We start from the raw sequence: 227,870 nt of genomic DNA, 5'->3' as shown, positions 1-227,870 counted from the left end.
GCCGCGACTGGTTCCAGCTCTCGCTCAAAGAGGGGCTGACGGTGTTTCGCGACCAGGAGTTCTCCATGGACATGGCCGGCAGCGCCAGCGCCCGCGCCGTCAAGCGCATTGAGGACGTGCGCCTGCTGCGCACCATGCAGTTTGCCGAGGATGCCGGCCCCATGGCCCACCCCGTGCGGCCCGACAGCTACCAGGAAATCAACAACTTCTACACCCTGACCATTTACGAAAAGGGCTCCGAAGTGGTGCGCATGATGCACACCCTGGTGGGTGAGGCGGGCTTTCGCAAAGGCATGGCGCTGTACTTCGAGCGCCATGACGGCCAGGCCGTCACCTGCGACGACTTCGCCCAGGCCATTGCCGATGCCAACCCGGATAGCGCTCTGGCGACGCATCTGGCGCAGTTCAAGCGCTGGTACAGCCAGGCCGGCACGCCCCACGTGCAGGCCGAAGGCCGCTACGACGCCGCAGCCCAGACCTACACCCTGACGCTGACGCAAACCACCCCGCCCACGCCGGGCCAGGGCGAAAAGCAGCCGCTCATCATCCCCGTGCGCCTTGGGCTGCTGGGCCGCAGCGGCGGCGCCCTGCCGCTGTGCTTGCAGAGCGAACAAGGCGTGCAAGAGCTGGGGCTGGAGACCACCCTGGTGCTGCACGAGCGCCAGCAGAGCTTTGTCTTCACCCAGGTGGGCGAGTTGCCCGTGCCCTCGCTGCTGCGCGGCTTCAGCGCGCCGGTGGTGCTGCAACACAGCCTGGATGACGATGCGCTGGAGATCCTGCTGCAACACGATAGCGACCCCTTCAACCGCTGGGAGGCCAGCCAGCAATGGGCCCAGCGCATCATGCTGGCGGCCATCCAGAACCCCGAGGCCGAGATCGCACTGCCGGCGCGCTTCGTGCAGGCCATGCGTCAGGTGCTGGGCGATGCGCAGCTGGATGCGGCCTTCAAGGACCTGGTGCTGACGCTGCCCTCGGAGGGCTACATCGCCGAGCAGCTCGAACAGGTCGATCCGCAGCGCATCCACACCGTGCGCGAGGCCCTGCAGGACCAGCTCGCCCAGGCCTTGCAGGCCGAATGGCAAGCCGTGTGGGCGTTGCATCACGACACTGGGGCTTACCAGCCCGACGCCCACAGCGCAGGCCGCCGCGCCCTGGCTGGCAAGGCCTTGGCCATGCTGGTGCGCCAGGCCGGCCACAGCGGCGATGCCGTCTGGCCCGGCAAGGCCTATCAGCGCGTCAAGGACGCGGGCAACATGACCGACCGCTTCAACGCGCTGGCGGCGCTGGTGCAGGCGCGCCATCCGCTGGCCGAGCAGGCCCTGCAGCGCCTGCACCGCCAGTTCCGCGACGAAGCCCTGGTGCTGGACAAGTGGTTCCAGCTTCAGGCCATGACGCCCGACGTGGACGGCGACGTGCTGCCCAAGGTGTGCCAGCTGATGCGCCACCCGGACTTCAACCTGAAGAACCCCAATCGCGCGCGCAGCCTGATCTTTGCCTACAGCAGCCACAACCCGGCGGGCTTTCACCGCGCCGATGGCGCGGGCTACCAGTTCTGGGCCGAACAGGTGCTGGCGCTGGACGCCATCAACGCCCAGGTGGCCGCCCGCCTGGCGCGCGCCCTGGACGCCTGGCGCAAGCTGGCCGAGCCCTACCGCACCCACGCCGAGGCGGCGCTGCAGCAGGTAGCCGCGCAGCAGGGCCTGAGCAAAGATGTGCGCGAGATCGTCGGCAAGGCGCTGGCGGCGCAGTGATGCGTTTGCCGTTGCGGGCTTTTCCCATCATGGATGGCCTGCACGAACCCGCAGATGCACACGGCGCTGCGATGGGTGCAGACCTCTCTTTCTCCAGCGGCACCGGCGGCCAAGTTGCCCGGGCCTGTTTTCATTGGCTTTTCTGACCCACCATGTCCAAAAAACGCATTTCCCTCTCCCGTTACCTGGTCGAGCAGCAGCGCGTCGATGGCCGCATCCCGGCCCAGCTGCGCTTGCTGCTGGAGGTCGTGGCGCGCGCCTGCAAGCGCATCAGTTTTGAAGTCAACAAAGGCGCGCTGGGCGAGGCCATGGGCAGCGCCGGCAGCGAGAACGTGCAGGGCGAGGTGCAGAAAAAGCTCGACATCATCGCCAACGAGGTGCTGATCGAGGCCAACGAATGGGGCGGCCACCTGGCGGCCATGGCCAGCGAGGAGATGGAGGGCATTTACCTGGTGCCCAACCGCTACCCGCAGGGTGAGTACCTGCTGCTGTTCGACCCGCTCGATGGTTCGTCCAACATCGACGTCAACGTCAGCATCGGCACCATCTTCAGCGTGCTGGAAAAGCCCCAGGAGCAGCGCGGCGTGACGGTGGACGACTTTCTGCAGCCGGGCGCGCGGCAGGTGGCAGCGGGCTACTGCGTTTTTGGCCCGCAGACCACGCTGGTGCTGACCGTGGGCGACGGCGTGGCCATGTTCACGCTGGACCGCGAGCAAGGCTCGTTCGTGCTCATCGAGGAGAACGTCCGAATCCCCGAGGACACCAAGGAGTTCTCCATCAACATGAGCAATATGCGCCATTGGGACGGGGCCGTGCGGCGCTACATCGACGAGTGCCTGGCCGGCGAGGAGGGCCCGCGCGGCAAAAACTTCAATATGCGCTGGATTGCCAGCATGGTGGCCGACATCCACCGCATCCTCAGCCGTGGCGGCATCTTCATGTATCCCTGGGATCAGCGCGAGCCGGCCAAGCCCGGCAAGCTGCGCCTGATGTACGAGGCCAACCCCATGGGCTGGCTGATCGAGCAGGCCGGCGGCGTGGCCAGCAATGGCCGCCAGCGCATTCTGGACATCCAGCCCACGCAATTGCACGAGCGCGTCTCGGTCATCATGGGCGCGAAGAATGAGGTCGAGCGCATCGAGCGTTATTACGCCGAGCTCGATGCCAGTCAGTCCTGAACGCCCGCTCAAACCCTCGCGCCTAGCCGGTGTGCGAGCCGCTGTGAAAGGGCGCTATAATCTCGCCCTTTCACAAAGGCCGAATTAGCTCAGTTGGTAGAGCAGCTCATTCGTAATGAGAAGGTCGGGGGTTCGACTCCTCTATTCGGCACCACGCATTGCGCCACCGGCACCATGCCCGCCTGGTGGCAAGACTGGAAACGCCACTCTTCCCATGCGCGAAGGTGGCGTTTTTCCATTGGCTCCGCGCGCGGCTGGTTGTCTCAGCGTGCGTGCGCAGGCACAGCCCAGCTGCCATGTCCGAACTCAAATCCATCGCCCGCCATACCGGGGTCGTCTTTGTCGGCCAACTGGCCGTGATGGCCTTTGGCGTGACCGACACCATGGTGGCCGGACGCCATTCGGCCCAGGCGCTGGCTGCATTGTCGGTCGGCACGGCCATTTACATCAGCGTCTATGTGGGGCTGATGGGCGTGCTGCAGGCGCTGTTGCCGATCTGGGCCGAGTTGCAGGGCGCGCGCCGCCATGGCGAGGTCGGGCGCTCGCTGCGCCAGGCGCTGTATCTGTGCGCTGCCTGCATCGTGCTGGGCATGGCAGTGCTGCTGATGCCAGGGCCGCTGCTGCGCGCTGCCCAGGTGCCGCCGGCCTTGCAGGCCGAGGCCGAACGCTATCTGGCCGTGCTGGCCTGGGCGCTGCCGCCGGCGTTGCTGTTTCGCCTCTACAGCACACTCAACCAAAGCCTGGGCCATCCGCGCCTGGTCACGCTGCTGCAGGTCGGGGCGCTGCTGCCCAAGATCGCCTTGTCAGTGTGGCTGACGTTTGGCGGCGCTGGGCTGCCGCCGCAGGGCGCAGTCGGATGCGCCTGGGCCACGCTGCTGGTCAATTGCGGGCTGCTGCTTGTGGCGCTGTGGTTGCTGCGCACGCAAGGCCTGTACGCCCCTTATGCCATTTGGCAACGCCTGGAGCGCCCCGACTGGCGCCAGCTGGCCGCCTTTGTTCGCTTGGGCGTGCCGGCCGGGCTGTCGGTGATGGTCGAGGTCACCTCGTTCACGCTGATGGCCTTGTTCATCGCCCGCCTGGGCACGCTGGCCTCGGCCAGCCATCAGATTGCCGGCAACGTGGCTGCGCTGCTGTACATGCTGCCGCTGGCGCTGGGCATTGCCACCAGCATGCGCGTGAGCCATTGGCGCGGCGCGGGCGATGCCGCCCGGGCCCGGCACGCCGCAGGCCTGGGTGTGGGCGCGGCGGCGGCGCTGGCCTTGTTGGCTGCGGCGGCGCTGGCCCTGGCCGCCGGCCCGGTGGCTGCGCTGTACGTGAGTGATCCTGCCATCGCCGCGGCCACGCAAGGGCTGTTGCTGTGGGTGGCTGCCTACCACCTGGGTGATGCGCTGCAGGCAGTGGCGCTGTTCGTGCTGCGCAGCTACCGCATCACGGTGCTGCCCTTCGTGCTTTACGCGCTGCTGCTGTGGGGCCTGGGCCTGAGCGGTGGCTACCTGCTGGCCTTCCAAGGGCTGGGGCAGTGGCCAGCCATGCAGGCGCCGCAGGCTTTCTGGATGACCAGCGCCACCGCGCTGCTGCTGGTGGCGGCGCTGCTGTGTGGCCTGCTGTGGCGTGTGGCGCGGGCCGATTGCTCGGATAATGGCGCGCCCCGCCGCAGCCCTGCCGGGCCTTGAATGAATCCGCCCATGCCTTTGCCCAACGCCTTGCCCCCATCCCCCCAGACCTTGCCGCAGGCCCTGGACGCGGCCACCCGGCCTTTGCGGGTGCTGGGCATCGAGTCCTCCTGCGACGAAACCGGCGTGGCCCTGGTGCAAACGCAACCGGCAGCGCCAGGCGCGGCCTGCCCGCCAGTGCCGCAGCTGCTGGCCCATGCGCTGCACAGCCAGATTGACATGCACCGGCTCTATGGCGGCGTGGTGCCCGAGCTGGCCAGCCGCGACCACATCCGCCGCGTGCTGCCGCTGACGCAACAGGTGTTGCAGCAGGCCGGCTGCAGTCTGCACGAGCTCGATGTCATTGCCTACACCAAGGGCCCGGGCCTGGCCGGGGCGCTGCTGGTCGGTGCGGGCGTGGCCTGCGCGCTGGGCGCAGCGCTGGGCACGCCGGTGCTGGGCGTGCACCATCTGGAAGGGCACTTGCTCTCGCCCTTCCTCAGCGCCGATCCGCCGCAATTTCCCTTTGTTGCGCTGCTCGTCTCGGGCGGGCACACCCAGCTGATGCGCGTCGATGGCGTGGGGCGCTATGAACTGCTGGGCGAAACCATTGACGATGCTGCGGGCGAGGCCTTCGACAAATCGGCCAAGCTGTTGGGCCTGCCCTATCCGGGCGGGCCGGAGCTGGCGCGACTGGCCGAGCAGGGCGATGCCCAGGCCTTTGACCTGCCGCGCCCGCTGCTGCGCGGCGACAACCTGGACTTCTCCTTCGCGGGGCTGAAAACGGCTGTGCTCACCCAGGTGCAGCGCCTGGGCGAACAGGCGCAAGCGCGCCGCCACGACCTGGCTGCCAGCACCCAAGCGGCCATTGTCGACGTGCTGGTGCGCAAGGCCTTGCTGGCTTTGCGCCAGACCGGGTTGCAGCGCTTGGTGGTGGCCGGTGGCGTGGGCGCCAACCGTCTGCTGCGCGCCACGCTGGACGAGGCCTGCGCCCGGCGCGGTGTGCGCGTGCATTACCCCGAGCTGTACCTGTGCACCGACAACGGCGCCATGATTGCGCTGGCAGCCGCCATGCGATTGCAGGCTGGCCTGCAAGAACCCAGCCGCGCCTGGAGCTTTGATGTGCTGCCGCGCTGGCCGCTGGAAGACGTGGCGGTGTAAGAGCCTGTTCAAAGCCTCTGTACGGCGGGCTGGTCACTTGGGCTTTTGGGTGGTGCAGGTAAAACGCGCCCGCGCCGGCATGCGCTCGGCGATGCGCGAGCGGTTCAGCGCCAGAGCTTGTTCGGTGGGCGTGTAGTCTTGCCACAGCGCCGGGTTTTCGGGCAGTGCCGCCGGCCAGATGTGCTGCACCTTGAAGCCGCGCGCCAGGCACTCGGCGTGCAGCGCTTCGTAGCGGCGCTGCAGGAATGCCAGCTTGTCGAAGAAAAAGCGCACGTGGCCTGTGCCCAGGCAATAGTCCTCGGGTTGGCCTTGCAAGCGGTATTTGCCCTTGGCGACGGCATTGGGGATGCGCGTGAGCTCACGGTGCTCGGCCAGCAGATGCTGGTCGCACAGTTCGGCGGGGGGGACGAGATTGATGCGGGTCATGCCAACGTGGCATCACTTGGCCGCGCCGCTGCCGCTGCAAGCCGAGCACAGGCCATAGAGCGTGATGTCGTGGCTTTGCAGCACAAAGCCTTCAGGCAGCAGGCGCGCAAAAGTGTCGTTGCAGCCATGCACGTCGAACACCTTTTCACAGTGCTGGCAGCGAAAGTGATGGTGGTGGTGCTCGGCTTGATGGGCCAGCTCGTAGTACAGACGATCGCCCGGCAGCGGCACGGGGCTGAGCTCGCCAGCCTCGACCATGGCCTTGAGGTTGCGGTACACCGTGGCAATGCCCAGACCAGGCACGAGCTGCTGCGCGGCGCTGAGCACTTCGGGCGGGGAGAGCGGGCGTGCCTCGCGCTGCAGCACGGCGCGGATGGCCGCGCGTTGACGCGTGGCGCGCTCGCCATGTGGCGGTCGGTCATGCGTTGTGCGAGCCTCGTCCGACGCGGGACTGGGGGCAGAGCGGGCAGTGGTGCGGGCTGTCGGCTTCATGGGGCGATTGTGCCATTGCTCTATCGTGCGCAGCAGAGCATGCGAATGCCTCGGCGGTCGCATCGGCGTGGCAGGGGGGCAAGCGCCGGCTTGTATTGCGCCGCCAGGCTGTTGCTATAATCGCGCGCTTTGCAGCGTCGTCGCTGGCCGGGTGGTCATGTCGCGTGTCTCTCAACGCTGCGGATTTTTTTCGCATGTGCTGGGCGGGTTTTGTTTTATGCCAGCCATGCAGGCCCAAAGGAAATTCTCGCAATGGTCGTAATCAGACTCTCCCGCGGCGGCTCCAAGGCTCGTCCGTTTTACAACATCGTTGTTGCCGACAAGCGCGTGCGCCGCGATGGCCGTTTCATTGAGCGCATTGGCTACTACAACCCCAATGCCCGTGGCGCCGAGCAAGGCTTGCAACTCAGCCATGACCGCCTGAGCTACTGGCAAGGTGTGGGCGCCCAGGCTTCGGAGACCGTGCAGCGCCTGATCAAGCAATCGGCCAAGCAGCAAGTGGCTGCTTGATATGCAGTGCAGAGGCCCGTTGTGGGCCTCTCTTGCAAGATTTTTCGGGCCGTCTAATTTTTTAGTGCCGCCCGTTGCCATAGACAGGCTCTGGCCACGCAAGTGGTGCAGCGCCTGTTTTTTATTGTGCCCGGCGTGTGCGCCTGCTGCGTCTGGGCATGGGCCTTGCTTGGTGCCGTGGTTTTCATCGGCGCCGGCGTGTTCAAGCCACTGGAGACCTTGCTTTCATGCAGTATCGCAAGCGCAAGCCCACCCATTCCCCTGCAAGCTCCCGCGTGCAAGCCATACCCAAGGCATTGGCCGATGCAGCTGCGCCAGCAGGGCCGCAGCTGCGCCAGGCATTGGCGCAATTGGCGGCAGAGGCGCCGCCCGAGCCGCTGATTGACCTGGCGCGCATCACTGGAGCGTGGGGCGTGCGCGGCTGGATCAAGCTCGCGCCGTTCAGCGCCGATGCCGATGCGCTGCACGAGGCGCGCGACTGGTTCATTGCCCCGCCCGATGCGCAGCGCCGTCAGGGCCCGCGCCATTTTGATGCGCCATTACAAGTGCGTGTGCTGCAGCTGAAGCCGCAAGGTGATGCGTTGGTGGCGCAGCTGCAGGGCATTGACGACCGCGACGTGGCGCAGGCCCTGCGCGGCGCCACCATTGCCTTGCCGCGAAGCGCCTTTCCGGCGTTGCCCGAGGGCGAGTTTTATTGGGTGGATCTGCTCGGCCTGCAGGTGCGCAACCGGCAGGCGGTGGTATTGGGCACGGTGGCGGAGATGCTCTCCAACGGCCCGCAGTCCGTGCTGGTGGTGCGCGAGCAGCCCCCGGCCGATGTGCTGAATGCACTCAATGCTCCCGGAGCGCCTGCGCCGCGCCTGCGCGAGCACCTGATCCCCTTCGTCGATGCCTATGTGGACAGCGTCTCGCTGGCCGATGGGCAAATCGTCGTGGACTGGCAGCCCGACTACTGATGGCGCCATGCCATGCGCACGCCTGCCGCGCGCAAGCAACTCAATGGAATTTCCCGTGACCGATCCCGAAACCTCTTCGCCCTTGCCCGAAGGCCTGCACCGCCAGAGCCTGGCCGTGCGCCAGGCCTTGGCGCCCAGCCAGTATGGCGAGCATTCCGAAGCCCTGTTCCTCACCAGCAGCTATGTGCAGCCCGATGCCCAGACCTCGGCGCAGCGCTTTGCCGGTGAGCAGCCGGGTTTTACCTACACCCGCACCGCCAACCCCACTGTCACCAGCTTCGAGCAGCGCCTGGCCGCACTCGAAGGCACCGAGTGCGCTTTGGGCACGGCCACCGGGATGGCTGCCATCGCGACTTTGGCCTATGGCCTGCTGCAAAGCGGCGACCACATCGTGGCATCGCGCTCCATGTTCGGCTCCACCATCAGGCTGTTGGGCAGTGAGCTGCAGCGCTTTGGCGTGGAAACCAGCTTCGTCTCACAGACCGACGTGAACGAATGGCGCCAGGCCATCCGCCCCGGCCGCACCAAACTGCTGTTTGCGGAGACGCCCACCAACCCGCTGACCGAAGTCTGCGACATCCAGGCCCTGGCCGATCTGGCGCACAACAGCGGCGCCTGGCTGGCGGTGGACAATTCCTTTCTGACGCCCGCGCTGCAACAGGCCGCTGCGCTGGGGGCCGATTTCGTGCTGCACTCGGGCACCAAATTCCTGGAAGGGCAGGGCCGGGTGATGGCTGGCGCAGTCTGCGGCAGCCATGCGCTGGTCGAGCAAAAGCTCGGCCCCTACCTGCGCACGGCCGGCTTCAGCCTCTCGCCCTTCAATGCCTGGGTTGTGCTCAAAAGCATGGAAACCCTGTTCGTGCGCATGCAGGCCCAGAGCCGCCATGCGCTGGCGCTGGCCCAGTGGCTGGAGCAGCACCCCAAGGTGGGGCGGGTTCATTACCCTGGCCTGGCCAGCCATCCGCAGCACGCGCTGGCCATGCGCCAGCAAGGCGGCGCCGGCGGCGCGGTACTGGCCTTTGAAGTGCCCGGCCAGTCGCCCGAGCAACTGCGCGCCAACGCCTTTGCCGTCATCGACCAATGCCAGCTGCTCAGCCGCACCACCAACCTCGGCGATGTCAAGACCACCATCTCGCACCCGGCCACCACCTCGCACGGCCGGTTGAGCGAGGCACAGCGCCAGGCCGCCGGCATCGGCCAGGGGCTGCTGCGCATCTCGGTCGGGCTGGAGCACCCGGACGACCTGCAGCGCGACCTGCAGCGCGGCCTGCAGGCCTTGTGAGCCGCCATTCGAGCCCCCATTCGCCCTACTCAACACCACCGCACGCACCATGAGCACCCAACCCACTGGCGGCAAAGTCCGCACACGTTTTGCCCCGTCGCCCACCGGCTTCATTCACCTGGGCAACATCCGCTCCGCGCTCTACCCCTGGGCCTTTGCCAAAGCCAATGGCGGCGACTTCATCCTGCGCATTGAAGATACCGATCAGGAGCGCTCCACCCAGGCCGCCGTCGATGTGATTCTGGAGAGCATGGCCTGGCTGGGCATGGAGCCCGACGAAGGCCCGTTCTATCAAATGCAGCGCATGGAGCGCTACAAAGAAGTGCTGGCGCAGATGCAGGCCCAAGGTTTGGTCTACCCCTGCTACATGAGCGTGGCCGAGCTGGATGCGCTGCGCGAGCGCCAAATGGCCGCCAAGCAAAAGCCCCGCTACGACGGCACCTGGCGGCCCGAGCCGGGCAAACAACTGCCGCCCGTGCCCGAAGGCGTGCAACCCGTGCTGCGCTTCAAAAACCCCCAGGGCGGCGTGGTCGCGTGGGACGACAAGGTCAAAGGCCGTATCGAGATCAGCAATGACGAGCTGGACGATTTGGTCATCGCTCGCCCCGATGGCACGCCCACCTACAACTTCTGCGTGGTGGTGGACGACATCGACATGGGCATCACCCACGTCATCCGCGGCGACGACCACGTCAACAACACCCCGCGCCAGATCAACATCTTCCGCGCGCTGGGCAAGGAGCCGCCCGTCTATGCCCACCTGCCCACCGTGCTCAACGAACAGGGCGAGAAGATGAGCAAGCGCCATGGCGCCAAGGCCGTGACGCAATACCGCGACGAAGGCTACCTGGCCGATGCCATGGTCAACTATCTGGCGCGTCTGGGCTGGAGCCACGGCGACGACGAAATCTTCTCGCGCGAACAATTCCTGCAATGGTTTGATCTCGACCATCTGGGCAGCAGTGCTGCACGCTTTGACGAAGCCAAGCTGCGCTGGGTCAATGCACAGCACATGAAAATGGCCAGCGACACAGCCCTGGCCGAGCTGCTGGCGCCGCGCCTGGCTGCGCGAGGCATCCAGGCCAGCGCCCTGGCCGATGGCCGCCTGCCGGCCATCGTCGCGCTCTTCAAGGATCGTTGCGAAACCCTTGAAGATCTGGCCCGTTGGGCCCAGCCGTTCTACAGCGAGCAGCCCAGCATCAACCTGGCGGACTACGAGCAGCACGTCACCGAAACCATCCGCCCGGCGCTTGACGCCTTGGCCCAGGCCCTGGCCGTACTGCCGCAGTGGCAGGCCGCGCACATCAGCGCCGCCTTCAAGCAAGTGCTCAAGGAGCAGGGCCTGAAAATGCCCCAACTGGCCATGCCCGCGCGCGTGCTGACCATGGGCGTGGCGCAGACGCCATCCATCGATGCCGTGTTCGAATTGATGGGACAGAAAAAAATTCTCGAACTTTTGCAAAAGCGCTGAAAATTGCTATACAATGCGAGGCTTCGCTGATGACGAAATCTTGAAAGCCAAGTCCAAGACAAAAGGCTGATAAGACGAAAGCAACAGCGAAGACCAGCAAAAGCCCTGGGGCAACCCAAGGCAGCAAAATTTGGGGGTATAGCTCAGCTGGGAGAGCGCTTGCATGGCATGCAAGAGGTCAGCGGTTCGATCCCGCTTACCTCCACCAAAACACCAGGCCCGCAGGGCCTGAGTCCAAAGGCTACGACCCTATCGTCTAGAGGCCTAGGACACCACCCTTTCACGGTGGGTACCGGGGTTCGAATCCCCGTAGGGTCGCCAAGTCCAGAGCACTTGGCCGGTTGCATCAAAGCCGGCGAACGCTCCGCTACCAGGAGCGGTAGTTCAGTTGGTTAGAATACCGGCCTGTCACGCCGGGGGTCGCGGGTTCGAGCCCCGTCCGCTCCGCCAAAATAAACCCCTTTGCAGCATCGGTTGCAAGGGGGTTTTTTCTTGCGCACAGCCTACGTTGCGCACAGCCTGCGCAGCTTGCACAGGCGCTGGCAGCGGCAGACAGTTTTCTCGTTGCAAAGCGCACAGCCGGGCCGCCAGGCCCGGCGGGCGCTTACCAGCGCCAGCTCACGCTGACCGTCACCTTGGGCGGCTCGCCGCAGAAGCAACCGTCATGCTGCAATGGAAGCTAGAGCGGTTTCGATTCTGATGAAGACATTTCCTGCAAGCGCCGCTGGTTCTCGTCACACCCGCGAAAGCGGGTGTCCAGTCGCGACACTGACGGGGCGGCGCTGCCCTTGGCCAATCCCCCGCTCGTGCGCAAGGGCGGCGCTGGATGCCCGCCTTCGCGGGCATGACGAGAGCGACCCTGCGAGATGGCGATGCCAGTCAGCGGCCATGTCTTGGATTTGTCAACGTTCGATCAGAACATGCTCTAGAAGCGGTAATCCAGCGTCAGCAGCACGTTGCGGCGCGCGCCCCACCAGCAATCGCCGCGCTCCAGACAGGCGGCAAAGTACACCTTGTCGGCAGCGTTTTGCACGTTCAGGGCCAGACGCCAGGGGCCGTTGTCATAGGCCAGCATCAGATCCAGCAAGGCCGACGAGGGCACGCGCGGGCCGCTGCCGTCACGGAAGGCGCTGGCCCAGCGCAGGCCGGCGCCCGCCGACCAGCCTTGCCGCGCGTCGCCAAAACGGTACTTGCCCCACACGCTGGCCTGGTGTTTGGGCAGGCCTTCGAGCTGTTTGTCCAGATCGATGTAGTTGTAATGGGCCAGCAGCTCGAAGCGGCGGCCAAGCTGTCCGCGCGTCTCCAGCTCCAGGCCGCGCGTGCGGGTTTGGCCCAGCTGGTTGTATTCGTTGGGACGGGGCTGCTGGATGCGGTTGACTTCGCGCAGGTCATAAATGGCGGCGTTGAAAGCCATCGTTTGGCCGGGCGGCTCGTATTTCACGCCCAGCTCCCACTGCTTGCCTTTGAGGGGCTTGAAGTTTTGCCCCTGGCGCGGCGCTTGGGGCAGAAAGGATTCGGTATAGCTGATGTAGGGGTTCCAGTGCTGCGGGCCGAGATACATGGCTGCCAGGCGCCCGGTGGTGGCGCTGGTCTTGACGGCGTCCGATCCTTGCGCGCCCGAGCGCGCCCGGTCACGCCGCAGGCCAGCCGTGAAGGCCCACGGGCCCCACTTGATCTGGTCTTGCGCGTAAAAGCCCAGCTGATGCTGATGAGCCACCGGATAGGCAACGTAGTTGCCCGAAGGGCTGAACTGGCCGTACACCGGGTTCCAGGCGTCGATGAGACTTTCATCCCCGTCTGATTCCCAGACGCTTTCCTTGAAGCGGATCACGTCCAGCCCGGCCAGCACGGTGTGCTGTGCGCCGCCGGCGCTGAACTGGCCTTGCACGTGGGTGTCAGCCAGGGTCATGCGGGTGCGGGTGCGGCTGTCGCTGAGTACGCGGCGCAGCAGGCGCTGGTTGATCGGATCGGCGCCCCAGCCGCCAGGAATGGTTTCGTAGTCGGCCCAGAAGTAGCGCGCGTCGTTGGCGTTGCGCGAGTGACGGAAGTTCTGCCGCAGCGCCCATTGCGCATTGAAGGCGTGCTCGAAACGCCAGCCGACATGCGTGTGGCGCGTGTTGTAGAAGTCGCTGGGCTCGCCAATGAAGCGGCTGGTGGGCAAGTAGCCCGGCACGGCAGGAAACAAGGTGCCGGCCAAGGGAAAGAACTGGGCGGTGTTGCCGCTTTTGTCGCGCTGCCACAGGGCATGCAGCGTGAGCGATGTGGCGGCGTTGGGCCGCCAGGTCAGCGAGGGCATGAGCAGGGCGCGATCATCGCGCACATGATCGACTTGCGTGTCGGACTTGCGCGCCAGGGTGACCAGGCGATAGGCCAGTTGCTCGTTGATGGGGCCGGTCAGGTCCAGCTGCGCCTGCCGGCGGTTGAAGCTGCCCAGCTGCACGCCCACTTCACGCTGAGGCTCGAACAGGGGGCGCTTGCCGACCATGTTCATGACGCCGCCCACGCTGCCTGCGCCAAACAGCATGCCGGCGGGGCCGCGCAGCACTTCCACGCGCTCCAGCGTGTAGGGGTCGAAGCGGATGGTGCTGGTGTACCAGTTGTAGTTGCCGCGCAGACCGTCCAGGTAATTGACCGGGTTGGCGCCGCGCACGGCCATGCCGTCGTTGCGCGAGTCCAGTCCATACAGGTCGGAGCGCACGCCGGCGGCGTAGGTCAGTGCGTCCTGCACGTTGGTCATGCCCTGTTCGGTCATTTGGTCGCGCGTGACGACGGTGACCGACTGCGGCGTTTCGGCCAGCGGGGTGTCGGTCTTGGTGGCTGTGACGGCGCGGCGCGCACGGTAGCCAAAGACGGGGCCGGTGGCAGTTTCGGGCGCGGCCTGCACGGTGACGGCGGGCAGGGTTTGCACGCTGGCGCCGGCGGCGCGCGTGGGGGCCGGGGCGCGGCGCAGCGTGAAGCTGCCGTCGGCCTGCTGCTCGGCTTGCAGGCCGCTGCCGGCCAGCAGCGCGGCCAGGCCGCTTTGCGGGCTGTGGCGGCCTTGCAGGGCGGGGGCCTGGCGGCCCTGGGTCAGCGCGGGGTCGAAGGACAGCAGCAGCCCGGCCTGCCCGGCAAAGGCCGCCAGCGAGGCGCCCAGCGGCCCGGCGGGCAGGTTGTAGTGGCGCGTGGCCGGGGTGGTGGCCTGGGTGGCTGTGGTGATGGCGGCGGCGGTTTGGGCCTGGGCGCTGCGGGCGGGCAGCAGCGCGCCGCCAGCGGCCAGGCTGGCCGTGGCGAATGCGGCCGCCAATGCCAGCGCGCTGGGGCGCAGGCCATGCGGCTGCGCCCGTGCCTGTATGGCGGCCGGCGTGAGGCGGCGGGGGCGGCCGGTGGCCAAAGTGGCGGCAATGGCTGTGGGGCCGGCGGCGGGAATGACGGCGGAAATGACAGGGGGAAAAGCGATGGAAATGGCGCGGCGGGCCATAGGTGCTCCTTTCGTGGCGGCAGGGGAGGGTCAATCAAGCTTTGGCTTGGCGCGCCCTGCCGCCCACGCACATGCATGCACCTAGGGCACATGCAGGGCCGGGGCAGCCACACGCCTGGCTACCCCCTATGCCGCATGAGCGCGCAAAAGGGATACGGGCGGGGTGAAATTTTTTTGTGAAGGCAGGTCCGCAGGGCAGGCAGGCAGGCGCGGGCCGAAATCAAACGGCGGTTTGCCGGGCGCTGCGCCTATGGCGCTGGCGCCCACGGGTTGACGAGCGGGACGCCGGTGGGCGCGAAGTCGGCTAGGTTGCGCGTAGCCACGCGCATGCCATGCACCAGTGCCGTGGCGGCGATGAGGGCGTCGCGCTCGGCGCGCCGGTCCGGCACATGCAGCCGGGCGCAGCGCTGGGCCACGGCGGTGTCGATGGGCAGGGTGCGGGTGGCGAATTCGGGCAGCACGCGCCGCTCCAGCCAGGCGCGCAGCAGGGCCCCCTGGGCGGCGTCCTTGCGCTCGATGGAGAGCACGCCCAGCTCCAGCTCCATGACGGTGATGGCGGAAATGAACAAGTCGGCCGCGTCCACGCTGCGCGCCCAGGCGGCGACCTGGGGATCGGCCTTGCCGCTTTGCACTTTGCGCAGTTCGGACAGGACGTTGGTGTCGAGCAGGTACATCATGCGAGATCGGCGGGCTCGGCGCCCAGGCGCAGGCGCGGGGGCTCGAAGGCGATGTCTTCCACGCCGGGCATGGCCAGCGCATCGGCAATGCTGCGCTGCTGCCGGGTCAGGCGCTGGTAGTCCTCGAAGCTGAGCAGCACGTGCGCGGGCCGGCCACGGTCGGTGATGAGCACGGGGCCGCGCTGGGTGGCTTTTTTGGCGCGCGTCACGTCCTGGTTCAGCTCCCGGCTGGATAGGGTGGTGATGGTCATGGGCGGCCTCCTTTTGAACAGGTGCTTAAAAAGTAGGTAAGTTACTACTTTCGTGGCGGCTCGGCAAGCAGGGTGTTGGCAAAGGCCCTTGCGCAGGGGCGTTTCAACCAATCTCCACCATTGCGCCTTCGCCCTGACCCCGCTGGCGGATGCGCAGGCGCAAGGTGGCAGCGAGCATGCGCAGGGCGCGGTCGGGGTCGTTCAAGGGGAAGGTGCCGGAGATGCGCAGCGCCTGGGCGGCGGGCAGCACGCGGATGGCGCGGCCGCTGTGGCGGGCCAGGGCGGCCGCCCAGTCGGGCAGGGGCATGGCGTCGGCGATGAGCAGGCCCTGGCGCCAGGCGGTGTCGGCCTCGCGGGCGGTGGTGGCGGGGGCGATGGCCTCGCGCGTGAAGCGCGCCTGCTGGCCGGCGCGCAGGGTGCGGTGTGCGGCGCTCGGGGCGTCGGCTGGCTCGATGCGCACCGCGCCTTCGTAAACGGCGAGCAGGGTGCTGCCGCCATCGCCGCCGGGCGCTGCGTGCGGCTGTCCGTCCAGTTGCCCGTCCAGTTGCCCGTCGAGTTGCCCGTCCAGATGCCGCACGGCAAAGCGCGTGCCCAGGGCCTGCATGCGCCCGTGCGCGGTGCTGACGATGAAGGGGCGCGGCGGCTGGGCGCTGTCGGCGGCGGTGTGCACATACAGCTCGCCTTGGCGCAGGTGCAGCAGGCGCTGGCGGCGGCTGTAGCGCACGTCGAGCTGGCTGCCAGCGTGCAGGCTGAGTTGGCTGCCGTCGTCCAGTTGCAAGTCCAGGTTCTGGCCGGGCAGGGCGGCGTAGTCGGCGTCCATCCAGTGGCGCCAGTGCTGCCAGGGCTGGCGCTGCCACAGCAGCCAGCTGGCGGGGGCGATCAGCAGCACCAGGGCCGTGCCTTTGGCAATGCGGGCCAGGCTTTCGCGGCGGCTGGCTTGCGTGCTGGCGTGCAGGGCGGGGCCGGCCAGCGGGGCGGGCAGGGCGTTGAGCTGGCCCAGCAGGCGCTCGGCGCGCTGCCAGGCGCGCTGGTGCTGCGGGCTTTGCTGGCGCCAGGCGGCCAGGCGGGCTTGTTCAGCGGGGGGCAGGGGGCCGTCTTGCAGCTGGGCCAGCCAGGCGGCGGCTTCGGCCAGGATGCGCTCGTCGATGGGCTCGGCGATGGGGGCGCTGGCAGGGTGGTTGAGCGGCTCGGCCATGGGGCGCGGCGTCAGTCCTCGGGCATGAGGTGCAGGCAGGCCAGCCAGGCGCGCTGCATGTACTTTTTGACGGTGGGCACGGACAGGCCCAGGGCGGCGGCGATATCGCGCTGCTTCATGCCGTCGAACTGTGCCATCAGAAAGGCTTGGCGCACGCGCGCGGGCAGGGTGTGCAGGGCGTCGTCGAGCTGGTGCAGGGTTTGCAGGGTGATGGCGCGCCGCTCGGGCGAAGGGGCGTGCGCCTCGGGCAGGGCGGCCAGGGTTTGCAGCCAGGCGGCTTCCAGCGCGCGGCGACGCAAATGGCTGGCGGCCAGGCCATGGGCAATGGTGCCCAGATAGGCGCGCGGCTCGCGCAGCTCGTGCAGCGCATGCGGGCGGCCCAGCAGGCGCACGAAGGTGTCGTGCGCCAGGTCGGCGGCGGCATCGCCATCGCCCAGGCGGCGGCGCAGCCAGCTGTGCAGCCAGCCGTGATGGCGCAGATACAGGGCTTGGACTTGCTGTTGATAAGCGGGCGCGAGGGACATTGGCTGGGCCTGGCCGGGACGGTATCGAGAGTGGTTCTTATTCTATTCAGGGCCAGGCATGGCTTGGTGCAGTCAGGGGCAGTGAGCGGAAAAAAAGCCAGCGCAGGCGCTGGCTTGGAGGGCTGCGCCGCTTGCCCGGCGCTCAGCGATCAAGGTGGTTGGCGCGATCAGCGGTTGGCGCGCTCGAAGCGTTCGAGCTGTTCGTTGCCGCGCTGCACGATGGCCTCCAGAGCTTCCTTGGGGGTTTTCTTGCCAGCCCAGATCTGCTCGGTTTCCTCATCGGCAATGGTGCGGATCTGCACGAAATTGCCCAGGCGGATGCCGCGCGATTTGTCCGTGGTCTTGCGGATCATCTGCGTCACGGCCACGTCGGTGCCGGGGTTTTGCTCGTAGAAGCCGGCCTTTTCCGTCAGCTCGAAGGCGGCGGTGGTCACGGGCAGGTAGCCGGTGCGCTGGTGGCTGGCGGCCTGCACTTCGGGGTCGGAGAGGAAGCGGAAGAAGTCGGCCACGCCCTGGTATTCCTTCTCGCTCTTGCCGCCCATGATCCACAGGCTGGCGCCGCCGATGGCGGTGTTCTGCGGCGCGCCCTCGACGTCGGGGTAGTAGGGCAGGGTGGAGATGCCGTAGGGGAACTTGGCCTCCTTGCGCACGCGCGCGTACAGGCCCGAGGTGCCGGTGATCATGGCGCATTCGCCCGATGGGAAGGTGGCGTCGGCGGTGTTGCCGCGGCCCTTGTAGACGAAGCGGCCGTCCTTGGCGGCCTTGGCCAGGTTCTCGAAGTGGCGCAGGTGCAGCGGCGAGTTCACCTGCAGGCGGGCGCCGTTGCCGTCAAAGCCGTTGTTGGCGCTGGCAAACAAGGTGTTGTGCCACAGCGAGAAGCTCTCCAGCTGCGTCCAGCTGATCCAACTGGTGGTCAGCGCGCACTTGTGGCCGCTGTCCTTGAGCTTGCCGGCCGCCTCGAACACCTCGGGCCAGGTCTTGGGGGCCTTTTCCGGGTCCAGGCCGGCGGCCTTGAAGGCGTCCTTGTTGTAGTAGAAGACCGTGGTGGAGCTGTTGAAGGGAAAGCTCAGCATCTGGCCGTTGGGCGCGGTGTAGTAGCCGCTGACGGCGGAGATGTAGGCGCTCTGGTCGAACTTCAGGCCGGCGTCTTCCATCACCTTGGTCACGGGCATGGTGGCGCCTTTGGCGGCCATCATGGTGGCGGTGCCGACCTCGAAGACTTGCAGGATGTGCGGCGCATTGCCGGCGCGGAAGGCGGCGATGGCCGCCGTCATGGATTCGTCGTACTTGCCCTTGTAGGTGGGCACGATGCGGTACTCGCTCTGGCTTTCGTTGTACTGCTTGGCCAGGTCGTTGACCCAGTCGCCCAGCGCGGCAGGCATCGAATGCCACCATTGGATTTCGGTCTGGGCCTGGGCGCTGCCAACGGCCAGGGCGGCAGCGGCGGCGAGGGCGAAGTGACGCAGTTTCATTGAGACTCCTTGCGTATTGGGGAAAACGGATGAAAACCGAAAAGCGCTGCCGCAGGATCTGCGGCAGACGCCTTCTGAAAACGGGGGCGATGGTAAGGCAGTTTTGTGACAAAAAAGTGTCAAGGTTTACCCCAGGTTGGGCCTCTTGAGCGGGCCTGGGACAGCAGGTGTTACCTAGGGTTAATGCTAATATCCGCACTTTTCGCGCAGGCGGTCAGGGCATCTTGTTCTGGCTTGCGCTGGATGCATTTCGGGTGGGCAAATCATGGGTAAGACATCGCTGGACAAGGGCAAGATCAAGTTTCTGTTGCTGGAGGGCATCCACCCCTCTGCCGTGGATGTGCTCAGGCAGGCCGGCTACGACAATGTGGAGACGGTCTCCAGCGCGTTGCAAGGCGATGAGCTCAAGGAAAAGCTCGCTGACGTGCATTTTCTGGGCATTCGCTCGCGCACGCAGCTGACGGCCGATGCGCTGGCTGCGGCCAACAAGCTGGTGGCCGTGGGGGCGTTTTGCATCGGCACGAACCAGATTGACCTGCAGGCCGCGCGGCAAAAAGGGGTGGCGGTGTTCAACGCGCCCTATTCGAATACGCGCTCGGTGGCCGAGCTGGTGCTGGGTGAGCTGATCCTGCTGCTGCGCGGCATTCCGCAGAAGAACGCAGTGGCGCACCGCGGTGGCTGGCTCAAGTCGGCCACCAATTCGTATGAGACGCGCGGCAAGACGCTGGGCATCGTCGGCTATGGCTCCATCGGCTCGCAGCTGTCGGTGCTGGCCGAGTCGCTGGGCATGCACGTGATTTTTTACGATGCCATCACCAAGCTGCCGCTGGGCAATGCGCAGCAGGTGGGCAGCCTCAAGGAGCTGCTCGAACGCAGCGACGTGGTGACGCTGCACGTGCCCGAGCTGCCCTCGACCAAGTGGATGATCGGCGCCAAGGAGCTGGCCGCGATGAAGGATGGCGCCATCCTCATCAACGCCTCGCGCGGCACGGTGGTGGAGATCGAGCCGCTGGCCGAGGCCTTGAGGAGCAAGAAGCTGCTGGGCGCGGCCATCGACGTGTTCCCGGTCGAGCCCAAGTCCAATCAGGATGAGTTCGTCTCCCCGCTGCGCGGCATGGACAACGTCATCATCACGCCGCACATCGGCGGCTCGACCATGGAGGCGCAGGCCAACATCGGCCTGGAAGTGGCGGAAAAGCTGGTGCGCTACTCGGACAACGGCACCACCACCACCTCGGTGAACTTCCCCGAGGCGGCGCTGCCGGCGCACGCCGGGCGCGACCGCATCCTGCACATCCACAAGAATGTGCCGGGCGTGATGTCGGCCATCAACCAGATCTTCTCTGACGCCCAGCTGAACGTGGCGGCGCAGTACCTGCAGACCGATGAGGCCATTGGCTACGTTGTGATCGACACCGAGCCGGGCGGCGCCAGCAAGGTGCTGGAGCCGCTGCGCCGCGTGCCGGGCACGATCCGCGCTAGGGTGCTGTTCTGATCGGATCACCGGGCTGGCCCAGGGGCTGGCGCCGGCCTCACGGCGCAAGCTCTGCCGCCCGCGAGGTGCGCCATGCCCCAAGAAAAAGCCGCTGATTCCAGCGGCTTTTTCTTGGCGCGAGCAGGTTCTGCTCGCGCCGAGGGCGTGAGCCGGCGAGCCGGCTCTTGGGTTCAGCTCAGATGCACGCGCGCGAACTTGCGCTTGCCCACCTGAACCACGTAGGTGCCGGCCGTGAGTTTGAGGCCGCGATCACCGACGGTGCTGCCATCGACGCGCACGCCGTGGCCATCGATCAGGCGGTTGGCTTCGCCGGTGGAGGCCGTCAGCCCGGCGGATTTGAGGATCTGCCCGATGCCCAGAGGCGCGCCGCTGAGTTGCACTTCGGGGATGTCCTCGGGAACGCCGCCTTTGCTGCGGTTGATGAAATCCTGCTCGGCGGCCTCGGCGGCGGCGGCGCTGTGAAAGCGCGCGGTGATTTCTTTGGCCAGCAACACCTTGGCGTCCTTGGGATTGCGCCCCTGGGCGACCTCCTTGCGCAGGGCTTCGATTTCGGCCAGCGAGCGAAAAGACAGCAGCGTGTACCAGTCCCACATCAGCTCGTCGGAGATCGACAGCACCTTGGCAAACATGGTGTTGGCGTCCTCGGTGATGCCGATGTAGTTGTTCTTGGACTTGGACATCTTGTCCACGCCATCGAGGCCGACCAGCAGGGGCATGGTCAGCACGCACTGCGGCTCTTGGCCGTATTCCTGCTGCAGATGGCGCCCCATGAGCAGGTTGAATTTCTGGTCGGTACCGCCCAGCTCCAGGTCGGCCTTGAGCGCCACGGAGTCGTAGCCCTGCATCAGCGGGTAGAGGAATTCATGGATGCTGATCGACTGGCCGCCATGAAAGCGCTTGTGGAAGTCATCGCGCTCCATCATGCGTGCCACGGTGTATTTGGAGGCCAGCGCAATCATGTCCGCCGCGCCCAGGCCGTTGCTCCATTCGCTGTTGTAGCGGATCTCGGTCTTGTCCGGATCCAACACCAGGCTGGCCTGGGTGTAGTAGGTCTGGGCGTTGGCCTTGATCTGCTCCTCGGTCAGCGGCGGGCGGGTGCTGTTGCGCCCGGAAGGATCGCCAATGCGGCCGGTGAAGTCGCCGATCAGGAAGATCACTTGGTGCCCCAGGTCCTGCAACTGGCGCATCTTGTTGAGCACCACGGTATGGCCCAAGTGGATGTCCGGGGCGGTGGGGTCCAGCCCCAGCTTGATGCGCAGCGGCTGGCCGCTGGCCTCGGCGCGTTGCAGCTTGGCCAGCCAGTCGGCCTGTGGCAGCAATTCCTCCGCGCCGCGCAGGCTGATGGCCAGGGCTTGCTGCACGGCGGCGCTGGGCGGTTGCGAGGGGTGGGGGCTGGGGGAGGCAATAGTTGACATGAGAATAAAAGTAAATCCGCTTGGTAAAACGGGCAATCCCGCTATACTGCCCTGTGTTTTTGCGGGCTTATTGTATGGAAGCTCAGGCAGCAAATGAACTTTCCCAGGTGTCGCTGATCTGCCTGCTTCGTGCCATTGGCCGCATTTTTTGAATCTTCTTCCAAGCCTGCTTTGTGCCGCTGCACGGCTGTGCATTGGCTGAGGCGGTGGCAACCGCCTGGCCTTTTGCGTGGGCCAGTTTGCCGGCGCGTTCTTTTGCATGGGCCTGGGGCCCGGTGCTCGCGCAGTTGCTGTGCGCCGCCTTGCCGCCGGAGGTCGCTCTCGCTGTCGCGTGGGTCGCATGCAAAAGGATGGCGGGCTTGTTTTTGTGTCAGGACAGTCCCTTGAACTCCGAGCAGTCAGCCTTTCCGCCCCCTGTTTCTCAAGACGCTGCACCGACTTTCCCTGAAGTGCTGCCGCCGCAGCTGGCCCCCGAGGCTCAGGCCGGGGCTGCGCCATTGACGGCGCGCAGCCCGGTGGCCAAGCGCCTGATGGGCGCGGTCAGCGCTTTGCTGCTGCTGGGCGGCGGCGGCGCCTTTGCCGTGGCCAATCTGCAGGGCGAGCAGGAGCTGATTTTTCCGCGCCTGGCGCAGTATGAAGTGCCTTCGCTGCTTGATGGGCAGAGCGTTGCCAGCCTGTTGGGCCAGAGCGACTTGCTGCTCTACCGCAGCGACCGCTTGCGAGCCAACGATACGGCCGAGGGCTTGCTGCAGCGCCTGGGCGTGAGCGATCCAGCGGCTGCAGCCTTTCTGCGCCGCAATGCCCTGGCGCATAAGAATCTGTGGGGCCGCCATGGTCGCTTTGTCACCGCTGAGGTCAATGCCAACCACGAGCTCGAACGCCTGACGGCGCGCTGGGTCAACGACGACAGCGGCTTCTTCCAGCGTCTGGTGGTGCAGCGTGGCACCGATGGCGAAACCTTCTCGGCCGAGCTGGATCGTGGCGAGCTGACCAAGAGCACCCGCCTGGCCAGTGGCGTGATCCGCAGTTCGCTGTTTGCGGCCACCGATGAGGCCAACCTGCCCGATCCGGTGGCGGTGCAGATCGCCGAGATGTTCTCTGCCGAGGTGAACTTCCACAAGGACTTGCGCAAGGGCGATACCTTCACCGTGGTCTACGAAACCCTGGAAGCCGATGGCGAGCCACTGCGCAGCGGCCGCGTGCTCAGCGCTGAATTCGTCAACAAGGGCAAGGCCCACCAGGCGCTGTGGTTCCAGGAGAGCGAGCACGACAAGGGCGCGTATTACGCGCTCGATGGCTCCAATTTGCGTCGGGCTTTCCTGTCCTCGCCGCTGGAGTTCTCCCGCGTCTCCAGCAGCTTTGGCAGCCGCTTCCACCCGATCAAGAAGACCTGGCGCAACCACAATGGCATCGATTACGCAGCGCGCACCGGCACGCCCATTCGCACCATCGGCGATGGCGTGGTGCAGGAATCGACCTGGAGCAACAGCTATGGCAATGTGGTGTACATCGACCATGGTGAAGGCAAGGTCACGGTCTATGCGCACATGGATCGCCGCGATGTGAAGAAGGGTGACAAGGTCACGCAGGGCCAGTTCATCGGCACCGTGGGCTCGACCGGCATGTCCACCGGGCCGCACCTGCACTTTGAATTCCGCATCAACGGCGAATTCAAGGACCCGCAGATCATCGCCAAGGACAGTGCTGCCGCAGCGCCGATCGCCAAGGAAATCAAGCAGCGTTTTGATACTTTGGCCGAGGCCGCGCGCATGCACTTCGAACTCGCTCCGCTGATGACCCAGGCCAGCGCCGAGTGATCGGCCCGGGCGGGCGCGGCATCTGCAGCGCTGGCACCTTCTGCCTGAAATGGCAGCCACTTTGCTGACTTGCGCCGACATGGCAGCGCTGCGCGCCCCCGAACCCATGCGGCATCGCAACCCGCAGGAATATGCGCATGACCGAACAAGCCGCAGCAGATCTTGCCAATGCGCATTGGCAGCCCGCCGCGCCGGCCTGCCCCTCATGCCGTGAGCCTATGCAGGCGCTGCACGTGCAGTCCCACCGTGGCGAGCCGGTGGAGCTGGACCTGTGCTTTGCCTGCCATGGCATCTGGTTCGACTGGCGTGAAAACCTGCAGCTCTCGGCCCAGGGCGTGCTGGCGCTGTTCAAGACCTTGCATGAGCACCGCGATGAGCCGCACCGCCCGCTGGGCCAGCGCATGCAGTGCCCGGCCTGCCGCACGACACTGCAGCGCGGCACGGACCGCACCCTCAGCGGCGCTTACGTCACCTACCGTTGCCCGGCGCGACATGGGCGCTTTGGCACTTTCTCCTCGTTCATGGTCGAGAAAGGTTTTGTGCGCCACCTCAACCCAGCGCAGCTGCATGCGTTGGCCGAGACGGTGCGAACCATCCATTGCAGCAGTTGCGGCGCCACCGTCGATCTGCGCCGCGATCACGCTTGCCCTTACTGCCGCTCGGCCTTTGCATTGCTGGATCCGCAGGCCGTGGAGCGGGCCTTGCAGAAGTACCACGGCAAGGCGGACCCCGCTGCTGCCGATGCAGACAGCGAAAAGTTGCGCGAAGCCACGGCCCGGGCCGAATGGCTGATGGCGCAGGAGCGCATCCGGGCCCAGAACGCGCAGCGAGAGCGTGAGGAGAGCGGAGGTCTATGGGGCAAGGACCGCTTCGCCGACGAGCTGTGGTCCATGGGCCTGGATGCGCTGTGGCGTCTGCTGTCGCGCTGGCTGCGCTGAGAGGGCTTGTTCACGCCCTCAGCTTGGCGGGGCAAAAGCAGCCGATTGGGCCAGTCTGCGATGCTGAAAGACCGTACCGGGGCACTGGCCCTGTGTGCGCCATGGCAGCTTGCACCCCATCATCATCCCAAGCCCCTTTGAGCCCACTGTGCCGAGGCTGGTGGGCAGAAGGCTTTCAGCTATCGCGCTGCTCGGGGCTGGGATTCAGCGGCAGCTGTGGCGCGGGGTTGTGGCGCAGCTGGTTCTCGATCTGGCCGATGTAGGCTGCGGTGCTGTTGTCGGAGTCGTCCACGCGGCTGTAGATGTGGTCTTCCAGCTCTTCCATCTGGCGCAGCAATTCTTCCTGGCCCTGCTTGTGCTGCTCGGCCAGGAAGCTGCGCAGCTCGGTAAAGCGCGAGGCCTCGGCCTTGTCGGCCAGCTCGCGCTGCTGCTTGAGCTCTTTGGTGTAGCGGTGGTAATCCATGATGACCGTGCTGTGCAGCCACAGCACATAGGCGATGAACAAGGAGCCCAGCAGGCACATCAGCACCAGCAGGATGATGCCGATGGGCGCATGCACCACGGCAAAGCCCAGCGAAACATCGGTGGGCACGATCAGCGCATCCCAGTTGAAGTAGTACAGCAGGCCGATGCCCAGGGCCAGAAGAATGATGAGTCCCAGTCGTGCGTTCATGCGTGCAATCCTTGTGTGATGTGGTGGGCCAAGGCGAGGCCAAAGTGTCCCGCCGGTGTCGGCCGCTGCGGTTTCCCGCTGGCCTTGGGCTGGGCGCGTCGTGCGGCGAGATTATCATGTATCGCCTCTTGCCTGCGTCGTGGTGGCGCAGGCGTTCGAGCCCCTAGCCCTGGAAAGTACCGCATGCCCCCGACGACTCTTTCTGCAGACTCTCAGACCGATGCCCGTGGCCTGGGATTGATGCGCCTGTGGCGCCGTTTCATGGGTGGGCGCGAGCACGGCGAAGAAGTCGCCAGCGCCAGTGAGGCGCTGGACAAGCGCCAATGGCAAAAGATTGACACCCTATTGCACGAGGCGGCTACGCAGACCGACAGTGACAGCCGCGTGCGCGCCCGTGCGCGGCAACTGCTTGACGCCTATTTGCATGCCAATGCTGCCGACAGGCTGCTGTTCATGCTGCGCCTGGCCCAGGGCTTTCATGTGGACAAGGCGGCGCTTGATCGGGCCATTGCCGCCTATCAGGCCGCTTCCGAAGGGCCTGAGAGCCTGCGTGCCCAAGCCGAGCTGGCCCAGGCGTTGGAATCCCCACGGCTGCGCGTGCTGCGGCAATTCAACCTGCTGCCCAACGGTATCCATGCCTTGGTGCAAATGCGCGCCGAGCTGCTGCGCTCGGCCCACCAGGAAGAGCTGCAGCCGCTGGAGCAGGATTTGCTGCGCCTGTTCACCCTGTGGTTCGATGCCGGCTTTCTGGAGCTGCAGCGCATTGGCTGGGGGTCGCCGGCCTCGCTGCTGGAGAAAGTCATTCGCTACGAGGCGGTGCACGAGATCAAGTCCTGGAACGACCTGCGCAACCGACTCGACTCCGACCGCCGCTGCTATGCCTTCTTCCATGGCCGCATGCCCGACGAGCCCTTGATTTTCGTCGAGGTGGCCTTGGTCAAGGCCCTGGCCGACAATGTGCAGGCTCTGCTCGACGAGGCCCAGCCCACGCAGGATCCGGCCCAGGCCACGACGGCGATTTTTTATTCCATCTCCAACGCCCAGTCCGGTCTGCGCGGCGTGAGCATGGGCGAATTCCTCATCAAGCGCGTGGTCGAGCAGCTCACGCACGAATTCCCCAAGCTGCAGAAGTTCGCCACCTTGTCGCCCGTGCCGGGCTTTGCCAAATGGCTGCAAGGCCGGCTGGAGGATGCCCAATACCGCCAGCGCATTCCGCTGCAGGTCAAGCTCCTCATCGAGGAAGAAGAGCAAGGGGCACAGGCGCCGCTGGAGCGGCTGCGCCAGCTGCTGCGCGCGCCGCAGGAGGCAGCGCAGCCCGGGCAACAGTCCGCTGGCGAGGCGCTGGGCAAGGACGACATGGCCGCGCTGCGCCAATGGCTCATGGCCGAATGCGCGCACTACCTGCTGCTTGAAAAGCGCCGCCAGGAGCCGCTGGACCCCGTAGCGCGCTTTCACTTCGGCAATGGCGCCAGCCTGCAACAAATCAACTGGATGGGCGACTGCTCGGACAACGGCATGCGCCAGTCGTTGGGCCTGATGGTCAATTACCTCTATCGCCTCGACGCCATCGACGAGCAGTACCAAGCCTATGCGCGCGAGGGCAAACTGGCCTACTCGCCCGAGGTCAAGAAACTACTGGCCAGCAAGCAGCCGCAGCGCTGAGGGCATGCTCGCGACTGAGGGCTGTCATCAAAATTGCCGCGAATGGCGCTCGTCCTAGGTTGGGATGGGCGCGGCGCGATGATTCTGATGACAGGCCCAGGCGCTGCTGGCCATTGAGGCAAGGTTTGCTGTTGGTGCTGATGGCGCTGATGGCGCTGATGGCGCGCGCTGAGATTCGCGCACAATACACGCCCTTTGGATTTGAAAGCCCAGCGGCGGGGCGCAGTGCCCCCGCTTGCCTTGCCTTGTGCCCGTATGCCTACACGCATTCTTGATTCCACCTGGCCCACCAGCGCGGCCGCCACGCCAGCGTCGTTGCGGGCGGATGGCCCCAATGGCTCGCACGCCCTGCGCAGCCCGGGGGCATGTTGGCTGGTTGGCGCCGGGCCTGGTGATCCCGAGCTGCTCACGCTCAAGGCCGTACGCGCCATTGGCCAAGCCACGGTGCTGCTGGTCGATGACTTGGTGGGCGAGCAGGTACTGGCCTTTGCCGCGCCCACGGCGCGAATCATCCACGTGGGCAAGCGCGGCGGTGGCCGCAGCACGCCTCAGGCCGAGATCGAGCGCTTGATGATCGAGCAGGCCCTGGCCGGCGAGACGGTGGTGCGCCTCAAGGGTGGGGATCCTGCGATCTTCGGCCGCTGCGGCGAGGAGCTGCAGCGCCTGCATGAGGCGGGCGTGGCCGCGCAGGTGGTCAACGGCGTGTCCTCCGGCGTGGCGGCGGCCACGGCGCTGGCCGCGCCGCTGACGCACCGCGACTTTGCCCATGGCGTGCTGCTGGTGACGGGCCATCTTGCGCCAGGCCAGCCTGCCATGGATTGGCCGGCGCTGGCGGCCACGGCCCATGCCTGCCGCCTGACCCTGGTGATCTACATGGGGGTGCGCGGCGCGCAGGCGATTCAGGCAGGTCTGCTGCAAGGCCTGCCGGCGCACACGCCGGTGGCAGTGGTGCAATCGGCCTCGCTGCCGGGCGAGAAACGCCTGCTGACCGAGCTGGGTGCGATGGCGGCGGACATGCAGGCGCAGCACATCGCCAGCCCAGCCATCATCATCGTGGGCGATGTGCTCAAGGCGCGCCAGTGGCTGGAGCAGGCGCCGCAGGCCGCTGCGCTGGCGGCTGCGCCCTGCTGATGGCCATGGACAAGCCACCCATGCCACTGCAGGCCAGCTCTGCAGCCTCGCCGGCCCAGTTCGACGCCATCGTGCTGGGCGCGGGCGCAGCCGGCCTGTTCTGCGCGGCGCAGGCGGGCCAGCGTGGGCTGAAGGTGCTGCTGATTGACCATGCACGCCGCCTGGCCGAGAAGATTCGCATCTCCGGCGGCGGGCGGTGCAACTTCACCAACCGCGATCTGGACGTGCGCGCGCCGCAGCGGCATTTCATCAGCGATAACCCGCACTTCTGCCGCTCGGCGCTGTCGCGCTTCACGCCGCAGGATTTCATGACTCTGCTGCAGCAGCACGGCATCGGCTTTCATGAAAAGCACAAAGGCCAGCTGTTTTGCGACCAGGGGGCGCAGCACATCATCGACATGCTGCGCCGGCTGTGCGAGCAGGCCGGCGTGCAGCTCTGGCAGGGATGTGAAGTGCAAGGCGTGGAGCAACTGCCGCAGGCGCTGGCGCAGCCCGCCGATCAGACCAGTGCCGCGCCGCGCTATGCCGTGCGCACCGCGCGCGGCCAGGTGCAGGCCGCGCAGCTGGTGGTGGCCACGGGCGGGCTGTCCATCCCCAAGATCGGCGCCAGCGACCTGGGCCACCGCATTGCCCGCCAATTCGGGCTGCCGCTGGTGCCTTGCCGTCCAGGATTGGTGCCGCTGACTTTTGCCGCTGCCGATTGGGCTGCCTATGCCGCACTGGCGGGCTTGGCCGTGCCTGTGGCCATCGGGACGGCAAGCGCGGCAAACTCGGCAGGTACGGCGCCCGGCGGCAAAGGGCGCGCGGCGGCTGCGCCGGTGTTCCATGAGGACTTGCTGTTCACGCACCGGGGCCTGTCCGGCCCGGCCATCCTGCAGATTTCCAGCTACTGGCAACCCGGGCAGGCGTTGCAGATCAACTGGCTGCCCGGGCTGGACGTGCCGCAGGCCTTGCAGGAGGCCAAGCGCAGCAGCCGGCGCCTGCTGAGCAATGTGCTGGCGCAGTGGATGCCGGCGCGGCTGGCTGATGCCTTGCTGGCCCAGCAACCGCAATGGCAGCGCCCCATCGACCAGGTGGGCGACAAGGCCCTGCAAGCGCTGGCGGCGCAGCTGACGCAGTGGCGCATCATCCCCAGCGGCACCGAGGGCTATGCCAAGGCCGAGGTCACCATCGGCGGCGTGGACACGCGTGCGCTGTCCTCCAAGACCATGCAGAGCACGGCGCACCCAGGCCTGTTCTTTATTGGCGAAGTGATGGATGTGACCGGCTGGCTGGGCGGCTACAACTTCCAGTGGGCCTGGGCCAGCGCCTATGCCTGCGCACAGGCGCTGGAGAAAACCTGCCCGGCGCAAGAGCAAGCGCTATAATTTGCAGCTTTGCTGGCAATTGCCCCGTTGGCCATACTAGTTACTGAACAAACGGGGCGAAACCGCCGGGTGCCGGCCGCAAGGCCTGATCTCCCTTGCACAGCGCATCTGGCAACATTTGATTGATCTGAATGACTACCATCCGCGTCAAAGAAAACGAGCCGTACGAAATCGCCTTGCGCCGCTTCAAGCGCACGATCGAAAAGCTGGGTCTGCTCAACGAGCTGCGCGCCCGTGAGTTCTACGAAAAGCCCACGACTGAGCGCAAGCGCAAGAAAGCCGCTGCCGTCAAGCGCCACTACAAGCGCGTGCGCAGCATGCAATTGCCCAAGAAGCTGTACTGATTGCCGCGGCCACGTCGCAGCCTTGCTGCACATGTCGTGGCCTGCATCAAAAAAACCGCGCCCGGGACGCCTGGCGCGGTTTTTTTGTGCCTGCTGCTTGTGTGCCTTTGGCCTGCGGCCCGGGGGGTGTCAGGGTCTGCCCGTAAGCGCGTGCACAATGGCGCACTTTGCCAACCAAAGAAAGATACCGGCATGAGCCTCAAAGAACGCATCACCGAAGACATGAAGGCCGCCATGCGCGCCAAGGAAAGCCAGCGCCTGGGCACGATCCGCATGCTGCAGGCGGCCATCAAGCAGCGCGAGGTGGATGAGCGCATCGAACTGGACGACGCGGCCATCGTGGCCATCGTGGACAAGCTCATCAAGCAGCGCAAGGATTCCATCGCCGCCTTCGCGCAGGCTGGGCGGCAGGATCTGGTCGCGCAGGAGCAGGCCGAGCTGCAGGTGCTGCAGGTCTATCTGCCTGCACGCCTGTCGGCCCAGGAGGTGGCTGCCGCCGTGGCGCGCATTGTTGCCGATGTGGGCGCCAGCGGCCCGGCAGACATGGGCAAGGTCATGGCCCAGGCCAAGCAGGAGCTGGCCGGCAAGGCCGACATGGGGGCTGTCTCGGCAGCGGTGAAAGCCGCATTGGCAGGCTGAGTCTGCCGCCCATTTGCGCCGCGATCGTCCATCGCTGCGATTCGTGCTGAGCTGCCCGTGGGGGATTTGCCATGAATCTTGTGTTTCTTGCGCTGGTCGTGGTGGCCTTTGCCACAGCCGCCTGGCGTCAATGGCAGTGGCAGCCGCCGGCGCAGGTGCCCGGCGCGGCGGCCGAAGGTGTGGCTGCACAGGGGGCGCAGGCCGCGCAGGCCGCCAGCAGCCCGATGGAGCAGCTCTCGGCTGGCATGATCTCCTCGGCCAGCGGCGCGATCGAGCTGGCCATCGGCCTGGTGGGCGTGATGGCCTTGTTCCTCGGGCTGATGAAGGTGGCCGAGGAGGGCGGCATGCTGGTGGTGCTGGCCAAGCTGATCCGGCCCTTGCTGGTGCGGCTGTTCCCGCAGGTGCCGGCCAACCACCCGGCCATGGGCGCGATGGTGCTGAACATGTCGGCCAATGCGCTGGGCCTGGGCAATGCCGCCACGCCCTTTGGCATCCGCGCCATGCAGGCGCTCGATGCGCTCAACCCGCGCCCGGGAACGGCCACCAATGCCATGGTGATGTTCCTGGCCATCAACACCTCCAGCGTGACGCTGCTGCCGGCCAAGGTCATTGCCATCCGCGCGGCTTCGGGCTCGATGGATCCGGCCGGGGTGCTGCCCACGACGCTGTTTGCCACAGCCGCCTCCACGCTGGCGGCCATCGTCGCAGTCTGGTGCTTGCAGCGCTTTTTCCCGGTTGGGCAGGCCACGCCGCAGGAGCTGGCCATGCAGCGGCCCTGGGTGAGCGAGCCGGCAGGCGGCGAGGCTGACAGCGCCCTGGCGCAGCAGCAGGCCTACCCACTGTGGGTCAGCCTGCTGGCGCTGACGGCCATTGCGCTGGCCATCCCTGCCAGCATCGTCTGGGGCAAGCGCATCGCGCCCTGGATTGTGCCGGGCATGATGGTGGGCTTCTTGCTGTTTGGCTGGCTGCGCGGCGTGCGCATTTACGAAGCCTTCGTCGAGGGCGCCAAGGGCGGCTTCGAGGTGGCGCTGCGCATCATGCCTTACCTGGTGGCCATTCTGGTGGCGGTGGGCATGCTGCGCAGCAGTGGCGCGCTGGATGTGCTGGTGGGCGCGCTGGCGGTGTTCACCGCGCCGCTGGGCCTGCCGGCCGAGGCCTTGCCCATGGCCTTGCTGCGCCCGCTGTCGGGTTCGGGCGCCTATGGAGTGATGACGGCCACGCTGACCGATCCGGCCATCGGGCCGGACAGCTATGTGGGCTATCTGGTCTCCACCATCATGGGCTCGTCCGAAACCACCTTTTATGTGCTGGCCGTGTACTTTGGCGCGGTGCAGGTGCGGCGCATCCGCCATGCGCTGCTGGCGGCGCTGCTGGCCGATGCGGTGGCGGTCATGGCCTCCGTGGCCATTTGCAGCTATTTGTTCGCCGGGCGCTGAAGGGCTGCCCCTTGTGGCGCTGCCTGGCCTGCTGCTGCGCTGTGCACAAAGGCACGGGAAGTCTGGGCTACGGATGGCTTGGGTGCGATGGTGCGGACCAAAATAAAATGAAAAGAGTTCTTAATCAGCAAATGAGAGTTATTTATAATTGTGAGACTAGATTGACAATCTGCGGAAGCAGGCCCCTGCCATGCCTTGCCAAGCGCCTCTTGCGCTGACCTGAATTGCGCTTTCGCGCCCGGCACTGAACCAGCGGTTTTCGTTCACGACTCTCTTGCGGCCTGCCGCGCCCAGAGGCGATGGAAAGGCCGGTGCAGGTTGCTTGGCACTTCACGCAGATGCCATCCAACAAGCCCGCCTGGTGGCGGGTGTGGATGCACAAAACCCCTCGATGCATGTTTCGTCAAGGCCCAGTCGCGCTGCGTTGCGCTGGCTGGGCCTGTTGTTGTATCCCAGAGGAGTTTTTCATGCCATTTGCCCGCAAGCCACTTGCCTTGTTGGCCGCGCACATCTGCTGCGGCTGCGCTTTCGCACAAACGGGGGGCGCGGTCGCGGCGGCGCAGGCCGATCAGTTGCCGACCGTGACCGTCAGCGCCCAGCCGCAGCCGCAGACCACGGTGATCGGCCAGGAGCAGCTTGAGAAAGAGCCGCCCAGAAACATCCGTGGCGTGTTCGACAACACGCCCGGTGTGGATTTTTCCACCATGACCGGCGTGCTGGGCGACATTGAGATCCGCGGCATGGGCGGCATTGGCGATGGCCTGGGCGTGGGCAGCGACCGCGTGACCGTGGAGCTCGACGGCATGGACATCACGCAGAGCTTTTCCTTCGGCCACAGCATGCACTATGGCCGCCAGCTCTTTGATCCGGCAGACCTCAAGCAGGTCAACGTGCACAAGGGCCCGGGGGCCAATGGCCTGGCCGGCAGCGTGCAGTTCCGCACCAAGGATCCGGCCGATTACCTGCCCCCTGGCCAGCGCCTGGGCGGCGATGTGCGCGCCGGCTACAGCGGCGACACCCGCGACATTGCCGCCGGCTTCAGCCTGGCGGCGTTGATCGACGAGCGCCAGAGCGCCTCGCTGAGCTATACGCGTCGTTCGTACCAGGAGCTGGACAACAAGGGCGGGCTGGACATCGACGGCCCCCAGCGCACCAAGAGCCTGCCGGTGGATGGGCGCAGCAACTCACTCAATGGCAAATGGGTGTTGCAACCCAATCGCGACCACAAGCTCACGCTCAATGCCCAGTACTACGGCGCCCACAGCGACATCGACCGGCGCAATGCGCTGGGCACCAGCACCTCCAGCCGCGGCAGCACCACCACGCACAGCGCCACGGAAGAGCGCAAAAACACCCGCAGCGCCCTGTCGCTCAGCCATGACCTGAGCGCCGCCAACGCGCTGTTCGATGGCATGAGCTGGCAGCTGTCCATGCAAAGAACGCGCGGCCAGAACCTGGGCATCACCGACCGCACCGGCACGACCGGCGCGCGCACGCTGACCACGGACAAGAACTATTTCAAGACCAGCTCTTACACCTTCAAGGCCGATTTCGACAAGGCCATCGCGCCCGCAGGCGCCAGCTTGCGCCAGGACTGGAGCTATGGCTTCAAGCTGCAGCGCAGCGAGGCCGAGCTGGATCTGGTGCGCACAGTGGGCAGCCGCATCAGCAACCCTACGTACTTTCCGCGCAACCAGCAGTGGCAGGCCAGCGTGCACGCCGCCAACCGCCTGGGCCTGGGCGACAGCGGCGTGAACCTGACGCCCTCGGCCAAGGTTTCGCACATCCGCATCGACCCATCGCTCGATGCCGGGGTCACGCCTGTGGAGGGCACGCGCAAGTACAGCAAGACCGCTGTGGGTGGCGGCCTGCTGTTGGACTGGAAGCTCAATGACAACCACCTGCTGTCGGCCAGCTTCAACCGCAGCACCCGCCTGCCGGGCTACGGCGAGAGCAATGGCCAAAGCTATGGCCACTGGCCCTCGCGCCCCAACCCCAATCTGAAGCCGGAAACAGCTACGGGCGTGGAGTTGGCCTGGAGCAGCTTTGGCGCGCTTGGGCGGCAAAAGGCCACGGTGTTCCACAACGCCTATAGCAACATGATCGAGGTCGATTGCGGCGACTATGGCCACGATGCCGTCTGCACCGTCTTCAACGAGCCGGGGCGCACCAAAGTCCATGGCTTCGAGTGGGAAGGCAGCCTGAACCTGGGCGCGATGGGCGCGGCCCATGGCCTGCACCTGGATGGCGCGCTGGCCTATTCCAAGGGCAAGCAAGACGACGGCAAGCCGCTGCTGCGCGTCAACCCGTTGCATGGTCACGTGGGGCTGCGCTATGCCGAACCCGGCGATCGCTGGGGCGGGCAGTTGCGCGTGAAATGGTCGGCAGCGAAGAAAAAGGCCGATCTGCCCAGCAGCCGCTACGCCTCGCTGCCCGGCTACGGTGTTGTGGACCTGACCGCTTACTACAAGCCCACGGCCAGCCTCACCCTCAGCGGTGGCATCTACAACATCGGCGACAAGCGTTACGCACTGTGGAATCGCGCGCGCGGCATCACCAAGCCTGACTTCTCCAGCTACACCGAGGCTGGCCGCTACGTTGGCGTGAACCTGCGCTATCAGTTCTGATCGCTGATACCGGAGGCGCACGGCAAAAAAACAGCCCATGGCGCAGCACAGGCCATGGGCTGTTTTTTTGCGGCCTTGCCGGCTTCAGCGCGGCGTTTGCAGTTGCGCGGCCAGTGCCGCGCGCCAATGCGGCGCGCTGGTGTCGATGCGGCGCACGAAGGGCAGCTCCTCCTCGCCCCATGGCTGCTGCCCCTGCAGCTGCTGGGCCACCAGCTCGGGCGTGGCTTCGGAAGGATCCTGCGCGGCGCTGCGGCGCTGGGCGATGCGCTGGCGCAGCGTCTGGGCCGGGGCCTCGCAGGCGAGGATGGCAAATGGCAGCCGCAGGCGCTGGGCCAGCGCGCGCAAGGCATCGCGCTGCTCGCGCCGCAAAAAGGCCGCATCGACCACCACCGGCCAGCCCGCCTGCAGCGCCAGCTCGGCCAGCTCGCCCAGGCGGGCAAAGGTGCGCTGCGTGGCCTCGGGCGTGTAAATGTTCAGGCCCTGGGCATGCGAGTTGGCCAGGGCATCCAGGCCGAACAGGCGCTTGCGCTCCACGTCCGAGCGGATGCGGATGGCGCCCAGCTGCTCCATGCAGGCCGCGGCCACGGTGGACTTGCCCGAGCCCGAGGCGCCGCAGGTGATGAACAGCGCCGGCGCGGGCGTGGCCTGACACCACTGCTGGGCGCAGTGCGCGTACTGCTGCCCGGCCGGTGGCGCATCGGCCCCGGTCGGCCCGGCCGCCGGCGGGGAGATTTGCGCCACCATGGCGCGCACCAGCGCGCGGTAGACCTCGTAAAAGCGCCAGGTTTGCAGCGCGGCGAAGTCGCCGCTGTGCTGCAGCCATCCATCCATCGCATGGGCTGCCAGGTCGCTGCGGCCGTGGGCGTGCAAATCCATGCTGAGAAAGGCCATGTCGTTGGCCACGTCGATCCAGCGCATCGCGGGCTGGAACTCGATGCAGTCAAAGGGCACGATGGCATCGCCCAGCAGCGCCAGGTTGCCCAGGTGCAGATCGCCATGGCCCTCGCGCACGAAGCCGCCGGTGCGCCTGGCCTGCCAGATGGGGCGCAGCGCCGCGCACTGCCGCTCCAGCCAGGCTTGCCACTGCGGCACCAGCTCGGCAAAGGCGCTGCGCTGCAGTGGCGTGAACAGGGCGCGCACATCGGCCTCGATGCGCTCGGCGCTGCCGTACTCGGCCTGCGGCACTGCCGCGCCAGCCCCTTGGGCATGAAAGCGCGCCAGCCGCTGGCCCAGCTGGTGCAGCGCAGCGGGCGGGGGCGCTGCGCCGGCTTCGAAGCGGGGGCGCAGCAGGGCGTCATCGGCAAAGCGCCGCATGCGCACGGCCCACTCGGCTGCGGGCTGGTCGGGCGCAGGGGGATCGAAGTCCAGCAGGCCCTGGGCATTGCGCCACAGCGGCTGCACGTCCAGGTACAGCTGCGGCGCCAGGCGCTGGTTCAGGCGCAACTCCTCCTCGCAGAAATGGCGGCGCTGCGCCAGCGTGCTGAAGTCGGCAAAGGGCAGGCGCACTGGCTTTTTGATCTTCCAGGCCTGCTCATGACCCAGCAGCAGCCAGGAGATGTGGGTTTGCAGCAGCTGGGCATGGCGCTGGCCGCGCGCCTGTAGGGCCTGGCGCAGGGCCTGCAGGTCGGCCGCGTCGGCGCCGCGTTCGGGCCTGTGGTGGGCAGTGGGAGGCAAGGTCATGGTGTTCAAGCGCCTGCTCAAGCGCCCGGTGCGATCAGGCGCGAGAGTCAGAGAGAAAAAGAATGGCAAGGCAGCCGCTATGATGCCGCGTCTGGCTCCGCCCATGCCGCATGTGCGCCACCCAAAACGCGCTCGGCAGAGGCGCGCCCTTGCTGTTCATTGAGATCGAAGCCCCATGGAATTTGCCCAGCGCCTGAGTCAGGTCGAGACATCGGCCATCCGTGAAATCTTTAAACTGCTGGGTCGCCCCGGCATCATCAGCTTTGCCGGCGGCTTTCCCGATGCGGCGCTGTTCGATGCCCAAGGCATGGAGCTGGCTGCCCAGCGCGCCTTGCGCGAGCATGCCGCGCTGGCCCTGCAGTACGGCCCGACCGAGGGCCATCAGCCGCTGCGCGAGCAGATCGCCGCCCAGCTGCAAGGGCAGGGCGCGCAGGTGCAGGCCCAGGAGCTGATCGTCACCACCGGCAGCCAGCAGGCGCTGGATCTGTTGGGCAAGACCATGATTTCCCCGGGCGATACGGTGCTGGTGGAAGGGCCGACCTTTCTGGCCACCATCCAGTGCTTCAGGCTGTATGGCGCGCAGGTGGTGTCGGTGCCCATCGACCAGCAGGGCGTGCAGGTCGATCGGCTGGAGCAGGCCATCGTGCAGCACCGGCCGCGACTGGTGTACCTGATCCCCACCTTCGGCAACCCCAGCGGCGCGCTGCTGGGCCTGGAGCGGCGCAAGCGCATTCTGGAGCTGGCTGCGCGCCACCAGGTGCTGGTGGTCGAGGACAACCCCTACGGCGAGCTGTACTTCGATGCCCCGCCGCCGCCGACCTTGCTGGCGTTGAGCGAGCAGGTGCCCGGCAGCCGCGATTGGCTGGCCTATTGCGGCAGCTTCTCCAAAGTGCTTTCGCCTGGGCTGCGTCTGGGCTGGCTGGTGGCGCCGCCGGCGCTGCTGGCCCAGGCCGTGATGTGCAAGCAGTTCAGCGACGCCAACAGCAGCATGCTGGCGCAGGTCACGGCCAGCGAATATCTGGCCAGCGGCCGCCTGCAGCCGGCGCTGCAGAACGTGCAGCGCGTCTATGCCGGCCGCGCTGCGCTGATGATGCAATGCCTGCAAGAACAGTTGGGCGATGCGCTGCATTACACCCCGCCGCAAGGCGGCATGTTCATCTGGGCCCGGCTGACAGCGCCGGGCGCGCAGGCGGCGCCGTTCGTGCAGCGTGGCATCGAGCAGGGCGTGGCCGTGGTGCCCGGCGCACCGTTCTACGCCACAGACCCCGATCCAGCTGCATTCCGCATGAGCTATGCCACGGTGCCCGATGACCGCATCGTTGAAGGGGTGCGCCGCTTGGCGCAAGCGCTGTGAGCCGCAGTCCTCGCGCTGAGCGCCAAAGCGCATGGCCAGGCCGTACCGGCAGGCCTTCGGCCCTGGTCTGCGCGCGGTCTGCTCTGATTGCCTTGGCCGACGATCGGGTAGCAGCATGAGCGTGCTGGCCTTGTTCGTTGCACTGCTGCTTGAGCAGCTGCGCCCGTTGCATGCCCGCCAGCGTTGGCACGGGGCATTGCAAGCGCTGCGCTGGCGCTTGCAGTACGCGCTGGATGCGGGCACACCCGGCCAGGCCTGGGTGTTGTGGGCTTTGGCCGTATGCCTGCCGGCTGTGATCGTCTGGCTGATCTTCGCGTTGCTGCAGGCGGGCCTGGGGCGCTTTGCGGCCTTTCTCTGGTCGGTGTTTGTGCTCTATGCCGTGCTGCGCTTTCGCGCTTTTGGGCCATATTTCACGCAGGTGCGCAACGCCATCAACACCGGCGACCGCCAGGCCGCCGCCCAGGCCCTGGAGCGCTGGCGCCAGGCGCTGGAGGGCGGCTGGGCCCAAGGCCATGCACAGGGCGATGGGCTGAGAGAGCATGCGCAGCCCGACACGGTGCCTGCACAGGACGATGGCCCGGCCGCGCTGCTGGCTGCCAGCGTGACCTATTCCGTGCAGCACATGCATCACTACGTGTTTGGGGTGTTTGCCGCCTATTTGCTGTTGGCCTTTCTCGGGCTGGGGCCGATGGGGGCCGTATTGTTTTGCCTGGCGCAGGCTGCGCATGGCCTGTGGTGGCGCGCAGCAGGGCGGCACGATGACCCGCACGGCGCCAGCATGGCCCTGGCGCGCGTGGCGCGGCAGGGCTGGCAATGGGTCAATTGGCTGCCAGCGCGCATCACGGCCGGTATGTTCGCTGCCGTGGGGCGCTACGACGAAGCCATCAGCGCCTGGCGCGCCTGCACGGCGCGCCGCCCAGGCGATGGCGATGCGTTGGTGCTGGCGGCAGGCAGCGCAGCGCTGGGCCTGCCAGGGCGTAGCGTGCAATGGATTCTGGCGTGGCCGCATTGGCAAGGGCGCACGCCCTCGCGCATTCTGGATGGGGCAGAGCAGGGCAGCGACGAACTGGTGGCCGGCCTGCTGCACAGGCTGGCCTCGCTGATGTGGCGCACGCTGGTGCTGTGGGTGCTGCTCTGGCTGGTGATCGGGCTGATCGGCGCGGTGCTGTAGACCGCCCGGGCCGCTGCGCAAAAGGCTTGGGGAGCGGTTTTCAGGCCTTGGCTTCGGCCTCGAACAAGCCTACGCGCAGATCATTGGCGGTGTAGATCTCCTGGCCGTCGGCCAGCAGGCGGGCGTCGCCGATGGCCATGTTGAGCTTGCGGCGGATGACGCGCTTGATGTCGATTTCGTAGGTCACCAGCTTCACGTCGGGCTTGACCTCGCCGGTGAATTTGACTTCGCCAGCGCCCAGGGCGCGGCCTTTGCCGGGCAGGCGCAGCCAGGTGAGGTAGAAGCCGATGAGTTGCCACATGGCATCCAGGCCCAGGCAGCCGGGCATGACAGGATCGTCCTTGAAGTGGCAGGCGAAGAACCAGAGCTCGGGCTTGACGTCCAGCTCGGCCACGATGCGGCCCAGGCCATGGGCGCCGCCTTCGTCGTCGATGTGGGTGATGCGGTCGAACATCAGCATGGGCGGCAACGGCAGCTTGCCGCTGTTGGGGCCAAACAGGCGCCCTTCGCCAGAGGCGATCAATTGCTCGTAGGTAAAGGATTCAACCATGTGCGTGCGAGAAGGCCAAAAGGCCGCAAGTATATCGCTGGCATTGTGTGGCATTGCGCGGGCGCGCCCGTGCAGCGCCTTTGCGAGAGGCGCTCATGGCCGCTGCCAGGGCGCCCATTGCTGAGCCGCAGGCAGGCGCTGCAGTGGTTGCTGCTGCGCCAGTTGCGCGCGGGTGGCGGCTTCTCCAGCCAAGACAGGGTCGATGTCGGCCAGCGGCAACAGCACGAAGGCGCGCTGATACATGCGCGGGTGCGGCAGGCTCAGTTGCGGGCCATCCATCTGCATGGGCACGCCAGCCCAATCGTGGTAGCGCAGCAGATCCAGGTCCAGGGTGCGCGGGGCGTTGCGGTAAGGGCGTTGGCGACCGGCGGCCTGTTCGATGCTCTGCAGGGCGTGCAGCAACGCCAGCGGCGCCAGCCCGGTGGCCAGGCGGGCCACGGCATTGAGGTAGTCAGGGCCGTCGGCATCGACTGGGCTGGATCGGTACAGCGGCGAGACGGCTTCCAGCCGGGTGCCGGGCAGCTGCGCCAGTGCGTCGCGCGCCGCGTGCAGGGTGGCCAGCGGCTCGCCCAAGTTGGCACCCAGTCCGACCCAGGCGCGGCTGGTGGGTTGCTCAGCCATGGCCTGCGTCGCAGGAGGGCGTCTTGGTCGCGCCTGAGCCGGAGGCATCGGCTGGGGCGGCCGCTGCACTGCCAGAGGATTTCCTGCGCCGGCGGCGACGCTTGGCGCTGCTGGATGCGGGCTGGGCCGGCTCCGCATGTTCTTGCCGCTCTGCGTCTTCAGGAAGGGTGTTCTCGATCAGGGCCAAGGCGGCGGCGTCGTTTTGCTGCGCTGCGCTGCGCTGGCGTGGTTTCTTGGTCTTGCGGCCGCTCTCACCAGCCTGTTTGGTCTGTTGGTTGCGCTGGCGCTCTTGCTCGAGCATGTCGGCGCGGGTGGCATCGTCGGCCAGGCTGAATTCCTCCCACCACGGGGCCCAGTCTTGTGCGGCTTCGCCTGCACGGCCGCGCAGGCGAAGAAAGTCCAGCCCGGCGCGAAAGCGCGGCTGTTGCACCAGGCTGTAGGGGCCTTTGCCGCTGCGGCGCTCAAAGCGCGGTTGCATGGTCCAGATTTCGCGGATGTCGGCGCCGAGCTTGCCGCGCCCGGAGACATCTCCGACGCGGCGCTCGAACACTTCGCTGATGGCGTGCGACAGCGCCGGGCTGGGGTGCTGGCCGCGCTGCTGCTCGCGTTCCCAGGCCTGCTGCACGTCGTCCCACAGCACGCAGGCCAGCAGGAAGCTGGGCGCAACCGGCTTGCCTTCTTCGACGCGCCGATCGGTGTCGCGCAGCGCCAGCTCGACCAACGGCCAGTCGGCGCGCTCGACGATCAAATCCAGCAGCGGGTAAATGCCCTTGGCCAGCCCCAGCGCGCGCAGTTGCGCCACGGAGGCCATGGCATGGCCGGTTTGCAGCAGCTTGAGCATTTCGTCAAACAGGCGGCTGGGCGGGATGTCCTGCAGCAACGGGCGCAAAGCGGCGATGGGCTGGGCGGTTTTGCTGCCCAGGGTGAAGCCCAGCGCGTCGAGCTTGGCGGCAAAGCGGATGGCCCGGATCATGCGCACCGGGTCTTCGCGGTAGCGCGCCTCGGGGTCGCCGATCATGCGGATGGTGCGCCTGCGTGCATCGTCGATGCCATGGTGGTAATCAACCACGATCTGCGAGCGCGGGTCGTAGTACATGGCGTTGATGCTGAAGTCGCGCCGCGCCGCATCTTCCTGCTGGCTGCCCCAGACGTTGTCGCGCAGCACGCGGCCGCTGGCATCGACGGCATGTTGCACTCCCGCCAGCGCCTGGCGGCTGGTTTTTTCATTGCCGCTGATGCGGTCGGCGGCCTGGTTGTCCAGATAGGCGCGGAAGGTGGTGACTTCGATCACCTCGTGCTCGCGCCCCCGGCCGAACACCACGTGCACGATGCGAAAGCGCCGCCCGATGATGAAGGCGCGGCGAAACAGGCTTTTGACCTGCTCGGGCGTGGCGTTGGTGGCCACGTCGAAATCCTTGGGGCGCAGGCCCAGCAGCAGGTCGCGCACTGCGCCGCCGACGATGTAGGCCTCAAAGCCCTTGCTTTGAAGCGTATCGACCACTTCCAGCGCGCGCCGGTCCACCAGGGAGGGATCGATGCCGTGTTCGCTGGCGGGCACTTCATGGCGTTTGCCGAAAATCTTGCGCTGGGCGCTGGCGGTACCGGCGGCATTGGCGCGGCCGCTGCGTGCACTGGCCTCGGGGGCTTGGCCGGCCTGGGCAGCCGGGCGCTGGCGCGGGCGCTTGGCCAGCAGCTTTTCGATGAATTGCTTGATCATGAGGGCAGGGTGCTGGCGGGGGCGCAGCTCATGCGGGGGCGAATAGATCCATGATGGCCCAGCCGCGCTGCTGCGCGTGCTGGCGCAGCATGGGGTCGGGGTTGACGGCCACGGGCACGTCCACCTGCTCGAGCAGGGGCAGATCGTTGCGCGAGTCGCTGTAGAAAGTGGTGTGCACCTGCGACCAGGCCCAGCCGCGCTGCTGCAACCACTGCGCCACGCGCGTGACCTTGCCCTCGCGCATGCTGGGCACGCCGGCAATTTGGCCGTTGTACCAGCCGCTGTGCGCATCGCGCTCGAGCTCCACGGCCAGCAGGTGTGAACGGGGCACGCCCAGGGCCTGTGCAATGGGTTCGGTGACGAAAATGTTGGTGGCGGTGACGATCAGCACCTCGTCGCCGGCATCGCGATGGCGCTGCAGCAGCGCCTGCGCCGGCGGCAGGATGGCCGGGGCGATGACCTCGGTCATGAAGCGCTGGCGCGCGGCCAGGCTGGCATCGGGGCCCAGGCGGCAGATGGCCTCGGTGGCAAAGCGGATGTACTGCGCCAGATCCAGAGTGCCGGCGCGGTATTGCTCGAAAAACTCGGCATTGCGCTGCGCAAATGCCTGACCCTCGACCAGCCCTTGGCGCACGCTGAACTGGCCCCACTCATAGTCGGAGTCCAGCGGCAGCAGGGTGTGGTCCAGGTCGAACAGCGCCAGGCGAACCCGGGTGTCAGCGGCAGGGGGTGAGGCGGTGGTGGTGGCGTGGCTTGGCATCAGGCAATGGAGCAGGCTGCGTGTGCGGCGTGGCGCATGCGGCCTCTGAGCGCTTGGCGCTGGGGCAAAGGCGGCGATTTTCGCACGAACCGCAGCCCGGCCTCTGGCTGCGGTAGGGCCATGCCGGCCTGGGCGGGCCTCTGGCTTCAGGCCAGCAGCTTTTGCAGTTCGCCCGACTCGTACATCTCCATCATGATGTCAGAGCCGCCAATGAATTCGCCCTTGACGTAGAGCTGCGGGATAGTGGGCCACTGGCTGTAGTCCTTGATGCCCTGGCGGATTTCCGGGTCGTCGAGCACGTTGACGGCCATCAGCGACTTCAAATCCACGCCGCAGGCCTTGAGGATTTGCGTGGCGCGGCCGGAGAAGCCGCACATGGGGAAGCTGGCCGTGCCTTTCATGAAGAGCACTACCGGGTGGGACTTGACCAGTTGGTCGATGCGTTGCTGAACGTCGCTCATGGGTGAATGTCCTGTTGGTTTTGTTGTTTGAGATGCGCTGCAAAGCCCGCGATTGTGACAAATTTGCGCTTGCCCTGCAGTTGGGGCCTGTGCATGGGTGGCTCAGAACCTATTCAAAATCTCAGTGCGAGTGGGCAAGAAGCGGTTTGGGATGGGCTGCAAGGTGCCACCTTGCGCATGTCACGCAGTCATAGCTGGGGCTATGGCGAGGCTTTGCAACGCGGCAGACCGCCCAAATCCGCTTGGTTGCACACCGCGCAGAGATTTTGAACAGGTTCTCAGGCCAAGGGACATCGCTTACGGCGTCAACGCAGCCGGCAGCCGCAGGTCTGCGCCTGGGGGGCTTTCGAGTGCGATTGGTGCGCCGCTGTGCGGGTGCGTGAAACGCAGTCGCCAGGCATGCAGGTACATGCGCGCCAGCCCTTGTTTGGCCAGGCGGCGGTTCCAGTCGAAGTCGCCGTACTTGTCGTCGCCAGCAATGGGGTGGCCGCTGCTGGCGGTGTGTACGCGGATCTGGTGGGTGCGGCCGGTCTTGATCGTCACTTCCAGCAAGCTGGTGGCTGGCAGGCCTGCTTGCGGCACGGCCTCGTGGCGCTGGCGCACGCGCACCAGCGACAGCGCGCGCTGGCCATCGGGGTCGTCGGCGCTGGTGGGGCGCACGCGGCGCTCGCCGTCGGGCAGCAGGTATTTGTGCAGCGGCGTATCCACCACTTTCAGACGCTCGGGCCAGTGCCCCTTGACCAGGGCCAGGTAGGTTTTGCCGGTGCTGCGGGCGCGGAATTGGTCCTGCAGGTGTGTCAGGGAGCTGCGCCGCTTGGCGATCAGCAAAATGCCGCTGGTTTCGCGGTCCAGCCGGTGCACCAGCTCCAGGTAGCGCGCTTGCGGCCTGGCGGCGCGCAGCTGCTCGATGACGCCAAAGCTCACGCCGCTGCCGCCATGCACGGCCACGCCAGCGGGCTTGTCGATGGCCAGCAGCCAGTCGTCCTCGTGCAATATGGCGAACTCTCGCGCGGGCGCCGGGGTGCCGGGCGCAGCGCCCCCCGCGCCTGCGCTCTGGGCGCTGCGCACGGGCGGGATGCGCACCACATCGCCGGCGTTCAGGCGGGTTTCGGCTTGGGCGCGGCCCTTGTTGATGCGCACCTGGCCGCTGCGGATCAGTCGGTAGATGTGCGTCTTGGGCACGCCCTTGACGGTGCGAAAGAGGAAGTTGTCCAGCCGCTGGCCGGCGCTTTCCTCGTCCACGGCCAGCTGGCGCACGGCAGGGGCTTCAGTCGTCATAGTGGCCTCGGCACTGTGCAATCACCAGCTCCTGGCCTTCCATGCGGTAGACCACGCGGTGCTCGTCCGTGATGCGGCGCGACCAGAAGCCCGAGAGCTCGTTTTTCAGGGCCTCGGGCTTGCCGATGCCATCGAATGGGTCGCGCTGGATGTCGCGGATGAGCCGGTTGAGCTTGCGCAGCACCTGGCGGTCGTGCTGCTGCCACCAGAGGTAGTCGTCCCAGGCCTGTGGGTGAAAGGAGATCATTCGTCGATCAGCTCGCGCTGGATGATGTTGCGGCGCTTGCGAATGTCGTCCACCGCCTTCAGCAGCCGGGGGCCGTTCTTGCCGCGCAGCAGGAACAGGGTTTCCTTCCACGATTCGAACTCGCGCAGGCTCATCAGCACGGCGGCCTCGCCCTTCTGGCGCGTGATGACGGTGAAATCGCAGTCGTTGACCACCCGGTCCAGGTGCTTGGCCAGGTTGTTGCGGGCTTCGGAATAGGTGATGGCTTGCATGGCTTTTGCCTCCTGCACGTGAAAGAGTCGCAATTGTACAAAAAATTGTTCAATCTTGCGGTCCTGTTGCACCATGCCCGTGCCCCTATAATGCGCCCACCTGAGCCCGAGCGGAGCCAAGAGCTTGTATTGCCTTGGTGATTTTTTGACGCGAAAACGGTTGTATCTGCCCTTGTGGCTCAGGCTGGTCGATGCCCTTGGGGCCGGTCGGGGTTGTCGAAGAACCATCTACCCAGACTCTGGCCCCGCCCTTTTCGGCGCGACGCGATAGAACACTGAATACGGAATCCCTCCGGCTGGCCGGCATAGCACACGCTAGTGACAGCGTGCACTGCTGGCGAGCTGGATTCGAGCGAGCAAGCACACCATGTTGATGGCCCTGGCAAACCTGCTTTGGCACTGGCTGCGGCCAGCGGCCTCGGTGCCTTTGGGCTGGACAGCGCTCGCCACCCATCAGCCGCTGCTGGCAATGCGCTGGCCTGCAAACAGGCTCGGCGGCGCCCTCGCTGTCATGCAAGCCCCTTTGCCTGTGCCGCGCTGCTGAAGCGCCTATGCGCGTTCAGCAGCCCTGGGCCGCCATTGACGCGCGGCCGTTGGGGCAACAGGGGCCACAGGCCGCCGCGGCGGCGTTTCCGTTGTGTCATCGCGAAGCCCGGATACAGGCATCGGGCGCCCCGCTGGGGCATGGATTGCTTTGACACAAAGGAACACGCATCATGAAGCGGATGCTCATCAACGCCACGCAGGCCGAGGAACGCCGCCTGGCCATCGTCGACGGGCAGAAATTGCTCGATTACGAAATCGAGATCGAAGGGCGCGAGCAGCGCAAGGGCAACATCTACAAGGCGGTGGTGACCCGCATCGAGCCCAGCCTGGAGGCTTGCTTCGTCGATTACGGCGAGGAGCGCCACGGTTTTCTGCCGTTCAAGGAAATCTCCCGCCAGTACTTTGCCGAAGGCGTGGCCGTCAGCCAGGCGCGCATCAACGACGTCATCCGCGAGGGCCAGGAACTGCTGGTGCAGGTTGAGAAGGAAGAGCGCGGCAACAAAGGCGCGGCGCTGACCACCTTCATCAGCCTGGCTGGGCGCTATGTGGTGCTGATGCCCAACAACCCGCGCGGCGGCGGGGTGTCGCGCCGCATCGAGGGCAGCGAGCGCAGCGAGCTGAAAGAGGCCATGGACCAGCTCGAATACCCCAAGGGCATGTCCATCATCGCGCGCACCGCCGGCATTGGCCGCAGCGCCGAAGAACTGCAATGGGACTTGAACTTCCTGCTCAAGGTCTGGAGCGCCATCGAGGAGGCCGCCGACGGCCTGCGCAAGCCCGAGCTGATCTACCAGGAATCCAGCCTGGTAATCCGCGCCATGCGCGACTACTTCCACAACGACATCGGTGAAATCCTCATCGACACCGACGACATCTATGAGCAGGCGCGCCAATTCATGGGCTACGTCATGCCCGAGAACGCCGCGCGCGTCAAACGCTACCGCGATCCGGCGGCGCTGTTCTCGCGCTTCCAGATCGAGCACCAGATCGAATCGGCCTACGCGCGCACCGTGCAACTGCCCTCGGGCGGCGCCATCGTCATCGACCAGACCGAGGCGCTGGTGGCCATCGACGTGAACTCCGCGCGCGCCATCAAAGGCGGCGACATCGAGGAAACGGCCACCCGCACCAACCTGGAAGCCGCCGACGAAGTGGCGCGCCAGATGCGCCTGCGCGACCTGGGCGGCCTGGTGGTGATCGATTTCATCGACATGGAGGACAGCAAGAACCGCCGCGAAGTCGAAAACCGCCTGCGCGATGCGCTGCGTCAGGACCGCGCGCGTGTGCAGTTTGGCTCCATCAGCAAGTTTGGCCTGCTGGAGATGAGCCGTCAGCGCCTCAAGCCCGCCCTGAGCGAAGGCAGCTCCATTCCCTGCCCGCGCTGCGGCGGCACCGGCCACGTGCGCGACATCGAAAGCTCGGCGCTGCAAATCCTGCGCGTCATCCAGGAAGAATCCATGAAGGACAACACCGCCGCCGTGCACTGCCAGGTGCCGGTGGAGGTCGCCAGCTTCCTGCTCAACGAAAAGCGCACCGAGGTCACCAAGATCGAAATCCAGCAGCGCGTCAATGTGCAAATCGTCGCCAATAAAACGCTGGAAACGCCCAACTATCGGCTCGAGCGCCTGAAGGTGGATGACAGCCGCCTGGACAGCCCCGAAGCCAGCTACAAGCTGGCCGAGGAAATCGAAGACCCGCTGGCCACATCGCGCCGCTCCAAGGAGCCCACCAACCGCCAGACCCCGCTCATCAAGAGCGTGCTGCCCGATGCCCCGCCGCCTGCGGCGACCAAGCCCGAGCCTGTGGCGGAAGCCGCGCCGACGGTTGCGGCAAGCCTGAGCAGCACCCTGGCCGGTTGGGTGGAGCGCCTGAAAACGCTGTTTGGCTTTGGAGCGCCAGCCACCCCCGCCGTGCAGCCCCAGGCCCAGCCTGAAGAAGGCGGCAAGGCTGGTGCTGCACGCAGTGGTGAGCGCCGCCGCAGCGGCGGCGAGCGCAACGAACGCCGCAGCGGCGAGCAGCGCAGCCGCAACCAGCGCAGCAGCAATGGCCAAGGTGGGCGTGGCGGCAACGGGCGTCAGGAAGGCGCTGGCGCTGCCGAAGCCCCACGCCAGGAGCGCGGTGAACGCAGCGAACGCCGTGGCGGCGAGCGTGGCGGCCGTGACCGTAGCCAAGAGCGCGCCGAAGCCGCGCGCCAGCCACAGCGCCAGCGCCGCGAAGCTGCGCCGACCGAGGCCAGCGCCGCGCTGGATGCCGAAAACAGCCAGCGCAGCCGCCGCCAGCCGCGCGCCGAACGCGATCCGGGTGGCGCTCGCGATGAGGAGCTGCGCAGCCCCTCGAGCGTTGAAGCTGGCGCCATGACAGCCAGCTTGCCGCTGGCCGATGTCACCACTTTCGATGCACAAGCTGCGGCCCCGCAGGGCAATACCGCGGCCGAAGGCGTCGAGGCCGATGGCCAAGGTCAAGAGCGCCGCGAACGCCGCCAGCGTGACCGCTATGGCCGCCATCGCCGCCGTCAGGATCGTGACGGCACCTCGGCCGATGCAGATCAGGCTGCGCAAGCGCAGGAGATGGACGAGCAGGCTCAAACAAGTTGGGCCGAGCCGCAGGGCTCGCAAGCGCCGCAGGAGCCAGCGCCGCGCCGCCGCAGCTATTTCGACCGCGCTGCGCAGGACGAAGCTGCGCCCCAGGCCGAGTCTGCGCCGCAGGCTGCAGCAGGTGAAGCAGCCGATGCCGCCCCAGCGGTTTCTATCGAGCCGGCCGCCCCCGTGGCTGCCCTGGCTGTGGAGTCGGCCCAGCCCTTGGCGGTATCCGAGCCAGTGCCTCAGCCAGAGTCCCTGCCCGCACCACAGGCGGAATCGCCGCAGCTTGCACAGCCTTCGGCAGAGCCTGCCCCCGCGCCTGCTGTAGAGCAGCAGTCTGCCGCACAGGCCGCTGCGCCAGTTGCGGCGCAGCCCTTTGTGCTCGATGTACAGGCGCTCTCGCACATCGTCACCACGGCTGGGCTGGACTGGGTGCATTCGGATGCCGACAAGGTCGCGCGCGTGCAGGCCGAAATGGCCGCCGCACCCAGGCCCGTACACGTGCCGCGTGAGCGGCCGCCGGTGCCGGTGCTTGACCAGGGCCCGCTGGTGTTGGTCGAAACGCGTCGGGATCTGCGCCAGCAGCAATACCCGTTTGACCCATCTGCACATGGCGTACAGGGCCACGCAGAGCAGCTTTGATACGGAGGAGGCGCTGCCATGCTGTTTCTGCTCTCGCCAGCCAAGTCGCTGGATTACGACAGCCCGGTGGATGCGGCCTTGCCCGCCACCGAGCCGCACTTCATGCCCCGGTCGGAGCAGCTGATGCAGGTGCTGCGCCAGAAGAATGCCGCTCAATTGGCCCAGCTCATGGGCATCAGCGACAAGCTGGCACAGCTGAACGTGCAGCGCAACCAGGCCTGGCAGCTGCAATCCACGCCGCAAAACTCGCGCCAGGCCGTGCTGGCCTTCAATGGCGACGTCTATGAAGGCCTGCAAGCGGCCAGCCTGAGCGCTCAGGATCTGGACTGGGCGCAGCAGCACCTGCTGATCCTCAGCGGCCTGTACGGCGCCTTGCGCCCGCTCGATAGTCTGCAGCCTTATCGGCTTGAAATGGGCACGCGCCTTCCCGTGGGCAGTGCCGAAAACCTCTATCAGTTCTGGGCCGAGCCGCTGGCCGAGTACCTGGCGCAGCGCCTGCAGCAGCAGAAAACGCCGCTGATTGTCAACCTGGCGTCGGGCGAGTATTTCAAGGCCGTCGATCGCCGGCGCCTGAAGGCGCGGGTGGTGGACTGTGTCTTCTATGACGAAAAAGGCGGGCAGTACAAGATCATCAGCTTCCTGGCCAAGCGCGCACGCGGGCTGATGGCGCGATTTGCCATCGAGCAGCGCGCCGAGCACCCCGAGCAGCTGCAGGCCTTTGCCAGCGAAGGCTACGCCTTCGATGCCCAGGCCTCCAGCCTCGATCAGCTGGTGTTTCGCCGTCCGGAGTCGGCCCGTCCGGCCCAGGCATAACACGCTCTAGGCTCGGCACATCGGCCCGCAAGCTGTGTGCGGCTGACGCGATTCCAGCCAGGCCGCGCTGCATCGCGCAGCCGCAGATTGTGAGAACATGCAGGCTTTGCCCTGGCTGCATGTTTTTGACGCCATGCAGCAGCGGCAGACACTGCGCATCGATGTTCAATATTCATAGGGAGGAAGCAGGACATGAGCGAGATCGCCACCACCACCAACCCCCATCTGGCCGCCGTGACGCCGGAGCTGCGCGCCTGGATCGTGGAGCAGGCCCAGGCCGGCGTCTCCGCGCCGCGCGTGTTGCAGGCCATGCTCGATGCAGGCTGGTGCGAAGAGGTGGCTCTGGCGGCCATGGAAGCCGTGCTCTCCGAACACCTGCAGGGCACGGCCGCAGCAGCCATGCAGCCGCAGGCGCAGGCGCGCAGCGACGAGAATGTGCCGCCTGCCGTGCCGGTGCCCGATCTGAGGCTGCAGCAGCATCCAGCCTTTCTGGATGCAGGCGATCGCCAAGTGCGTGTGGTGATGAACCTGCAGCAGCCGCGTGTGGTGGTGCTCGATGGCGTGCTCGATGCGCACGAATGTCAGCAGCTCATCGAGCTGGCCCAACCGCGCATGAAGCGCTCGATGACGGTGGATAACAACAGCGGCGGCGACGAGCTCAACGCCGACCGCACCAGCGAGGGCATGTTCTTCGAGCGCGGCGAGCACCCCGTGGTGGCAGCGCTGGAGGCGCGCATCGCCCGTTTGCTGGACTGGCCACTGGAAAACGGCGAGGGCCTGCAGGTGCTGCGCTATGGGCCGGGCGCCGAGTACAAGCCCCATTACGACTACTTCGAGCTGGGCCAGCCCAGCACGGCCACCTTGCTGCGCCGTGGCGGCCAGCGCGTGGCCACCTTTCTCGTCTACCTGAACACGCCGCCCGAGGGCGGGGGCACCACCTTCCCCAATGCCGGGCTGGAAATCACCGCCCAGCAGGGCATGGCCGTGTTCTTCAGCTACGACAAGCCACACCCCAGCACGCTGTCGCTGCACGGCGGCGCGCCCGTCATCTCAGGTGAGAAATGGGTGGCCACCAAGTGGCTGCGCGAGCGCGAGTTCCATTGACCTATGGCGGTGCCAGAGCCTCGCTCCTGGCCCAAGGCCTATTGCCTGTTCAGAGCATGTTGTCCCGTCTGCGAGCCGATATCCGATGCATTCTTGAGCGCGACCCCGCAGCGCGCAACGCCTGGGAGGTCGTGACCTGCTACCCTGGCCTGCACGCCATTTGGTTGCACCGCATTGCGCATTGGTTCTGGCGGCATCGGCTGTACTGGCTGGGGCGGCTGACCTCGCACATCGGGCGCTGGTGCACCGGCATCGAGATCCATCCCGGCGCGCGCATCGGCCAGGGCGTGTTCATCGACCACGGCATGGGCGTGGTGATTGGCGAAACCGCCGAAATCCACGATGGCGTGACCATCTACCAGGGCGTCACGCTGGGCGGTACCTCGTTGCACAAAGGCAGCAAGCGCCACCCCACCATCGGCGCAGGTGCCGTCATCGGCGCTGGCGCGCAGGTGCTCGGCGGTTTTGAAGTGGGCGCTGGCGCCAAGGTCGGCAGCAATGCCGTAGTCACCAAGCCTGTGCCGGCAGGGGCCACGGCCGTGGGCAATCCGGCGCGCATCATCCAGGCCGACAGCGACCGTCGCCGCGAGGAGGCCTCGGCCCGCATGGGCTTTTCCGCCTACGGCGTCACGCAAAGCGACGACCCCGTCTCCCAGGCGCTGCGCGGCCTGATCGACACCGCCGCACACTACGAAGAGCAAATCGCCCGCCTGTGGCAGGAGATCGAGCGCCTCTCCGGCCAACAGCCCCGGGCCGCAGAGGCCCCGGCAGAGGCTGCGCCGGGCGAAGAATCCGAACTGAAAAAACTGCGCGAGCTGGTGGACGAGTAACGCACCGCGCCTGAGCGCGGTCGCGCTGGCCAAGCGCGCGCTGGTCGCCCGCACACTGCGCTACCATCTGCGCATTGCGCGCACATGGCCCACGTCGCCCCAGCACGGCGCGTGGGCCGCGCTTTTTCATGAAAGCCCCGGCCATGGTCTTGCTCTATCGCCCCCATCAGGAACCTTCTTCCTATGCCATTGCGCTGCGCCCTGGCGTGGCAGCCGGCATGCGGGTCTGGGCCGGCCCTGGCCAGGGTGAGGCGGTGGCCTGGCATGTCTGCCCGCCTGCGGCCGACATGGATGCCCAGGCCGCCCAGCAGCGCGTGCAGCGCTTGGTGGCGGCGCGCGCGCGTGAGGGCTTTGTCGAACAGCAGGGCGCAGCGGGCAGCGCGGCCCAGGAGCCGTTGGCGCAGCTCGCGCTGGCCCTGCCGCCTTGGCAGGCAGAGCCAGCTTTGGCGCAGGCGCTGAGCCAGCGCCTGCACCCCGATGTCTGGCGCACCCTCTCGCCGCGCCAGCGCAGCCGCCTGGTCTGGCGCATTGGCGAAGTGCGGCTGACGGGCGTGGCCGGGCAGTTGCTGGCCTATGCCGGCAGTGGCGATGCCATGCTCGACTACTGCCTGGCCTGGGCCTTGTGCCGCTGTACGGCCGAGCACGATGCCCAGGCCGATGCCGTGCGCACGCAACTGCAGCGCTGGGCCCGGCAAGCGCCCGATGCCGCCTTGCAATACCTGGCCGGCGTGGCCTGGTTGGCCCTGAGCAGCCAGGCCGAGCGTGAGCGGCATGCCCAGGCGCTGATGGCCGACTGGCCTGCGCGCCTGCGCGAAGCCAGCGCGGCCGCCACGCCGGCCAGCTTCGCCGCTGCGCTGGCCGAAGGCGCGCTGGATGGCAGCCCGAATGGTGGCCCGGATGGTGACCTGTGGCAGCGCCTGCCGCACGGGCAATGGCTGGAGCAGCTCGACCAGGTTGCCCAGTCGCCCGCGCACCGCCATTGGGCCCGGCCCCTGCTGCTGCAGCAATTGCAGACGCTGCCGCTGGAGTACGGCAGCTTTCGCAGCCTGCGGCGCCTGTACAAGGCCGCGCAGCTGCGCCTGGACGCGCAGCTGTTGGGGCTGCTGAACTGGCGCTTCGAGACCACGCCGCACAGGCCGCCGCCCTATCCTGATGCGGCCCGCCCGTCGGCCCAGCCAGCGCTGGGCCACGCCTGGGGCCGGTGCACGCGCCAATACTTTCTGCGCCGCAGCTGGCGCACGCTGCGCCGCCTGGGGCAATTGGGCAGCCCGCACTACGTGCTGCTGGCCACGGCGGCCTTGCTGGCTTATGACGAGCAGCCACCCCAGGCCGGCAGCAGCTGGACCTTGCTCGAACACATCGCAGGCCAGGCCGCGCAGCAGGTGGCCGCAGCCGGCGGTGCAGGGCAGGGCGTGCCATTTGCCGCGCTGTGGGCGCAATGCCCGCAGGCTGTGCCATTGTTGCTGCACGCGCGCAACCCGGCCGTGGCGGTGCTGGCCGTGCGCCTGATGCAGCAGCAGCCGGCCTTGCAGGCCAGCCAGACGCCCGATGCCTGGCTGCAGCTGCTGGACAGCCGCCATGCCTGCGTGGCCCGGTACGCGCTGGAGCAAGTGCGCCACCTGCTCGACGCCGGGCGCGGCGATGCCCAGCAGCACAGGCGTTGGCTGGCGCAACTGGCCCGCGCCACCTTGCCCGAAGCACAGGCGCTGGTGCTTCAGACCCTGAGCCAGGATCCGCGTCGCCACGGTCGCGACCCCGAGCTGCTGCTGGCGCTGTTGCTGGCGCCGCAGCCGCCGATGCGGCAAATGGCGCGCCTGCTGCTCGACAGCGCAGCCCACGAGCCGGACGTGGCGCGCGCCTGCATCCAGGCCCTGCAGCATTGGCTGGAGGACGCCGAGCCATGGAGCGCCGCCTGGCAGGATGCCGAGCCCGACGTGCTCTGGGCCCTGCGGGAGCCGCTGCTGCATGCGGCAGCCACGCAAGCCTATGCACCATTGCTGCCCCTGCTCGAGCACCACGTGCCGCAGGCCGTGTGCTGGGCTGCGGCCTGGCTGGCGCAGCACCCGGGCTTTGCCGCGCAGCCGCCCATGGCTGCCTTGCAGCGCCTGCTGGACAGCCGCGACGAGCCGTTGCACCAGCGCGCAGCCGCGCTGCTGTTTGCCGCGTTGCCAATGCGCCTGCAGCAGCAAGAGCCGGCACTGCTGCAGGCCTTTGCCGGCAGCGCCCATGCGCCGGTGCGGGCCGTGGCGCACAGCGCCATCGCCGAGCTGGCCCGGCAGCGCCCAGCCGGCTTTGAAGCGTTGGCCCAGGCCTTGGTGCCGGGGCTGCTGGATTTGCTGTTTCGCGCCGAGCCCGCACCGGGCCTGCATGCCGATCTGCTGGCCCTGCTGCAAGGCCCGCTGCAACAGGCCGCGCAGGCGCTGGATGCCGCCACCGTGCTGCGCCTGCTGCTGGCCAAAAGCCAGGGCGCGCAGCAACTGGGGCTGTGGCTGCTGCCCGGCCAGCCGCGCAGCGTCTGGGCGGTGGGCGAATGGGCCGCGTTGGCGCGCAGCCCGCTGCAGGCCGCGCGCCAATGGGCCATCGAGGCCTACCGCAGCCAGCCCGAGCAGGTGCAGGCCAAACTGGAAGATGCGCTGCGCATTTTCGACAGCCGCTGGGACGACGCGCTGGACTTCGCCTGTGGCTACTTCCAGCAGCCGGCCTTTGTGCAGGCCGCGCTCTGGCCGCGCGCGCGCCTGATCGGCCTGTGCGACCACAGCCAGCCCCAGGCCCAGCAATGCGGCCGCGCTCTGCTGGCGCAGCTGGTGCCCATGCCCGAGCTGCTTCACTACCTGCTGCAGCTGAGCCAGCACCCCAGCGCCGCCATGCAGCAGCTGGTGGCCGATTGGCTGGAGCAAGGCGCGCTCGATGGCGCTGCCGATGCCGTGCATGCGGCCCATACTGAAGATGGAGCATCCACCGCAGATGCCGCAGCTCAGGCCCCAGCCCGGCAGCTGGCGCGGCTGCAGCAGCTGCGGCCGTACTTCGTGCAGGTGCTCTCGCAGGTCAACCGCGCGCGCCAGCTCAAGAGCCGGGTGCAGCGCTTTTTGTTGGCCCAGGCGCTGCAATCGCCCGAAGCCGCAGCCTTTGTCAGCGGCCTGTACGAGCGTCTGGTGGTGGGTATGGCTGTGGGCGACCGGGAGCACTACCTGCACAGCCTGCTGGCCATCCAGGCGCGCTACCCGCAGGTTGCCACGCCGCTGCACATCCTGGCCACGCCGCTGTGGCGAAGGGAAAAGCCGCACGAATCTCGCGATCCCGTGTGCGCTGCGACTCGCGCAGGTCTGCCCAAGGGCGCAGCCGCGCAGCAGGGGGCCTGGCCATGAAGTTCCAGTACCGCTACCTGGGCCACAGCACGGCCCACAGCACGGCCCAGGCCACCCAGCTCTCGTTCGCGCCCGACACGCTGCGCAGCCCGGTGTTCTTCGAGGCCGAGCTGGCGCAGCAGCTGCCGTTTCGCGAAGCCATCAGCGCACTGCACGACGTGGTGCTCAGCGACCTGCGCCCGCAGCAGCAGGACCGCACGGCCTACTTCGCCTGGCTGCAGGCGCATGAGCCGCAGCTGTTGGCCGACTTCATGGCCCAGGAGCAGGCCGTGCGCCAGGAGATGGCCCAGACGCGCAGTGAACTCGACGCTGTGCGGGCCGAAAAACATGCGCTGCAGGCCCCGTTCCTCAAGGCGCAGCAGCGCTATTTCGACTACCTCTACCAGCAGCACCGCGATGCCTGGTTCGTGCTCGATCCGGTCATCACCGTGCACCCGGACAAGCTGTTCTTCGAATGCTTCAGCCGCGATGAGGCCAGCTACGCCGCGCTCAGCTGCAGCCACGAGGGCTTTCGCCACCACGGCGCTTTCTCTTGCGGCACGACCAACATCGACTACTCGGCCGGCCTGTACCAAGAGTTCCAGCAAATCCGCGACTACCGCAAGACCACGCTGGCCGTGGCCGCCGACGGCTTTGCCGTGCAGCACGGCCAGGCCGCAGCCTTCGTCGAGAGCCAGATCGAGCTGCCCGACAGCTGGGTGCGCGGCTTTCTGCAAGTGAGCAGCGCCATGACGCTGCCGGCCCACACCGTGCAGCTGCACCCCATGGACGTTTACAACATCTGCCATGTGCTGCGCCGCCGCCGCGAGCGTACAGGGCCGCGCTCGATCCGCTTTTTCCTGCAGCCCGGCGCGCCGCTGCGCATGCGCTTCGAGCCCTGGAGCGTGGATGTGCACTGCCCGCGCTCCATCTACACCGGCAGCCAGGAGGCCGAAATCCGCATCTGGGGCCGCAGGCACTTGCTGACGCTGCAGCGTCTGATCCCCGTGGCCGAGCGCTTCACCGTGCACTTGCTGGGCAGTGGCATGCCCAGCTTCTGGATCGCCCACCTGCCCGGCGGCATGCAATTCACGCTGGGCCTGTCGGGCTGGACGGCCAACGACTGGGCCAGCCAGGCGCAGTTCGACCTGCTGGGCCCGCGCCACAGCGTGGCGCCGCAGGCCACGGCGCAGGTGCTGGCCGCGCTGCAGCAACACTGGCTGGGCAGCACGGCGCAGCTGGCGGCGCAGACCGGCCTGCCATCGCCCACCGTGGTGGCCGCGCTGGTGCTGCTGACCCAGGCTGGGCGCGTGGTTTTCGATCTGGTGCAAGGCCTCTGGCGGCTGCGCGAGCTCAGCGCCCAGCCCCTGCCGTTGGAGAGGCTGCGCTACGCCAGCGAGCGCGAAGCCCAGGCTGCGGCCTTGCTGCACGGCGCGCAGCAGGCCGGCCAGCCTGTGCAGGTGGCGCGCCAGGCGCTGGGTGGCGGCCGCGAGTGCCTGCAAGCCAGCGTGGCCGATGGCGCGCAGCGCCACGAAGTGCAGCTGGAGCTGGACGCCGACGCCCGGCTGGAATCGGGCCGCTGCCAGTGCAACTTCTTCACCCAGAACCAACTGCGCCGAGGCCCCTGCGCCCACATGCTGGCCGTGCGCATGGCCGACACCGCGCAGCGCATGCTGCAGCCCCAGGCCAATGCCGCAGCGCCTGCCTGGGCTGAAGTGCCAGGCGGGGATGAGGCATAGCCATCGCCCGTGATGGGCAGGGGCCATGTGCAGGCGCTGGACTTGCCCGCAGTGGCCACCTTGTCTGGCAATTGGCTGGTTTGGCTGGTTTGTGACTGGCGCACGCCAATGCTTTTCCTTCAGCGCCGGCCCGCTGCCGCTGCGTTTTGCGCTTTGCATCCCATCCCCAGCCGCTTCTGGCCCGCTCTTGCCGAAGTTTTGAACCGGTTCTGAGCGAGTGGGCCTGCGCGAAGGTTTCATAATGCGCCCATGATTTATGGCATTGGCACCGACATTTGCGACATCCGCCGCATTGAGCAGGCGCTGCAGCGCCATGGCGAGCGTTTTGCGCAGAAAGTGCTGGCCGATGGCGAGCTGGCCACCTGGCGGGCCCGCGCGGCGCGTTCGCCGCAGCGCGGCGTGCGCTTTGTGGCCACGCGCTTTGCCGTCAAGGAGGCCTTCAGCAAGGCCATTGGCCTGGGCATGCGCCAGCCCATGGGCTGGCGCGATTGTGAAGTGGCCAATGGCGCATCGGGCCAGCCGCAGATCATCACGCATGGCGCCTTGCGCCAATGGTGCGCGCAGCGTGGGCTGCAGTTCCACATTTCGCTCTCGGATGAGCAGGACTATGCCGTGGCCTTTTGCATTGCGCAGATCGGCGCCGCGCCAGGCACAGGCGCTATGGGAAGTACAGGAGGAAGCAGCGATGAGTGATCGAGCAGACCGGCTTGCCGCCAGTCCGGCAGCCGTTGCGGGAGATGCGGCGCTGGATGCGGATTTGCAGCACATGAGCGCCGCGCAACTGGCCAACGAGGTGCGCCGCCTGCGCGCTGGCATCCGCGCGCACCGCGACAGCTCCGGCCATGATCTGTGCTGGTACCACCCGCAGCTGTGGCAACTGCTGCCCGAGCAGGTGCAGCCCAGCCCTGAAGTGCCCGACTGGCCGCAATTCATGCGCGGCTGCATCCGCTACCGCCAATCGCTCGACGCGCAATGCCCTCAGGCGCCTCGCTCGCAGCAGGAGTTCGAGGCGCCGCCTGATGCTCCCAGCCGCTGAGGCACAGCCGCGCGGCATCTTTTTCTCTTTCCTTGTCTTCCATGTACGCACACGCCCCTTTGTTCATTGATGTGGCCGGCACCAGCCTGCAGGCCATCGACCGCGAGCGCCTGGCCCACCCGCTGGTGGGCGGCCTGACTCTGTTTGCCCGCAATTGGGAGGACCGTCGCCAGCTCGTGCAGCTGTGCGCGCAGATCAAGGCCGTGCGCAGCGATCTGCTCATCTGTGTGGACCAGGAAGGCGGGCGGGTGCAGCGCTTTCGCAGCGATGGCTTCACGCCGCTGCCGCCCATGCGCACGCTGGGCGCGATGTGGGAGCAGGACGACCGCCGCGGCCCGCACCGGGGCCTGCCGGGCACGGGCGCGCTGCGGGCATTGGGCGCGGCCACGGCGCTGGGCCAGGTGCTGGCCAGCGAGCTGCGCGCCTGCGGCGTGGACCTGAGCTTCACCCCCGTGGTCGATCTGGACTGGGGCGGCAGCACCGTGATTGGCGATCGCGCGCTGCACGCCGATGCGCGCGTGGTCAGCCTGCTGGCCAAGGCGCTGATGCAGGGCCTGCTGCAAGGCGGCATGGCCCACTGCGCCAAGCACTTCCCTGGGCACGGCTTCGTGCACGCCGATTCGCACACGGAAATCCCCGTGGATCGGCGCAGCCTGCGCGCCATCCTGCAGGACGACGCCGCCCCCTACGGCTGGCTGCGCTCCAGCCTGGCGGCGGTGATGGTGGCGCACGTGGTCTATGCCCGCGTCGATGCCCGGCCGGCCGGCTACTCGGCGCGCTGGCTGCGCGACATCCTGCGCGGGCAGCTGCAGTTCGATGGCGCCATCTTCAGCGACGACCTGAGCATGGAAGGCGGGCGCCGCCTGGACGGCCGCGCCGTGGACGCGACCGAGGCCGGCGTGGCCGCGCTCAACGCCGGCTGCGACCTGCTGCTGCTGTGCAACCAAAGCCTAGGCGGCGGCGCGGCCCTGGATGCCTGGATCGACGGCATGGCCACCGCCCTCAAGGCCGGCGACTGGCAATGCGACCCGCACAGCGAGCGCCGCCGCCAGGCCCTGCTGCCCACCACGCCGCCGCAGCCCTGGGACATGCTGATGCAAGACCCGGCCTACCTGCAGGCGCTGGAGCAACTGCCATGAACCGGAATCGAGCGACCGCCATGAAAACCAACACCATGTACCCAGTGACCCACAGAACCATTCAAACCATCCGCGCCTGTCGCGCGGCCGGGCCAAGCGCCATCTGGAGGCACTGGTGGCTCTGGTGGCGCTGGCTGGCCGCGCTGCTGCTGGCCGCCGCCGCCGTGCTGGGCCTGCTGGCCGCTCCTGCGGCCCAGGCCGGTGAGCGGCTCGACCGCATCATGGAAAAAAAGCTGCTGCGCGTGGGCACGCCCGGTGACTACCGGCCCTTTGCCATCAAGACCGAGGGCGGCTACTCCGGCCACGACATCGACCTCATCGAGCTCATCGCCAAGGAGCTGGGCGTGCGCATCGAGTATGTACCCACGACCTGGAAAACCCTGCTGCCCGACCTGCAGGCCGACCGCTTCGACATCGCCATCGGCGGCATCACGCGCAACGTCGCGCGCCTGAGCCAGGCCGACATGCTGCCCGGCTATGCGCCTTTCGGCAAAGTGGCGCTGGTGCGCGCCGAGCACAAAGATCGCTTCACCACGCTGCAAAGCCTGAACCAGCCCGATGTGCGCGTCATCAAGAACCCGGGCGGCACCAACGAGCTGTTCGTCGATGCGCACCTGGGCCAGGCTCAGGTGCGCACCCATGAGCACAACGCGCAGATCCCGGCCCTGATCGCCGAAGGCCAGGGCGATGTGATGATCACCGAAACCTACGAGGCGCTGCACTACGCCCGCGCAGACCCGCGCCTGCACGCCGCCTTCATCGAGCAGCCGCTGACGCCGCGTAACTGGCTGGGCTTTCTGCTGCCGCTGGACGACGCCGACTACCGCCGCGTGATGCACTTCGTCTGGCAGCAAATGCACGAGCGTGGCCAGCTGCGCGAGGCCCAGACCAAGTGGCTGGCGCCTTGAGCGCTTTCTGCACTGGCTGAGCAGGCGCGCAGCCCCTGAGTGGCTGCCGCCCAACCCATTGCGATCGCCGCGCACGGTGCTTTGAGCAAGGCGCCGTGCGCGGCATGGCGTTTCTTGTTTTCAATCCAAACCCATGACCCAGTCCGCTGCCCCCAACGCCGCCAACACCGCCAATGCCGGTACTGGCCCGGCCGACTTTGCCACGCTGGCCCAATGGCTGGCCTACTGTGAGCGCATCCACCCCCAGCAGATCGAGCTGGGGCTGCAGCGCGTGCGCCAGGTGGCGCAGGCGCTGGAGCTGCGCTTTGACTGCCCGCTGATCACCGTGGCTGGCACGAACGGCAAGGGCTCGAGCTGCGCCATGCTCGAAGCCATTGCGCTGCAGGCCGGTTATCGCACCGGCGTCTACACCTCGCCGCACCTGGTGCATTTCGAGGAGCGCTGCCGCATTGGCGGCGAGAACGCCACGGCCGAGCAGCTGCTGCCGCACTTTGCCGCAGTCGAGCAGGCGCGCTGGCGCGCCGGGCAGGGCGGTGAGCCGGTGTCGCTGAGCTATTTCGAGTTCACCACGCTGGCCATTGCCCGTCTGCTCAGCCACAGCCGGCTGGACGTGGCCATCCTGGAAGTGGGCCTGGGCGGGCGGCTGGATGCGACCAATCTGTTCGATACCGACTGCGCGCTGATCACCAGCGTGGACATCGACCACGTGGACTACCTAGGCCCGGACCGCGAATCGATTGGTCGTGAAAAAGCCGGCATCATGCGCCCCGGCGTGCCGGCCATCGTGGCCGACCCGATGCCGCCGCAGTCCCTGCAGGACCATGCCGAGCGCATCGGCGCAGACCTGTGGCTGGCCGGGCGCGATTTCAACTACGCTGGCGACCGCCAGCAATGGAGCTGGGCCGGGCGTGGCAAGCGCCTGCACGGCCTGGCCTACCCGGCGCTGCGCGGCGCCAACCAGCTGGTCAATGCCTCTGGCGTGCTGGCGGCCCTGCAGGCGCTGCGCCAGCGCCTTCCCGTTACCGCCCAGGCCATCCGCCAAGGCCTGGCTCTGGTGCAGGTGCCAGGGCGCTTTCAGATCGTGCCAGGCCAGCCCACGCTGGTGCTGGACGTGGCGCACAACCCGCACTCGGTGGCGGCGCTGGCGGCCAATCTGGATGCCATGGGCTTCTTCCCCACCACGCACGCGGTGTTCGGCGCTATGCACGACAAGGACTTGAACGCCGTGCTGCAGCGCATTGGGCCATTGGTCGATCGCTGGTATTTCACCGATTTGCCGCTGCCGCGCGCCGAGCAGGCAGCAGCGCTGGTGCAGCGCTGGCAGGCCCTGCAGGTGGCGGCCCAGCGCCCGCGCCAGGTGCCTGCGCAGGCCTTTGCCAGCCCGCAATTGGCGCTCGATGCGGCGGCGGCGGCGGCGGAGCCGGCTGATAGAATCGTCGTTTTTGGCTCGTTTCATACCGTTGGCGGTGTGCTCGCCCAGGGCGTGCCGCAGCTTGGGGCGCGCCACCTGCAGTAAGTTCTATGGCTTTATTCGACACGCGCGCTGCCGACAGCGGCGCAGAAAGCACCGGCCAGCGCGCGCGCGGCGCGCGCGCGCCAGTGAATCTGCTGGAAGACATGCGCCGCAGGGCGCGCCACCGGCTGATCGGGGCCTGTCTGCTGGTGCTGGTGGCGATCGTGGTCTTCCCCATGCTGTTCGACACCGAGCCCAGGCCCACTGTGGTGGATGCACGCGTGAGCATCACGGGTGGCGAGACCGTGCCGGCCGCAAGGGAGGATCCGGCCCAGGTTGCGGTGCTCACGCCTTCAGCGCCCAACCGCTACGGTCTGGCCGATGACGAGGAAGTCATGGACCTGGACGCGCTGCCGCCCGCACGGGCCGGTCGTGGCCAGGCCAGCCCGGCACAGTCCGCCGCCGGCAATCAGCAGGCGGCCGCGCGCAGCAAGCCCCAGGCGGCGCAGGAGCCACGAAGCCTGGCTGCCCAGCGCGCTCAAGAGGCCAAACAGCCCGCAGCCAAGCAGCCAGCGGCCAAGCCCGAAAGCAAACCGGCCGAGGCCAAGCCCACCGAGGTCAAACCCAAGGCCAAGCCTGAGGCCAAGCCCGCCGAGAGCAAGCCTGCGCCCAAACCAGAGACCAAGCCCAGCGCCAAACCTGAAGCCAAACCTGAAGCCAAACCTGAAGCCAAACCAGAGAGCAAGCCCGAGGCCAAGCCAGCCGAAAGCAAGCCGGCGCGGCCCACCCAGGTGGCCGTGGCCACGCCCCCGCCAGCGCCAGCGGCCAAGCCCGCAGCCGCCCGCGATGAATCTGCGCGCGCGCGCGCTTTGCTCGAAGGCAAGCCCGTGGCAACCACCACGCCCGCCGGCCGTTCTGACGAAGGGCGCTTCATCGTGCAGATCGGCGCATTTTCGGACGATGCCAAGGTGCGTGAGATCCGCCAAAAGCTGCAAGGCATGGGGCTGCGCACCTACACGCAAGTGGTGCAAACCGGCGCCGGGCGGGCCACGCGCGTGCGCGTCGGGCCATTTGCCAGCCGCGCAGAGGCAGATCGCGCGGCCGAGCGCGTGCGGGGCGCCAGCCTGCCTGCGGCCATTGTCTCCATGTGAGCTTTCCATGCCCATGCGCGTGCAATCCCTCACGGCGGCGCGGTCGCTGCTGGCTGCGGTCGCCGCCGCGCCGGATCGGGGTCGCCTGCCTGAACGGGGCCGCCTGCGATGACGCTCAACGGCTTCGACCTGGTTTTTCTGATGCTGGCCTTCGTGTCCGTGGCCGTGGGCATCTGGCGCGGCTTCGTGTTCGAAAGCCTGGCTGTGCTCGGCTGGGGCCTGGGCGCGTTTGCGGCCATGCGCCTGGGGCCTGCTTTGGGCATGTGGCTGCCGGGCCAATCGCTGGGCATGCCTGCGCGGCGCGTGCTGGGCATGCTGGCGCTGTTCATTGCGGCGGTCTTTGGTTCGTCCGTCCTGGCCACCATGGCGCGGCGCTCGATCAAGGCCCTGGGCATGCGCGCGGCCGATCGTTTCATCGGGGCGCTGTTTGGCGCCCTGCGCATTGCACTGGTTGGCGTGGTGCTGGCGGTGGCCGTGCACGCTTTGCGCTGGCAAACGCAGCCCTGGTGGAGCGGCTCGGCCGTGGGCCCGGCGCTCGATGCCGCCCGGCTGGAGCTGGCCAGATTGCTGCCCGACTGGACCATTTTGCAAACCCCCGAGCCGTTGGAATTGCCTGCCGTGCCCATGCTGCCCGCTGGCGCCGCGATGGAAGCCCTGGGCCGGCACCAGGGCAGCGCCGCTGGCAGCAGGCCCTGATGGCTGGCGCATGGCATTGCCTATGGGCCGTGGGGCCGCAACGCTTGCTTTCGTCTCCCTCCTTGAATCCGACTACTAGATAGGACTTACTGCCATGTGTGGAATCGTCGGCGTGGTCAGCCGCCATCCGGTCAACCAATTGATTTATGACGCGCTGCTGCTGTTGCAGCACCGTGGGCAGGATGCGGCGGGCATCGTCACGCAGCTCGATCGCAAATTCTTCATGCACAAGGCCAAGGGCATGGTGCGCGACGTATTTCGCACGCGCAACATGCGCGCGCTGCCGGGCAATGCCGGCCTGGGTCAGGTGCGCTACCCCACGGCTGGCGACGCCAACAGCGAGGAAGAGGCCCAGCCGTTCTATGTCAATGCGCCGTTTGGCATCGTCATGGTGCACAACGGCAACATCACCAATGCCAAGGCGCTGCGCCGCGAGCTGTTCGACACCGACCACCGCCACACCAACACCACCAGCGATTCCGAGGTGTTGCTCAATGTGCTGGCGCATGAGCTGGGCCGCGCCACAGGGGGGCGTCGGCTCTCTGCCGATTGCGTGTTCGAGGCCGTGCGCGCCGTGCATCGGCGCGTGCGCGGCTCGTATGCGGTCATTGCCATGATCGCCGGACACGGCATGCTGGCTTTCCGCGATCCGCATGGCATCCGCCCGCTGTGCCTGAGCCGCCCCAGCGAGGATGGCACCGTCATGCTGGCCAGCGAATCCGTGGCGCTGGAGGGCACGGGCTATGCGCTGGAGCGCGACATCCAGCCGGGCGAGGCGGTGTTCATCGGTTTCGATGGCAGCGTCAGCAGTGCGCTGTGTGTCGAGCCTGGCAAAGCCGTGCACGCGCCGTGCATTTTTGAATACATCTACCTGGCGCGGCCCGACTCGGTGCTGGACGGCATCTCCGTGTACCGTGCGCGTTTGAACCTGGGTGAGACCCTGGCCAAGCGCGTGCTGTCCATGGTGCCGCCCAAGGACATCGACGTGGTCATCCCCATCCCCGAATCCAGCCGCCCCAGCGCCATGCAGCTGGCCGAGCTGATCGGCAAGCCCTACCGCGAGGGCTTTGTGAAGAACCGCTATGTGGGGCGCACCTTCATCATGCCCGGCCAGAGCGTGCGCAAGAAATCCGTGCGGCAAAAGCTCAATGCCATTGCCAGCGAGTTCGAGGGCCGCAATGTGCTGCTGGTGGACGACTCCATCGTGCGCGGCACGACCTCCAAGGAGATCGTGCAAATGGCGCGCGAGGCCGGGGCGCGCAAGGTCTATCTGGCCAGCGCCGCACCGCCGGTGCGCTTTCCCAACGTGTACGGCATCGACATGCCCACGCGCGAGGAGTTGGTTGCGCATGGCCGCGACATTGAGCAAATCCGCCAGCTCATCGGCTGCGATGCGTTGATCTACCAGGATGTGGAGGGCATGCGCCGCGCGGTTGGCGCGCTCAGCAGCACGCTGGGCGATTTTGATGCTTCGTGCTTTGACGGGCGCTACATCACCGGCGACGTCACGCCCGATTCCATCGACGCCCTCAACCAGGGCCGCAACCCGGCCCAGACCCAGGACGAGGAAGCGCCAGGCTCGCGCCTGGCACTGCCCAACGCGCAGGACGAGTAAGCCGCAGGCGCAGGCCGCCGGCGCGGCCGGCGCCTGCGCAGTAAAAACCGCGCCATGGCGCGGTTTTTGTTTGTCTGCGGGGCAAAGGCCTTGCCAGGCCCAAGGCTCAAAAGCTCAAAGCTGCGCCAGGTGCAGGATTTCCTGCCCCATCAGCACGCACTGGCCACCTTGGGTGTAGTAGCTCAGGCGCATGCGGTACTCGCCCTTGTAGACAAAGCCCATCACTTCCAGCACCTCAAAACGCTGCTTGCGGTTGGCGGGGTTGGCGCGCGCGGGCAGGGCCTTGACGCTGCTGGCATCCACCTCGGCGCGGTCGTCGCCGTCGCTGTGAAACGCCAGCAGCTTGCGCGCCTGTGCCACGGCCTCGTCCTTGCAGGCCGGGGTCTTGTCGGTCGCCAGCGCCGGGCTGGCCAGCGCGGCCAGCAGCACGGGCACAAAAAGGCGGGAAATGGTGTGTTTCATGGGTTGCTCCTCCCAATAGGCTCATTCGTCCACGGCCAGCATCACGTTCGAGGCCTTGATGACGCCAAAGGCCTGCGCGCCTTCCTTCAGGCCCAGCGCCTCGGCCGAGTGCGTGGTGATGGTCGAGACGATTTGCAGGCCGGGGGCCAGCTCCAGCGTGACCTCTGTAGTGACGGGGCCTTTGTGGATGGCCACGACCTTGCCGGGCAACACATTGCGAGCGCTGATTTTCATGGTGATGTCCTCTGTAGGGTTGTGCTGCAAAAGCGGCCATTGTGCCAGGGCCTTGCCCCCGTCTGGGCAGCAGGACTTTGTTGCGCTCAGCAAGAGGGGGCGTGCTGCGCCGCCAGCCACTGCGCATGGCCGCGGGCGCGCAGCTGGCAGGCCGGGCAGTGGCCGCAGCCATAGCCCCAGCTGTGCAAAGTCTGGCGCTGGCCCAGGTAGCAGGTGTGGGAATGCAGCCGGATCAGCTCGACCAGCGCATCGCCGCCCAGCGCGTGCGCCAGGGCCCAGGTCTGGGCCTTGTCGCGCCACATCAGCGGCGTGGCCAGGTTCAAAGGCCGGTCAATGCCCAGGCTGAGCGCCACCTGCAACGCCTTGAGGGTGTTGTCGCGGCAATCGGGGTAGCCGGAGTAATCGGTCTCGGAGACGCCGCACACCAGCACCTGCAGGTCGCGCCGGTAGGCCAGGGCGGCGGCCAGCGTCAGGAAGAGCAGATTGCGCCCGGGCACGAAGGTGTTGGGCAAGCCATCGGCCAGCATGGCGATGGCCACGTCCTCGGTCATGGCGCTGCTGCCCAGCTGCGCCAGCGCATCGACTTGCAGCAGGTGGTCGGGGCCGAGCGCGGCGCGCCAGTCCGGGCGCAGTGCGGCCATGCCATCGCGCAGCCGCTGGCGGCAGTCGAGCTCGACGCGGTGGCGCTGGCCGTAATCGAAGCCCAGGGTCTCGACATGGGCAAAACGCGCCAGCGCCCAGGCCAGGGTGGTGGCAGAATCCTGCCCGCCCGAGAGCAGCACCAGCGCGCGGCGCTGGGGCTTGCCCACGCAATTGCAGGAGGCTGCGCTGGAGTCAGCGGGGGCTGGGCACAAGGCGCCCGTCATGGCGCAGCGCTGCGGCAGGCGGTGCTGGCGCAGGCCGGAGCAGCGGGCGCGGGCGTCTTGATGCGCCGCACGATGGTCGCCAGCATCAGCCCGTAAGCGGGCACGAACAGCGCCAGGCTCACCAGCAGCTTGATGACGTAATCCACCAGCGCAATCTCGCCCCAATGCGCGGCCATGAAGGGGTCGCTGCTGCGCCAGAACGCGATGGAGAAGAAGGCGGCCGTATCCAGCGCCTGGCCGAGGATGGAGGAGGCCGTGGGCGCCAGCCACCAGGCCTTGTAGCTGCGGCGCATGCGGTCAAACACCTGAATGTCCAGCAACTGCCCCAGTACGTAGGCGGCAAAGCTGGCCACGGCGATGCGGAACACGAAGCCGTTGAACTCGCCCAATGCCGCCAGGCCATTGAAGCGCCCTTCGTGAAACAGCACCGAGACCACGTAGGAGGCCAGCAGCGCCGGCAGCATGACGCGGGCAATGACGCGCCGCGCCGGCTGCTTGCCGATCAGGCGCACGGTCAGGTCGGTGGCCAGGAAGATGAAGGGGAAGCTGAAGGCCCCCCAGGTGCTGTGAAAGCCCAGCAGATCAATGGGCAGTTGCACCAGATAGTTGCTGGCGATGATGATGGCAATGTGCAGCGCCACCAGCAGGGCCAGCGCTTTGGATACCCGTGGCGACGGGTCGGCAAACGCGGTCATGGCAATCCTTTTTGATGAATGGGGTGAGGGAACCCATTGCGGTGAAAAACCAGGCGGGCACATACGCCGCGCCTGGGCAACCGGCGATTGTAGCCGCTGGTGACAGTCTTTTTCGAGGCTTCAGGCCAGCTCTTCCGGGCTGCGCCACTGCACCGCCTGGCCGCAGGTCAGCAGGCCGACGCGGTTGGCCATGATGCGCGCTTCCTGTTTGTTGTGCGTGACCAGGATGGCCGTGTGCTGGCCCTGGCGCAGGATGTCGCGCACTTCATGCGCCAGGTGTTCGCGCAGCTCGGTGTCGAGGTTGGAGAACGGCTCGTCGAGCAGCAGCAGCGCCGGCGAAGGGGCCAGCGCCCGCGCCAGCGCCACGCGCTGCTGCTGGCCGCCGGAGAGCTCGTGCGGCCAGGCCTTGGCCGCCTGGGGCAAGCCCACCAGTTCGAGCATCTCGGCCACGCGCGCCTGGCGCTGGGGGCGGCCCAACGCGCGCAGCCCGAAGGCGATGTTGTGAAACACGTTCAGGTGCGGGAACAGCGCGTAGTCCTGGAACATCATGCCCACCTGGCGCTGCTCGGGCGGCACGCTCAGGCTGGGCGAGGACAGCAGCCGCCCGCCCAGGTGGATGCTGCCATCGCGCAGCGGCTCGAAGCCGGCGATGGCGCGCAGGATGGTGGATTTGCCGCAGCCGGAGGCGCCGATCAGGCAGGCGATCTGGCCGCGCGGCAGCTGCAGCGAGAAGTCGCGCACGATCTCGCGCAGGCCCTGGGGCGTGTCGTAGCCCAGGCGCAGCCGGTCGATGGCGAGAAAGGCGGCTTCCGGGCTGGTCTGCGGTGTGGCTTGCGTGGCGGGGAGCGTCGTTTGCGACATAGGTGGCATAGGGCAATTCATGCGATGGCCTGGCGCTGCGCGGCTACGGGCTGGGACGGCTTGGGCGCCTGTGGCCGCGCCGATGAGCCGTTGCCGCCCACGGCCAGCTGGGTGCGCGCCAGCACGATCACCGGCAACAGGCCGGCCAACACAATGGCCAGTGCGGCGATGGCGCCTTCTTCATAGGTGCCGCGCGCAGCCTCGGCATACAGCCGTGTGGCCAAGGTTTCGAAGTTCAGCGGGCGCAGCAGCAGCGTAGCGGGCAGTTCTTTCATGGTATCGACGAACACCAGCAGCGCAGCCGCAGCCAGCGCCGGGCGCAGCAGCGGCAGGTGTACGCGCCAGAGCGTGGCGGCGCTGCCGTGGCCCAGCAGGCGCGCGGCCTGCTCCAGCGAGGGCGGGATGCGCGCCAGCCCGGCCTCGATGCCGCCAATGGCAATGGCCATGAAGCGCAGCACATAGGCCATGACCAGCGCCGCGCTGCTGGCCATCAGCCATAGGCCCGGCTCGCGCAGCAGTGCGGAGATGCCCCGATCCATCAGCGCCAGCGGGCTGAGCAGGCCGATGGCCAGGATGGTGCCCGGAATGGCATAGCCCAGGTGGCCGATGCGGGCGCAGGCCATGGCCCAGCGGCTGCGCCGCCCGTCGATGGCCAGGCGCGCCTGCCAGGCCAGCAGCAGGCCGCACAGCAGCGCGATGCCGGTGGCCGCCAGCGCCAGTGCCACGGTGTTGCGCAGGCTCGTCCACAGCGCTGGGGAGATGCTGTGCGCCTCGTGCAGGCGCTCGGCTGCGGCGCTGGCCAGGTAGGCGGCGGGCAGGGCAAAGCCCAGCAGCACGGGCAGTGCGCCCAGCAGCAGCGCCAGCCAGGCGCGGCCGCCGTGCAATTGGCGCGGCTGCGCCGGGCGCAGGCGCTGGGCGGTGGCAAAGCGCTGGCGCTGGCGACCGCGCCGCTCCAGCAGGATCAGGGCCACGACCAGCAGCAGCATCAGCAGCGCCAGCTGCGCTGCGCCGCCCAGGTCGGAGCGCGTCACCCAGGTGTTGTAGGTGGCCACGGTCATGGTGCGCACGCCGAGGAACTCGGAGGCGCCGATGTCGTTGAGCGTCTCCAGCAGCGCCAGCGCCACGCCGGTGGCAATGCCCGGGCGCGCCATGGGCAGGGCCACGCGCCAGAACGCGCCGGCGGCCGAGCAGCCCAGGGTGCGCGCCGCCTCCAGCAGGCTGGCGCTCTGGCTCATGAACATGAAGCGCGTGCTCAGGTACACATAGGGGTAGAGCACCAGCGACAGCAGCGCGATGGCGCCGGGCAGCGAGCGCACATCGGGCAGGCGAAACTCGCGCGGGCTGCTGTAGCCCAGCAGCTCGCGCACCCAGCCCTGCAGCGGGCCGATGGGGTGCAGCACGTCCAGGTAGGCGTAGGCGATCACGTAGCTGGGGATGGCCATGGGCAGCAGCAGCGCCCAGACCAGCAGGCCACGGCCGGGGAAGCGGTAGGCCGTCACCAGCCAGGCCGCGCCCGTGCCGATGGCCGTGACCAGCAGCCCCACGCCCAGCAGCAGCCACAGCGTGTTGCGCGCCGCTACGGGCAGCACGTGCCGGGCCAGGTGCGACCAATGGTCCCATTGCGCATGCTGGGCGTGCCACAGCAGCGCGGCGATGGGCGCCAGCGCCAACAGCGCCAGCAGGGTGCAGGCCAGGCCGGCGGGCCAGCCCAGGCGGTGCGGGGCGCGCAGCGGCGCGGAAAGGGGCAGGGCGGTGTCGGACAAGGCGGGTCAAAGGCCCCAGGGGCCGAAGAAAAGCAGCCGGCGATGGTGCTGCGCGTCAATGGCAAAACGCCGCCCAGTGCTGGGCGGCGGCGAGGAGGGGCAGCTGCGCTGACCCGCCATGGACGGCGGGGCGCAGCTGGCAGGGAAGATCTGCGATTGCGATCAGTTGTCGAAGCCGACCTTGTCCACCAGTTCGCTGGCGAGCTTGCGGTGCTTGGCCACTTCCGTCAGCTGCAGGGTGTCTGCCTTGAGCGGGCCGAAGGATTCGGTCACCGGATCGAGCTTGACGCCTTCGCGGATCGGGTACTCGTAGTTGGCGTTGGCGTAGAGCTCTTGGGCCGGCACGGACACCAGGTACTCCAGCAGCTTGACGGCGTTGTCTTTGTTGGGCGCGTTCTTGGCCACGGCGCCACCGGAGATGTTCACGTGCGTGCCGCCGTCCTTGCCGAAGGTCGGACGCACCACTTTGATGGCCTGGCCCCACTTGTAGTCGTCGCTCTCGGGCTTGGCATTCTTCATGCGGCCCACGTAGTAGTTGTTGGCGATGCCGATGTCGCAGATGCCGCCCAGAATGTCGCGCGCCACGTTGCGGTCGCCGCCGGTGGCCTTGCGCGCCAGGTTGGCCTTGACGCCCTTGAGCCACTGCTCGGTGGCCTCGGCGCCGTTGTGCGCGATCATGGCCGAGATCAGCGCCGTGTTGTAGGGGTGCTGGCCGGCGCGGATGCAGACCTTGCCCTTCCACTTCGGGTCGGCCAGGTCTTCATAGGTGAAGTTGGACAGATCCAGGTCCTTGTCCACATACAGCACGCGGTCGCGCAGCGACAGCGCAAACCACTCGCCATTGGCGCCGCGCAGGTGTGCTGGCAGCGTGCTGGTCAGCGCCTCGGATTGGATGGGTTGCGTCACGCCGGCATTGACCAGATCCAGCAGGTTGCCGATGTCCACCACCATGAACACGTCCGCAGGCGATTGCGCGCCCTCGGCCTTGGCGCGCTCGAGCAGGCCATCCTTGACGAACACCGTATTGACCTTGGTGCCGCTGTCTTTCTCGAAGGCCTTGAGCAGCGGCTCGATCAGCGCCGGCTCGCGCGTGGTGTAGAGGTTGACCTCGCCAGCGGCCAGGGCAGCGGGCGAGAAAGCGCCTGCGCCCAGGGCGAGCAGGGCGGCGCACAAGGTGTTGCGCTTGGAATTGCGAGCGGACATGGGAAAACCTCCGTCTTGGGGTGGGATGAAATACAGCAAAGCCGCCATTGTAGGCCAGGGCTGCATGTGAGAATCAAAATCAATCATCGCAGACAGAATGGTGAGGGCCCGGCCCAGCGCCGGGCCGGGCTGGCCGGGTTGGCGCTGGGCAATAATCGGCGCGATGGACCCCCTACTGGATCACGACGAAGACGGCGGCAGCTTCGAGGCGTATTTCCGCGCCCCGGCGCTGGCCGCCGAAGCGCCCCTGGCCTGGGCGCTGGGGCAGCGGCTGGAACTGCTGGATGCGCTGCGCAGCCTGTTTTCCGGGCCGCGCCACGTGGTGCAGCTGCGCCTGTGGTGCTTTCTGGAACTGGCCAGCACGCCCAAGGGGCGTGTAGCGCGCGATGATCTGAACCTGCTGTTTCACGCCCTGCAGCCGCAGGCGCTGGAGAACGTGCTCAAGCGCTTGCGCGAGGCCGGCTTGCTGGTTTGGGATGCCACCCAGCAGGACTACGCCCTGTCCGATCTGGCGCGGCAGGTGCACAGCCTGCTGGCGCCGCTGACGCAGACCGCTGGCGAGGACGATGACCTGGCCGGCCTGCTGGCCCAGGTGGCTGGCGCGCAGGCCCTGGGCCTGGCCGATGCCACGCAGCTCAAGCACCTGCATGCCCAGTTGGCGCGCTTGCACGATGAGTTTGCCGATGCCATTGCCAGCGGCTCCGAGGCGCGGCTGCGTCAGGCCCAGCCGCGCTTTGCGCGCGCGCTGGCCCTGGTCGAGCGCGCCGGGCAGGCGCTGACGGCGCTGATCCGCAGCGACAGCGGCGATGTGCGGCTTGAGCGCGAGGCGCGCGCGCTGGGCCATGCCCAGGCGCGGCTGCTGTCCATGGCCAGCCAGTTCAACCGCGCCATGCAGCAGGCCGACCGCCAGCGCGTCACGCTGGGCAGCACCGGCGTGACCAACTCCGACGTGCGCGACTGGTTGCGCGAGCAGGCCGCCCTTCCTGAGCTGCTGTGCGGCGCGCTGGCAGTGGGCGTGCAGCCCTGGCTGCTCAGCCAGCACGATTTGCTGGACGTGGCCGAGGCCGAATTCGAGCGCGACCGGCCCGACCCGCAGCGCAGCAGCGCCTTGCCGCCGCCGGCCGATGCCGCAGGCGGCACGCTGGACGTGCCCAGCCTGCCCGAGGAGCTGCATGGTCTGATCGAGCTGCTGGCGCAGTGGCAGGCGTCGGCCCAGCAAGCCGGGCCGGCCGATGCGCAGCCAGATACCCAGCCCGATGGCCCAGCCGCCGCGCTGCCGCGCCCGCTGCATGAGGTCGTGCTGGGCGGGCGTTTCGCCCAGGCTGCCTACCGCATGCAATTGCTGCCGCTGCTGGGCGATGCCCAGGCGCAAACCCTCAAGGGCCAGACTGGTGAGCTGGCGCGCTCAGGCTGGCGCGCTTCGCTCTCGCCGCGCGTGCTGCCGGTGCAGCACCACGCCGTGCAGGCCATGAGCGAAGGCTGCCTGCACCCTGAACAATCCCAGCCGCCGCCCTGGCCGGCCATGGCGTTGCCGACTGCCCAGGCCGCCCAGGCCGCAGCTGCCGGCCCGCGCCGTGGCCGCCCCCCGCGAAAAAATTCTTCCAAACCATGAACAGCACAACCGACGAAGCGGCCCTGCTGGCCGCCGAGCTGCTGGCGCGCCGCTGGCTGCCGCGCCAGCATCCGCGCATCCGGCGCGCCCTGGTCGATGCCGAACTCTGGCAGGCGCTGGAGCAGCGCCTGGCCGGCGTGGGCCTGCGCCTGGTGGACAACATCCACGCCGACCACGTCACCGTGGCGCTGGCGCGCAGCGCCGAGAACGCTGTGCTGGGCGAGACTGGGCTGGCCAGCCACAACAACTTTGACCTGCCGCGCGATGGCGTCTCGCTGCTGGTGGTGCTGTGGGCGCTGATCGTGCTGCCCAAGCGCGAGCGCCAGGCCGCGCGCGGCAACGCCGCCGATGGCCCCGGCCAGGGCGAGATGTTCGCCAGCGAAAAGCCCATGCCCAAGGCCGCCAGCGTCAGCCCGCTGGTTTCCTACAAAGCGCTGCTGGCCGACTTTGGCCCGCAGCTGGGCAAGAAAACCCGGCTGGACATGAACCTCAAGCGGCTGGAGAACCACGGCTTCATCCTGCGCCGTGGCGACGACATTGCCGAAGGCCCGCTGCTGGACCTTCTGCTGGACTACGACGTGATGGCGCCGCGCATTCTGGAAGGCACGCTGGCCCAGGTGCTCGAGCGCGCCCGCGCGGCCGAGGCCCAGGCCCAGGCCGCGCCACAGGCTGCGCCGGCAGAAGCCGCATCGGAAGCGGAAGAGGCCGCGCCACAGGCTGCGCCTGAAGCCACGCCCGCGCCCCCATCGGATGCGCGCCCCGATGTCGCGCCAGCGCGGCCCGAGGCCCAGCCGCCCGTCGCCTGAACCGAACCTGCCCCATGTTTCATCTCCAATCCATCGAACTGCTGCACTGGGACTACTGCCAGCGCCTGAGCCTGCCGCTGGACGGTGCCATCATCACCGTGGCCGGGCCCAACGGCTCGGGCAAGACCACGCTGCTGGATGCCATGCGCACCCTGCTGGGCCTGGAATGCTCGGGCGGGCGCAGCTTCAAGACCTACGCGCGCCACGCCAACGCCGATGCCTCCTGGCTGCGCGCCGTGGTGGACAACCGCCCGCGCACGCGGCAAAGCTCCAGCCGCCCCTTTGCGCGCAACCTGCTGTATGCCGACCAGGTCACGCTGGCCTGCCGCATCCAGCGCAACAGCGGCGACTGGCAGCGGCGCTACTACATGGCCGATGGCGACGTGGCCATCGAGCAGCTGCTGGAGTTGCCCGACAAGGACTGGCTGGGCATCGAGCACTGGCGCCGCCGGCTGGAGACGGCCGGCCTCTCGCGCGCCATCGCCCGCGTGCTGGCACTGGAGCAGGGCCAGACCGACCGCCTGTGCGAATACTCGCCCAAGGAGCTGCTGCGCCTGGTGTTCGACGTGTTCGGAGACCAGGAAGTGCTCGATCGCTACGAAGAAGCGCGCCGCCATCAGCGCGATGTGGCCGACGAGGCCGAGGCCGCCGCCAAAGAGCTGGCCCACGGCCAGGCCCAGCTGGCGCTGGTGGAGGCGCGCCTGAACCTCTACCGCCAGTACCAGGCCAAGCTGCGCGAGCGCGAGCGCCTGCACACCGAAGTCATCCCCGTGCTGGAATGGCGCGACGCGCGCGACGCCATGCTGGCCGAGGCCCAGGACTTGCACCGCCAGCGCCTGGAGCACGGCAAAAGCCTGGCGCGCCAGCGCCAGGACCGCCAGGCGCTGCTGCAGCTGGCGCAGCAGCAAGAGCAACTGGCCGTACAGCTGGCCCAGGCCGAGACCCAGCGCAAAGCCGCGCAAGAGGCCCTGAGCGAAGCGCGCGGCCACGAAACCCCGGTCGAGGACCTGGTGCGGCAGGCCGACGAGCTGCATGCGCTGGCCCAGGTCGAAGGCGATGCCGAGCAACTGGCCCTGCGTGTGCAGCAACTGCAGCAACAGTGCCAGGCGCACGAGCGCGATTGGCACACCCGTCAGCAGGAACGCGAGGCCGCGCAGCGCGCCCTCGAACAATTGCGCAGCGCCCGCACCGCCCCGTGCCCGGAGGACGCCACGCGCTTTGCCCAGCTGCTGCGCCAGCAGGGCATTGCCCACCACTTTGTGGCCGATGCCATCGAAATCATCGACGAGCAATGGCGCGCGGCCGCCGAAGGCGTGCTGCGCAGCGCGCGCTGGGTGGTGGTGCTGGAGAACCCGGCCGACGAAGCCCGCGCCAGCCAGCTGGCCGAGCAGCAGCGCTACCGCCACTACCTCGTGGCCGATGCCGCGCCCGCGCCCGAGCGCGTGCCGCCGCACAGCCTGCTGGCCGCGCTGCACGTGGCCGCGCCGCTGCCCGTGTGGCTGCTCAGGACACTGGCGGCCATCCGCTGCGTGCCCGACACCGCCGCCGGCTTTGCCGCCGGCGGCGAGTGGATCACCCCGCAGGCTTATTGGCGCGACGCCCGCGGCGGGCGCAGCGTTTGGGTGCCGCCCAGCCAGCACCAGTTCGGCGCCGCTGCGCTGGCTGCGCGGCGCGAATCCATCGAACAGCGCCTGGCCGAGCTGGATGCGCAGCTGCAGGCCATCGCCCAGCAGCAGCGCGAGAGCGAGCGCCAGCTGCAGGCCGCCAAGGCCGCCGCCGCTGGCCACCGCGCTGCCGAGGAGCTGGCGCGTCGCAGCGAGGAATTTGCCACCGCGCGCAGCCAGCTGGCGCAGCTGCGCCAGGCGCGCATCAGCGCCGGCCAGCGCTACGCCGAACTCGATCAGCAGCATCAGCGCCTGGGCGAGCAGCTGCGCCAGGCGCAAAGCCAGTACCAGCAAACCCAGCAACGCTTGCAGGGCGACGAATCGGCTGCCAGCCGTTTTGCGCGCGAATGGCAGGGCCGCCGCGATGCGCTGCGCACGCGCAGCGCCCAATCGCGCCGTCAGCGCGGCCAATTCCCCCCGCGCTGGATCGCGCCCGAGGCCATCGCGCAACTGCGCGAGCAGTTCACCAACGCCACGCAGGCGCGGCTGCGTGGCCAGGCCGTGGCCCGCGAGCTGGAGGAGGGCGAATGGGAAACCGACCCCAGCATCGAGGAGCGCCACACGCTGATGGTCGCCCAAGTGGCTGGCCAGCAGGCCCAGTTGCAGCAGCGCCAGGCCAGCAACGAGTCGGCCCGCATCGCCGTGGACAACGCCCGCGAGCGCTACATCGATGTGCTGCGCGCCACCGTGCGCCGCTACCGCAAGAACATCACCGAGCTGGGCGAGCTCGCCGGCGTGGCCGTGCAGGCCGACAGCCCGCACCTGGAAAACGACGACGCTGCGCTGCGCCAGGCCGAGCTGAGGGTGCACTTCAACTTCGACGGCAAGGGCCAGATCGGCCTGAACGACGGCGAGGCCTCGGGCGGGCAGCAAGTCATCAAATCGCTGATCCTGCTGGTGGGTCTGCTCAAGGACGACGAAGCCTCGGGCGGCTTCGTCTTCATCGACGAGCCCTTTGCGCACCTGGACGTGCGCAACATCCAGCTGGTGGGGCACTTTCTCAAGTCCACGCGCGCGCAGTACGTGCTGACCACGCCGATCACGCACAACGTCGAGGTCTTCGAGCCGGCCGATGTCACCCTGGTCACCGCCAAGAAAAAGCCTGGCGAGCGCTGGGCCCCGCCCATTGGCGTGCTGCAGCGCCGCGTGGCGCCCGAGCAGTATTGAAGAAGGGCCAGAACACCATGCCCAGCGACACGCCACTGCCGAGCGCCGCCGCCCTAGATGAGCTGCCCGGCCAGCCCTGGTGGCCGCAGCTGACGCCGCCCATGCGCGCCATTGTCACCGGCATGGCGCGCGCCCAGCGTGCGCCGCTGCACATGCTCACGCCCCAACAGGCGCGGCAGGCCTACCGCAGCGGTGCGCAGGTGCTCGAAGAAGACCGGCCGGCGCAGGTGCAGCACCGCGATGCGCACATCCCGGCGCGCGATGGCCATGCCCTGGCGGTGCGGCTCTACACCCCCCAGGCCCAAAGCGGCCCGGCCGCCGCACCCTGGCCGGTGCTGCTGTACCTGCACGGCGGGGGCTTTGTCGTGGGCGATCTGGACACGCACGATGTGCTGTGCGCGCGCATCGCCCACAACGCGCAGCTGGCCGTGCTGGCGCTCGATTACCGGCTGGCGCCGCAGTGGCGCTTCCCTACGGCGCTGCACGATGGCTGGGACGCGCTGTGCTGGCTGACGCGCCACGGCGCGCAGTGGGGGCTGGACGGCCAGCGCCTGGCCGTGGGCGGCGACAGCGCCGGTGGCACGCTGGCGGCGGTGCTGGCGCTGATGGCGCGCGATGCAGCCCTGCCGCTGCAGGCGCAGCTGCTGATCCACCCGGGCACCAGCGCCTGGCAGGACACGGCCTCGCACCAGCGCCATGCCCGCGGCCCGGTGCTGAGCGCGGCGCTGCTGCAATGGTTTTTCGCCCACTACATCGAGCCGGCGCAGCGCCAGGACTGGCGCTTTGCGCCGCTGCTGGCGCCCGAGGTGCAGGCCGTGGCCCCGGCGCTGTTCGTGCTGGCCGAGTGCGACCCACTGTGCGACGAAGCCCTGGCCTATGCTGATCGGCTGCGCATGCAGGCCGTGCCGGTGGAGCTGGAGCTGTACCGGGGTGTGGCGCACGAGTTCATCAAGATGGGCCGCCTGCTGCCCGAAGCGGCCTGGGCCCATGCGGCCATCGGCCAGTTCCTGCGGGCGCGCCTGCAGGCCTGAATGGCCGGCAAAACCGCTTATGCTTGCGGGATTTTTCGCAGTCCGGGCCGGTTGCCGCAGACCGCCGCCACCATGGTGCCAGTGGCCCAGCATGCGCCTTTGAACCCTTGATGGAGAACACATGCAATTCATTCGTTTCAGCGATTTGTGCGCCCAGGGCCAGGCCCAGGGCAAGCGGGTCTTCATTCGCGCGGACTTGAACGTGCCGCTGGACGAGCAGGGGAAAATCAGCGAGGACACGCGCATCCGCGCCTCGGTGCCGGCCATCCGCATGGCCCTGGATGCAGGCGCTGCCGTGATGGTCACCAGCCACCTGGGCCGCCCCAAGGAAGGGCAGTTGCAACCGGGCGATTCGCTGGCGCCGGTGGCACAGCGCCTGGGCGAGTTGCTGGGCCAGGAGGTGCCGCTGGTGCGCGACTGGGTCGATGGCGTGGACGTGGCGCCCGGCCAGGTGTTGCTGCTGGAGAACTGCCGCGGCAATGTGGGCGAGAAGAAGAACGACGCAGAGCTGGCGCGCAAGATGGCGGCGCTGTGCGACATCTTCGTGCACGACGCCTTCGGCACGGCGCACCGGGCCGAGGCTTCGACCTACGGCATTGCGCAGTACGCGCCCGTGGCCTGCGCCGGCCCGCTGCTGGCCGCCGAGATCGATGCGCTGGGCAAGGCGCTGCGCGAGCCCAAGCGGCCGCTGGTGGCCATCGTGGGCGGCTCCAAGGTTTCGACCAAGCTGACCATTCTGCGCAGTCTGGCTGAAAAGGTCGATGCGCTGATCGTGGGCGGCGGCATTGCCAACACCTTCATGCTGGCCGCTGGGCTGCCGATCGGCAAAAGCCTGGCCGAGCCCGACCTGGTGGGCGAGGCCAAGGCCATCATCGACATGATGCGCGCGCGCGGCTGCGCCGTGCCCATCCCGCAGGACGTGGTGGTGGCCCAGCGCTTTGCCGCCGATGCGCAAGCCCAGACCAAGCCGGCCAGCGAAGTGCAGGCCGATGACCTGATCCTGGACATTGGCCCCAAGACGGCCGCCGAACTGGCCGCGCAGCTGCAGCAGGCCGGCACCATCGTCTGGAACGGCCCGGTGGGCGTGTTCGAGTTCGATGCCTTCGAGCAGGGCACGCGCACCCTCTCGCACGCCATTGCCGATTCGCAGGCCTTCAGCATCGCTGGCGGCGGCGACACCCTGGCGGCCATTGCCAAGTACGGCCTGGAGCCGCGCATCGGCTACATCTCCACCGGCGGCGGCGCCTTCTTGGAGGTGCTGGAAGGCAAGCAGCTGCCGGCCTTCGAAATCCTGGCCAAACGGGCGCAGTGAGGTTGCGGCGATGGCGCAGCGGCGGCAAAAACGTGGCTTTCCTGCCAATCACTGCCAATTTTTTGCAAACAATCGAAAAAAAATGCAGATCGCTGGTGAGGAATCGCTTATCTTGTTTTCCAATATGACATTAGGTGACTAAACGTTACTTTGTGAATATGGGTCGCCGATTCAGCGGCCTGTCAATACTAGGAGAGTCATGATGCATCAACGCGTTTTTCACGCCGCCGCGCTGGCAGTGGCCGTCGCTGGTCTGGTGGGCTGCGGCAGCAGCGCAATCCCCCTGTCGCGCAATTTCGATCAGGCCGACCAGTACAAGGTCCGCTCGGCGCAGCATTGGAGCGTGATCAGCGCCGATGCGGCCAACCGCACCGCCGCCGCCCTGGAGGCCGCAGGCGTTACGCAGGGCTCGCCCATTTACGTGGCCATCCCGGAGAACGCCGGCCAGTTCGAGTGGGCCTTCCGCGACATGCTGATGACGCGCCTGGTCGAGCGCGGCGCGGCCGTGCAGCAGCACCCCGTGGCTGGCCAGTACACCGTGGTTTATCACTCTCAAGTGGTGCGTCACCCCTCCAATCTGTGGGTGGGCGGCCATGGCGGGCGCGATTACTACAACCTGGGTGATGGCGTGAGCGTGCGCTATGGCCGCCACAATGTGCAGACCACGCCGCTGGCGCCTCATTACGACCACGATGGCCCGCTGCGCAGCTATTCCGGTCAGTCCGGCACGGAGCTGGTGCTGACGACTGCCGTGCTGCACAATGAGCGCTTCCTCTCGCGCACGACCGACGTCTACTATCTGGAGAATGTGGATGCCGGCCTGTTCCAAAGCAGCTTCAAGAACATCAATATGAAAGTGGTGAACCAATGAAAGTCCAATTTCTTGCATCTGCGCTGGCTGCGGCCGCACTGGTCGCTGGCTGCGCGAATCACACCAACACCGTCCGTGTCGAGCCCAGCTACCAGGACGCGGCCAGCAACAGCTTTCTGAAAACCAACCAGAACGCCGCGCAGCAGTTGATCAGCGGCTACGACACCACGGCCTTTCAGAACAGCCCGCTGCTGGTGGCCACCATTGTGGACGTCAACGACACGCGCGTGTCCGCCCCGCTGGGCCGCACGCTCTCCGAGCAGTACGCCTCGACCCTGGCCAATGCCGGCTTGAACGTGCGCGAAATCAAGCTGCGCGGCAATGTTTTCGTGCAGGAAGGCACGGGCGAGCTGCTGCTCTCGCGTGAGATTCAGGACATCGCCAAGAGCCAGAACTCCGGCGTGGTGCTGGTGGGCACCTACTCTGCTGCAGCGCGCTTCACCTACGTCAGCCTGAAGCTGGTGCGCACGCAGGACAGCCGCATCATCAGCGCTTACGACTACACCCTGCCCAACAACCGCGACGTGCGCCGCCTGCTGCAGTCGAACTGATGGCTTGCGATGCCTGCGCCGGCTTGATGGCGTGGGCAGGCGCCAATTGGAAAAAATGCCAGCAACCCCTCGGGGCTGCTGGCATTGCTCGTTTTGGGGCCTGTGCTGTGGGCCTGCACTTTGGCGGCCTTGCGCTGGAGTTATCGCATCAACGCGGCTACCAGCCCAGGCGCAAAGGCAGATAGACCAGCATGCCGGTGATGATGGTGCCCAGAATGCCTCGGCGCAGAAAGAAGTACAGGCAGGCCGCTGGCGTGGCCCAGAGCCGGGCGTCGCGCCAGGTGTCAATCAACTGCCCATCGCTCATGAGCAGCTCAGGGATGATGACAGCCGCCAGCGCTGCCAAGGGGGCGTATTTCAGGCCACGGCGCAGCCAGTCGGGCAGCGGCAACTCACGGCGCGGGATGACGAAAAAAGCCCGCGTGATCAGCGTCACCAGGGTCAGGCCCAGGATGGCTGCCAGGGTGTACCAGTCGTTGCTGTCCATGGGTGCGTGCCTTATTGCGTCTTGGTGGGCGTCTTGGCGGATGTCTGGGCGTTCTGGCGCTCGCGCACGATACGCTGGGTGTGGTCGAACAGCAGGCCCAGCACCACGGCCGCGCCAATGGCCACCAGGATGTTGAGCCTGAGCGGCAAGCCGTAGGCCGCGATGGCCACGCCGCCGGCGACCAGCGCGGCCAGGGCGGTGTAGCGATCCACCAGCATGGACAGCGTCACGCCCAGCAGGGCCAGGATGCCAGCAAAGCCCAGGCCCCAGTGCATGGGGATGAAGTTGGCCAGCAAGATGCCCAGCATCGAAGGGACTTGCCAGGCCAGCCAGGTCACGCCCACGCTGCCCCAGAGGTAGGGCTCATGCTCCGGGCTGGGGCTGGGGTCCTGAAAGCGCTTGAAGAACAGCACGAACACCATGTCCGTGGCCAGGTAGGTCATCAGCAGCCGCTTGACGGGCGGCCAGTGGGCGAGCGGCGTGCGCCACATGCTGCTGAAGATGACAAAGCGCAGGTTGACGCACAGGCCCGTCAGCCAGATCACCCACAGCGGCGATTGCAAGGCCAGCAAGGGCAGCACCGCCAGCTGCGAGCTGCCGGCATAGACCAACAGCGACATCAGCACCGCCATGGGCACCGACAGCCCGCTTTTCACCATGGCCACGCCCGTGACCAGGCCCCAGGCGCCTATGCCCAGCGCCACTTGCAGCTGGGCGCGCGCACCTTCGCGAAAGGCCGGGTGGCGCAGCAAGGCCTGCAGCTTCGCCCGGCCCGGCGGCGGCGCGGGCTTAGGGGCGGGCGTGGGCGACAATGGGGCGGGCATGGCGTGGGGCGCTCGGGGTTGGGGCGGAGCGGATTCAGCCGCGCGCCTCGTGCGCAGCGGCTGCATCGGTGCTGGCGGCAAAGCGGTCTCCGGCGGCGATGGTAAAGCCGTTGAGAAACTGCTGCACAGGCTGGCGCTTGCCGCTGGCGCGCTGCAATTGCAGCAGGCGCAGCACGCTGCCTTGGCCGCAGGCCACGTCCACGCCTTGGCGATTGACCTGCAGCACGGTGCCTGGCGCAGCCGCTGTTCCGGTGCTGGCATCTGCATCTGTGGCCGGGGCTGGCAAGGCCTGGGCCTGCCAGATTTTCAGCGTCTGCGCTGTGCCGCCGGTTGCGGCTTGGAACAGCGCCTGCGCACCGGGAAAGGGATCGAAAGCGCAAATCTGGCGCGCCAACTCATGGGCCGGGCGCTGCCAGTCGAGCTGGCTTTGCGCGCGTTCGATCTTGTGCGCATAGCTGATGCCCTCGGCCGGCTGGGGCTGGCTGGGCAGCGGCGCCTGGGTCTGCTGCAGCTGCTCAAGCGCTGTGACGATGCACTGGCCGCCCAGCTGCGCCAGGCGGTCGTGCAGTTGCGCCGTGCTTTCGCCGGCGTGGATCGGGATGGCCTGGCGGGAGACGATGGCGCCGGTGTCCAGGCCCTCGTCCATCTGCATGATGCTGATGCCGGTTTCGGCGTCGCCAGCCTCGATGGCGCGGTGAATGGGCGCTGCGCCGCGCCAGCGCGGCAACAGGCTGGCGTGGATGTTCAGGCAGCCGTAGCGCGGCATCTGCAGCACCCAAGTCGGCAGAATCAGCCCATAGGCGGCCACGACCATCAAGTCCAGTTGCAGCTCGGCCAGCGCCTGTTGGGCGGCGGCGGCATCGGCTGCGTACTTGCCATCCAGCCGCAGCCCTTGGGGTTGCAGCACGGCAATGCCGTGCGCCTGGGCGAGCTGCTTGACCGGCGAGGGCGCAAGGCGCAGGCCCCGGCCAGCGGGGCGGTCGGGCTGTGTCAGCACCACAACGGGGCGAAAGCCCGCCGCCAGCATGGTGGCCAGGGCCTGTTGGGCAAATTCCGGCGTGCCGGCAAAAGCAATGCGCATAAGGGCTCCTGGCGGTGGGCGATGCACGATGAATGAAGTGCGCCCGCTGTGTTGCGGGCGCGTGAGGTCGGGGGCGGTGAACGGCGGTGCTCAGACCTGAGCAGGGGCCTCGCTCTTGCTGCGCTTGAGCATCTTGGTCTTGATGCGATTGCGCTTGAGCGGCGAGAGGTAATCAATGAACAGCTTGCCTTTGAGGTGGTCCATCTCGTGCTGAATGCACACGGCCTGCAGGCCTTCGGCTTCGATGGTGCGCCACTGGCCGTGCTCGTCCTGGGCCTTGACGTGCACGCGGGCATGGCGCTGCACCCCATCGTAAATGCCGGGGATGGACAGGCAGCCTTCCTCGCCGCTGTGCATTTCCTCGCTGACCCAGACCAGCTCCGGGTTGATCAGCACTTGGGGCTGGTTGCGCTCCTCAGAGACATCCATCACGAACAGGCGCTCGTGCACGTCCACCTGCGTGGCGGCCAAGCCTACGCCGTTGGATTCGTACATGGTCTCCAGCATGTCGGCAGCGATTTGCTGAATGCGCGGCCCCACTTCCGTGACGGGGGCGGCCACCTTGTGCAGGCGCGGGTCTGGGTAGTGAAGAATGGGCAGAAGGGCCATGGCGTCTGTAAAACTCTTTTGTAAACTGTCGTTATTTTCGCCATTTTTGCCCTGGATGACCGCTGCGACATAAAAAATCATTGATTTGTAAGGGCCATCGAATCAGAATCCCTGCAATTTGTCACAAATTGGGACGTTTGTTAGTAAAGCCTGCTGCCGCGCCCATGCAGGTGTTTAGGGTCTAGTGCTCTGGTCACGCGCACCAGCCCAGCAGAGGGGGCATTCACTTGTTGTACGACACCATGAATCACATCAGAACAAACCAAATCGCTGTTCGTCTTGCAAGCCCGGTGGGGAGGCTGCTGTCCGTTGCGGTGGCGTGTGCGGCGCTGCTGGCCCCTGCGGCGCAGGCGCAGAAGTACCCCATTACCCAGCAGCAGCGGGCCATTGCCCAGCAGGTGGCCGCGCGCGGCATTCCGGTGCGCGAGCTCAAGGCCGATGCGCCCAGCACTTATACCGTGCGCCGTGGCGACACGCTGTGGGCCATCTCCGGCATGTATTTGCACCGCCCTTGGCGCTGGCCAGCCCTGTGGGGCATGAACATGGATACGGTGCGTAATCCGCACCTGATCTACCCGGGCCAGGTGCTGCATCTGGACGTGCGCGATGGCTATGCACGCCTGGGGCTGGCCCCTGGCGGCGGTGGCACGATCAAGCTCTCGCCTTCGGTGCGCTCCGAACCGCTCAGCGCCGCGGCGCTGCCCACCGTGCGGCGCGATCTGATCGAGCCCTTCCTGGTGCGCCCGTTCATCAAGAGCCTGGAAGACCTGAGCGGGCTGCCCGACATCGTCGCCTCGGTGGACGAGCGTCTGGTCATGGGCAATGGCGATCTGATCTACGTGCGCGGCACGGACAGCGTGCCCCTGGCGGTCAAGGATGGCGCGCCGCGCAATCTATCCATCTTCCGCAAGGCCAAGCCACTGCAGGATCCGGAAACCAAGGAAATCCTGGGCTACGAGGGCGAATACGTGGGTCAGGCGCGCATCGTGCGCGATGAATACTTCGTCGAGCAGACCGATCGGCGCGGCCGCGTCATCGAGGAATACCGCCCAGCCACGCTGGAAATCACCTCGGTGGCTACGGACGTGCGCGTGGGCGACCGTCTGGACCTGATCAACGAGGAAGGCAATTACGACAACTTCGTGCCGCGCCTGCCGGCCAAGGATGTGCAAGGCCGCGTGGTGGCGCTGTACGGTGACCAGGCTGTGAAGAATGCCTCCTCGGGCCAGGTGGTGGCCATCAACCTGGGGCGCGACGATGCCATCGAGCAAGGCCATGTGCTGCAAATCCTGCGCCAGGGCCGGCTGGCGCGCGATCCCGAGCGTGGGCGCAACGCGCGCATCCGCCTGCCCGATGAGCCTAATGGCGTGTTGCTGATCTTCCGCGTCTTCGACCGCGTCTCCTATGGCCTGATCATGGATACGCACGATCCCGTCTCGGTGGGCGACAAGCTCGTCGTGCCCGAGTGATCCTGCACTGGAAGCGATAGCCTAAAAAAACAAGCGGCCTGTGGGCCGCTTGTTTTTTTGATGCGCACGATCCGATGCAAAAACCGCAGATGCAAGGCGAAGACGCGCGCAAGGCTTGAACGCTTTGCAAGCGTCTTCAACGCGGCAGCTGCACAGTTTTGACCGAAATCGCCGTCGCAATACTGAGTCTCAACAATCCTTAACGGCCTGCTAAGGGCCACGCAGCACGCGCACCGGATTGCCGCGATCGACCTGCCAGTGCAGTTGCGTGCGCGCCTGGCGTGCGGCGGCCTGGCGGGCCTGGGCTTGCTCAGCTAGCCGCAGTGCGATCAGGGCCCGGGCCAGCTGCTTGTTGGCATGCTGGCTGCGGGCGCTCATGACCTTGACGGTAATGCCGCTGGGGCGGTGCACGGCATGCACGGCCGAGTCGGTGGTGTTGACGTGCTGGCCGCCCTTGCCGCTGGCGCGGCAGGCCTGGTAGTCGATGTCCTCCTCGCGCAGGGCTGGGTGCGGGCCTTCGCCGGCCGTGGGGCAGCGCTGCACGGCCACAAACCAGTTCTTGCGCCGGTGGCCGGGCCGCAGCGGGCTTGGGAAGATGCACTGGATGCTGCCCTGCCAGCCCTGCAGCCAGGTTTGCAGCGCGCGGTCATCGCCGGGCCTTGCTGGCTGCAGCTGCAGCAGCACGGATTTGTAGCCCGCGGCCGTGGGCAGGCTCTCGACCTGCTCGGCCTGCACGCCGGCGCGCCGGGCGTCGTCCAGCAGGGCCCGCAGCGTCAGCCGCACAGCCAGCTCGCATTCGGCCGGCCCCTGGGCGGCGGTGATCTGGATCAGCAGCATGGCTGGCCCCCTTTCTTGTAGGTCAGCAGCGGCTTGAAGCGCGCCAGCAGCCGCACCAGGCCGGCGTCGAGCAGGCTGGCGATGACGCTGTCGATGGCTTTGTAGGCCTGTGGCGCTTCCTCGTACAGCAGCGCCTTGTCGTTGCAGACCACGGTGCTGCCCAGGCGCGTCTTGCGCAAGGCGCTGGCCTGAAAGCGCGGTGCCAGCCGGCCCATGCAGTCGCTGCGCGCCCACTTGCGCCCGGCGCCGTGCGCCAGCGAGTTCAGCGCCGCATCGCAGCCGGGCAGCGGCTGCACCAGGTAGCTGTAGTCGCCGCGCGAGCCGGGGATGAGCACTGGCCCGGCATCGGCCGGCGTGGCGCCCTTGCGGTGGATGAAGCCCTGCAGGCCGTCGTGGGTGGCGGGCAGCACGTGGTTGTGGCTCACGTCCAGCAGCGGCAGGCCGTCGCTGCGCAGCGCCTGCAGAAAGCGCTGCGCGATGGCCTCGCGGTTCAGGCGCGCGTAGCGCAGCGCGGCCTCGTGCTGCATGAGGTAGTGCTGCGCCTGGGGCGTGTCGGCGGCCAGGCCGGCATGGCCATGGGCCTCGACCTGGGCGCGCAGGATGGCGCCGCCCAGGCCGCGCGAGCCGCTGTGCACCAGCAGGTACACGGCCTTGGGGTCGAGCGCCGCGCACAGTGCAGTCGTGGCTGCGGCATCGGCAGAGTCGTCGCCTTCGGGCACGGCGTACAGCTGCTCGCAGGCCAACAGCTCGGCAAAGTGGTTGCCGCCGCCGATACTGCCCAGGCTGCCTGCCAGCTGCGCGGCGGACAGCGGCAACGCAGCGTCGTGGCACAGGGCGGTCAGCTCGGGCTGCGCCTGGGCCAGCAGCGCCTCAGGCAAAGGCCCTTCCTGGCTGCCCAGCAGTTTTTCCAGCCGGGCAGGAGAGGTTTTGTGCGCTTTCAGCCCGGTGTGCCACAAGGCCATGCCGCAGCCGATGTCCCCGCCGACCAGCGCCGGGTACAGATGGCCGACTGAGAAAAACGCCGCGCCGATGGGGTAGCCGCGGCCGGCGTGCAGGTCTGGCAGGCCAACGGCCGCGTGGATGTGCGGCAGTTGCGCCGTGGTGTGCAGCTGCGCCACGGCATTGGCTTCCAGCCAAACGTCGTTGTTGGCAAACACGCGCACCTTGTCCGCGCTGGGTTTGCCTTGCAAAGAATTGCCCATGAGAAATCCTTGTTGGGAAAACAAACACGATGTGATGGGCAACCTGGGGCGCTGCAGGCCCATGCGGCCACGGCGCGGCCTGTGCCGACGCTTTGTGCGGGCACAGGGCGGGCCGCCAGCGTGCGTCTGCCGCAGAAGCGGGCAGGGCACACCGGGCTCTGGCGTTGCTGTGTCGGGGTAGCGCGTGAGATGCGCTGCGGGCCGGGTGGTCAGGCGCTGGGGTTGCTCAGCCAACCGGCGCAGGCGTGCTGTCGCACGGGGTGCGTGCGCAGTTTCTTAAACCCTGCTCAGGACTTCAGAGCGCAGTTTCAGAGCGCAGGCCACGGCGCTGCCAGGTTGCAAAGTGCGGGGGCATGGCGTTGGGTCATGGGTGGCTCCTTTGCAAATGGCGGGGCAGGGTGAAAAGGTGGGCAGGGCGCAAGGGGCTTTCCCCTGCCCTGTGGGGCGGGCATGGCTGTGCGCGCTGCGCCGCCTAACGAAAGCGCGCAAGTCTAAATGCCCTGGTGCTGGTAGGGCAAGGCTTGGTCGGGCCTGATGCAACGGCAGGCAGGCATGTGTTGCGCGCCTGCTGCATGGGCATGGTGGTGGTGTCTCTTAGCCTTGGCGCGTTTTTTTCGTAGGCTTGGCCTGGGCATGCTGCCGCAGATAGCGCTGAAAGGCATCCAGCGTGGCCTGGCTGACGTGGTGCTCCATGCCTTCGGCGTCGCGGCTGGCGCATTCCGGGTCCACGCCCAGGGCCAGCAAAAACGATTCCACCAGTTGGTGGCGCTGGCGGCTGTAGTTGGCCGTTTGCTCGCCTTTTTCGGTGAGCAGCACCCCTTGATAGGGACGCAACTGCACGTAGCCCTCGCTGTGCAGGCGCTTGAGCATTTTGGCCACCGTGGGCTGGGCCACGCCCAGGCGCTGGGCGATTTGCACCTGCCGGGCCTGGCCGGTGCTGTGCAGCAGGTCGGAGATCAGCTCCACATAGTCCTCGATGATTTCCATGCGGTGCGCTTGGCGAACCTGCTGGAAACCGGCCACCTGCGCCTGGGTGTCGGGCAGGGTTGTGGGCTGGGCGGGGCGATTCATCGTTTTGGGTGTGGGGCGGGCCGTCGGCAGCGCGGCGGGCGTTGCGGCGACCCGCAGGGACGTGTTTACTTGGCGCTGACCACGCGTGCCAGATCCAGGCACTTGTTGGAGTAGCCCCATTCGTTGTCGTACCAGGAGACGAGCTTGACGAAGGTGCCATCGAGCGCGATGCCGGCGTCGGCGTCGAAGATCGAAGTGCGCGGGTCGCCACGGAAGTCGGTGGCCACGACCTTGTCCTCGGTGTAGCCCAGGATGCCCTTGAGCTTGCCTTCGGACTGGGCCTTCATCTCGGCGCAGATTTCTTCATAGGTGGCGGGCTTTTCCAGCTCCACGGTCAGATCGACCACGCTCACATCGGAGGTCGGCACGCGGAATGCCATGCCAGTGAGCTTGCCCTTGAGCGCTGGCAGCACCACGCCCACAGCCTTGGCCGCGCCGGTGGAGCTGGGGATGATGTTTTCCAGAATGCCGCGGCCGCCGCGCCAGTCCTTGGAGGAGGGGCCATCGACGGTTTTCTGCGTGGCTGTGGCTGCGTGCACAGTGGTCATCAGGCCGCGCTTGATGCCCCACTTGTCGTGCAGCACCTTGGCCAGCGGCGCCAGACAGTTGGTGGTGCACGAGGCGTTGGAGACGATGGCCTGGCCGGCATAGCTTTGGCAGTTCACGCCGACCACGAACATGGGCGTGTCGTCCTTGGAGGGTGCCGAGAGAATGACCTTCTTGGCGCCGGCGTCGATGTGCTTTTGCGCCGTCTCCTTGGTCAGGAACAGGCCGGTGGACTCCAGCACCACTTCGGCGCCGACCTCGTCCCACTTCAGATTGGCCGGGTCCTTCTCCTGGGTCAGGCGGATCTTCTTGCCGTTGACGATCAGGGTATTGCCCTCGACGGCCAGTTCGCCCTTGAAGCGCCCATGCACGCTGTCGTACTGCAGCATGTAGGCCAGGTAGTTGGGTTCGAGCAGGTCGTTGATGCCGACGACTTCGATGTCGTCAAAGTTCTGCACTGCAGCACGCAGTACGTTGCGACCGATGCGGCCAAAGCCGTTGATCCCCAGCTTGATGGTCATGGCGGGTGGTTCCTTCCTGTGTTGATGGCGGAAATGACAGCCCGGCAATGTGCGGCCGGGCTGGAGGGCAAAGCGCGATTTTATGTGCAGTGATCTGCGGGACAGCACACCAGGCCGGTGATGCGCATCACTTACCGCTGAGCGGCGGCCCAAAAAACAGGGAGCCCGGCAGGCTCCCTGTGGCAGGGGGGCGAGCGCTGGCTTAGCCCATGTGCAGACCGCCGTTGCAGGAGAAGTCCGCGCCGGTGGTGAAGCCCGAATCCTCACCAGCCAGCCAGGCGACGATGGAGCCGATCTCCTCGGGCGTGCCCAGGCGCTTGACGGGGATGGTGGCAACGATTTTCTCCAGCACGTCGGGGCGGATGGCCTTGACCATGTCGGTGCCGATGTAACCGGGGCTGACGGTGTTGACCGTCACGCCCTTGCCGGCCAGCTCCTGGGCCAGCGCCATGGTGAAGCCGTGCATGCCGGCCTTGGCGGCCGAGTAGTTGGTCTGGCCGGCCTGGCCTTTTTCACCGTTGACGGAGCTGATCTGGATCACGCGGCCCCAGCCTTTTTCCACCATGTCCGGGATCACCTGCTTGGTGACGTTGAACATGCTGGTGAGGTTGGTGCTGATGACGGCGTCCCAGTCCTCGCGGGTCATCTTCAGGAACATGCGATCGCGCGTGATGCCTGCGTTGTTGACCAGCACGTCAATCGGGCCGTGCTCGGCCTTGGCCTGGGCAAAGGCTTGCACGGTGGATTCCCAATCGGCCACGTTGCCCACGCTGGCGTAGAACGTGAAGCCCTGGGCCTTTTGCTCGTCCAGCCATTTCTGGTAATCGCGCGTGGGGCCACAGCCGGCAATCACCTTGAAGCCATCCTGATGCAGGCGTCGGCAGATGGCTGTGCCGATACCGCCCATGCCGCCGGTGACGTAGGCTACTTTTTGCGTCATGCAATGCTCTCCTTGTGTTGTTGCAATGGCCGTTAATCTAGCCAAACTGGGGGCTGCTGCGCTATGCGCATAAACCCTTCATTGGCCGCGCGGGCTGCAGTTTTCAGGGTTTTTCCTGGGTGGGCGCGGGCAGTGCAAAGCGCTGCTGCAGCCACTGCTGCAGGCCCAGTTGCTCGGCCATGGCATGCAGGCGCTCACGGGCGCTGCGTTGGCGCTGGCCAGTCCAACGGGCAATGATGAGCTCGTTTTTCAAGCTGTGCTCCCAACCGGTCAACTCGGTCACGGTGACCTGGTAGCCGCAGGCCTGCAGATACAGGCAGCGCATGACGTTGGTGACGTGGCTGCCCAGCTCGCGCGTGTGCAGCGGGTGGCGCCAGAGCTCGGCCAGCGGGGTGCGCGCCAGCTGCAGGGCCTTGTTGCGGCGCAGGTGCGCGGCGACCTCGGCCTGGCAGCAGGGCACCAGCACCATGGCCTGGGCCTGCTTGGCCAGGCCGAAGGCGATGGCATCGTCGGTGGCGGTGTCGCAGGCGTGCAGCGCAGTGACGATGTCCACGCGCGCGGGCAGGCCCGGGTGCTGCTGGGCATCGGCCACGGCCATGGGCAGAAAGTCCATGCGCGCAAAGCCCTGGCGCTGGGCCAGCGCCTGCGATTGCGCCACCAGGGCCGGGCGCCATTCCACGCCGATGACGCGCCCGCGCCCCAGCGGGCGCAGCACCAGGTCGTAGAGGATGAAGCCCAGGTAGGACTTGCCCGCGCCGTGGTCGACCAGCACGGGGCCGGCATCGACTGTGCCATCAGCGCTCTCGGCGCTCTGGGCGCCGCGCTGGCGGTCGATGTCGTGGATCAGCGGCTCGATGAATTGCACCAGATGCAGCACCTGCTTGAGCTTGCGGCGCGAGTCCTGGTTCAGCCGGCCTTCGCGCGTGAGGATGTGCAGCGCCTGCAGCAGCTCGATGCTGGCGCCGGCGGGCAGGCCCAGCTCGGCCAGTGCGGCTTGCCCTTGGGCAGCGGCGTCTTGCCGCGCGCGTCGATCCTGCTGCGCTTGCGGGGCCGGGCGGCGGCGCGCGCCGGGCTGCCTGGGTGCGGGGCTGGGGGCGGGCTTGCTTGTCATGGCTGCTGCGGCCCGGCGGGGGGCGCGGGAGGGGTGGCGGCATCGGCGCTGGGCGCGGCGGCATCGGCCGGGCCCAGGCCCAGCGCCTGCCAGCCGGCCAGGCCCAGGGCCTCGAGGGTGGCGATGTTGCGCTCGAAGATGGCGCTGGCGTCGGGCACGGCCTGCACTGCCTGGGCGATGCTGTCCTCGCGCAGCAGGTGCAGCGTGGGGTAGGGCGCGCGGTTGGTGTAGTTGGCGATGTCCTCGGGCTCGGTGCCGGCGAACTGGTACTGCGGGTGAAAGTCGGCAATTTGCAGCACGCCCTCCAGCCCTAGGCGTTCGAGCAGGGCGTCGGCCTCGTCCAGGAAATCGTTGAAGTCCAGAAAGTCGTGCAGCATGTCCGGCACGATCAGCAGGCTGGTGTCGCGCTGCTCGGGGGGCAGGTCGGCCAGCGCCAGCAGCTCGCGCGCCAGATCCTTGAGCAGCTGCTGTGGCGTTTGAGCGCGGCTGACCGCGTAGTGCACCAGGCCCTTGTGCTGCACGGCCTTGGCGAAGGGGCAGAGGTTCAGGCCGATGACGGCCACATCGACCCAGCGCCGCGTGGCGGCGATCAAGGCCTGGTCGGGGGCGGGGTCAGGCGTGGGGTGTATTGCAGTCGGGTTGGTCATTCATTGCGCGGCCTTCGTGGCCGAGTCGGTCGTCGTGGGGAATGCAGCGCGGGGCATGATCCAGCGCAGGCTGAGGCGGTACAGCGGTCGCTCGATCAGGCGGTAGTGGATCCAGGCATAGACCAGGCAGGCCAGCAGCGCCAGCAAGTAGCTGGGCACGTGGCGCCACAGGCCCAGCAGGCCGGGCACCAGCGGCATCAGGATGTACATGCCGCGCAGCGCCAGCAGATGGGTGAGGTACAGCGAGTACGAGGCATCGCCCAGCCGGGCCGCCAGCAGCGCCGGGCGGCTGCGCGGCTCGGGCAGGCACAGGGCCACGACCAGCAGGCCGCAGGCCGGGATGCCAAACAGCATCACGCGCTCGGGGTAGTGGAAGTAGCCGGCCATGCCCGAGCCGCGCATCAGGCTGCTGCTCTGATAGAGATAGGCCGCAATGCAAAACAGCAAGCTGGCGGCCAGCCACAGTTGCCAGGGCTGTTGCGGGTGGCGGCGTACCCAGTCGCAGACCAGAAAGCCAGCAATGAATTCCAGCAGAAAGGGCGAGCAGGTGAACTCCACCAGCAGCGGCAGCCGGCCCAGGCCATCGGGGCTGTAGATGCCCTGCTGCGCAAAGGCCACGGTCAGCGTGGCGATGGCCAGCCCCAGCAGGAACAGAATGCGCAGCTGCGTGGCCCGCTGGCACAGCAGCAGCACGGCCACCAGCAGATAGAAGTACAGCTCGTACACCAGCGTCCAGACGATGGGCAGCAGCTGCGCATCCAGCGGCTGGGGCAGCAGCAGGAAGGACTTGAGCAGATTGATGTTCTTGCCCTCGTAGGCATTGCTGCCCAGGTACAGCGCCAGGAAGATCAGGAACACCGGCCACCAGCCGCTGTAGACGCGTGCAAAGCGCTTGACGGCAAAGCCCGCAGCGCTGCGCAGCCCGGGTTGTAGCTGGCGCGTGGTCTCGGCCATGATGGCGCCGCTGATGACGAAGAAGATGTCCACCCCGGCAAAGCCGATCTTGGCGATCTGGTGCAGTACCGGGATTTCCGGATAAACGATTTGCCACACGATGGGCGGCGTGGCGTGGTGCAGCGTGACCAGCAAGGCGGCGACGAAGCGCAGGATCTGGATGTTCTGGATCATGGGCAGATGGCCTGGGGTGTGATGGATGTGGGCGCTGCGGCGCGCTTCATGGATAGATCATTTGCACGCCGCCGCCGCCGTTGTGCACGCGCAGCGCGTGCAGGGCCTGCTCGCTGGGGAAGATGGCCTGCGCCTCGGGCAGCAGCAGCTCGGCGGCGGCGTGCTGGCCCTGCGCGCCGTGGCAGCGCAGGCGGATGCGCAGGCGCACGCCGCGCGGGCGCTCCGGCTCGTCGTCCTCGGCATGGCCGGTTTGGGGCTGCTCGGCGGGGGTGTCGGGCGCGGGCTGGTGCGCCTGGATCCAGGCCTGCAATTGCTGCAATGGCTGCTGCGCGTTGCCCGCCTGCTCAGGCGCCTGCCAGTCCAGCTTCAGCCAGCGGCCGAAGGCGCAGCGGGCGCTGGGCAAATCCAGCGCATCTTGCACGTTCAGGCGCGGCTCGAAGCCGTTGCGCCCTGGCTGGTAGCGGGCGTTGAGCACCAGCAGTTCATCTTCGCGGATGTGCTGGCCGCAGCGCGCCATCAGCGCCTCGTCGGCCACGGCCTCGATGGCGCCGCTTTTGTCGTCCAGCGTGAAGATGGTGACCTTGCCACGCGGGCCGTTGGCGCTGCGCAGGCCGCTGACGATGCCGGCCACGCGCTGCGTTTCGCGGCTGTCCTCCAGCGCGGCCACGGGCGTGCGCACGAACTGGCGTACCTCGGCCTCGTATTCGTCGAACAGGTGGCCGGAGAGGAAAAAGCCCAGCGCGGTTTTCTCGTGCAGCAGCTGCTCGCGCACGCCCCAGGGCAGGGTGGCCTGCAGCGGCGGCTCCTGGCCGCTGGCGCCCACGGCGTCTTCGCCCAGCATATCGAACAGCCCACCCTGGTTGGCGTTGGCCAGCTGCGTGGCGGCCCATTCGAATGCCATGTCCAGCGAGGCCAGCAGCGCAGCGCGATCGGCGTGGATGGTGTCGAAAGCGCCGGCCTTGATCAGCGCCTCGACCGTGCGCTTGTTGATCTTTTGCTTGTCCACGCGCAGGCAGAAGTCGAACAGGCTTTTGAAAGGCCCGCTTTGGCGGCCTTTGTCGCCCTCGCCCCGGCCTTCGCGTGCAGCGATGATGGCTTCGATGGCGGCCTGGCCCGTGCCTTTGACGGCGCCCAGGCCGTAGCGGATGAGGCGGTTGGACACCGGCTCGAAACGGTAAGCGCCGTGGTTGACGTCCGGCGGCTCGAAGCGGATGCCAAACTTTTGCGCATCCTCCAGCAAGACCTTGAGCTTGTCCGTGTCGTCCATCTCGATGGTCATGTTGGCGCAGAAGAACTCGGCCGTGTAATGCACTTTGAGCCAGGCCGTGTGGTAGGCCAGCAGCGAGTAGGCGGCGGCGTGCGATTTGTTGAAGCCGTAGCCGGCGAACTTCTCCATCAAGTCGAAGACTTCGTCGGCCTTGGCCTCGCTGATGCCGTTCTTGGCCGCGCCCTCGCGGAAGATCAGGCGGTGCTTGGCCATTTCCTCGGGCTTTTTCTTGCCCATGGCGCGGCGCAGCAAGTCGGCGCCGCCCAGGCTGTAGCCGCCCAGGATCTGCGCGGTCTGCATCACCTGCTCCTGATAGACCATGATGCCGTAGGTCTCGCTCAGCACCTTTTCCACCAGTGGGTGCGGGTACTCGACCTCCTCCTTGCCGTGCTTGCGCGCCACGAAGCTGGGGATCAGGTCCATCGGGCCGGGGCGGTACAGGGCGTTGAGGGCGATGAGGTCTTCCAGGCGGCTGGGGCGCGCTTCCTTGAGCATGCCTTGCATGCCGCGGCTTTCGAACTGGAACACAGCCTCGGTACGCCCTTCCTGAAACAGCTTGTAGGTGGCCTTGTCGTCCAGCGGCAGCTTTTCAAAGGCGAAGTCCTGTTGGCCGGGGTGGCGGGCGATGATGAACTGGCGCGCCAGCTCCAGGATGGTGAGCGTGGCCAGGCCCAGAAAGTCGAACTTGACCAGGCCGATGGCCTCCACGTCGTCCTTGTCGTACTGGCTCACGGCCGCATCGCTGCCGGGCTGCTGGTACAGCGGGCAGAAATCGGTGAGCTTGCCCGGCGCGATCAGCACGCCGCCGGCGTGCATGCCGATGTTGCGTGTCAGCCCTTCGAGCTTTTGCGCCATCTCGATCAGGGATTTGACTTCCTCCTCGTTCTCGATGCGCGCGGCCAGCAGCGGCTCGGCGGCGATGGCGTATTTCTCCTTGTCGGCCTCGCTGAGGTTCTCCGGCGGGTATTGCAGGGTGACGGGCTTGCCCGGCTTGTTGGGGATGAGCTTGCTGATGCCGTCGCAGAAGGTGTAGCTCATGTCCATCACCCGGCCCACGTCGCGGATGGCCGCGCGCGCGGCCATGGTGCCGAAGGTGGCGATCTGGCTGACGGCTTCGCGCCCGTACTTTTGCTTGACGTACTCGATCACGCGGTCGCGGTTGGTCTGGCAAAAGTCGATGTCGAAGTCGGGCATGGACACCCGCTCCGGGTTCAGAAAGCGCTCGAACAGCAGGTTGTATTGCAGCGGATCCAGATCGGTGATGGACAGCGCATAGGCCACCAGCGAGCCCGCGCCCGAGCCGCGCCCCGGCCCCACCGGGCAGCCGTTGGCCTTGGCCCACTGGATGAAGTCCGACACGATCAGGAAGTAGCCGGGAAAGCCCATTTTCAGGATCGTCTCCAGCTCGAACTCCAGCCGCTGCACGTAACGAGGGCGCTCGGCTTCCCGCCGGGCGGCATCGGGGTACAGCAGCGCCAGGCGCTGCTCCAGCCCGGCGTGCGATTGCTGGCGGAAGTAGCTCTCGATGGTTTCCCCCTCGGGGATGGGGAAGTCGGGCAGGCGCGGCTTGCCCAGCACCAGCGTCAGATTGCAGCGCTTGGCGATCTCCACCGTATTGGCGATGGCGCTGGGGATGTCGGCAAACAGCGCCTGCATTTGCGCGGCGGTCTTGAAATGCTGCTCGGGCGTGAAGCGGCGCTGGCGCTTTTGATCGCCCAGGATTTCGCCCTCGGCAATGCACACGCGCGCCTCATGGGCCTCGAACTCGTCGGCATCAAGAAACTGGATCGGGTGCGTGGCCACCACCGGCAGCCCCGCCTTGGCCGCCAACTGCACGGCCTGGGCGATGTAGCGCTCGTCATCGCGGCGGCCCGCGCGTTGCAGCTCGATGTAAAAGCGCCGGGGGAAGATGCGCGCCAGCTCCATCGCCCGCTCGAACGCCTGCGGGAAATCGCCATTGAGCAAGCTGCGCCCCACCGCCCCCTGCTGCGCGCCCGAGAGCGCAATCAGCCCCTGGCTGTGCTGCTCCAGTTGCGCCATGCTCACCTGCCCCATGCCCTGGGCCTGCGCGGCGGCGTGCTGCTTGTCCGTCCAGGCCAGCGCCAGCAGCGCGTTCAGGCTCAAATAGCCCTGCCAGTCCTGCACCAGCAGCAGCAGCCGCGTGGGCGCATCGCCAGGCGCCCCGGCCACCACCACCTCTGCGCCCAAAATGGGCTTGAGCCCCTTGCCGCGCGCCTTGGTATAGAACTTGACGGCGCCAAACAGATTGTTCAAATCGCTGATGGCCAGGGCCGGCTGCCCATCCTTGGCCGCACGCGCGACCACATCGCCAATGCGGGCCGTGCCATCGACGACGGAAAACTCAGTGTGCAAACGCAGGTGAATAAACATGGGGCGCGATTGTAGGAGGGGGCATGGCCTGCCGGAAAAGCAAGGCATCACGTCGCCCACAGCGCGGGCTTGTTCACCATCAGCCAGTACACCAGCACCATGGCGATGAAGGCCGGGTAGCCCAGCGCCTCCCACCAGCGGGCCAGGCGTGCGTACTCATGGGGCAGGGCGCTGCCGCTGGCGTGGGCGGCCTGGGCCATGCGCGCCATGCGCAGTTGCAGCCACAGCACGGGCAGCCAGCAGGCGCCGGCCAGCGCGTACAGCGCCAGCGAGGCGGCCAGCCACGGCGTGCTCAGCGGCCAGCCGGCCCAGTAGGCCAGCAGCACGCCGGTGACGGGCTGCACGATGACGGCCGGCGTGGTGAACCAGGTGTCGGCGCGCACCACCAGGCGGCTGACCACGGCCTGCGCGGCCACGTTGCCCGAGCGGTTGGCGAAAAACATGTAGAAGGCTGAGCCAAAGCCCGTGCCGACCATGAGCACGCTGCTGAGGATGTGCAGCCATTTGACGATGAGGTAGCTGTTCATGGGGCGCTGCGGTAGAGGACGAAAAGAATGGCCAGCATGGGCAGGTTCTTGCTCAGCGGGCCGATGGGGTGCAGCCACAGCGCGGGCAGCAGCGCGGTGGCGGCCAGCGTCAAGCCCAGCACGGCCAGGGCCGTGAGGGCGTAGGTGGCGCGGCCGGGCCGCCAGGTCAGCGCCAGCGCCAGGGCGATGTCCAGCGCCACGCCGCCGCCGATGAGCGCGTGCGCCAGCGGCCCCGGCGGCACGCCACCGGCGCGCAGCAGCGCCAGGCTTTGGCCGTTCCACTCGATCAGGCTGGCGGCCACGGTGAGCCAGCACACGGCGATCAGGCTGGCGCGCAGCAGGCGCAGTGCACCAGGGGCGTGGAGGCCATGCGGGGCGCGGCTGGTTGCGGGTGTGGCGGGTGTGTTTGGCATGTCAGCCTCCGGCGGATGCGGCCAGGCCCGCGATGAAGCGCGCCGGGGGCGTGGCCGGGCGGCCCAGCAGCGCGGGCAGGGTGTGGGCGTCGGCCACGTTGTCGCTGGCCAGCAGGGCCAGCGATTGGCTGCACCAGGGGGAAAAGGGCAGGGCATCGCCCAGGCGCGCGCTGGCTTGGGTCAGCCAATGGGGCAGGGGCCAGATGCGGGCGGGGCGGGCGGGCGCTTTGCCATCCAGCGCACCCAGTTGCGTGCGCAGCAGGGCGATGTACTCGGCCAGCGTCATGGCCTGCGGGCCGGCCAGATCGGCCAGGCCGGTGAATGCGGCGGTGTTGTCGGCGATGTTGTCGGCGATGTTGTCGGCGGTGAAGTCAGTGGTGGCGCTTGTGGCCGTGGCCGCGCCAAGGGGCGGCGGCAGCAGGCGCGCCACGGCATCGGCCAGGTCCCACACGGCCAGGGGCTGCACGCGCGCTTGCAGCACCGGGCGCGGCAGGGCCAGCCAGGGCAGGCGCGCCAGCGCCAGGAACAGGCGCGTGCTCTCGCCGCCCGCGCCAAACACCAGGCTGGGGCGCAGCACCGCGCCGTCGAGCTGGCCGGCCTCGGTCAGCGCCAGCAGGCGGGCGTCGGCGGCGTGCTTGGTGCGGGCGTAGGCGGTGTCACCGTGGGCGATGCCCAGCGCGGAGATCTGCACCACGCGGCGCAGGCCGTGGGCGGCGCAGGCGTCGAACAGGGCGCGCGGGGCGGCATCGTGCACCAGCGCCATGGGCCGTGCGCGGCTGTCGCGCAGCAGGCCCACGGCGTTGACCACGGCCTGCACGCCGTGCAGCAGCGGCGCCCAATGCGCAGGCGTGCTGGCTTGGGTGAAATCCACGGCCGGGCTGCTGTGGCGGCTGGCGGCGCGCACCTGCCAGCCTGCGCGGCGCAGGGCCTGGGCGATGTGGCGGCCGATGAAGCCGTTGGCGCCGCACAGCAGCACGGTGGGGGCGGGGGCAGGTGTGGGGGCTGGGACGGTCATAGAGCTTCTCCGGCATGGATTGGGGGAGTGGGGTCGCACAGATGGGCCAGGGCCTCGGCCTGGCGCCGGGCTTCGAGCAGGGCGGCCACTTGCCGCCAGACGCCGCGCGCGATCAGGGCCGCGCTGACGAACACGCCGCCGCACATCAGCAGCAGGCTGTGGCGCAGGGCCTCGGCCGGTGCGGCGCTGGCGCGGAAGTCGCCAAAGGCCAGCGCCAGCATCAGGCTGCCGCTGAGGGCCAGCAGGTAGGCGCAGCGCACCCAGAATTCGGCGGCGCTGCCGTCTTCGCACAGTGTGCGCAGCACGTGCACAAGGATGGGGCGCAGGTAGTGCACGGCCGCCAGCGGGCCGAGCAGGGCGATGAGCACGTTGGCCAGCAGCAGCGTCAGGTTCAAGGACTCAGTCGAAGTCATGGCAAGGCTCCTGTCAAGGTGGTGAAGAAGGGTTTGCTACTTTTTTAATAGCTGCTTGGGCTTGCTGGATGGGCGATGGGGTGTGCTTTCATCCAGCCGGCAGGCATCCCCCGGGCCGCAGCGCTGGCTGGCATGGCGGGCGGCGTGGGCCTGTGCCTCCTGCAGGGGCTGTGCCAGGGGGCGCGCGAACAGCCAGCGCGCCAGCCAGCGGGGCAGGCGCTGGCGGTGACGCGCCAGGTGCGGGTAGAGCGCGCGGGCCAGCCGGCCCAGCAGCGGATGGCGCAGGGCGCTTGCCACGCGGTGGCGGCCCACGGCGGCGTAGGCGGCCTCGAACGCGGGCACGCCCACCAGCACGCGGCCGTCGGCGGTCTGGGCGTGCATCAGGCGCATCAGCTCGGCCTGGGTGCAGCCGGCGGGCGCGCCGTCAAAGCCGGGGGGCGAGCAGTCCACCAGCCGCAGGCGGCCGTGCGCGTCGCGCTGCAAGAGCGCGTGCATCTCCGCTGCGCACAGCGGGCAGGAGGCGTCGTAGTACAGCGTCAGGGGGTAGGTGGCGGGCATGGTGATCTCCTTAGGGGCTGTTGAGATTGAGTGTTGCGGCGGTGTTTTCGGTCAAAACTCCACAGCTGCTGCGTTGAAAACGCTTGCAAGGTGTCTAACCTTGCGCGCGTTTTCGCCTTGCATCTGCGGCTTTTGCCTCGAAAAACCGCTTCGCAAACCCAATCCCAACAACCCTTGTTTTTAAAAAATGGATATTTCAGAAAAAAGTGAAATCAAGGGGCAAAAAAAGGGGCGTTTCGGTTTTTGTGGCTTTCGAGGCTTGCGCAGCTTTCGCTGTGTTCGCAACCGTTGCGCGGCCCCAGGCTTTCGGCCAGGCGTTTGAGCGCGCGCAGGCGCTGGCGTGATTGGCGCTGCACGTAGCGGCCCATCAGCGGCGTGAGCAGCCAGGCCACGGCCCGGTGCAGGCGCAGGTGGTAAGTGAAGTGCACGCGGCAGCGCTCTGGCCCATCGGGCACGAAGCGCCAGCTGCCTGCCAGCGCGGCAAACAGCCAGGGCCCGCGCAGCAGGCGGAAGGCGGCCACGCGCGGGCGCTGAAAGCTGACGTAAGCCACGTCAAATGCCATGCCCAGCGGGGCCGGGCAGTGCGCCACGCGCGTGCCGTCGGCTGCGGTGGCGGGCCGGGCGTGCGGGGTCAGGCTGTCCCACAGCGGGCGCAGGGCGTAGTCCTGGCTCAGATCGAAGCAGGTGGCGGCGCTGGCCGCGATGTCGATGTGGGTTTGAATGCGCATGGGCGGCTCCTGGTCGGTTAAGGGTTCAGCGCACCAGCTTCTGCACGCTGGCGCCGAGCTTGAGCACCTTCTCCAGCGTGCTGGGCGACAGGCGCAGCATCTCCTCGCTCCAGGCGCCCAGCGCCTGCATGAAGCGCAGGGTTTCGCGCAGGCGGTCTTGCGCATCGGGTGGCTCGGCGGCAAAGTCCTCGCGCGCCACCAGCTCGGCCAGCAGGCGCGTGGTGGGGTCGAACTCGCGCTCCTTGCGCTCGCGCACGATGGTGCGAAACAGCGCCCACACGTCGCTGGAGGTTTCAAAGTAATCGCGCCGGTCGCCCAGCACGTGGGTGACGCGGATCAGGTTCCAGTTTTGCAGCTCCTTGAGGCTGTTGCTCACGTTCGAGCGCGCCACGCCCAGGGTCTCGGCCAGCGCCTCGGCATGCAGCGGGCGGCCGTGGATGAACAGCAGCGCATGGATTTGCGCCACCGTGCGGTTAACGCCCCAGGCGGAGCCCATTTCGCCCCAGTGGACGACGAAGCGGCGTGCGATATCGGTCAGTTCCATAGGGTGGTAATGTATAGGAACTGAAATTTCTGTCAATACAGAAATTTCTTGTTCTGAACTCCGTTGCGGCCGCTCTGCGGCGCTGCTTCTGCGTCGCTTTCGTGGCGGGGCGGCTTGTGCGGCTGCTTGCTGAATGTCTGGCGGTCGCACCTGGGGTTGTTGGGGGCTGGCGGGGGCGCAGAAGGCATATCGCTCCAGCAGGCCCAACCGATGGACTGGCGGGTGTTTTGTTGGTTGACGGCATCGGAAAACAGCAAGGCGACGCCGGCCTGGTTGCTGATCATCAGAAACACACTTGCAATGGCCGCGCCCAGAGCCAGGCGCGGGCCTGTTTCCTCAATGGTGGCAAATACTGTGCGCAGCAGCCACGGCACATACAAAAACAGCAACTGAAAGACCACGGCATTGCGCCAATGCGCCCAGTCAACGGGTGGGCTGGCGGGGCAGCGCAGCGCGTACAGGCCGCCGTTGATGAGCACGATGCCCAGCAGCACGGCCAGTGTCCAGGGCCACAGGGGGCGGTGTTCGTCTGTTGTCTGGTGCATGGCGGCTTCCTGTCATGGGCGATGGCGATGGGCGATGGCGGGAAAGTGAACCTGCTTGAGCGCGGCGCGCCCAGCGCCCTGCCAGCGCTCAATGCTCCAGCACGGGCGCGAGCAGGCGGCGCAGTTCGTCCTCGGGCATGGCGCGGCGCTGGGCCATGTCTTGCAGTTGGTCCTGGCCGATCTTGCCCAGGGTGAAGTAGCTGCTCTCGGGGTGGGCGATGTAGAAGCCGCTGACGCTGGAGGCGGGCCACATGGCCAGGCTTTCGGTCAGGCGCATGCCGATTTCGTCGGTGCGCAGGGTCTCGAACAAGGCGATTTTGGCGCTGTGGTCGGGGCAGGCGGGGTAGCCGGGCGCGGGGCGGATGCCCTGGTATTTCTCGGCGATCAGCTCCTCGTTGGAGAGCGCCTCCTGCGCAGCGTAGCCCCACAGGTCGGTGCGCACGCGCCAGTGCAGGTATTCGGCAAAGGCTTCGGCCAGGCGGTCGGCCAGGGCCTTGAGCATGATGGCCGAGTAGTCGTCCAGCGCGCGCTCGAATTCCTTTTCTTTTTTCTCGATGTCCAGCCCGGCGGTGACGGCGAACATGCCGGCGTAGTCGGCAATGCCGCTGCTTTGGGGCGCGACGAAATCGGCCAGGCAGCGGCTGGGGCGCATGACGCCGCCCACGGCCTGCTTGGGCGCTTGCTGGCGCAGGCCCCACCAGGTCATCAGCGGCTGGGTGCGGGCTTCGTCGCGGTAGAAAACGATGTCGTCGCCCACGCTGTTGGCCGGGTACAGGCCCATCACGCCGCTGGCCTTGAGCCAGCGCCCGTCGATGATCTTGCGCAGCATGGCCTGGCCATCGGCATAGACGCGCCGCGCCTCGACGCCGACGATTTCGTCGTCCAGGATGGCGGGGAAGGGGCCGGCCAGATCCCAGGTCTGGAAGAACGGCCCCCAGTCGATGAAGCGCTCCAGCTCGCGCAAATCGATGTTGTGGAATACGCGCCGCCCCAGCGCGCGCGGCGTGGCGGGGCGCCAGGCGCTCCAGTCGATGGGGGTGGCGTTGGCGCGCGCCTTGTCCAGCGGCCAGAGCGCGGCGGGCTTTTTGTTGGCGTGCAATTGGCGCACGTGCTCGTAATCGGCCTGGGTCTCGGCGATGAAGGCGCTGGCGCCTTCGCCCAGCAGGTTTTGCGCAATGCCCACGCTGCGCGAGGCATCGGGCACGTAGACGACCGGGCCTTCGTAGTGCGGCGCGATCTTCACGGCGGTGTGCACGCGGCTGGTGGTGGCGCCGCCGATGAGCAGCGGGATGCCGCGCTCCTTGAACCAGTTGTCCTTTTGCATCTCCCCGGCCACGTACTGCATTTCCTCCAGGCTGGGGGTGATCAGGCCGGAGAGGCCGATGATGTCCGCGCCTTCTTCCTTGGCCTTGGCGAGGATTTCGTGGCAGGGCACCATCACGCCCATGTTGACCACTTCAAAGTTGTTGCATTCGAGCACGACGGAGACGATGTTCTTGCCAATGTCGTGCACGTCGCCCTTGACGGTGGCCATGACGATCTTGCCGTTGCTCTTGACCTGCGCGCCGCTGGCCTGGAGCTGGCGCTTTTCCTCCTCGATGTAGGGCACCAGGTGGGCCACGGCCTGCTTCATCACGCGCGCGGATTTGACCACCTGCGGCAAAAACATCTTGCCCTGGCCGAACAGGTCGCCCACGATGTTCATGCCGTCCATCAGCGGCCCTTCGATGACGTGCAGCGGCCGCCCGCCTTTGGCGCGAATGGCCTGCCAGGCCTCTTCCGTGTCCTGCACGATGAAGTCGGTGATGCCCTGCACCAGCGCATGCGCCAGGCGCTTTTCCACCGGCACGGGGTGTTCTGGCGTGCCGCGCCATTCGAGCTTTTTGCTCTCGTCCTTGGCCTGGCCCTTGGCGCTTTCGGCAATTTCCACCAGGCGCTCGCCCGCATCGGGGCGGCGGTTGAGGATCACGTCCTCCACGCGCTCGCGCAAGGTCGGCTCCAGGTCGTCGTACACGCCAATCATGCCGGCGTTGACGATGCCCATGTCCATGCCCGCCGCAATGGCGTGGTAGAGGAACACGGTGTGGATGGCCTCGCGCACCGGGTCGTTGCCGCGAAAGCTGAAGGAGACGTTGCTCACCCCGCCCGAGACTTTTGCGCCCGGCAGGTTTTGCTTGATCCAGCGCGTGGCCTCGATGAACTCCACGGCGTAGTTGTCGTGCTCCTCGATGCCGGTGGCCACGGCGAAGATGTTGGGGTCGAAGATGATGTCCTCGGGCGGGAAGCCCACCTCATCGACCAGGATGCGATAGGCGCGCTCGCAGATTTCGATCTTGCGCGCGAAAGTGTCGGCCTGGCCCTTCTCGTCAAAGGCCATCACCACGGCCGCCGCGCCGTAGTGCTTGATGAGCGTGGCCTGGCGCTTGAACTCCTCCACCCCCTCCTTCATCGAGATGGAGTTGACCACGCCCTTGCCCTGGATGCAGCGCAGCCCGGCCTCGATCACCTCCCACTTGGAGGAGTCGACCATGATGGGCACGCGCGCAATGTCTGGCTCGCTGGCAATCAGGTTCAGAAAGCGGACCATCGCCGCCTTGGAGTCCAGCATGGCCTCGTCCATGTTCACGTCGATGATTTGCGCGCCGTTGTCCACCTGCTGGCGCGCCACGGCCAGGGCTTCTTCATACTGGCCGTTGAGAATCATGCGCGCAAACGCCTTGGAGCCGGTGACGTTGGTGCGCTCGCCAATGTTGACGAACAGCGTGCCCTCGTCGATGGTCAAAGGCTCCAGCCCCGCCAGGCGCAGCGGCGGCAGGGCAGGGGGCGTGGCAGAAGATGCGGCAGGGGATGCGGCAGTCATGAAGGGCCTGTCAAAGTGGGGGGATGCGGGAAAGCCCGCAATTGTGCCAGCGCGCCGCCTGGCGGTTGGGCGCTGACTGGCTCAGCGCGCCTGCGCACCCTGAGGCGACTGGGCGGCTGCGGGCAGGCCGAAGATGCGGTCAAAGCACCAGGTGAAGACGAAGGTGTAGATGAGAAAGAACAGCATCAGACCAAAGTCCATCACGAAAGCCTGCCACAGGCTCACGCCCAGCAGCCAGGCCAGCAGCGGCACCAGGAAGAAGATCAGTCCGCCTTCGAAGCCCAGGGCGTGGGCCAGGCGGCGCCGAATGCTGCGGCCCCGGGTGGGTTGGTGCGCCTCCCAGCGTTCGAAGAAGGTATTGAAGATGTAGTTCCAGGTCACGGCGGTGGCCGATGCCGCCACGGCCGCCAGCAGCGCACGCTGCATGCCGCTGCTGCTCAGCAGCGCCAGCCCCCAGCTGGAGACGGCAATGGCGATGGCCTCGTAGATCAGCACATAGACGATGCGGCGGCGTTTGCCCTGGAGTTTCATGGCGGCGAGTCGGTGCGGTCGGCAAAGGGCGAGACTGTAGCGCCATTGGCTGGGCTTTGCGCGCCGGCGGCATGGACAAGGCCTGACGCCGCGCTTATGCTGCCGGCCGTTGCGTTGACTATGTGTAGAGGTAAGGAGATCAATATGCCCCCTTCTGGCAAGAACAAGTCGGCAGCCAAGGATGCCGCGAAGAAAAAGGACAAGGACGCCAAAGGCCGCGCCAAGCGCGAGGCGAAACACGCTGCCAAGGCCGCCAAGGGCCAGGGCGCCAAGCCGGCGGCAGCGCCGTCGTCGCCACTGTCGCAGCAGCATGCGCTGCCCTCGTATTTGGATCCGGCCCACCTGGGGCCTTGGGGCATTTACCTGAAGCAGGTCGATCGCGTCACGCCCTACCTGGGCCATCTGGCCAAGTGGGTCGAGACGCTCAAGCACCCCAAGCGCTCGCTGATTGTGGACGTTCCCATCGAGCTCGATGATGGCTCGGTGGCGCATTTCGAGGGCTATCGCGTGCAGCACAACCTCTCGCGCGGGCCGGGCAAGGGCGGCGTGCGCTTTCATCAGGATGTGACGCTCTCCGAAGTCATGGCGCTGTCGGCCTGGATGTCGATCAAGAACGCTGCGGTGAACGTGCCTTATGGCGGCGCCAAGGGCGGCATCCGCATCGATCCACGCAAGTATTCGCAGGCCGAGCTCGAGCGCGTGGCGCGCCGCTACACCAGCGAGATCGGCCTGATCATCGGCCCGAACAAGGACATCCCCGCGCCGGACGTGAACACCAACGAGCGCACCATGGCCTGGATGATGGACACCTACTCCATGAACATCGGCGCCACGGCCACGGGCGTGGTCACCGGCAAGCCGGTGGAGATTGGCGGCTCACTGGGGCGGCGTGAGGCCACCGGGCGCGGCGTGTTCACCGTTGGCGTCGAGGCGGCCCGGCTCATCGGCCTGGACATCGAAGGCGCGCGCGTGGCCGTGCAGGGCCTGGGCAATGTGGGCGGCACAGCCGCGCGCCTGTTTGCCGAGGCGGGTGCCAAGATCGTCGCCGTGCAGGACCACACAGGCTCGCTCTACCGCGCCAGCGGGCTGGATGTCGAGGCCTTGCTGGCGCATGTGCGCGACAGCGGCGGCGTAGGCGGCTTCAAGAAGGCCGACAAGCTCAGCGGCGAGGAGTTCTGGGGCGTGGACTGCGACATCCTCATCCCGGCGGCGCTGGAAGGGCAGATCACCGAGGACAATGCGCCGCGCATCAAGGCGCGCATGGTGATCGAGGGCGCCAACGGCCCGACCACGCCCGGCGCCGATGACATCCTGGATGACAAGGGCGTGCTGGTGCTGCCCGACGTGATTGCCAACGCCGGCGGCGTGACGGTGAGCTACTTCGAGTGGGTGCAGGACTTCTCCAGCTTCTTCTGGACCGAGGACGAGATCAACCAGCGCCTGGTCAAGATCATGAAGGACGCCTTCCACGCCGTCTGGCAGGTGGCGCAGCAGCACCAGGTCAACCTGCGCACGGCCACCTTCATCGTGGCCTGCTCGCGCATCCTGCTCGCCCGCGAGCTGCGCGGCCTGTATCCTTGAGCGTCGCCCGCCGTCGCGCGGGCTTGGGCTTTGTTCGAGAACCTCTGCAGCACTCAGCGCTGGCCGCTGAGTGCTGCAGAGGTTTGCTTTGTTTTCTCGCCTTGTCGGTGTGCCATGCGGCCTTTGTTGCGCAAAACCTTGTTGCTGATCGTTCTATTTCTGGCGCTGCTGCTTGCCTGGTGGTTGCAGCGCCCCCAGGGGCAGGCGCTGCTGGCGCGCACCCTGGGCTGGCAGGCCGCTGGCAACGCAGCGCAAGGGCAGGGGGGCGGCGCTGTGCTGCAGGCCAATGCGCCTGCCAGTGCGCCTGCAAGTGCATCGGCCAGCGCACCGGCCCTGATCGAGGTGGCCCAGGCCATTGGCCGGCCGCTGCGCGATGTGGTGCAGGCCACTGGCACGCTGCGCGCGCGCCAGAGCAGTGCGCTGCGCCCGCAAGCCAGCGGTCGGGTACGCGCCATCCACTTCCGTGAAGGCCAGCCGGTGCGCAAGGGCCAGTTGCTGCTGCAGCTGGACGATCGGCTCGAGCGCGCCCATTGGCAGCAGGCCCAGGCCGAGCTGGAGCTGGCCCGCGCCAACCACGGCCGCAGCCGCGAGCTGGTGCAGCGCGGCTTCATCAGCCGCGCCGCGCTCGAAGAAAGCGCGGCCAAGCTGCAGATCGCCCAGGCGCGGCGCGACCTGGCCCAGGCCCAGCTCGAGCGCCTGCGCATTCAGGCGCCGTTCGACGCAGTGGCCGGCCTGGCCGATGTGCACGTGGGCGACTACGTGCGCGAAGGCGAGGTGGTGCTGCAGCTGCAGGATTTGGATGTACTGCTGGTGGACTTCCGCCTGCCCGAGCGCGTGGCCGCGCAACTGGCCGTAGGCCAGGCCGTGCAGCTGCGCTTTGACGCGCTGCCCGGCGTGCAGCGCCAGGCCACGGTGCAGGCCATCGACCCGCTGGTCGATGCGCAAGAGCGTGCGCTGGCCCTGCGTGCGCGCTTGCCCAACCCTGGTCGGCAGCTGCGCCCGGGCATGTCGGCCCAGGTGGAGCTGGTGCTGCAAGAGCGCGCCCAGGCCGTGCTGGTGCCAGAGCAGGCTGTGCTGAGCAACGCCCAGGGGCCAGCGCTGATCCGGGTGCAGCCCTGGCAGGCCCAGGCGCCCACGCCGCAGGGCGATGGCCGCCTGGGTTGGCCGCCGCAGACGGTGTTTCGCACCGAACGCCTGCCGGTGCAGTTGGGCCAGCGCCTGCCCGGCTGGGTGGAGGTGCGGGGTGAGGGCCTGGCCGTGGGCGATGTGGTGATGGTGGCCGGCCAGCACCGTGCCAACCGCTCGGGCCAGCGCGTGCGCATCCGCTGGGCCGAGCCTGAGCCGCCGCCGTTGCCCGATCACGCCACCCCCAGCCCCCATGCCGGCCCCAGCCCCGAGGCGGGCCAGGGCGCCGCCGTATCCGGTGCAACGCTCAGTGCAGCGCCCGCGCCTGGGCAGCCGCTGCGCCGCAGTGCCATGCGGGGTGTGCCATGGGCCTGAGCGAGCTGTCGGTGCGCCGGCCAGTGCTGGCGACGGTGATGTCGCTGCTGCTGGTGCTGGTGGGGCTGGTGTGCTTTTTCACGCTCACGGTGCGCGAATACCCGCGCATCGACGAGCCGGTGGTGACGGTGCGCGCCAGCTACAGCGGCGCTTCAGCAGCAGTGGTGGAGTCGCGTCTGGCCAAGCCGCTGGAGGACTCGATCGCAGGCATCGAAGGCGTGGATGTGATCAGCTCCATCAGCCGCGCTGGGCAGGCGCAGATTACCGTGCGCTTCGTGCTGGAGAAGGATCCGGACAACGCCGCCGCCGAGGTGCGCGACCGCGTCGCGCGCGTGCGCGCCCGCCTGCCGGCGGAGATTGACGAGCCGGTCGTGGCCAAGGTCGAGGCCGATGCCACGCCGGTGATCTGGCTGGCCTTCAGCTCGGCGCAGCGCAGCCCGCTGGAGATCAACGAGCTGATGCTGCGCATTGCGCGCCCATTGCTGCAAACCGTGCCGGGCGTGGCAGACACGCCCATTTTTGGCGAGCGCCGTTATGCCATGCGCGTCGCGCTGCAGCCCGAGCGCATGGCCGCGCACGGGCTGACGGTTGAAGAGATCGAGAGCGCCATCCGCGCCAGCAATCTGGAGCTGCCCGCAGGGCGCATCGAATCGCACGAGCGCGAGCTGAACGTCGTCTCGCACACCGAGCTGGCCACGCCCAGCCAGTTTGCCGACATCGTGCTGCGCCATGGCGCGGGCCTGAAGCTGCGCCTGGGCGACGTGGCCCAGGTCGAGGAAGGGCCGGCCAGCCTGCGCAGCCGCGTGCGCTTCAATGGGCAAGAGGCCGTCTCCATGGGCATCGTGCGCCAGGCCACGGCCAATCCGCTGGAGGTGGCCGCAGGCATTCGCCAGGCGCTGCAGCGCCTGCGCGCCGAGCTGCCCGGCGATGTGCAGGTCACCATCGCCAACGACAACGCGGTGTTCATCGAGCGCTCCATCGCCAGCGTGTACGCCACCATCGCCGAGGCTGTGCTGCTGGTGGTGCTGGTCATCGTGGTCTTTCTGGGCTCGCTGCGCGCGGCGCTGGTGCCCATCGTCACCATCCCCATCAGCCTGATCGGCACCTTTGCGCTGATGGCGCTGGCGGGCTTTTCGATCAATACGCTGACGCTGCTGGCCATGGTGCTGGCCATTGGCCTGGTGGTGGACGACGCCATCGTCATGCTGGAGAACATCCACCGCCACATTGAGGCCGGGCAGCGGCCCTTTGAGGCCGCCATCGCGGGCGCGCGCGAGATCGGCTTTGCCATCGTCGCCATGACGCTGACGCTGGCGGCCGTCTATGCGCCGCTGGCCTTCACGCCAGGGCGCACCGGGCGGCTGTTTGCCGAGTTCGCGCTCACGCTGGCCGGGACCGTGCTGGTCTCGGGCTTTGTGGCGCTGACGCTCTCGCCCATGCTGTGCGCGCTGCTGTTGCGCCCCCATGCCCAGGCCGGGCGCTGGGCGCAGGCCGTGCAGCGGGCGCTGCGCGGGCTGGAGCGCGGCTATGCAAGCGTGCTGGGCTGGACGGTGCGCACACGCGCCGAGGCGGCCGGGCAGGCTCCGGCCGCCGCGAAAGAGACAGCGCTCGCGCCGCCACCGGCCTCATCAACCTTGTTGGCTGCAGCGGCGCAGCGACCAGTCTGGGCCGGGCGCATGGCCGTGTTGCTGGCCATGCTCGGCTGCGGTCTGGCACTGGCCTGGCTGTATCCGCGCCTGCCGGCCGAGCTGGCGCCAATGGAAGATCGCGGCACGCTGCAGGTGCGCATGAGCGCGCCCGATGGCGCTTCGCTGGACTACACCGACCGCTATGTGCGCGAGGCCGAGGAGCTGGTGCGGCGCCACCCGGAGTTCGATCGCGTTTTCGCCAGCGTCGGCAACCCCACGGTGCAAAACGGCACGCTGATCGTGCGCACTGTGGACTGGAGCGAGCGCGAGCGCGGCATCGAGGCGCTGGCCGCGCAGGTCGGGCAGGACATGCGCGAGGTGCCGGGCGTGTTCAGCTTTCTGAACACGCCGCCGCCGCTGGGCATGGGCTTTAGCAGCCGACCGCTGCAGTATGTGATCCAGACCACCGGCAGCTACGAGCAGCTGCATGAGATCGTGCAGCAGTTCATGCAGGCCATGCGCGAGCACCCGGCCATCGACAGCCCGGACGTGGATCTGCGCCTGAGTGCGCCGCAGCTGCGCATCGAAGTCGATCGCGAGCGCGCGGCCGACCTGGGCGTGCAGCCAGCCACGGTGGCGCGCACATTGGAGAGCCTGCTGGGCGGGCGTATCGTCACGCGTTACAAGAAAGGCGCCGAGCAGTACGACGTTTGGGTGCAGCTGGCGGCGCCGGCGCGCGCCACGCCAGAGCAAATCGGCCGCATTCAGGTGCGCAGCGCCCAGGGCGCGCTGGTGCCGCTGTCGGCACTGCTGCGCATCGATGAGGGCACCGCGCCGCGCGAGCTCAACCACTTCGGCCAGCGCCGCTCGGCCACGCTGACCGCTCGCATCGCGCCAGGCCACACGCTGGGCCAGGCGCTGGACTTTATGGATGAGCTGGCCGAGCGCACGCTGCCGGCTGGCCAAGGCTATGCCACGGCTTTGAGCGGCGCATCGCGCGAGTACCGCAGCGCCCAGGGAGCGCTGACGCTGGTCTTTGCGCTGGCGCTGCTGTTCATCTACCTGGTGCTGGCGGCGCAGTTCGAAAGCTTCGTCGATCCGCTGGTCATCATGGTCTCGGTGCCTTTGTCCATGGTGGGCGCGCTGCTGGCCCTGTGGCTCAGCGGCGGCACGTTCAACGTCTATTCGCAGATCGGGCTGATCACGCTGGTCGGGCTGATCACCAAGCACGGCATCCTGATCGTTGAGTTTGCCAACCAGATGCGCCAGCAGGGCATGGCGCTGGCGAAGGCCACGCGCACTGCCGCCGTGCAGCGCCTGCGCCCCATCCTGATGACCACGGCGGCGATGGTGCTGGGCGCACTGCCACTGGCCCTGGCCAGCGGCGCCGGGGCTGAAAGCCGCCGCCAGATCGGTTGGGTCATCGTCGGTGGCATGGGCCTGGGCACGCTGCTGACGCTGCTGCTGGTGCCCACGGTCTATTTGCTGCTGGCGCGTCGTCGGGTACCAGGCGCGCGGGCATGAAAAAAGCCACGCGGGCCTGGCGGCTGCGTGGCTTGGCTGTGGTGCGCCCTGAATTGGCCAGGGCGTAGGCTGTCAGATCACATGCGCTCGAAGATGGCGGCAATGCCCTGACCGCCGCCGATGCACATCGTCACCAGCGCATAGCGACCGTTGATGCGCTGCAGCTCGTGCAGGGCCTTGACGGTGATCAGCGCGCCGGTGGCGCCGATGGGGTGGCCCAGCGAGATGCCCGAGCCGTTGGGGTTGACCTTGGCCGGATCCAGGCCCAGATCGCGCGTGACGGCGCAGGCCTGGGCGGCAAAGGCCTCGTTGGCCTCGATCACGTCCAGGTCGTCAATGCTCAGGCCGGCTTTTTGCAGCGCCAGCTTGGAGGCGGGCACCGGGCCGATGCCCATGTACAGCGGTTCCACGCCGGCGTGCGCATAGGCCACCAGGCGCGCCATGGGCTTGAGGCCCTTGCTCTGGGCGGCCTTGGCCTCCATCAGCACCACGGCGGCGGCGGCGTCGTTCAGGCCCGAGGCATTGCCGGCCGTGACGCTGCCGTTTTCCTTGACGAACACCGGCTTGAGCTTGCCGAAGTCCTCCAGCTTGGCGCCGGCGCGGAAGTGCTCGTCGGTGTCGAACACCACCTCGCCCTTGCGGGTCTTGATGCTCACGGGCACGATCTGGTCCTTGAAGTAGCCGCCGGCGGTGGCGCGCTCGGCGCGCTGGTGGCTCTCCAGCGCCAGCTGATCCTGATCCTCACGGCTGATGCCCCACTTGGCGGCGATGTTCTCGGCCGTCACGCCCATGTGGACGGTGTTGAACGGGTCGTGCAGCGCGCCGACCATCATGTCCACCAGGCTCACGTCGCCCATGCGCGCGCCCCAGCGGGTGTTGAGGCTGGCGTAGGGCGCGCGGCTCATGCTCTCGGCGCCAGCGCCAATGGCCACGTCGGCATCGCCCAGCAGAATGCTCTGGCTGGCCGAGACAATGGCCTGCAGGCCCGAGCCGCACAGGCGGTTGACGTTGAAGGCTGGCGTCTCAATAGGGCAGCCGCCTTCGATGGCGGCCACGCGCGAGAGGTACATGTCGCGCGGCTCGGTATTGACGACGTGGCCGAACACCACATGGCCCACGTCCTTGCCTTCGAGCTGCGCACGCTTGAGCGACTCCTTGAGCACCAGCGCCCCCAGCGCGGTGGGCGGCATGTCCTTGAGGCTGCCGCCATAGGTACCGATGGCAGTGCGCACGGCACTGACGACCACGACTTCACGACTCATTGTGTATTCCTTTGCTTGAGGTTGAAAAACAGCGCGGCCTTGCTTGGCGTGTGCCACATGGGCAGTGTGTGCAGAAGGCCCGCAACGATCCGCTGCATGCGCATCGGTTCAGCCTGCGATGATGACACGAAAAGCCAGAGATGCTGCGCGGGTTTTCATGCAGGGCGCCGCCGCGCGGGCCGGCTGGGCCATAGGCGGGGCAAAAAAAGCCCGGCACGGGGCCGGGCTGAAGGGATCCATGAAAATGGTTTCGAAAGGATCCAAGGAGACAACTTGTAGGTGAGCGCCCGGCCTGAGGCCAGAGCGCATGCACCAAAAGGATTACGAGCGGCGGCGCGAAGCGGCCGACTTGGCGGCGTTGGTGGCGCTTTCGGTCACGGCGTTGAAGTTGGCCTGGGCCACGTCAGAAGCCTGCTTGACGGTTTTCTGCACCGATTCAAAGGCGTTGTTGGCTGCCGAGATGGCGCTGCGCACCACGGCCACGGAGGCTTCCGTGCCGACAGGGGCGTTCTTGGCGGCGCTTTCGACCAGATTGTTCACGGCCTGCTGGGCTTCGGCAGTGCGCTCTTCCACCAGGCGGTTGATTTCCTGGCCGCTTTCCGAAGCGATTTCGTACAGCTGACGGCTGTAGTTGGAGACTTTCTCAGCCAGAGGCTGGAAGATGCTCGATTGCAGGGCGGCCAGTTCCTGAGCATCCTTGATGGACAGCACGGCTTGGCTGTGCTTGGCGGCGTCGTTCAGGGCTTCGCGCGAGACCTTGACGTTCAGCTCGATGAGCTTCTCCACGCTTTCAAAGGCCTTGTTGGTCAGGCCGAACAGCTGCTCGATGTTGGCCTTGTGGGCTGCCAGGATTTGCTCAGGGGTCAGTGCCATTTTTCTCTCCCGATGAATAGTTGACGAGGGTTGATAAGGAACGGTGCTGGCACGGACGCTGGGCGTTGGAATACTTGTGTGTGGCCTCAAGCGTGGGCACATGCGAGCCTGGCCACCGTGGGCGAGAACTCATTGTGCGATGCAGCATGGCCGTGATTATGCGGCTGCTGCGCAAGGATGGCAAGCGGTTTTGCTGCGGTGCAGCAAATTAATCGATACTAAATGTATCAAAGGTGTTTCAGGCGCACATCGTGCTGGACCTATAGGCGGCGCACGCGCGCCAGCGGCGGGTGGTTGCGCAGGTAGGTCACGACGCCGGCGGCGATGGCGTCGGCAATGCGGGCCTGGTATTGCGGGGAGTTGAGCAGGCGCTCCTCATCCGGGTTGCTGATGAAGCCGGTCTCGATCAGCACGCTGGGCGTGTCGGGCGAGCGCAGTACGGCGAAGTTGGCCTGTTCGACGCTGCGCTTGTGCATGTGGGCGAATTGGGCGAGCTGGGCTGCCATGTAGCGCCCGAGCACCAGGCTGTCGCGGATTTGTGCCGAGGTGCTCATGTCGGCCAGCATGCTTTGCACTTGGCGGTCGCGCGCATGGATATTCAGCCCGCCCACGGCATCGGCCTTGTTTTCGTGCGCGGCCAACATGCGCGCGGCGGTGCTGGTGGCGCCGCGCTGGCTGAGGGCATAGACGCTGGAGCCGCGCGCGCGTCGGTTGAGCGCGGCGTCGGCATGGATGCTGACGAACAGGTCGGCCTGCACGCGCCGCGCGCGTTCGACGCGCGAGGCCAGCGGCACGAAGAAGTCCCGGTCGCGCGTCATGTAGGCCTGCAGTGGCACGCCGTTGACGCGCAGCCGGTTGATGCGCTCGCGCACTTGCAGGGCAATGGCGAGCACAACGTGTTTTTCATAGCTGCGGGCCGGGCCGATGGCGCCCGGGTCTTCGCCGCCGTGGCCAGGGTCCAGCGCCACGATGTAAATGCGGTCGGTTTGCTGGCGCGTGGCTGGCGGGCTGGAGACGGGCGGCGGCGCGGGCGGGCGTGGCGCGGGCGGGCGTGGCGCGGGCGCTGGGCTGGGCCGAGGAGCTGGCGGCGGCACCGGGCGCGGCGCAGGCGCGGGGGCCGGGGCAGGCCTGGGGGCTGGCGCTGGTGGGCGCGAGCCATGCTGGCCAAACCACTCGTCCAGCGCATCTGGCCCGGGCGCTGGCTTTGGGGCTGGAGTAGGGGTTGGCGTTGGCGCAGGCGTTATCACAGGTGTTGGCGGCGCTTCGACGCTGGGCGCTTGCGCCAGGGTGCGCAGGCGCTCGTCGATGAGCTGGGCCATGGGATCGACCCGTTGCAGCGGGTACAGGTCGAAGACCAGCCGGTGCCGATAAGGCGCAATGGGCTTGAGGGTGAACACCTCTGGGCGCACTCGCTGCTTGAGGTCGATCACCATGCGCACCACGGTGGGCGAATGCTGGGCAATGCGGATGGCGGCGATGTTCGGGTCGTCGGACTTCACGCGCGTTTCCATGTTGCGCAGCTCCGGCCCCAGGCGCAGATTCTTGATGTCCACGTACAGGCGCGGCGGGTTGGCGACCAGGTCGTGCTGGGCCTCGAGCTTTTGATCCGACTCGATGGTCACGCGCGAATACTCGGGCGCAGGCCAGATGCGCAGCGCGACGATGCCTTTCTTGTTGCCCTTGGCGGCCGTTTGCGGGTAGTGGCGCTGGCTGATCTGGGCAAAGGCCACGTGTTCCACCCCCAGTGTGCACAGCAGGGCGCCGGCGCGCAGCAGGCTGCGGCGGTCCCAGCGCCGAGGCGCCGCTGCAGGAGGTTGCGCCTGGGGCGCAACCGGCATGGGGGCCGGGCTGGCAACCAGGGGCAGGGCGTGATTCGGTGCGGGGGGGAGCGTGGCGGCGGCTTCGGCGCGGGCGGCGGCGGGCGCAGGCGGGGTCGGTGGGCTCATAGCGCGCATTGAAGCATATTTTTCGCCAATGCCTGGCCGGCTGGGCTGTAGGCCAGTAGCGCCAGTTGCCGCTGCTGTGGCTGCTGCGGCACGAATTGCAGATGCAGTGCCAAGTCGGGCAGCGGCAGTGCGTCGCCAGCCTTTTGCGGCCACTCGATCAGTTTCAGCCCGGCGCCTTGCACGGTTTCCAGCAAGCCCGAGTCCAGCCATTCTTGCGGGGTTTCGAGGCGATACAGGTCGAAATGATGCACCTGCTCAGGGGGGTGGTCGAGGGCGTAGCTCTCCAGCAGCGCGTAGGTCGGGCTTTTGATGCGGCCTCGCACGCCCAGCGCACGCAGCAGGTGGCGCACCCAACTGGTCTTGCCCGCGCCCAGCGCGCCATAGAGGTGGATGCTGACTTGTGCCAGCGCCTGGCCCTGCGCGGCCAGGGTTTGGGCCAGGCGTTCGGTGGCGGCCTCGTCGGCCAGTGCGATGCTGGCTTGGGCCAGCGCGGTGGCAGTAGGCGGCTGTTCGGAGGCGGGCAGGGCCGCAGTGGTTGGGACGCTGGCGGGCATGGAGGTGCAGGCGGGCAGGTGCGATCGGGCGGGCAATGAGCGGGCGGGGCGCCCCCAGGCATTGCCTACAATTTTCCGCATGGCAGCAGAGCATGAACTTGTGCAGCAAATCCGCCAATGGGCGCGGCAGCTGGGATTCTCGCAGATCGGCGTGGCCGGCATCGACCTCTCGGATGCCGAGCCCGGGCTGCTGGCCTGGCTGGAGCAGGGCTTTCACGGCGAGATGCACTATATGGAGCGCCACGGCCTCAAGCGTGCGCGGCCGGCGGAGCTGGTGCCTGGCACGCTGAGCATCGTCACCGCCCGTATGGATTACTTGGCGCCTGGCACGCCGCCGGGCTGGCAGGCGCTGGAGCTGGCGCGCCTGCAGCAGCCAGGGCAGGCCGTGGTGTCGCTTTACGCGCGCGGCCGCGACTACCACAAGGTGCTGCGCCAGCGCCTGCAAAAACTGGCCGAGCGCATTGCCCAGGCGGTGGGCCCGTTGGGGCACCGGGTGTTCACCGATTCGGCGCCGGTGCTGGAGGCTGAGTTGGCCAGGCGCAGTGGCCTGGGCTGGCGCGGCAAGCACACGCTGCTGCTCTCGCGCCAGGCCGGCTCGATGTTTTTTCTGGGCGAGATCTTCCTGGATCTGGCCCTGCCGCCCACGCCAGCGACCAGCGCGCACTGCGGCGCCTGCCGCGCCTGCATGGACATCTGCCCGACCCAGGCCATCGTCGCCCCGGGCCAGGTCGATGCGCGGCGCTGCATCTCCTACCTGACCATCGAGCACCCGGGCCCCATCCCCGAGCCGCTGCGCCCGGCCATGGGCAACCGCTTGTACGGCTGCGACGATTGCCAACTGGCCTGCCCGTGGAACAAGTTCGCCCAGCCCAGCGTGTTGGCCGACTTTGCCGCGCGCCCGGCGCTGCAGCAAGGTGATCTGCTGAGCCTGCTGGGCTGGAGCGAGACCGAGTTCCTGCAGCACACCGAAGGCAGCCCCATCCGCCGCATTGGCTACGCGCGCTGGCAGCGCAACCTGGCCGTGGTCAGCGGCAATGCGCTGCGCGCAGCGCAACTGCCCCAGGCCCAGGCCCGTCTGTTGTGCCAGCATTTACAGCGCATGGTGCAGGATCCGGCCAGCGACGCCCTGGTGCGCGAGCATGCGGCCTGGGCGCTGGCGCAGGCTGGCATGGCCCTGGTCCAGCAGGGCTGACTGGCCTGGCCTTGCACCCATTGGGCCGCACCGCGCTACCATCACGGCCTTGCTTGACGCCTGCGCACAGGCCATCCAGACCAACGCCTTCAGCCAGCCGCTGGGCCCGCCCCATGAATGCCCCCATCGATGTTTCCTTTTTCCCGCGCCATGCCAAGCCATTGAGCGCCTACAAGCCCTATTGGGCCAAGCGTTTTGGCACCGCGCCTTTCCTGCCCATGAGCCGCGCCGAGATGGAGCAGCTGGGCTGGGACAGCTGCGACGTGATTTTGGTGACGGGCGATGCCTATGTGGACCACCCCAGCTTCGGCATGGCCGTGATCGGCCGCGTGCTGGAGGCGCAGGGCTTTCGCGTGGGCATCATCGCCCAGCCCGACTGGCACAGCGCCGAGCCCTTCAAGGCGCTGGGCCGGCCCAACCTGTTCTGGGGCGTGACGGCGGGCAACATGGATTCGATGATCAACCGCTACACGGCCGATCGCAAAATCCGCAGTGACGACGCTTACACCCCCGGCAACGTGGGCGGCAAGCGGCCCGACCGCGCCGCCATCGTCTATAGCCAGCGCTGCCGCGAGGCGTTCAAGGACGTGCCCATCATCCTGGGCGGCATCGAGGGCAGCCTGCGCCGCATCGCCCACTACGACTACTGGAGCGACAAGGTGCGCCGCTCCATCGTGGTGGACAGCAAGTGCGACCTGCTGCTGTACGGCAACGCCGAGCGCGCGCTGGTGGAAGTGGCGCACCGCCTGGCGCGGCGCGAGCCGGTGGCGCAGATCACCGACGTGCGCGGCACGGCCTTCGTGCGCCGCGCGCAGGATGAAGGCAAGCAGTGGTGGGAGCTGGACTCCACCGATGTGGACAGCCCCGGCCCGGTGGAGCCGCACATCAACCCCTATCTGACTGTGGGCGAGCAGGCCGCCAAGGCTGGCCAGGCGTGCCAGAACGGCCAATATGCCCCAAGCGATGCCCAGCCCGGCCACCCGGGCGAGGGGCAGGGCAGCGCCGGCCAGGCCGGCAGCGATCAGGCGGATGTGCGGCCCGTGCAATTCATGCCCAACCCGGCGTTGGCAGGGCGCAAGAACTCCCGCGCCCTGCCGCCGCGCGAACACACCGTCATTCGCCTACCCAGCTACGAGCAGGTCAAGGCCGACCCGGTGCTCTACGCTCACGCCAACCGCGTGCTGCACCTGGAGACCAACCCTGGCAACGCCCGCGCCCTGATGCAGCGCCACGGCGAGGGCGCGGCCGCGCGCGACGTGTGGCTCAACCCGCCGCCCATCCCGCTGACCACGGCCGAGATGGACCACGTCTTCGGCCTGCCCTACGCGCGCAGCCCGCACCCGCGCTACGCCGATGAACAAGGCAGCCACGACGGCGCGACCAAGATCCCGGCCTGGGAGATGATCCGCACCTCGGTGAACATCATGCGCGGTTGTTTTGGCGGCTGCACCTTCTGCTCCATCACCGAGCATGAAGGCCGCATCATCCAAAGCCGCTCGGAAGACTCCATCATTGGCGAGATCGAGGAGATCCGCGACAAGGTTCAGGGCTTTACCGGCGTCATCTCCGACCTGGGCGGGCCCACGGCCAACATGTACCGCCTGGGCTGTCGCTCGCCCGAGATCGAGGCTGCCTGCCGCAAGCCCAGCTGCGTTTACCCCGGCATCTGCCCCAATCTGCACACCGACCACGGCCCGCTGATCCGCATCTACCGCCGCGCGCGTGGCCTCAAGGGCATCAAGAAAATCCTCATCGGCTCGGGCCTGCGCTACGACCTGGCCGTGCAATCGCCCGAATACGTCAAGGAGCTGGTGCAGCACCATGTGGGCGGCTATTTGAAAATCGCGCCCGAGCACACCGAGGCCGGCCCGCTGTCGAAGATGATGAAACCTGGCATCGGCGCCTACGACCGCTTCAAGCAAATGTTCGAGCGCTACAGCGCCGAGGCCGGCAAGAAGCAGTACCTCATTCCCTACTTCATCGCCGCGCACCCGGGCACCAGCGACGAGGACATGATGAACCTGGCGCTGTGGTTGAAGAAAAACGGTTTTCGCGCCGACCAGGTGCAGACCTTCTACCCCAGCCCCATGGCCACCGCCACGGCCATGTACCACTCCGGGCGCAACCCACTCAAGCGCGTGCGCCGCTGGATGCAGGACAAGAGCGAGGAGCAGGTGGACATCGTGCGCGGCGAGAAGCGCCGCCGCCTGCACAAGGCCTTTTTGCGCTGGCACGACCCAAACAACTGGCCGCTGCTGCGCCAAGCCCTCAAGGACATGGGCCGCGCCGACCTGATCGGCAATGGCAAGCAGCACCTCATCCCCACCTGGCAACCGCTGACCGACGGCAGCTACCAAAGCGCGCGGCGCAGCAACTCCACCCCCAAGCAAACGCTGCAACCGCGCCGCGCCGATGCTGGCTCGGGCAGCACCAGGCCCGGCGGCCCCAAGAAGAAGGCCGCTGCCGGCCGCGGCCCCCAACGCAAGCCCCAGGCGCAGCGCGGCAGTGCGCCCCAGCCCGGCCGGCTGCTGACCCAGCACACCGGCCTGCCGCCCCGGCCCGGCAAGTAGCCAGGCAATAAGGCAGGTCAGGCAGGGCAAGGCGCTCTGCGCGCCATCACCAAAAAAGCCGCTGGGCGCTACAAAAAACAAAAAACGCCTGCCCGGTCAAGGGCAGGCGTTGCTGTGTGCAGGGCAGGGCTGCAGCAATGATTCAAGTTTTCATGCGCGCTGCTTGACGTAGCTGCCGGGGGCGGGCTCCACCACCTTGTAGGCGCTGCCTTTGCCCGGTTTTTTCGGCGCTGGGATCTGCTTGCCGGCGTGCTCGGCCAGCCATTGCGCCCAGTCCGGCCACCAGCTGCCGGGTTGCTGCTCGGCCGTCTCCAGCCACTGGCTCCAGTCCTCGGGGTATTGGCCGCTTTCGCTCTTCCAGTAGCTGCGCTTGCCGCGCGCCGGCGGGTTGATGACCCCGGCGATGTGGCCCGAGGCGCCCATGACGAAGCGCTTGGGCCCGCTGAACACCTGGGTGCTGGCGTAGGCGCCGCGGATGGGCACGATGTGGTCCTCGCGCGAGCCGTAGATGTACATCGAGGCCTTGATCTTGCTCAGGTCGATGGCTTCGCCGCAGACCGTGGCCTGGCCGGGCTGCACCAGGCGGTTTTCCAGGTAAGTGTTGCGCAGGTACCAGGCGTAGAACGGGCCGGGCAGGTTGGTGCCGTCGCTGTTCCAGTACAGCAGGTCGAACGGTGGCGGGGTCTCGCCCTTGAGGTAGTTGCCCACCACGTAGTTCCACACCAGCTCGTTGGGGCGCAAAAAGCTGAAGGTGGTGGCCAGATCCTGGCCGCGCATCAGGCCGCGCTGGCCCATTTGCATTTCACGGAACTGCACGACGTTTTCGTCGATGAAGATGTCCAGGATGCCCGTTTCGCTGAAGTCCACCAGCGTGGTCAGCAGCGTGGCGCTGTGCACCGGGTGCTGGCCGCGCGCGGCCAGCACGGCCAGCGCCGTGGTCAGGATGGTGCCGCCGACGCAAAAGCCCAGCGCGTTGATGGTCTCGGCGCCGGTGATGTCCTGCACTGCCTGGATGGCGCGCATGGCCGCATGCTCGATGTAGTCGTCCCAGGTCTTGGTGTCCATGCTCTGGTCGGGGTTGCGCCAGCTGACGACGAAGCAGCGATGCCCCTGGGCAACGGCGTACTCGATGAAGGAGTTGCCTGGCTGCAAATCCAGGATGTAGTACTTGTTGATGCACGGGGGCACCAGCAGAAAAGGGCGCTCATGCACCTTGGCCGTGGTGGGCGTGTATTCGATGAGCTGGAAGAACTCGTTCTGAAACACCACCGAGCCGGGGGTGATGGCGATGTTGCGGCCGACCTCGAACTGCGCCTCGTCGGTCATCGAGATGTGGCCGCGCTGGATGTCCTCCCACATGTTCATCAGGCCCTTGGAGATGCTCTCGCCTTTGCTGCTCAGGGCCTTCACCTGAGCGTCCGGGTTCAGCGCCATGAAGTTGGTTGGCGCGGCAGCAGCCAGCCACTGGTCGACGGCAAATTGCAGGCGTGCGCGGGTCTTGGGGTCGGTCTCGGTGATCTCCACCAGCTTTTGCAAGGCGCTGGAATTGATCTGGTAGAGCGCGGCCGTCATGGCAGCCGGGCCATTTTCCAGCCAGGCCTGGCTGGAAAAGCGCCGATCCGAGCGCAGCACCTCGCCCAAATCCTTGGTCTCGCTCTGCGCCAGCTGCGAGATCTGCGCCAGATATTCCTGTTGCAGCGTCTGCAGCTTTTGCGGGGCGATGAACAGCCCGGCCAGCGGCGCGGCAGCGCCAGCATGGCCGCTTGGCTGGGCTGGCATGAACGGGGCCAGAAAACCCATAGGGTTGCCCAGCATGCCCATCATGGCCTCGGGCGTAAAAGGCGCTGCCTGGGCCGGGGCCTCTTGCCCGGCTTGTTTAGGCTGCGCGGCCTTGGTTGCTTTGGCGCCCTTGCTGGTTGTGTCAGGCTGCTGGCTGGCACTGGCTGCGGCGGCCAGCGGCGCTTGCATGGCCTGCTGCGTCCATTGCATCCATTGGCCGAGCGCGGCCTGCTGAAACTGCTGCAGCTGCGCCCAGTAATCGGCCGGGCCTTGGCCTGGGGCAGCCTTGGGCTGGGCGTCGTGCTTGCTCATGGATGAAGTCTCCTTGTCGGTGGGTGTGTTGAAAATGCCGGGCAAAGGCCTTGCCAAGTAAGTGTGCGGCAGGCGTGCTTGCCGCCCGCGATCATAGAGAGCGCGGCAGAGCGCATTCAAGTGGGAAAACCCCGGGCTGCAGGCCACTGCAGGATGCTTTGGCAAGAAATTCTTGCAGCTTGCCCGTACGGGGCAAAAACTGTGTCTATAATCTCGATTCTTTGCTGATGGCGCATTAGCTCAGTTGGTTAGAGCGACGGAATCATAATCCGCAGGTCCGGGGTTCGAGTCCCTGATGCGCCACCAAATTCCAGGGCTTGTAGAGTGATCTACAAGCCCTTTTGTTTTGGGCCGCGCAGCGTCAAGCGCAGCTGTCGTCTACCCTCTTCACATTCGCGCGCCTGTTCAAGAGGCCTGCTCAAGAATCTTGGTGCGAGCTGAAAAAGTGAGCCCCCCATCGGTCAACCCCATCGCCTCGCGCGAGAACGCGCAGGTCAAGCTCTGGCGCCGTCTGGCGCAGCAGAGCAATGCCTATCGCAAGCACGGCCAGCTTTGGCTGGAAGGCGAGCACCTGTGCGCCATGGCGCAGCAGGCGCGCCTGCCGGTGCAGGCGCTGGTGCTTTCGCGCACACGCTGGGAGGCCGGCGAGCTGGCGCAATGGATGCCATTTCAAGGAAGCGGTGGCGCGCCTGGTGCGACCCAGACGCGGGCCTTTGTGCTCGAAGACGGGTTGTTCGCCCACGTCAGCGGGCTGGAAAGCCCGGCCGGCCTGGCCTATGTCACGACCTGGCAGGCCCAGGCTCAGCCCGTGCCAGGTCTGGCCACGGTGGTGCTCGATCGCCTGCAGGATGCGGGCAACGTCGGCGCCATCTTGCGCTGCGCGGCGGCTTTCGGCTTTGGCCAGGTGCTGGCGCTGGAGGGCACGGTAGCGCTGTATTCGCCCAAGGTGTTGCGCGCTGGCATGGGCGCGCACTTCAGCCTGCATCTGCTGGAGCAGGCCACGCTGGAGCAGGTGCAGGCGTTGCAGCTGCCGCTGCTGCTGACCAGCTCGCACGCCGGCCAATATGTGCACCAGGCCCGGCTGCCCTGGCCCTGCGCCTGGGTGCTGGGCCACGAAGGGCAGGGCGTGGCCCAGGCCCTGGCAGAGCTGCCGCACCAGCCGCTGCGCATTGCCCAGCCCGGCGGGCAAGAGTCGCTCAACGTCGCCGCCGCTGCGGCCATTTGCCTGCATGCCAGCGCAGTGAGCAGCGCGGCTACAGCAGGGGCTTGAACAGGGCTTTGGGCTGGCGTTCCATAGGCGCTGGCAGCAGTGCTTTGCGGGTTTTCCTGATGCACATCGCGAGGAAATAGCTTGTCGCACAGGTTACAGCTGTTCCTGAATGAATGCATTTCTGCACTTCATGAACACTGGGGAGTCGGCATGCCTTTGCAGACACTGCCCCTGAAAGAGTGAGATCGCCCCATGCCCGACCCGCACACCACTCCCGTTGCCTGCTTCACAGAGCCTTTGCTTCGATATCGCCAGCACGGGCGCGCAGCCATGGCGGCGCTGGCCTTGGCCCTGGCTGCCGCGCCTGCGCTGGCGACCTGCCCCATCAATGGCAAGCCAGGGCAATTTGAGGTTGTGCCCGAGAGCCACGGTGCGGAAGTCCGGGACACGGCCACCGGCCTGGTCTGGCGGCGGTGCAGCGAGGGGCAGAGCTGGGATGGCACATCTTGCGTAGGCACCTTCAGCCGGATGACCTACGACGAGGCCATGGCCCATGCCGAAGGGCAGCCAGATGGGCGCTTGCCCAGCCTCAAAGAGCTGCAGACGCTGGTGAATCGAGACTGCACCAACCCAGCCATTGACACTGACACCTTCCCGAACACGCCCGGCACCTGGTATTGGACGAGGACGCCCTATGCAGGCAGCTCTGCCGATGCCTGGATCGTGGGCTTTTCCGAGGGCGGCTTTGCCGATTACTACTACCAGAACTTCCGTGGCGCGGTGCGCTTGGTGCGAACCGGCCGGTGATGCCGATGTATGTTGGGGGGCGGCTTGGCCGCCCTCGTTTTTGTGGCCATGGCCGGCGCTGTATGGTGAGCAGCTCGGGCGTGGCGCGCCTGGCCGCCTTGCCTACAATCGCCATCTGCATGCTGCCGCTTGCCAGGCGGCATTTTTTTGATCTTTTTTCGCGCCGCACTGCGCTGGGGCGCTGCTCTTGTGTCTCTCTTCAAAGCTGCTTCCACGGTGTCCTTGCTGACGCTGGCCTCGCGCGTGACCGGGTTGGTGCGCGATCTGTTGATGGCCGCCGTCTTTGGCGCCAACGCCCTGACCGATGCCTTCAACGTGGCATTTCGCATTCCCAACTTGTTCCGGCGCCTGTTTGCCGAAGGGGCCTTCAGCCAGGCTTTCGTGCCGGTGCTGGCGGCCACGCGCGCGCAGCAGGGCGATGCGGCCACGCAGCAGCTGATCGACCGGGTGGCCACGGCGCTGCTGTGGGTGCTGCTGCTGTTCAGCGCCCTGGGCGTGCTGGCCGCGCCGCTGTTGGTGTGGCTGCTGGCCAGCGGCCTGCAGCAGGACGGCAGCTTCGATGCCGCAGTGCGCATGACGCGCTGGATGTTCCCCTACATCGCCTGCATGTCGCTGGTGGCGCTTTCGGCGGGCATTCTCAATACCTGGAAGCGCTATGCCGTGCCAGCGGCCACGCCGGTGTTGCTCAATCTGTGCATGATCGCCGCCGCGCTGGGGCTGGCGCCAGCGTTTGCGCGCGCGGGCATCGAGCCGATCTATGCCATGGCCGCAGGCGTCATGGCCGGCGGGTTGTTGCAGCTGGGCATCCAGGTGCCGGCCTTGCTGCGCATGGGCCTGCTGCCGCGCCTGGCGTTCAGCCCGGCGGGCATTGCCCAGGCCTGGCGCGACAGCGGCGTGCGGCGCATTCTGGCGCTGATGGGCCCGGCGCTGCTGGGTGTGGGCGTGGCGCAGATTTCGCTGATGATCAACACGCAGATTGCCTCCTACCTGCAGGCCGGCAGCGTGACCTGGCTGTTTTATGCCGATCGCCTGATGGAGTTCCCCACGGCCTTGCTGGGCGTGGCGCTGGGCGTGGTGTTGACGCCGCGCCTGGCTGCGGCCCAGGCCGCCGGTGATGGCGCGCAGTACTCGGCCATGCTCGACTGGGGGCTGCGCATGGTGGTGGCGCTGGCGTTGCCCTGTGCTGTGGGCCTGCTGTGTTTTGCCACGCCGCTGGTGGCCAGCCTGTTTCACTACGGCGCGCTGCGCGATGGCGATGTGCGGCAGATTGCGCTGGCCCTGATGGGCTATGGCGCGGGCCTGTTGGGGCTGGTGGCCGTGAAGGTGCTGGCGCCGGGCTATTACGCCAGCCAGGACATGCGCACGCCAGTCAAGGTGGCGGTGGTGGTGCTGATATTGACGCAATGCCTCAATGCTGTGCTGGTGCCGGTGCTGGCCCATGCCGGGCTGGCGCTGTCGATCGGCATCGGGGCGCTGTGCAATGCCCTTTGGCTGCTGTTGGGCCTGCGTCGCCGTGGCGCCTATCGCCCTGCGCCAGGCTGGTGGCGTTTTGGCAGTCAGGTGTTGGCGGGCTTGATTGCGCTGGCGCTGTTTTTGCTGTGGGCAGCGCAGTCGCAGGATTGGCTGGCGCTGCGCGCCGCGCCGGGCTGGCGCATTCTGCACCTGGGCTGGATGCTGCTGGCGGCCGTGGGCGTGTACTTTGGCGTGTTGTTGGCCAGTCGTTTTGACTGGCGCACGCTGCTGCGCGGGCCGCGTCAGTGGGATTGAACCTCGCACCCAATACTGCGCTCGGGTTTGGCGCAACAGGTCAGGGGCTGTTGCTACACTGACTGGCCCCTGGTTCGTTTTGCCTGCCCACGCCATGCCGCCCTTGAACCTGCTTCCCCCCACGCCGCTTGAGTACTTCGCCTGCCTGGTGCAGTCGGATCAGGACTTCCCGTTGCTGGAGGCGGCAGCCAGTCTGGCGCACGACGAATACCCGGAACTGGACTTGCAGCAAGTGCTCGCGGAGGTGGATCACCTGCATGCGCGCCTGCGCCAGCGCCAGGCTGGGCGCGGCATCACGGCCGGCTCGGTGCTCGAGCGCATCCAGAGCCTGAACCGCTTTTTTTATGGCGAGTTGGGCTTTGCCGTCAACCGCAACGACTACTACGATCCGGAGAACAGCTACCTGCACCAGGTGCTGCAGACGCGCCGGGGCATCCCGATCTCGATTGGCGTGCTGTGGCTGGAGCTGGCGCGCGGCCTGGGGCTGGATGCGCACGGCGTGTCCTTCCCGGGGCACTTCATGCTCAAAGTGTTGCTGCCGCAGGGGCAGGTGATTCTGGATCCGCTCACGGGCCGGTCTTTCTCCAGTGAGGACTTGGCGCAGCAATTGCAGGGGCAGCTCCCCAGGCTCACGCTTTACAACGACGAAACCTTGCCGCTGGGCTTGTTTCTGCAAAGCGCCTCGCCGCGCGAGACGATTGCGCGCATGCTGCGCAACCTCAAGGAGATCTTCCGCGTTCAAGGCGACGCCCAGCGTGCGCTGGCTGTGCAGCAGCGCCTGGTCGTGCTGCTGCCGCAAGACTGGGGCGAGCTGCGCGACCGCGGCTGGGCCTACGATGCGCTGGGCCAGTCACAGCCAGCCATTGCCGATCTGCAGGCCTATCTGGAGCACAACCCGCAGGCCCCCGATGCTCGGGAGGTCGAGCGCAAGCTGCAGCAGTTGCGCGCGCAGACTTGAGAGACTGCCCTCAAAAAAACGCGCCCCGCGCTCATTGCCAGGATTGAGCGGTCTGCTGTCGCGCGGAATGTGGCGCTGGGCCGAGCGCCAAGCCTTGCATAGTGCATAACACGCTCTAACCCACGCGACAGGCCTTGCGCCAATCGTGCCGCGTTCTGCGCGGCGCGGCCCTCAAAGCCCTCTACACTTGCGCATGCTGTGATTCAACCCTGGAAGGAGGCATGCATGCGCATTGGTGTACCCCTGGAGACGGCCGCGGGCGAGACCCGGGTGGCAGCCACACCCGAGACGGTCAAGAAGCTTGTGGCGCAAGGCCACGAGGTGCTGGTGCAATCGGAGGCTGGTCTGGCCGCAGCGGCCACGGATGAGGCCTACCGCGCCGCAGGCGCGCAAATCGTTGATGCCGCTGCGGCCTTGGGGGCCGAGCTGGTACTGAAAGTGCGCGCGCCCTCGGCGCAGGAGCTGCCGGCGCTGCAGCCCGGCGCGGTGTTGGTGGGCATGCTCAACCCCTTCGATGCGCAGGGCCTGCAGGCGCTGGCCGATGCGCGGCTGACGGCCTTCGCGCTGGAGGCCGCGCCGCGCACCACGCGCGCGCAAAGCATGGACGTGCTGTCCTCGCAGGCCAACATCGCCGGCTACAAGGCGGTGATCATGGCCGCCGATGCCTATCCGCGCTTCTTCCCCATGCTGATGACGGCGGCCGGCACCGTCAAAGCCGCCAAGGTGGTGGTATTGGGCGTGGGCGTGGCCGGGCTGCAAGCCATTGCCACGGCCAAGCGCCTGGGCGCCACGATCGAGGCCAGCGACGTTCGCCCCAGCGTGAAGGAGCAGGTCGAGTCGCTGGGCGCGAAGTTCATCGACGTGCCCTATGAAACCGATGAGGAGCGCGAGGCCGCCGAAGGCGTGGGCGGCTACGCCCGGCCCATGCCGGCGAGCTGGCTTGAGCGCCAGAAGGCCGAGGTGGCCAAGCGCGTGGCCGCAGCCGATGTGGTCATCACCACGGCCCTGATCCCCGGCCGCGCCGCGCCCACGCTGGTGACCGAGGACATGGTGCGCGCCATGAAGCCCGGCGCAGTGATCGTGGACATCGCCGCCGGCCGTGGCGAGGGCGGCGTGGGCGGCAACTGCCCGCTGACGCAGGCCGACGCCACCGTGGTGCGCCACGGCGTGACCATCATCGGCCAGACCAATCTGCCGGCGCTGGTGGCCGCTGACGCCTCGCAGCTGTATGCGCGCAACGTGCTCGACTTCCTCAAGCTCATTCTGCCCAAGGACGAGGGCCTGAAGATCGACACCGAGGACGACATCGTCGCCGCCTGCCTGGTGGCGCGCGATGGCCAGCTGCTGCGGCGCTGAGGCCCGCCGCCCCCGCTTTGCATGAACCCACCGAGTCAAGGAGAGAAGGCATGGATTTCGTATCCCCGATCGTGACCAATCTGATCATCTTCGTGCTGGCCATTTACGTGGGCTACCACGTGGTCTGGAACGTCACCCCCGCGCTGCACACGCCGCTGATGGCGGTGACCAACGCCATTTCCGCCATCGTCATCGTCGGCGCCATGCTGGCCGCCGCGCTCACCGAGGGCGGCTTTGCCAAGCTCATGGGCGTGCTGGCCGTGGCGCTGGCGGCGGTGAACGTCTTTGGCGGCTTTTTGGTCACGCGCCGCATGCTGGAGATGTTCAAGAAGAAGGAGCGCAAGCCCGTTGCCGAGGCCAACGCCAACGCCAAGAAAGGGGGCGCGGCATGAATCTGGTCACCCTGCTGTATCTGCTGGCCAGCGTCTGCTTCATCCAGGCGCTCAAGGGCCTGTCGCACCCGACCACTTCGATTCGCGGCAACATCTTCGGCATGACCGGCATGCTCATTGCCGTGCTGACCACGGCCGGGCTGATCATCAAGCTCGGCGGCGCGGGCGGCTTGGGCTGGGTTATCCTGGGCCTGCTGGCCGGTGGCACGGCCGGCGCCATCATGGCCAAGCGTGTGGAGATGACCAAGATGCCCGAGCTGGTGGCCTTCATGCACAGCATGATTGGCCTGGCCGCGGTCTTTATCGCCTTGGCCGCCGTGGCCGAACCCTGGGCTTTCGGCATCAGCGCCAAAGGCCAGCCTATTCCGGGCGGCAACCGCATTGAGCTGGCGCTGGGCGCCTTCATCGGGGCCATCACCTTCACCGGCTCGGTCATTGCCTTTGGCAAGCTCTCGGGCAAGTACAAGTTCCGCCTGTTCCAGGGCAAGCCCGTGGTGTTTGCGGGCCAGCACTGGCTGAACCTGGCGCTGGGCCTGCTGGCGCTGATCTTCGTGCTGACCTTCTGGGGCGGCCAGGGCTGGTTCTCCATGACCATGGTCATCGCGCTGGGCTTTGCGCTGGGCGTGCTGCTCATCATCCCCATCGGCGGGGCGGACATGCCGGTGGTGGTGTCCATGCTCAACAGCTACTCGGGCTGGGCCGCAGCGGGCATTGGCTTCTCGCTCAACAACAGCATGCTCATCATCGCCGGCTCGCTGGTGGGCAGCTCGGGCGCCATCCTCAGCTACATCATGTGCAAGGCCATGAACCGCTCGTTCTTCAACGTCATCCTGGGCGGCTTTGGCGGCGATGCGGCCGCAGCCGCTGGCGGCGAGCAGGAGCAGCGCAGCGTCAAGAGCGGCAGCGCCGACGATGCGGCCTTCGTTCTGGGCAATGCCGACAGCGTGGTCATTGTGCCCGGCTACGGCCTGGCCGTGGCGCGCGCGCAGCATGCCGTCAAGGAGCTGGCGGCCAAGCTGACGGAAAAAGGCATCGACGTGAAATACGCCATCCACCCCGTGGCAGGCCGCATGCCCGGCCACATGAACGTGCTGCTGGCCGAGGCCGAGGTGCCCTACGACCAGGTCTTCGAGATGGAAGACATCAACGGCGAGTTCGGCCAGGTGGACGTGGCCATCGTGCTGGGCGCCAACGACGTGGTCAACCCTGTGGCGCTGCAAAAGGGCAGCCCGATCTACGGCATGCCCATTCTGGAGGCCTACAAGGCCAAGACCGTCATCGTCAACAAGCGCTCCATGGCCGCCGGCTACGCCGGGCTGGACAACGAACTGTTCTACATGGACAAGACCATGATGGTCTTTGGCGATGCCAAGAAGGTGGTGGAAGACATCACCAAGGCCATTGAGTGATGTCCCGCATGCCCATGCGCGCGGGCCAGGCAACAGGGCTTAACTGGCCCGCCTGGCCTGCTGGCGTTTTCACTGCTTGAGGATGTGCCTTGCCATGCTGACCTCACCTTTGCCCTCACTGTGCCGCGCGGGCTGTGCGGCAGCCCTGGCCTTGGCTGTGCTGGCCGGTTGCGCCTCCAAGCCCGATGTCGTCACCCCGCCGAGCCTGATGTATGCGCTGGCCGTGGCTTACCCTGCCAAGGCCCTGCGGCAGGGGCTGGAAGGCAAGGCCATCGTCGAGCTGCATTACGACGCGCAAGGCCAGGTGGTGCAGGCGCACATCAAGCAAAGCAGCGGTCATCCCGAGCTGGATGCCGCAGCCCTGGAAGCGGCTGGCAAGGCCCGCCTGCAACCGGGCACGCGCAATGGCAGGCCCGAGGCCGGCCGCGTCGGGCTGCCCGTGCAGTTCGAGATCCCCAAGCCCCAAGCGCCTGCGCCTGCGCCTGAAACCACGTCTGCGCCTGCGCCTGCGGCCCATCCCTTTGCGAACCCAACCTAACGATCGAGCACCCCATGAGCAAACAAGAATGGGCCCCCGGCCTGGAAATCCAAGGCATCGCGCCGCCGCTGGCGCTGCAAGACTTTCGCCTCATCGCCTTCGACATGGACTCCACGCTGGTGACCTCCGAATGCGTGGACGAAATTGCCGACGTGGTGGGCAAGAAGGCCGAAGTGGCCGCCATCACCGAGGCGGCCATGCAAGGCATCATCACCGACTACAAGGAAAGCCTGCGCCAGCGCGTGGCGCTGCTGCAGGGCGTGACGCTGGCGCAGCTGGAGCAGGTCTATGCCGAGCGCGTGGCCCTGACCCCCGGCGCAGAGCAGCTGGTGCAGGCCTGTCAGCGCGCCGGCCTCAAGACCATGCTGGTCTCCGGGGGCTTTACCTTCTTCACCGACCGCATCAAACAGCGCCTGGCGCTGGACTTTGCGCGCTCCAACCAACTGGAAGTGCAGGACGGCGTGCTCACCGGCCGCATGCTCGATCAATCCTGGGGCGACATCTGCGACGGCGAGGAAAAGCGCCGCGCCGTGCTGGACCTGGCCTCGCTGATGGGCATCTCGCCCGAGCAGGTCATCGCCGTGGGCGACGGCGCCAACGACATCCCGATGATGCAGGCCGTGGGCCTGTCGGTGGCCTTCCACGCCAAGCCGCGCGTGCGCGCCCAGGCCAAGGTCGCCATCAACCAGGGCGGGCTGGAGCGGCTGCTGGAAGTGTTCAAGGCTTGAAGCCAGCGCTTAAGGGCGCGGTTGCTATGCCTGTGCGTCGGCTGTGTCAGCATCGGCTGTGCCGCCGCTGGCCGTGTCGCCGTTGGCCTGTGCGTCGGCGTCTTGCTGGTTGCGTGCGGCCAGGCGGCGCACGGCTTCGGCAAAGCCGCTGCGGCTGCGCATGCGCGCCATGGGCGGCAGGTTGGCCAGCAGTTGCCGGCCATAGCCCTTGTGCACGATGCGCGGGTCGCACAGCACCAGGATGCCCTTGTCCGTTTCGGTGCGGATGAGCCGGCCGGCGCCTTGCTTGAGGGCGATGGCCGCCTCGGGGACGAACAGCCGGGTGAAGGCGTTTTCGCCCTGGGATTCGTAGCGCCGCGCCCGTGCCTGCACCAGCGGGTCGTGCGGCGGCGGGAAGGGCAGTTTGTCGATCACCACCAGCTGCAAGGCGTTGCCGGGCACGTCAAAGCCTTCCCAGAACGTGGCCGATGCCACCAGCACGCGGCCATGCTGCGTGGCGCTGGCGGGCTGGCGAAAGCGCTGCATCAGGCGCTGCTTGGATTCATCGCCCTGCACCAGCACTTCGATGCCGCTGCCGTCGCCCAACTGCGCGCGCAGCGCATCGCCGATCAGGCGCAAGGCCTTGAGTGTGGTGGTCAGCACCAGGGTGCGCCCGCCCAGGGCCAGTGCGCCTTGCGCGGCCAGCTCGGCCACGGCCTGGCCATGGGCCTGCACGTCCGACGGCGCGGGCATGTCCGCGGGCACGTACAGCATGGATTGGCGGGCGAAGTCAAACGGGCTGGGCACTTGCAGAATGCGCGCGGCCTCCAGCCCGCAGGCTTGGGTGAAGTGGCTCAGGCTGGCATCGGCCCCCAGGGTGGCGGAGGTGAAGATCCAGGCATGCGATGGAGCAGGCAGGACGGGTGTGGTGGCGGCCAGATCGGCCTGCGGGGCATGGCCATCGGCGTTGGTGTTGGGGCTGGCATCGGTGGCATCGCGCGCTTGGCTGTCTGTGCCCAGGCGCCAGTGCGCGCGCATGTCTTCGGCAATGTCCAGCGGGCTTTCCACCATGCGGATGGTGACCTGCCCGACTTCCATCCAGCGCACGCGCCCCAGCCTGGCCGGGCCGGCAAACAGGCGCGCCTTTTGCCAGTGGGCATGGCAGCGCTGCTCCAGGCGGGTCAGCTCCGGGGCGGAGTCCTTGACGGTTTGCAAGGCGTCGTGCAGGGCGTGCAAGGCATCGGCCTGGGCCTGCAGGGCTGATTGCCAGGCCTGTGGGGCAATGCCTTCAGGCGCGCCGTCGTCCCAATTCAGGCGCAGGTTGCTGGCCTCGCCCACGCAGCGCATCCATTGCTTGCAGGCTTCGTCCACCTCGAACACCAACTGGGCCCAGTCGCCCAGGCCGCGCGCGAGCTTGTTGCAGGTGCGCAGGGTTTCGCGCGCGAAGTCCAGCAGCTGGGAGTTGCTCCACTGCTCACCCAGGAAGTTGACGCCGGTTTCATTGAATTGGTGGGCCTCGTCGATCACCACGGCGCGCACGCTGGGCAGCAGCTCGGCCATGCCGCTTTCGCGCACCTGCAGGTCGGCAAAGAACAGGTGGTGGTTGATGACCACCAGGTCTGCGGCCAGGGCCTGCTTGCGCGCCTTGTTGACGTAGCACTGCGCGAAGCTGGGGCATTGCGAGCCCAGGCAGTTCTCGCGCGTGGAGGTCACCAGCGGCAGGTGCGGCGAGCGTTCGGTGAAGCCGGGCATCTCGCTCATGTCGCCCGATTGCGTGGTGTTGGCCCAGCGGCGCACGCGCGCCAGCCAGCGCAGCTGGCCCTCGCTGCTGGCGTCGAGCTCGGATTCGGCCAACTCCAGCCGATAGGGACACAGGTAGCTGCTGCGCCCCTTGAGCAGCGCGGCCTGCAGGGAGATGCCCAGGGCCTGGCGCAGAAAGGGCAGGTCGCGAAAGAAAATCTGATCCTGCAGGGCCTTGGTGGCGGTGGAGACGAGGATGCGCTCGCCGCTGAGCAGGGCAGGGATGAGGTAGGCAAAGGTCTTGCCCACGCCCGTGCCGGCTTCCACCACCAGCGCCCCGCCGTCGCTCAAGGTCTGGGCCACGGCGCGGGCCATGAGCAGCTGGCCTTCGCGCAGCTTGTAGCTCGGGTTGGCCTTGGCCAGCGCCCCCTCAGGCGCGAAAGTGGCATCGACGATTTCAGGCAGATTCATGGGCTGGGCAGGCGGCAAGAGGGCGATTGTCGCCAAATTTCCCGATGCGTTGCGCGCGCGGAGGGCTGAACTCGCCAAAACCGGCCCCGAAACAGCATAGAATACGCGCCGCCGTAGAGGCGCTGGCCATCGCACCGCTGTGCTGGCCGGTTGGTATCGGGGTGTAGCTTAGCCTGGTAGAGCGCTACGTTCGGGACGTAGAGGCCGGAGGTTCGAATCCTCTCACCCCGACCAGTTTCCACACAAACATTGCACGTCTGTGGCCCTTGTGGGGTGCGGCGTTGGAGCAAAGCCCAGCAGCATCTGCCTGGGCTTTTTTGTTGCCTGTCGCTGGGGGAGGGGCCTGCTTGCGGCACGCCATTACGCCCACGCGGGGCGGGGCGAGGCGTGGCAGGCGCCCCAGGGCTATTGCCGGGCCGTGCGCCAGTTGCGCGGTGCGGTGTGGGGGCTGCTGCTGCGCCAGGGGTTGATGTCCAGGCCACCGCGCCGGGTGTAGCGCGCATAGACGCTCAGCTGTGTGGGCTGGCAGCGCTGCCAGATGTCCAGGAAGATGCGTTCCACGCAGTTTTCGTGAAAGCCCGTGTGGTTGCGGAAGCTGACGATGTACTGCAGCAGCGCGGCCTGGTCGATGGGGGCGCCGGTGTAGCGGATTTGTACGCTGGCCCAGTCGGGTTGCCCGGTCACGGGGCAGTTGCTTTTGAGCAGGCGGCTGCACAGGGTTTCGCTGACCGGGGGCTCACCCTGTGCGCTGCGCAGCAGGTCTGGCTGCGGCGTGTAGTGCTGGCATTCGACGTCGAGGCGGTCGAGGTCGATGCCGTCGAGCTCAGCCAGCTGCTCGGTGCCGAAATCGGCGGCTTCAACCAGTTGCACGCCGATGCTGGCCTGCTGCCCGCTGCCGCGCCAGGCGGCTTCGGAGAGGTCATCGAGCAGGCACTGGCGCAGCGCGGCGCTATCGGTAAAACGGTGGTTGTTCAGGCTGTTGAGGTAGAGCTTGAGGGACTTGCTTTCGATGATGTTGGGCGTCTCGCACGGGAACACCAGGTGGGCGATGGCCACCTGGGGCTTGCCGCGCGGGTTGAGCCAGCTCAGCTCGAAGGCGCTCCAGCTGTCGGCGCCGATGAATGGCAGGCGCTTGGCCGTGCCAAGGCCCAGTTCCGTGCGCTGCGCCGCACGCGGGATGGGATAGAGCAGCGTGCGGTCGTAGCGGCTGGGGTAGTTGACCTCGCGGCCCAGCGGCAGGGCGCTGGCGCAAGGTGCGGAACTGGGCGCTGGCGTGTTCATCGCGTGATACTGCTTTGATTGAACAGACGCTCAAGCCAGGGTGCGCACCCAGCCGCGGGTGTCGGGCAGCTTGCCGCGTTGCAGGCCCAGCAGCTGCTCGCGCAACGCGCTGGTGACGGGGCCGCTTTCGCCATTGCCGATGCTGAAGCTGCCGCCCTCGAACTGCACTTCACCGATGGAGGCCACCACGGCTGCGGTGCCGCAAGCAAAAACTTCCGTGACATTGCCGCTTTCGACATCGGCACGCCATTCGTCGAAGGCGTATTTGCGCTCTTGCACGTCGATGCCCTGGCTGCGCGCCAGCTCGATCAGCGAGGCGCGCGTAATACCTGGCAGGATGGTGCCCAATGGGGTGGTGAACAGGCTGCCGTCCTTGCGCACGAAAAAGATGTTCATGCCGCCCAGCTCTTCGATCCAGCGGTGCTCGGCGGCATCGAGAAAGACCACCTGCTCACAGCCGTTTTGCTGCGCCTGGGCCTGGGCGATGAGGCTGGCGGCGTAATTGCCGCCGCACTTGGCCGCGCCAGTGCCGCCTTCGGCCGCACGCGTGTACTGCTGCGAAACCCAGACCTTGACCGGCTTGGGGCCGTTCTTGAAATAGTCGCCCACAGGCGATGCGATCACGCAGAAGGTGAACTGGTGCGCCGGACGCACGCCCAGAAACGGTTCGCTGGCGAACATGAAGGGGCGCAGGTAGAGGCTGCCGTTGCCGCCGGGGATCCAGTCCTTGTCGATGCTCACCAGGGCCTCGACGGCTTCGAGGAATACGGCCTCGGGCAGGGTTGGCATGGCCATGCGTTGTGCCGAAGCATTGAAGCGACGGGCGTTTTCATCCGGGCGGAACAAGGTGATGCGGTCGCCTTCGCCCCGGTAGGCCTTCATGCCTTCGAAGATTTCCTGGCCGTAATGCAGCACGGCTGCTGCAGGGTCGATGGAGAACGGCGCACGCTTGCGGATGCGCGCATCGTGCCAGCCACGGTCCTTGCTCCATTCGATCGTAGCCATATGGTCAGTAAATGCCGTGCCAAAGCTGCCTTTGGCCAGAATGGCCTCGCGTTCTGCGGCGGGGGTTGGGGTGTCGCTGGGCAAGACCTCGAACTTCAACGCATGGGACATGGAAAAACTCCTGACAGAGGGTGAAAGAGCGGGCCCGCCCATCGGTGAGATGCAGGCCTGAAACTGGGGTGTGGCGCTTGTGGTAATCAATTGCAATTGCTTGTGAGGCAAGCTCTTGCAACTGCCCGAAAGCACAGTTTTTTTCGTGCAGTACGGGGATGGAATGCAGGCGCCAAGCAAACAGCTGCACATGATAGTCGCAGCGCAGACCTTCCATCGCCTGAGCGGGGGAGGCAGGCAGCAGGGTGCGGGTGGTGGTGTGCGGCCCAGGCCGGGTTGGCGCGCCCAGCGTCAAGAATGCGCTGAGATCGCGGATTTTTTGCAGGCCTTGCTGAATCGGCTACAATGCGCGGCTTGTCCGGAGAGATGGATGAGTGGTTTAAGTCGCACGCCTGGAAAGCGTGTGTGGGTTAATAGCCCACCGCGGGTTCGAATCCCGCTCTCTCCGCCACGTGGCTTGGCCCATGCCGTTGAGTAATGATTGACAGCATGCGTGCTTCGAATTGCCAATCCTGTGCTCATTGACGATTTGTACACCCCATGCATCAAACCCTTGTAATTCGCTGCGAGTTACAAGGGTTTTCTCGTTCTATGTGGTGACGGATTGGGTGTGGCTTTGATGGCCACAGCCGAGCGCCGGTCTTTTCTGGCTCGATCCTGGCTGGCGTCGTGATTTATCGCTAACCCCCTGTGCCCAGGCAAATCCCGGGCGATTGCTGGCATTGCTATGGCCTCTTCCAATTTGCACACCAACTTGTCTGAACAGCTGTTGCCGGCAGGGGCATTGTCTGAGGCGGCTTCTGCAGCTGAGGCAGGGGCGGCGGGCATTGAGGCTGAATATCCAGGCAATTTGTTCGTGGTTGCAGCGCCCAGCGGTGCGGGAAAATCCAGCTTGGTCAAAGCCTTGCTTGAACTGGATACGAGGGTGTTTCCTACGGTGTCGCACACCACGCGTGCGCCGCGCGGGCAGGAAAAGCATGGGCGAGAGTATTTTTTCATCCCCGCTCATGAGTTCGATGCCATGGTGGCAGCCGATGCCTTTATCGAATGGGCGAATGTCCATGGCAACCGCTATGGTACGGCGAAAAAGGCTGTTGAAGACCGCATTCAGCAGGGCGCCGATGTGGTGCTGGAGATTGATTTCCAGGGCGCGATGCAAATCCGCAATGTCTTTGCCAACGCGGTGTTGATTTTCATACTCCCACCCAGCTTGGAGGAGTTGCGCTCCCGTCTGGAGCGACGCGGCGAGGACAGGCCTGACGTGATTGAGCTGCGCATGCGCAATGCCCGTGTGGAAATGGCTCAGGCTGGCAATTTTGATTATGTGATCATCAATGATGTGTTCGAGCGTGCGTTGTTTGATCTGAAAAGCATCGTGCATGCACAGCGTTTGCGCTACAGCGCGCAGCAGCGCGCCCAGGCGCAGGTGTTTCGTGCATTGGGAATACAGGCCTGATTAGGCAATATGTTTTATTCTTTCTTCTCGGCAAGCAATGCAGTCTTGCTGTTGCATGCGGAAGATTCTTTGAAGTGAGGTTCTTATGGCTCGTATTACTGTGGAAGACAGCTTGGCGCAAATCCCCAATCGGTTCCAGTTGGTGCTGGCAGCGACTTATCGCGCCCGTATGATCAACCAAGGCCACACGCCCAAGGTGGAAAGCAGCAACAAGGCGGCGGTGACGGCTCTGCGTGAAATCGCGGACGGGAAAACTGGCATCGAGATGCTGCGCCGAGTCCCTACCTGATGCTGGCGGCTGGTTGCTGCGCCGTGCAATAACGATGCCCGCTCATACAGCGGGCATTGCGCATTTTGCAGGGTAGGGATCTGCTGCGGTGGCAGCCAGTCGATACGGGATGGAGTGCGCTGGTATTGCGATGCTGCAACGCTTCAGCCTGCATGGTCTGCGCAGTGCATGGACGGGGGCGCTGTTGCGGCGTTCTTGCGTTAAGATCGTAAAAAATGCTTGAAAACGTGGCAACGCAAAGAGCGCTTTTTGATGCCCTGCGTTGCCTGCGTGCGATGGCTGCAGCGGGTGGTTGGCGCGCCATCCCTGCCGGTTCCCAACCTTGCTCGGTGTCCAATTCTTCCAGACATGTACGATGAAAACGGCAGACCAGGTAGATTCTGCAGGCCAAGAGCCTGCGATGTCGGCGGAGCATGAGGCCCTCGTGGCCCAGACGTTTGCTGCGTTTGCCAGTACTGTCGAGTACCTGAGCGAGCAGGATCGCGCCCGTGTGGCCGATGCCTTTGCCTTTGCCAAGAAAGCGCATGCGGGCCAGTACCGCAACAGCGGAGAGCCCTACATCACCCACCCGATTGCCGTTGCCGCGCTGTGCGCGCAGTGGCGTTTGGATGCCCCGGCGCTGATGGCTGCGCTGCTGCACGATGCCATGGAGGATTGCGGCATCGTCAAGCAGGACATCGCACAGGCCTTTGGCGCGGATGTGGCCGAACTGGTCGATGGCCTGACCAAACTGGAAAAGCTCGAATTTCTATCGCGCGAGGAAAATCAGGCGCAGTCGTTTCGCAAGATGCTGCTGGCCATGGCCAAGGATGTGCGCGTCATTCTGATCAAGCTGGCCGATCGCACGCACAACATGCGTACCCTGTCTCTGGCGCCGCGCAGCAAATGGGCGCGCATTGCACGGGAGACGCTGGAGATCTATGCCCCCATCGCCAGTCGGCTGGGCGTGAATGCTGCATGCCGGGAGCTGCAGGAGCTGGCGTTTGCCCATTTGTACCCTTGGCGCTGCCAGACCCTGACCAAGGCGGTGGAGAAAGTCCAGCGCCGCCGGCATGGCATGGCGCAGAAAATCCGCGCGGAGCTGGAGGCTGCCTTTGCCCAGCGCGGCATCCCCGTGCGGCTTTTGGAACAGCAGCAGGAGCTCTATCAGATCTATCTGCAAATGACCCGCAAGGGCATGAGCTTTGCCAAAGTCAATGACATCTTTGGCGTTCAGGTGCTGCTGGAGGACGTGAGTGCCTGCTATGCAGGCCTGGGGGTGCTGCATCAGACCTACCGCCCTGTGCCAGGCCATTTTCGGGACTACATCGCCAATGCCAAGCCCAATGGCTACCAGTCCTTGCACACCACTTTGCAAGGCCCTTCCGGGGTGCAGGTGGAGGCCCAGATACGCACCGAAACCATGCACCTGGTGGCCGAGGCGGGCATTGCGGCGCATTGGCTGTACCAGTCCCAAGGGCTGGATGGGTTGCTGGCCGATCAGCTCAATGGCCGTTGGCTGGCCTCGATGCTGGAGATCGAGAACTCTTCGGCCGATGCGACGGATTTTCTCAACGACGTCAAGGTGGATTTGCACCCGGCCTCGGTTTACGTCTTTACACCCAAGAACCAGGTAGTGACGCTACCTGTGGGCGCCACAGTAGTGGACTTTGCCTACGCCATTCACAGCCGCGTGGGCGATCACATCGCCGCGGCACAGGTCAATGGGGCGGCGGTGTCGCCGCATACGGTGTTGAAAAACGGCGATACGGTGCAGATCATCACTTCTGAGCAGGCAAGACCACAGCTGGGCTGGATCGAGTTCGTCAAGACCGGGCGGGCACGCTCACGCATTCGAAGCTATTTCAAGCACGTGGATCAGCAGGAAGGGCTGGCGCTGGGCCAGCGGCTGTTCAATCGAGCTCTGCGCGTGGCCGGCTATGCGGCGTTGCCTGCGCCGGAGACCGAGCAGGCGCAAGCCATTTGGCGGCAGCTGGGGGTTTTGTACCAGGGCAAGTCGCGCGAGCAGTTGTTGCTGGAAATGGCGCACGGCCGCTTGATCGCTGGCGAGCTGGTGGCGCAGATAGGCCGCTTTCTGCAGGACGTGGGGCTACGCCCGGATGCGTTGGTCATGTCCAAGGAGCGGATGGTGGCGCAGCAGGCTGCGCCGGTCGTGCTGGCCGTTGGCGGGGCCGATGGCGCGCCGGCGCGCTATGCGGTTTGCTGTCGCCCATTGCCGGGCGATGCCATCGCAGGGCAGCTGGTCAGTGGCCGCGGGCTGGAGGTGCACCGTCTGGAATGCCCTGTGGGTCAGCGCCGTCGCGACAAAGAGCCTGCGTCGGCCATGGCGCTGGAGTGGGTGGATGAGCCGCAGGCCGAGTTCGATGCCACGCTGCTGCTGCATTTGCGCAATACCCAGGGAGCCTTGGCTGAGGCCGCCTTGGCGGTTGCGCGCGCCGGGGTCAATATCTTGCGACTGGAGATGCTCGAGGAAGGTCGGCTGGAAATTCTGGAGGCGCGCATGAATGTGGCTGTGCGCAACCGAGGGCATCTGGAGCAACTGTTGAAAAACCTGCGCCGCGTCCGCTCTGTACAGCGCGTCGAGCGCTTCATGGCTGAGTAGGCTGCGTTTCCCGGCGCACTGTGGCAGCGTCAGGCACAGTAGAATCCAGGCGCTGTCAGACAGGGCTGGCGGGCTCACACTCGGTGTATTGGATTGTTTTTTGAGCTCAAGCCCCATGGCCAGTTCTCCAGGCATTGCGTGCGCGTCGGGCCCAGGCGCGCTTTTTCGTGCGCGCCAGCCGGTACGCGCTCTTATTTTTTGACATGAACCATATTCGCAACTTCTCCATCATCGCCCACATCGATCATGGCAAGTCCACACTGGCTGATCGCCTGATCGAGTACAGCGGTGGCTTGAGCAAGCGTGAGATGTCCGCCCAGGTGCTCGACTCCATGGACATCGAAAAGGAGCGGGGCATCACCATCAAGGCCCAGACGGCGGCCTTGCACTACAAGGCCAAGGATGGCCAGGTCTACAACCTGAACCTGATCGACACGCCCGGCCACGTGGACTTCTCCTATGAAGTCTCGCGCTCGCTCTCGGCCTGTGAAGGAGCTTTGCTGGTGGTTGATGCCTCGCAGGGTGTGGAAGCGCAGACCGTAGCCAATTGCTACACGGCGCTGGATCTGGGCGTGGAAGTGCTGCCCGTGCTCAACAAGATGGACCTGCCCCAGGCCGACCCCGAGCGGGCCAAGGCCGAGATTGAGGACGTCATTGGCATCGATGCCTCCGAGGCCGTGCCGGTCTCGGCCAAGACGGGCATGGGCATCGAGGAAATCCTCGAGCTGATCGTGCAAAAAGTGCCGCCGCCCAAGGGCGATGCGCAGGGGCCATTGCGCGCCATGATCATCGACAGCTGGTTCGATGCATACGTGGGCGTGGTGATGCTGGTGCGCGTGGTCGATGGCCAGCTGCGCAAGGGCGAGCGCATCCGCCTGATGGCCACCGGGGCCGTGTACGAGGCGGGCAGCCTAGGCGTGTTCACGCCGGCGTCCTCGCCGCGCGAGCTGCTGCAGGCCGGGGAGGTGGGCTTTGTCATCGCCGGCATCAAGGAGCTCAAGGCCGCCAAGGTGGGCGACACCATCACGCTGGAGAAAAAGCTGCCCAACAATGCCGGGCCGGCCCAGCAGCCGCTGCCGGGCTTCAAGGAAATCCAGCCGCAGGTGTTTGCCGGCCTGTACCCGACCGAGGCCAACCAGTACGACGCGCTGCGCGATGCGATGGAGAAGCTGCAGCTCAACGACGCGGCCTTGCAGTTTGACCCGGAAGTCTCGCAGGCGCTGGGCTTTGGCTTTCGCTGCGGTTTTTTGGGCCTGCTGCACATGGAGATCGTGCAGGAGCGCCTAGAGCGCGAATTCAACCAGGACCTGATCACGACTGCGCCCAGCGTGGTTTATGAAGTGGTCAAGTCCGATGGTGAAGTCGTGATGGTGGAAAACCCCTCGAAGATGCCCGATGCGGGCAAAGTGCAGGAGGTGCGCGAGCCCATCGTCACCGTGCATTTGTATCTGCCGCAGGACTACGTGGGCGCGGTCATGACGCTGTGCAATCAAAAGCGCGGCATCCAGCTGAACATGGCCTACCACGGCCGGCAGGTGATGCTGACCTACGACATGCCGCTGGCGGAGATCGTGCTGGACTTCTTCGACAAGCTCAAGTCCGTCAGCCGCGGCTATGCCTCGATGGACTACGAGTTCAAGGAGTATCGGCCTTCGGATGTGGTCAAGGTCGACATCCTGCTCAATGGCGAGCGCGTCGATGCGCTGTCCATCATCGTGCACCGCAGCCAGGCACAGTACCGAGGCCGGGCGGTGGTGGCCAAGATGCGCGAGGTCATCGACCGGCAGATGTTCGACGTGGCCATCCAGGCGGCCATCGGAGGCCAGATCATTGCCCGCGAGACCGTCAAGGCGCTGCGCAAAAACGTGCTGGCCAAGTGCTACGGCGGCGACATCACGCGCAAGCGCAAGCTGCTGGAAAAGCAAAAGGCCGGCAAGAAACGCATGAAGCAGATCGGCTCGGTGGAAGTGCCGCAGGAGGCCTTTCTGGCGATTTTGCAAGTTGAGGATTGACGCAAGTGAAAGCAATCGCTGTTCTGACCGGGGCCCTGCTGGCGGGCGTCGCTGTTTATCTGCTGCTGTGGCTGACAGGGCAGATCGAAGGCAATTTCCCCCTGCTGCTGCTGTTGGCCACGCTGGTGTCCGGGGCGTATTGGCTGGCCGAAAAACTGTACTTTCTGCCGCGCCGCCGCCGTCAGGCGCAGCAGCTGGTGCAGCAGCTCAAGGAGCGGCACAGCGCCTTGCAGGCCCAGGGTGTGGTCACCGAGGAGCTTGACGTGGCCGCTGCGGCCAACCATGTGCTGCGCCAGCCCTGGTGGCTGGATTGGACGGCAGGGCTGTTTCCCGTCATCGCGGCGGTGTTTGTGCTGCGCTCCTTCGTCTACGAGCCCTTTCGCATCCCCAGTGGCTCCATGATCCCGACGCTGCAGGTTGGGGACTTGATTCTGGTGGACAAATACACCTATGGTTTGCGCCTGCCCGTATGGAATGCGGCGCTGACTCAGGGCAGGCGGCCGGCGCGCGGCGAGGTCGTGGTGTTCCGCTACCCGCCCAACCCGCGCATGGACTACATCAAGCGCGTGATCGGCCTGCCTGGCGACACAGTCAGCTACCACAACAAGCGCCTGACGGTCAATGGCCAGGCGGTCAACTCCGTGCCGCAGCCCGATTACTTCGACAAGGACTCTGTCATCCATGCCAAGCGCTGGGAGGAAACCCTGGGCGGCCGCACCTACGAGGTGCTGAACAACCCGCAAATGCCGGCCATGGTGATGGGGGCGGGCGATTTCCCCTTCCGCGACCAGTGCGAGTACAGCGTGGAGGGCGTGAGCTGTCGCGTGCCTGAAGGGCATTACTTCGTCATGGGCGACAATCGCGACAATTCGCTCGATTCGCGTGCCTGGGGCTTCGTTCCCGATGCCAACATCGTTGGGCGCGCCGTGGTGGTCTGGATGAATTTTTCAGACTTGGGTCGCGTAGGTAAAATTCAGTAACTGAATCGGCGCAGCCCCTGTGCCGATGGTGTTTTGTCGAACGCATTCATTGATGGCCAACCGGCTGTGCACTGCAGCCGCGCTGGCGTGAAAACCAAAGAGGGACTTGCTGTGCACGCACTGAACAACACAAAAAAAGCCACCACGATTTCGCTGGCGCAACGGCAGCGCGGCATGTCATTCATCGGCCTGTGCATGCTGGCTGCGATCATCGTGTTTCTGGGCTATGTGGGCTTCAAGTCGGTTCCTGTTGTGACCGAGTACGCAGCCGTTCAGCGGGCCCTGAAGAAAGCTTCCGAGGGCGGCACGGTGCTTGAAGTGCGGCAATTGTTCGATCGCCAGGCCAATATCGATTATCTGGAGCAGTATGCAAACCCCATCAGCTCCAAGGACCTGATCGTCAGCAAGAAGAACGATGCGGTGGTCGTCGAGGTGGAGTACGACCGCGAGATCCCACTGGTGGGGCCAGCTTTTCTGGTTTACAAGCTGCATGCCAGTTCCCATTGAGGACCTGGCGGCAGCGGCTGTGGAGCAGTTCTTTTGAGCAATATGGGGTTGGAGCGGCTGGCGCGCAGCCTGGGATGGGATGGCACCGACTGGGCCTTGCTGCAGCAGGCTTTGACGCATCGCAGCTTCAGTGCCGACCACAATGAACGCCTGGAGTTTTTGGGCGATGCAGTGCTCAATCTGTGTGTGTCGCGCTGGCTGATGCAGCGCCTGCCGCAGGCCAGCGAGGGCGAGTTGTCGCGCACGCGGGCCAATCTGGTGCGAGAGCAGTCTTTGCACCACATTGCGCTGGGCCTGGGGTTGCCTGGATTATTGCGACTGGGCGAGGGTGAGAAGAAGTCCGGGGGGCAGCAGCGCCCCTCGATGCTGGCCGATGCGCTGGAGGCTGTGCTGGGAGCCGTGTTCTTACACATGGGCTTTGCCGCCGTAGAGCAGCTGGTGCAGCGCTTGTTTGCCCAGGTCGATCTCTCGACCAGCGCCCAGACCCACGCCAAGGATCCCAAAACCCGTTTGCAAGAGCTGCTGCAAGGCCGTTATCTGGCCCTGCCGCATTACGAGCTGCAGGAGGTGCGAGGCGCTGATCATCAGCAACTGTTCGTCGTGCAATGCACCCTGCAAACCCCGCCGCTGCAGGCAAAAGGCCAGGGGCCTTCGCGCAAGGCGGCGGAGCAGCAAGCGGCTGAGCAATTGCTTGAGCAATTGCAGCAGCATGGCCAGTGGCAGGCCAAAACCAAGCAGCGGCGGGCAACGACCGCAGTGTCCGTGCGCACCGGGCGTGCGCCTACAGCGCCGCTGCAGGGCAAAGGCAAGAAACGACCAGGATCGACTGGGAAAGGATGGGTGGCGTGAGCATGATGTCTTCTTCTGAGCCTGCGGTGCAGGGCGCCGCCGACGCGCCGCAGCGCTGCGGCCTGATTGCCCTGGTCGGGCGCCCCAACGTGGGCAAGTCCACGTTGATGAATGCATTGGTGGGGCAGAAGGTCAGCATCACTTCGCGCAAAGCCCAAACCACGCGCCATCGCATCACTGGCATTCGTACCGAAGGCCAGGCGCAGTTCGTGTTCGTGGATACGCCGGGCTTTCAGACTCGCTACCAATCGGCCCTGAATCAATCCCTGAACAAGGCGGTCACGGGCACGATCTCTGACGTGGATCTGGTGCTGTTTGTGGTCGAGGCGGGCAGCTTCTCGCTCAAGGATGCCCAGGTGCTGGCCTTGCTCAAGCAGCGCATTCCGACCATCCTGGTGGCCAACAAGCTCGACACTGTGCACCGCCGCTCCGAGCTGGCGCCGTGGCTCAAAAGCATGCAGGAACGCCATGATTTTGCGGAGTTCGTGCCCATGTCGGCCAAGGATCCCAAGGATGTCGCCCGCCTATTGGCTGTGTGCGAGCGTTATCTGCCTGAGCAGCCCTGGTGGTACGACGAGGAAGAGCTCACTGACAAGAGCGAGCGCTTTTTGGCGGCCGAGATCGTGCGCGAAAAGCTGTTTCGTCTCACCGGCGATGAGCTGCCCTACACCTCGACCGTACTGATCGACCGCTTCTTGGAAGAGCCTGGTCGGCAGGTGCAGCGCATGGTGCGCATTGCTGCGAGCATCGTCGTCGAGCGCGAAAGCCACAAGGCCATGGTGATTGGCGAGAAGGGTGAGCGCCTCAAGCGCATCGGCAGCGAAGCGCGCCAGGATCTGGAAAGGCTGCTGGATGCCAAGGTTTTTCTGGAGTTGTGGGTCAAGGTGCGCTCGGGTTGGTCGGACGATGCCGCGCGCCTGCGTGCCTACGGCTATGAGTAAGTGGGGCCAGCTGCAGGCATGATGATCAGCGCCGCAGCGCAGGCAGTGGATGGCGCAGCAGATACTGCCATGCCGGCCGGATCGGCAGCGCCAATCAGTCGCAGAGGCAGGGGCGCCGCAAGCGCGCTGCCAGCGCGGCGCACACGCCGCATCAGCGGGCAGCAGGCTTTTGTGCTGCACCAGTACCCCTACAGCGAATCCAGCCTGATCGTCGATTTGTTCACCCGCGACCATGGCCGCCTCATGGCCCTGGCCAAGGGTGCGAAAAAGCCCACCTCCAACTTCCGCGCGCTATTGCTGCCCTTGCAGCTGTTGCGCCTGGATTGCAGTTGGCTGGAGCAGGAGCAGGGCGTGATTGCCACGATCCGCAGCGTTGAGCGCGCTGGTGGCCCGGCCGTGCCGCGTGGCGAGCCGCTGCTGGCGGGCCTGTACCTGAACGAGCTGCTGGCCCGCCTGTTGGTGCGCGGCGATGCCCATGCCGCCGTCTTCGATGCCTACCAAATGACCTTGCATGTGCTGGCCAGTGCGCCAGGTCAGGCGCTGGAAGTGCTGCTGCGGGCCTTTGAGCTGGTGCTGTTGCAACAGCTGGGCATGTTGCCTGATCTGTCGGTGCAGACTCAGGATCAGCAGCCGCTGGGCGAGCGCAAGCGCTATGCGCTCATCCCTGAAATGGGCCTGCACGAAGTCTGGGATGGTCGGCGCAGTCTCTCGGGCCAGCAGTGGCAGACCATAGCCCAGGCGCTGGCTGGCCCCCAGGCGCTGGCTGCGTGTATGCGCGCGCTGGGGGATGCCGCCGCCGATCTCAAGCCCCAGTTGCGCGCAGCTCTGGCCCATTACCTGGGCGCGGAGTTGCACACGCAGCGTCTGATGCGCGGCTTGCGCACGCTGTAGTGATGGGGCAAGTCATGGGGATGGCGCAATTCCTTGCCCATGTCGGGGCCTTACTGTTGCCAGCCTGGGCAGTGGCCGCGCTGTTGGTGGGGATGAGCCGTGCCCTGCTGCGCCGCGCGCGCTGGCGCATGCGCTTCTGGGTCAATCTGCTGGCCGCTGGCTTGCTTGGCTCGCTGGTGCTGTTGGCGGGCTTGTTGTTCAGCGGTGAAGACGGGCGCATGGGCAGCTACGCCGCCTTGCTGCTGGCCTTGGCGAGCCTGCAGGCCTGGGCGGCTGGGCCACAGCGGTAGCACACCCGTGCCTATCTCAGGGGCGCAGGTTACCAGTGCGCCGTATTGCGCAGCACCAGGTCGCGCAGGGCGCTGATCCAGGCCGGGTGGTCGTTCAGGCAGGGGATGTAGCGAAATTCCTGCCCCCCATGCGCCAAAAAGGCCTGGCGCACTTCCATGTCGATTTCTTCCAGGGTTTCCAGACAGTCGCTGGAAAAACCGGGGCAGATCAAATCCACCGTCTTGACGCCCTCGCGCGCCAACTGCTCCAGTGTGGGCTGGGTGTAGGGCTGAAGCCATTGTGCAGGGCCAAAGCGAGATTGGAATGTCACGCGGTATTGCGCGGGCTGCAGGCCCAGCTGCTGCGCCAGCAGGGTGGCGCTTTGCTGGCATTGCTGCGCATAAGGGTCGCCCTTGGCCACGTTGCGCGCCGGAATGCCGTGGTAGCTCATCACCAGCACTTCAGGCCGGCCATGGGTCTGCCAGTGCTCCAGCGTGCGCCTAGCCAGGGCGGCGATGTAGCCGGCATCGTCGGCGTAGTGCTTGACGATGCGCAACTCGGGCATGTTGCGCTTGCTGCCAGCCCAGGTGTGGGCCTGGTCGATGACGCTGGCTGTAGTGGTGGCCGAATACTGTGGGTACAACGGCAGCAGCAGCATTTTTTCCACGCCCTGGGAGTGCCAGCGCTCCAACTGCGCAACGATGCCAGGTTGCCCATAGCGCATGGCCGCTTGCACGTCAACATCGTGCAGCCCAGCTTCGCCCAGCCAGCCGCGCAGCATCAGAGCCTGCTTGCGTGTGTAGTTCAGCAGGGGTGAGCCACCTTCTTCAGGGCGCCAGATTTTTTCGTATTTGCGAGCCGACTCCTTGGCGCGCAGCGGCAGAATGGCCAGCCGCAGCAGGGGTTGCCAGAGCAGCTGCGGCAGTTCGACCACGCGCGGATCGCTGAGAAATTCGGCCAGGTAGCGTTTGACGGCTGCAGGCGTTGGCGCATCGGGTGTCCCCAGATTGCACAGCAGCACTCCCAGGCGAGGCGTAGAGGCGTTGAAAGAGGCCGGTGCAGCGGCAGCTCCGCCGTGGGCAGTGGTATGTGGGGCAGTGGTTGGCATGAAGCTGTCCGGCAGCGAGGGCTGCGCAGCAGAAAGAAGGGTTGTGCGGTCTGGAAGTGCCCAGCGGGTCTGGCAATGTGACACAGATCCGCCGGGGGCTTGATTGGAGCACACATTCGCACTGCATATGCAGATCTGGGGCCACAGGCGCTGGTGTGCTGGGCTGGCCCGGAGGTTTATGTCCGGGCGCCGTGAATGAATTGGCTTTCAAACTCGCCAACGGGAAGGGGCTTGCTGATGAAATAACCCTGCCAGTGGTAGCAGTCGTAGGACTTGAGGATTTCTACCTGGGCGGCCTCCTCGACGCCTTTGGCCATGGCCCTGATGCCCAGGTTGTGGCAGAGCTGAACGATGCCGTGCACGGTGCGGGCATTTTGTGTGGCGCTGCCCAGGTCACGCACGATGCGGTAGTCGATGCCGACTTCGTCCAGCGGCAGTTGCTGCAGCAGTTTCAGAGAGGATTCGCCCCTGCCGAAGCCGTCCAGCGCAAAGCCCACGCCATAAGCGCGCAGCTGGCGTATGCAGGCAATGGATTGGGCCAGATCATGTTGCAGCACCTCTTCCGTTAGCTCCAGCACCAGGCGATGCGCTGGGGCCGAGGTGCTGGCAATGGTTTGCAGCACCATGGCGGCAAAGTTATCTTGCCAAAACTGCTTGGCGCTGATGTTGATGGACAGGCTCAGGCTGGCCGTCCGAGGGTGCTGGGCCCAGGTGGCCAATAGCCTGCAGGCCTGGGCCAGCACCCAATGGCCCAGAGGCACGATGAGGTTGCTGTGCTCTGCCGTGGCGAGAAACTGCTCTGGCTCGATGACTTCCTGGCCGCTGCGCCAGCGCAGTAGCACCTCGGCGCCAGTCAGTTGGTGGTTGCGTACCTGCGGTTGCAAATACAGCACGAACTGTTGCATGGCAATGCCTGTGCGAATACTTTCTTCGAGCAGCGCATTGGCGTTGACTGCGGCCTGCATATCCGGGTCGAAAAAACATGGCTCCTTGAGCTGCTGGCGATGGGCTTGTTCCAGCGCCTGATGCGCATGCTGCCAAAGTGTGTTGGCGCTTTCAGACCTTTGCCCTTGGAATAACACGATGCCAAGAAAGGCCTTGAGGGCGATGCTCTGCCCGCTATGCCGGAATGGCGCCTGCATGGCGTGCAAGATGGTGTAGCCCAAGTCCTTGCTTTGGCGCATGGCTTCGCTGCCATGGGGCGTGGCAGTATTGATCAGCAGTGCGAATTGGCCCGGCCCCGTATGTGCCAGTGTTTGCCCCAACGGGCAGCAGGCTTTCAGACGGGCAGCCACCTCGCGAACCATGGGCGCGGCCCAGCTGTGCTCCTGCAGGTTATGTGCCTCGCTCAGTGGAGCCACATCCAGCAGCAGCAAGGCGCCGTACTGCTGCTGCACGGTGCCTTGCAGGGCTTGTTGCAGGCGGTCAAGCAGCAAGAAGCGGTTGGGCAGGCTGCTGATGCGGTCGTACAGCGCCTGCAGTTGCAGCGCATGCTGCGCGCGCTTGTGGGCGCTGACATCCACCAGTGTCAACACCATTTGATCGTCCATGACCAGTGCTGAGAGCTCCAGCGTGACGCTGAGGCCGACCGCATTGACATCTTGTGAGGCGGCCCAGGCAGGCTGCAGGCTGATTTCCACGGGGCGCACGATGCCATTGCCGGCGATGGCCCGGGCCAGCTGCGCGTCCCAGCGCGCGCGAGCGCTTTGACGCAGGCCCACATCGGCAATGGCGCACTGCCACCACTCCTCCAGGCTTTCAGGCAGAGGGGCTTTCAGTTGACTGATGCGTTTGAAACCCTGATTCATGAACTGGATGCGCATCTGGCTGTCCAGAATGCACAAGCCCAGGGGCACTTGCTCAAGGATGGCTGCTTGCCGCTGGATGCGGCGGTTGAGCTGCGCCTGCAGGGTGCGTGTCTCGCTTTGGTCATGCACGATGACCAGCCTGCGCCCTTGCAGTGCACTGGCGCCGTAGGGCTCCTGGGGGCTGATCTCCAGCAAATCCACCCAAACGATGTGCCCCAGGCTGTGCAGCAAGCGCAAGTTGCCGATGCGCCCATAGCGATAGCGCGTGCCGGCCTGCCGAGGCTGCAGTGTTTCAAACTGCTGCAGGCGCTGCACGTCCTCTGGGTGGGCCAGGCTGGCCAGCGTCAGGCGCTGCAGGCTGTCCTGGCTGTAGCCCAGCAGCTGTGCCAGCCGCGGCGAGACGGAGCTGAACTGACCGGCCGAGCCTTCCACCTCAGCCACTGCCAGCAGCGGGTGATTGATGAGCGCCAAATAATGCTCGCTGCTGTCGTTAGCGTACTCGCGCCAGCGCTGCATCTGCAACTGCGCGCGCCGCATGAGCCAGGTGCGTAGCAACAGATAAAGCAGCAGCGCCAGCAGCGCGATCAGGACAGGTGGCCACAGCACGTATTGCCCTGCGTCATGGGCGGAGTTGGCAGGGGTGGTTGCTGTGGGCAGTGAATCGGCCCCGACAGCGCTGCCCGGCGGTGGCGTGGTGAAAACCAACTCCAGCGACTGGCCCAGGATTGTGAGCCGGGTATGCAGCTGCTCTTGGCGCCAATGTTGCTCTGGCCAAGTCGATGACTTGCCACTGTCCCCTTGCTGCGCAGCGGCTGCCTGCTCCAGATACAGGCCCTGCGGCAGGCTGGGATCAAGCCCCAGATTGCGCTGTACCTCGCGCAGCCAGCTGTCATAGCGCAAATCCAGCGCCAGCAGTTGATGCTGGGGGCCGGCGGCAGTTTGGTGCAATGCTGGCGTGAACAGCGTCAGGCCCTCGGGCCGAGCCAATGCTTGCGGCATGGGCGTCAAAGGCTGGCGTGCGGCAGCCCAGAGCGCTGCATCATCCGGGGGCAGCACGGCCAGGTCGGTGGGCGGCGCTGGCAGCAGGCGCAGCGTGGAGGCATTGATGAGGCTGGAGTTTTGCTGCGCGGCATCCCATTGCGTTTGCAGCAACGCAGTGTCCTGCGCGGGATTGCCGCTCAGCTTGGCTTGAATGCTGTGCAGCATGCGTGCATAGCCCTGGGCGCTGATCTGCAGGGCGTAGGCATAGCGCAGCGCCTGGGTTTGCGCCTGAGCCTGCACGGCCTGCTGCTGCAAGAGGCTGCTGTGCTTGTGCAGCCAGAACAGGGCCACCAGCACGGCAACGGTGGCCATCAGGCCTGCCAGCCGGTACAGGGTGCGCAGCAGGCCCAAACTTTGCGTGGGCGGCGGCGCGGGGGAGAGGGGCGTGATGGGCGGGCTCACAAAGCAGGGTGCGCGGCTGGGCGAAGGGAATGAAAATTATAGGCAGCGTCATGACGCTGGCGGCGCGGGTTGCCAGCGTTGCAGGGCCTGCACCCACAGGCGCGCGGGCAGTTTCCAGCGTGCCTCGATGGCCTCGGCGCGTTGGCGCATCAGCGGGCGGGAGACTTCGGCACCCCCCTTGCGCGCCAGCAAGATGGTGTTGCCCTCGTGCGTGGGTTTGAAGTGCCACAGCGCCTGCGGCCCGAAGGCGGCGGCGATGTGGCGCATGTTGCGCTCGAAGCTGGCCGTGCGGCCAAACAGATTGACGCTCATGCAGCCGCCTTCGGCCAGCATGGCGTGGCAGTGGCCGTAGAACTCGGCGCTTTCCAGCACCGGCCCGGCCGCGTCGTGGTCGTAGAGATCCACCTGCAGCGCATCGACGCTGCCGAGCCAATCCGGGTCCTGCACCGCGTCCTCGGCATTGGCCACCAGCACCTGCAGGCGCTCGTCGTTCTCGGGCAGGCGAAACCAACGCATGCAGGCGGCCACAACCTGGGGGTTGAGCTCGATGGTCGTGGTGCGCATGCCCAGGCGTTTGTAGCAAAACTTGGTCAGCGCTGCCGCGCCCAGGCCCAGCTGCATGGCGTGCAGCTCGGGCACGGCATCGGACTCGACGAACAACAGCCAGGCCATCATGCGCTGCACGTATTCCAACTCCAGATCCAGGGGCTTGGCAATGCGCATCGAGCCCTGAATCCAAGGCGAATCCAGGTGCAGGTGGCGCACGCCATCCTCTTCGGAGATGCTGACATCGGGCAGCGCGGCGGGCTGGGGTTTGCGGGTGGTGGTGCGGGGGGCTTTCATTGCGGGGCGGGGGATGTGCAAGCAGTGTCGTGGCCGGGCGCTGTAGGCTGCGCAGGCGAGGGTGTGGGCAATAGCGCTGGCAGCAGCGCGGCGCGCCAGGCGGCCAGCTTGCGCTCAAAGCTCCAGCTGGCGTTGGCCGGGCTGGTCGAGGGCAGGCGCAGCACAGGCAGGCCTAGCGCCTGGCTCAGGCGGCGGTGGCGGTAGCTTTCGCCGCCGTTGTGGGCGATCAATGCCAGATGTGGGCAGCGCTGGCGCAGGCTGTGCAGCGCGTTGACGCGGGCGTTGCGGATGGCGCTGTCCAGGCTGCCCTGGCGTTCGCAGCTGGCGTACACATCCCACAGGCCAATGCCTTGTTGCAGCAGCCATTGCCGGCGTGCGGCGTAGTCCGGCGGCAGCGCCGGCCAGGCCGGCGGCGTATGCAGCGCGGCCAGAATGGGCCAGAACTGGTTGCGCGGGTGGGCGTAATACTGCCCGGCCGCCAGCGAGGCCGCGCCGGGAAAGCTGCCCAGCACCAGCACGCGCGTGCGCTCATCGAGGATGGGGGGCAGCCCCTGCAGCAGCGCTGCCTCCTGGTTGGCATCGGCTGAGCGGTGTGCCGGGGCAAGGGCCGCTGCCGATGCCGGGGCAGGCGATGGCGCCGGGCGCTGGGCCATGCTCATTCTTGCGCCGCGCCGTGGCTGGCAGGCGCTGGCGGCAGCAGGGCGCGCAGGCGGGGCAGGGCGGCCAGGGCGTTGGCGCTGCTCTGGGCCTGCCATTGCGCCAGCGGCAGGCCGCGCAGCTCGGCCACGGCGGCGGCAATGCGCGGCAGCTCGGCGGGGCTGTTGCGGCCCTGGGGCTGGCCCTGCGCGCGCGCCTGGGCTGGGGTGTAAAGCCAGTGCGGCGGCATGTCTGGCGCATCGGTTTCCATGACGATGGCCTCGGCCGGCAATTGCGCGGCCAGGCGGCGTAGCTGCTGGGCGCGCTCGAAGGTCACCGCTCCGCCAAAGCCCAGCTTGAAGCCCAAATCCAGAAAAGCATGGGCCTGTTGCAGGCTGCCGTTGAAGGCGTGTGCGATGCCGCCGCAGTGAAAGTGCGCTGCACGCAGCTGCTTGAGCACCTGATCGACGCTGCGCCGCACGTGCAGCAGCACCGGCAGCGCATGGGCCTTGGCCAGGCGCAGCTGGGCGCTGTAGACCTGGGTTTGCCAGCCAGGCTCCAGACCGGTGAAGAAGTCCAGCCCGATCTCACCCACGGCCACCAGCCGCGCGTCCTGTGCATGGCGCTGCAAGGCTGCATCCAGGGCGTCGAGGTCGGCCTGGCTGGCCCCTGGCGTGTACAGCGGGTGAATGCCCAGCGCATAGGCATCGCCTTCGGCATGGGCCAGTTGTCGCAATGCCTCGAAGCCAGACGCTTGCACGGCCGGCAGCACACAGCAGCGCACGCCGGCGGCGCGGGCGCGCTCGCGCTCGGCGCGGCGGTCGGCGTCGAACTCGGCCGCATCGAGATGGCAATGGGTGTCGATCCAGAACGGCATGACGCGGCGCGCTGTGGCCTCAGCTCTGCTGCGCTGGCTGGCCGGGCTCTTGCAGTTGGCCCGATTGCATGCGCAGCTGGCGGTCGCAGCGCGCGGCCAGATCCTGGTCGTGCGTGACCAGCACGAAGGCCGTGCCGCGCTCGCGCGCCAGCTGCATCATCAGCGCGAACACGGCGTCGGCCGTTTCGCGATCCAGGTTGCCAGTGGGCTCATCGGCCAGCACGCACACTGGCTCGGTGACCAGCGCGCGGGCGATGGCCACGCGCTGGCGCTCGCCGCCGGAGAGCTCGGCCGGGCGGTGCTGCAGGCGCTCGCCCAGGCCGACCTGGCGCAGCATGGCGCTGGCCTTGTCCGTGCATTCCTGGGCGCTGGCGCGGCGGATGCGCAGCGGCATGGCCACGTTCTCCAGCGCGCTCAGCTCAGGCAGCAGGTGGTGAAACTGGTAGACAAAGCCCAGCTTGCGATTGCGCAGCACGCCGCGTTGGTTGGCGCTCATGCCCTCCAGCGGCTGGCCTTGCAGCAGCACGCTGCCGCTGCTGGGCTTGTCCAGCCCGCCGAGGATGTGCAACAGCGTGCTCTTGCCCGAGCCCGAGGCGCCGACGATGGCCAGCGTCTGGCCGGCGTACACGTCCAGCGACAGGCCCTTGAGCACGGTCACGTCCAGCGGGCCTTCGCAAAAGCGCTTGACCACCTGGCGCGCCGAGAGCACCACCGGCGGCTGCGCCGGTGCGGGGGGGCGAAAGTGTTCACTCATAGCGCAGGGCCTCGGCGGGGTTGATGCGGCTGGCGCGCCAGCTCGGGTAGAGGGTGACGACGAAGGCCAGCGCCAGCGCCACGGCACAGATCGAGGCGATGTCGCGCAGCTGCGGGTCGCTGGGGATCTGGCTGATCAGGTACATCTCCGGCGGCAGGAACTGAAAGCCCAGCAGCCGCTCGATGAAGGGCACGATGACGTCGATGTTGTGCGCCACGGCCAGGCCCAGCAGCAGCCCGGCCAGCGTGCCGATGATGCCCACCATGGCGCCTTGCACGACGAAGATCGCCATGATGCTGGCCGAGCTGGCGCCCAGCGTGCGCAGGATGGCAATGTCGGCGCGCTTGTCGGCCACCGTCATCACCAGCGTGGCCACCAGGTTGAAGGCGGCCACGCCGACGATCAGCGTCAGGATGATGAACATCATGCGCTTTTCCATCTGCACGGCCATGAACCAGTTGCGGTTCTGCATGGTCCAGTCGCGCAGCAGCAGCGGGTCGCTCAGGCTGTTGGCCAGTTGCTGCACCACCTCGGGCGCCTGGTGCAAATCCTGCAGCTTCAGGCGGATGCCGCTGGGCGACTCCAGGCGGAAGATGCGCTGCGCGTCCTCGATGTGCAGCATGGCCATGCCCGAGTCGTACTCGAAATGGCCCGAGTCGAAAGTGCCCACCACCGTCATCTGCTTCAGGCGCGGCACCACCCCGGCGGGCGTGACCTGGCCCGAAGGCGCCACCAGCGTGACCTGCCCGCCGGGCACCACGCCCAGCTGCTTGGCCAGCTCGTGCCCGAGCACGATGTGAAAGCTGCCCGGCGTGAGCTGCTGCAGCACCTGCTGGCGCAGGCTGCCGGCCAGCTCCGTGACCTCGGGCTCCAGCGCCGGATCGATGCCGCGCACGATGGCGCCGCGCATGTCGTCGCCGCGCGCGATGAGCGCCTGCACCGAGACGAAGGGCGCCAGGCCCACGACCTGCGGGTTTTGGCGCACCTGGGCCGAGACGCGTTCCACGCTGGGCAGCGTGCCGCCGCGCGGCGCGAACACCTCGATGTGCGAGACCACGGAGAGCATGCGGTCGCGCACATCGCGCTGAAAGCCGTTCATCACGCTGAGCACGATGATCAGCGCCGCCACGCCCAGCGCAATGCCGATGGCCGAGACGCTGGCGACGAAGGAAAGCAGGCCCTTGCTGCGGCTGGTGCGCCCCGCACGGGTATAGCGCCAGCCCATGGCCCATTCATAGGGAGTTTGCATAGTCGTCGGCGCGCGTCGTGGCGGCCATTGGGGGAAGAACAGGAGGGCGCAGGCCAGGCGCTGGCCCTCGAGCCAGGTGCAGCCTGCAGCCCGTCGTCACCCGATCCACTTGCGGGCGTTGCGCCACAGGCGCATCCAGGGGCTTTTTGCGCCCAGGCCGCCGGTGGCGGGCAGATCCGTCCAGCTCATCTGGGCGTTGCGGAACACGCGCTCGGGGTGCGGCATCATGGCCGTGAAGCGGCCGTCGGCCGTGGTCACGGCGGCCAGGCCGCCGGGGCTGCCATTGGGGTTGAGCGGGTATTGCTCGGTGGGCTGGCCCAGGTGATCCACGTAGCGCAGCGCGGCGATGGCGGCGCTGGCGTTGCCGCGCTGGCTGAAGTTGGCAAAGCCTTCGCCATGGGCGACGACGATGGGCAGGCGGCTGCCTGCCATGCCGGCGAAGAACAAGCTGGGCGAGTCGGGCACCAGCGCCTGCACCAGGCGGGCCTCATAGCGCTCGCTGCGGTTGGTGGTAAAGCGCGGCCAGGCCTGCGCGCCGGGGATGATGCCGGCCAGCTCGGCAAACATCTGGCAGCCGTTGCACACGCCCAGGCCGAAGGTGTCGCCGCGCGCAAAGAATTGCTGGAATTGCTCGGCCAGCGCGGGGTTGAAGGTGATGGAGCGCGCCCAGCCCACGCCAGCGCCCAGGGTGTCGCCGTAGCTGAAGCCGCCGCAGGCCACCAGGCCCTGAAATTGCGCCAGGTTTTCGCGCCCGGCCTGCAGGTCGCTCATGTGCACGTCGATGGCCTCAAAGCCCGCTTCGCTGAAGGCGTAGGCCATTTCGACGTGGGAGTTCACGCCCTGCTCGCGCAGCACGGCCACACGCGGGCGGGCCTGGCTGCCGATGAAGGGGGCGGCCACGTCCTCGGCCGGGTCGAAGCTCAGCTGCACGTGCAGGCCGGGGTCGTCCATGCGGCCGGCGGCGGCGTGCTCCTGATCGGCGCAATCCGGGTTGTCGCGCTCGCGGGCGATCTTCCAGCTCACGCTGTCCCAGACCTGGAACAGGTCGTACAGCTCGGCGCTGAAGACGTTCTTGGTATCGCGCCAGATTTGCAGCTGGCCCTTGCCGTCCTCCAGCGGGGCCTGGGCCGGGCGGGTCTTGCCGATGAAGTGGCTGTGCTTGGACAGGCCGTGCGCGCGCAGCGTCTGCATGACGGCGTCGCGCTCGGCGGTGCACACTTGCAGCACCACGCCCAGCTCTTCGTTGAACAGGGCCTTGAGGGTCAGCTCCTCGCGGCGCGCGCTGATTTGCTGCGCCCAGTTCTTGGCGTCGCCGTATTCGGCGCGGCTGTCGCTGATGCCGTCGCTTTCGGTGATGAGCATGTCCACATTCAGCGCCACGCCCACGCGCCCGGCAAAGGCCATTTCGGCCACGGTGGCCAGCAGGCCGCCGTCGCTGCGGTCGTGGTAGGCCAGCAGCTTGCCTTCGCGGCGCAGTTGGTTGACGGCATCGACCAGGCGCACCAGGTCTTGCGCGTCGTCCAGATCGGCGGTGGCGCCGCCCTCCTGGCCCAGCACCTGCGCCAGCATGGAGCCGCCCATGCGCATCTGGCCGCGGCCCAGGTCGATGAGGATGAGGGTGGTGTCGGCCTCGTCGCGATTGAGTTGCGGCGTGAGCGTGCCGGTGATGTCGGGCAGGGTGCAGAAGGCGCTGGCGATCAGCGTCACGGGGGAGGTGACCTTGCGCGGCTGGCCCTCGTGCTGCCAGACGGTGCGCATGGACAGGCTGTCCTTGCCCACGGGGATGGAGATGCCCAGCTGCGGGCACAGCTCCAGGCCGACGGCGCGCACGGTGGCGTACAGGTCGGCGTCCTCGCCCGGCTCGCCGCAGGCGGCCATCCAGTTGGCCGAGAGCTTGACGCGCGCCAGCTCAATGGGCGCGGCCAGCAGGTTGGTGATGGCCTCGGCAATGGCCAGGCGGCCCGAGGCCGGGGCGTTGAGGGCAGCCACCGGGCTGCGCTCGCCCATGCTCATGGCCTCGCCCGCCAGCCCTTTGAAATCGGCCAGGGTGACGGCGCAATCGGCCACCGGCACTTGCCAGGGGCCGACCATTTGGTCGCGGTGCGTGAGGCCGCCCACGGCGCGGTCGCCAATGGTGATGAGAAAGCGCTTGCTGGCCACCGTGGGGTGGCTGAGCACGCCGATGATGGCCTCTTGCAAGCCCACGCCGGTGACGTCCAGCGGCTGGGGCGTGCGCGCCACGCTGCGCACGTCGCGGTGCATCTTGGGCGGCTTGCCCAGCAGCACGTCCATAGGCATGTCCACAGGGTGCGGGGCGGTGGTGGCTTCGGTGTTGTCCTTGCCGTCGTCGCCGTCGGTCACGCGCAGCTCGCGCGCTTCGGTGGTCACGCCCACCACGGCAAACGGGCAGCGCTCGCGCGCGCACAGCGCCTCAAAACGCGCCAGCGCCTCGGGGGCGATGGCCATGACGTAGCGCTCCTGGCTTTCGTTGCTCCAGATCTCCTTGGGCGAGAGGCCGCTTTCCTCCAGCGGCACGGCGCGCAAATCGAAGTGTGCGCCGCGCCCGGCGTCGTTGACCAGCTCGGGGAAGGCGTTGGACAGGCCGCCCGCGCCCACGTCGTGGATGGCCAGGATGGGGTTGTCCTGGCCCAATTGCCAGCACTGGTTGATGACTTCCTGCGCGCGTCGCTCGATCTCGGGGTTGCCGCGCTGCACCGAGTCAAAGTCCAGATCGGCCGCATTCACGCCGCTGGCCAGCGAGCTGGCCGCCCCGCCGCCCATGCCGATGCGCATGCCCGGACCGCCCAGTTGCACCAGCAGCGTGCCAGCAGGGAACGGCACTTTCTTGACCTGCGTGGCATCGATTTGCCCCAGGCCGCCGGCGATCATGATGGGCTTGTGAAAGCCGCGCTGCACGCCCGCGACTTCTTGCTCGTATTCACGGAAATAACCGGCCAGATTGGGGCGGCCAAATTCGTTGTTGAAGGCCGCGCCGCCCAGCGGGCCTTCGGTCATGATCTCCAGCGGGCTGGCCATGTGGGCGGGCTTGCCGCCGGGCTGCTCGCTCAGGCCGCCCCAGAGTTTGGAGACGGTAAAGCCCGTCAGCCCCGCCTTGGGCCGCGCGCCACGGCCGGTGGCGCCTTCGTCGCGGATCTCGCCGCCTGCGCCGGTGGCCGCACCGGGGAAGGGTGAGATGGCCGTGGGGTGGTTGTGCGTCTCCACCTTCATCAGCACGTCATGGCGGGCCGGCTCGCGCACGTACTGGCGCGGGGCCTGGGCGTCGCCGGCGCGGGCGACGAAGCGCTCGATGGCATGGCCTTCCATCACCGAGGCGTTGTCGGCATAGGCCACGACGGTGTGCTGCGGCGCCATCTGGTGCGTGTGGCGGATCATGCCGAACAGGCTTTTGTCCTGGCGCTGGCCGTCGATGGTGAAGTCGGCGTTGAAGATCTTGTGGCGGCAGTGCTCGCTGTTGGCCTGGGCGAACATCATCAGCTCCACGTCCGTGGGGTTGCGGCCCAGTTGCGTGAAGGCGGCTACGAGGTAGTCGATCTCGTCCTCGGCCAGGGCCAGGCCCCAGTCGCGGTTGGCCGCCTCCAGCGCCTGCTTGCCTTGCTGGGGGCCGCCGCTGAGCACGTCCACCGTTTGCAGCGGCGCGGCGGGCAGGCTCTCGAACAGGCCGTGGGCTTGCTGGCGCTCTCGCAGCGCCGATTCCGTCATGCGGTCGTGCAGCAAAGCGGCGACCTGCTGCCACTGCGCATCGTCCAACGCCTCACGCTGGCCCAGCAGGCCAGGCTTGAGGTGCAGGCGGTACTCCACGGCGCGCTCGATGCGGCGCACTGGCAGGGCGCAGTTGTGCGCAATGTCCGTGGCCTTGGAAGCCCAGGGGCTGACCGTGCCCAGCCGGGGCGTGACCAGCACCAAAGCATCGGCTGCGCCGGCCTGCGCCGGGGCAAAAGGCTCGCCATAGTCCAACAGGCGCGCCAGTTGCTGCGCCAGCGCGTCGCTCATGGGCTGCTCGGTAGCGACCAGATGCAAAAAGCGCGCATCGATGGCCTGGATTTTGGAATGGATGGCCTGCAGCGCAGGCAGCAGCTTGGCGGCGCGGAAGGGCGACAGGGCGCGACCGCCCTCGAATTCGGTGACGAACAAAGACACGGCGGAATGTCCCAGGGCAAGAAAAACGCAGGGTGGGGCATTGGCCTGCCAGGAGGGACTCGAACCCCCGACCTGCTGCTTAGAAGGCAGCTGCTCTATCCAGTTGAGCTACTGGCAGTTGGCTTGCAACCCTTGGAGTCGGCCCCAAGGCCCGGCCTGCCCATGCCGGCCGGGATGCGCGAAAGGCGCGCATCATACCAGTGCGGCCCTAAGGAAAATCTGCACCGACCGCACAGGGGCGCGGCGCTGTGATGAGGGAACAGGCCCTGGCCTGATAATGGCCGCTTTTTTCAGGGGGGCAGGCGCTCAATGCCTGTGCCCCATTTGCCCTGAGCCCCACTTGCCGCCATGCCTTCGCCCATGACTCTTTCCATCTGTGTCGCACAACTCAACCCCGTCGCGGGGGATATACAGGGCAATCTGGCCCAAGCCCTGCAGGCCGCTGCTCAGGCGCAGGCGCAAGGCTGCCAGCTGTTGGTATTGCCCGAGTTGTTCCTCAGCGGGCCGGGTGCGGCCGATTTGCTTTGCCGCCCGCTGTTTCTGCAAGACTGCGCGCAGGCGCTGCAGCAGCTGGTGGCCGCCAGTGCGCAATGGCCACAGTTGCACATTGTGCTGGGCCATCCGGAGGCAGTGGCCGAGCCTGAGCATGCTGCAGCAGCAGACCCGCTGCAGTTGCTGCCCAGGCCGCTGGCCTGCAATGCGGCCAGTTTGATTGGCGCAGGGCAGTTGTTGGCGCGTTGGCGGCAGCAGGGCGGGCAGGGCTGGCAAAGTGGCGAGCAGCGCCATTTCATTGGCGGCTCGCTTGGGGCGCAGCCAGAGGTGATCTCGGTGCAGGGCGTGCCGCTGGCGGTGCTCATTGGCGCTGATGTCTGGCAACCCAAGCTGGCGCAGCAGGCCCGCCAGGCAGGCGCTCGCCTGCTGCTGGCGCTGGATGCCTCGCCCTTCGTGCAGGGCCGGCCGGCGCAGCGTGCGGCAGCGCTGGGCGCTTGTGCCCAGGCCGCCGGTTTGCCGCTCTTGTACGCCAACACGGTGGGCGGTCAGGATGAGCGGGTGTTCGATGGCCATTCGCTGGCACTGCAGGCCGACGGCCAGATTGCGGGCTGGGCCCCAGGCTTTGCTGCTTGCCTGTGGCCGTTGCAGTGGCAGGGCGATACAGCAGCAGTCGAGCCAGGGCAGTGGCTGCTGGAGCCTGGGCAGAACCACGCGCTGGGCGAGGAGCTGCTGCAAGTCTGGCAGGCTTTGGTGTTGGCCACGCGCGACTATGTGCGCAAGAACGGCTTTGGCCAGGTGTTGCTGGGCCTGTCGGGCGGGCTGGATTCGGCCCTGGTGCTGGCGCTGGCGGTGGACGCGCTGGGCGCGCAGCAGGTGCATGCGGTGATGATGCCTTCGCCCTATACGGCGGCCATCAGCCTGGAGGATTCGCGCGAGATGGTGTGCCGCCTGGGCGTGCGCTATGACGAGATCTCCATCCGCGAGCCTTTCGAGACGCTGCAGCACAGCTTGGCGCCGCTGTTCGAACAGCGCCCGGTCGATGCCACGGAGGAAAACCTGCAGGCGCGCATCCGGGGCGTGCTGCTCATGGCCTTGTCCAACAAGTTTGGGGGGCTACTGCTGGCCACCAGCAACAAGAGCGAGGTCGCCATGGGCTACTCCACGCTGTATGGCGACATGTGCGGCGGCTTTGCGCCGCTGAAGGACTTGTACAAGACCGAGGCCTTTGCATTGGCGCGCTGGCGCAATGCGCATGTGCCTGCATGCGCCGTAGGCCAGACCGTGGCGCAGCCCATCCCCGAGCGCATCATCACCCGCCCGCCCAGCGCCGAGCTGCGCGAGAACCAGACCGATCAGGACAGCCTGCCGCCCTACGAGGTGCTCGACGCCATCGTGCAGCTGCGCCTGGAGCAAGAGCGCTCGGCCGATGAGATCGTGGCCGCCGGCTACCCGCGCGAGCGCGTCGAGCAGGTGTTCAGGCTGCTGCGCATCAGCGAATACAAGCGCCAGCAAAGCGCACCCGGCCCCAAGCTCAGCGCGCGCAGCTTTGGCCTCGATTGGCGCTATCCAATCACCAATGGCTATCAGCGTTGAGGCTCTGCAAAAGCAGTGCATTTGAGCCGCCCAGGCAAGCCATGGGTCAGGCAAATGGCGTTACCATTGCGGGCTTTTCGGGCGGCGTAGCCATTTTTCTGGGCGCAGACTCTGTCTCAGACAGCCGCCGCCCGCCTTTGAATTGCCGCATCCCAGGCAAGGAGTTTTGCAATGAGCATGAAATTGATCACCGCCATCATCAAGCCCTTCAAGCTCGATGATGTGCGAGAGGCCTTGGCCGAGTCGGGCATCACTGGCTTGACGGTGACCGAGGTCAAGGGTTTTGGCCGCCAGAAGGGCCATACGGAGCTGTACCGTGGCGCAGAGTACGTGGTGGATTTTCTGCCCAAGGTGAAGATTGAGATCGCCGTGACGGACGCCGTGGTGGACAGCTGTATCGAGACCATCGCCAAGGCTGCGCGCACCGGCAAGATTGGCGACGGCAAGATCTTCGTCTCCCCGCTGGAGCAGGTGGTGCGCATCCGCACCGGCGAGCAGGACGAGGCGGCTGTCTGATGAGGTCAGGGCCTGTTTTTTGAACAGGCCCTGATGCTTTGCCGCCTCTGCCGGGCGGCACCATGGACGACACACTGGCCTGTGCGGGCAACCGCGCAGGCGGGCGCGCAGCGCATGGGCCGGTCATAGAGCGCGGTTCCATGCGTTGCGCGCTGGCGTTTTCTTCTTCACCACCCCCTTCAGGAGCCCCAAGCCATGGCACTGCCCAGCAAAGTCAAACTGGTGGAAGTCGGCCCGCGCGATGGCCTGCAAAACGAAAAACAACTGGTGCCGGCCGAGGTCAAGATCGGCCTGGTGCAGCGCCTGCAGGATGCGGGCCTGAAGGAGATCGAGGTCACCAGCTTCGTTTCGCCCAAATGGGTGCCGCAAATGGCCGACAACAGCCAGGTCATGGCGGGCATTGAGCGCCGTCCCGGCGTGCGCTACTCGGTGCTGGTGCCCAATATGAAGGGGCTGGAGGCGGCCTTGCCCAGCCAACCCGATGAGATCGTGGTCTTTGCCTCGGCCAGCGAAACCTTCAGCCAGAAGAACATCAACTGCTCGATTGCCGAGAGCATCGAGCGTTTTGCGCCGGTGGTGGAGGCCGCGCGGGCGCGGGGCATCTATGTGCGCGGCGCCATGTCCTGCACCGTCGGTTGCCCGTATGAGGGGGAGGTCTCGCCCCAGCAGGTCGAGTCGCTGGCGCGCCAGCTCAAGTCCATCGGCGTACAGCACGCCGGCGTGGCCGACACCATTGGGGTAGGTACGCCGCTGAAGGTGCAGCGCGCCATTGAGGCCACGCTCAAGCACTACGCGCTTGACGACGTCTCGGGCCACTTCCACGACACCTACGGTCAGGGCGTGGTCAATACGCTGGCGGCACTGCAGCTGGGCGTGTGGCAATTTGATGCTGCTGTGGCTGGTCTGGGCGGCTGCCCCTACGCCAAGGGCGCCACTGGCAACGTGGCCACTGAGGATCTGGTCTATCTGCTGCACGGCATGGGCATCGAGACGGGCGTTGATCTGGAAAAGCTGGTTGATGCCGGCCTGTACATCAGCAACTTTCTGCAGCGCCCCTCCAGCTCGCGCGCAGGCACGGCCATCGCCAAGAAGCGGCCCGAGGCCGTGGCTTGCGGCTGATAAGTGGCCGGCCCCTTGGCCTTGCGCAAATTGCCCGCTGCAGTCACGCAGCCACTGCCCGAACGGTTGCCCGAGCCGGTGCAGCGCGTGCAGCAGGCTTTGCGCGCCTGGCCGCAGTTGGGGCAGCCCCAATGGCTGGGGCAGCCTGCACGCAGCTTGCGGCAGACTGCCGAGTGGCTGGGCGTGGCGCCGGGCCAACTGGCGCGTGGCGTGGTGCTGCGGCGCTTGGTCGATGCTGCCCCGGTGCTGGTCATGGCGGCGGGCGACCGCCGCGTCGATCGCGCCAAGGTGTCCCGCCTGCTGGGGCAAACGGCCAGTGCCGATGCCCAATTCGTGCGAGAGCGCACAGGGTTTGCCGCAGGGGTCGTCGCGCCGCTGGGCCATCTCGAACCGCTGTTGTGCTTGCTTGACGACAGCTTGCAGCGCTTCGATGCGCTCTGGGTCTGGTGCGGCCATGCGCGCGCGCTGCTGGCGCTTAGCCCGGAGCAATTGCACCACTGCACCGATGCCCCTTGGGCCGATGTTGTGCAGACTTTTTCAGGGGGCCTGCCCAGCCATGCCGCCGTCCGAAACTGAGCGCAGGCCGCTCAACCCCGTGCAAGCGGCTCAGCGCCTGTTGGCGCGCGCCCAGCAGCTGCGCGCGCAGGGCTTGCTGCACGATGGCGCGCAGGAGCCGCCGCCTTCGCCTTGTATCCAGGTGTGCGCCATGAGCGCCGAGCCGGCAGCAGCCGATGCGCCAGCGCCTTATTGCCTGGGCTGCTATCGCCAGCTCGATGAAATCGCCCAGTGGGGCCAAGCCAGCGCTGCGTGCAAGCGCGCCATCTGGCAGGCTATGCTGCAGCGCGCCGCAGCGCGCCTGCGCCAGCTCTGATGGCCTCAAGGTTCTCAACCCCTCAATGCAAGGTCCGCCATGCAGCCCATCCATTTCTATTTTGATTTTGTCTCGCCCTATGCCCACCTGGCATTTCATGCCCTGCCGCAGGCGCTCAAGGGCGGCGGCTACCAGGTGCTGTACAAGCCGGTGCTGTTGGGGGCCTTGTTCAAGGCCCAGGGTGTGACATCGCCAGCCAGCATTGCCAGCAAGCATGGCTGGATCCAGCGCCACACGCAGTGGCTGGCCGAGCAGCAGGCCCAGGCGCAGCAATGCCTGGCAGAGCAAGAGCCCGGCACGCTGCCAGCGGCCATGCAGGCGCAGCAACAGGCGGGCTTTGCCTGGCCGGCCCAGCACCCCTTCAACAGCCTGCCGCTGCTGCGCTTGGCCATGGCCTGCAGCACGGATGGCAGCATCAATCGCTACACGGCGCAGTGCATTTTTGAACACGTCTGGCAATCCGGAGGGGCCGATGCTCTGCAGCCCGAGCGCCTGGCGCAGTTGGAGCAATGCCTGGCGCAGCAGCTGCGCATCGATGGTGGCCCAGACAGTGCGCTTTGCAAAGAGCTGCTGCGCGCCAACACCGATCAGGCTCAGGCCGCTGGCGTCTTTGGCGTGCCGGCCTTCGTCGTCGATGGCGAGCTGTTCTGGGGCCTGGATGCTCTGCCCATGCTGCGTGAGCGGATCGTGGGAGCAGGCCTTTCTTGACGGCGGGCTCTGAACCGGCGGTCAGCGTGGGCCTTGCGCGCCGCCGGTCGGCGCCGTCACCGCCCCCGCCGGGACAGTGGGCTTTTTGCTTTTGAGCGTGCTGAACATGCCGTAGAAGACCACGGCAGTGATGGCCAGCAGCACGAACAGGCTGGTCAGAAGTCGTTTCATGGCAGGCGGGGCAAATATGGCAACAGCGCCAGCGGGCACTGTAATGGCATTTGTGCACCAAGCCCGCGTGCCGCGTCAGCGGGGCTGGTATTTGTGCGTATCATCGCGCGCGCACGTGCGCCGCCCAGCGCGATGATGGGCGCTGCGCAGCTGCGTTTGCATGGCCGGCTTGCTGCAGCGTGGCGCCGCAGCGGGCAGGCCATGCCCAGTCACTCAAAAGACACGCCATGGACGAACCTATTCTTACCATGCAGGAACGCGAGGCGATCAATGCAGGTCGCTGGTTCAACACACTTTCGCCGACGCTGCGGCACGATATCCTGCGATGTGCATACGTCAAACGCTACAAGGACGGCGCGCTGATTTGCGCGCGCGGCGATCCGCCGGAGGAGTGGATTGCGTGCGCCAAGGGCGCAGTGCGCGTGAGCTCGACTTCGTTGACGGGCAAGCAAATCACGCTGACCTACGTCGAGCCGGGCATCTGGTTTGGCGACGTGGCCTTGCTCGACGGCGACAAGCGCACCCACGATGCCTATGCGCATGGCAACACCACCATCGTGGGGGTGAGCAAGAGCGATTTCTTCAAGATCCTGCAGACCCATGTGGAGTTCTACCAGGCCATTTTGCGCCTGCATGCGCGGCGCATTCGCGGCCTGTATGGGCTGGTCGAGGACTTGAACACGCTGCCGCTGCGCGCGCGCCTGGCCAAGCAGCTGTTGCACCTGGCGCGCAGCTATGGCATTGCCGACCTCAGCGGCGGCAACCACATCCGCATTGGTTTGCAGCTGGCGCAGGAGGAGCTGGCGCAGCTGCTGGGCGCTTCGCGCCAGCGCGTCAATCAGGAGCTCAAGGGCATGGAGCGCGAGGGCATCATCCGCATCGAAACAGGGGGGCTGGTGGTCCTCGATCGCGAAGCGCTGCTGCGCATTGGCGAGGCGGCCGCGTAGCCGCCTGGCCCGCAGCCTGCACTGGGCGTCTCGAAGCCTGGCAGGCAAGGGCATTCAAAAACCAAAGAAAAACACGCCGCAACCGGCGCGCCCTGGTGCGCACTGGTTGCGGCGTTGTTGTTGGCAGGCCGTGTGGCGCATCGCCTTGCCAATGCAGCGATGGAAACAGCAAATGATGGAGATGGCATGAGTGATTTCGAGCATTTTGTGGGCACGCGCGAGGTCAGCGCGCAGCACGCCTTCGATACGGCGGCGCTGCAGCGTTGGATGCAGCAGCACGTCGAGGGGTTTGACGGCCCGCTGTCGGTGGCGATGTTCAAGGGCGGGCAATCCAACCCGACCTATGAGCTGACGACCCCGACGCAGCGCTACGTGATGCGTGCCAAGCCAGGCCCGGTGGCCAAGCTGCTGCCCTCGGCCCACGCCATTGAGCGCGAGTTCGCCGTGATGCGCGCGCTGGCCGATACGCCGGTGCCGGTGCCGCGCATGTATGCGTTGTGCGAGGATGAGTCGGTCATCGGCCGGGCCTTCTACATCATGGAGTTCAAAACCGGCCGTGTGCTGTGGGATCAGGCGCTGCCAGGCCTGAGCCCGCAGGAGCGCAGCGCGATCTACGACGAGATGAACCGCGTCATTGCCGCGCTGCACTCGGTGGACTACCGCGCCTGCGGGCTGGGCGATTTTGGTCGGCCGGGCAACTACTTCGAGCGCCAGATCGGCCGCTGGAGCAAGCAGTACCGCGCCAGCGAGACCGGGCCCATCGAGGCCATGGACAGGCTCATCGAATGGTTGCCGGCCAACATCCCGGCCTCGGCGCGCGATGAGCGCCTCAGCGCCATCGTGCATGGCGACTTCCGGCTGGACAACCTGATGTTCGCCAACGATGCGCCGCAGGCCATCGCCGTGCTGGACTGGGAGCTGAGCACCATCGGCCACCCCTTTGCCGACTTCAGCTACCACTGCATGGCCTGGCACATCCCCAGCGGCGTGTTCCGCGGCATTGCCGACGTGCCCTATGCCAGCCTGGGCATCCCCAGCGAGCAGGAATACATCCGCAGCTATTGCGAGCGCACCGGCTTTGCCACGGCCGAGGAGTTGACGGCCGACTGGAACTTCTACCTGGCCTACAACATGTTCCGCCTGGCGGCCATCCTGCAGGGCGTGGCCAAGCGCGCCCAAGAAGGGCTGGCCAGCAGCGCGCGCGCCAAGGCCCAAGGTGAGAACACGCGTCCGTTGGCCGAGATGGCCTGGCGCAAGGCGCAGCAGGCCGGCGCCTGATCGCCCCTGCCAATGCATGCCAGGCGCCATGTGCGTTGCCATGCCCAACCCGATCCCGACCAAGAAGGAGCACAGCGATGGATTTTGACTACTCTGACAAGACCAAGGCCTTGCAGGACAAGCTGCAGCAGTTCATGCAGCAGCACATCTACCCCAACGAACAGGCCTATCACGAGGAGATGCAGGCCAACACGGCCGCCGGCAAGCGCTGGACGCCGCTGCAGACCATCGAGAAGCTCAAGCCCATCGCGCGCCAGCAGGGCCTGTGGAATCTGTTTTTGCCTGTGGACACGGCCGCGGCTTCAGGCTACGAGGGCGCGGGGCTGACCAATCAGGAATACGCGCCGCTGGCCGAGATCATGGGCCGCGTGCCCTGGGCCTCGGAGGTGTTCAACTGCTCGGCGCCCGACACCGGCAACATGGAGACCCTGGCGCGCTACGGCAGCGAGGAAATCAAGCAGCGATGGCTCAAGCCCCTGCTCGAAGGCGAAATCCGCTCGGCCTTTGCCATGACAGAGCCGGCCGTGGCCTCCAGCGACGCCACCAACATCGAGACGCGCATCGAGCGCCAGGGCGACGAATACGTCATCAATGGGCGCAAGTGGTGGATCTCTGGTGCAGGCGATCCGCGCTGCAAAGTCTTCATCACCATGGGCAAAAGCGACTTCGACGCGCCGCGCCACTCCCAGCAAAGCATGATCGTCGTGCCGGCTGACACGCCGGGCGTGAAAATCCTGCGCCCGCTGAGCGTGCTGGGCTACGACGATGCGCCGCATGGCCACATGGAAATGGTGTTCGAGAACGTGCGCGTGCCCGCGGCCAACATCCTGCTGGGTGAGGGCCGCGGCTTCGAGATCGCTCAGGGCCGCCTGGGGCCAGGGCGCATCCACCACTGCATGCGTCTGATCGGCCAGGCCGAGCGTGCGCTGGAATATCTGTGCCGCCGCGCCCTCAGCCGCGTGGCCTTCGGCAAGACCATCGCCCAGCAGACTGTCACGCAAGAGCGCATCGCCCAAGCGCGCTGCGAGATCGACATGGCGCGCCTGCTCACGCTCAAGGCCGCCTGGATGATGGACACCGTGGGCAACAAAGTCGCGCGCACTGAGATCGCCATGATCAAGGTCGTGGCCCCCAGCATGGCCTGCCGCGTCATCGACTGGGCCATCCAGGTGCATGGCGGCGGCGGCCTCAGCGACGACTTCCCGCTGGCCTACAGCTACGCCAACGCCCGCACGCTGCGCTTTGCCGATGGCCCGGATGAAGTACACCGCAACGCCATCGCCAAGTGGGAGCTGGGCAAATACGCCGACACGCCGCCCAAGGCCGGCGAGATGGATCCGCCAGTCACGCGCGGTTTCTGATCGACGGGCCCTGGCACTGCGCTTGCGCAGTTCAGAGGCGGCGCACAGCCCCTGCAAAAGCCCCGCCGGGCGGCTGGCCTGGCGGGGCTTTTGCGCTCTGTGGCCTGCATCGTGCGCAGGCCCGGCATCGTGGGCAGGGCTTGGCTGGATAATGCGCCCATGACGGACGTGCATTTCTACTTCAACGTGCCAGACAAGCTGCACTTTGCCTGCCGTCTGGCGCGCAAGGCATTCATGCAGCAAACGCCGCTGCTGCTCAGTGCCGCGCCGCAGCAGTTGCAGCAGCTCGATGCCATGCTCTGGCAGATGGCCCCGGCCGATTTTGTCGCCCACGACTGGTTGGACGCGCCGGATGGGCATGGCAGCGCCCCGGCCGCGCCTGCCGCGCCCAGCGTGCAAGCGCCCATCCTGCTGTGCGAGCGCATCGACCCACAGGCCCTGCATGGCCGGGTTCACGCCTTGCTCAGTTTGTGGGATGAAGTGCCAGCAGGTTTCAGCCATTTCGAGCATTTGTATGAGCTGGTATCGCCAGACGCCCATGACCGCCAGTGCGCCCGCCAACGCTGGCGGCATTACCAGCAGCGCGGCTATGCCATCCTCAGCCACGATCTGGGCCAAGCCACAGGCGCTGCTTGATGGGCTTGTCTTAGGGGGATTGACATTCAGTATTGCGGCGGTGTTTTTGCTCAAAACCCGCAACTGCCGCGTTGAAAACGCTTGCAGGGTGTTCAGGTCTTGCACGCATTTCCGCCTTGCATTTGCAGCTTTTGCCTCGAAAAACCGCTTCGCCAACCCAGTCTCAGCAACCCCAGCCAGCCAACCGAAGATTTCCGCCATGACTGAGCGCGCACACGATCCATACCGCCCCCAGACCGTGCCCACACTGACCGACATCGTGCAGGCCCAGCCTGCGAGCGATGGCTCCGATGCTGCCCACGACGCACAGCCGCCAGTTGACGCTGGCTTGCGGGCCGCTGCGCCTGCGGACATACCGGCGGACATGCCGGTGCCGCTGGCGCAAATCCCCACGCTGATGCCCGAGCCGCAGCCCGACGTGGCGCTGCGCACCTCGCGCTACATTGAGCGTGCGCTCAATGCCGTTGGCGGCGCGGCCAGTGCCGCCGATGCTGCGCCGCCATCACAGCCTCTGCAGCCTGAGCCCTCGGCAGGCCCGGACGCCTCGGCTTGGCAGGGCGCCTTCGACGATTTGCAGCCATTGCACCCCCCCGCTGCGAACGCGGCGCTGCACGGCCTGCAGGATGGCGCGCTGCCGCACGGCGACGCAGCCCCCGGCCAGCCCATGCAGGCGCCGCCACCGCGCGATGCAGCCAGTGAGCTGGCCGAGCGCGTGGCCTGGGAAATGCTGCAGCTGGGCCAGGCTGCCCCGGTGCAGTCCGCGCAGCCTGAGTTGCAGTTGCCTGCCATGGCCGCGCCCCCGGATGAGGCCGAGCCGCTGCCGATGGCGGCCGATGGCGTACAGGCCGAAGGCTTTTGCGCCGTGGCGGCCCGGGCCACGCAGGCCGATGCCTGGCCGGATGCCGCCGCCTTGCGAGGCTTGCTGCCGGGCGATTTCGAAGAGCAGCTGGTGCACCGGGTCATGCAGCGCGTCGATGCCGTGCTCACCGACCGGGTGGGCGAGGTCATCGCCGCCGTCATCGAGCGCCAGACCCGCTCGCTGCTGCCCAGCATCCGCGAGGAGTTGGAGTTCGCCATCCGCAAAAGCGTGTACGAAGCCATGGCCGACGAACTGGCTGGCATCCAGGCCAGTGGCTTGGAGGGCGCGCCGCAGTGAGCAGGTGCAGAGCCTTTGAACAGGCTCCGAGGGCGACGGGCGCTGCGCACCGGCCCGTGCAGGCCCTGGCTTCAAGACATTTCGGGTGACGCCTGCCAGCCCATGAAATCCAGCACCTGCTGGCTGCGCCGCAGTGTGTCTTGCTCGCCCAGTGCGATCAGCTCCTGCGTAAAGGCCGCTTCGAACAGCAGATAGCTCACCAGGGCCGAATGGCCCAGCTCGCGCGCATCGCTGCCCGTGCCCAGCGCCCCCAGCAGGGCGCGGATGCTGGCGGGCAGTTGCTGCAGGTGGCGCGCGGCCAGCGCGTCGATGTCCTGCGACGGGGTGATGGCCAGCAGCTCGATGGGGCGCAATTGGCTGCGCGCCTGCTGCTCAGGCGTGAGCAGGCGCAGCGTCTGGTTGATGCGCTGCAGGCGCTCGATGTCGGTGGCCAGGGTGTCCAGGAAGATGCTCGATAGCGCGTGCCCGGCGATCTGCGCCAGCGAAGGCGCGCTGGTGCCTGCGGCGCTTCCCGCCGTTGTCACGCCGCGCCCCACGCCAATGACCAGAATGCGCTGCGCGCCCAGGTGGATGGCCGGAGCCATGGGCGCCTGCTGGCGCATGGAGCCATCGCCGAAGAACTCCAGGCCATGGGGCAGGGGCAGCTGTTGTGCGGGAAAGACGAAGGGAATGGCCGCCGAGGCCAGCAAGTGCCCGTGGTGCAGGGCCGTGGCGCAGGCCAGATGCAGCGAGCGCTGCCAGGGCTGGATGGGTGCGGCCGATTGGTAAAAGCTCATGTGGCGGCCGCTGCTGTAGCTGGAGGCCGTGACGGCCACGGCGCGCAAGTGGCCGCGCTCGATCAGTGCCGGGATGCGCGCCATGGCGATGCGCGCTTGCAGCAGCTCGGCCAGCGGCTGGTTATCCAACAGCGCCTGCGGTTGGCCGCGCCGCCAGCGCGCCACCGCCCAGCCCAGCGAGAGCAGGCGCAGCCAGCGTGTGCCAGTGCGCAGCACGCTCCAGGAGTCGCTGCGGTAGACCTGCTCGGTGTGCAGCCCGGCCCAGGTCTGTTCGAGCTGCGCGACGGCGTGCGCGAAATGGTCGGCGCCGCTGGCCAGCGCGGCCACGTTGATGGCCCCGGCCGAAGTGCCCACCAGAATGCCGAACGGGCTTTGCCGCAGCCGCTGCGGCTGCGTGCCATGCAGGCGCGCCAAGGCCTTGAGCACGCCGACTTGGTAGGCGGCGCGCGCCCCGCCGCCACAGCACACCAGGGCGGTTTGCGCTGCACGCTGCTGCTGGGCATGGCGCGCGGCCGGTGACATTGGCCGGGGCGAATGGATGGATGGGGGTGCGCCAGTGTGTGGCACGGCAGCTTGCTTTGCGACCCGCTGTGATCAGACGCCGGGGCGTTTGCCCAGCAGGAACAGCGACAGGGCGTCGCCCAGCCAGATCTGGATGTTGTGCTCGCGTGCAAAACGCTGTGCGGGCGGGCTGAGTTCGCCGCCGGCGGCGATGTACAGCCCGTGGCCGATGCCGCTGTCCTCCATCGCGCGGGCCAGTTGGCGCAGTGGCTCAAGCCCATGCACTGAGGCTTTCCAGCGGCGCGCCAGCACCAAGGTGTACTGGCCCTCGCGGGTGATGCGCCAGTCCGCGCCGGGGTGCTCGGGCGCGCTGGCGTGGATGCCTTGCAGGCGCCAGCTTTGCTGCAGGCGCCTTGAGAAATCCTCCCAACTCAGCTGGGCAGCCTCTTGCAATACCTGGCTGCGCTTTTCCTCGCTGGGAGCATGCCATTGCTGCCAGGCGGCCACAGCCCCGACGATCAGCAGCGGCAAGGTGCCAGTCAGGGCCAGCAGCACATATTCGCGCGGCATCAGCGCCGCCAGGGCCGCGCCCAGCACGGCGGCCAGCATAATGCTGACCCACCACGGAGAGCGCAGCAGCAGGCCGAAAAGCGAATGGCGTGGAATGGTGAATTTCACGGCGAAGACGCAGCGAACGGGCAAGAGATGGCCGCGGCAAATGGCTGGGGCTGCGCGCGCAGGCTCCGGCCGCCGTGGGTTTGCCCTTGGATTGATGGAAAACAGTGGATTGACTATGGCAGTGCAGCAAGAGCGCCTGCTCGCAGAGCTGGCGAGTGTAAGAGATATTTTTACGGGCGAGGACTTTGCCTCGCCCAAGCGCATGCAGGCGCACATTGAGGGCGAGCAGGTGCAGCTGCGCGTGCGCATGCCGTACCCGGCGCAGTCGCAGCAGGCGCTGTGGCGCGAGCAGCTCACGCAGGCCGCGCAGCGCGCCGGCGCCGGGCAGGTGCAGCTGCAGTTCGAGCTGGAGGTGGCCGCCCATGCGGTGCGCCCAGGGCTGACGCCGCTGCCGCAGGTGCGCAACATCATCGCCGTGGCCTCGGGCAAGGGCGGCGTGGGCAAGAGCACCACGGCCGTCAACCTGGCGCTGGCGCTGGCGCAGGAGGGCGCGCGCGTAGGCCTGCTCGATGCCGATGTCTACGGCCCCAGCTTGCCGATGATGCTGGGCCTGGACCAACGCCCCGAGAGCCTGGACGGCAAGAGCATGCAGCCGCTGCAACGCCACGGCGTGCAGGCCATGTCCATTGGCTTTCTGGCCCGGCCGGACGACGCCATGATCTGGCGCGGGCCCATGGCCGTGCAGGCGCTGGAGCAAATGCTGCGCCAGACCAATTGGGACGATCTGGACTATCTGCTCATCGACATGCCGCCGGGCACCGGCGACATCCACCTGAGTCTGAGCCAGCGCGTGCCGCTGACCGGCGCGATCATCGTCACCACGCCGCAGGACATTGCGCTGCTCGATGCGCGCAAGGGCATTCGCATGTTTGAGAAGGTCGGCGTACCCATCCTGGGCCTGGTGGAGAACATGGCCATGCACGTGTGCAGCCAGTGCGGCCACATCGAGCACGTGTTCGGCCAGGATGGCGGCCAGCGCCTGGCGGCCGAGCTGGGCCTGGCCTATCTGGGCGCACTGCCGCTGGACATGCAAATCCGTTTGCAGGCCGACGGCGGCAGCCCCAGCGTGGTGGCCGAGCCTGAAGGCCCCATTGCGGCGCAGTACCGCCACATTGCGCTGCAGGCCGCAGCCAAGGTGGCGCTGCGCGGCAGGGACTATTCGCAGCGCCTGGCCGGCATCAAGGTCAGCGCGCAGTAGGGGGGTGAGATTGAGTCAACCCCTGATGCTCGGGCCACGGCGGCCCAGCATGCGGCGCGCCGTGTCGTCGCGCCAGATGAAATGGTGCACCAGCACCATGGCGATGTGCCCGGCAATCACGGCCAGCAGCAGCCAGCCCAGCAACCCATGCCAGCTGGCGCCCAGGCTGTCGCGCGGGGCGTTGATGGCCTGTACCAAGGCCTGATTGGGCGCTGAGGGGCTAAAGATTGGCAACTGCCCGAACAGCGCAAAGGCCCGGCCCGATGCGTACAAGCGCATCAGGGCCAGCGTAGGCACCAGCAGCATCAGCAGATACAGCAGCCCATGCCCGGCGCGCGCGCATTGGGCGATGAAGCCTTGGCCGTAGGCCGGGCGCTGCGGCCATTGCGCCAGCGCCCAGAGGGCGCGCAGCACGGCCAGCAGCCACAGCACCATGCCCACGTGGTTGTGCGTGCCCACCAGCCAGGAGTCGCGTGGGCTCAGATCAAAAGCCAGCTTGAGCGCCATGCCGACGAACTGCCAGGCCAGCAGCAGCGCCATGGCCCAGTGCAGCAGCCGACTGATGCGGCCAAAGCGCAGCGGGCTGTCCCGCCAGGGCGGGGCAGGCGGGGTGGCGCGCAAGTGGCTGCCGGAATGGTTTGGTGCAGGCATGGCGTTGCCGGGGCTGGTCAAGCCTTCAGGGCGTAGCCCAGCACGATGCCGGCCAGCAGCGTCAGGCCCAGCCAGTGGTTTTGCGTGAAGGCGCGAAAGCAGTCCTCGCGGCGGCGCAGGCGGATCAGCCAGCCATGCCAGAGTACCTGCGCGGCGGCCAGCGCCAGGGCCAAGTGCCAGGGCCAGCCCAGCGCCTGCGGCCGCAGCACCCAGGCCCAGCAGGCCAGGAACAGGCCATAGCACAGCAAGATGGCGGCCACGTCCCAGCGGCCCAGGGTGATGGCCGAGGTTTTCATGCCCAGGCGCAGGTCGTCGTCGCGATCGACCATGGCGTACTCGGTGTCGTAGGCGATGACCCAGCACAGATTGCCCAGCAGCAGCCACCAGGCCGTGGCCGGGATCTGCGCCTGCACGGCGGCAAACGCCATGGGGATGCCGAAGCTGAAGGCCACGCCGAGCACGGCCTGCGGCATGGAGAAAAAACGCTTGGTGTAGGGGTAGAAGACGGTGATGGCCACGGCGAAGACCGAGCAGGCAATCGTCAGCGCATTGGTGCTGAGCACCAGCGCGAAGGCCAGCAGGGTCAGCACCAGCGCCACGGCCAGCGCTTCGCGCACGCTGGTGCGCCCGGTGGTGATGGGGCGCTGTGCGGTGCGCTTGACGTGGCGGTCGAATTTCCGGTCGGCAATGTCGTTGACGCAGCAACCGGCGCTGCGCATCAGGATGGTGCCCAGCGTGAATACCAGCAGCAAATGCCAGCCGGGAAAGCCCTGCGCGGCAATCCACAGCGCGCTGAGCGTGGGCCACAGCAACAGCAGCCAGCCCGCCGGGCGGTTCCAGCGGATCAGGTCCAGGTAGTTGCGCAGCCGCTGTGCCAGATCGATCGGCGCAGCGGGAGGGCGGGGCTCGGCGTGCATGGCGGGGGCTGGCCTTAGCGGAACACCACCGTCTTGTGGCCGTTGAGCAGGATGCGGTGCTCGCTGTGCCATTTCACGGCGCGCGCCAGCACCTGGCTTTCGGTGTCGCGCCCGCGCGCGGTCAGGTCCTCGACCGTGTCGGTGTGCGAGGCGCGCGCCACGTCCTGCTCGATGATGGGGCCTTCGTCCAGGTCGGCGGTGACGTAGTGCGCCGTGGCGCCGATGAGTTTGACGCCCCGGTCGTGTGCCTGGTAGTAGGGCTTGGCGCCCTTGAAGCTGGGCAGAAAGCTGTGGTGGATGTTGATGGCGCGGCCTGCGAGCTTCTGGCTCAGGTCGTCCGAGAGGATTTGCATGTAGCGCGCCAGCACCACCAGCTCGGCCTGTTCGCTTTGGATGATCTCGTACTGCCGCGCCTCGGCCTGGGCCTTGTTGTCCTTGGTGACCGGGATGTGGTGGAAGGGCACGTTGTAGCTGGCCGCGAGCTGGTAGAAGTCGCGGTGGTTGCTGATGATGGCGCGGATGTCGATGGGCAGCAGCCCGCTCTTCCAGCGAAACAGCAGATCGTTGAGGCAATGCCCCTCGCGGCTGACGAACACCACTGTCGGCACGGGCTGGGCCGCGTCGTGCAGGCTCCAGCGCATTTGCAGCGGCTGGGCAAAATCTTGCAGGGCCTCTTGCAGTTGCTCCAGGCTGCGCTGCTGCACGGAAAACTGCAGCCGCATGAAGAACAGGCCGGTGGAGTGGTCGTTGAATTGCGCAGCTTCTTCGATGTTGCCGCCTTGCTCAAGCAAAAAGCCGGAGACGGCATGCACCAGCCCTTTCTGGTCGGGGCAGGAGAGGGTCAGGATAAAAGTAGGACAGGCGTGACTCATAAGGGGCGTGATTGTCGCACCGAATGCACGCTGCCCGGGCCACAGGTCACTGGCTGCGCTGGTAGGCGGTTTGGTCCAAATTCAGCCAGCGGCGTTGGGCGTCGGTGAAATAGCCAATCAGCTGCCGTGTGCGGCCATCGTCTCCGCGCAGTTCAAGCACGTGTGGGCCCAGCAGCCGCCAGGTGCCTTGGCCCTCGCGGCTGTGGCTGCGCGAGGTGCTGGCGCGCGGCGTGGTGATGGCATCGCCCATTTGGGTGTGGCCGCTGAAGCCACGGTCGGCCTCGAAGCGGCCGTTGGCCAGCAGGCGCAGGCGGTTGCGCGTCACGGTGCTGGTGGTGCCGAAGGAGGCGCCGCGATCGGCATTGAAGCTGCCCACCAGCGCCTGGGCCGTCAGGCCATGCGCGGTATCGCCCGGCAGGGCATGCCAGCCGCCGCCCTGGCCCCGCTGTTGGTAGCCGCTGTCGGCCTTGCGCCACTGGCCCTGGGCCTGGCCATTGGTGTAGAGGCGGCCATTTTTCAGCAGCACGTGCGTGGTTTCGATCACCTCCAGGCCGTAGACCTCGTAGCTGGTTTCGATTTGGTTGAGCACGGCGTGAATATCGCCCGGCGCAAAGGGCAGCAGGGCACTGGCAGCCTGGCGGTGCTGGCCCGCTTGAGGTTGGGGCGATAGGGCTGGGCGCTGGCGGCCGACCGGACTGTGGTCATTGCCGCGGTTGTTTGCGGCTGCAGAAGCCTGGGCGGCGGCGCTGATGGCTGGCGCTTCCCGCAGCGCCGAGGCGATGATTTGCGCGCCGCCCTCGGCATAGCGCTGCAGCAGGGCGTCCTGGCCCAGCATCACGGCGATGCGCGCCTGATCGGGCGCATGCACGAAGGCGTGGTAGAAGGCATTGAGCGCCTGGCCTTGCACCTGCAGCCGATGCTGCACGCGCCACAGCGGCGCCTGAAAGCCAGGGCTGCCGCGCGAGAGCAGCTTGCCGTAACTGTCCGAAAGCCTGTCGGCCATCTGCCGGGCCCACTCCTGCAGTGGCAGGCCATTCATCGGCAGCGGCGCCGAGAGCAACATGACGAAACGCCCCTGCTCCTGCTGACTCAGGCCAGGTGGCACGAAGGCCGTCATGTTCTGCTGGGTTTGCATGGCCCAGCCCGCAGGGGCGGTCAGGGCTTGTGCCAATGGGGCGGCGGCCATCAGCCCCAGCGCCAGCAGGCCCTGGCAGATCAGACGCAGCCCAGCCTGGGTGTGGCGCTGCGGGGCTGACCGGTCGGGGCGGGGCATGCCAGGGGCGGGCGTTCAGTGCACCAGCACAGGGTGTTGGGCCAGGCCGGTGTAGCTGTCCAGCGTGTCCTCCACTTCTTCTTGCGTGGGAGTGTTGCGCTGCCATTCCTGGATCTGAGCGTGGAACAGCTCGGCCCAGCTGCCGTCCAGATAGACCTCCCGGCCAGAGCGTTTGTCCACGATTTCAAAGCCATGGCGCACCAGTTGCACGCCTGCAGCTTGGCCGGGGCGCTGCCCATCCTGCTGCGGCGGGGCGATGTCCTGCTGCATGTGCACGACCGAAAAGGCTTCGGAGTCATAAAGAGTGTTCATGGAATCCTCCAGTGCGATGGGATCATGACTCATGGATGGGGTCCGGGGCTGGGCTTTCAAGAGGTGTGGGCAGGGTTAGGTTGTATGGGGCCAGTATGCACGAAAAGCATGGCCTTTCCGGTCTTGCGCGGGGTGTGGCAATCGGGGTTTGCCCGCAAGCGGCAGATAGGCTGTGACGGCAGTTCTTGGCGCAGGCTCTCAGCTCAGATAAAGCGCGCCAGCAGTTTGCGTGAGGCTTTGGGCAAGGATTCGACGTCGTCAATCTGGTATTGCAGGCTGTGCTTGTCGGTGATGCGCAGGCATTGGCCTTCGGCATCGAGCTTGCGGATATCGTCCTCGCTTTGCAGCAGCAGTGAGGTGGGGCCGCGGTCGGTGTGCACCTGCCACAGCGAGGGGGTAGAGAAACTGCTGACGGAGTCGATGGCGGTGATCTTGGGGATGAACTCGCGCCCGGCCAGGGCGGCGGCAATGGCCTGCTGGCAGGGTTGGGGCAGGGCGTCGAGCCGCTCGATGTAAGCGCGTTCCTTGCCGTGCAAATCGACTAGCGAGAGGCACTGACGCGGCGCGCTCAGGGCAAAAGCGGGTATGGGCTGCACGGCGATGGGGTGATGCCGCTGTGCCGTGGCGACAGGCTCTGGCTCATTGCTCTCATCGCTGATGTTGGCCTGCGCGGGCAGGTGCAGGACCAATTGACCGTGCTGGTCCAGTTGGATGCGCTCGGCTGGCGTGTCGGCGCCAAGCACCAGTACGTGCGCGGGCAGGTAGCGCAGGTGCGAGGCGCTGGGCTTGGCAGGGGGCTGGGCGGTCATGGCCTGTCCTTGCGATGGGGCGTGGCGGGTGTGCTGCGGGGGGGCGTCAGTCAGCCGCCGAGCTGCTGGTGCTGCTGTTGCTCGCGGCGCTGCTGGGCCTGATAGAGCCGCCAGTACGCGCCCTGACGCGCCAGCAGCTCGTCGTGACCGCCCACTTCGACGATGTGGCCGCGATCCATGACGACGAGGCGGTTGGCCTTGCGCAGGGTGGAGAGGCGGTGCGCCACGGCGATGGTGGTGCGGCCTTGCACCAGGTTGTCCAGCGCTTTCTGGATTTCCTTTTCGGTCTCGGTGTCTACGGCGGAGGTGGCCTCGTCCATGATGAGGATGGCCGGGTCGATCAGCAGCGCGCGGGCGATGCTGATGCGCTGCCTCTCGCCGCCCGAGAGGCTTTGGCCCCGCTCGCCCACCAGCGAGTCGTAGCCGTGGGGCAGGCGCAGGATGAAGTCGTGCGCGTGCGCGGCGCGCGCGGCGGCGATGATTTCCTCGCGCGTGGCATCGGGCTTGCCGTAGGCAATGTTCTCGGCCACGGTGCCGAAGAACAAAAACGGCTCTTGCAGCACCAGGCCGATGTGGCGGCGGTAGTCGGCCACGGCGATGTGGCGCAAGTCGATGCCGTCGCAGAGGATGGCGCCTTCGCTGGCGTCGTAGAAGCGGCAGATGAGGTTGACCAGCGTGGATTTGCCCGAGCCGCTGTGGCCGACCAGGCCGATCATCTCGCCCGGCGCGATCTCCAGGTTGAGGTTGCGCAGCACGGTGCGGCTGCCGTAGCGAAAGCCCAGGTTTTTCAGGCGCAGATGGCCTTGCACGGCGGGCAGGGGCGTGGGTTGGGCCGGCTCGGGCACGGTGGAGACGTGGTCGAGGATGTCGAAGATGCGCTTGGCCCCGGCGGCGGCGCGCTGGGTGATGCTGACGATGCGGCTCATGGAATCGAGCCGCGTGTAAAAGCGCCCGATGTAGGCGATGAAGGCCGCCAGCACGCCTACGGTGATGGTGTTGCCCGCCACCAGCCAGATGCCAAAGGCCCAGACGACGAGGGTGCCCACCTCGGTCATCAGCGTGACGGTGGGCGAGAACAGCGACCAGACGCGGTTGACGCGGTCGTTGGCGATGAGGTTGACGCGGTTGGCCTCGGCAAAGCGCTCCTGCTCGCGCCCTTCCTGCGCAAAGGCCTTGACCACGCGCACGCCGGGGATGGCATCGGCCAGCACGTTGGTGATTTGCGACCAGACGCGGCTGGAGCGCTCAAAGCCCACCTTGAGCTTGGCGCGCACGCGCTGGATGAGGATGAAGATGAAGGGCAGCGGCACGAGGGCGGCCAGCGCCAGCGTGGGGTCGATGGACAGCAAGATGGCCGCCGTCATGACGATCATGATGACGTCGGTGGCGAAATCCAGCGCGTGCAGCGATAGAAAGGTGTTGATGCGGTCGGTCTCGGAGCCGATGCGGGTGATGAGATCGCCTGTGCGGCGGCTGCTGAAGTAGTCCAGCGACAGGCGCATGAGGTGGTTGAAGGTGGTGGTGCGCAAATCGGCGCCGATGCGCTCGGACACCAGCGAGAGCACGTAGGTGCGGCTCCAGCCCAGAGCCCAGGCGACGATGGCCGACAGCAGCAGCGCCCCCAGGTACCAGGCCACCAGAGCGGCGTCGATGGGCTGGCCCGATTGGTAGGGGATGAGGATGTCGTCCATCAGCGGGATGGTCAGGTACGGCGGCACCAGCGTGGCGGCCGTCGATGCCAGCGTCAGCACAAAGCCCAGCGCGATGAGCTTGCGGTAGGGCTTGGCAAAGCGCAGCAGGCGCAGCAGCACCCAACTGGAGACGGGCGCTTCTTCTTCCTTCTCGGCGCAGGCTTGGCAGGCGCTGCTGTCTTGCGGCAGGGCTGCGCCGCAGGCCGTGCAGGTGGACATGTCCTGCGCACGCTGGGCGCTTTGCGCGTCGCCATGCACCTGGGCCTTGAAATGCTCGATCAGGCGCTGCGCTTGAATGCTGCCTTGCTGGCTCAGATGCCAGTGCGCCAGCCGCTGTTCGGGCGTGTGCAGGCCCAGCGTCAACAGGCCGGCGTGCTCGTGCAATTGCAGCGTGTGGCGGGCATCTAGCCGGCCGCTGGCCGGCCAGCGCTGGTATTGCGCCTGACCTGATTGCCAGCCATACAGCGCTTGGTCGGTGAGCACCACGCGCCCGGGCGCGAAGCGCAACTCCTGGCTCAGGTCAACGTCAAGCGCACACAGCACGTTCTCGTGCGCAGCCAAAGGCAGTCGCGGTGCAGCAGAGGGCGGTGAAACAGCAGTCATGTCGTGTGATTGTTGGGAGCCGCTATCTTGCCACCGGGTCCGGGCACTCTGCGCAAGATCGGGGCAGTCAGCGGCTACAAGCTGCCGACAACGCGTCGGCATGCCCCTTTGTTGACACGCACGGTCTGGCTAATGCGGAACTGGCGCGCGTGCAACAGCTTCTGTTGTTTGCAGACTGGCTTGCATAGCGGGCATGCCACAATCGCCGCCATTCGCGCGGGGCATCCCCAAAGCCGTTTTGCACCATCATCAAACCATCACCACATGCCAGTTTTCGAGGATATTGCGCTGCTGCGCGTGAACTACCTGCGCGGCCCCAGCATCTGGACCTACCGCGAGGTGTTGGAGGTCTGGTTGGATCTGGGTAAGTTGGAGGACTTTCCCTCCAACAAGATCGAGGGTTTTGCAGGGCGGCTCAAGGCTTGGCTGCCCGGCCTGATCGAGCACCACTGCGGCGTGGGTGAGCGCGGCGGCTTTTTGATGCGGCTGGACGAAGGCACCTGGTGCGGCCACATCCTGGAGCACATCATCATCGAGCTGCTGAATCTGGCGGGCATGCCCACGGCCTTTGGCCAGACGCGCAGCACTTCGCAGCCGGGCGTGTACCGCATGGTGTTCCGCGCCCGTGACGAGCAGGTCGCGCGCGCAGCGCTGCGCGAGGGCCACCGGCTCATCATGGCGGCCATCAATGACCAAGCTTTCGATGTGCCCGCGGCTGTGGCGGCGATCCGCGAAGTGATCGACGAGCGCTACCTGGGCCCGAGCACGACGGCCATCGTCGATGCCGCGTTCGAGCGCCGCATCCCGGCCTTTCGCCTCAACGACGGCAACCTGGTGCAGCTGGGCTATGGCGCGGCGCAAAAACGCATCTGGACCACCGAGACGGCCAACACCAGCGCCATTGCCGAGGGCATTGCCAACGACAAGGACATGACCAAGACGCTGATCCAGATCTGCGGCGTGCCGGTGCCCGAGTGGCAGATTGCCGCCAGCGCGCAGCAGGCTTGGGAGGCCGCGCAGGACATTGGCCTGCCCGTGGTCGTCAAGCCCTCGGATGCCTCGCGCAATCGCGGCGTGTTCGTCAACCTGCAAACCCAGGAAGAAGTCGAGGCCGCCTGGCACGCGGCAGAGCCGCACGGCTACGAGGTCATGGTCGAGCGCATGGTGTCGGGCAACGAGCACCGCCTGCTGGTAGTGGGCGGGCGCGTGGTGGCTGCCGCGCGCAGTGAGTCGCTCAAAGTCACCGGCGATGGAGTCTCCACCGTGCAGCAGCTGGTGCAGGCGCAGCTCAACAGCGACCCACACCGCCGCAGCGCGGCTGCGGCCGAGGATGGCGCGGGCGAGGCGGCGGCGGCCGCAGCGCAGGCGGTGGACGTGCAGCAGCCGGACGTGCTGCGCGAGCTCAAGGCCCAGGATTTGACGCCGCACAGTGTGCCTGCGCGCGGCAAGCTGGTGTTGATCCAGCGCAGCAGCACCGTGGTGGTGGATTGCACCGACGAGGTACACCCGGAAACCGCCGAAGCGGCGGCGCTGGCTGCGCGCGTGGTCGGCCTGGACATTGCCGGCGTGGACGTAATGGCGCAGGACATCGCCCGCCCGCTGGCCGAGCAGGGCGGGGCGGTGATTGAGGTCAACGCTGGCCCGGGGCTGCTGATGCACCTCAGGCCGGCCGTGGGCTCGCCCCAGCCAGTGGGGCAGGCCATCGTCGAATACCTGTTTCCGACGCCGCCCTTGCAGGACGGCGCCGACCTCTCCGGGCGCATTCCCATCATTGGCATTGCCGGGCGCCACGGAACCACGGGCATTGCGCGGCTGGTGGGCTGGCTGCTGCACCTTTCGGGCAGGCACGTGGGCGTTGCCTGCCGCCAGGGCATCTTTCTGGACAAGCGCCTCATCGACCGGCGCGCCAGCGACCACTGGGAGGCCGGCAACCGCTTGCTGATGAACCAGCAGATCGAGGTGGCCGTGATCGAGAACAGCCCGCGCAGCATCCTGGCCGAAGGCCTGAGCTACGACCGCTGCCACATTGGCGCCGTCACCGACATGGCCGGCCATGAGGAACTGGCCGATTACGACATTCAGGAAAAGCAGCAGATGACCCGTGTGCTGCGCACCCAGGTGGATGTGGTGCTGGCCAGTGGCGTGGCCGTGCTCAATGCCGACGATGAGCAGATCACGGCGCTGGCGCCGCTGTGCGATGGCGCGCTGGTGTTTTACGCCAGCGATGCCACTGCGCGCCAGCGCTGGCTGCAGGAGCAGCAGGAGCAGCAGGCGCAGGATGGTCGGCAGGGCGACGAGCCTGCGCCGGATGCGGCCCAGGCGCGCTGGGTACTGCCTGGCGAGAATGTCCTTGAACTGCACGACGAAGCTGGCTGCGAGCGCATCGAGGATTGGACGGCACTGTGCCAGCACGCGGCCACGCTGGGTCTGCAGCAAACGCAGCTGCTGGCCGCAGTGGCCATGGCATGGACCATGGGCATCGCGCCGGAGCTCATCGGCGCAGGCATCCGCACCTTTGACCCTCGCCTGCCTGGGCTACAGGCTGCGCGCAAGCAGGCCCTTGTCTGACAAGACTTTTCCCCGATTACCCCCACACGCTGCACGCCATGGAAATTCTGCGAACTCGCGCCCTGCGTGGCCCCAATTTGTGGAGCCGCAAGACCGCCATGCTGGTTACGGTGCATTGCACGCCCGAGGAATGCGACATCACGCGCCTGCCCGGCCTGGCCCAGCGCCTTCGGGCGCTGTTCCCGGCGATTGGCACACTCACTACGGAAGACGGCAGCCCGACCTCGCTGGCGCATGTGTTGCAGTTTGCCGCTGCGGTGCTGCAGCAGGAGGCGGGCGTGGCCATCGGCTTTGCGCGCACCGTGCCGACGAACGAAACTGGCGTTTACCAGGTCGTGGTCGAGTACCGTGAGGAGGCCGTGGGGCGTCAGGCCATCGATGCGGCGCTGGCGTTGATCCAGGCCGCTTCTGGCCAAGCGCAGGCCGCTTTTGATGGCGCGGCCATGATCAATGGTTTGCGTGAGCTCGACGAGCACGAGCGCCTGGGGCCCAGCACCGGCTCCATTGCCCAGGCCGCGCTGGCGCGCGGCATCCCCTTGCGGCGGCTCACGCGCGGCTCGTTGGTGCAATTTGGCTGGGGCTCGCGCCAGCGTCGCATCCAGGCTGCCGAGGTCGATGCCACCAGCACTGTGGCTGAGTCGATTGCGCAAGACAAGGAGCTGACCAAGAAGCTGCTGCTGGCCGCTGGCGTGCCCGTGCCGCTGGGCCGCCCGGTGGCTTCCCTGGACGAGGCTTGGCAGGTGGCGCAAGAAGTGGGCCTGCCAGTGGTGGCCAAGCCGCAGGATGGCAACCAAGGCAAGGGCGTGACGGTCAACATCCAAACCTTCGCTGAACTCGAAGCCGCCTACCTCGCAGCGGAAAAATACGGCGTGGTGATGGTGGAGAAATACCTGCCCGGGCAGGACTACCGCCTGCTGGTGGTGGGCAACCGCCTGGCCGCTGCCGCGCGGCGCGAGCCGCCGCAGGTCATCGGTGACGGCCAGCACAGCGTGCGCGAGCTGGTGGACACCGTCAACCTCGATCCGCGCCGCAGCGATGGCCATGCCACCTCCCTCACGCGCATTCGGCTCGACGACATCGCGCTGGGGCAATTGCAGTTGCAAGGGCTGACGCCCGAGTCCGTGCCCGAGCCAGGACGCAAAGTGGTGCTGCGCCACAACGCCAACCTCAGCACGGGCGGCTCCGCCACCGATGTGACCGACTCCGTGCATCCAGCCGTGGCCGCCAGCGCCGTGGCCGCTGCGCAGATGGTGGGGCTGGACATTTGTGGCGTGGACGTGGTGTGCGAGAGCGTCGAGCGCCCGCTGGAGGAGCAGGCCGGCGGCGTGGTCGAGGTCAATGCCGCACCCGGGCTGCGCATGCACCTGGCGCCCTCATTCGGCCAGCCCCGCCCGATCGGCAAATACGTCGTCGACATGCTGTTCGAGAAAGGCAACGATGGTCGTATTCCGCTCGTCAGCGTCACCGGCACCAACGGCAAGACCACCACGGCGCGCTTGATCGCGCATCTGCTCATGGCCCATGGCTTGACCACTGGCATGACCAACACCGATGGCATCTACATCAATGGCCGGCAAATCGAAAGCGGTGACTGCAGCGGCCCGCGCAGTGCGCGCAACGTGCTGTTTCATCCGCTGGTGGATGCGGCTGTGCTGGAAGTGGCGCGCGGCGGCATCCTGCGCGAAGGGCTGGGTTTCGACCAGAGCCAGGTGGCCGTAGTCACGAACATTGGCGAGGGCGATCACCTCGGGTTGAACTACATCGACACCGTGCAGGAATTGGCCCAGGTCAAAGCCGTGACGGTGCGCAACGTCTCCCCCAAAGGCTATGCCGTGCTCAATGCCGAAGACCCGCTGGTGGCGGCCATGGCCAGCGCCACGCCGGGGAAGGTAATTTACTTTGCGATGGACAAGCACCATCCCATTTTGGCGGCGCACCGCTCGCAAGGGCGGCGCAGCGTGTTCGTCGAGGGCGAGGCCATCGTAGCCACCGAAGGCGCTTGGCGCGACAGTATCCCGTTGGCCGAAATCCCCATCACGCAGCACGGCCGCATTGGCTTTCAGGTGCAAAACGTCATGGCCGCCGTGGCCGCGGCCTGGGCTGTGGGGCTGCCGGCGCAGACCATCCGGCGCGGCCTGGCCAGCTTCGTCAATGACACCGACAACGCGCCGGGGCGCTTCAATACGCTGCAAATCAACGGCGCCACCGTCGTGGCCGACTATGGCCACAACCCCGACGCCATGCGTGCGTTGGTGCAGGTGGTGCAGGCCACGCCGGCGGGCAAACGGGTGCTGGTCATCAGCGCTGCGGGCGACCGGCGTGATGAGGACATCCGGGCGCAGACTTCGATCCTGGCTACGGCCTTTGACGAGGCCTTTCTCTATCAGGACGCCGCCCAGCGCGGCCGGGCGCATGGCGAGGTGCTGGCGCTGCTGCGCGAGGGCTTTGAGCGCATGCGCAATCAGCCCGGCTACCGCATCCGCCATCTGGAGGAAATTCAGGGCGAGATGCGCGCCATCGACGCCGCCATTGCCCGCCTGCAGCCCGGTGACTTCTGCCTGGTGCTGATCGACCAGGTGGAGCAGGCTCTGGCCCACTTGCGGCGCCTGGCTGCGCTGTGAGGGTGTGCAAAGCCTGTCGTGAAAGCTTTTTTGCGCGGCAGAGGTGTATTTTGATGACCTGGCTCAAGGGCTTTGACCGGGGGGCTTGAAAAAAGGCGCGCGAATATAATATAGGGCTGTGAATCTGTGGACGGCCCATGCCTTTGCATGTGTTTCAAAGGGCAGCGCATTGCTGGGGGCCGTAGGCAGATTCTCGCTTTTTTTGCGCGCCCAACAGGCCCAATCAGCAAGCGCGACAGCAGCACCTCCGGAGCAGGCAAGCGTGTCCAGGACAAACACCGCCTCAATGACCGCAAGGACTGTACGCCAAATGTTCGCCCCCCAGCTTGCCCTCTCTTGCCTGTTGGCCGATCGGCCGCCGCCTTGCCCGAGGCCTTTGCCGCAGCCCCCCTGTTGGTTGCAGGTCTGGCCCAGCAGCTGCTGGCCGCAGCATGGCGCTGCAGCGCTCGAGACTGCGAAGCAGGCATGGCGCCAGCCCGCCTGGCGTGGCCTGCCCATTGCGTGTCTTGCCCATTGATCGTGTCCAAATCGAATGAGAGTGCACCATGGCTACCAGTAAGAAATCCAGCAATCAGCCCAAGGCTGCAGCGCCCAGCGCCCAGCGTGTCAGCAAGGCGGCAGCCAAGAGCGAGCAGAGCGCGGCGCCTGCCGGCCAGACCAAGCCTGTGCGCTCGCGCGCGAGCCAGACGCCCCAATCCACCCCAACCACCTCGTCCAGCAAGACAGTGACTACAGAGAAAAAGACCACCGCCGCCAGCAAGGCTGGTGCCGCCACGAAAACGGCCGCCAAGGCCGAGAAGAAGACCGCCAAAGCCAGCAAGAGCAAGGCCCAGGAGCCACTGCAGGAAGTCGAGCTCGAGACCGAAGCCGGCAAGAAGCCACGCGCGGCCGCCAAGAAGACCAGCAAAGAGAGCAGCAAAGCCGCCGCTGCGACCGACAAGCCTGCCAAGACGGCAGCCAAGGCCAGCAAGTCTTCTGCCAAAGGCGGCAAGGCCGCTGCCAAGAAGGGCAAGGGCAAGGAAAAGGCCTCTGCATTCGATGACGAGGACAATTTCGACCTCGACGACGATCTGCAATTCGAAGACGAAGGTGAAGAGGACAGCGCCGCTGGCGCTGCCGAAGCCAGCGGCGACGAGGCGGAGAAGGCCAAGCCGCTGCGCATGAAGATCAGCAAGGCCAAGGAGCGCGCCTTGATGAAGGAGTTTGGCCTGGATGAGGGCGAAATCTCCGAAGAGGAGGACCGCGAGCGCCGCGAGCGTCTGAAGATGCTGATCAAAATGGGGCGTACGCGCGGCTATCTCACGCACGGCGAGATCAACGACCACCTGCCCGACAAGCTGATTGAGACCGAGACCCTGGAAGTCGTGGTGGCTCTGCTGCGCGACATGGGTGTGGACGTTTACGAGCAAACCCCCGATGCCGAAACGCTGTTGCTGTCCAACAGCGGCCAGAACGTGACCACCGAGGAAGAGGCCGAGGAAGAGGCTGAAGCCGCGCTGTCCAACGTGGACAGCGAGTTCGGCCGCACCACTGACCCGGTGCGCATGTACATGCGCGAGATGGGCACGGTGGAGCTGCTCACGCGCGAGGGCGAGATCGAGATCGCCAAGCGCATCGAGGGCGGCATGCAGGACATGATGGAAGCCATCAGCACCTCGCCGGCCATCATTGCTGCTGTGCTCAACATGGGCGAGGAAATCCGCGAGGGCAAGGTGCTGATCACCACCATCGTGGACGGCTTTGCCGACCCCGATGAGGCCGATGACTTCGTGGCCGAGGAGGACTTCGACGAGTTCGACGAGGACGATGACGACGATGGCAAGGGCGGCTCCAAGGCCATGACCAAGCGCCTGGAGGAGCTCAAGAACAAGGCCATGGCGCACTTCGACCACCTGCGCGAGCTGTTCGAGGGCCTGCACAAGGCCTACGACCGCCATGGTTGGGGCTCCAAGCAGTACAACGAGCAACAGACCACGCTCACACGTGAGCTGATGACCATCCGCTTCACGGCCAAGACCATCGACACGCTGTGCGACATGGTGCGCGAGCAGGTCAAGTCCATCCGCGAGGCAGAGCGCAAGATCAAGGCCATCGTCGTGGACAAGTGCGGCATGCCGCAAGAGCGCTTCATCGCCGAGTTCCCGCCCAACCTGCTGAACCTGCAATGGGTTGAGCGCGAGGCTGCGGGCAAGCACCCCTGGAGCGGCATCCTCGGGCGCAACGTGCCGGCGGTGCAGGAGCTGCAGCAAGGCCTGTTGGATCTGCAAAACCAGGTTGTCGTGCCGCTGGAGGAGCTCAAGAACATCAACAAGCGCATGCTGGCGGGCGAAAAGGCCTCGCGCGATGCCAAGAAGGAGATGACCGAGGCCAACCTGCGCCTGGTGATCTCGATTGCCAAGAAGTACACCAACCGTGGCCTGCAGTTCCTCGACCTGATCCAGGAAGGCAACATCGGCCTGATGAAGGCCGTGGACAAGTTCGAATTCCGCCGCGGCTTCAAGTTCTCGACCTATGCCACTTGGTGGATCCGCCAGGCCATCACGCGCTCGATCGCCGACCAGGCGCGCACCATCCGCATCCCGGTGCACATGATCGAGACCATCAACAAGATGAACCGCATCTCGCGCCAGCATTTGCAGGAGTTTGGCTACGAGCCCGATGCCTCCATCCTGGCCGAGAAGATGGAAATCCCCGAGGACAAGATCCGCAAGATCATGAAGATCGCCAAGGAGCCGATCTCGATGGAAACCCCCATCGGCGACGACGACGACAGCCACCTGGGCGACTTCATTGAGGACACCAGCAACGTCGCGCCCATGGACGCGGCCATGCAAGCCGGCCTGCGCGATGTGGTCAAAGACATTCTCGACAGCCTCACTCCGCGCGAGGCCAAGGTACTGCGCATGCGTTTTGGCATCGAGATGAGCACCGACCACACGCTGGAGGAAGTGGGCAAGCAGTTCGACGTCACGCGCGAGCGCATCCGCCAGATCGAGGCCAAGGCGCTGCGCAAGCTCAAACACCCCAGCCGCTCGGACAAGCTGCGCAGCTTCATCGACAACCTGTGACCTGCGCCGCCCTGGCCCGCACCCAACCCGCCCAGTCCTGGGCGGGTTTTTTTGTTTCTGGGCCCCTCATGTAACCAAAGTGACGCCAAACGCCTGGAGAGGCGCGAACCCTGGGGCTGCCACCATTGAGCGCAGTGGCATTTGCCTTTAGAACCTGCACAGAACGTTTGCCCGGCAGGGCGCCTGCTGCGCCCCATGCCATTTCTGCCATTCCCATTGAAGGAGCGCGTTGACCATGACCTTGCACCATGCCCACTGGCCCAAGAACATGCCACACCAGATTCCGCAGTCCGCCACTTCGGTCTGGCACAACCTGGCCGTGAGCGCGCAGCGCTTTCCACACAAGCCTGCGCTGGTCTTTTTCGGCACCCAGACCAGCTATGCCCAGCTGGCCGAGCAGGTCGAGCGCCTGGCGGCCTTCCTGCACAGTCTGGGGGTGCAGCAAGGTGATCGTGTCATCGTGCTGATGCAGAACTGCCCGCAGTTGGTGGCTGCGCACTATGCGGTGCTGCGCGCCAATGCGGTGGTGGTGCCGGTCAACCCAATGAACTTGGCCCAGGAGCTGCAGCATTACATTGCCGACTCGGGTGCGCGCGTGGCGTTGGTCACCGGTGACCTGGCGCCGCAGCTGGCCCAGGCCAGTGATGCGCTGGAGGAGCAGCAGCGCCTGCAGCACTTGATCGTGACGCAGTTCACCGACGCTTTCGAGGCCAATGTGCAGGGCGACGATGCGCCGCCGCCGGCTTGGCGCGATTGGCTGTGCACGCACTACCCGGCGCCGTCCGCGCAAGGCGTGCAGGTGCACCGCTACCTCGACGCACTGGCCTGCGAGGCCGCGCCGCCTGCGCACCGCGCCACGGCCGAGGACCTGGCCGTGCTGCCCTACACCAGCGGCACCACGGGCCTGCCCAAGGGCTGCATGCACCTGCACCGCAGCATCAACTACAACATCATGGCCGCGGCCCTGTGGGGGCGGCAAAGCATGGCCTCGGTGACTTTGTCTGTGGTGCCGATGTTCCACATCACGGGCATGGTGGTCGTCATGCACGGCGGCATTTACCTGGGGGCTACGCAGATTCTGATGCCCCGCTGGGATCGGGAGCTGGCCGGGCGGCTGATCTCCAAGTGGCACGTCAACAGCTGGACCAACATCCCCACCATGGTGATCGACCTGATGGCCAGCCCCAACTTTGCCCAGTTCGACCTCAGCAGCCTGCAGCACATCGGCGGTGGCGGCGCGGCCATGCCGCAGGCCGTGGCCCAGCGGCTGTACGACCAGTTCGGGCTGCGCTACATCGAAGGCTATGGCCTGACTGAAACGGCTGCGCCCTCGCACAGCAACCCGATGGAAAACCCCAAGCTGCAGTGTCTGGGCATCCCCTTCATTGGCGTGCAGGCGCGTGTGGTGGATCCGGATACGCTGCAAACTCTGCCATCGGGCGAGCAGGGCGAAATTCTGGTCAGCGGGCCGCAGGTTTTTGAAGGCTATTGGCAGCAGCCCGAGGCCACGCAGCAGGCCTTCGTCACCCTTGACGGGCAGCGCTTTTTCCGCACCGGCGACCTGGGCCATGTGGATGAAGAAGGCTACTTTTACCTCACCGATCGTCTCAAGCGCATGATCAACGCCTCGGGCTTCAAGGTCTGGCCTGCAGAGGTCGAGTCGCTGATGTACCGCCACCCCGCCATCCAGGAGGCATGCATCATTGCCGCGCGCGATGACTACCGGGGCGAGACCGTCAAGGCCGTGGTTGTGCTGCGCCCCGATCACGCGCAGACCTCGGCCGAGGACATCCTGGCCTGGTGCCGTGACAACATGGCGGTTTACAAAGTGCCGCGTCTGATCGAGTTTGTGCCAGCCCTGCCCAAGAGCGGCAGCGGCAAGGTGATGTGGCGCGTGCTGCAGGAGCAGGAGCTGAGCCAGGCGAGCCAGGCGAGCCAACTGGCCTGATGCGCCGAGCCGGCCCGGGGCAAACGGGTGTTGCAAGGCCCTGGGCGCTGCTGGCATAGTGGCGGCGCCCGCATTTTCCGTAATGCCCATTTTGTTTGAGGAGAGCCCGTCATGCCCCTGCGCCACTACCCTGGCATTCCCGCTTCCCCCTCTCAGGCCCGGCGCCGCCCCCGCTGGGCGGCGCGGTGCGCATGGGCCGCTGGCGTGCTGCTGGCGTGTGTGCTCACGCACAATGCCCATGCCTGGGGCATTGGCAGCTACTACCAAGATCACTGGATCGCCCAGGACATGCTGCGGCGCACTTACGAAAACCACAACCGCACCTTCAGCCAGGGCAGCAGCCGCAAGGCGCGGCAGGGCAAGGCCCAGCAGCCGGCCAGCAACCCCAAGGCCTATCAATACACCTTCTCGCAGGCTGTCAGCGATCAGGTGGCCACTGAGTTCATCGAGCAATTGCTGGCAGATACCCGCAAACGCGGCGCGTTGGATGCGGCCACGGAGCAAAAAATCCGCACCATGGCCGGCTGGAACTTCGTGCCCGCCGTGCGTGAGCGGCTGCACAAAAAAGCCGGCTCGCCCAAGAAAGACAACGTGGCTCAGGCCATTGCCTTTTGGCTGCTGATCAACTACGGCACCATCCACAAGGCACAGAACACTGACATGGCCACAGGCCAGCTGGTGCAACAATTCGAGGTCGCGTTGAGCAAGGACCAAGGCATGCTCAGCATGAGCGATGCCGACAAGCAGCGCATGGCCGAAAGCCTGCTGTGGCAATCACTGGTGCAAATAGTCGCGCAAGAAGAAGCGGGCAATGACCCCGCCCGCCTGCAGGCCGCCGCCGATCAGGCCCGCGCGAATCTGCGCAGCGTGGGCATCGATGCCGACACCTTGCACATGACCAAGCAGGGCTTGGCCCTAAGCCATTGAGCAAGCCCTGATTGCCAGCTCGCGCTGCCTGCCGCACTGGCAAGCCGGTGCGTGCAGGCAGCGCTTACTTGCCCATCCGTCACACCTGCATGCGCCTGCGCCCATTCTCCCGCCGTATTCCAGCCGCCAGCCGTCGTCTGGCGCCGCGCAGGTTGCTGCCCTGGCCTTTGCGCCTGCTGATGCTGGTGGCCTTGCTGGTGCTGCTTTATGGCGGGATGCGTTGGGGCCAGGAGCTGCTGGCGCGCTGGCGCGAGCAGGCCGAGGCGCAGCAGCAATTGCAGCGCCTGCGCCAAGACATGCAGGCGCTGCAGCAGCAATTGCAACGCCAGGCCCAGACCACCCAGGTCGTCATTGGCCCGGCGGCTGCACAGCGCCAGGGCGATGGCGCAGCACCGCCGTCAATCGAAGAAGGCTCGGGCAAACAGCCGCTGCCCGATGCGCTTCGTCTGGCGCACGCGGCCACCGTCGCTCAGTTGCAGCAGCACATCGAGCAGTTGCAGGCAGAAAACCAGCGCCTGCGAGATGACCTGGGTTTTTACGAAAACCTTCTGCCGGCTGGCGAGGGCGGGGCCTTGAGCATCCGCAGCCTGGACGCGCAACGCAGCGACGATGACCAGCAGCTGCACTGGCAGATCCTGCTGATGCAGCCACGCCGTGATGCGGTGCCGTTCAATGGCCAATTGCACTGGCAGATCGACGCGCAGCAAGGCGGTAAGCCCTGGAGGCTGCCGCCCGCGCAGCGCCAGCAGGCGCTGCAGTTCGATCGCTATCAACGCCTGGAGGGGTATTGGCAAGTGCCCGCCGCCGTACAGGTGCGCAGCATCACCGCCATCGTGCGTGAGGGCGGGCAAGAGCGCGCGCGGCAAACAGTTCGACTGGGCCCGGCCCAGGCCGCGAAAGTGCAGGCTTCACCCGCACCTTGAGCCTGCTAGAGGCCATGCTCGCGTTCCGTAGTACCCTTGCGGCTTTCAGTGCCTGTGCCGCCGCCATCGTGCGCGGGCGTAGCGCTCTCCCGCAGCGCATCTTCTTTTGCCAGAAAGCCAACGATGTTTTCCAAAAGCAAGCAACCCCCCATCCGAAGCCTGATTGCCGAAGGTTGCCACGTGCATGGCGACATCTCCTTTGCCGATGGCATCCGCATCGATGGCACGGTCGAGGGCACGCTCTCGGGCGATGAGGCCAAATCCAAGAAAGGCACGCTGGTGTTTGTCTCCGAGCACGGGCGAGTCAGCGGCGGCATTCATGCCGACACCATCATCGTCAATGGCGTAGTCGAAGGCCCCTTACATGCGGCGCTGATGCTGGACTTGCAGCCCAAGGCGCGCGTCAATGGCGACGTCAGCTACCGGCAGCTTGAAATGCATCAAGGCGCCCTGATCTCTGGGCGCATGCAGCCCATTGTGTCGCCAGCAGCTTCCGTGCCTGAGGATCGTGGGCCCGCAGCAGCACAGGCGGCCGCTTCTGGCGTACCCGGAGCCGCCATGCCAGCAGCCGCGAGCGCACCCGCCCAGACCCGCATCCCGCCATTGCAGCGCGGCCAGGGCGCACAGCCCTCAGCAGCGCCGGACAATCCGCTGCAAGCGCTGGATGCGCTCGATGCTGCGCGCCGCAATGCCGCTGCAGCAAAGACCAACCCAGCAGCGCAGCCATCCAAATTGGCCTAGCATCGCTGGCTGCGCAGCCAACTATTTTGCATTTGCCATCGACCGGAGAAATACGATGAATACCGCCGTTGAAAACACCACCAGCCCTGAGGCCTCGTCCATGCCTGCCCCGATTCACTTCACGGACGCCGCTGCCGCCAAAGTGGCCGATTTGATCGCCGAAGAGGGCAACCCGGATCTGAAGCTGCGTGTTTTCGTCCAGGGCGGCGGTTGCTCGGGCTTTCAGTACGGCTTTACCTTCGACGAGATCACCAACGAGGACGACACGACCATGACCAAGAATGGCGTCTCGCTGCTGATCGACGCCATGAGCTACCAGTACCTGCTGGGCGCAGAGATCGACTACAAGGAAGACCTGCAAGGGGCGCAGTTCGTTATCAAGAACCCCAATGCCACTACCACTTGTGGCTGCGGCTCCAGCTTCTCGGTGTAAGCCTCTCGGGGGTGTTGTTGAGATTGGATTTGCGAAGCAGCTTTTCGAGGCAAAAGCCGCAAATGCAAGGCGAGACAGCGCGCAAGACCTGTACACCTTGCAAGCATTTTCAATGCAGCAGTTGTGGAGTTTTGATCGAAAACACCGCTGCAACATCCAAGCTCGACAAGCCCTAGAGCGTGTTATGCACTTTTCGCCCCCGAGCCCAATGTGAGGGCAGGCCCGAAGGCCGTCACTGAAGGGCGAAGGGCAGCACAAAGTTCCAAAGCAAAGCCCCGTCAGACTGGCGTCTGCGGGGCTTTTTGCATGGCTGTGCGCGGCGCTCGGTTGGAGCGGGCGCGCGGGGCGCGGAATCAGCCGCGCTTGAGCAATACCTTCAGAGCAGCCTGCAACCGCTTGCTGCTTTGTGCATCGGCGGCGCCGGCCAGGACGTTGCGCGCATCCTCGGCCCAGGTCTGCTCAGGGCCAGCGGCATGGCGCTGGGTGAGCAACTGCAGCTGCAGTGCGCGGCGTTCGCCCAGGTGTTCGGCCGGTGTGGGCACGTCGGCGGCCACTTCCAGACGCAACAGAGCCTGGGCCCGGGCCTCGGAGCCGGCGCTGACGGGCTGGCCGATTTGCTGTTTCCATTCGTTGTATTGGCTGGCCGACAGCTGCTTGCCCAATTGGGCGTGCGCCGGCACGGCTTGGGCATCGCGCTGGCTCCAGGCTTGTAGCAGCTGAGTCAGGGTCTCGCCATGGGCCTGTGCAGCCAGCTTGCGCAGCGCGGCCTGGGCATTGTCCAGCGCCTGACGTTGGGCGCGGAAGGCGGCATCGCCCAGGCGCGGCGCGGTAGTGGGCCGCTCGCGGCGCTCATGGCGTTCGTTGCGCTCATGGCGCTCGCGGCGGGCATCAGGGCGTGCGCCAGGCCTTGCGCTGCGCGCGGCGGCCTGTGCGGCGCTGGCCGGCTGTGCACCTGGGCGGTCGTCGCCGCGCACGGCAATGACGGGCTTGGTTGGCGCGGCGGCAGGGGCGCTGGTTGCGGCGGGGGCCTGAGCGTCGGCTTCATCGCTGGCCGATTTTGGCGCGCCGCTTTCGGCTGGCGCGGTGGGTTCTGCCCCGTCAGCGGCGCCTGCATCGGGTGCGGCGGCTGGGGCCGGTTGGGCCTCGGCGTTGGCGGCAGCCCCATTGCCGGTCTCGGCGGCCGGTGGCGTGCTGCCAGCCGCGGCCGGGGCGCTGTCTGCCGGGGCGCTGCGCACGGCGGATTGCAGGGCTTGCATGGCATCGCGGATGCTTTGGGCATCGCCGCCGGCCACGGCCTGCTCCAGGGCCTGGGCGGCTTGCAGCACAGCCTGATCGTGGGCTGAGGCGGCTGCCTGGGCCTGATGGCGCTGCTCGCTCTTGCGGTTGAAGGCGGCGTCCAGCGGTTGGCGGAAGGCGTCCCAGAGTTTGTGTTCGAGCTTGCGCTCCAGCGGCACGCGCTGGGCTTCTGCCTGCCAGCGTTGCTGCAGCTCTTTGATGGCGCGAATGTCCAATGGCTGGCGTTCGGCCAGGGCCTGAGCCTGCTCGATCAGGTTGCGGCGCAGCGCAGTGCTGTGCTTGCGGGCCTGCTCCAGCGGGGCGCTGGCGGCGTCGTAGGCTTCTTTCCACTGGGTTTGCAGCTGGGTGAAGACTTTGTCGCTGACATGGCCTGCGTTGCGCCAGCGCTCGGCCAATTGCCGCAGCTGGCGGTGCAGGGTTTTGAGATCGCCGTCGGCCTGTTCTGGGCTGCTGGCCAGGGCGCGCAGCTCGTCGATGAGGGCCTGACGCTGGGCTTTATGGGCTTGGCTTTCGGCCTTGACCTTGCTGAGCCATTCATCCACGACGGCGCGGGCCTTGCCCATGGCCTCGTCAAAGCGCTTCCACAGGTGGCCGTTGGGAGGGCTGGATCGATCAACCTGGCGCCATTGCTCGTGCAGCTCGCGCACTTGGGTCTGCAGGGCCTTGCCGCTGGCTTGAGGTTTGCCGTCGGCATTCATGAGTTGCTCGGCGCGGGCAATCAGCTCTTCACGCACTTGGTTGGCGCCCCAGCGCTGCCAGCCTTGCAGGTCGCCCGCGTCAATCAGGGCGCGATTGATGCGGCGCTCCAGCTCGGCATCCACGCTGCCGTGCAGCTCCTTGAGGCTGTCGCGCAATGCGGCAGCGGCCTGGCTGCTTTGCTTGGCCTGGCCTTGCCGAACGGTTTGTTCCAGGGCCTTGAGGGCAGCGTTGATTTTGGCCTGCTGCTCGGGCGAGAGTGGCGCGGCGGCTTGGCCGGCACTGGTTGCGGCCGGGCCGCCGTGCAGGGCGCGCAACTCATCGGCCCAGACTTGCACCTGTGGCAGTGGCGCCTGAGGGTCTTCGGCGGCTTGGCGGGCTTGCGCCAGCGCGGCGCTGAAGGCATCGAACACTTGCTGCAGTTGCACGCGCGAGCTGTCGATGGCGTTGCTGTGGCGTGGCTCGACACTGCCCCACAGCTCAGCCTGGCTGAGTTCTTGCGCGGTGGTATGCCATTTCTGCACGTCTTGGGCCAGCGTGGCCTCAGCCTCGCTGGCGTGCTGCCAGGGCTTGGTCGAGAGCACGTCGATGCGCTGCGCCAGCAGCACGGCGGCTTCTTTCTGCACCATGGCCTTGTGTTGCAGGTCTTCCAGGGCCTTGACGCGCTCGGCGATGCGGCTGCGCAGCTCGGCCAGGGGTTCCTTGGACAGCGGTGCGCCGGCCTTGGCGGCATCGCGCAGCCAGGCCATGCCGTCGGCAATGCGGAAGGTGCCAGCGCCGAGGATTTTTTCAGCTTTGGCGGCCCAGTCCTGGCTGGCTTCTTCCTGGTGTTGGGATTGGCGGATGTCGTTCATACGTTGGCGAATGGGTTTGGCAGCGCCCTGGTCGCGGGCGCTGAGGGCTTTATAGACTTGTTGCAGCAGCGTGGCGTCTGGCTGGCTTTGCAGCCACTGGGCCACGCGCTCTTGACGCTGGGCGGAATTTTCAGCGGAAAAAATGCCGCCAGTTGCGGCGTCGAGCGGGTGGGGCTGTGCAGCCGGGGCGGCGGCAGGGGGCTTGGCCTGCGCAGGCGGCACTGCGGGCGCCGGAGCGTTTTTGTTGCGCGAGAAGAACGGGAACAGGGCCATGGCCTTTTCATCCAATCAAGCAAACAAAGGGCTGTCAAAGAGGGCTTGCCGCCGGTAGCGGCGGGGCCCGCATGGCGAAGCCGGCAGTGGGCCAGGGCTTAGCCAGCGCGCCCTGCCGCGGCACATACGGATGCAGGGGCGTTCATGCCGCTGGAGCCTCGCCCGGGCTGGCTGCAGCAGCGCTTTCATCGATAGCGTCTGGCGCAGCTTGCTCACTGACTTCAGGCACGGCAGGCAGGCCCAGCACTTGGCGCAGCGCGCGCGAGCGCGTGGCCACTTCCAGCTTGGCTTGCGCGCCTGCAAAGCGGCTGTATTTGCCCAGGATAGGCACCAGCTGCCCGTAAACGCGCGGCGCTGCGGCCATGCATTCGCGCTGTTCAAGGAAGTCGGCCTCACCTGTGAAATTGCCCACTAAGCCACCGGCCTCGGTCACCAACAGACTGCCGGCGGCCACGTCCCAGATGTTCAGGCCAGTTTCGAAGAAGCCGTCGCTGAAGCCTGCGGCCACATAGGCCAAGTCCAGCGCTGCAGCGCCGGGGCGGCGCAGGCCGGCGGTTTTTTGCGTCAGCTCGGTGAAGATTTGCAGGTACTGGGCCCAATCATCGCCCTTGCGGAACGGAAAGCCGGTGCAGATCAGGCAGTCGTGCAGCTGGGTGCGCTTGCTCACGCGGATGCGGCGGTCGTTGAGGAAAGCGCCGCGCCCCAGTGTGGCGGTGAACAAGTCGTTGCGGCTGGGGTCGTAGACCACGGCCTGCTCGATGCGGCCCTTGACGGCCAGCGCGATGCTGACGCAGTAGACCGGGAAGCCGTGGATGAAATTGGTCGTGCCGTCCAGCGGGTCGATGATCCAGACGTGCTCGGCATTGGGGTTGCCGTGCCGCTGGCCGCTTTCTTCGGCCAGGATGCCGTGTTTGGGGTAAGCGCCCAGCAGGGTTTGCACGATGGCCTCTTCGGCGGCGGTATCGACTTCGGTGACGAAGTCATTGATCTGCTTTTGGGAAACGCGCACGGCCTCCACATCCAGCGCGGCGCGGTTGATGACGCTGCCGGCCGCGCGCGCCGCCTTGATGGCAACGTTGAGCATGGGGTGGAGGCTGGTGGAACTGGTGCTCATGAGGGCGATGGTGGGGCAAAAACATGCTTGCAGCCCTGCGGCCAGGGCGCTTGCCCGACTGCGTGCTGCGGCAATGGTGGTCGATGGTGTTGGGGCCGTGACAGCGAGCGCTGCAGCGCAACAAAATGCAGGCACACTCAACATCCATTGAGCGCGCCTGCCAGAGCGGGATTTTACCCGCGCCCCGGGCGCTCCACCTTCATCACTTACTCCTGTCCTTCCCCAGCCATGTTGCACACCCGCTTTGTTCTCATTCAGACCAGCCATGCAGGCAATGTGGGGGCGGTGGCGCGTGCCATGCGTACCATGGGCTTCGATGACTTGGTGCTGGTCGCGCCCCGCTGGCCCGATGTGCTGCAGCGCCAGGAGGCCATTGAGCGCGCCAGTGGCGCCACCGACGTATTGGCCAAGGCGCGCACCGTGGCCACGCTGGATGAGGCCTTGCAGGGTATGCACCATGTGTGCGCCACGGCCATGGTGGCCCGTGATTTCGGCCCGCCTACCCGTAGCCCGCGCCAGCACATGGCTTGGCTGCAACAGCGGCTGGGCCAGGGCCAGCACGCCTCGGCGCCGTATGGCGTGGCCTTTGTCTTTGGCAGTGAGCGCTACGGCATGCGCAACCAGGATGTGTACCGTTGCCATGTGGCTTTGCAAATCCCCACGGCGGCGGATTTTGGCTCTCTGAACCTGGCTGCGGCCGTGCAGGTCATCGCCTATGAGTGGCGGCTGCTGCTCGACAGCCTGGGGCGTGGCGAGGAGCTGGGGGGCGCGCCTGCTGGCGACGACGCTGCCCAGGCCGCGCAGGCAGGCATGCGCCGCGCCGATGCCCAGGTCGTGCAGGCCATGCTTGAGCATTGGCAGCATGGCCTGCAGGCGATTGGTTATTTGGATCCGGCCGCGCCGAAAAAATTGATGCCGCGATTGCAGCAATTGTTCAACCGGGCCGATTTGCGCGAGCAGGAGATCCACATCCTGCGCGGTATTGCCAAGGCCATGTTGGAAGCGGCCGATCAGCCTCGGCGGCGCGAATGAATAAGCGAAAGGGGGGTTACGGCGCGCGCACTTGCTCCTGCAGCCAGGCGGCAAAGGGGGCGGCGGTGTGGCTGGGGCTGAGCGTGTACAGCGCCGGCAGCTCATAGGGGTGCTGCTCTTGCAGCCAGTCGCACAGGGCGGCGTGGCCTGCCGGCGTGGTCTTGAACCACAGCCGCCACTCGGGCTGTTGTTCGACCTGGCCCTGCCATTGGTAGACGCTGTCGATGGCGTCGATGTGCACGCAGGCTGCCAGGCCCTGGGTCACGGCCTGCTGGGCCAGACGACGGGCGTCGGCCTGTTGGGCCACGGTGGTGACGACGATCAGTAGTTCCATTGCCGGGAGCGTGTCCGAGGAGGGCGCCAGCTTCAAGGCGTGGCGCTGGCAAGGTCAGATGCGACAAACCCGCGCCTGGCGAAAACCCTCGGCAAGAGGGGCCAGCAGCGCGGGCTGCGGTGAAAGCTGCAATGGGGCACCAGGGCTCTGCCAAGCAGCGCCATCGTGCGCACCCCAGGGGCCACAATGGCCCTGTGGCAGCGATTATTTCTCGACGTTCTTGCCGATCAGGCCGGCCAGCTCGAACATAGTGATCTGGTCCTTGCCAAACAGCGGGCGCAGCTTGGCGTCGGCATTGATGTTGCGTTTGTTTGTGGCGTCTTGCAGGTTGTTGGCCTTGATGTAGTCCCACAGCTTCTTGACGATTTCGGTGCGCGGCAGCGGGGTGTTGCCAATCACAGCGGCGAGTTGGGCATTGGGCTGGAGCGGCTTCATGAAAGCGGCATTGGGAGTGCGTTTCTTGGCTGTGGCCATGGGGAAAGTCCTCTGAATCAGGTTGATGGTGAAAGTGAATCGGCAAATCGTCGCAACAGGCCCTGGCCTGCTGCTTTAGGTCTGCGACGGGGTATTGGGCCCAGACAGGTGTGCGGTATGCAGTGCTTGGCCCGGCAGGCCTGAATGCCGGCGCACGCGCCAGGGGCAGCATGCAGCAAGAGCGGGCAGTATGGCGCATTTGCTGCTGGCCGCAGGCGATTTTGTGTGCCTTTCATCGTAAACATGTGTTGCAGCTGGGCGGTTTGGCGGATCCCTGCAACAGTTGGGCGGGCGCATACAATGCATGACTTTTTTGAATATCGTTCTCATTACCTTTGCGCCAGCCATGGCAGGCGCAAAGGTAATGAGAACAGTGATTGCTGTTTGGAAGGGCGGGACTGGCCATGTGGAAATCTGCGCAAAAGCGCCTTGGCGGGGCCTTGGTATCTGGGGCGTTGGCGCTGTTGATGAGCCAGGCGCTGGCTGCTGGGCCAGCGGCAGTTGAGGGCGGTGCAGCGGCGAGCATGGAGTTCGCCCATGCCCAGGGCAGTGTGCGTTTGAACAAGCCGCCGGCTAGGGTGGTGGTATTCGATCTGGCCACGCTGGACATGCTCCAGGCCCTGGGCGTCGAGGCGGCGGTGGTGGGCGTGCCGGCATTCAAGATGCCGCAGTTTTTGAGCGCCTTCGAAGGCGATGCGCACACCAAGGTCGGTAGTCTGTTTGAGCCCAATTACGAAGCCATTCGCGCGCTGCAGCCCGATGCGATCTTCGTGGGCCGCCGGGCGCAGGCGCGCTATGCGCAGCTGTCGCTGCTGGCCCCGACGCTGGACATGGCCATTGACGAGGCCGATGCGGTGCAAAGCATCTTCAGCAACTTGCGCAAGTTGGGGCAATTGTTCGGACGCGAGCAGCGCGCCGAGGAGCTGATCGCCCAGGCCGAGCAGGAAATTGCCGCGCTGCGCGCGCTGGCGCCCTCGGCGGGCAAGGCCATGCTGCTGCTGGTCAGCGGCGGGCGCATCAACAGTTACGGGCCCGATTCGCGCATGGGTATGTTGTTCACGGCATTTGGAGTGCAGCCGGCCCAGGCCCGTGGCGGGCAGGAGCGCCACGGCCAGTCGATTTCCTTTGAGTACATCCTGCAGGCCAACCCGGATTGGCTGCTGGTGCTCGACCGCGACGCTGCCATCGGCCGCGAAGGCGCGGCGGCTCAGCGCCTGCTGGACAACGCCCTGATCAAAGCCACCAATGCGGGCAAGAGGGGCCAGATCGCCTATCTGGACGCCATGAACTGGTACGTGCTCGATGGCGCGGGCATCACTGCGCTGCGCCAGAACGTGCGCCAGCTGCAGCAGGTGCTGGGCGCGGCAAAGAATCAGGCTGCGCAGTGAGGCCGCAGCTGCAAGAGCAGGCCGCCGCAGGCCATCGCCATGCGGACATGCGCGCCGCTGCCGCCTATGCGCTGGGCTTGCTGTTGCTGGCGGCATTGGCCTTGTGCAGCACGCTGGTGGGCGCCATCACCATTGGCTGGCGGGATTTGCTGGCCCCTACGCCGGGCGATACGGTCTCGCAGGTGTTGTTCATCAGCCGCATTCCGCGCACCTTGGCGCTGATGCTGGCGGGCTCCAGCATGGCCGTGGCCGGCATGATCATGCAGATGGTGGCGCGCAACCGCTTCGTGGAGCCGGCCACCGTGGGCACCGTGGGGGCGGCCAGCTTGGGCATGCTGGTGGTGGCGCTGTGCTGGCCGGGCATGGCTCTGCTGGGCAAGATGCTGGTGGCGGCGCTGTTTGCGCTGGCGGCCACGGGGCTGTTCTTGCTGCTGCTGCAGCGCCTGCCGCTGCGCAGTACCTTGCTGGTGCCGCTGGTGGGGCTGGTGTTTGCCGGTGTGATCGAGGCCGTGACCTCGTTTCTGGCCTACCGCTTTGACATGCTGCAGGCCATCCGCGCCTGGACGGTGGGCGATTTTTCGGCCGTGCTGCAGGGGCGCTATGAGCTGCTGTGGCTGGCCCTGTTTCTGACGCTGGGGGCCTTTGCTGCTGCAGACCGCTTCACTGTCATCGGCATGGGCGAGCCCGTGGCCGTCAGCCTGGGCGTGCCCTATGGGCGCTGGATGTTCATCGGCCTGACGATCGTGGCCATGGTCACGGCCGCGGTGGTCGTGACGGTGGGGGTCATCCCCTTCCTGGGCCTGCTGGTGCCCAATCTGGTCAGCTTGTGGCTGGGCGATCGCATGCGGCGCTCGGTCTTCTGGGTGGCGCTGTGCGGCGCGGGCCTGATGTTGGTCTGCGACATTCTTGGGCGCTTGCTGATCCGGCCCTACGAAATCCCCATCGGCACCATCATGGGGGTGCTGGGCAGCGCCGTGTTTCTGCTGCTGCTGTGGCGCAAGCGGGCCGAACTGGGGTGAGTGGCGAGATGGCGCAGCAAACATCGACCATGGCTGGGGCCAAGCCGCCGCCGCCCAGGGCAGACCGCAGGCTGGCGCTGCCTCCGGGTCAGCGGCTGTTGGCCTTGCTGTGGCTGGCCCTGGCCTGCGCCGGCCTGTTTCTGACCTATGGCGTGCAGACCGACTGGGCCTTTGCGCTGCAGCACCGTGGCGCAAAGCTGGCGGCCATGGCGATGGTGGCCTATGCCGTGGGGGTGTCTACCGTGCTGTTTCACAGCATCACGCACAACCGCATCCTCACGCCGGCCATCATGGGCTTTGACGCCCTGTACCTGCTGCTGCAAACGGCGCTGGCCTACGCCTTCGGCATGCAGGCGGTCTCGGCCTTCAACCCCACGCTGAAGTTCGCGGCGGAGACGTTGCTCATGGTGCTGATGGCCTGGCTGCTGTTTCGCAGCCTGTTCACCGGCGCGGTGCGCAGCCTGCACCTGATGCTGCTGGTGGGGGTGGTCATGGGGGTGTTGTTTCGCGCACTGACGGGGCTGATGCTGCGGTTGATCGACCCCAACCAGTTCGGCAGCCTGCAGGATCGCTTTTTTGCCAGCTTCAACTTGATGGCCACGCACCTGTTGTGGAGCGCGGCCCTGGTGCTGCTGGGCGTGACGCTGTGGCTGTGGCGCATGCGGCGCAATTTCGACGTGATTGCGCTGGGGCGCGACATGGCCATCAGCCTGGGGGTGGATTACCCCCGGCAGGTGATGCAGATCCTGCTGTGCATTGCCATCTTGGTGTCCATCTCCACGGCGCTGGTGGGGCCGGTGACATTTTTGGGCCTGCTGGCGGCCAATCTGGCCTATCAGCTCATGGGCGACATGCGCCACCGCTACAGCCTGCCGGCGGCGGTGCTGGTGGGCTGCATTGCGCTGCTGGGCGGGCAGCTGCTGCTGGAGCATGGCCTGGGCTTCAATGCCGCGCTGAGCACGGTGATCGAGCTGCTGGGCGGCGTGGTGTTTCTGGTGCTGCTGCTGCGCAGCAAAGGGCAATGAGGCAGGCGGGTGAGCCCGGGCCGGTCGGCCGGGGCAGGGAGTGCGCATGATCGAACTGGAGCAAGTGAGTAAACACTATGGCGCGGCGGCCGTGGTCGATGGCGTCAGCTTGAACATCGCGCGCGGCGGCGTGACGGCCATCATCGGCCCCAATGGCGCGGGCAAGTCCACGCTGCTGTCGCTGATCAGTCGGCTGGCGCCGCTGAGCGCCGGGCGGGTACGCATCGACGGCCTGGATGTGGCCCGCACGCCCAGCGACGTACTGGCGCGCAAGCTGGCCATCCTGCGTCAGGACAACCCCATGACGCTGCGCCTGACGGTGCGGGACTTGGTGGCGTTTGGCCGCTTTCCGCATTCCAAGGGGCGGCTGAGCCTGGAGGACGCCCGGCACATCGACCAGGCGCTGGCGCATTTGCAGCTCACCGAGTTGGCCGGGCGCTATCTGGATGAGCTCTCTGGCGGTCAGCGTCAGCGCGCCTTCGTGGCCATGGTGATGTGCCAGGACACGGACTACGTGCTGCTCGATGAGCCGCTGAACAACCTGGACATGCACCACGGCGTGGCCATGATGGGGCTGTTGCGCACCCTGGCCGACGAACATGGCAAGACCGTTCTGATCGTGCTGCACGACATCAACTTTGCCTCCACCTACGCCGACCACATCATCGCCATGAAGCAGGGGCGCCTGGCCTGCCAGGGCAGCCCGGCCGAGCTCATCCGCCCAGAGGTGCTGCAGCCGCTCTACCAAATGCCCATCGAGGTGCACGAGTTGGCCGGGCAGCGCATCTGCGTGTACTACCGCGCCCGCCCGGCACAGGCCGCTGCTGATCAGCAGGTGGCTGCGCAGAGGCTATAATCGCCGGTTTTGCAAACAACATCCCCAAACACCAAGGACATATACCATGGCAACCAAACCCGCCAAGAAAAACCCCCGCCTGGCATCGGGCCGCAAGCGCGCTCGCCAGAATGTCAAGCTCAACGCAGCCAACACCTCGCTGCGCTCCAAATACCGCACCTTCGTCAAGAACGTTGAAAAGGCCGTGCTGGCTGGCGACAAGGAAAAGGCCACCGAAGCCTTTGCCAAGGCCCAGAGCGTGATCGACAGCGTGGCCGACAAAGGCATCTTCCACAAGAACAAGGCCGCTCGCGACAAGAGCCGCCTCAGCGCCAAAGTCAAGGCTCTGGTCAAGGCCGAAGCCTAATAGCCTGCTCAAAAACCTCTCTCATCCACCCGCCCAGGCTGGGCACTGAACCAGCCTGCCGTTTGAAACGGGTGCGCTGTTTGCAAAAGCAAAAACCGTTTGAAGCCCTGGCGCTTCAAACGGTTTTTTGTTGCCTGGGCCATGGTCAGCATGTCTTCGCGGCGTTGGTGGCCATGGGCAAGCGACTGCTCAGTACCAAGGCGGCGAGCTGTCGCGCCACAGGCAGTGGCTCATCGTGCAGCAGGGCGCAGAGGATGTCCGCGCACAGCGCGGCCAGCGTCAGGCCGCGTGCGCCCAGCCCTGTTGCCAATAACACATTGGGGGCTTGCTGGCTGACGGGGCCGTAGCAGGGCGTGCGATCGGGCGTGGTGCAGCGCACGGCGCCCCAGCGCTGCGGCCCTTGCGCGTTGTGCTCAAACAAATGCTGCGCCAGGGCTGGGCCGATGGCGGGCATGAGCTGCGCCAGGCGTTGCCGGTTCTGTTGCCAGGCTGCGGCCACGACCTCAGCGCTGGGCGGCTCCAATGGCGCTTCGCGCTCGAACGTAGCGCCGCTGACCCACAGCCGCAGTGCTTGCGCAGCGCTGGTCGCGTGAGCATCGTGGGCGATCGGCCCTGGGGCGCTGCAATCGGGGGGCGCAGGGACATGGACAAAGCTGCCCTTGCCGTTGACCGGCCAGGCAGGCCAGGCGGGCTCAGGCGCATCGGCTGCCGCGACGCCCCAGGCGACCTGACCGCGCACAGGGTTCAGTGGCAGGGGGGCGCTGGCCCAGGGCTGGGCCAGCGCCAGGCTGTCGAAAGCGGCGGCGATGACCAGGCAATCGGTTTCCAAGACCTTGTCGCTGCCCGCTGCATCGGTTTGGAGCATCACTTGCCAGCGTTGCAGCGCCGGGATGCTGAAAAGTTTGTTGGGGGGCTGTTCGGTGCTTGATGGTGCGATGGGCGCAATGGCCTGTACCTGGCAGCCTGTGTGCAGCGTGATGTGGGGATGTTGCAGCAGGCGTTGCACCAGTGCGGCGGGGCGAATCCAGCCTGCCTCGGAATGCCAGACGGCGGGGTGCTCGCTTTGTTGCGGTGCCTGCGCCGCATCGGGGCAGGGCCAGTCCAGGCCAGCGGCCAGGCGCTGGCTGGCCAGCGCAGGGTGCGAGGCTTGGCTGGCTATGTGGGGCACTGCAGGCTGCTCTGCCGGAGGCTGGCCCGGCGTGGTGCAGGCGCCATGTGCAGGCAGGCCCAGGCGTTTGCCGATGCGGTGCTCCAGCACGCCGCTGTCTTGCCAGTCCTGCCCGTGGCGAAGCAGGCGCGCGGCCAGGCGCCGTGTGTTGCGCAGGCCGGCGCGGCTGAGCCGCGACAGTGGCGCATCGTCGGGCGAAATGTGCGGGGCAAACAGGCCCACAGGCAAGCCCGAGGCGCCTTGCGCAGCAGCATCGGCTTGCTCCAGTACATTGACCCGCCAGCCCCGCTCGGCCAATGCATGGGCCATGCTGGCGCCGGCCAGCCCGGCGCCGATGACGATGGCCTGTGGCTTGGTGGCTGAATGCCAGGCCACAGGCAGCGGCGCAGGCCAGGGCAGGTGCTGGGCCGCTGCCGGTGCGTTGCGCGCCCGGGTGGGCCAGGGCGGCGCATAGCGGGCGCGCAGATTGTGCTTCTTGGGCGGGATGCCAGGCACGCGCTGGACACTGAAGCCACACTGCGCCAGCGCCTGGCGCACCGGGCTGGCCACGCACCAAGTGGCCAGTTGCGTGTGGCCGGGGATGCAGCAGCGCGCCACGGCGCGCAGGGCGGCGGGGCTCCAGATGTCCGGATTCTTCGCTGGGCTGAAGCCATCCAGGTACACGCTGTCGGCCTGCCAGCCTTCGCTGCGCAGATATTCGTGCGCTGAGCCGATGGCCAGCGTCAAATGCACGCGCTGCTGCTCAAAGCTCAGGCGATGGATGCCACTGTGCAGATCGCGGTATTGCAAGGCCAGCTCTTCGGCCAGGGGCAGCAGCTGCGGGTAGCGACTGCGTGCAGCGGCGAGTAAGTCTTGGGCCGAGACAGGCCAGGCCTCGGTGGAGATGAAGTGCAGCCGATCACAACGCTGGGGATCGTCGCGCCAGGCCTGCCAAGTGGCGAGAAAGTTCAGGCCCAGGCCAAAGCCCGTCTCGAGAATGCGCCATTGGCGCTGGCCCCGCCAGGCCTCGGGCAGGCCGCAGCCTTGCAAAAAGCAGCCCTGCGCCTGGGCCAGGCCGCCGCCTGCATGGCTGTGATAGCGATCGCCAAACTGTGGCGAATAGGGGCTGCCATCGGCCAACCACTGTACGGCTGTCTCCGGTTGCGGCAAGCCTGGGGCCGACCCTTGCAAGGCCTTGCCCGCCGGGGGGGAAGTAGGGCGCGCGGTGTTGCACATGTTGTTTTTTTGCTGCGAAAACAGTGGGGCGGAATGCCATCCGGGCAGCCGTTGCAGGCTTACAAACGGCGCGACGAGCCCGGTGCAGAAGGCCCATGCAAATCAGCCAGTTAAGGCCAAGTGCTGATTGGGCATCTGTGTTGGCATGAATTTATATACACAAAATTACATGAGGGAAGGGATGCAATCCATTGACAGCTATTTGCAGATTCAGAAAATCCACATTTTTGCAATATTTGTGCAGCGCACAAGAACCTGAAGGCAAAAACAGGTTCGCCCTACGAGGAGTTTGCTGGCAAGCGCAGGGATTGGCAGGCATGAACGATGAGTGCCCGCCACAAGCACCGCAGCAACGGTGGCCCTGAACGCTTCATCATCCCTGATGAGTTGGCACAACGCTGCGGCCCCAACGGCTTTTGTTCAGCCAGGGCCTCGGTGGCAGGTGCAGCACAGGGGGCAGGCACACGGCTTGGAGCAAACTCGCATTGTTCAATGCCAAGACCGGCAAGCCGCATGACGCGGCCATGGCAAACATGGCCCTGTGGGCGTTGCACAGCATGTGCGGCAGCTGGTCGAAACACTGAGGCGGCTGAATTGGCGCAGCCGCACGTTGGAGAAGCGAATGTCTCTGCTGACGCATTGGCTGCGGCTTTTGGCCGCTGGTCTGGGCTGGATGGGCAAAAGCATCCATACGGTGATGCTGAATATCCTGGCCATGCTGGGCGCCGTGGCCGTATTTGCTGGTTTGGTGTTCTACACCCACCCTGATTTGCTGAACCGGGGCGAGCAATGGCTCTACAGCCATCTTTATCAGCGCAAGGTGGCGCAAGTCGATCTGGATGTGGAGCATGAAGCTCTGGAGCGCGTCACGGCCGTGGATTTGCTGGATCTGTCCGAAGAGCAGGCCGCAGCCGCCTTCTGGCTGAGCAAGAAATACCGCGTCGCTCCCGAGCCCATGGGGGCGCTGGTGGCTCAGGCCTACTCTTTGGGTGAAAAGCGCGGCCTGGACCCGCGCCTGATTCTCTCCGTGGTGGCCATTGAGTCGCGCTTTAACCCCTTTGCGCAAAGCGCAGTGGGCGCGCAAGGGCTGATGCAGGTCATGACGAGCGTGCATGAGGACAAGTACCAGCATTTCGGCGGCACGCTGGCCGCCTTCGATCCGGTGAGCAACATGCAAGTTGGCTCTTTGATCCTCAAAGACTGCATCGACCGTTTTGGCGGCGTGCAGCGCGGCCTGGTGTGCTACGTCGGCGCGGCCAAGCTGCCCAACGATGGCGGCTATTCCAGCAAGGTGCTGGCCGAGCATGAGCGGCTCAAGGAAGCGACGCGCAATGCGGCGAAGGTGTTGCCCGCTTCGTTCAAGACTGCTCAACTGCAGCGCAAGGCCGATTTGGCCCTGGCTGAGCAAAAGCCGGCCGTGCGCGGCCTGGCGCCCACCGCCCAGCCGCTGGGCCTGCAGCCCACAGTGGCTACTGTGACGCAAGCTGCTGCGCCGCAGTTGCGCAAGGGCGTCGAAAGCGCTGTTGCACCTGCACAGCCAGAGAAGGTTGCGCAGTTGGCGGCGCAGGCGCAAACCGTGCAATCGGCCGCACATATGGAGCAGTTGGCGCGTTTGGTGGAAGAGCAGGGGGCGCAACAGTTGCTGGCAGCCCGCTCCGGCCCGGATGATGTAGCGCCCCAGGCAAGCCAAGCCCTGGCCCAGTGATTGCGCGGCTGCCCGCAAATTCTGCGCCGATGCCTTCGTGGATCGGACCGCACCGTGCAGGCGGCTCGGTAGCACACAACAGGGCGGCGACGCGCTTGCCGTAACACAGCGTTTACCCTCCATTACACTAGCGCCTTTGCCGCGCTGTCCTCGGTCAAGGCCTTTTGACGTGGGTCTGGCCGTGGCTTCCAGTCTTTTTGCCTAGTCAAGGATCACCACCATCATGTACCAACGCGATCTGCTGGTTGAACAGGTTGACCCCGAGTTGTTCGCCGCCATCCAGTCCGAAAACAAGCGCCAGGAAGAGCACATCGAACTGATTGCCAGCGAGAACTATGCTTCGCCGGCTGTGATGTGGGCGCAAGGCTCGCAGCTGACGAACAAATACGCCGAGGGTTACCCGGGCCGACGCTATTACGGCGGCTGCGAGTACGTGGACATTGCCGAGGAGCTGGCGCTGGCGCGTGTGAAAAAGCTCTTTGGCGCCGAGGCAGCCAATGTGCAGCCGCACTGCGGGGCCTCGGCCAACCAAGCCGTGTTCCTGGCCTTCTTGCAGCCGGGCGATACTGTCATGGGCTTGAGCCTGGCCGAAGGCGGCCACCTGACGCATGGCATGCCGCTGAACATGAGCGGTAAATGGTTCAACGTCGTCTCCTACGGCCTGAATGAGCAGGAGGAAATCGACTACGACGCCATGGAGCGCCTGGCGCACGAGCACAAGCCCAAGCTCATCATTGCCGGCGCCTCGGCCTACAGCCTGCACATTGATTTCGAGCGCTTTGCCAAAGTCGCACGGGCCGTGGGCGCCATTTTCATGGTGGACATGGCGCACTACGCGGGCCTGATCGCCGCTGGCCTGTACCCGAACCCGGTGCCCCATGCCGATGTCGTGACCTCCACCACGCACAAGAGTCTGCGCGGTCCGCGCGGCGGCATCATCCTGTGCAAGAAAGAGCATGAAAAAGCCATCAACAGCGCGGTCTTCCCAGGCCTGCAGGGCGGCCCGCTGATGCACGTCATCGCCGCCAAGGCCGTGGCATTCCAAGAGGCGCTGCAGCCGGCTTTCAAAACCTATCAGCAGCAGGTGCTGACCAATGCCAAGATCCTCAGCGACGTGCTGGCCGAGCGCGGCCTGCGCATCGTCAGTGGTCGCACGCAAAGCCATCTGGCTTTGGTGGATCTGCGCGCCAAGCAAATCACTGGTAAGGAAGCCGAGCGCGTGCTGGGCGAGGCCCACATCACAGTCAACAAGAACGCCATCCCCAACGATCCAGAAAAGCCCATGGTCACCAGTGGTATCCGCGTGGGCACACCGGCCATGACCACGCGTGGCTTCAAGGATGAGGAGGCCTTCATCACCGCCAATCTGATTGCGGATGTACTGGACAAACCCAGCGATGCGCAGCACATTGCCAAGGTGCGTGAGAAGGTGCATGAGTTGACCTATCGCTTCCCTGTTTATCGCTGATGCGGTTGCTGGATGCCCAGGCATTGCCTGGCAGCCAGCGCTGACTTAGATATTTTTGGCCGCGCCATGGAGCCATTTGCACTCCACGGCGCGGTTCTTGTATCTGCCGCAGGCCTGTTTGACCTCTACCGATTGCGCCCACGCAGCCAAGCAGCATGAAATGCCCTTTTTGCGGACATGAAGAATCCCAAGTGGTGGAAACGCGCCTGTCCGATGACAACACCAGCATCCGTCGCCGGCGCCAATGTGGCGCTTGCGAGAAGCGCTTCACCACTTATGAGCGGGCCGAAGTGAGCATGCCTACGGTGGTCAAGAGCGATGGCCGGCGCGTGGATTACCAGCGCCAGAAGCTGCGCGATTCCATCAACCTGGCGCTGCGCAAGCGCCCAGTCAAGACGCAGGATGTGGACGATGCCGTGGCCCGCATTGAGCTGTATTTGATTGGTCTGGGTGGGCGTGAAGTGGAATCACGCCGCATTGGAGAGGCCGTGATGCACGAGCTTCAGCGGCTGGACAAGGTGGCGTTCATTCGCTACGGCAGCGTCTACCGCAGTGTGGGTGATCTGGATGCCTTCAAGCACCTGATCGAGCAGGCCGGCAAGTAGTGCCAATTGCCGTGCAGATGCGCCAGGTGCGCCTGATGCGGCCCAGCGCAGCGGGATCTGCCATTTGGCGGGCGCACCGCTCGCGTGTTGGGCTTGGGCCCAGGCCGGCCCGCAATGTCCAGAGCACCCCCAGAGCCTGTTCAAAATCTTGGCGCGTATGGGCCAGAGGCGGTTGGGGATGGGTTGGTTACAAGGCTTTGCAGGCGTGGCAGGGCGCCCAAATGCACGCGTTTGCCTGCTGTGCTGAGATTTTGAACAACCCCTAAAAACCCGCGCCCGTGCCACAGCGGCCCAAGCCCAGAAGGCCCGGGCTGCATCTTTTATTCGGCCGTGCAGGCCTGCGCCGTCTCGGCTGCCATGCCCTGGTGGCGCAGCAGGGCGTCGAGTTGAGGCTCGCGACCGCGGAAGGCCTTGAACGACTCCATGGCCGGGCGGCTGCCACCCACTTCCAGGATGCTGTGCAGGTAGCGCTGGCCGGTGGCCGGATCGGGCTGGCCTGGGGCCAGGGCTTCCTCCTCGAATGCGGCATAGGCGTCGGCGCTGAGCACCTCGGCCCATTTGTAGCTGTAGTAGCCGGCCGCGTAGCCGCCAGCAAAGATGTGCGAGAAGGCGTGCGGCGTGCGGCTGTAGGGGGCCGGCGGCAGCACGGCCACTTCGTCGCGCACGCGGCGCAGCAGTTCCAACACCTGTGGCTGGGCGCTTTGGTGCAGCAGCATGTCGAACAGCGCGAATTCCACCTGGCGCAGCGTGAGCAGGCCACTTTGGAAGTTTTTGGCCGCCAGCATCTTGTCGTACAGCGCGCGCGGCAGCGGCTCGTCCGTTTTGGCGTGGGCGGTCATGCCCTGTAGTACGGGCCATTCCCAGCAGAAGTTTTCCATGAACTGGCTGGGCAGCTCCACGGCATCCCACTCAACGCCGCTGATACCCGAGACATCGCGTTCATCGACCTGGGTCAGCAGATGGTGCAGGCCATGGCCGAACTCGTGAAACAGCGTGATGACGTCGTCGTGCGTGAGCAGCGCATCCTGGCCGCCGCTGCCGGCGGCGAAGTTGCACACCAGGTAGGCCACCGGCGTTTGCAGCGCGCCGCTGTCCGGGCGCAGCCAGCGCCCGCGCATGTCGTCCATCCAGGCGCCGCCGCGCTTGCCGGCGCGCGCGGGCTGGTCGAGGTAGAACTGGCCCACCAGCTGGCCGTCGCGCTCGATGCGAAAGAACTGCACGGCCGGATGCCAGGTGGGGGCTTGGTCGGCCTTGATCTGTACGCCAAACAGGCGCTCGATGATGGCGAACAGCCCGCTGACCACCTTGCTGGCGCTGAAGTATTGCCGCACTTCCTGGTCGCTGAAGCTGTAACGGGTCTGCTTGAGCTTTTCGGAGATGTAGGTCCAGTCCCAGGGCTGGGGGTCGTCCAGGCCCAGCTGCTCGCGAGCGAAGGCGCGCAAGTCGGCCACGTCGCGTTCTGCAAAGGGGCGAGCGCGTTGGGCCAGGTCGCGCAAAAAGGCCACGACCTGTTCGGGCGATTGGGCCATCTTGGGCGCAAGAGAGAGCTCGGCATAGTTGGCAAAGCCCAGCAGGCGGGCCTCTTCATCGCGCAGCTGCAGGATTTCGTCCATCACGGCGCTGTTGTCCAGATGACTTTGCTCGGCAGGGGCCAGGTCGGAAGCGCGGATGGCGTTGGCGTGAAACAGCCGCTCGCGCAGCGCGCGATCCTCGGCGTACTGCAGCACGGGCAGGTAGATGGGCATTTTCAGCGTGAGCTTGTAGCGACCCTGCTGGCCATCGGCGCGTGCTGCTTCGGCGGTGGCTTGCAGCACGTCCTCGGGCAGGCCGCGCACCTCGTCCTCGCTGGCGTAGTAGTGGTAGGCGTCGGTGGCATCGAGCACGTTCTCGCTGAACTTCTGCTGCAACGCGGCCAGGCGCTCTTGAATTTGTGCAAAGCGCACGCGCGCCTGGCCCTGCAGCTCAGCGCCGGAGAGCACGAAGCCGCGCAGCGCCAGCTCCAGCGCGCGGCGCTGCGCGGCGTTCAGGCCGTCGGGGTCGATCTGCTTGTACTTGGCGTACAGGCCTTCGTGCGCGCCCAGGCGAGTCCAGAAGTCGGTGACAATGGGCAAGGCCTGGTTGTAGGCTGCGCGCAGTTGGGCATCATCGGCCACGCCGCTGAGGTGGCCGATCACACCCCAGGCCTTGGACAGGCGCTCGGTGGCCACATCCAGCACGCGCGCCAGCGCCTGCCAGTCGGCAGGGAAGTCTGGCTGGGTGACGCGCGCCAAAGCCTCGTCGGCCTGGGCGATCAGGGCCTCGATGGCCGGCAGCACCTGGGCTGGTTGGATCTGATCGAAAGCCGGCAAATCGGTGATGGCCAGCAGCGGATTGGCCGGCGTGGCGGTGTTGGCAGAGACGGGGCTGGATGGGGTCATGACAATGAGAGTGGGCCAAGACACTGCGATGCCTGGCTCCATCGCCCCCGGCTCGGATGCATGCCGGGCAGGGGTTGGGCAAGGCGGCAGTGGTTAGCGAATAAAGAGAGGAGGGCAAAAAAACGCAGCCACGGGGCAGGCACGAGGCATGCCCAGTGGCGTTGCAGATGGGGGAGGCAGGATGGATTTCAAGGCAGCGCGCACCTGGGCATGGCATGGCGGCCAGGTATGGCGCGCAGGCATGGCGTAGCCCAGATCCTGCTGCGTCAGGCGACGACGCGGACCATGCGTTACTGGTCAGGGTTTTTACGCGTAGATCCTTTGGACACGCTCTAAGAGCCTGTTCAAAATCTTTGCACGGCGGTCAAGAGAGCGGATTTGGGCGCTCTGCTGCGCCCGCAAAGCCTCGCCATAGCCCCAGCTATGGCTGCGTTTTGCGCCTTGCAGTCCACCCCAAACCGCTTCTTGCCCACTCGCGTCGAGATTTTGAACAGGCTCTAAGAAAAAGAAAAGTCTGCACGAACCGCAGTGTCGTGTGCATCTGCGGGATGGGGCCTCATTGCTCATTTTCACAATGGCTGGAGCCATTGCTGCGGCTCGTGCCTCGCATTCCATTTCGGATGTTCGCAGCGCCCAACTTGCCACTGGATTCGTACAGGCCTTCCCTTACAGCACCTCGCTGGCAAAGTCGGCCAGGCGCGAGCGTTCACCGCGCGCCAGCGTGATGTGGCCGCTGTAGGGCCAGCCTTTGAAGCGATCGACCGCGTAGGTCAGGCCCGAGGATCCCTCGGTCAGGTACGGGGTGTCGATCTGCGCCAGATTGCCCATGCAGATGATTTTGCTGCCTGGGCCGGCGCGGGTGATCAAGGTCTTCATCTGCTTGGGCGTGAGGTTTTGCGCCTCGTCGATGATGACCCATTTGTTCAGGAAGGTACGCCCGCGCATGAAGTTCATGCTCTTGATTTTGATGCGGCTGCGGATCAGGTCGGTGCTGACGGCGCGGCCCCAGTCGCCGCCGCTTTGGTTGCCTGTGCCCTTGCTGAGGAACTCCAGGTTGTCGTCCAGCGCGCCCATCCACGGCCCCATTTTTTCTTCCTCGGTGCCGGGCAGAAAGCCGATGTCCTCGCCCACGTTGACAGTGGCACGGGTCATGATGATTTCGCTGTAGCGGCGCTCGTCGAGCACTTGCGTCAGTCCGGCAGCCAGAGCCAGCAGCGTCTTGCCCGTGCCGGCCGTGCCGGTGATGGTGACGAAGTCGATCTCCGGGTTCATCAGCAGGTTGAGCGCGAAGTTCTGTTCGCGGTTGCGCGCCATCACGCCCCAGACGTTGTGCTTGATGCTGGTGTAGTCGCGCAGCGTGCGTAGCACGGCGCTGTCGCCCTGCAGCGATTCGACGATGGCGTACAGCCCCGCTTCGCCAGGCTTTTCGTAGTAGACGAACTGGTTGACCAGCATGCTTTGCACGGCTGGGCCATGCACGCGGTAGAAGGTATCGCCCTGTGATTGCCAGCTTTCGAGTTTTTTGCCCTGGCGCGCCCAGAAGTTCTCGGGAAGGGCCAGCGCGCCGCTGTAGAGCAACTCGTCGTCATCGAGTGTGCGATCGCTCTGGTAGTCCTCGGCCGCCATGCCCAGCGCACGGGCCTTGACGCGCATGTTGATGTCCTTGGAGACGAGGATCACCTCGCGCTCGGGATGCAGTTTTTGCAGGGCGTGCACAACCCCCAGGATCTGGTTGTCGGCCTTGCCTTGGGGCAGGGCTTGGGGCAGCTCCTGCTCCAGCAGCGTGGTCTGGAACAGCAGCTTGCCGCGCGCCTGCTTTTGCCCTGTGGAGTCGAGCGGCAGGCCGGCGCTGAGATCGTTCTGCCCGGCGATGGACACCAGCGCGTCCAGGCTGCGGCTGACCTGGCGGCCATTGCGCGCCACTTCGGTGGCGCCGCGCTTGTGGGTGTCGAGCTCTTCGAGCACGACCAGCGGCAGGTAGATGTCATGCTCTTCAAAGCGGAACAACGCAGTGGGGTCGTGCAAGAGCACATTGGTGTCGAGCACGAACAGGCGTGTGTGCTGGCCATTGGCCTCGCCCTTGCCGCCGCGCCGCGCTTTGGAGGCGCTGCGTTTGCTGCGTTGTGGCAGCGCCGCTGCATTGCTGGCAGTGGCCGGGCTGTTGATGCTGGCCGGTGCCGCTGTCGGCGCGGCGCTGGCCTGGGCTGGCAAGGTGGCCTTGCTCTTCTGGCTGGCGGCGCGCTGGCGGGGCGTGGCTGCGGCGATCTGAGGGGCGGCAGCTGTGGAGGCTGAAGACTGGCGGGTCTTGCTTGCGGCAGCAGGGCTGGTTGCCGTTGCAGTGGGGGGCAGTAAATCGCCGCTGGCGCTGGTGGCGATCAGTTTTTTCCGGTTGGGGCCGGCAGCCGGCGTGGCGCTGGTGGCCTGGACGCTGTCGCCGCGGCGTTTGGGGGCTGGTGGCAGTGGCATGGGAGTGCGATGGTCAAGCAAAAGATGGCAGTCGGGGCCTTGTGCCCTGTGCAGTGCAGCCATCATGGCCTGCACTGGGGCGGTGGACGGTCTCGGGTAGGCTCTCAGAACCTGTTCAAAAAAACTCTGTACGGTGTGCAATCCAGCGGATTGGGGCGGTTGCGGCGTTGCAAAACCTTGCTGGGCCATCGGGCCCGTCTGCGTTGCACGCCTTGCAGCCCATCCCCAACCGCTGCTTGCCTACTCGTCCCGATGTTTTGAACAGGCCTTCTGGCAAGTGCGCGCCCATCATAGCCCAGGGCTTTGCCCGCCTCGGCCTGGGCGTTATTGCGATTGTTTCAGGTGCGGCAGCAAGGCGCGGTAGGCCTGTTCCTCAGCCTGTAGCCGGGCGCTGAAGGCTTTGCGGTCCAGATAGGCGGGCGTGATCGAGAGGCCCTTGAGTGTGCTGGCGAACTGCGGGGATGTGGCGATGCGGTGCGCCACGTCTTGCCAGGCCTGGACGAGTTCTGGCGCGCTGCCCCTGGGCAAGGCCAGGCCGCGCCAGACGCTCCATTGCAGGTCGTGGCCGCGCTCGCGCAGCGTGGGCACTTGGGCGATGGCGGGTAGACGCTCCTTGGCCAGGACGGCCAGGGTACGCAGCTTGCCGGCCTCTACGAAGTGGGCCAGCTCTGCATAAGCAGCGATGGTGGCATGCACCTCACCGCTGAGCACGCCCATGACGGCAGGGGCCGTGCCCTGGTACGGCACGTTAATCAGTTGCGCGCCCGTGGCCTGGGCCAGCGAGGTGACGGCCATGTGGTGCGTGGTGCCCACGCCGGCGGTGGAGATGGTCAGGCCAGGCGCCGATTGCGCGGAGGCCAGCCATTCCTCGATCGACTGCCATGGCGCATCGGCGCGCACGGTGATGGCCAGCGGGTCATTGGTCAGCTGGGCGATGGGTTCGAACTGGCCGAGCTGCACCTGACCAATGCCCTGCAGCGGCAGCAGCAGGATTTCTGCCGACACCATGGCCAGCTTGCTGTTGGGGGAGGGCGTCAACGCGTACTGGAAGCCGATGGCGCCGCTGGCACCTGGCCGGTTAACCACGGCTGGCGGCTGTTGTGCGAAGGGGGCCGCCAACTGGGCGAAAGCCCGTGCCACGGAATCGGTGCCCCCGCCAGGCGGCCAGGGCACGACCAGCTCGGCGGCCGGGCCGCTAATCTGGGCAGAGGGCGGATGCTGCCCATGCCCTGCAGACGCCTGCGCCCAGCAGCTGAGGGCAGCGAAGCAAAGTGGGAGTGACAACAGTTTGTGAAAGAACGGCATGCAGTTTGACTTGGCAAGAAATGAAACGGCCACCTCCTTGAAGTGGCCGTGAAGGTCGGAGACAGCGTGGTTATTGAGGGCATGAGCCGTTGATTGACGAGTTCAGGGGTGTTGAGATTGGGTTTGCAAATCGGTTTTTTTGAGGCAAAAAGCCGCAGATGCAAGGCGAAAACGCACACAGGGCCTGGACACTTAGCAAGCGCTTTCAACGCGCCAGCTGCGGGTTTTGATCGAAAACACCGCTGCAGCACTCAATCTCAACAAACCCTAATGCACGCCCGTTGTCAGCAGGGCGTCACGAGGCTCTGAACAAGTCTTCAATTGCGGAACAGGTCCATGATTTGTTCGCGCTCCTGGCTGGTCGGGGCGGTATAGCCGCCAGTGACGCTTTCGCTGTAGACAGTCTCCATGCCCAGGCTGGCAACGCCGCGGCCGGCCGAGAATTCGCTGTAGGCCCAATCGCCGCCAGAGCGGGTCACACCCTTGGGAGGCTTGAGCTCGGCCACAGGCACGTCCTTGAGGGCATGCTGCATGAATTGTGCCCAGATGGGCAGTGCCAGCCCACCGCCTGTCTCGCGGCTGCCCAGGTCCCTGGGGTTGTCGTAGCCAATCCAGGCCACGGCGCTGATGGAGGGCTGAAAGCCAGCAAACCAGGCATCGTGCGCATCGTTGGTGGTGCCAGTCTTGCCGTAAATGTCGGGGCGCTTGAGCATGCCGCGCGCCTTGGCGCCCGTACCCGAGCGGGTGACCTCCTGCAGCAGGCTGCTGGTGATGAAGGCATTGCGTGGGTCAATGGCCTGGGGCATATCGGCAAGTGCTGGCGGAGTGGTTTGCGAGAGGACGCGACCGCGATAGTCCGTCACGCGCTCGATCAACCAAGGGTCGACGCGGTGGCCGCCGTTGGCAAACACAGTGTAGGCGGCGGCCATTTGCAGCGGCGTGACCTCGGCCGCACCCAGAGCCATGGGCAGTACGGGCACGATGCGACTGGCATCGAAGCCGAAGCGGGTGGCCCATTGCTGGGCGTTTTTGGCGCCGACGGCCTGGATCAGTCGCACGGTGGGGATGTTGCGCGATTTGGCCAGCGACACGCGCATGCTGATCGGGCCGCTGAAGCTGCGGTCGTAATTGCGCGGCTCCCAGGCCTTGCCCCCGGCCCTGGAGGGGGGGAAGTACATGGGGGTGTCGGCAATGAGGGTGGCGGGCATGAAGCCCTCTTCCAGCGCGGCCGAGTAGATAAAGGGCTTGAAGGCCGAGCCAGGCTGGCGCCAGGCCTGCGTCACATGGTTGAATTTGTTCTTGTTGAAGTCAAACCCGCCGACCAGGGCCTTGATGGCGCCAGTCTGGGTATCCATGGCGACGAAAGCGCCTTCGACCTCAGGCAGTTGCGTCATCTCCCAGCCGTCCTTGGCGGTTTGCATGATGCGCACGATGGCACCGGGACGGATCTGGATATTGGCTGCAGCCTTGCTGGACAGGCCCGACTGCACCGGGCGCAGGCCATCGCCGGTGATGTCGATCTGGCTGCCGTCGGCACGCGCCACGGTGACTTTCTGGCGAGAGGCTTTCAATACCACGGCAGAGAGCAGCTCGCCATTGTCGGGGTGGGCCACGAGGGCCTTGTCGATGACGTCCTCGCGTTCGGCCGCATCGGCGGGCAAGGTGATGAAGTTCTCCGGCCCGCGATAGTACTGGCGCTTTTCATAGTTCATGATGCCGGTGCGCAGCGCCTGATAGGCCGCATCCTGGTCGGAGAGCGCGATGGTGGTATAGACGTTCAGGCCGCGGGTGTAGGCTTCGTCGCCATAGCGCTCGACCATGGACTGGCGCACCATCTCCGCAACGAACTCCGCGCGGATGGGGAAGCTGTCCATCGTGCGGCGGATGTGGAGCTTTTCATCGCGCGCCTGCTGGGCCTGCTCGGCGGTGATGAAGTTGTTTTCCAGCATGCGGTTGATGATGTGCAGCTGGCGGATGCGGGCGCGCTCGGGGCGGCGGATGGGGTTGTACAACGAAGGAGCAACTGGCAGGCCGGCGAGCATGGCCGCCTCGGCAATGCTGACTTCTTCCAGGGGCTTGCCGAAGTAGGTCTCTGAAGCGGCGGAGAAGCCATAGGCGCGGTTGCCCAGGAAGATCTGGTTCATGTAGATCTCCAGGATTTCATTCTTGGAGAGCATGTGTTCGATCTTCATGGTCAGCAGCACTTCGTAGAGCTTGCGGGTGAAGGTGCGCTCCGAGGACAAGTACATATTGCGCGCGACCTGCATGGAGATGGTCGAAGCGCCCTGGCTGCGCAGATCGCGGATGTTGGCCAACGCGGCTCGGGCAATGCCGCGGTAGTCCACGCCGCTGTGCTGGAAGAAGCGCGCATCTTCGGCGGCCAAAATGGCATGCTTCATGACCTGCGGAATTTCCTCAATGGGCATGAGGCGCCGGCGCTCTTCGCCGAACTCGCCAATCAGTGCGCCTTCGGCGGAATACACCCGCAATGGCAGCTTGGGCCGGTAGTCGGCCAGATCCGAAATGTCAGGCAGCTTGGGGTAGATGGTGGCGACGACGACGACGACGACGGCAATGCCTGCCACGATGCCTGTAATGGCCAGCCCTGCCAGCCAGGCCAGTACACGCCAAAGCAGCGAAGAGCGCCGGGGACGGGCCTGTTCTTTGGATGCTGCAGGTGCGGCGGTCTGTGTGGAGGGTGGGTTGGCAGAGGCGCGCTGACGGCCACTGCCGCCGCGGGAGGAATTCAAGGGCATGTTTGACGGTCTTGGGCCTGGCAGGCGTGCTCAAAGAAAGGTCTGCATGGGCATCCAGCGGCAAAGTCTGCGCCGAGCCTTTGAACGGGCGCTTTGAGATCCGTTCGATCTTTCTCAAATGTCGTTGTCTACGCGTGTCGGTGACGAGATTGCGGCAGCGAGGATAACGCACAATCCCCGCCCGACAGAATAATGACAATCACGTGTGCTTTTGACAACAGAGGCGCAAAAACAAGCGTAACTTGTTCTTTGCATTGCCCAGCCATGCTGATAGTATGTGTGTCAAGTCGTACATTTTGTTGCTCTATTTAACAGGGCAAGAAGGGGGTAATGTGGTCTCAACGAGATCTCTGTTCGGTGCCAAATCGACGCCGCTGGTTGGCATCGATGTGAGCACATCCAGTGTGAAGCTGGTCGAGCTCAGTGGCTCGCGCGATGGCAAGATCACCTTGGAGCGCGCGGCTCTTGAGCGTCTGGAAAAAGGCTGGGTCAGCGAGGGCAATATCGAGAACTTCGATGAGGTGGCAGAGGCTTTGCGCCGTTTGGTGAAGAAGAGTGGCACCAAAACGCGCCAGGCTGCGCTTGCCTTGCCTTCGTCGGCAGTGATCACGCGCAAGATTGTGCTGCCATCAGGGCTTTCTGAGGAGGAGCTGGAAATTCAGGTGGAGTCCGAAGCCAGTCATTACATCCCCTTTTCCTTGGATGAGGTGAGCCTGGACTTTTGCGTCATTGGCCCCTCCAAGCATTCCAGCGACGATGTGGAAGTGCTCATTGCCGCATCGCGCAAGGATCGCGTGCAGGATCGTCAGGGCCTGGCAGAGGCTGCTGGTCTGAAGGCTGTTGTGCTGGACATCGAGTCCTACGCATCGCGCCTGGCTGTCACTCGTCTGGCCAAGGCTTGGCCCAAGTCTTCCGAGGCCCCTCTGGTGGCCTTGCTGGAAATTGGCGCCTCGACCAGCAATCTGCTGGTGATGCAAGGCGAAGAAATTCTGTTTGAGCGAGAGCAGTCCTTCGGCGGTGGGCAACTGACCCAAGCCATAGCGCGTCATTATGGGATTTCTGCCGAAGAGGCGGAAAACAAAAAGCGCAGCGGTGACATGCCCGAAGATTACAACTTGGCCGTGTTACGCCCATTCGTGAATAGCATCACTCAGGAAATCAGCCGTTCGCTGCAGTTTTTCTATACCAGTTCACCCTACAACTCGGTGCACACAAAATCCTACTGGCTGGCGGCACTGCCATCGTCGATGGCTTGGCTGCTGCCGTTACGCAGGCCACCGAGACAGTGTGCCAGGTCGCCAGCCCGTTCGAGGGCATGGAAATGGGCGGCGGCGTGCGTATGAAGACGGTCATGCGTGAGGCGCCTAGTTACTTGACGGCTTGTGGTTTGGCCTTGAGGAGATTTGATCAATGATTCAGATTAACCTGTTGCCTCACCGGGAGGCCGCGAAAAAGGTTCGCAAAGAAACCTTCATGGCCAGTTGCGTGCTCTCTGCTATTGCTGGGGCGGCCATTGCTGGTGGGATCTACTTGTTTTTTCAAACCTTGATTGCTGATCAAGAAAATGCCAATCGCATGATTGAGCAGGAGAATGCCAGGCTCAAGGATCAGATCAAGGAGGTTGCTAATATCGAGGCGGAAATTGCGGCGCTCAAAGCCCGGCAGGAAGCGGTTGAAAACCTCCAGTCCGAGCGTAATTTGCCTGTGGAGTTGCTCAATGAAATTGTGCGTGAGACTCCCAATGGTTCTTATGTGACATCTCTGAATAAAACAGCTAAAACGGTGGCTTTGATGGGAATTGCCCAGTCGAACCAGACTGTTGCTGATTTGCTAAGAAATATCACTGACAATATGCCGTGGGACTCCAGGCCGCAGTTGGTTGAAACCAAGGCGGCGAAAATCAATCTCGGGGCAAATAGGGAGCGTCAAGCATTTGGATATTCTTTGAATTTTGGCTTGAGCAAACAGGGCGCAGATGAAGAGTCGGATGGTAAGAAATGACAGGAGGGGATCATGGCTAATTTAATGTCCCAGTTTCAGCAAACCAGTGGTCGAGACCCCTGGCTGTGGCCTATCGTGCCACGCTTGGTTGTGTTTGCCTTGATTGCTGCTGGTGTTGCCATCCTGTTGTGGTTTTTGTGGCTTGTGAACTTCAAGGATGAGCTTGAAGCGGCGCGCGCTAAAGAAGAAACCTTGCGTGCAGAATTCAGTAAGGATTACAAAAAAGCTATCAACTTGGATGCCTTGAAAAAGCAACGCGAGCAGGCCATCCAATATGTCAATCTGTTGGAGAAGCAACTTCCCAACAAAGCGGAGATGGCGGCCTTGCTTTCCGATATCAACCAGGCAGGAGTGGGTCGAGGTTTGCAGTTTGAGTCGTTCAAGCCAGGAGCGCCTCAGCTGAAGGACTATTATGCTGAGCAGCCCATAGAAATCATGGTCACTGGCACCTACGATGCCATTGGCGAGTTTCTTTCAGATATTGCTCACCTGTCTCGTATCGTGACCGTTGGGAATATGGAAATTAAAAAGAAAAATCCGACGGATGAGAGGTTGGATATGAAAGCCATTGCGGTGACTTACCGCTATCTTGATCCGGAAGAGGTGGCCAGTGTGCAGCGTGAGAAGCAAAAACAGCAGAAGAGGTAAGTCATGGCATCTTCATTTCATTGGTCAAGGTATCTTTTGATTTTGGGTGTGAGTGGCTCCTTGCTGGGGTGCATCATGGATTCCAGGCAAAGTGAAGTATCTGCCTGGATGGCTCGTGAAAAAAGCCAGGCGGTTCCTAACATCCAGCCTTTGCGGGAGCCGCTGGTGTTTCAACCTGTGGCATATGATCGCGGCTCTGCCGAGGATCCGTTTGCCTTTGAGAAGTTGGCCAGGGTGTTCCAGTCAGGGCAGGTGCGGGGAGATACTCGTTTGATTGATCAGCACCGCAATCGACGCAAAGAACCTCTGGAAGCTTATCCTCTGGACTCTATCAAGATGGTAGGCTTCATGCAAAAGGCAGGCAAGCCAACAGCATTGGTTTTGGTTGAGAATCATCTTTACCAGGTTGTTGCAGGTAACTACATCGGGCAGAACTATGGCCTGATTCGGAATATTTCCGAGACACAGATGAAACTGCAGGAAGTTGTACAAGATGCAACAGGTGAATGGATTGAACAGTCGACAGTGCTTGAGCTGCAGGAGTGAAGGAGAAAAAATGCAAAAGATGAATTTAAAGCGAGGTGCCCTGGGCGCCAAATTGCTGCTGAGCGGCTTGTTTCTGAGCTCTGCTTTCTCTGCCTATGCCGCGGATATTGTTTCTGTGACTGGTATGCAGCAGAATGGGCGTGAGGTGATTCAGATTGAGTTGAACGACGAAATTGATTTCGATCCGGTGGCTTTTCTGGTGCAATCGCCTGCGCGAATTTCCTTGGACTTTCCTGGAGTTGGCGTCATTTCTGGGCGTCAGAGTGCTGCGATCAATCAGGGAAATTTGCGCACCATTAATGCGATTGATGCAGCAGACCGGGCGCGCGTTGTCTTGAGTCTGCGTGAGCCTGCCAATTACGAAATACAGCGGGCGGGCAAGACTGTGAAGGTTTTCTTGCATTCACCAACCGGCAGCAGTGCTCATGCTGTGAAGTCTTCCGGCAGCAGCCTGGGGGGGCAGCACCGTGCAGCAGCAGCTGGGGCAGTTGCTTTGCAGGGCTTGGATTTCCGCAGGGGCGTTGATGGCGCTGCGCGTGTGCTGATTGACCTGCCTGCGCAAGGCGTAGAGGTTGATCTGCGGCAGGAAGGCAAGCGAATTGTGCTGGACATCCCCAATGTGTCGCTGCCCACCCAATTGCGCAATCGCTTGGATGTGACAGACTTTGGAACACCCGTGACGTTTGTGCAGGCACGGCAAACAGCCCACTCAACGCGCGTCGAGGTCGAGGCCGAAGGCGACTGGGCGCACAGCGCCTATCAGGCCGATGGGCAGTATGTGCTGGAGCTGCGTCGTGTTGAGCCCGAGCCCAATAAACTGACGCCGGGCGTGGGGTTCAAAGGGGAAAAGCTGTCGCTGAATTTTCAGAATATTGAAATTCGATCGTTGCTGCAGGTCATTGCAGATTTCACCAATTTCAATATTGTGACTTCTGACTCTGTGCAAGGAACCTTGACACTCCGCTTGCAGGACGTGCCCTGGGATCAGGCCCTGCAGATCATTTTGGACTCCAAGGAGCTGGGCTACGAAAAAAATGGCAATGTGTTGTGGGTGGCGCCCAAGGATGAATTGGATGCACGACGCCAAAAGGATTATGAGGCGCAAGCCGCATTGCAAAAGCTGGAGCCGTTGCGTACCCAAGCGTTTCAGCTGAATTATGCGCGGGCTGAATACATTGCAGAGCAGTTGACCAACAGTGGTACAAGTTCTGGAACTGGCGATACGCACAACAACCGTTTCCTCACGGAGCGCGGCTCTGCCATTGCCGAGCGCCGCACCAATCAATTGTTCGTGACCGACACGCCTTCACGTTTGGAAGAAGTGGCCAGATTGATTTCCACTTGGGATATTCCGGTGCGCCAAGTCTTGATCGAGGCGCGCATTGTGGAAGCCACGGACAGTTTCGGGCGCAACCTGGGCGCGCGTCTTGGCGGCAATGATTTGCGCGCCGAACGGGGCGGAGATGGGGGCTACCACATTGGCCGAGGCAATCGAGTGGTGTTTGGCGGCAGCTATGCCAATGTGCTCACCAGTTCAGGGGCAGCAGCAGGCACCAGCAGCAATGGCGCATTCATCAATTTGCCAGCTTCGGGTTTTGGCGAAGGGAGCCAGGCGGCAAGCTTTGCCCTTTCTATCTTCAATGCTGCGGCCAATCGCTTCTTGAACCTGGAGCTCTCTGCGCTGGAGTCCACGGGGGAGGGCAGGGTGATCTCCAGCCCGCGCGTCGTGACGGCTGACCAGGTGGAGGCATTCATTGAGCAAGGCCGTGAGATTCCTTTCACGACCACAGCGCCCAATGGGGCCAGCACTATTGAGTTCAAGAAAGCCGTGATGCGCTTGGGGGTGACGCCACAGATCACTCCGGAAGGCAACGTCATTCTTGACCTGCAAGTCAATAAGGACAGCCCGAACTATGAAGGCGGCACGGTGGCCATCGACACCAAGAGGGTGACGACACAGGTCCTGGTTGAAAATGGCGGTACGGTGGTGATCGGTGGCATTTTTGAGCTGCAGGAAACCTCTGGCGAGACAAAAGTCCCCTTCTTGGGCGACCTCCCCATCGCTGGGCACTTGTTCAAGAAAACAACGCGCAATACCAGCAAGAGCGAGCTTTTGGTGTTCATCACCCCCAAGATCGTGACCGAGCAAAATACAATGCGCCGCTGACGGGAGCGTTGGGTTGCTGGATTCTTCCTGCAATGGCTTGTCAGCTTGGTCGTTTGAATGGACTTGATGAGCTGTTTTTTTGAATGAATTCGACGTCATGAACTCATGAATTCTGATGAAGGAGTAATCAGGTGAATGTAGAGAAGATTTGCCGTAAAGGCATGTATTGGACAGTGGTTGCTGGCGCAGCCACCGTGCTGCTCGCTTGCGGCGGTGGGGGCGGCGGCGGGAGTGGCGGCACTCCGAACGCACCCTATAAAATTGAGCTGACAGCCCAGCGTTATTCCTTGCCTTTGAATCTGGAAAACAAGCGCCCTGGTTTGGATGGCTATTCTGGAGTTGGCCGTTTGTCGCCCTATACAGTGGCCTTGGATGTCAAGGCCACCATTGCTGGGCGACCGATTCCTAGCAGCGGGGACGAAAAGGTTTTTGGTTGTTCGTTGGATCGTTCCATTGGCAATGATGTGTCTCTGTACTATTTGGATGGTGATCCGGAGCACATGGTGGATGTGACCTTGGCAGATGGGCGGACAGTCAAAGTCCCAGGGGCTTATCGCTCCATTGCCTTGCCATCGAATTCGGGCATGGCGACATTCCACTTCCATGCCGACGATACCGCAGGCGTAGCTAAAATTACTTGCAGCATTCAGGATCCGCGCGACAAGCAAGTGCGTGAGGCCAGTGTGGAAATCAAGGTTGGTGAAGACAATCCCAATCCAAGCCCCACAGATTTGTACATTGAAACTCGCACCACAGGCAGTGTGGGGTACACCTTCACACAGGGTTCGCAGCTCAATAACCAGATTCAGGTTCAGGCAGCTATTTTTGATGTACAGAACCAACGTGTGCCCGACCCGGTTGGCAATAACCTGCACGCCCGTATCGTGTCTGGCTACAGCGATGCTGCCATCGGTGCGCGCCTTGGCTCTGCAGGCGCGGGCAGCACAGGTCGCAATACCTGGGTGTCTTCAAAGACCATCAATGGCCGGGCCACTTTTACGGTGTTTGGCGGCCAATATGAGGGCCCCATCCTGATCGAGTTCCTGACCGACGCGCTGGATAATAACGTTGACAATGGTATTGCCGTGCCGGTGAGCAATTTGACGGTGGTTTATGCCTTGAATCAGCCGCCTCCGGATTTTGTGACTCCAGTGGAGATCGCAGATCAAGAATTGGTGGGTTATTTTGAGCAGCCGTTCCTGGCCGTGCTGGATTTTGCGGTAGACGACAAAGGCAACAAGCTGCGTGGCATTCCGCCCCATACTTGGCGCCTTATCAACGGGCGTTTGCCAGAGGGTCTGATTCTGCAATCCAATGGGGTGATTACTGGGACACCCAAGGAAATCATCAAAAATCACAAGTTTGAAGTAGCAGTGGTTGACTCGACGGGCAGTCGTTTGCCATGGGCTGGCAATCAGAGCGATACCCATGTGTTCTCCATCACTATTGAGGAGTCGCAGTACAAAGTACATATTGCTGAGTGCGGTACTTCGGCAAATTCTGGGGCTGTGTGCGAGCTTGCGCCTGCAGTTGTAGGTAATTCCTACTTCTTTGTGCTCACTGGTGCAGGTGGTAATGGCACGTATACTTGGGAGTCCTTGCCCGCCTCGCCTCCGCCTATTCATGGTTTCTTGAACTTTGATGCTCAAACAGCTATTTTGACATCAGAGGGGGTGGTTCCAGCGTCGCTGTTGGCTTGCGTTACGGTGCCAGGCAACCCAGGCAACCCAGGCAATCCAGGTGCGATGCCTCCTGTGCCTCCCGTACCCCCTACACCGGAAACGTATGAGTATCAAGACAAGCCCTATGATTTCGTGATCTCGGTCACGTCTGCGGGGATTACACACCGTCAACCAGTTCGAGTAAAAGTCACTGGGGATGGAACTAAGCCGACAAGCTGTCCTTGACTTCCTACGGTTCTGATATTTTCCCTTCCCGATGAGCTGTCTCTCATGCTGAGAGTGGCTTGAAAAGCCAAAGGTGGTTCTGAAAGGTGCCATCTTTGGCTAATTTTTTGTTTGGTGGAAGATCACGTCAATAGCGAGACAATGTGTGTTTTTAGATTTGTAAATTTCCCTGCGGGATAATCCTTTCAAAAGCTCAAGCCAATTTTTATTTCTTCTTGATTTTCAGTGTTTTATTGACCTCTGAATTCGTGTAAATACGCCTTCGTAATTTTTGTGTTTCGATATTATTTTGGGTTTTCCATGCTTGCTTTCTACAGCACTGCCCTTTGGCTGGCCCAACCTTTGCTGCGCCGCAAGCTGGCGCGGCGTGCGCGGGCTGAGCCTTTGTATGGGCAGTTTGTACCTGAGCGGTTCGGTCACTATGCGAAGCAATCCTTGATGCTGGACGAGCCGCGGCCGTTGTGGATTCATGCTGTCTCTTTGGGCGAAACCCGTGCGGCAGGCCAATTGATTGGGGCTTTGCGCGAGCGAGTTCCCGGCTTGCCACTGCTGTTGACCCATGGCACGGCCACGGGCCGGGCTGAAGGCGCCAAGCTGCTGCAGCCCGGCGATAGGCAATGTTGGTACCCGTGGGACACCCAGGGCGCGGTGCGCCGGTTTCTGCGCTGGCATCGGCCAGCGATGGGCCTGTTGATGGAAACCGAGGTCTGGCCGACCATGGTGGCGCAGTGCCAGGCCATGGATGTGCCGCTGTGGCTGGTCAATGCGCGCTTGAGCGTCAAGTCGCAAGCGGCGGTGCAAAAAGGGCGTTGGCTGATGGGCCCGGCGTATCAGGGCCTGAGTGCAGTGCTGGCGCAGACTGACGCCGATGCCCAGCGCCTGCGTGCAGTGGGCGCCCATGTGACGGCGGTGACCGGCAACATCAAGTTCGACGCTCGACCCGATGCGGCGCAATGTGCACAGGGCTTTGCCTGGCGCCAGGTGTTCGAGCGCCAGACGGGCAAGCGCATTGCGGTGCTGGCCAGCTCGCGCGATGGGGAAGAAGCCCAATGGTTGGCAGCATGGCGCGCCCATATGGATATGGCAACTGGCGACAGCGACACCCTGGCGCCAGCGTTGCAATGGCTGGTGGTGCCGCGCCATCCACAGCGCTTTGACGAGGTTGAAGCCTTGCTAAAGCAAGCTGGCTATGCGGTTTCGCGTCGCAGTGCCTGGGGCGATAGCGGCCCTTTTAGAGATGGGCAGGGTGTCGCTGGTATTCAACCTGGCGTTTGGCTGGGCGATTCCATGGGCGAAATGGCTTTGTATTACAGCCTGGCGCATGTGGCATTGCTGGGTGGCTCGTTCGAGCCGCTGGGTGGGCAGAACTTGATCGAGGCAGCCGCCTGTGGATGCCCTGTGGTGCTAGGGCCGCACACCTTCAATTTTGCGCAGGCCGCAGACGATGCGGTAGCGGCGCAAGCGGCATTGCGAGTGGCCGATATGCAGCAGGCGGTAGAGCAGGCTCAGGCAGTATGTCAGGATCAGGCGCGCTGGCAGGCCATGCAGATTGCGGCCAGCACATTTGCTCAGCGTCATCGAGGGGCATTGGATCGGCTGGCCGATGCGGTTGCCCAAGCCTGGTTGGCGCAGACCGCATAAGTATTTGGAAAATTTTGCACAAGCCACAAAGATGAGCTTGACATGGCCTGCCAAGCGCAAAAAGCAGCGTGAAGAATGTTTGGCAAGCATGCTGCGCCGCTGCTTTCCAAGATGTAGGCCCAGCGCTGGGGGCGCATAATGCGCAGTTTGCTGTTCATGCCCTTGCGGACCGATGCATCTGCATACGTGTCTGCCATATCTTGTAAAGAGGCTTGGCGTTGTTTTTGCCCTGTTGCGCCCGATGGCTTGTGAATTGGCACGACGGCACCTGTATTGGGGTCATGAACAGGCCCGGCCAGAGTGCAAAGCAGCAATAGGCTTCAATCAAAACCATTGTTCATCATGAGAGTGGCCAGCAGGCAGACGCGGCTTAAAACGACATTGACCGCACAGAAAGCCAAGGTGCGCGAGTACCGGGATTTCTTTCTGGCTTGGCGCAAAAATCCCAAGGCCGTGGGTGCGCTGATGCCGTCGAGCCCAGCGCTGGCGCGGGCCATCACGCGCCATGTGGAGCCAGGCACGGGCCCGGTTTTGGAGCTGGGCGTGGGCACGGGGGTATTCACCCGGGCATTGCTGGCGCGAGGGGTGGCACAACGGGATTTGATTTTGGTCGAGCGCGACGCGGCCTTGGCCAAGGCCTTGCAGCAGGCCTTTCCCGAGGCTCTGGTCGTAACTGACGATGCCAGCCGCCTGGGGCGGCCTGGGCCGCAGTGCCATGCCAACTTGCCGCCACTGTCTGCCGCGGTGTGCGGCCTGCCCTTGCTGAATATGGGCCCAGCGCAGCAATTGCGCATCGTGCGCAGCGTATTTGCGGCGCTGCAACCAGGCAAAGCCCTGTATCTGTTCACCTACGGTTGGCACTGTCCAGTGCGTCGCAAAGTGCTCGAGCGACTGGGTATTGAGGCGCAACGCATCGACACGGTGATGGCCAATGTGCCGCCTGCGCATGTTTGGCGGCTGAGCAGCGCCCAGATTCAGTGACAGTGGCAAATGCGCCAGCTGTCGTGCGCGTGCTACGGTGCAGCTGGCCAAAGATGGTACATTCGTTTTCCTATTCGAGTATTTTGTTGCAAAAATTTCAGGCAATCGGCCAACTTCGACGGAGGGATGAACCATGGCAGCGATGGAGCGCTTGTTGCGACTGATGGCGGAGAACAAAGCCTCCGACATTTACCTCTCTGCGCACTCGCCGGTGATGATCAAGATTCGCGGCGAAACCATTCCCGTCAATAACCAGGTGCTGGCGCCCGAGGCCACGCTCAAGCTGCTGGCGGAAGTCGTGCCCAAGGAGCGCATCGACGAGCTCAAGCGCTGCGGTGAGTTGAACATGGCCGTGCCGCTGGAAGGGGTGGGGCGCTTTCGTATCAGCGCTATGCGCCAGCGCGGCAGCTACGCGGTGGTGATTCGCTACATCCCGCGCGATATTCCCGAGTTGGCCACGCTGCGCTTGCCGCCCGTCATGGAGGAGCTGGCCATGGAAAAGCGCGGCCTGATTCTGTTGGTGGGCGCCACGGGTTCGGGCAAGAGCACCACCATTGCGGCCATGATGGACTTGCGCAACAAGCTGGTGGCCAACCACATCCTGACCATTGAAGAC

At 66.0% G+C, this 227,870-nt stretch carries 185 protein-coding genes, 8 tRNA genes and 4 pseudogenes (2 of these 197 only partly in view); 111 read left to right on the top strand and 86 right to left on the bottom strand.

Annotation, left to right across the window (positions count from 1 at the left end; genetic code table 11):
• The 5 genes from pepN to tsaD form a co-directional block, all read left to right on the top strand.
• On the top strand, positions 1-1,751 hold the 3' portion of the coding sequence (gene pepN, locus CLI93_RS03630; RefSeq protein WP_095995690.1) for an aminopeptidase N. Its footprint begins 973 nt before the window's first position; only the last 1,751 of its 2,724 coding nucleotides appear in the window; the start codon falls outside the window, past its left edge; its stop codon occupies positions 1,749-1,751.
• 152 nt (positions 1,752-1,903) lie between these two features.
• Positions 1,904-2,929, top strand: a complete 1,026-nt coding sequence (locus CLI93_RS03625; RefSeq protein ID WP_095543578.1) for a class 1 fructose-bisphosphatase — start codon at positions 1,904-1,906, stop codon at positions 2,927-2,929.
• Between the two features lie 78 nt (positions 2,930-3,007).
• A tRNA-Thr gene (locus CLI93_RS03620) sits at positions 3,008-3,083 on the top strand.
• Between the two features lie 142 nt (positions 3,084-3,225).
• A complete protein-coding gene (locus tag CLI93_RS03615; RefSeq protein WP_095995662.1) occupies positions 3,226-4,602 on the top strand; it encodes an MATE family efflux transporter in 1,377 nt (458 codons plus the stop codon).
• 12 nt (positions 4,603-4,614) lie between these two features.
• Positions 4,615-5,742, top strand: coding sequence for a tRNA (adenosine(37)-N6)-threonylcarbamoyltransferase complex transferase subunit TsaD (gene tsaD / locus CLI93_RS03610; RefSeq protein WP_095549057.1), 1,128 nt, complete (start codon positions 4,615-4,617; stop codon positions 5,740-5,742).
• Between the two features lie 33 nt (positions 5,743-5,775).
• Here tsaD and CLI93_RS03605 read toward each other — a convergent pair whose 3' ends face one another.
• Together CLI93_RS03605 and CLI93_RS03600 are read right to left on the bottom strand one after the other, a co-directional pair.
• Positions 5,776-6,168 (bottom strand): pyrimidine dimer DNA glycosylase/endonuclease V, encoded by a 393-nt coding sequence (locus CLI93_RS03605; protein WP_095543580.1) that lies wholly within the window; start codon positions 6,166-6,168, stop codon positions 5,776-5,778.
• A 12-nt stretch (positions 6,169-6,180) separates the two neighbouring features.
• A complete protein-coding gene (locus CLI93_RS03600) occupies positions 6,181-6,660 on the bottom strand; it encodes a Fur family transcriptional regulator (protein WP_095995661.1) in 480 nt (159 codons plus the stop codon).
• Between the two features lie 252 nt (positions 6,661-6,912).
• Between CLI93_RS03600 and rpsP the strand changes: the two genes are divergently transcribed.
• The 7 genes from rpsP (at position 6,913) to CLI93_RS03565 (ending at position 11,329) form a co-directional block, all read left to right on the top strand.
• On the top strand, positions 6,913-7,170 hold the full coding sequence (rpsP, locus tag CLI93_RS03595; protein WP_095540567.1) for a 30S ribosomal protein S16: 258 nt from the start codon (positions 6,913-6,915) through the stop codon (positions 7,168-7,170).
• A gap of 275 nt (positions 7,171-7,445) precedes the next feature.
• Positions 7,446-8,126 (top strand): ribosome maturation factor RimM, encoded by a 681-nt coding sequence (rimM, locus tag CLI93_RS03590; protein ID WP_420823099.1) that lies wholly within the window; start codon positions 7,446-7,448, stop codon positions 8,124-8,126.
• 43 nt (positions 8,127-8,169) lie between these two features.
• A complete protein-coding gene (locus CLI93_RS03585; RefSeq protein ID WP_095543583.1) occupies positions 8,170-9,408 on the top strand; it encodes an O-succinylhomoserine sulfhydrylase in 1,239 nt (412 codons plus the stop codon).
• 49 nt (positions 9,409-9,457) lie between these two features.
• Positions 9,458-10,879, top strand: a complete 1,422-nt coding sequence (gene gltX / locus CLI93_RS03580) for a glutamate--tRNA ligase (RefSeq protein WP_095995659.1) — start codon at positions 9,458-9,460, stop codon at positions 10,877-10,879.
• A 132-nt stretch (positions 10,880-11,011) separates the two neighbouring features.
• Positions 11,012-11,087, top strand: a tRNA-Ala gene (locus CLI93_RS03575).
• A 37-nt stretch (positions 11,088-11,124) separates the two neighbouring features.
• A tRNA-Glu gene (locus tag CLI93_RS03570) sits at positions 11,125-11,200 on the top strand.
• Positions 11,201-11,252: 52 nt separating this feature from the next.
• A tRNA-Asp gene (locus CLI93_RS03565) sits at positions 11,253-11,329 on the top strand.
• Between the two features lie 475 nt (positions 11,330-11,804).
• On the opposite strand, the gene CLI93_RS03560 is transcribed toward CLI93_RS03565, so the two are convergent.
• From CLI93_RS03560 to ugpB, 6 genes are all read right to left on the bottom strand, one after another.
• Entirely contained in the window at positions 11,805-14,336 is a 2,532-nt protein-coding gene (locus tag CLI93_RS03560; protein ID WP_143326979.1) for a TonB-dependent siderophore receptor, read from the bottom strand.
• A gap of 248 nt (positions 14,337-14,584) precedes the next feature.
• Positions 14,585-15,013, bottom strand: a complete 429-nt coding sequence (locus CLI93_RS03555; protein ID WP_238945867.1) for a type II toxin-antitoxin system VapC family toxin — start codon at positions 15,011-15,013, stop codon at positions 14,585-14,587.
• Positions 15,010-15,264 carry a type II toxin-antitoxin system Phd/YefM family antitoxin gene (locus CLI93_RS03550; RefSeq protein ID WP_095542848.1) on the bottom strand — a complete coding sequence of 85 codons (255 nt, stop codon included), beginning with the start codon at positions 15,262-15,264 and terminating at the stop codon, positions 15,010-15,012. Before CLI93_RS03550 ends, CLI93_RS03555 begins: the two co-directional genes overlap by 4 nt.
• 103 nt (positions 15,265-15,367) lie before the next feature.
• Positions 15,368-16,459, bottom strand: a complete 1,092-nt coding sequence (locus tag CLI93_RS03545; protein ID WP_095995658.1) for a FecR domain-containing protein — start codon at positions 16,457-16,459, stop codon at positions 15,368-15,370.
• 11 nt (positions 16,460-16,470) lie between these two features.
• On the bottom strand, positions 16,471-16,983 hold the full coding sequence (locus CLI93_RS03540) for a sigma-70 family RNA polymerase sigma factor (RefSeq protein WP_095542850.1): 513 nt from the start codon (positions 16,981-16,983) through the stop codon (positions 16,471-16,473).
• Positions 16,984-17,150: 167 nt separating this feature from the next.
• A complete protein-coding gene (gene ugpB / locus CLI93_RS03535) occupies positions 17,151-18,455 on the bottom strand; it encodes a sn-glycerol-3-phosphate ABC transporter substrate-binding protein UgpB (protein ID WP_095542851.1) in 1,305 nt (434 codons plus the stop codon).
• Between the two features lie 265 nt (positions 18,456-18,720).
• Between ugpB and serA the strand changes: the two genes are divergently transcribed.
• Complete coding sequence (gene serA / locus CLI93_RS03530) at positions 18,721-19,950, top strand: phosphoglycerate dehydrogenase (protein ID WP_095542852.1); 1,230 nt, start codon at positions 18,721-18,723, stop codon at positions 19,948-19,950.
• Between the two features lie 170 nt (positions 19,951-20,120).
• Here the strand turns inward: serA and tyrS are convergent, their stop codons facing one another.
• On the bottom strand, positions 20,121-21,365 hold the full coding sequence (tyrS, locus tag CLI93_RS03525; RefSeq protein ID WP_095542853.1) for a tyrosine--tRNA ligase: 1,245 nt from the start codon (positions 21,363-21,365) through the stop codon (positions 20,121-20,123).
• Positions 21,366-21,748: 383 nt separating this feature from the next.
• On the opposite strand from tyrS, the gene CLI93_RS03520 reads away from it, so the two are divergent.
• Complete coding sequence (locus CLI93_RS03520; RefSeq protein WP_238945868.1) at positions 21,749-23,182, top strand: M23 family metallopeptidase; 1,434 nt, start codon at positions 21,749-21,751, stop codon at positions 23,180-23,182.
• Between the two features lie 137 nt (positions 23,183-23,319).
• Complete coding sequence (locus CLI93_RS03515) at positions 23,320-24,120, top strand: zf-TFIIB domain-containing protein (protein WP_095542898.1); 801 nt, start codon at positions 23,320-23,322, stop codon at positions 24,118-24,120.
• A gap of 175 nt (positions 24,121-24,295) precedes the next feature.
• Here the strand turns inward: CLI93_RS03515 and CLI93_RS03510 are convergent, their stop codons facing one another.
• Positions 24,296-24,793, bottom strand: coding sequence for a Signal transduction histidine kinase (locus CLI93_RS03510; RefSeq protein WP_095542854.1), 498 nt, complete (start codon positions 24,791-24,793; stop codon positions 24,296-24,298).
• A gap of 183 nt (positions 24,794-24,976) precedes the next feature.
• Between CLI93_RS03510 and CLI93_RS03505 the strand changes: the two genes are divergently transcribed.
• The 7 genes from CLI93_RS03505 (at position 24,977) to CLI93_RS03475 (ending at position 33,999) form a co-directional block, all read left to right on the top strand.
• On the top strand, positions 24,977-26,455 hold the full coding sequence (locus CLI93_RS03505) for a malonyl-CoA decarboxylase (RefSeq protein WP_172424305.1): 1,479 nt from the start codon (positions 24,977-24,979) through the stop codon (positions 26,453-26,455).
• Between the two features lie 255 nt (positions 26,456-26,710).
• Positions 26,711-27,586 (top strand): uroporphyrinogen-III C-methyltransferase, encoded by an 876-nt coding sequence (gene cobA, locus CLI93_RS03500; protein ID WP_095542856.1) that lies wholly within the window; start codon positions 26,711-26,713, stop codon positions 27,584-27,586.
• 5 nt (positions 27,587-27,591) lie between these two features.
• The gene (locus CLI93_RS03495; RefSeq protein WP_238946606.1) at positions 27,592-28,953 is read left to right on the top strand and encodes a BaiN/RdsA family NAD(P)/FAD-dependent oxidoreductase; all 1,362 of its coding nucleotides are present in this window, start codon (positions 27,592-27,594) and stop codon (positions 28,951-28,953) included.
• 131 nt (positions 28,954-29,084) lie between these two features.
• Positions 29,085-29,297: a 30S ribosomal protein S21 gene (gene rpsU, locus CLI93_RS03490; protein WP_095540517.1), complete on the top strand. Its 213-nt coding sequence runs from the start codon at positions 29,085-29,087 to the stop codon at positions 29,295-29,297.
• Between the two features lie 192 nt (positions 29,298-29,489).
• Positions 29,490-29,936 (top strand): GatB/YqeY domain-containing protein, encoded by a 447-nt coding sequence (locus CLI93_RS03485; RefSeq protein WP_095542857.1) that lies wholly within the window; start codon positions 29,490-29,492, stop codon positions 29,934-29,936.
• A gap of 71 nt (positions 29,937-30,007) precedes the next feature.
• Positions 30,008-31,372, top strand: coding sequence for a nucleoside recognition domain-containing protein (locus CLI93_RS03480; RefSeq protein ID WP_095542858.1), 1,365 nt, complete (start codon positions 30,008-30,010; stop codon positions 31,370-31,372).
• Between the two features lie 467 nt (positions 31,373-31,839).
• Entirely contained in the window at positions 31,840-33,999 is a 2,160-nt protein-coding gene (locus tag CLI93_RS03475) for a TonB-dependent receptor domain-containing protein (RefSeq protein WP_172425516.1), read from the top strand.
• Positions 34,000-34,083: 84 nt separating this feature from the next.
• On the opposite strand, the gene CLI93_RS03470 is transcribed toward CLI93_RS03475, so the two are convergent.
• Complete coding sequence (locus tag CLI93_RS03470; protein WP_172424307.1) at positions 34,084-35,679, bottom strand: bifunctional aminoglycoside phosphotransferase/ATP-binding protein; 1,596 nt, start codon at positions 35,677-35,679, stop codon at positions 34,084-34,086.
• A 175-nt stretch (positions 35,680-35,854) separates the two neighbouring features.
• Here CLI93_RS03470 and CLI93_RS03465 point away from each other — a divergent pair, with 175 nt between their 5' ends.
• Together CLI93_RS03465 and CLI93_RS03460 are read left to right on the top strand one after the other, a co-directional pair.
• Complete coding sequence (locus CLI93_RS03465; RefSeq protein WP_095542861.1) at positions 35,855-37,033, top strand: aminotransferase-like domain-containing protein; 1,179 nt, start codon at positions 35,855-35,857, stop codon at positions 37,031-37,033.
• A gap of 115 nt (positions 37,034-37,148) precedes the next feature.
• Positions 37,149-38,204 carry a CobD/CbiB family protein gene (locus tag CLI93_RS03460; protein WP_095542862.1) on the top strand — a complete coding sequence of 352 codons (1,056 nt, stop codon included), beginning with the start codon at positions 37,149-37,151 and terminating at the stop codon, positions 38,202-38,204.
• A 40-nt stretch (positions 38,205-38,244) separates the two neighbouring features.
• Here CLI93_RS03460 and fabA read toward each other — a convergent pair whose 3' ends face one another.
• The 8 genes from fabA to CLI93_RS03420 all read right to left on the bottom strand — a co-directional run bounded on the left by fabA (position 38,245) and on the right by CLI93_RS03420 (position 44,089).
• The gene (gene fabA, locus CLI93_RS03455) at positions 38,245-38,754 is read right to left on the bottom strand and encodes a bifunctional 3-hydroxydecanoyl-ACP dehydratase/trans-2-decenoyl-ACP isomerase (protein ID WP_095542863.1); all 510 of its coding nucleotides are present in this window, start codon (positions 38,752-38,754) and stop codon (positions 38,245-38,247) included.
• Positions 38,755-38,847: 93 nt separating this feature from the next.
• A complete protein-coding gene (folK, locus tag CLI93_RS03450; protein ID WP_095542864.1) occupies positions 38,848-39,375 on the bottom strand; it encodes a 2-amino-4-hydroxy-6-hydroxymethyldihydropteridine diphosphokinase in 528 nt (175 codons plus the stop codon).
• Positions 39,368-41,092 (bottom strand): polynucleotide adenylyltransferase PcnB, encoded by a 1,725-nt coding sequence (gene pcnB / locus CLI93_RS03445; RefSeq protein WP_095995656.1) that lies wholly within the window; start codon positions 41,090-41,092, stop codon positions 39,368-39,370. Before pcnB ends, folK begins: the two co-directional genes overlap by 8 nt.
• A 28-nt stretch (positions 41,093-41,120) precedes the next feature.
• Positions 41,121-41,852 carry a histidinol-phosphatase gene (locus CLI93_RS03440; RefSeq protein ID WP_095542866.1) on the bottom strand — a complete coding sequence of 244 codons (732 nt, stop codon included), beginning with the start codon at positions 41,850-41,852 and terminating at the stop codon, positions 41,121-41,123.
• A 146-nt stretch (positions 41,853-41,998) separates the two neighbouring features.
• Complete coding sequence (gene grxD / locus CLI93_RS03435) at positions 41,999-42,313, bottom strand: Grx4 family monothiol glutaredoxin (RefSeq protein WP_095542867.1); 315 nt, start codon at positions 42,311-42,313, stop codon at positions 41,999-42,001.
• Positions 42,314-42,610: 297 nt separating this feature from the next.
• Positions 42,611-43,591, bottom strand: a complete 981-nt coding sequence (locus CLI93_RS03430; RefSeq protein ID WP_095542868.1) for an RluA family pseudouridine synthase — start codon at positions 43,589-43,591, stop codon at positions 42,611-42,613.
• A complete protein-coding gene (locus CLI93_RS03425; RefSeq protein ID WP_095542869.1) occupies positions 43,581-43,838 on the bottom strand; it encodes a Txe/YoeB family addiction module toxin in 258 nt (85 codons plus the stop codon). The genes CLI93_RS03430 and CLI93_RS03425 overlap by 11 nt, the downstream gene beginning before the upstream one ends.
• Positions 43,835-44,089, bottom strand: coding sequence for a type II toxin-antitoxin system Phd/YefM family antitoxin (locus CLI93_RS03420; RefSeq protein ID WP_095542900.1), 255 nt, complete (start codon positions 44,087-44,089; stop codon positions 43,835-43,837). Before CLI93_RS03420 ends, CLI93_RS03425 begins: the two co-directional genes overlap by 4 nt.
• 716 nt (positions 44,090-44,805) lie before the next feature.
• On the opposite strand from CLI93_RS03420, the gene CLI93_RS03415 reads away from it, so the two are divergent.
• The 14 genes from CLI93_RS03415 to purF all read left to right on the top strand — a co-directional run bounded on the left by CLI93_RS03415 (position 44,806) and on the right by purF (position 63,684).
• Entirely contained in the window at positions 44,806-47,856 is a 3,051-nt protein-coding gene (locus CLI93_RS03415; RefSeq protein ID WP_095542870.1) for an Rne/Rng family ribonuclease, read from the top strand.
• Between the two features lie 18 nt (positions 47,857-47,874).
• The gene (gene yaaA / locus CLI93_RS03410; RefSeq protein WP_095542871.1) at positions 47,875-48,669 is read left to right on the top strand and encodes a peroxide stress protein YaaA; all 795 of its coding nucleotides are present in this window, start codon (positions 47,875-47,877) and stop codon (positions 48,667-48,669) included.
• Between the two features lie 192 nt (positions 48,670-48,861).
• Positions 48,862-49,773: a 2OG-Fe(II) oxygenase gene (locus CLI93_RS03405; protein ID WP_095542872.1), complete on the top strand. Its 912-nt coding sequence runs from the start codon at positions 48,862-48,864 to the stop codon at positions 49,771-49,773.
• Positions 49,774-49,829: 56 nt separating this feature from the next.
• Positions 49,830-50,603 (top strand): serine O-acetyltransferase, encoded by a 774-nt coding sequence (cysE, locus tag CLI93_RS03400; RefSeq protein ID WP_095542873.1) that lies wholly within the window; start codon positions 49,830-49,832, stop codon positions 50,601-50,603.
• A gap of 143 nt (positions 50,604-50,746) precedes the next feature.
• Positions 50,747-53,968 (top strand): hypothetical protein, encoded by a 3,222-nt coding sequence (locus tag CLI93_RS03395; protein ID WP_143326423.1) that lies wholly within the window; start codon positions 50,747-50,749, stop codon positions 53,966-53,968.
• Positions 53,965-55,686, top strand: coding sequence for an SWIM zinc finger family protein (locus CLI93_RS03390; protein WP_095542875.1), 1,722 nt, complete (start codon positions 53,965-53,967; stop codon positions 55,684-55,686). The genes CLI93_RS03395 and CLI93_RS03390 overlap by 4 nt, the downstream gene beginning before the upstream one ends.
• A 249-nt stretch (positions 55,687-55,935) precedes the next feature.
• Positions 55,936-56,379 (top strand): holo-ACP synthase, encoded by a 444-nt coding sequence (gene acpS / locus CLI93_RS03385; RefSeq protein WP_095542876.1) that lies wholly within the window; start codon positions 55,936-55,938, stop codon positions 56,377-56,379.
• Positions 56,372-56,722: a hypothetical protein gene (locus CLI93_RS03380; RefSeq protein WP_238945869.1), complete on the top strand. Its 351-nt coding sequence runs from the start codon at positions 56,372-56,374 to the stop codon at positions 56,720-56,722. The genes acpS and CLI93_RS03380 overlap by 8 nt, the downstream gene beginning before the upstream one ends.
• Before the next feature lie 41 nt (positions 56,723-56,763).
• Positions 56,764-57,861 (top strand): beta-N-acetylhexosaminidase, encoded by a 1,098-nt coding sequence (nagZ, locus tag CLI93_RS03375; protein WP_095542877.1) that lies wholly within the window; start codon positions 56,764-56,766, stop codon positions 57,859-57,861.
• On the top strand, positions 57,858-58,769 hold the full coding sequence (locus CLI93_RS03370; RefSeq protein WP_238945870.1) for a transporter substrate-binding domain-containing protein: 912 nt from the start codon (positions 57,858-57,860) through the stop codon (positions 58,767-58,769). Before nagZ ends, CLI93_RS03370 begins: the two co-directional genes overlap by 4 nt.
• A 133-nt stretch (positions 58,770-58,902) precedes the next feature.
• A complete protein-coding gene (gene folC, locus CLI93_RS03365) occupies positions 58,903-60,285 on the top strand; it encodes a bifunctional tetrahydrofolate synthase/dihydrofolate synthase (protein ID WP_095542878.1) in 1,383 nt (460 codons plus the stop codon).
• A 5-nt stretch (positions 60,286-60,290) separates the two neighbouring features.
• On the top strand, positions 60,291-61,373 hold the full coding sequence (locus CLI93_RS15525) for an SPOR domain-containing protein (protein ID WP_275249533.1): 1,083 nt from the start codon (positions 60,291-60,293) through the stop codon (positions 61,371-61,373).
• Between the two features lie 108 nt (positions 61,374-61,481).
• Positions 61,482-62,069, top strand: coding sequence for a CvpA family protein (locus CLI93_RS03355; RefSeq protein WP_095542879.1), 588 nt, complete (start codon positions 61,482-61,484; stop codon positions 62,067-62,069).
• A gap of 94 nt (positions 62,070-62,163) precedes the next feature.
• Positions 62,164-63,684: an amidophosphoribosyltransferase gene (gene purF / locus CLI93_RS03350; protein WP_095542880.1), complete on the top strand. Its 1,521-nt coding sequence runs from the start codon at positions 62,164-62,166 to the stop codon at positions 63,682-63,684.
• A gap of 114 nt (positions 63,685-63,798) precedes the next feature.
• Here the strand turns inward: purF and CLI93_RS03345 are convergent, their stop codons facing one another.
• The 7 genes and pseudogenes from CLI93_RS03345 to CLI93_RS03315 form a co-directional block, all read right to left on the bottom strand.
• A complete protein-coding gene (locus CLI93_RS03345; protein ID WP_095542881.1) occupies positions 63,799-64,146 on the bottom strand; it encodes a hypothetical protein in 348 nt (115 codons plus the stop codon).
• A 21-nt stretch (positions 64,147-64,167) separates the two neighbouring features.
• Complete coding sequence (locus CLI93_RS03340) at positions 64,168-64,380, bottom strand: TOBE domain-containing protein (protein WP_095542882.1); 213 nt, start codon at positions 64,378-64,380, stop codon at positions 64,168-64,170.
• Between the two features lie 86 nt (positions 64,381-64,466).
• Positions 64,467-65,246 carry a 7-cyano-7-deazaguanine synthase QueC gene (queC, locus tag CLI93_RS03335; protein WP_095542883.1) on the bottom strand — a complete coding sequence of 260 codons (780 nt, stop codon included), beginning with the start codon at positions 65,244-65,246 and terminating at the stop codon, positions 64,467-64,469.
• Complete coding sequence (locus tag CLI93_RS03330; protein WP_095542884.1) at positions 65,243-65,941, bottom strand: 7-cyano-7-deazaguanine/7-aminomethyl-7-deazaguanine transporter; 699 nt, start codon at positions 65,939-65,941, stop codon at positions 65,243-65,245. The genes queC and CLI93_RS03330 overlap by 4 nt, the downstream gene beginning before the upstream one ends.
• A 126-nt stretch (positions 65,942-66,067) precedes the next feature.
• Positions 66,068-66,802, bottom strand: a pseudogene (locus CLI93_RS03325) (ABC transporter ATP-binding protein); the annotation flags it as partial.
• A 95-nt stretch (positions 66,803-66,897) separates the two neighbouring features.
• Positions 66,898-68,565: pseudogene (locus CLI93_RS03320) on the bottom strand (ABC transporter permease); the annotation flags it as partial.
• 162 nt (positions 68,566-68,727) lie between these two features.
• Positions 68,728-69,768 (bottom strand): Fe(3+) ABC transporter substrate-binding protein, encoded by a 1,041-nt coding sequence (locus tag CLI93_RS03315; RefSeq protein ID WP_095542887.1) that lies wholly within the window; start codon positions 69,766-69,768, stop codon positions 68,728-68,730.
• A gap of 163 nt (positions 69,769-69,931) precedes the next feature.
• Between CLI93_RS03315 and CLI93_RS03310 the strand changes: the two genes are divergently transcribed.
• From CLI93_RS03310 to CLI93_RS03280, 7 genes are all read left to right on the top strand, one after another.
• The gene (locus CLI93_RS03310) at positions 69,932-71,380 is read left to right on the top strand and encodes a hypothetical protein (protein WP_238945871.1); all 1,449 of its coding nucleotides are present in this window, start codon (positions 69,932-69,934) and stop codon (positions 71,378-71,380) included.
• Positions 71,377-72,186 (top strand): hypothetical protein, encoded by an 810-nt coding sequence (locus CLI93_RS03305; RefSeq protein ID WP_238945872.1) that lies wholly within the window; start codon positions 71,377-71,379, stop codon positions 72,184-72,186. Before CLI93_RS03310 ends, CLI93_RS03305 begins: the two co-directional genes overlap by 4 nt.
• Positions 72,187-72,200: 14 nt before the next feature.
• Positions 72,201-75,017 carry an ATP-binding protein gene (locus tag CLI93_RS03300; protein WP_095542888.1) on the top strand — a complete coding sequence of 939 codons (2,817 nt, stop codon included), beginning with the start codon at positions 72,201-72,203 and terminating at the stop codon, positions 75,015-75,017.
• A 17-nt stretch (positions 75,018-75,034) separates the two neighbouring features.
• The gene (locus tag CLI93_RS03295) at positions 75,035-76,048 is read left to right on the top strand and encodes an alpha/beta hydrolase (RefSeq protein ID WP_420823098.1); all 1,014 of its coding nucleotides are present in this window, start codon (positions 75,035-75,037) and stop codon (positions 76,046-76,048) included.
• A 121-nt stretch (positions 76,049-76,169) separates the two neighbouring features.
• A complete protein-coding gene (locus CLI93_RS03290; RefSeq protein ID WP_095995655.1) occupies positions 76,170-77,360 on the top strand; it encodes a phosphoglycerate kinase in 1,191 nt (396 codons plus the stop codon).
• Positions 77,361-77,562: 202 nt separating this feature from the next.
• Positions 77,563-78,231 carry a hypothetical protein gene (locus CLI93_RS03285; protein ID WP_238944807.1) on the top strand — a complete coding sequence of 223 codons (669 nt, stop codon included), beginning with the start codon at positions 77,563-77,565 and terminating at the stop codon, positions 78,229-78,231.
• Positions 78,228-78,782 carry a FlgO family outer membrane protein gene (locus tag CLI93_RS03280; protein ID WP_095538410.1) on the top strand — a complete coding sequence of 185 codons (555 nt, stop codon included), beginning with the start codon at positions 78,228-78,230 and terminating at the stop codon, positions 78,780-78,782. Before CLI93_RS03285 ends, CLI93_RS03280 begins: the two co-directional genes overlap by 4 nt.
• 157 nt (positions 78,783-78,939) lie before the next feature.
• On the opposite strand, the gene CLI93_RS03275 is transcribed toward CLI93_RS03280, so the two are convergent.
• The 4 genes from CLI93_RS03275 to def all read right to left on the bottom strand — a co-directional run bounded on the left by CLI93_RS03275 (position 78,940) and on the right by def (position 81,783).
• Entirely contained in the window at positions 78,940-79,269 is a 330-nt protein-coding gene (locus tag CLI93_RS03275) for an AzlD domain-containing protein (protein ID WP_095542890.1), read from the bottom strand.
• 11 nt (positions 79,270-79,280) lie between these two features.
• Entirely contained in the window at positions 79,281-80,093 is an 813-nt protein-coding gene (locus tag CLI93_RS03270; RefSeq protein WP_095542905.1) for an AzlC family ABC transporter permease, read from the bottom strand.
• Between the two features lie 34 nt (positions 80,094-80,127).
• Positions 80,128-81,174 (bottom strand): methionyl-tRNA formyltransferase, encoded by a 1,047-nt coding sequence (gene fmt / locus CLI93_RS03265; RefSeq protein WP_095542891.1) that lies wholly within the window; start codon positions 81,172-81,174, stop codon positions 80,128-80,130.
• A gap of 90 nt (positions 81,175-81,264) precedes the next feature.
• A complete protein-coding gene (def, locus tag CLI93_RS03260) occupies positions 81,265-81,783 on the bottom strand; it encodes a peptide deformylase (protein ID WP_095542906.1) in 519 nt (172 codons plus the stop codon).
• A 242-nt stretch (positions 81,784-82,025) separates the two neighbouring features.
• Between def and CLI93_RS03255 the strand changes: the two genes are divergently transcribed.
• A complete protein-coding gene (locus CLI93_RS03255) occupies positions 82,026-83,252 on the top strand; it encodes a LysM peptidoglycan-binding domain-containing protein (RefSeq protein ID WP_095542892.1) in 1,227 nt (408 codons plus the stop codon).
• A gap of 210 nt (positions 83,253-83,462) precedes the next feature.
• On the opposite strand, the gene prfH is transcribed toward CLI93_RS03255, so the two are convergent.
• The 19 genes from prfH to CLI93_RS03160 all read right to left on the bottom strand — a co-directional run bounded on the left by prfH (position 83,463) and on the right by CLI93_RS03160 (position 103,047).
• Positions 83,463-84,089 (bottom strand): peptide chain release factor H, encoded by a 627-nt coding sequence (prfH, locus tag CLI93_RS03250; protein ID WP_095542893.1) that lies wholly within the window; start codon positions 84,087-84,089, stop codon positions 83,463-83,465.
• Complete coding sequence (locus tag CLI93_RS03245) at positions 84,080-85,291, bottom strand: RNA ligase RtcB family protein (RefSeq protein WP_095542894.1); 1,212 nt, start codon at positions 85,289-85,291, stop codon at positions 84,080-84,082. Before CLI93_RS03245 ends, prfH begins: the two co-directional genes overlap by 10 nt.
• 594 nt (positions 85,292-85,885) lie before the next feature.
• On the bottom strand, positions 85,886-86,362 hold the full coding sequence (gene mntR, locus CLI93_RS03240) for a manganese-binding transcriptional regulator MntR (RefSeq protein ID WP_095542895.1): 477 nt from the start codon (positions 86,360-86,362) through the stop codon (positions 85,886-85,888).
• A gap of 65 nt (positions 86,363-86,427) precedes the next feature.
• Positions 86,428-87,429 carry a type I glyceraldehyde-3-phosphate dehydrogenase gene (gene gap / locus CLI93_RS03235; protein WP_095538294.1) on the bottom strand — a complete coding sequence of 334 codons (1,002 nt, stop codon included), beginning with the start codon at positions 87,427-87,429 and terminating at the stop codon, positions 86,428-86,430.
• 202 nt (positions 87,430-87,631) lie between these two features.
• On the bottom strand, positions 87,632-88,369 hold the full coding sequence (gene phbB / locus CLI93_RS03230) for an acetoacetyl-CoA reductase (RefSeq protein ID WP_095542896.1): 738 nt from the start codon (positions 88,367-88,369) through the stop codon (positions 87,632-87,634).
• Positions 88,370-88,472: 103 nt separating this feature from the next.
• Positions 88,473-89,480: a class I SAM-dependent methyltransferase gene (locus CLI93_RS03225; RefSeq protein WP_095995654.1), complete on the bottom strand. Its 1,008-nt coding sequence runs from the start codon at positions 89,478-89,480 to the stop codon at positions 88,473-88,475.
• Positions 89,477-90,127, bottom strand: coding sequence for a DUF1415 domain-containing protein (locus CLI93_RS03220; protein ID WP_095543692.1), 651 nt, complete (start codon positions 90,125-90,127; stop codon positions 89,477-89,479). Before CLI93_RS03220 ends, CLI93_RS03225 begins: the two co-directional genes overlap by 4 nt.
• Entirely contained in the window at positions 90,128-91,255 is a 1,128-nt protein-coding gene (locus tag CLI93_RS03215) for an acyltransferase family protein (RefSeq protein WP_095543693.1), read from the bottom strand.
• A gap of 46 nt (positions 91,256-91,301) precedes the next feature.
• Positions 91,302-94,913 (bottom strand): DNA polymerase III subunit alpha, encoded by a 3,612-nt coding sequence (gene dnaE / locus CLI93_RS03210; RefSeq protein WP_095543694.1) that lies wholly within the window; start codon positions 94,911-94,913, stop codon positions 91,302-91,304.
• Positions 94,914-94,960: 47 nt separating this feature from the next.
• Positions 94,961-95,440 (bottom strand): DUF2269 family protein, encoded by a 480-nt coding sequence (locus CLI93_RS03205; RefSeq protein ID WP_095543695.1) that lies wholly within the window; start codon positions 95,438-95,440, stop codon positions 94,961-94,963.
• On the bottom strand, positions 95,437-95,853 hold the full coding sequence (locus CLI93_RS03200; protein ID WP_095543696.1) for a DoxX-like family protein: 417 nt from the start codon (positions 95,851-95,853) through the stop codon (positions 95,437-95,439). Before CLI93_RS03200 ends, CLI93_RS03205 begins: the two co-directional genes overlap by 4 nt.
• Before the next feature lies 1 nt (position 95,854).
• Entirely contained in the window at positions 95,855-96,868 is a 1,014-nt protein-coding gene (locus CLI93_RS03195) for an NAD-dependent epimerase/dehydratase family protein (protein WP_095995653.1), read from the bottom strand.
• Positions 96,865-97,281, bottom strand: a complete 417-nt coding sequence (locus tag CLI93_RS03190; protein WP_143326476.1) for a hypothetical protein — start codon at positions 97,279-97,281, stop codon at positions 96,865-96,867. The genes CLI93_RS03195 and CLI93_RS03190 overlap by 4 nt, the downstream gene beginning before the upstream one ends.
• A 36-nt stretch (positions 97,282-97,317) precedes the next feature.
• Positions 97,318-97,839, bottom strand: coding sequence for a thiol-disulfide oxidoreductase DCC family protein (locus tag CLI93_RS03185; RefSeq protein ID WP_095543622.1), 522 nt, complete (start codon positions 97,837-97,839; stop codon positions 97,318-97,320).
• A 212-nt stretch (positions 97,840-98,051) separates the two neighbouring features.
• Positions 98,052-98,567: a type II toxin-antitoxin system RatA family toxin gene (locus CLI93_RS03180; RefSeq protein ID WP_095543620.1), complete on the bottom strand. Its 516-nt coding sequence runs from the start codon at positions 98,565-98,567 to the stop codon at positions 98,052-98,054.
• A 25-nt stretch (positions 98,568-98,592) separates the two neighbouring features.
• Entirely contained in the window at positions 98,593-99,111 is a 519-nt protein-coding gene (locus tag CLI93_RS03175) for a GbsR/MarR family transcriptional regulator (protein ID WP_095538306.1), read from the bottom strand.
• A gap of 32 nt (positions 99,112-99,143) precedes the next feature.
• Complete coding sequence (locus CLI93_RS03170) at positions 99,144-99,656, bottom strand: hypothetical protein (protein ID WP_095543619.1); 513 nt, start codon at positions 99,654-99,656, stop codon at positions 99,144-99,146.
• An 88-nt stretch (positions 99,657-99,744) separates the two neighbouring features.
• Positions 99,745-102,516 (bottom strand): methionine synthase, encoded by a 2,772-nt coding sequence (metH, locus tag CLI93_RS03165; protein ID WP_095543618.1) that lies wholly within the window; start codon positions 102,514-102,516, stop codon positions 99,745-99,747.
• A gap of 81 nt (positions 102,517-102,597) precedes the next feature.
• Positions 102,598-103,047 (bottom strand): PACE efflux transporter, encoded by a 450-nt coding sequence (locus CLI93_RS03160; RefSeq protein ID WP_095543617.1) that lies wholly within the window; start codon positions 103,045-103,047, stop codon positions 102,598-102,600.
• A 144-nt stretch (positions 103,048-103,191) separates the two neighbouring features.
• Between CLI93_RS03160 and CLI93_RS03155 the strand changes: the two genes are divergently transcribed.
• The 3 genes from CLI93_RS03155 (at position 103,192) to CLI93_RS03145 (ending at position 109,280) form a co-directional block, all read left to right on the top strand.
• Positions 103,192-104,628: a Glu/Leu/Phe/Val family dehydrogenase gene (locus CLI93_RS03155; RefSeq protein ID WP_095543616.1), complete on the top strand. Its 1,437-nt coding sequence runs from the start codon at positions 103,192-103,194 to the stop codon at positions 104,626-104,628.
• 126 nt (positions 104,629-104,754) lie between these two features.
• On the top strand, positions 104,755-106,128 hold the full coding sequence (locus CLI93_RS03150) for an efflux RND transporter periplasmic adaptor subunit (RefSeq protein WP_172425515.1): 1,374 nt from the start codon (positions 104,755-104,757) through the stop codon (positions 106,126-106,128).
• Positions 106,119-109,280, top strand: coding sequence for an efflux RND transporter permease subunit (locus CLI93_RS03145; protein WP_095543614.1), 3,162 nt, complete (start codon positions 106,119-106,121; stop codon positions 109,278-109,280). Before CLI93_RS03150 ends, CLI93_RS03145 begins: the two co-directional genes overlap by 10 nt.
• A 77-nt stretch (positions 109,281-109,357) precedes the next feature.
• On the opposite strand, the gene bktB is transcribed toward CLI93_RS03145, so the two are convergent.
• The 4 genes from bktB to tsaE form a co-directional block, all read right to left on the bottom strand.
• Positions 109,358-110,542 (bottom strand): beta-ketothiolase BktB, encoded by a 1,185-nt coding sequence (gene bktB, locus CLI93_RS03140; protein ID WP_095543613.1) that lies wholly within the window; start codon positions 110,540-110,542, stop codon positions 109,358-109,360.
• Between the two features lie 321 nt (positions 110,543-110,863).
• Positions 110,864-111,415, bottom strand: a complete 552-nt coding sequence (locus CLI93_RS03135) for a phasin family protein (protein ID WP_095543612.1) — start codon at positions 111,413-111,415, stop codon at positions 110,864-110,866.
• A gap of 260 nt (positions 111,416-111,675) precedes the next feature.
• Positions 111,676-113,253: an N-acetylmuramoyl-L-alanine amidase gene (locus CLI93_RS03130; protein WP_095995688.1), complete on the bottom strand. Its 1,578-nt coding sequence runs from the start codon at positions 113,251-113,253 to the stop codon at positions 111,676-111,678.
• A 104-nt stretch (positions 113,254-113,357) separates the two neighbouring features.
• Positions 113,358-113,915, bottom strand: a complete 558-nt coding sequence (tsaE, locus tag CLI93_RS03125; protein ID WP_095541148.1) for a tRNA (adenosine(37)-N6)-threonylcarbamoyltransferase complex ATPase subunit type 1 TsaE — start codon at positions 113,913-113,915, stop codon at positions 113,358-113,360.
• A 79-nt stretch (positions 113,916-113,994) separates the two neighbouring features.
• Between tsaE and queG the strand changes: the two genes are divergently transcribed.
• Positions 113,995-115,107: a tRNA epoxyqueuosine(34) reductase QueG gene (gene queG / locus CLI93_RS03120; RefSeq protein ID WP_172424182.1), complete on the top strand. Its 1,113-nt coding sequence runs from the start codon at positions 113,995-113,997 to the stop codon at positions 115,105-115,107.
• 113 nt (positions 115,108-115,220) lie between these two features.
• Positions 115,221-117,677, top strand: a complete 2,457-nt coding sequence (locus tag CLI93_RS03115) for a YgiQ family radical SAM protein (RefSeq protein WP_095541149.1) — start codon at positions 115,221-115,223, stop codon at positions 117,675-117,677.
• Between the two features lie 150 nt (positions 117,678-117,827).
• Here the strand turns inward: CLI93_RS03115 and CLI93_RS03110 are convergent, their stop codons facing one another.
• Complete coding sequence (locus tag CLI93_RS03110; protein WP_420823101.1) at positions 117,828-119,702, bottom strand: PHA/PHB synthase family protein; 1,875 nt, start codon at positions 119,700-119,702, stop codon at positions 117,828-117,830.
• 295 nt (positions 119,703-119,997) lie between these two features.
• Between CLI93_RS03110 and CLI93_RS03105 the strand changes: the two genes are divergently transcribed.
• From CLI93_RS03105 to serB, 10 genes are all read left to right on the top strand, one after another.
• Positions 119,998-120,074, top strand: a tRNA-Met gene (locus tag CLI93_RS03105).
• A 139-nt stretch (positions 120,075-120,213) separates the two neighbouring features.
• Complete coding sequence (locus CLI93_RS03100) at positions 120,214-121,038, top strand: TrmH family RNA methyltransferase (RefSeq protein ID WP_095541150.1); 825 nt, start codon at positions 120,214-120,216, stop codon at positions 121,036-121,038.
• A gap of 192 nt (positions 121,039-121,230) precedes the next feature.
• Positions 121,231-121,785, top strand: a complete 555-nt coding sequence (locus tag CLI93_RS03095; protein ID WP_095541151.1) for an Lcl C-terminal domain-containing protein — start codon at positions 121,231-121,233, stop codon at positions 121,783-121,785.
• 189 nt (positions 121,786-121,974) lie between these two features.
• Positions 121,975-123,552, top strand: coding sequence for a murein biosynthesis integral membrane protein MurJ (murJ, locus tag CLI93_RS03090; protein WP_095995687.1), 1,578 nt, complete (start codon positions 121,975-121,977; stop codon positions 123,550-123,552).
• Between the two features lie 94 nt (positions 123,553-123,646).
• Positions 123,647-124,510 carry a SirB1 family protein gene (locus CLI93_RS03085; RefSeq protein ID WP_095995652.1) on the top strand — a complete coding sequence of 288 codons (864 nt, stop codon included), beginning with the start codon at positions 123,647-123,649 and terminating at the stop codon, positions 124,508-124,510.
• A 225-nt stretch (positions 124,511-124,735) separates the two neighbouring features.
• The gene (locus tag CLI93_RS03080) at positions 124,736-125,866 is read left to right on the top strand and encodes a Re/Si-specific NAD(P)(+) transhydrogenase subunit alpha (protein ID WP_095541153.1); all 1,131 of its coding nucleotides are present in this window, start codon (positions 124,736-124,738) and stop codon (positions 125,864-125,866) included.
• 50 nt (positions 125,867-125,916) lie between these two features.
• The gene (locus CLI93_RS03075; protein ID WP_095541154.1) at positions 125,917-126,258 is read left to right on the top strand and encodes an NAD(P) transhydrogenase subunit alpha part 2; all 342 of its coding nucleotides are present in this window, start codon (positions 125,917-125,919) and stop codon (positions 126,256-126,258) included.
• Complete coding sequence (locus CLI93_RS03070) at positions 126,255-127,667, top strand: NAD(P)(+) transhydrogenase (Re/Si-specific) subunit beta (protein WP_095541155.1); 1,413 nt, start codon at positions 126,255-126,257, stop codon at positions 127,665-127,667. Before CLI93_RS03075 ends, CLI93_RS03070 begins: the two co-directional genes overlap by 4 nt.
• 94 nt (positions 127,668-127,761) lie before the next feature.
• Positions 127,762-128,205, top strand: a complete 444-nt coding sequence (locus CLI93_RS03065) for an energy transducer TonB (protein WP_172425514.1) — start codon at positions 127,762-127,764, stop codon at positions 128,203-128,205.
• Between the two features lie 14 nt (positions 128,206-128,219).
• A complete protein-coding gene (gene serB / locus CLI93_RS03060) occupies positions 128,220-128,933 on the top strand; it encodes a phosphoserine phosphatase SerB (RefSeq protein WP_095995650.1) in 714 nt (237 codons plus the stop codon).
• Positions 128,934-128,957: 24 nt separating this feature from the next.
• On the opposite strand, the gene CLI93_RS03055 is transcribed toward serB, so the two are convergent.
• Positions 128,958-131,123, bottom strand: coding sequence for a DNA repair helicase YoaA (locus CLI93_RS03055; RefSeq protein ID WP_238946605.1), 2,166 nt, complete (start codon positions 131,121-131,123; stop codon positions 128,958-128,960).
• 157 nt (positions 131,124-131,280) lie between these two features.
• Between CLI93_RS03055 and CLI93_RS03050 the strand changes: the two genes are divergently transcribed.
• Positions 131,281-131,357, top strand: a tRNA-Pro gene (locus CLI93_RS03050).
• A gap of 171 nt (positions 131,358-131,528) precedes the next feature.
• Here CLI93_RS03050 and queF read toward each other — a convergent pair.
• On the bottom strand, positions 131,529-132,404 hold the full coding sequence (gene queF, locus CLI93_RS03045; protein WP_095541158.1) for an NADPH-dependent 7-cyano-7-deazaguanine reductase QueF: 876 nt from the start codon (positions 132,402-132,404) through the stop codon (positions 131,529-131,531).
• A gap of 30 nt (positions 132,405-132,434) precedes the next feature.
• Positions 132,435-133,520: a branched-chain amino acid aminotransferase gene (locus CLI93_RS03040; protein WP_095541159.1), complete on the bottom strand. Its 1,086-nt coding sequence runs from the start codon at positions 133,518-133,520 to the stop codon at positions 132,435-132,437.
• 360 nt (positions 133,521-133,880) lie between these two features.
• Here CLI93_RS03040 and CLI93_RS03035 point away from each other — a divergent pair.
• From CLI93_RS03035 to CLI93_RS02985, 11 genes and pseudogenes are all read left to right on the top strand, one after another.
• Positions 133,881-133,971, top strand: a tRNA-Ser gene (locus CLI93_RS03035).
• 276 nt (positions 133,972-134,247) lie between these two features.
• Entirely contained in the window at positions 134,248-134,976 is a 729-nt protein-coding gene (gmk, locus tag CLI93_RS03030; RefSeq protein WP_095541160.1) for a guanylate kinase, read from the top strand.
• 85 nt (positions 134,977-135,061) lie between these two features.
• Positions 135,062-135,265, top strand: a complete 204-nt coding sequence (gene rpoZ, locus CLI93_RS03025) for a DNA-directed RNA polymerase subunit omega (RefSeq protein ID WP_095538330.1) — start codon at positions 135,062-135,064, stop codon at positions 135,263-135,265.
• 355 nt (positions 135,266-135,620) lie between these two features.
• Positions 135,621-137,867 carry a RelA/SpoT family protein gene (locus CLI93_RS03020; protein WP_420823097.1) on the top strand — a complete coding sequence of 749 codons (2,247 nt, stop codon included), beginning with the start codon at positions 135,621-135,623 and terminating at the stop codon, positions 137,865-137,867.
• A gap of 203 nt (positions 137,868-138,070) precedes the next feature.
• On the top strand, positions 138,071-139,879 hold the full coding sequence (gene lepA, locus CLI93_RS03015) for a translation elongation factor 4 (RefSeq protein ID WP_095541379.1): 1,809 nt from the start codon (positions 138,071-138,073) through the stop codon (positions 139,877-139,879).
• Positions 139,880-139,884: 5 nt separating this feature from the next.
• On the top strand, positions 139,885-140,859 hold the full coding sequence (lepB, locus tag CLI93_RS03010; protein ID WP_095541380.1) for a signal peptidase I: 975 nt from the start codon (positions 139,885-139,887) through the stop codon (positions 140,857-140,859).
• An 87-nt stretch (positions 140,860-140,946) separates the two neighbouring features.
• A complete protein-coding gene (locus CLI93_RS03005) occupies positions 140,947-141,366 on the top strand; it encodes a DUF4845 domain-containing protein (RefSeq protein WP_238945683.1) in 420 nt (139 codons plus the stop codon).
• A gap of 42 nt (positions 141,367-141,408) precedes the next feature.
• Positions 141,409-142,071 (top strand): annotated as a pseudogene (gene rnc / locus CLI93_RS03000) (ribonuclease III); the annotation flags it as partial.
• A gap of 149 nt (positions 142,072-142,220) precedes the next feature.
• Positions 142,221-143,156 (top strand): GTPase Era, encoded by a 936-nt coding sequence (era, locus tag CLI93_RS02995; RefSeq protein ID WP_420823096.1) that lies wholly within the window; start codon positions 142,221-142,223, stop codon positions 143,154-143,156.
• Positions 143,157-143,327: 171 nt separating this feature from the next.
• Positions 143,328-144,047, top strand: a complete 720-nt coding sequence (gene recO, locus CLI93_RS02990; protein WP_238945684.1) for a DNA repair protein RecO — start codon at positions 143,328-143,330, stop codon at positions 144,045-144,047.
• Between the two features lie 92 nt (positions 144,048-144,139).
• Positions 144,140-144,337 (top strand): hypothetical protein, encoded by a 198-nt coding sequence (locus tag CLI93_RS02985; RefSeq protein WP_143325855.1) that lies wholly within the window; start codon positions 144,140-144,142, stop codon positions 144,335-144,337.
• Between the two features lie 29 nt (positions 144,338-144,366).
• Here the strand turns inward: CLI93_RS02985 and hemH are convergent, their stop codons facing one another.
• The 9 genes from hemH to CLI93_RS02940 all read right to left on the bottom strand — a co-directional run bounded on the left by hemH (position 144,367) and on the right by CLI93_RS02940 (position 157,311).
• Complete coding sequence (gene hemH / locus CLI93_RS02980; RefSeq protein ID WP_095541163.1) at positions 144,367-145,425, bottom strand: ferrochelatase; 1,059 nt, start codon at positions 145,423-145,425, stop codon at positions 144,367-144,369.
• Between the two features lie 176 nt (positions 145,426-145,601).
• Complete coding sequence (locus CLI93_RS02975; RefSeq protein WP_095541164.1) at positions 145,602-148,676, bottom strand: putative bifunctional diguanylate cyclase/phosphodiesterase; 3,075 nt, start codon at positions 148,674-148,676, stop codon at positions 145,602-145,604.
• A gap of 48 nt (positions 148,677-148,724) precedes the next feature.
• Positions 148,725-149,519: a class I SAM-dependent methyltransferase gene (locus tag CLI93_RS02970; protein ID WP_095541165.1), complete on the bottom strand. Its 795-nt coding sequence runs from the start codon at positions 149,517-149,519 to the stop codon at positions 148,725-148,727.
• On the bottom strand, positions 149,516-150,172 hold the full coding sequence (locus CLI93_RS02965; protein ID WP_095541384.1) for a DNA-deoxyinosine glycosylase: 657 nt from the start codon (positions 150,170-150,172) through the stop codon (positions 149,516-149,518). The genes CLI93_RS02970 and CLI93_RS02965 overlap by 4 nt, the downstream gene beginning before the upstream one ends.
• A gap of 2 nt (positions 150,173-150,174) precedes the next feature.
• Positions 150,175-151,032: a TatD family hydrolase gene (locus CLI93_RS02960; protein ID WP_095541166.1), complete on the bottom strand. Its 858-nt coding sequence runs from the start codon at positions 151,030-151,032 to the stop codon at positions 150,175-150,177.
• Positions 151,033-151,051: 19 nt separating this feature from the next.
• Positions 151,052-151,786: a lipoprotein-releasing ABC transporter ATP-binding protein LolD gene (lolD, locus tag CLI93_RS02955; RefSeq protein WP_095541167.1), complete on the bottom strand. Its 735-nt coding sequence runs from the start codon at positions 151,784-151,786 to the stop codon at positions 151,052-151,054.
• Positions 151,779-153,035, bottom strand: coding sequence for a lipoprotein-releasing ABC transporter permease subunit (locus CLI93_RS02950; RefSeq protein WP_095541168.1), 1,257 nt, complete (start codon positions 153,033-153,035; stop codon positions 151,779-151,781). The genes lolD and CLI93_RS02950 overlap by 8 nt, the downstream gene beginning before the upstream one ends.
• A gap of 96 nt (positions 153,036-153,131) precedes the next feature.
• Positions 153,132-157,193, bottom strand: coding sequence for a phosphoribosylformylglycinamidine synthase (gene purL / locus CLI93_RS02945; protein WP_095541169.1), 4,062 nt, complete (start codon positions 157,191-157,193; stop codon positions 153,132-153,134).
• 41 nt (positions 157,194-157,234) lie between these two features.
• Positions 157,235-157,311: transfer RNA gene (locus CLI93_RS02940), tRNA-Arg, on the bottom strand.
• A 242-nt stretch (positions 157,312-157,553) separates the two neighbouring features.
• On the opposite strand from CLI93_RS02940, the gene CLI93_RS02935 reads away from it, so the two are divergent.
• The 6 genes from CLI93_RS02935 to CLI93_RS02910 all read left to right on the top strand — a co-directional run bounded on the left by CLI93_RS02935 (position 157,554) and on the right by CLI93_RS02910 (position 162,492).
• Positions 157,554-159,278: an NAD+ synthase gene (locus CLI93_RS02935; RefSeq protein WP_095541385.1), complete on the top strand. Its 1,725-nt coding sequence runs from the start codon at positions 157,554-157,556 to the stop codon at positions 159,276-159,278.
• A 177-nt stretch (positions 159,279-159,455) separates the two neighbouring features.
• The gene (gene glnK, locus CLI93_RS02930) at positions 159,456-159,794 is read left to right on the top strand and encodes a P-II family nitrogen regulator (RefSeq protein WP_095541386.1); all 339 of its coding nucleotides are present in this window, start codon (positions 159,456-159,458) and stop codon (positions 159,792-159,794) included.
• Positions 159,795-159,989: 195 nt separating this feature from the next.
• Positions 159,990-160,913, top strand: a complete 924-nt coding sequence (locus CLI93_RS02925) for a hydroxymethylglutaryl-CoA lyase (RefSeq protein ID WP_095541170.1) — start codon at positions 159,990-159,992, stop codon at positions 160,911-160,913.
• A gap of 21 nt (positions 160,914-160,934) precedes the next feature.
• Positions 160,935-161,489 carry a YbaK/EbsC family protein gene (locus tag CLI93_RS02920; RefSeq protein WP_172424184.1) on the top strand — a complete coding sequence of 185 codons (555 nt, stop codon included), beginning with the start codon at positions 160,935-160,937 and terminating at the stop codon, positions 161,487-161,489.
• Positions 161,470-161,784: a DUF1289 domain-containing protein gene (locus CLI93_RS02915; protein ID WP_095541172.1), complete on the top strand. Its 315-nt coding sequence runs from the start codon at positions 161,470-161,472 to the stop codon at positions 161,782-161,784. Before CLI93_RS02920 ends, CLI93_RS02915 begins: the two co-directional genes overlap by 20 nt.
• A gap of 39 nt (positions 161,785-161,823) precedes the next feature.
• Positions 161,824-162,492 carry a 2-hydroxychromene-2-carboxylate isomerase gene (locus CLI93_RS02910; RefSeq protein WP_095541173.1) on the top strand — a complete coding sequence of 223 codons (669 nt, stop codon included), beginning with the start codon at positions 161,824-161,826 and terminating at the stop codon, positions 162,490-162,492.
• A 21-nt stretch (positions 162,493-162,513) separates the two neighbouring features.
• On the opposite strand, the gene CLI93_RS15075 is transcribed toward CLI93_RS02910, so the two are convergent.
• Positions 162,514-162,663, bottom strand: coding sequence for a hypothetical protein (locus CLI93_RS15075; RefSeq protein WP_172424185.1), 150 nt, complete (start codon positions 162,661-162,663; stop codon positions 162,514-162,516).
• Between the two features lie 227 nt (positions 162,664-162,890).
• Between CLI93_RS15075 and CLI93_RS02905 the strand changes: the two genes are divergently transcribed.
• The 5 genes from CLI93_RS02905 to CLI93_RS15315 all read left to right on the top strand — a co-directional run bounded on the left by CLI93_RS02905 (position 162,891) and on the right by CLI93_RS15315 (position 168,041).
• Complete coding sequence (locus CLI93_RS02905) at positions 162,891-163,610, top strand: Crp/Fnr family transcriptional regulator (RefSeq protein ID WP_095541174.1); 720 nt, start codon at positions 162,891-162,893, stop codon at positions 163,608-163,610.
• Positions 163,611-163,796: 186 nt separating this feature from the next.
• Positions 163,797-164,888, top strand: coding sequence for a phosphotransferase (locus tag CLI93_RS02900; protein ID WP_095541387.1), 1,092 nt, complete (start codon positions 163,797-163,799; stop codon positions 164,886-164,888).
• A gap of 77 nt (positions 164,889-164,965) precedes the next feature.
• Positions 164,966-166,249 carry an acyl-CoA dehydrogenase family protein gene (locus tag CLI93_RS02895; protein ID WP_095541175.1) on the top strand — a complete coding sequence of 428 codons (1,284 nt, stop codon included), beginning with the start codon at positions 164,966-164,968 and terminating at the stop codon, positions 166,247-166,249.
• Positions 166,250-166,408: 159 nt separating this feature from the next.
• On the top strand, positions 166,409-166,885 hold the full coding sequence (locus CLI93_RS02890) for a DNA polymerase III subunit chi (protein WP_095541388.1): 477 nt from the start codon (positions 166,409-166,411) through the stop codon (positions 166,883-166,885).
• 199 nt (positions 166,886-167,084) lie between these two features.
• On the top strand, positions 167,085-168,041 hold the full coding sequence (locus CLI93_RS15315; RefSeq protein ID WP_238945685.1) for a hypothetical protein: 957 nt from the start codon (positions 167,085-167,087) through the stop codon (positions 168,039-168,041).
• Positions 168,042-168,112: 71 nt separating this feature from the next.
• Here the strand turns inward: CLI93_RS15315 and CLI93_RS02880 are convergent, their stop codons facing one another.
• Both CLI93_RS02880 and CLI93_RS02875 read right to left on the bottom strand, forming a co-directional pair.
• Positions 168,113-169,339: a patatin-like phospholipase family protein gene (locus tag CLI93_RS02880; RefSeq protein WP_095541176.1), complete on the bottom strand. Its 1,227-nt coding sequence runs from the start codon at positions 169,337-169,339 to the stop codon at positions 168,113-168,115.
• A gap of 72 nt (positions 169,340-169,411) precedes the next feature.
• Positions 169,412-169,996, bottom strand: a complete 585-nt coding sequence (locus CLI93_RS02875; protein WP_172424186.1) for a restriction endonuclease — start codon at positions 169,994-169,996, stop codon at positions 169,412-169,414.
• Positions 169,997-170,111: 115 nt separating this feature from the next.
• On the opposite strand from CLI93_RS02875, the gene apbC reads away from it, so the two are divergent.
• Entirely contained in the window at positions 170,112-171,194 is a 1,083-nt protein-coding gene (gene apbC, locus CLI93_RS02870) for an iron-sulfur cluster carrier protein ApbC (protein WP_095538352.1), read from the top strand.
• Positions 171,195-171,209: 15 nt separating this feature from the next.
• Here apbC and CLI93_RS02865 read toward each other — a convergent pair whose 3' ends face one another.
• The 7 genes from CLI93_RS02865 to CLI93_RS02835 all read right to left on the bottom strand — a co-directional run bounded on the left by CLI93_RS02865 (position 171,210) and on the right by CLI93_RS02835 (position 178,322).
• Positions 171,210-171,845 carry a cytochrome b gene (locus CLI93_RS02865; protein WP_095541391.1) on the bottom strand — a complete coding sequence of 212 codons (636 nt, stop codon included), beginning with the start codon at positions 171,843-171,845 and terminating at the stop codon, positions 171,210-171,212.
• Between the two features lie 17 nt (positions 171,846-171,862).
• Complete coding sequence (gene ubiA / locus CLI93_RS02860) at positions 171,863-172,762, bottom strand: 4-hydroxybenzoate octaprenyltransferase (RefSeq protein ID WP_095541177.1); 900 nt, start codon at positions 172,760-172,762, stop codon at positions 171,863-171,865.
• Between the two features lie 14 nt (positions 172,763-172,776).
• The gene (gene purU, locus CLI93_RS02855; protein WP_095541178.1) at positions 172,777-173,634 is read right to left on the bottom strand and encodes a formyltetrahydrofolate deformylase; all 858 of its coding nucleotides are present in this window, start codon (positions 173,632-173,634) and stop codon (positions 172,777-172,779) included.
• Between the two features lie 46 nt (positions 173,635-173,680).
• Positions 173,681-174,907 carry a hypothetical protein gene (locus CLI93_RS02850; RefSeq protein WP_095541179.1) on the bottom strand — a complete coding sequence of 409 codons (1,227 nt, stop codon included), beginning with the start codon at positions 174,905-174,907 and terminating at the stop codon, positions 173,681-173,683.
• Between the two features lie 15 nt (positions 174,908-174,922).
• A complete protein-coding gene (locus CLI93_RS02845) occupies positions 174,923-175,219 on the bottom strand; it encodes a BTH_I0359 family protein (protein ID WP_095541392.1) in 297 nt (98 codons plus the stop codon).
• Positions 175,220-175,422: 203 nt separating this feature from the next.
• On the bottom strand, positions 175,423-176,028 hold the full coding sequence (locus CLI93_RS02840) for a cyanophycin metabolism-associated DUF1854 family protein (protein ID WP_095541180.1): 606 nt from the start codon (positions 176,026-176,028) through the stop codon (positions 175,423-175,425).
• Positions 176,029-176,078: 50 nt separating this feature from the next.
• Positions 176,079-178,322 (bottom strand): cyanophycin metabolism-associated ABC transporter, encoded by a 2,244-nt coding sequence (locus CLI93_RS02835; protein WP_095541181.1) that lies wholly within the window; start codon positions 178,320-178,322, stop codon positions 176,079-176,081.
• A 264-nt stretch (positions 178,323-178,586) separates the two neighbouring features.
• Here CLI93_RS02835 and CLI93_RS02830 point away from each other — a divergent pair, with 264 nt between their 5' ends.
• The 8 genes from CLI93_RS02830 to erpA all read left to right on the top strand — a co-directional run bounded on the left by CLI93_RS02830 (position 178,587) and on the right by erpA (position 191,551).
• Positions 178,587-180,890 (top strand): cyanophycin synthetase, encoded by a 2,304-nt coding sequence (locus CLI93_RS02830; protein WP_095541182.1) that lies wholly within the window; start codon positions 178,587-178,589, stop codon positions 180,888-180,890.
• Between the two features lie 38 nt (positions 180,891-180,928).
• Positions 180,929-183,511: a cyanophycin synthetase gene (gene cphA, locus CLI93_RS02825; RefSeq protein WP_095541183.1), complete on the top strand. Its 2,583-nt coding sequence runs from the start codon at positions 180,929-180,931 to the stop codon at positions 183,509-183,511.
• 545 nt (positions 183,512-184,056) lie between these two features.
• Positions 184,057-186,579 carry an RNA polymerase sigma factor RpoD gene (gene rpoD, locus CLI93_RS02820; protein WP_095541184.1) on the top strand — a complete coding sequence of 841 codons (2,523 nt, stop codon included), beginning with the start codon at positions 184,057-184,059 and terminating at the stop codon, positions 186,577-186,579.
• Between the two features lie 235 nt (positions 186,580-186,814).
• A complete protein-coding gene (locus CLI93_RS02815; RefSeq protein ID WP_095541185.1) occupies positions 186,815-188,527 on the top strand; it encodes a long-chain fatty acid--CoA ligase in 1,713 nt (570 codons plus the stop codon).
• A gap of 111 nt (positions 188,528-188,638) precedes the next feature.
• Complete coding sequence (locus CLI93_RS02810) at positions 188,639-189,454, top strand: DUF6683 family protein (RefSeq protein ID WP_095541186.1); 816 nt, start codon at positions 188,639-188,641, stop codon at positions 189,452-189,454.
• An 89-nt stretch (positions 189,455-189,543) separates the two neighbouring features.
• Positions 189,544-190,377, top strand: coding sequence for a DUF6776 family protein (locus tag CLI93_RS02805; RefSeq protein ID WP_095541187.1), 834 nt, complete (start codon positions 189,544-189,546; stop codon positions 190,375-190,377).
• 123 nt (positions 190,378-190,500) lie between these two features.
• Positions 190,501-191,118, top strand: a complete 618-nt coding sequence (locus CLI93_RS15595; RefSeq protein ID WP_095541188.1) for a bactofilin family protein — start codon at positions 190,501-190,503, stop codon at positions 191,116-191,118.
• 55 nt (positions 191,119-191,173) lie between these two features.
• Positions 191,174-191,551 (top strand): iron-sulfur cluster insertion protein ErpA, encoded by a 378-nt coding sequence (gene erpA / locus CLI93_RS02795; RefSeq protein WP_172424187.1) that lies wholly within the window; start codon positions 191,174-191,176, stop codon positions 191,549-191,551.
• 353 nt (positions 191,552-191,904) lie between these two features.
• On the opposite strand, the gene CLI93_RS02790 is transcribed toward erpA, so the two are convergent.
• Together CLI93_RS02790 and CLI93_RS02785 are read right to left on the bottom strand one after the other, a co-directional pair.
• The gene (locus CLI93_RS02790) at positions 191,905-194,670 is read right to left on the bottom strand and encodes a DUF349 domain-containing protein (protein WP_095541393.1); all 2,766 of its coding nucleotides are present in this window, start codon (positions 194,668-194,670) and stop codon (positions 191,905-191,907) included.
• Positions 194,671-194,812: 142 nt separating this feature from the next.
• Complete coding sequence (locus CLI93_RS02785) at positions 194,813-195,784, bottom strand: inositol monophosphatase family protein (protein ID WP_095541189.1); 972 nt, start codon at positions 195,782-195,784, stop codon at positions 194,813-194,815.
• 231 nt (positions 195,785-196,015) lie between these two features.
• Between CLI93_RS02785 and CLI93_RS02780 the strand changes: the two genes are divergently transcribed.
• Positions 196,016-196,816, top strand: coding sequence for an RNA methyltransferase (locus CLI93_RS02780; protein WP_095541394.1), 801 nt, complete (start codon positions 196,016-196,018; stop codon positions 196,814-196,816).
• Positions 196,817-196,832: 16 nt separating this feature from the next.
• Here the strand turns inward: CLI93_RS02780 and cutA are convergent, their stop codons facing one another.
• The gene (gene cutA, locus CLI93_RS02775) at positions 196,833-197,150 is read right to left on the bottom strand and encodes a divalent-cation tolerance protein CutA (protein WP_095541190.1); all 318 of its coding nucleotides are present in this window, start codon (positions 197,148-197,150) and stop codon (positions 196,833-196,835) included.
• A gap of 204 nt (positions 197,151-197,354) precedes the next feature.
• A complete protein-coding gene (locus CLI93_RS02770) occupies positions 197,355-197,624 on the bottom strand; it encodes an SWIB/MDM2 domain-containing protein (RefSeq protein ID WP_095541191.1) in 270 nt (89 codons plus the stop codon).
• A gap of 404 nt (positions 197,625-198,028) precedes the next feature.
• Here CLI93_RS02770 and CLI93_RS02765 point away from each other — a divergent pair, with 404 nt between their 5' ends.
• From CLI93_RS02765 to rpsT, 5 genes are read left to right on the top strand one after another with little or no spacing between them, the layout of a single operon-like run.
• A complete protein-coding gene (locus CLI93_RS02765; RefSeq protein ID WP_095541192.1) occupies positions 198,029-199,012 on the top strand; it encodes a siderophore ABC transporter substrate-binding protein in 984 nt (327 codons plus the stop codon).
• 47 nt (positions 199,013-199,059) lie between these two features.
• Positions 199,060-200,031 carry an ABC transporter permease gene (locus CLI93_RS02760; RefSeq protein WP_095541395.1) on the top strand — a complete coding sequence of 324 codons (972 nt, stop codon included), beginning with the start codon at positions 199,060-199,062 and terminating at the stop codon, positions 200,029-200,031.
• Between the two features lie 8 nt (positions 200,032-200,039).
• Positions 200,040-201,056 carry an iron chelate uptake ABC transporter family permease subunit gene (locus tag CLI93_RS02755; protein WP_238946658.1) on the top strand — a complete coding sequence of 339 codons (1,017 nt, stop codon included), beginning with the start codon at positions 200,040-200,042 and terminating at the stop codon, positions 201,054-201,056.
• Between the two features lie 46 nt (positions 201,057-201,102).
• Positions 201,103-201,912, top strand: coding sequence for an iron ABC transporter ATP-binding protein (locus CLI93_RS02750; protein WP_095541193.1), 810 nt, complete (start codon positions 201,103-201,105; stop codon positions 201,910-201,912).
• A 46-nt stretch (positions 201,913-201,958) separates the two neighbouring features.
• Positions 201,959-202,258 (top strand): 30S ribosomal protein S20, encoded by a 300-nt coding sequence (rpsT, locus tag CLI93_RS02745; RefSeq protein ID WP_095541194.1) that lies wholly within the window; start codon positions 201,959-201,961, stop codon positions 202,256-202,258.
• Positions 202,259-202,266: 8 nt separating this feature from the next.
• On the opposite strand, the gene CLI93_RS15070 is transcribed toward rpsT, so the two are convergent.
• Together CLI93_RS15070 and mnmC2 are read right to left on the bottom strand one after the other, a co-directional pair.
• Positions 202,267-202,410 carry a hypothetical protein gene (locus CLI93_RS15070; RefSeq protein ID WP_172424189.1) on the bottom strand — a complete coding sequence of 48 codons (144 nt, stop codon included), beginning with the start codon at positions 202,408-202,410 and terminating at the stop codon, positions 202,267-202,269.
• Positions 202,404-204,641, bottom strand: coding sequence for a tRNA (5-methylaminomethyl-2-thiouridine)(34)-methyltransferase MnmC2 (gene mnmC2, locus CLI93_RS02740; protein WP_095541195.1), 2,238 nt, complete (start codon positions 204,639-204,641; stop codon positions 202,404-202,406). The genes CLI93_RS15070 and mnmC2 overlap by 7 nt, the downstream gene beginning before the upstream one ends.
• A 622-nt stretch (positions 204,642-205,263) precedes the next feature.
• Between mnmC2 and CLI93_RS15610 the strand changes: the two genes are divergently transcribed.
• From CLI93_RS15610 to nrdR, 3 genes are all read left to right on the top strand, one after another.
• On the top strand, positions 205,264-206,346 hold the full coding sequence (locus tag CLI93_RS15610) for a lytic transglycosylase domain-containing protein (RefSeq protein ID WP_095541196.1): 1,083 nt from the start codon (positions 205,264-205,266) through the stop codon (positions 206,344-206,346).
• Positions 206,347-206,569: 223 nt separating this feature from the next.
• Positions 206,570-207,814 (top strand): serine hydroxymethyltransferase, encoded by a 1,245-nt coding sequence (gene glyA, locus CLI93_RS02730; protein ID WP_095541197.1) that lies wholly within the window; start codon positions 206,570-206,572, stop codon positions 207,812-207,814.
• A 155-nt stretch (positions 207,815-207,969) separates the two neighbouring features.
• Positions 207,970-208,419: a transcriptional regulator NrdR gene (nrdR, locus tag CLI93_RS02725; protein ID WP_095541198.1), complete on the top strand. Its 450-nt coding sequence runs from the start codon at positions 207,970-207,972 to the stop codon at positions 208,417-208,419.
• 320 nt (positions 208,420-208,739) lie between these two features.
• On the opposite strand, the gene CLI93_RS02720 is transcribed toward nrdR, so the two are convergent.
• The 4 genes from CLI93_RS02720 to CLI93_RS02705 all read right to left on the bottom strand — a co-directional run bounded on the left by CLI93_RS02720 (position 208,740) and on the right by CLI93_RS02705 (position 217,363).
• Positions 208,740-210,836: a M3 family metallopeptidase gene (locus tag CLI93_RS02720; RefSeq protein WP_095541199.1), complete on the bottom strand. Its 2,097-nt coding sequence runs from the start codon at positions 210,834-210,836 to the stop codon at positions 208,740-208,742.
• A 666-nt stretch (positions 210,837-211,502) separates the two neighbouring features.
• On the bottom strand, positions 211,503-213,302 hold the full coding sequence (locus tag CLI93_RS02715; protein WP_095541200.1) for a PhoH family protein: 1,800 nt from the start codon (positions 213,300-213,302) through the stop codon (positions 211,503-211,505).
• Between the two features lie 324 nt (positions 213,303-213,626).
• Positions 213,627-214,607: a tripartite tricarboxylate transporter substrate binding protein gene (locus tag CLI93_RS02710; RefSeq protein ID WP_095541201.1), complete on the bottom strand. Its 981-nt coding sequence runs from the start codon at positions 214,605-214,607 to the stop codon at positions 213,627-213,629.
• A gap of 317 nt (positions 214,608-214,924) precedes the next feature.
• Positions 214,925-217,363, bottom strand: a complete 2,439-nt coding sequence (locus tag CLI93_RS02705) for a penicillin-binding protein 1A (RefSeq protein WP_095541202.1) — start codon at positions 217,361-217,363, stop codon at positions 214,925-214,927.
• A gap of 332 nt (positions 217,364-217,695) precedes the next feature.
• Between CLI93_RS02705 and CLI93_RS02700 the strand changes: the two are divergent.
• The 9 genes and pseudogenes from CLI93_RS02700 to CLI93_RS02660 form a co-directional block, all read left to right on the top strand.
• Positions 217,696-218,777, top strand: a pseudogene (locus CLI93_RS02700) (pilus assembly protein PilM).
• A complete protein-coding gene (locus CLI93_RS02695; RefSeq protein ID WP_095541204.1) occupies positions 218,774-219,364 on the top strand; it encodes a PilN domain-containing protein in 591 nt (196 codons plus the stop codon). The pseudogene CLI93_RS02700 and the gene CLI93_RS02695 overlap by 4 nt, the downstream one beginning before the upstream one ends.
• A gap of 12 nt (positions 219,365-219,376) precedes the next feature.
• Positions 219,377-220,012, top strand: coding sequence for a type IV pilus inner membrane component PilO (locus tag CLI93_RS02690; protein WP_095541205.1), 636 nt, complete (start codon positions 219,377-219,379; stop codon positions 220,010-220,012).
• Between the two features lie 3 nt (positions 220,013-220,015).
• Positions 220,016-220,558, top strand: a complete 543-nt coding sequence (locus CLI93_RS02685; protein WP_095541206.1) for a pilus assembly protein PilP — start codon at positions 220,016-220,018, stop codon at positions 220,556-220,558.
• A 10-nt stretch (positions 220,559-220,568) separates the two neighbouring features.
• Positions 220,569-222,725: a type IV pilus secretin PilQ gene (locus tag CLI93_RS02680; RefSeq protein WP_095541207.1), complete on the top strand. Its 2,157-nt coding sequence runs from the start codon at positions 220,569-220,571 to the stop codon at positions 222,723-222,725.
• A 131-nt stretch (positions 222,726-222,856) separates the two neighbouring features.
• Entirely contained in the window at positions 222,857-224,632 is a 1,776-nt protein-coding gene (locus CLI93_RS14695; protein ID WP_143326307.1) for a hypothetical protein, read from the top strand.
• A 300-nt stretch (positions 224,633-224,932) separates the two neighbouring features.
• Positions 224,933-226,273, top strand: a complete 1,341-nt coding sequence (locus CLI93_RS02670) for a 3-deoxy-D-manno-octulosonic acid transferase (protein ID WP_095541209.1) — start codon at positions 224,933-224,935, stop codon at positions 226,271-226,273.
• A gap of 381 nt (positions 226,274-226,654) precedes the next feature.
• The gene (locus CLI93_RS02665; RefSeq protein WP_095541210.1) at positions 226,655-227,254 is read left to right on the top strand and encodes a class I SAM-dependent methyltransferase; all 600 of its coding nucleotides are present in this window, start codon (positions 226,655-226,657) and stop codon (positions 227,252-227,254) included.
• 133 nt (positions 227,255-227,387) lie between these two features.
• Positions 227,388-227,870 carry the beginning of a PilT/PilU family type 4a pilus ATPase gene (locus CLI93_RS02660; protein ID WP_095541211.1) on the top strand. It continues 684 nt past the right edge of the window, so the window shows 483 of its 1,167 coding nt (coding positions 1-483); the start codon lies at positions 227,388-227,390; its stop codon lies beyond the right edge, outside the window.

This window comes from Vandammella animalimorsus, assembly GCF_002288875.1.
Classification (GTDB): Bacteria; Pseudomonadota; Gammaproteobacteria; order Burkholderiales; family Burkholderiaceae_C; genus Lampropedia; species Lampropedia animalimorsus.
Note: the sequence above shows the minus strand (reverse complement) of the source record. Positions and strands in the feature narration are given on the sequence as shown.

Bases quoted from the DNA above. Each gene is read 5' to 3' on its own strand.
- CLI93_RS03625 (WP_095543578.1), top strand. From the start codon at position 1,904: ATGTCCAAAAAACGCATTTCCCTCTCCCGTTACCTGGTCGAGCAGCAG.
- CLI93_RS03615 (WP_095995662.1), top strand. From the start codon at position 3,226: ATGTCCGAACTCAAATCCATCGCCCGCCATACCGGGGTCGTCTTTGTC.
- tsaD (WP_095549057.1), top strand. From the start codon at position 4,615: ATGCCTTTGCCCAACGCCTTGCCCCCATCCCCCCAGACCTTGCCGCAG.
- CLI93_RS03605 (WP_095543580.1), bottom strand. From the start codon at position 6,168: ATGACCCGCATCAATCTCGTCCCCCCCGCCGAACTGTGCGACCAGCAT.
- CLI93_RS03600 (WP_095995661.1), bottom strand. From the start codon at position 6,660: ATGAAGCCGACAGCCCGCACCACTGCCCGCTCTGCCCCCAGTCCCGCG.
- rpsP (WP_095540567.1), top strand. From the start codon at position 6,913: ATGGTCGTAATCAGACTCTCCCGCGGCGGCTCCAAGGCTCGTCCGTTT.
- CLI93_RS03585 (WP_095543583.1), top strand. From the start codon at position 8,170: ATGGAATTTCCCGTGACCGATCCCGAAACCTCTTCGCCCTTGCCCGAA.
- gltX (WP_095995659.1), top strand. From the start codon at position 9,458: ATGAGCACCCAACCCACTGGCGGCAAAGTCCGCACACGTTTTGCCCCG.
- CLI93_RS03560 (WP_143326979.1), bottom strand. From the start codon at position 14,336: ATGGCCCGCCGCGCCATTTCCATCGCTTTTCCCCCTGTCATTTCCGCC.
- CLI93_RS03555 (WP_238945867.1), bottom strand. From the start codon at position 15,013: ATGATGTACCTGCTCGACACCAACGTCCTGTCCGAACTGCGCAAAGTG.
- CLI93_RS03550 (WP_095542848.1), bottom strand. From the start codon at position 15,264: ATGACCATCACCACCCTATCCAGCCGGGAGCTGAACCAGGACGTGACG.
- CLI93_RS03545 (WP_095995658.1), bottom strand. From the start codon at position 16,459: ATGGCCGAGCCGCTCAACCACCCTGCCAGCGCCCCCATCGCCGAGCCC.
- CLI93_RS03540 (WP_095542850.1), bottom strand. From the start codon at position 16,983: ATGTCCCTCGCGCCCGCTTATCAACAGCAAGTCCAAGCCCTGTATCTG.
- ugpB (WP_095542851.1), bottom strand. From the start codon at position 18,455: ATGAAACTGCGTCACTTCGCCCTCGCCGCCGCTGCCGCCCTGGCCGTT.
- serA (WP_095542852.1), top strand. From the start codon at position 18,721: ATGGGTAAGACATCGCTGGACAAGGGCAAGATCAAGTTTCTGTTGCTG.
- tyrS (WP_095542853.1), bottom strand. From the start codon at position 21,365: ATGTCAACTATTGCCTCCCCCAGCCCCCACCCCTCGCAACCGCCCAGC.
- CLI93_RS03515 (WP_095542898.1), top strand. From the start codon at position 23,320: ATGACCGAACAAGCCGCAGCAGATCTTGCCAATGCGCATTGGCAGCCC.
- CLI93_RS03510 (WP_095542854.1), bottom strand. From the start codon at position 24,793: ATGAACGCACGACTGGGACTCATCATTCTTCTGGCCCTGGGCATCGGC.
- CLI93_RS03505 (WP_172424305.1), top strand. From the start codon at position 24,977: ATGCCCCCGACGACTCTTTCTGCAGACTCTCAGACCGATGCCCGTGGC.
- cobA (WP_095542856.1), top strand. From the start codon at position 26,711: ATGCCTACACGCATTCTTGATTCCACCTGGCCCACCAGCGCGGCCGCC.
- CLI93_RS03495 (WP_238946606.1), top strand. From the start codon at position 27,592: ATGGACAAGCCACCCATGCCACTGCAGGCCAGCTCTGCAGCCTCGCCG.
- rpsU (WP_095540517.1), top strand. From the start codon at position 29,085: ATGACTACCATCCGCGTCAAAGAAAACGAGCCGTACGAAATCGCCTTG.
- CLI93_RS03485 (WP_095542857.1), top strand. From the start codon at position 29,490: ATGAGCCTCAAAGAACGCATCACCGAAGACATGAAGGCCGCCATGCGC.
- CLI93_RS03480 (WP_095542858.1), top strand. From the start codon at position 30,008: ATGAATCTTGTGTTTCTTGCGCTGGTCGTGGTGGCCTTTGCCACAGCC.
- CLI93_RS03475 (WP_172425516.1), top strand. From the start codon at position 31,840: ATGCCATTTGCCCGCAAGCCACTTGCCTTGTTGGCCGCGCACATCTGC.
- CLI93_RS03470 (WP_172424307.1), bottom strand. From the start codon at position 35,679: ATGACCTTGCCTCCCACTGCCCACCACAGGCCCGAACGCGGCGCCGAC.
- CLI93_RS03465 (WP_095542861.1), top strand. From the start codon at position 35,855: ATGGAATTTGCCCAGCGCCTGAGTCAGGTCGAGACATCGGCCATCCGT.
- CLI93_RS03460 (WP_095542862.1), top strand. From the start codon at position 37,149: ATGAGCGTGCTGGCCTTGTTCGTTGCACTGCTGCTTGAGCAGCTGCGC.
- fabA (WP_095542863.1), bottom strand. From the start codon at position 38,754: ATGGTTGAATCCTTTACCTACGAGCAATTGATCGCCTCTGGCGAAGGG.
- folK (WP_095542864.1), bottom strand. From the start codon at position 39,375: ATGGCTGAGCAACCCACCAGCCGCGCCTGGGTCGGACTGGGTGCCAAC.
- pcnB (WP_095995656.1), bottom strand. From the start codon at position 41,092: ATGATCAAGCAATTCATCGAAAAGCTGCTGGCCAAGCGCCCGCGCCAG.
- CLI93_RS03440 (WP_095542866.1), bottom strand. From the start codon at position 41,852: ATGCCAAGCCACGCCACCACCACCGCCTCACCCCCTGCCGCTGACACC.
- grxD (WP_095542867.1), bottom strand. From the start codon at position 42,313: ATGAGCGACGTTCAGCAACGCATCGACCAACTGGTCAAGTCCCACCCG.
- CLI93_RS03430 (WP_095542868.1), bottom strand. From the start codon at position 43,591: ATGACGACTGAAGCCCCTGCCGTGCGCCAGCTGGCCGTGGACGAGGAA.
- CLI93_RS03425 (WP_095542869.1), bottom strand. From the start codon at position 43,838: ATGATCTCCTTTCACCCACAGGCCTGGGACGACTACCTCTGGTGGCAG.
- CLI93_RS03420 (WP_095542900.1), bottom strand. From the start codon at position 44,089: ATGCAAGCCATCACCTATTCCGAAGCCCGCAACAACCTGGCCAAGCAC.
- CLI93_RS03415 (WP_095542870.1), top strand. From the start codon at position 44,806: ATGAAGCGGATGCTCATCAACGCCACGCAGGCCGAGGAACGCCGCCTG.
- yaaA (WP_095542871.1), top strand. From the start codon at position 47,875: ATGCTGTTTCTGCTCTCGCCAGCCAAGTCGCTGGATTACGACAGCCCG.
- CLI93_RS03405 (WP_095542872.1), top strand. From the start codon at position 48,862: ATGAGCGAGATCGCCACCACCACCAACCCCCATCTGGCCGCCGTGACG.
- cysE (WP_095542873.1), top strand. From the start codon at position 49,830: ATGTTGTCCCGTCTGCGAGCCGATATCCGATGCATTCTTGAGCGCGAC.
- CLI93_RS03395 (WP_143326423.1), top strand. From the start codon at position 50,747: ATGGTCTTGCTCTATCGCCCCCATCAGGAACCTTCTTCCTATGCCATT.
- CLI93_RS03390 (WP_095542875.1), top strand. From the start codon at position 53,965: ATGAAGTTCCAGTACCGCTACCTGGGCCACAGCACGGCCCACAGCACG.
- acpS (WP_095542876.1), top strand. From the start codon at position 55,936: ATGATTTATGGCATTGGCACCGACATTTGCGACATCCGCCGCATTGAG.
- CLI93_RS03380 (WP_238945869.1), top strand. From the start codon at position 56,372: ATGAGTGATCGAGCAGACCGGCTTGCCGCCAGTCCGGCAGCCGTTGCG.
- nagZ (WP_095542877.1), top strand. From the start codon at position 56,764: ATGTACGCACACGCCCCTTTGTTCATTGATGTGGCCGGCACCAGCCTG.
- CLI93_RS03370 (WP_238945870.1), top strand. From the start codon at position 57,858: ATGAACCGGAATCGAGCGACCGCCATGAAAACCAACACCATGTACCCA.
- folC (WP_095542878.1), top strand. From the start codon at position 58,903: ATGACCCAGTCCGCTGCCCCCAACGCCGCCAACACCGCCAATGCCGGT.
- CLI93_RS15525 (WP_275249533.1), top strand. From the start codon at position 60,291: ATGGCTTTATTCGACACGCGCGCTGCCGACAGCGGCGCAGAAAGCACC.
- CLI93_RS03355 (WP_095542879.1), top strand. From the start codon at position 61,482: ATGACGCTCAACGGCTTCGACCTGGTTTTTCTGATGCTGGCCTTCGTG.
- purF (WP_095542880.1), top strand. From the start codon at position 62,164: ATGTGTGGAATCGTCGGCGTGGTCAGCCGCCATCCGGTCAACCAATTG.
- CLI93_RS03345 (WP_095542881.1), bottom strand. From the start codon at position 64,146: ATGAAACACACCATTTCCCGCCTTTTTGTGCCCGTGCTGCTGGCCGCG.
- CLI93_RS03340 (WP_095542882.1), bottom strand. From the start codon at position 64,380: ATGAAAATCAGCGCTCGCAATGTGTTGCCCGGCAAGGTCGTGGCCATC.
- queC (WP_095542883.1), bottom strand. From the start codon at position 65,246: ATGACGGGCGCCTTGTGCCCAGCCCCCGCTGACTCCAGCGCAGCCTCC.
- CLI93_RS03330 (WP_095542884.1), bottom strand. From the start codon at position 65,941: ATGACCGCGTTTGCCGACCCGTCGCCACGGGTATCCAAAGCGCTGGCC.
- CLI93_RS03315 (WP_095542887.1), bottom strand. From the start codon at position 69,768: ATGTCCGCTCGCAATTCCAAGCGCAACACCTTGTGCGCCGCCCTGCTC.
- CLI93_RS03310 (WP_238945871.1), top strand. From the start codon at position 69,932: ATGGACCCCCTACTGGATCACGACGAAGACGGCGGCAGCTTCGAGGCG.
- CLI93_RS03305 (WP_238945872.1), top strand. From the start codon at position 71,377: ATGAACAGCACAACCGACGAAGCGGCCCTGCTGGCCGCCGAGCTGCTG.
- CLI93_RS03300 (WP_095542888.1), top strand. From the start codon at position 72,201: ATGTTTCATCTCCAATCCATCGAACTGCTGCACTGGGACTACTGCCAG.
- CLI93_RS03295 (WP_420823098.1), top strand. From the start codon at position 75,035: ATGCCCAGCGACACGCCACTGCCGAGCGCCGCCGCCCTAGATGAGCTG.
- CLI93_RS03290 (WP_095995655.1), top strand. From the start codon at position 76,170: ATGCAATTCATTCGTTTCAGCGATTTGTGCGCCCAGGGCCAGGCCCAG.
- CLI93_RS03285 (WP_238944807.1), top strand. From the start codon at position 77,563: ATGCATCAACGCGTTTTTCACGCCGCCGCGCTGGCAGTGGCCGTCGCT.
- CLI93_RS03280 (WP_095538410.1), top strand. From the start codon at position 78,228: ATGAAAGTCCAATTTCTTGCATCTGCGCTGGCTGCGGCCGCACTGGTC.
- CLI93_RS03275 (WP_095542890.1), bottom strand. From the start codon at position 79,269: ATGGACAGCAACGACTGGTACACCCTGGCAGCCATCCTGGGCCTGACC.
- CLI93_RS03270 (WP_095542905.1), bottom strand. From the start codon at position 80,093: ATGCCCGCCCCATTGTCGCCCACGCCCGCCCCTAAGCCCGCGCCGCCG.
- fmt (WP_095542891.1), bottom strand. From the start codon at position 81,174: ATGCGCATTGCTTTTGCCGGCACGCCGGAATTTGCCCAACAGGCCCTG.
- def (WP_095542906.1), bottom strand. From the start codon at position 81,783: ATGGCCCTTCTGCCCATTCTTCACTACCCAGACCCGCGCCTGCACAAG.
- CLI93_RS03255 (WP_095542892.1), top strand. From the start codon at position 82,026: ATGAATCACATCAGAACAAACCAAATCGCTGTTCGTCTTGCAAGCCCG.
- prfH (WP_095542893.1), bottom strand. From the start codon at position 84,089: ATGCTGCTGATCCAGATCACCGCCGCCCAGGGGCCGGCCGAATGCGAG.
- CLI93_RS03245 (WP_095542894.1), bottom strand. From the start codon at position 85,291: ATGGGCAATTCTTTGCAAGGCAAACCCAGCGCGGACAAGGTGCGCGTG.
- mntR (WP_095542895.1), bottom strand. From the start codon at position 86,362: ATGAATCGCCCCGCCCAGCCCACAACCCTGCCCGACACCCAGGCGCAG.
- gap (WP_095538294.1), bottom strand. From the start codon at position 87,429: ATGACCATCAAGCTGGGGATCAACGGCTTTGGCCGCATCGGTCGCAAC.
- phbB (WP_095542896.1), bottom strand. From the start codon at position 88,369: ATGACGCAAAAAGTAGCCTACGTCACCGGCGGCATGGGCGGTATCGGC.
- CLI93_RS03225 (WP_095995654.1), bottom strand. From the start codon at position 89,480: ATGACAAGCAAGCCCGCCCCCAGCCCCGCACCCAGGCAGCCCGGCGCG.
- CLI93_RS03220 (WP_095543692.1), bottom strand. From the start codon at position 90,127: ATGACCAACCCGACTGCAATACACCCCACGCCTGACCCCGCCCCCGAC.
- CLI93_RS03215 (WP_095543693.1), bottom strand. From the start codon at position 91,255: ATGATCCAGAACATCCAGATCCTGCGCTTCGTCGCCGCCTTGCTGGTC.
- dnaE (WP_095543694.1), bottom strand. From the start codon at position 94,913: ATGTTTATTCACCTGCGTTTGCACACTGAGTTTTCCGTCGTCGATGGC.
- CLI93_RS03205 (WP_095543695.1), bottom strand. From the start codon at position 95,440: ATGAACAGCTACCTCATCGTCAAATGGCTGCACATCCTCAGCAGCGTG.
- CLI93_RS03200 (WP_095543696.1), bottom strand. From the start codon at position 95,853: ATGCCAAACACACCCGCCACACCCGCAACCAGCCGCGCCCCGCATGGC.
- CLI93_RS03195 (WP_095995653.1), bottom strand. From the start codon at position 96,868: ATGACCGTCCCAGCCCCCACACCTGCCCCCGCCCCCACCGTGCTGCTG.
- CLI93_RS03190 (WP_143326476.1), bottom strand. From the start codon at position 97,281: ATGACTTCGACTGAGTCCTTGAACCTGACGCTGCTGCTGGCCAACGTG.
- CLI93_RS03185 (WP_095543622.1), bottom strand. From the start codon at position 97,839: ATGCCCGCCACCTACCCCCTGACGCTGTACTACGACGCCTCCTGCCCG.
- CLI93_RS03180 (WP_095543620.1), bottom strand. From the start codon at position 98,567: ATGCGCATTCAAACCCACATCGACATCGCGGCCAGCGCCGCCACCTGC.
- CLI93_RS03175 (WP_095538306.1), bottom strand. From the start codon at position 99,111: ATGGAACTGACCGATATCGCACGCCGCTTCGTCGTCCACTGGGGCGAA.
- CLI93_RS03170 (WP_095543619.1), bottom strand. From the start codon at position 99,656: ATGCACCAGACAACAGACGAACACCGCCCCCTGTGGCCCTGGACACTG.
- metH (WP_095543618.1), bottom strand. From the start codon at position 102,516: ATGACTGCCGCATCCCCTGCCGCATCTTCTGCCACGCCCCCTGCCCTG.
- CLI93_RS03160 (WP_095543617.1), bottom strand. From the start codon at position 103,047: ATGAAACTCCAGGGCAAACGCCGCCGCATCGTCTATGTGCTGATCTAC.
- CLI93_RS03155 (WP_095543616.1), top strand. From the start codon at position 103,192: ATGCCCCCTTCTGGCAAGAACAAGTCGGCAGCCAAGGATGCCGCGAAG.
- CLI93_RS03145 (WP_095543614.1), top strand. From the start codon at position 106,119: ATGGGCCTGAGCGAGCTGTCGGTGCGCCGGCCAGTGCTGGCGACGGTG.
- bktB (WP_095543613.1), bottom strand. From the start codon at position 110,542: ATGAGTCGTGAAGTCGTGGTCGTCAGTGCCGTGCGCACTGCCATCGGT.
- CLI93_RS03135 (WP_095543612.1), bottom strand. From the start codon at position 111,415: ATGGCACTGACCCCTGAGCAAATCCTGGCAGCCCACAAGGCCAACATC.
- CLI93_RS03130 (WP_095995688.1), bottom strand. From the start codon at position 113,253: ATGCCGGTTGCGCCCCAGGCGCAACCTCCTGCAGCGGCGCCTCGGCGC.
- tsaE (WP_095541148.1), bottom strand. From the start codon at position 113,915: ATGCCCGCCAGCGTCCCAACCACTGCGGCCCTGCCCGCCTCCGAACAG.
- queG (WP_172424182.1), top strand. From the start codon at position 113,995: ATGGCAGCAGAGCATGAACTTGTGCAGCAAATCCGCCAATGGGCGCGG.
- CLI93_RS03115 (WP_095541149.1), top strand. From the start codon at position 115,221: ATGAATGCCCCCATCGATGTTTCCTTTTTCCCGCGCCATGCCAAGCCA.
- CLI93_RS03095 (WP_095541151.1), top strand. From the start codon at position 121,231: ATGCCCGACCCGCACACCACTCCCGTTGCCTGCTTCACAGAGCCTTTG.
- CLI93_RS03085 (WP_095995652.1), top strand. From the start codon at position 123,647: ATGCCGCCCTTGAACCTGCTTCCCCCCACGCCGCTTGAGTACTTCGCC.
- CLI93_RS03080 (WP_095541153.1), top strand. From the start codon at position 124,736: ATGCGCATTGGTGTACCCCTGGAGACGGCCGCGGGCGAGACCCGGGTG.
- CLI93_RS03075 (WP_095541154.1), top strand. From the start codon at position 125,917: ATGGATTTCGTATCCCCGATCGTGACCAATCTGATCATCTTCGTGCTG.
- CLI93_RS03070 (WP_095541155.1), top strand. From the start codon at position 126,255: ATGAATCTGGTCACCCTGCTGTATCTGCTGGCCAGCGTCTGCTTCATC.
- CLI93_RS03065 (WP_172425514.1), top strand. From the start codon at position 127,762: ATGCTGACCTCACCTTTGCCCTCACTGTGCCGCGCGGGCTGTGCGGCA.
- serB (WP_095995650.1), top strand. From the start codon at position 128,220: ATGAGCAAACAAGAATGGGCCCCCGGCCTGGAAATCCAAGGCATCGCG.
- CLI93_RS03055 (WP_238946605.1), bottom strand. From the start codon at position 131,123: ATGAATCTGCCTGAAATCGTCGATGCCACTTTCGCGCCTGAGGGGGCG.
- queF (WP_095541158.1), bottom strand. From the start codon at position 132,404: ATGAACACGCCAGCGCCCAGTTCCGCACCTTGCGCCAGCGCCCTGCCG.
- CLI93_RS03040 (WP_095541159.1), bottom strand. From the start codon at position 133,520: ATGTCCCATGCGTTGAAGTTCGAGGTCTTGCCCAGCGACACCCCAACC.
- gmk (WP_095541160.1), top strand. From the start codon at position 134,248: ATGGCCTCTTCCAATTTGCACACCAACTTGTCTGAACAGCTGTTGCCG.
- rpoZ (WP_095538330.1), top strand. From the start codon at position 135,062: ATGGCTCGTATTACTGTGGAAGACAGCTTGGCGCAAATCCCCAATCGG.
- CLI93_RS03020 (WP_420823097.1), top strand. From the start codon at position 135,621: ATGAAAACGGCAGACCAGGTAGATTCTGCAGGCCAAGAGCCTGCGATG.
- lepA (WP_095541379.1), top strand. From the start codon at position 138,071: ATGAACCATATTCGCAACTTCTCCATCATCGCCCACATCGATCATGGC.
- era (WP_420823096.1), top strand. From the start codon at position 142,221: ATGTCTTCTTCTGAGCCTGCGGTGCAGGGCGCCGCCGACGCGCCGCAG.
- CLI93_RS02985 (WP_143325855.1), top strand. From the start codon at position 144,140: ATGAGCCGTGCCCTGCTGCGCCGCGCGCGCTGGCGCATGCGCTTCTGG.
- hemH (WP_095541163.1), bottom strand. From the start codon at position 145,425: ATGCCAACCACTGCCCCACATACCACTGCCCACGGCGGAGCTGCCGCT.
- CLI93_RS02970 (WP_095541165.1), bottom strand. From the start codon at position 149,519: ATGAAAGCCCCCCGCACCACCACCCGCAAACCCCAGCCCGCCGCGCTG.
- CLI93_RS02965 (WP_095541384.1), bottom strand. From the start codon at position 150,172: ATGGCCCAGCGCCCGGCGCCATCGCCTGCCCCGGCATCGGCAGCGGCC.
- CLI93_RS02960 (WP_095541166.1), bottom strand. From the start codon at position 151,032: ATGCCGTTCTGGATCGACACCCATTGCCATCTCGATGCGGCCGAGTTC.
- lolD (WP_095541167.1), bottom strand. From the start codon at position 151,786: ATGAGTGAACACTTTCGCCCCCCCGCACCGGCGCAGCCGCCGGTGGTG.
- CLI93_RS02950 (WP_095541168.1), bottom strand. From the start codon at position 153,035: ATGCAAACTCCCTATGAATGGGCCATGGGCTGGCGCTATACCCGTGCG.
- CLI93_RS02935 (WP_095541385.1), top strand. From the start codon at position 157,554: ATGACTCTTTCCATCTGTGTCGCACAACTCAACCCCGTCGCGGGGGAT.
- glnK (WP_095541386.1), top strand. From the start codon at position 159,456: ATGAAATTGATCACCGCCATCATCAAGCCCTTCAAGCTCGATGATGTG.
- CLI93_RS02925 (WP_095541170.1), top strand. From the start codon at position 159,990: ATGGCACTGCCCAGCAAAGTCAAACTGGTGGAAGTCGGCCCGCGCGAT.
- CLI93_RS02915 (WP_095541172.1), top strand. From the start codon at position 161,470: ATGCCGCCGTCCGAAACTGAGCGCAGGCCGCTCAACCCCGTGCAAGCG.
- CLI93_RS02910 (WP_095541173.1), top strand. From the start codon at position 161,824: ATGCAGCCCATCCATTTCTATTTTGATTTTGTCTCGCCCTATGCCCAC.
- CLI93_RS15075 (WP_172424185.1), bottom strand. From the start codon at position 162,663: ATGAAACGACTTCTGACCAGCCTGTTCGTGCTGCTGGCCATCACTGCC.
- CLI93_RS02905 (WP_095541174.1), top strand. From the start codon at position 162,891: ATGGACGAACCTATTCTTACCATGCAGGAACGCGAGGCGATCAATGCA.
- CLI93_RS02900 (WP_095541387.1), top strand. From the start codon at position 163,797: ATGAGTGATTTCGAGCATTTTGTGGGCACGCGCGAGGTCAGCGCGCAG.
- CLI93_RS02895 (WP_095541175.1), top strand. From the start codon at position 164,966: ATGGATTTTGACTACTCTGACAAGACCAAGGCCTTGCAGGACAAGCTG.
- CLI93_RS02890 (WP_095541388.1), top strand. From the start codon at position 166,409: ATGACGGACGTGCATTTCTACTTCAACGTGCCAGACAAGCTGCACTTT.
- CLI93_RS15315 (WP_238945685.1), top strand. From the start codon at position 167,085: ATGACTGAGCGCGCACACGATCCATACCGCCCCCAGACCGTGCCCACA.
- CLI93_RS02880 (WP_095541176.1), bottom strand. From the start codon at position 169,339: ATGTCACCGGCCGCGCGCCATGCCCAGCAGCAGCGTGCAGCGCAAACC.
- apbC (WP_095538352.1), top strand. From the start codon at position 170,112: ATGGCAGTGCAGCAAGAGCGCCTGCTCGCAGAGCTGGCGAGTGTAAGA.
- CLI93_RS02865 (WP_095541391.1), bottom strand. From the start codon at position 171,845: ATGCCTGCACCAAACCATTCCGGCAGCCACTTGCGCGCCACCCCGCCT.
- ubiA (WP_095541177.1), bottom strand. From the start codon at position 172,762: ATGCACGCCGAGCCCCGCCCTCCCGCTGCGCCGATCGATCTGGCACAG.
- purU (WP_095541178.1), bottom strand. From the start codon at position 173,634: ATGAGTCACGCCTGTCCTACTTTTATCCTGACCCTCTCCTGCCCCGAC.
- CLI93_RS02850 (WP_095541179.1), bottom strand. From the start codon at position 174,907: ATGCCCCGCCCCGACCGGTCAGCCCCGCAGCGCCACACCCAGGCTGGG.
- CLI93_RS02845 (WP_095541392.1), bottom strand. From the start codon at position 175,219: ATGAACACTCTTTATGACTCCGAAGCCTTTTCGGTCGTGCACATGCAG.
- CLI93_RS02840 (WP_095541180.1), bottom strand. From the start codon at position 176,028: ATGACCGCCCAGCCCCCTGCCAAGCCCAGCGCCTCGCACCTGCGCTAC.
- CLI93_RS02835 (WP_095541181.1), bottom strand. From the start codon at position 178,322: ATGACTGCTGTTTCACCGCCCTCTGCTGCACCGCGACTGCCTTTGGCT.
- CLI93_RS02830 (WP_095541182.1), top strand. From the start codon at position 178,587: ATGCCAGTTTTCGAGGATATTGCGCTGCTGCGCGTGAACTACCTGCGC.
- cphA (WP_095541183.1), top strand. From the start codon at position 180,929: ATGGAAATTCTGCGAACTCGCGCCCTGCGTGGCCCCAATTTGTGGAGC.
- rpoD (WP_095541184.1), top strand. From the start codon at position 184,057: ATGGCTACCAGTAAGAAATCCAGCAATCAGCCCAAGGCTGCAGCGCCC.
- CLI93_RS02815 (WP_095541185.1), top strand. From the start codon at position 186,815: ATGACCTTGCACCATGCCCACTGGCCCAAGAACATGCCACACCAGATT.
- CLI93_RS02810 (WP_095541186.1), top strand. From the start codon at position 188,639: ATGCCCCTGCGCCACTACCCTGGCATTCCCGCTTCCCCCTCTCAGGCC.
- CLI93_RS02805 (WP_095541187.1), top strand. From the start codon at position 189,544: ATGCGCCTGCGCCCATTCTCCCGCCGTATTCCAGCCGCCAGCCGTCGT.
- CLI93_RS15595 (WP_095541188.1), top strand. From the start codon at position 190,501: ATGTTTTCCAAAAGCAAGCAACCCCCCATCCGAAGCCTGATTGCCGAA.
- erpA (WP_172424187.1), top strand. From the start codon at position 191,174: ATGAATACCGCCGTTGAAAACACCACCAGCCCTGAGGCCTCGTCCATG.
- CLI93_RS02790 (WP_095541393.1), bottom strand. From the start codon at position 194,670: ATGGCCCTGTTCCCGTTCTTCTCGCGCAACAAAAACGCTCCGGCGCCC.
- CLI93_RS02785 (WP_095541189.1), bottom strand. From the start codon at position 195,784: ATGAGCACCAGTTCCACCAGCCTCCACCCCATGCTCAACGTTGCCATC.
- cutA (WP_095541190.1), bottom strand. From the start codon at position 197,150: ATGGAACTACTGATCGTCGTCACCACCGTGGCCCAACAGGCCGACGCC.
- CLI93_RS02770 (WP_095541191.1), bottom strand. From the start codon at position 197,624: ATGGCCACAGCCAAGAAACGCACTCCCAATGCCGCTTTCATGAAGCCG.
- CLI93_RS02765 (WP_095541192.1), top strand. From the start codon at position 198,029: ATGTGGAAATCTGCGCAAAAGCGCCTTGGCGGGGCCTTGGTATCTGGG.
- CLI93_RS02760 (WP_095541395.1), top strand. From the start codon at position 199,060: ATGCGCGCCGCTGCCGCCTATGCGCTGGGCTTGCTGTTGCTGGCGGCA.
- CLI93_RS02755 (WP_238946658.1), top strand. From the start codon at position 200,040: ATGGCGCAGCAAACATCGACCATGGCTGGGGCCAAGCCGCCGCCGCCC.
- CLI93_RS02750 (WP_095541193.1), top strand. From the start codon at position 201,103: ATGATCGAACTGGAGCAAGTGAGTAAACACTATGGCGCGGCGGCCGTG.
- rpsT (WP_095541194.1), top strand. From the start codon at position 201,959: ATGGCAACCAAACCCGCCAAGAAAAACCCCCGCCTGGCATCGGGCCGC.
- CLI93_RS15070 (WP_172424189.1), bottom strand. From the start codon at position 202,410: ATGCTGACCATGGCCCAGGCAACAAAAAACCGTTTGAAGCGCCAGGGC.
- mnmC2 (WP_095541195.1), bottom strand. From the start codon at position 204,641: ATGTGCAACACCGCGCGCCCTACTTCCCCCCCGGCGGGCAAGGCCTTG.
- CLI93_RS15610 (WP_095541196.1), top strand. From the start codon at position 205,264: ATGTCTCTGCTGACGCATTGGCTGCGGCTTTTGGCCGCTGGTCTGGGC.
- glyA (WP_095541197.1), top strand. From the start codon at position 206,570: ATGTACCAACGCGATCTGCTGGTTGAACAGGTTGACCCCGAGTTGTTC.
- nrdR (WP_095541198.1), top strand. From the start codon at position 207,970: ATGAAATGCCCTTTTTGCGGACATGAAGAATCCCAAGTGGTGGAAACG.
- CLI93_RS02720 (WP_095541199.1), bottom strand. From the start codon at position 210,836: ATGACCCCATCCAGCCCCGTCTCTGCCAACACCGCCACGCCGGCCAAT.
- CLI93_RS02715 (WP_095541200.1), bottom strand. From the start codon at position 213,302: ATGCCACTGCCACCAGCCCCCAAACGCCGCGGCGACAGCGTCCAGGCC.
- CLI93_RS02710 (WP_095541201.1), bottom strand. From the start codon at position 214,607: ATGCCGTTCTTTCACAAACTGTTGTCACTCCCACTTTGCTTCGCTGCC.
- CLI93_RS02705 (WP_095541202.1), bottom strand. From the start codon at position 217,363: ATGCCCTTGAATTCCTCCCGCGGCGGCAGTGGCCGTCAGCGCGCCTCT.
- CLI93_RS02695 (WP_095541204.1), top strand. From the start codon at position 218,774: ATGATTCAGATTAACCTGTTGCCTCACCGGGAGGCCGCGAAAAAGGTT.
- CLI93_RS02690 (WP_095541205.1), top strand. From the start codon at position 219,377: ATGGCTAATTTAATGTCCCAGTTTCAGCAAACCAGTGGTCGAGACCCC.
- CLI93_RS02685 (WP_095541206.1), top strand. From the start codon at position 220,016: ATGGCATCTTCATTTCATTGGTCAAGGTATCTTTTGATTTTGGGTGTG.
- CLI93_RS02680 (WP_095541207.1), top strand. From the start codon at position 220,569: ATGCAAAAGATGAATTTAAAGCGAGGTGCCCTGGGCGCCAAATTGCTG.
- CLI93_RS02670 (WP_095541209.1), top strand. From the start codon at position 224,933: ATGCTTGCTTTCTACAGCACTGCCCTTTGGCTGGCCCAACCTTTGCTG.